The 230686-nt window shown below is 48.1% G+C and carries 187 protein-coding genes, 2 pseudogenes and 1 riboswitch; of the genes and pseudogenes, 97 read left to right on the top strand and 92 right to left on the bottom strand.

The window, feature by feature from the left end; all coding sequences use genetic code 11:
* Positions 1-34 precede the first annotated feature (34 nt).
* Positions 35-2200: a hypothetical protein gene (locus G499_RS0108635; protein WP_154658380.1), complete on the top strand. Its 2166-nt coding sequence runs from the start codon at positions 35-37 to the stop codon at positions 2198-2200.
* Positions 2201-2295: 95 nt separating this feature from the next.
* Here G499_RS0108635 and G499_RS0108630 read toward each other — a convergent pair whose 3' ends face one another.
* The 3 genes from G499_RS0108630 to G499_RS19290 form a co-directional block, all read right to left on the bottom strand.
* Positions 2296-2613 (bottom strand): AtuA-related protein, encoded by a 318-nt coding sequence (locus tag G499_RS0108630; protein WP_026999611.1) that lies wholly within the window; start codon positions 2611-2613, stop codon positions 2296-2298.
* Between the two features lie 26 nt (positions 2614-2639).
* Positions 2640-3470, bottom strand: a complete 831-nt coding sequence (locus G499_RS0108625) for an enoyl-CoA hydratase/isomerase family protein (RefSeq protein ID WP_342663927.1) — start codon at positions 3468-3470, stop codon at positions 2640-2642.
* 329 nt (positions 3471-3799) lie between these two features.
* Positions 3800-5377, bottom strand: coding sequence for a CoA transferase (locus G499_RS19290; protein WP_081413721.1), 1578 nt, complete (start codon positions 5375-5377; stop codon positions 3800-3802).
* Between the two features lie 403 nt (positions 5378-5780).
* Here G499_RS19290 and G499_RS0108615 point away from each other — a divergent pair, with 403 nt between their 5' ends.
* A complete protein-coding gene (locus G499_RS0108615) occupies positions 5781-7619 on the top strand; it encodes a PAS domain S-box protein (protein ID WP_026999609.1) in 1839 nt (612 codons plus the stop codon).
* 163 nt (positions 7620-7782) lie between these two features.
* Here G499_RS0108615 and G499_RS0108610 read toward each other — a convergent pair whose 3' ends face one another.
* Together G499_RS0108610 and G499_RS0108605 are read right to left on the bottom strand one after the other, a co-directional pair.
* Positions 7783-8340: a YdeI/OmpD-associated family protein gene (locus G499_RS0108610; protein ID WP_026999608.1), complete on the bottom strand. Its 558-nt coding sequence runs from the start codon at positions 8338-8340 to the stop codon at positions 7783-7785.
* Positions 8341-8359: 19 nt separating this feature from the next.
* Complete coding sequence (locus G499_RS0108605; RefSeq protein WP_154658379.1) at positions 8360-8980, bottom strand: hypothetical protein; 621 nt, start codon at positions 8978-8980, stop codon at positions 8360-8362.
* A 270-nt stretch (positions 8981-9250) separates the two neighbouring features.
* Between G499_RS0108605 and G499_RS0108595 the strand changes: the two genes are divergently transcribed.
* The 3 genes from G499_RS0108595 (at position 9251) to G499_RS0108585 (ending at position 14223) form a co-directional block, all read left to right on the top strand.
* Complete coding sequence (locus G499_RS0108595) at positions 9251-11275, top strand: acetyl/propionyl/methylcrotonyl-CoA carboxylase subunit alpha (protein ID WP_035726953.1); 2025 nt, start codon at positions 9251-9253, stop codon at positions 11273-11275.
* A 129-nt stretch (positions 11276-11404) separates the two neighbouring features.
* Entirely contained in the window at positions 11405-13009 is a 1605-nt protein-coding gene (locus G499_RS0108590; RefSeq protein WP_026999605.1) for an acyl-CoA carboxylase subunit beta, read from the top strand.
* Between the two features lie 146 nt (positions 13010-13155).
* On the top strand, positions 13156-14223 hold the full coding sequence (locus G499_RS0108585) for a DUF6268 family outer membrane beta-barrel protein (protein ID WP_026999604.1): 1068 nt from the start codon (positions 13156-13158) through the stop codon (positions 14221-14223).
* 179 nt (positions 14224-14402) lie between these two features.
* Here the strand turns inward: G499_RS0108585 and G499_RS0108575 are convergent, their stop codons facing one another.
* Positions 14403-14900, bottom strand: a complete 498-nt coding sequence (locus tag G499_RS0108575; RefSeq protein ID WP_026999603.1) for a hypothetical protein — start codon at positions 14898-14900, stop codon at positions 14403-14405.
* A 495-nt stretch (positions 14901-15395) separates the two neighbouring features.
* Here G499_RS0108575 and G499_RS0108570 point away from each other — a divergent pair, with 495 nt between their 5' ends.
* Both G499_RS0108570 and G499_RS21800 read left to right on the top strand, forming a co-directional pair.
* Complete coding sequence (locus tag G499_RS0108570) at positions 15396-16085, top strand: hypothetical protein (RefSeq protein ID WP_026999602.1); 690 nt, start codon at positions 15396-15398, stop codon at positions 16083-16085.
* 13 nt (positions 16086-16098) lie between these two features.
* Positions 16099-16284: a hypothetical protein gene (locus G499_RS21800; RefSeq protein ID WP_026999601.1), complete on the top strand. Its 186-nt coding sequence runs from the start codon at positions 16099-16101 to the stop codon at positions 16282-16284.
* 145 nt (positions 16285-16429) lie between these two features.
* Here G499_RS21800 and G499_RS21795 read toward each other — a convergent pair whose 3' ends face one another.
* Positions 16430-16585, bottom strand: coding sequence for a hypothetical protein (locus G499_RS21795; protein ID WP_154658378.1), 156 nt, complete (start codon positions 16583-16585; stop codon positions 16430-16432).
* Between the two features lie 346 nt (positions 16586-16931).
* On the opposite strand from G499_RS21795, the gene G499_RS0108555 reads away from it, so the two are divergent.
* From G499_RS0108555 to G499_RS0108545, 3 genes are all read left to right on the top strand, one after another.
* Positions 16932-17885, top strand: coding sequence for a tryptophan 2,3-dioxygenase family protein (locus G499_RS0108555; protein WP_026999600.1), 954 nt, complete (start codon positions 16932-16934; stop codon positions 17883-17885).
* A 538-nt stretch (positions 17886-18423) separates the two neighbouring features.
* A complete protein-coding gene (locus G499_RS0108550; protein ID WP_342663926.1) occupies positions 18424-20154 on the top strand; it encodes an amino acid permease in 1731 nt (576 codons plus the stop codon).
* 18 nt (positions 20155-20172) lie between these two features.
* A complete protein-coding gene (locus G499_RS0108545; RefSeq protein WP_035726951.1) occupies positions 20173-21036 on the top strand; it encodes an ABC transporter permease in 864 nt (287 codons plus the stop codon).
* 237 nt (positions 21037-21273) lie between these two features.
* Here G499_RS0108545 and G499_RS21085 read toward each other — a convergent pair whose 3' ends face one another.
* The 3 genes from G499_RS21085 to G499_RS0108530 all read right to left on the bottom strand — a co-directional run bounded on the left by G499_RS21085 (position 21274) and on the right by G499_RS0108530 (position 29937).
* Positions 21274-25509 carry a CHAT domain-containing protein gene (locus G499_RS21085; RefSeq protein ID WP_081413719.1) on the bottom strand — a complete coding sequence of 1412 codons (4236 nt, stop codon included), beginning with the start codon at positions 25507-25509 and terminating at the stop codon, positions 21274-21276.
* 410 nt (positions 25510-25919) lie between these two features.
* Complete coding sequence (locus G499_RS21080; RefSeq protein WP_026999597.1) at positions 25920-27776, bottom strand: alpha/beta fold hydrolase; 1857 nt, start codon at positions 27774-27776, stop codon at positions 25920-25922.
* A gap of 781 nt (positions 27777-28557) precedes the next feature.
* A complete protein-coding gene (locus G499_RS0108530; RefSeq protein ID WP_026999596.1) occupies positions 28558-29937 on the bottom strand; it encodes a hypothetical protein in 1380 nt (459 codons plus the stop codon).
* Between the two features lie 280 nt (positions 29938-30217).
* Between G499_RS0108530 and G499_RS22005 the strand changes: the two genes are divergently transcribed.
* The 4 genes from G499_RS22005 (at position 30218) to G499_RS0108510 (ending at position 34101) form a co-directional block, all read left to right on the top strand.
* Positions 30218-30481: a YtxH domain-containing protein gene (locus G499_RS22005; protein WP_026999595.1), complete on the top strand. Its 264-nt coding sequence runs from the start codon at positions 30218-30220 to the stop codon at positions 30479-30481.
* 58 nt (positions 30482-30539) lie between these two features.
* A complete protein-coding gene (gene mraY, locus G499_RS0108520) occupies positions 30540-31772 on the top strand; it encodes a phospho-N-acetylmuramoyl-pentapeptide-transferase (RefSeq protein ID WP_026999594.1) in 1233 nt (410 codons plus the stop codon).
* A gap of 137 nt (positions 31773-31909) precedes the next feature.
* Positions 31910-32500, top strand: coding sequence for a penicillin-binding protein activator LpoB (locus G499_RS0108515; RefSeq protein WP_026999593.1), 591 nt, complete (start codon positions 31910-31912; stop codon positions 32498-32500).
* A gap of 170 nt (positions 32501-32670) precedes the next feature.
* Positions 32671-34101 carry a COG3014 family protein gene (locus G499_RS0108510; protein WP_026999592.1) on the top strand — a complete coding sequence of 477 codons (1431 nt, stop codon included), beginning with the start codon at positions 32671-32673 and terminating at the stop codon, positions 34099-34101.
* Between the two features lie 560 nt (positions 34102-34661).
* On the opposite strand, the gene G499_RS0108505 is transcribed toward G499_RS0108510, so the two are convergent.
* Positions 34662-35090: a hypothetical protein gene (locus tag G499_RS0108505; RefSeq protein ID WP_026999591.1), complete on the bottom strand. Its 429-nt coding sequence runs from the start codon at positions 35088-35090 to the stop codon at positions 34662-34664.
* Positions 35091-35340: 250 nt separating this feature from the next.
* Between G499_RS0108505 and G499_RS22520 the strand changes: the two genes are divergently transcribed.
* Genes G499_RS22520 through hutG form a run of 3 tightly spaced genes read left to right on the top strand, consistent with a single transcriptional unit; the run spans position 35341 to position 36842 of the window.
* Positions 35341-35655: a Sir2 family NAD-dependent protein deacetylase gene (locus G499_RS22520; RefSeq protein WP_026999590.1), complete on the top strand. Its 315-nt coding sequence runs from the start codon at positions 35341-35343 to the stop codon at positions 35653-35655.
* The gene (locus G499_RS22080; protein WP_169721315.1) at positions 35627-35872 is read left to right on the top strand and encodes a hypothetical protein; all 246 of its coding nucleotides are present in this window, start codon (positions 35627-35629) and stop codon (positions 35870-35872) included. Before G499_RS22520 ends, G499_RS22080 begins: the two co-directional genes overlap by 29 nt.
* Positions 35873-35879: 7 nt before the next feature.
* Positions 35880-36842, top strand: a complete 963-nt coding sequence (hutG, locus tag G499_RS19275) for a formimidoylglutamase (protein WP_035726948.1) — start codon at positions 35880-35882, stop codon at positions 36840-36842.
* A gap of 41 nt (positions 36843-36883) precedes the next feature.
* On the opposite strand, the gene G499_RS0108485 is transcribed toward hutG, so the two are convergent.
* Positions 36884-37474: a cadmium resistance transporter gene (locus G499_RS0108485; RefSeq protein ID WP_026999588.1), complete on the bottom strand. Its 591-nt coding sequence runs from the start codon at positions 37472-37474 to the stop codon at positions 36884-36886.
* A gap of 185 nt (positions 37475-37659) precedes the next feature.
* Between G499_RS0108485 and G499_RS19270 the strand changes: the two genes are divergently transcribed.
* From G499_RS19270 to G499_RS19265, 4 genes are all read left to right on the top strand, one after another.
* On the top strand, positions 37660-40656 hold the full coding sequence (locus tag G499_RS19270; RefSeq protein WP_051296104.1) for an amidohydrolase family protein: 2997 nt from the start codon (positions 37660-37662) through the stop codon (positions 40654-40656).
* A 287-nt stretch (positions 40657-40943) separates the two neighbouring features.
* On the top strand, positions 40944-42230 hold the full coding sequence (locus G499_RS0108475) for an amidohydrolase family protein (protein WP_035726945.1): 1287 nt from the start codon (positions 40944-40946) through the stop codon (positions 42228-42230).
* A 723-nt stretch (positions 42231-42953) separates the two neighbouring features.
* The gene (locus tag G499_RS22000; protein WP_051296103.1) at positions 42954-43142 is read left to right on the top strand and encodes a hypothetical protein; all 189 of its coding nucleotides are present in this window, start codon (positions 42954-42956) and stop codon (positions 43140-43142) included.
* Positions 43123-43443 carry a leucine-rich repeat domain-containing protein gene (locus G499_RS19265; RefSeq protein ID WP_051296102.1) on the top strand — a complete coding sequence of 107 codons (321 nt, stop codon included), beginning with the start codon at positions 43123-43125 and terminating at the stop codon, positions 43441-43443. Before G499_RS22000 ends, G499_RS19265 begins: the two co-directional genes overlap by 20 nt.
* A gap of 20 nt (positions 43444-43463) precedes the next feature.
* Here the strand turns inward: G499_RS19265 and G499_RS0108465 are convergent, their stop codons facing one another.
* From G499_RS0108465 to G499_RS0108455, 3 genes are all read right to left on the bottom strand, one after another.
* Positions 43464-44672 carry a hypothetical protein gene (locus tag G499_RS0108465; protein ID WP_154658376.1) on the bottom strand — a complete coding sequence of 403 codons (1209 nt, stop codon included), beginning with the start codon at positions 44670-44672 and terminating at the stop codon, positions 43464-43466.
* Positions 44673-44728: 56 nt separating this feature from the next.
* Positions 44729-45316 (bottom strand): rhomboid family intramembrane serine protease, encoded by a 588-nt coding sequence (locus G499_RS0108460; protein ID WP_035726942.1) that lies wholly within the window; start codon positions 45314-45316, stop codon positions 44729-44731.
* A 102-nt stretch (positions 45317-45418) separates the two neighbouring features.
* Positions 45419-45682, bottom strand: a complete 264-nt coding sequence (locus G499_RS0108455) for a hypothetical protein (protein WP_035726941.1) — start codon at positions 45680-45682, stop codon at positions 45419-45421.
* Between the two features lie 528 nt (positions 45683-46210).
* Here G499_RS0108455 and G499_RS0108445 point away from each other — a divergent pair.
* The 5 genes from G499_RS0108445 (at position 46211) to G499_RS0108425 (ending at position 50431) form a co-directional block, all read left to right on the top strand.
* Positions 46211-46993 (top strand): SDR family oxidoreductase, encoded by a 783-nt coding sequence (locus tag G499_RS0108445; RefSeq protein ID WP_026999582.1) that lies wholly within the window; start codon positions 46211-46213, stop codon positions 46991-46993.
* A 66-nt stretch (positions 46994-47059) separates the two neighbouring features.
* The gene (locus G499_RS0108440) at positions 47060-47710 is read left to right on the top strand and encodes a leucine-rich repeat domain-containing protein (protein WP_026999581.1); all 651 of its coding nucleotides are present in this window, start codon (positions 47060-47062) and stop codon (positions 47708-47710) included.
* An 11-nt stretch (positions 47711-47721) separates the two neighbouring features.
* A complete protein-coding gene (locus G499_RS0108435; RefSeq protein WP_026999580.1) occupies positions 47722-48162 on the top strand; it encodes a hypothetical protein in 441 nt (146 codons plus the stop codon).
* Between the two features lie 51 nt (positions 48163-48213).
* Positions 48214-49755 carry a sensor histidine kinase gene (locus G499_RS21070; protein ID WP_051296101.1) on the top strand — a complete coding sequence of 514 codons (1542 nt, stop codon included), beginning with the start codon at positions 48214-48216 and terminating at the stop codon, positions 49753-49755.
* Positions 49748-50431: a response regulator transcription factor gene (locus tag G499_RS0108425; RefSeq protein ID WP_026999579.1), complete on the top strand. Its 684-nt coding sequence runs from the start codon at positions 49748-49750 to the stop codon at positions 50429-50431. Before G499_RS21070 ends, G499_RS0108425 begins: the two co-directional genes overlap by 8 nt.
* Positions 50432-50821: 390 nt before the next feature.
* Here G499_RS0108425 and G499_RS0108410 read toward each other — a convergent pair whose 3' ends face one another.
* Together G499_RS0108410 and kynU are read right to left on the bottom strand one after the other, a co-directional pair.
* Positions 50822-51328, bottom strand: coding sequence for an acyl-CoA thioesterase (locus tag G499_RS0108410; RefSeq protein WP_026999577.1), 507 nt, complete (start codon positions 51326-51328; stop codon positions 50822-50824).
* Between the two features lie 203 nt (positions 51329-51531).
* Positions 51532-52839: a kynureninase gene (kynU, locus tag G499_RS0108405; RefSeq protein WP_026999576.1), complete on the bottom strand. Its 1308-nt coding sequence runs from the start codon at positions 52837-52839 to the stop codon at positions 51532-51534.
* A 334-nt stretch (positions 52840-53173) separates the two neighbouring features.
* Here kynU and G499_RS22515 point away from each other — a divergent pair, with 334 nt between their 5' ends.
* A complete protein-coding gene (locus G499_RS22515) occupies positions 53174-53368 on the top strand; it encodes a DinB family protein (RefSeq protein ID WP_081413715.1) in 195 nt (64 codons plus the stop codon).
* Between the two features lie 394 nt (positions 53369-53762).
* Here the strand turns inward: G499_RS22515 and G499_RS19255 are convergent, their stop codons facing one another.
* The 3 genes from G499_RS19255 to G499_RS0108380 form a co-directional block, all read right to left on the bottom strand.
* Complete coding sequence (locus G499_RS19255) at positions 53763-54608, bottom strand: class I SAM-dependent methyltransferase (protein ID WP_051296100.1); 846 nt, start codon at positions 54606-54608, stop codon at positions 53763-53765.
* A 107-nt stretch (positions 54609-54715) separates the two neighbouring features.
* The gene (locus G499_RS0108385; protein ID WP_026999574.1) at positions 54716-55201 is read right to left on the bottom strand and encodes a hypothetical protein; all 486 of its coding nucleotides are present in this window, start codon (positions 55199-55201) and stop codon (positions 54716-54718) included.
* 83 nt (positions 55202-55284) lie between these two features.
* Positions 55285-56016, bottom strand: coding sequence for a head GIN domain-containing protein (locus G499_RS0108380; RefSeq protein ID WP_161627720.1), 732 nt, complete (start codon positions 56014-56016; stop codon positions 55285-55287).
* 152 nt (positions 56017-56168) lie between these two features.
* Here G499_RS0108380 and G499_RS0108375 point away from each other — a divergent pair, with 152 nt between their 5' ends.
* On the top strand, positions 56169-56414 hold the full coding sequence (locus tag G499_RS0108375; protein WP_154658375.1) for a hypothetical protein: 246 nt from the start codon (positions 56169-56171) through the stop codon (positions 56412-56414).
* A gap of 48 nt (positions 56415-56462) precedes the next feature.
* On the opposite strand, the gene G499_RS21065 is transcribed toward G499_RS0108375, so the two are convergent.
* From G499_RS21065 to G499_RS0108355, 4 genes are all read right to left on the bottom strand, one after another.
* Positions 56463-58856, bottom strand: a complete 2394-nt coding sequence (locus tag G499_RS21065) for an ATP-dependent DNA helicase (protein ID WP_051296098.1) — start codon at positions 58854-58856, stop codon at positions 56463-56465.
* Between the two features lie 251 nt (positions 58857-59107).
* The gene (locus G499_RS19245; RefSeq protein ID WP_051296096.1) at positions 59108-59515 is read right to left on the bottom strand and encodes an OmpA family protein; all 408 of its coding nucleotides are present in this window, start codon (positions 59513-59515) and stop codon (positions 59108-59110) included.
* 211 nt (positions 59516-59726) lie between these two features.
* Positions 59727-60266 carry a hypothetical protein gene (locus G499_RS0108360; RefSeq protein WP_026999571.1) on the bottom strand — a complete coding sequence of 180 codons (540 nt, stop codon included), beginning with the start codon at positions 60264-60266 and terminating at the stop codon, positions 59727-59729.
* 110 nt (positions 60267-60376) lie between these two features.
* On the bottom strand, positions 60377-60967 hold the full coding sequence (locus G499_RS0108355) for a hypothetical protein (protein ID WP_026999570.1): 591 nt from the start codon (positions 60965-60967) through the stop codon (positions 60377-60379).
* Positions 60968-61247: 280 nt separating this feature from the next.
* On the opposite strand from G499_RS0108355, the gene G499_RS0108345 reads away from it, so the two are divergent.
* The gene (locus G499_RS0108345; protein ID WP_026999569.1) at positions 61248-62639 is read left to right on the top strand and encodes a M20/M25/M40 family metallo-hydrolase; all 1392 of its coding nucleotides are present in this window, start codon (positions 61248-61250) and stop codon (positions 62637-62639) included.
* A gap of 208 nt (positions 62640-62847) precedes the next feature.
* On the opposite strand, the gene G499_RS0108340 is transcribed toward G499_RS0108345, so the two are convergent.
* Positions 62848-65727: a M16 family metallopeptidase gene (locus tag G499_RS0108340; protein ID WP_026999568.1), complete on the bottom strand. Its 2880-nt coding sequence runs from the start codon at positions 65725-65727 to the stop codon at positions 62848-62850.
* 420 nt (positions 65728-66147) lie between these two features.
* Between G499_RS0108340 and G499_RS22285 the strand changes: the two genes are divergently transcribed.
* The 4 genes from G499_RS22285 (at position 66148) to G499_RS21480 (ending at position 70414) form a co-directional block, all read left to right on the top strand.
* Entirely contained in the window at positions 66148-66921 is a 774-nt protein-coding gene (locus G499_RS22285) for a winged helix-turn-helix transcriptional regulator (RefSeq protein WP_281171866.1), read from the top strand.
* 3 nt (positions 66922-66924) lie between these two features.
* Positions 66925-67821 carry a DMT family transporter gene (locus G499_RS19235; protein ID WP_245576699.1) on the top strand — a complete coding sequence of 299 codons (897 nt, stop codon included), beginning with the start codon at positions 66925-66927 and terminating at the stop codon, positions 67819-67821.
* A 386-nt stretch (positions 67822-68207) separates the two neighbouring features.
* Positions 68208-69980, top strand: a complete 1773-nt coding sequence (locus G499_RS0108325) for a UvrD-helicase domain-containing protein (RefSeq protein ID WP_026999567.1) — start codon at positions 68208-68210, stop codon at positions 69978-69980.
* 227 nt (positions 69981-70207) lie between these two features.
* On the top strand, positions 70208-70414 hold the full coding sequence (locus G499_RS21480) for a M15 family metallopeptidase (RefSeq protein WP_081413712.1): 207 nt from the start codon (positions 70208-70210) through the stop codon (positions 70412-70414).
* A 25-nt stretch (positions 70415-70439) separates the two neighbouring features.
* On the opposite strand, the gene G499_RS0108310 is transcribed toward G499_RS21480, so the two are convergent.
* The gene (locus tag G499_RS0108310; RefSeq protein WP_245576706.1) at positions 70440-72674 is read right to left on the bottom strand and encodes an ATP-binding protein; all 2235 of its coding nucleotides are present in this window, start codon (positions 72672-72674) and stop codon (positions 70440-70442) included.
* A gap of 128 nt (positions 72675-72802) precedes the next feature.
* Positions 72803-73690: a polysaccharide deacetylase family protein gene (locus tag G499_RS0108305; RefSeq protein WP_161627719.1), complete on the bottom strand. Its 888-nt coding sequence runs from the start codon at positions 73688-73690 to the stop codon at positions 72803-72805.
* Between the two features lie 392 nt (positions 73691-74082).
* Here G499_RS0108305 and G499_RS19230 point away from each other — a divergent pair, with 392 nt between their 5' ends.
* The 3 genes from G499_RS19230 to G499_RS0108290 are packed head-to-tail and all read left to right on the top strand — an operon-like array spanning position 74083 to position 76651.
* Positions 74083-74514, top strand: coding sequence for an ExbD/TolR family protein (locus G499_RS19230; protein ID WP_051296091.1), 432 nt, complete (start codon positions 74083-74085; stop codon positions 74512-74514).
* Between the two features lie 34 nt (positions 74515-74548).
* Complete coding sequence (locus G499_RS21060) at positions 74549-75331, top strand: hypothetical protein (protein WP_026999564.1); 783 nt, start codon at positions 74549-74551, stop codon at positions 75329-75331.
* Positions 75332-75349: 18 nt separating this feature from the next.
* Entirely contained in the window at positions 75350-76651 is a 1302-nt protein-coding gene (locus G499_RS0108290; protein WP_026999563.1) for a bifunctional folylpolyglutamate synthase/dihydrofolate synthase, read from the top strand.
* Between the two features lie 133 nt (positions 76652-76784).
* Here the strand turns inward: G499_RS0108290 and G499_RS0108285 are convergent, their stop codons facing one another.
* From G499_RS0108285 to G499_RS0108275, 3 genes are all read right to left on the bottom strand, one after another.
* Positions 76785-77864, bottom strand: coding sequence for a C1 family peptidase (locus tag G499_RS0108285; protein WP_035726938.1), 1080 nt, complete (start codon positions 77862-77864; stop codon positions 76785-76787).
* 235 nt (positions 77865-78099) lie between these two features.
* Entirely contained in the window at positions 78100-78699 is a 600-nt protein-coding gene (locus G499_RS0108280; RefSeq protein WP_026999561.1) for an LURP-one-related family protein, read from the bottom strand.
* A gap of 113 nt (positions 78700-78812) precedes the next feature.
* Positions 78813-79316, bottom strand: a complete 504-nt coding sequence (locus tag G499_RS0108275) for a DUF5991 domain-containing protein (RefSeq protein ID WP_026999560.1) — start codon at positions 79314-79316, stop codon at positions 78813-78815.
* A gap of 762 nt (positions 79317-80078) precedes the next feature.
* Here G499_RS0108275 and G499_RS22280 point away from each other — a divergent pair.
* From G499_RS22280 to G499_RS0108250, 5 genes and pseudogenes are all read left to right on the top strand, one after another.
* On the top strand, positions 80079-84809 hold the full coding sequence (locus G499_RS22280) for a DUF7149 domain-containing protein (protein ID WP_051296089.1): 4731 nt from the start codon (positions 80079-80081) through the stop codon (positions 84807-84809).
* Positions 84810-85297: 488 nt separating this feature from the next.
* Positions 85298-86212 carry a TIGR01777 family oxidoreductase gene (locus tag G499_RS0108260; protein WP_035726936.1) on the top strand — a complete coding sequence of 305 codons (915 nt, stop codon included), beginning with the start codon at positions 85298-85300 and terminating at the stop codon, positions 86210-86212.
* Positions 86213-86351: 139 nt separating this feature from the next.
* The gene (locus G499_RS0108255; protein ID WP_026999557.1) at positions 86352-86762 is read left to right on the top strand and encodes a hypothetical protein; all 411 of its coding nucleotides are present in this window, start codon (positions 86352-86354) and stop codon (positions 86760-86762) included.
* A gap of 207 nt (positions 86763-86969) precedes the next feature.
* A pseudogene (locus tag G499_RS22470) lies at positions 86970-87263 on the top strand (tetratricopeptide repeat protein); the annotation flags it as partial.
* 12 nt (positions 87264-87275) lie between these two features.
* Positions 87276-88334 (top strand): SpoIIE family protein phosphatase, encoded by a 1059-nt coding sequence (locus tag G499_RS0108250; RefSeq protein ID WP_342663928.1) that lies wholly within the window; start codon positions 87276-87278, stop codon positions 88332-88334.
* 136 nt (positions 88335-88470) lie between these two features.
* On the opposite strand, the gene G499_RS21050 is transcribed toward G499_RS0108250, so the two are convergent.
* From G499_RS21050 to G499_RS0108220, 6 genes are all read right to left on the bottom strand, one after another.
* A complete protein-coding gene (locus G499_RS21050; protein ID WP_051296087.1) occupies positions 88471-89958 on the bottom strand; it encodes a PorP/SprF family type IX secretion system membrane protein in 1488 nt (495 codons plus the stop codon).
* 83 nt (positions 89959-90041) lie between these two features.
* Positions 90042-92681 carry an Ig-like domain-containing protein gene (locus G499_RS0108240; RefSeq protein ID WP_154658372.1) on the bottom strand — a complete coding sequence of 880 codons (2640 nt, stop codon included), beginning with the start codon at positions 92679-92681 and terminating at the stop codon, positions 90042-90044.
* Positions 92651-93223, bottom strand: a complete 573-nt coding sequence (locus G499_RS0108235) for a hypothetical protein (protein WP_154658371.1) — start codon at positions 93221-93223, stop codon at positions 92651-92653. The genes G499_RS0108240 and G499_RS0108235 overlap by 31 nt, the downstream gene beginning before the upstream one ends.
* On the bottom strand, positions 93174-94268 hold the full coding sequence (locus tag G499_RS0108230) for a hypothetical protein (protein WP_026999553.1): 1095 nt from the start codon (positions 94266-94268) through the stop codon (positions 93174-93176). Before G499_RS0108230 ends, G499_RS0108235 begins: the two co-directional genes overlap by 50 nt.
* A 471-nt stretch (positions 94269-94739) precedes the next feature.
* Complete coding sequence (locus tag G499_RS0108225; protein ID WP_026999552.1) at positions 94740-95663, bottom strand: PfkB family carbohydrate kinase; 924 nt, start codon at positions 95661-95663, stop codon at positions 94740-94742.
* Positions 95664-95774: 111 nt separating this feature from the next.
* Positions 95775-96398 carry a DUF4296 domain-containing protein gene (locus tag G499_RS0108220; protein ID WP_081413708.1) on the bottom strand — a complete coding sequence of 208 codons (624 nt, stop codon included), beginning with the start codon at positions 96396-96398 and terminating at the stop codon, positions 95775-95777.
* Between G499_RS0108220 and G499_RS21760 the strand changes: the two genes are divergently transcribed.
* The 3 genes from G499_RS21760 to G499_RS0108210 all read left to right on the top strand — a co-directional run bounded on the left by G499_RS21760 (position 96397) and on the right by G499_RS0108210 (position 101717).
* The gene (locus tag G499_RS21760; protein ID WP_154658370.1) at positions 96397-96588 is read left to right on the top strand and encodes a hypothetical protein; all 192 of its coding nucleotides are present in this window, start codon (positions 96397-96399) and stop codon (positions 96586-96588) included. The genes G499_RS0108220 and G499_RS21760 overlap by 2 nt on opposite strands.
* A gap of 110 nt (positions 96589-96698) precedes the next feature.
* Positions 96699-100793 (top strand): response regulator, encoded by a 4095-nt coding sequence (locus tag G499_RS21045; RefSeq protein WP_081413707.1) that lies wholly within the window; start codon positions 96699-96701, stop codon positions 100791-100793.
* 372 nt (positions 100794-101165) lie between these two features.
* Positions 101166-101717 carry a GNAT family N-acetyltransferase gene (locus tag G499_RS0108210; RefSeq protein WP_026999549.1) on the top strand — a complete coding sequence of 184 codons (552 nt, stop codon included), beginning with the start codon at positions 101166-101168 and terminating at the stop codon, positions 101715-101717.
* A 73-nt stretch (positions 101718-101790) separates the two neighbouring features.
* Here the strand turns inward: G499_RS0108210 and G499_RS0108205 are convergent, their stop codons facing one another.
* The 4 genes from G499_RS0108205 to G499_RS0108180 form a co-directional block, all read right to left on the bottom strand.
* Complete coding sequence (locus tag G499_RS0108205) at positions 101791-103074, bottom strand: hypothetical protein (protein ID WP_026999548.1); 1284 nt, start codon at positions 103072-103074, stop codon at positions 101791-101793.
* 384 nt (positions 103075-103458) lie between these two features.
* Positions 103459-105168 (bottom strand): AMP-binding protein, encoded by a 1710-nt coding sequence (locus G499_RS0108195; RefSeq protein ID WP_051296085.1) that lies wholly within the window; start codon positions 105166-105168, stop codon positions 103459-103461.
* A 138-nt stretch (positions 105169-105306) separates the two neighbouring features.
* Positions 105307-107028, bottom strand: a complete 1722-nt coding sequence (locus G499_RS0108190; protein ID WP_026999546.1) for an AMP-binding protein — start codon at positions 107026-107028, stop codon at positions 105307-105309.
* Between the two features lie 243 nt (positions 107029-107271).
* A complete protein-coding gene (locus G499_RS0108180; protein WP_026999544.1) occupies positions 107272-107970 on the bottom strand; it encodes a head GIN domain-containing protein in 699 nt (232 codons plus the stop codon).
* Positions 107971-108252: 282 nt separating this feature from the next.
* Here G499_RS0108180 and G499_RS21040 point away from each other — a divergent pair, with 282 nt between their 5' ends.
* Positions 108253-109017 (top strand): metallophosphoesterase, encoded by a 765-nt coding sequence (locus G499_RS21040; protein WP_026999543.1) that lies wholly within the window; start codon positions 108253-108255, stop codon positions 109015-109017.
* Positions 109018-109042: 25 nt separating this feature from the next.
* Here the strand turns inward: G499_RS21040 and G499_RS0108170 are convergent, their stop codons facing one another.
* Positions 109043-109600 carry a pentapeptide repeat-containing protein gene (locus G499_RS0108170; protein ID WP_026999542.1) on the bottom strand — a complete coding sequence of 186 codons (558 nt, stop codon included), beginning with the start codon at positions 109598-109600 and terminating at the stop codon, positions 109043-109045.
* Positions 109601-109809: 209 nt separating this feature from the next.
* Here G499_RS0108170 and G499_RS0108165 point away from each other — a divergent pair, with 209 nt between their 5' ends.
* Positions 109810-111249, top strand: a complete 1440-nt coding sequence (locus tag G499_RS0108165) for an SLC13 family permease (protein WP_026999541.1) — start codon at positions 109810-109812, stop codon at positions 111247-111249.
* Positions 111250-112060: 811 nt separating this feature from the next.
* On the opposite strand, the gene G499_RS0108155 is transcribed toward G499_RS0108165, so the two are convergent.
* A complete protein-coding gene (locus G499_RS0108155) occupies positions 112061-112870 on the bottom strand; it encodes a tetratricopeptide repeat protein (protein ID WP_026999540.1) in 810 nt (269 codons plus the stop codon).
* A gap of 105 nt (positions 112871-112975) precedes the next feature.
* Between G499_RS0108155 and G499_RS0108150 the strand changes: the two genes are divergently transcribed.
* The 7 genes from G499_RS0108150 to G499_RS0108125 all read left to right on the top strand — a co-directional run bounded on the left by G499_RS0108150 (position 112976) and on the right by G499_RS0108125 (position 117274).
* Positions 112976-113221, top strand: a complete 246-nt coding sequence (locus tag G499_RS0108150; RefSeq protein ID WP_026999539.1) for a hypothetical protein — start codon at positions 112976-112978, stop codon at positions 113219-113221.
* Positions 113222-113558: 337 nt separating this feature from the next.
* On the top strand, positions 113559-114263 hold the full coding sequence (locus G499_RS0108145) for a hypothetical protein (RefSeq protein ID WP_026999538.1): 705 nt from the start codon (positions 113559-113561) through the stop codon (positions 114261-114263).
* 216 nt (positions 114264-114479) lie between these two features.
* Positions 114480-114794, top strand: a complete 315-nt coding sequence (locus G499_RS0108140; protein WP_026999537.1) for a hypothetical protein — start codon at positions 114480-114482, stop codon at positions 114792-114794.
* Positions 114795-115137: 343 nt separating this feature from the next.
* Complete coding sequence (locus tag G499_RS0108135) at positions 115138-115680, top strand: hypothetical protein (protein WP_026999536.1); 543 nt, start codon at positions 115138-115140, stop codon at positions 115678-115680.
* Positions 115681-115945: 265 nt separating this feature from the next.
* Entirely contained in the window at positions 115946-116854 is a 909-nt protein-coding gene (bla, locus tag G499_RS0108130; protein ID WP_035726932.1) for a class A beta-lactamase, subclass A2, read from the top strand.
* A 59-nt stretch (positions 116855-116913) separates the two neighbouring features.
* Positions 116914-117087 carry a hypothetical protein gene (locus tag G499_RS21755; RefSeq protein WP_161627718.1) on the top strand — a complete coding sequence of 58 codons (174 nt, stop codon included), beginning with the start codon at positions 116914-116916 and terminating at the stop codon, positions 117085-117087.
* A complete protein-coding gene (locus tag G499_RS0108125) occupies positions 117068-117274 on the top strand; it encodes a SpoIIE family protein phosphatase (protein WP_026999534.1) in 207 nt (68 codons plus the stop codon). Before G499_RS21755 ends, G499_RS0108125 begins: the two co-directional genes overlap by 20 nt.
* A 61-nt stretch (positions 117275-117335) precedes the next feature.
* Here the strand turns inward: G499_RS0108125 and G499_RS0108120 are convergent, their stop codons facing one another.
* The 4 genes from G499_RS0108120 to G499_RS0108105 all read right to left on the bottom strand — a co-directional run bounded on the left by G499_RS0108120 (position 117336) and on the right by G499_RS0108105 (position 118989).
* Positions 117336-117578: a DUF6952 family protein gene (locus tag G499_RS0108120; RefSeq protein ID WP_026999533.1), complete on the bottom strand. Its 243-nt coding sequence runs from the start codon at positions 117576-117578 to the stop codon at positions 117336-117338.
* A gap of 10 nt (positions 117579-117588) precedes the next feature.
* Positions 117589-117924, bottom strand: coding sequence for a thioredoxin family protein (locus tag G499_RS0108115; RefSeq protein WP_026999532.1), 336 nt, complete (start codon positions 117922-117924; stop codon positions 117589-117591).
* Between the two features lie 209 nt (positions 117925-118133).
* Positions 118134-118472 carry a gliding motility protein GldC gene (gene gldC / locus G499_RS0108110; protein ID WP_026999531.1) on the bottom strand — a complete coding sequence of 113 codons (339 nt, stop codon included), beginning with the start codon at positions 118470-118472 and terminating at the stop codon, positions 118134-118136.
* Positions 118473-118578: 106 nt separating this feature from the next.
* The gene (locus tag G499_RS0108105; RefSeq protein ID WP_026999530.1) at positions 118579-118989 is read right to left on the bottom strand and encodes a hypothetical protein; all 411 of its coding nucleotides are present in this window, start codon (positions 118987-118989) and stop codon (positions 118579-118581) included.
* A 341-nt stretch (positions 118990-119330) separates the two neighbouring features.
* On the opposite strand from G499_RS0108105, the gene G499_RS0108100 reads away from it, so the two are divergent.
* The gene (locus G499_RS0108100) at positions 119331-119567 is read left to right on the top strand and encodes a hypothetical protein (protein WP_154658368.1); all 237 of its coding nucleotides are present in this window, start codon (positions 119331-119333) and stop codon (positions 119565-119567) included.
* A 139-nt stretch (positions 119568-119706) separates the two neighbouring features.
* Here G499_RS0108100 and G499_RS0108095 read toward each other — a convergent pair whose 3' ends face one another.
* A complete protein-coding gene (locus tag G499_RS0108095) occupies positions 119707-120207 on the bottom strand; it encodes a DUF2004 domain-containing protein (RefSeq protein ID WP_026999528.1) in 501 nt (166 codons plus the stop codon).
* A 412-nt stretch (positions 120208-120619) separates the two neighbouring features.
* Between G499_RS0108095 and G499_RS21035 the strand changes: the two genes are divergently transcribed.
* On the top strand, positions 120620-121540 hold the full coding sequence (locus G499_RS21035) for a glycosyltransferase family 2 protein (protein WP_051296083.1): 921 nt from the start codon (positions 120620-120622) through the stop codon (positions 121538-121540).
* A 25-nt stretch (positions 121541-121565) separates the two neighbouring features.
* Here the strand turns inward: G499_RS21035 and G499_RS0108085 are convergent, their stop codons facing one another.
* From G499_RS0108085 to G499_RS19185, 7 genes are all read right to left on the bottom strand, one after another.
* The gene (locus tag G499_RS0108085) at positions 121566-121967 is read right to left on the bottom strand and encodes a hypothetical protein (protein WP_026999527.1); all 402 of its coding nucleotides are present in this window, start codon (positions 121965-121967) and stop codon (positions 121566-121568) included.
* Between the two features lie 172 nt (positions 121968-122139).
* A complete protein-coding gene (locus G499_RS0108080) occupies positions 122140-123195 on the bottom strand; it encodes a sensor histidine kinase (protein WP_161627717.1) in 1056 nt (351 codons plus the stop codon).
* Between the two features lie 466 nt (positions 123196-123661).
* Entirely contained in the window at positions 123662-124942 is a 1281-nt protein-coding gene (gene hisD, locus G499_RS0108075; RefSeq protein WP_026999525.1) for a histidinol dehydrogenase, read from the bottom strand.
* Positions 124943-125240: 298 nt separating this feature from the next.
* Positions 125241-126095 (bottom strand): ATP phosphoribosyltransferase, encoded by an 855-nt coding sequence (gene hisG / locus G499_RS0108070; protein WP_026999524.1) that lies wholly within the window; start codon positions 126093-126095, stop codon positions 125241-125243.
* A gap of 315 nt (positions 126096-126410) precedes the next feature.
* A complete protein-coding gene (locus G499_RS19190; protein ID WP_051296080.1) occupies positions 126411-129716 on the bottom strand; it encodes a T9SS-dependent choice-of-anchor J family protein in 3306 nt (1101 codons plus the stop codon).
* Between the two features lie 199 nt (positions 129717-129915).
* Positions 129916-130191 (bottom strand): response regulator transcription factor, encoded by a 276-nt coding sequence (locus G499_RS0108060; RefSeq protein WP_026999523.1) that lies wholly within the window; start codon positions 130189-130191, stop codon positions 129916-129918.
* A 498-nt stretch (positions 130192-130689) separates the two neighbouring features.
* Complete coding sequence (locus G499_RS19185; protein ID WP_081413705.1) at positions 130690-132087, bottom strand: ammonium transporter; 1398 nt, start codon at positions 132085-132087, stop codon at positions 130690-130692.
* 467 nt (positions 132088-132554) lie between these two features.
* On the opposite strand from G499_RS19185, the gene G499_RS0108050 reads away from it, so the two are divergent.
* Positions 132555-132818 (top strand): GLPGLI family protein, encoded by a 264-nt coding sequence (locus G499_RS0108050; RefSeq protein WP_026999522.1) that lies wholly within the window; start codon positions 132555-132557, stop codon positions 132816-132818.
* Positions 132819-132853: 35 nt separating this feature from the next.
* Here the strand turns inward: G499_RS0108050 and G499_RS0108045 are convergent, their stop codons facing one another.
* Positions 132854-134398, bottom strand: a complete 1545-nt coding sequence (locus G499_RS0108045) for a hypothetical protein (RefSeq protein WP_026999521.1) — start codon at positions 134396-134398, stop codon at positions 132854-132856.
* Between the two features lie 473 nt (positions 134399-134871).
* Here G499_RS0108045 and G499_RS0108035 point away from each other — a divergent pair, with 473 nt between their 5' ends.
* The 6 genes from G499_RS0108035 to G499_RS0108010 all read left to right on the top strand — a co-directional run bounded on the left by G499_RS0108035 (position 134872) and on the right by G499_RS0108010 (position 146857).
* On the top strand, positions 134872-137295 hold the full coding sequence (locus G499_RS0108035; RefSeq protein WP_035726930.1) for a sensor histidine kinase: 2424 nt from the start codon (positions 134872-134874) through the stop codon (positions 137293-137295).
* Positions 137292-140006, top strand: coding sequence for a response regulator (locus G499_RS0108030; RefSeq protein ID WP_026999519.1), 2715 nt, complete (start codon positions 137292-137294; stop codon positions 140004-140006). The genes G499_RS0108035 and G499_RS0108030 overlap by 4 nt, the downstream gene beginning before the upstream one ends.
* A gap of 312 nt (positions 140007-140318) precedes the next feature.
* Complete coding sequence (locus G499_RS19180) at positions 140319-140696, top strand: hypothetical protein (RefSeq protein WP_051296079.1); 378 nt, start codon at positions 140319-140321, stop codon at positions 140694-140696.
* A gap of 126 nt (positions 140697-140822) precedes the next feature.
* Complete coding sequence (locus G499_RS0108020; protein WP_026999518.1) at positions 140823-145187, top strand: CusA/CzcA family heavy metal efflux RND transporter; 4365 nt, start codon at positions 140823-140825, stop codon at positions 145185-145187.
* A gap of 12 nt (positions 145188-145199) precedes the next feature.
* Positions 145200-146339, top strand: coding sequence for an efflux RND transporter periplasmic adaptor subunit (locus G499_RS0108015; protein WP_026999517.1), 1140 nt, complete (start codon positions 145200-145202; stop codon positions 146337-146339).
* A 92-nt stretch (positions 146340-146431) separates the two neighbouring features.
* Positions 146432-146857: a hypothetical protein gene (locus G499_RS0108010; protein ID WP_026999516.1), complete on the top strand. Its 426-nt coding sequence runs from the start codon at positions 146432-146434 to the stop codon at positions 146855-146857.
* Between the two features lie 83 nt (positions 146858-146940).
* Here the strand turns inward: G499_RS0108010 and G499_RS0108005 are convergent, their stop codons facing one another.
* From G499_RS0108005 to G499_RS21030, 8 genes are all read right to left on the bottom strand, one after another.
* On the bottom strand, positions 146941-148044 hold the full coding sequence (locus G499_RS0108005) for a glycosyltransferase family 4 protein (protein ID WP_026999515.1): 1104 nt from the start codon (positions 148042-148044) through the stop codon (positions 146941-146943).
* Between the two features lie 10 nt (positions 148045-148054).
* Positions 148055-148315: a membrane protein insertion efficiency factor YidD gene (gene yidD, locus G499_RS21475; RefSeq protein WP_081413701.1), complete on the bottom strand. Its 261-nt coding sequence runs from the start codon at positions 148313-148315 to the stop codon at positions 148055-148057.
* Positions 148316-148386: 71 nt separating this feature from the next.
* Positions 148387-149826: a PP2C family protein-serine/threonine phosphatase gene (locus G499_RS0107995; RefSeq protein WP_026999514.1), complete on the bottom strand. Its 1440-nt coding sequence runs from the start codon at positions 149824-149826 to the stop codon at positions 148387-148389.
* Between the two features lie 112 nt (positions 149827-149938).
* Positions 149939-150457: a dCTP deaminase gene (gene dcd / locus G499_RS0107990; protein WP_026999513.1), complete on the bottom strand. Its 519-nt coding sequence runs from the start codon at positions 150455-150457 to the stop codon at positions 149939-149941.
* Positions 150458-150535: 78 nt separating this feature from the next.
* Positions 150536-151198: a CAP domain-containing protein gene (locus G499_RS0107985; protein WP_081413700.1), complete on the bottom strand. Its 663-nt coding sequence runs from the start codon at positions 151196-151198 to the stop codon at positions 150536-150538.
* A gap of 125 nt (positions 151199-151323) precedes the next feature.
* Positions 151324-151542 (bottom strand): ADP-ribosylglycohydrolase family protein, encoded by a 219-nt coding sequence (locus tag G499_RS22510; protein ID WP_026999511.1) that lies wholly within the window; start codon positions 151540-151542, stop codon positions 151324-151326.
* A 91-nt stretch (positions 151543-151633) separates the two neighbouring features.
* Positions 151634-152098, bottom strand: coding sequence for a hypothetical protein (locus G499_RS22505; protein WP_245576697.1), 465 nt, complete (start codon positions 152096-152098; stop codon positions 151634-151636).
* Between the two features lie 1009 nt (positions 152099-153107).
* The gene (locus G499_RS21030; RefSeq protein ID WP_051296075.1) at positions 153108-154169 is read right to left on the bottom strand and encodes a leucine-rich repeat domain-containing protein; all 1062 of its coding nucleotides are present in this window, start codon (positions 154167-154169) and stop codon (positions 153108-153110) included.
* Between the two features lie 445 nt (positions 154170-154614).
* Between G499_RS21030 and G499_RS21025 the strand changes: the two genes are divergently transcribed.
* Both G499_RS21025 and G499_RS19160 read left to right on the top strand, forming a co-directional pair.
* Positions 154615-156591, top strand: a complete 1977-nt coding sequence (locus tag G499_RS21025) for a sensor histidine kinase (RefSeq protein ID WP_154658366.1) — start codon at positions 154615-154617, stop codon at positions 156589-156591.
* Positions 156592-156947: 356 nt separating this feature from the next.
* Complete coding sequence (locus G499_RS19160; protein WP_051296072.1) at positions 156948-158552, top strand: alkaline phosphatase D family protein; 1605 nt, start codon at positions 156948-156950, stop codon at positions 158550-158552.
* 153 nt (positions 158553-158705) lie between these two features.
* Here the strand turns inward: G499_RS19160 and G499_RS0107955 are convergent, their stop codons facing one another.
* Positions 158706-159938: a GTP-binding protein gene (locus G499_RS0107955; protein WP_051296071.1), complete on the bottom strand. Its 1233-nt coding sequence runs from the start codon at positions 159936-159938 to the stop codon at positions 158706-158708.
* A gap of 197 nt (positions 159939-160135) precedes the next feature.
* Between G499_RS0107955 and G499_RS0107950 the strand changes: the two genes are divergently transcribed.
* The gene (locus G499_RS0107950) at positions 160136-160687 is read left to right on the top strand and encodes a M24 family metallopeptidase (protein ID WP_026999508.1); all 552 of its coding nucleotides are present in this window, start codon (positions 160136-160138) and stop codon (positions 160685-160687) included.
* A gap of 42 nt (positions 160688-160729) precedes the next feature.
* Here the strand turns inward: G499_RS0107950 and G499_RS0107945 are convergent, their stop codons facing one another.
* Positions 160730-161608, bottom strand: coding sequence for a dienelactone hydrolase family protein (locus G499_RS0107945; RefSeq protein ID WP_026999507.1), 879 nt, complete (start codon positions 161606-161608; stop codon positions 160730-160732).
* Between the two features lie 233 nt (positions 161609-161841).
* The gene (locus tag G499_RS21465) at positions 161842-162027 is read right to left on the bottom strand and encodes an SDR family oxidoreductase (protein WP_081413698.1); all 186 of its coding nucleotides are present in this window, start codon (positions 162025-162027) and stop codon (positions 161842-161844) included.
* A 63-nt stretch (positions 162028-162090) separates the two neighbouring features.
* Between G499_RS21465 and G499_RS0107940 the strand changes: the two genes are divergently transcribed.
* The 3 genes from G499_RS0107940 (at position 162091) to G499_RS21750 (ending at position 164090) form a co-directional block, all read left to right on the top strand.
* Complete coding sequence (locus G499_RS0107940; RefSeq protein WP_035726927.1) at positions 162091-162654, top strand: TetR/AcrR family transcriptional regulator; 564 nt, start codon at positions 162091-162093, stop codon at positions 162652-162654.
* Between the two features lie 102 nt (positions 162655-162756).
* Positions 162757-163812 carry an alkane 1-monooxygenase gene (locus tag G499_RS0107935; RefSeq protein ID WP_051296070.1) on the top strand — a complete coding sequence of 352 codons (1056 nt, stop codon included), beginning with the start codon at positions 162757-162759 and terminating at the stop codon, positions 163810-163812.
* A gap of 122 nt (positions 163813-163934) precedes the next feature.
* Positions 163935-164090 carry a hypothetical protein gene (locus tag G499_RS21750; RefSeq protein WP_154658365.1) on the top strand — a complete coding sequence of 52 codons (156 nt, stop codon included), beginning with the start codon at positions 163935-163937 and terminating at the stop codon, positions 164088-164090.
* 170 nt (positions 164091-164260) lie between these two features.
* On the opposite strand, the gene G499_RS0107930 is transcribed toward G499_RS21750, so the two are convergent.
* The gene (locus tag G499_RS0107930) at positions 164261-165019 is read right to left on the bottom strand and encodes a class I SAM-dependent DNA methyltransferase (protein WP_026999504.1); all 759 of its coding nucleotides are present in this window, start codon (positions 165017-165019) and stop codon (positions 164261-164263) included.
* A gap of 547 nt (positions 165020-165566) precedes the next feature.
* Between G499_RS0107930 and G499_RS0107925 the strand changes: the two genes are divergently transcribed.
* Both G499_RS0107925 and G499_RS19155 read left to right on the top strand, forming a co-directional pair.
* Positions 165567-165881, top strand: a complete 315-nt coding sequence (locus G499_RS0107925) for a hypothetical protein (RefSeq protein ID WP_026999503.1) — start codon at positions 165567-165569, stop codon at positions 165879-165881.
* Positions 165882-166002: 121 nt separating this feature from the next.
* The gene (locus tag G499_RS19155) at positions 166003-166950 is read left to right on the top strand and encodes a lysophospholipid acyltransferase family protein (protein WP_051296069.1); all 948 of its coding nucleotides are present in this window, start codon (positions 166003-166005) and stop codon (positions 166948-166950) included.
* Between the two features lie 26 nt (positions 166951-166976).
* Here the strand turns inward: G499_RS19155 and G499_RS0107915 are convergent, their stop codons facing one another.
* On the bottom strand, positions 166977-168155 hold the full coding sequence (locus G499_RS0107915; RefSeq protein ID WP_026999502.1) for an ArsA family ATPase: 1179 nt from the start codon (positions 168153-168155) through the stop codon (positions 166977-166979).
* Between the two features lie 504 nt (positions 168156-168659).
* Between G499_RS0107915 and G499_RS0107910 the strand changes: the two genes are divergently transcribed.
* Positions 168660-169241, top strand: a complete 582-nt coding sequence (locus G499_RS0107910) for an SMI1/KNR4 family protein (protein WP_026999501.1) — start codon at positions 168660-168662, stop codon at positions 169239-169241.
* Positions 169242-169401: 160 nt separating this feature from the next.
* On the opposite strand, the gene G499_RS21460 is transcribed toward G499_RS0107910, so the two are convergent.
* Positions 169402-169530 (bottom strand): tetratricopeptide repeat protein, encoded by a 129-nt coding sequence (locus G499_RS21460; RefSeq protein ID WP_281171864.1) that lies wholly within the window; start codon positions 169528-169530, stop codon positions 169402-169404.
* Between the two features lie 90 nt (positions 169531-169620).
* Positions 169621-173796 carry a DUF445 family protein gene (locus tag G499_RS0107900; protein ID WP_026999500.1) on the bottom strand — a complete coding sequence of 1392 codons (4176 nt, stop codon included), beginning with the start codon at positions 173794-173796 and terminating at the stop codon, positions 169621-169623.
* A gap of 282 nt (positions 173797-174078) precedes the next feature.
* Between G499_RS0107900 and G499_RS0107895 the strand changes: the two genes are divergently transcribed.
* Both G499_RS0107895 and G499_RS0107890 read left to right on the top strand, forming a co-directional pair.
* A complete protein-coding gene (locus tag G499_RS0107895; protein ID WP_026999499.1) occupies positions 174079-174570 on the top strand; it encodes a hypothetical protein in 492 nt (163 codons plus the stop codon).
* A gap of 478 nt (positions 174571-175048) precedes the next feature.
* The gene (locus G499_RS0107890) at positions 175049-177232 is read left to right on the top strand and encodes a TonB-dependent receptor (protein ID WP_026999498.1); all 2184 of its coding nucleotides are present in this window, start codon (positions 175049-175051) and stop codon (positions 177230-177232) included.
* Between the two features lie 113 nt (positions 177233-177345).
* Here G499_RS0107890 and G499_RS0107885 read toward each other — a convergent pair whose 3' ends face one another.
* Both G499_RS0107885 and G499_RS0107880 read right to left on the bottom strand, forming a co-directional pair.
* Complete coding sequence (locus G499_RS0107885) at positions 177346-178494, bottom strand: cysteine desulfurase family protein (RefSeq protein ID WP_026999497.1); 1149 nt, start codon at positions 178492-178494, stop codon at positions 177346-177348.
* 226 nt (positions 178495-178720) lie between these two features.
* Entirely contained in the window at positions 178721-179140 is a 420-nt protein-coding gene (locus G499_RS0107880; protein WP_026999496.1) for a nucleoside-diphosphate kinase, read from the bottom strand.
* Positions 179141-179263: 123 nt separating this feature from the next.
* Between G499_RS0107880 and G499_RS0107875 the strand changes: the two genes are divergently transcribed.
* Positions 179264-179830 carry a DinB family protein gene (locus tag G499_RS0107875; protein WP_026999495.1) on the top strand — a complete coding sequence of 189 codons (567 nt, stop codon included), beginning with the start codon at positions 179264-179266 and terminating at the stop codon, positions 179828-179830.
* Positions 179831-180015: 185 nt separating this feature from the next.
* Here the strand turns inward: G499_RS0107875 and G499_RS0107870 are convergent, their stop codons facing one another.
* Positions 180016-180426: a hypothetical protein gene (locus tag G499_RS0107870; RefSeq protein WP_026999494.1), complete on the bottom strand. Its 411-nt coding sequence runs from the start codon at positions 180424-180426 to the stop codon at positions 180016-180018.
* 448 nt (positions 180427-180874) lie between these two features.
* Between G499_RS0107870 and G499_RS0107865 the strand changes: the two genes are divergently transcribed.
* From G499_RS0107865 to G499_RS21020, 5 genes are all read left to right on the top strand, one after another.
* Complete coding sequence (locus tag G499_RS0107865) at positions 180875-182788, top strand: sodium-dependent transporter (RefSeq protein ID WP_026999493.1); 1914 nt, start codon at positions 180875-180877, stop codon at positions 182786-182788.
* A 454-nt stretch (positions 182789-183242) separates the two neighbouring features.
* Positions 183243-184244 (top strand): hypothetical protein, encoded by a 1002-nt coding sequence (locus tag G499_RS0107860; protein WP_026999492.1) that lies wholly within the window; start codon positions 183243-183245, stop codon positions 184242-184244.
* A 194-nt stretch (positions 184245-184438) separates the two neighbouring features.
* A complete protein-coding gene (locus G499_RS0107855; protein ID WP_026999491.1) occupies positions 184439-184948 on the top strand; it encodes a hypothetical protein in 510 nt (169 codons plus the stop codon).
* A gap of 62 nt (positions 184949-185010) precedes the next feature.
* Positions 185011-185472, top strand: coding sequence for a DUF2147 domain-containing protein (locus G499_RS0107850; RefSeq protein ID WP_026999490.1), 462 nt, complete (start codon positions 185011-185013; stop codon positions 185470-185472).
* A gap of 221 nt (positions 185473-185693) precedes the next feature.
* Positions 185694-186617, top strand: coding sequence for a CobW family GTP-binding protein (locus G499_RS21020; RefSeq protein WP_051296067.1), 924 nt, complete (start codon positions 185694-185696; stop codon positions 186615-186617).
* Here the strand turns inward: G499_RS21020 and G499_RS22405 are convergent.
* Positions 186614-186745 carry a hypothetical protein gene (locus tag G499_RS22405; protein ID WP_281171863.1) on the bottom strand — a complete coding sequence of 44 codons (132 nt, stop codon included), beginning with the start codon at positions 186743-186745 and terminating at the stop codon, positions 186614-186616. The genes G499_RS21020 and G499_RS22405 overlap by 4 nt on opposite strands.
* Before the next feature lie 232 nt (positions 186746-186977).
* Here G499_RS22405 and G499_RS0107835 point away from each other — a divergent pair.
* Positions 186978-187565: pseudogene (locus tag G499_RS0107835) on the top strand (FkbM family methyltransferase); the annotation flags it as partial.
* A gap of 346 nt (positions 187566-187911) precedes the next feature.
* On the opposite strand, the gene G499_RS0107830 reads toward G499_RS0107835, so the two are convergent.
* Together G499_RS0107830 and G499_RS0107825 are read right to left on the bottom strand one after the other, a co-directional pair.
* On the bottom strand, positions 187912-190563 hold the full coding sequence (locus G499_RS0107830) for a SpoIIE family protein phosphatase (RefSeq protein ID WP_081413694.1): 2652 nt from the start codon (positions 190561-190563) through the stop codon (positions 187912-187914).
* A complete protein-coding gene (locus G499_RS0107825) occupies positions 190547-192562 on the bottom strand; it encodes a TonB-dependent receptor plug domain-containing protein (RefSeq protein WP_026999487.1) in 2016 nt (671 codons plus the stop codon). Before G499_RS0107825 ends, G499_RS0107830 begins: the two co-directional genes overlap by 17 nt.
* A gap of 213 nt (positions 192563-192775) precedes the next feature.
* On the opposite strand from G499_RS0107825, the gene hutH reads away from it, so the two are divergent.
* The gene (gene hutH, locus G499_RS0107820; protein ID WP_035726924.1) at positions 192776-194314 is read left to right on the top strand and encodes a histidine ammonia-lyase; all 1539 of its coding nucleotides are present in this window, start codon (positions 192776-192778) and stop codon (positions 194312-194314) included.
* Positions 194315-194450: 136 nt separating this feature from the next.
* Here the strand turns inward: hutH and G499_RS21745 are convergent, their stop codons facing one another.
* Positions 194451-194606 carry a hypothetical protein gene (locus tag G499_RS21745; RefSeq protein ID WP_154658363.1) on the bottom strand — a complete coding sequence of 52 codons (156 nt, stop codon included), beginning with the start codon at positions 194604-194606 and terminating at the stop codon, positions 194451-194453.
* A 203-nt stretch (positions 194607-194809) separates the two neighbouring features.
* On the opposite strand from G499_RS21745, the gene G499_RS0107810 reads away from it, so the two are divergent.
* On the top strand, positions 194810-195175 hold the full coding sequence (locus tag G499_RS0107810; protein WP_026999485.1) for a hypothetical protein: 366 nt from the start codon (positions 194810-194812) through the stop codon (positions 195173-195175).
* Between the two features lie 58 nt (positions 195176-195233).
* Here G499_RS0107810 and G499_RS0107805 read toward each other — a convergent pair whose 3' ends face one another.
* Complete coding sequence (locus G499_RS0107805) at positions 195234-196529, bottom strand: acetyl-CoA hydrolase/transferase family protein (protein WP_026999484.1); 1296 nt, start codon at positions 196527-196529, stop codon at positions 195234-195236.
* 110 nt (positions 196530-196639) lie between these two features.
* Between G499_RS0107805 and G499_RS0107800 the strand changes: the two genes are divergently transcribed.
* Positions 196640-196846, top strand: a complete 207-nt coding sequence (locus G499_RS0107800; RefSeq protein ID WP_026999483.1) for a hypothetical protein — start codon at positions 196640-196642, stop codon at positions 196844-196846.
* 374 nt (positions 196847-197220) lie between these two features.
* Here the strand turns inward: G499_RS0107800 and G499_RS0107790 are convergent, their stop codons facing one another.
* Entirely contained in the window at positions 197221-197544 is a 324-nt protein-coding gene (locus G499_RS0107790; RefSeq protein ID WP_026999481.1) for an ATP-binding protein, read from the bottom strand.
* A 324-nt stretch (positions 197545-197868) separates the two neighbouring features.
* Here G499_RS0107790 and gltX point away from each other — a divergent pair, with 324 nt between their 5' ends.
* Together gltX and G499_RS0107780 are read left to right on the top strand one after the other, a co-directional pair.
* Entirely contained in the window at positions 197869-199419 is a 1551-nt protein-coding gene (gene gltX, locus G499_RS0107785; RefSeq protein WP_026999480.1) for a glutamate--tRNA ligase, read from the top strand.
* 64 nt (positions 199420-199483) lie between these two features.
* Positions 199484-200614: a glycosyltransferase family 4 protein gene (locus tag G499_RS0107780; protein WP_026999479.1), complete on the top strand. Its 1131-nt coding sequence runs from the start codon at positions 199484-199486 to the stop codon at positions 200612-200614.
* A 48-nt stretch (positions 200615-200662) separates the two neighbouring features.
* Here G499_RS0107780 and G499_RS0107775 read toward each other — a convergent pair whose 3' ends face one another.
* From G499_RS0107775 to G499_RS21730, 4 genes are all read right to left on the bottom strand, one after another.
* Positions 200663-201082 carry a hypothetical protein gene (locus G499_RS0107775; RefSeq protein WP_154658361.1) on the bottom strand — a complete coding sequence of 140 codons (420 nt, stop codon included), beginning with the start codon at positions 201080-201082 and terminating at the stop codon, positions 200663-200665.
* Between the two features lie 62 nt (positions 201083-201144).
* Positions 201145-201291: a hypothetical protein gene (locus G499_RS21740; protein WP_154658360.1), complete on the bottom strand. Its 147-nt coding sequence runs from the start codon at positions 201289-201291 to the stop codon at positions 201145-201147.
* 264 nt (positions 201292-201555) lie between these two features.
* Complete coding sequence (locus G499_RS21735; RefSeq protein ID WP_154658359.1) at positions 201556-201693, bottom strand: hypothetical protein; 138 nt, start codon at positions 201691-201693, stop codon at positions 201556-201558.
* A gap of 512 nt (positions 201694-202205) precedes the next feature.
* Positions 202206-202352 (bottom strand): hypothetical protein, encoded by a 147-nt coding sequence (locus tag G499_RS21730; protein ID WP_154658358.1) that lies wholly within the window; start codon positions 202350-202352, stop codon positions 202206-202208.
* A gap of 203 nt (positions 202353-202555) precedes the next feature.
* Between G499_RS21730 and G499_RS0107755 the strand changes: the two genes are divergently transcribed.
* Positions 202556-204139: a bifunctional GNAT family N-acetyltransferase/carbon-nitrogen hydrolase family protein gene (locus G499_RS0107755; protein WP_026999477.1), complete on the top strand. Its 1584-nt coding sequence runs from the start codon at positions 202556-202558 to the stop codon at positions 204137-204139.
* 3 nt (positions 204140-204142) lie between these two features.
* Here G499_RS0107755 and G499_RS0107750 read toward each other — a convergent pair whose 3' ends face one another.
* From G499_RS0107750 to G499_RS0107740, 3 genes are all read right to left on the bottom strand, one after another.
* Positions 204143-205171 carry an ABC transporter ATP-binding protein gene (locus tag G499_RS0107750; RefSeq protein WP_081413691.1) on the bottom strand — a complete coding sequence of 343 codons (1029 nt, stop codon included), beginning with the start codon at positions 205169-205171 and terminating at the stop codon, positions 204143-204145.
* A gap of 106 nt (positions 205172-205277) precedes the next feature.
* Entirely contained in the window at positions 205278-206345 is a 1068-nt protein-coding gene (locus G499_RS0107745; protein ID WP_081413690.1) for a FecCD family ABC transporter permease, read from the bottom strand.
* Positions 206346-206607: 262 nt separating this feature from the next.
* Positions 206608-207819, bottom strand: coding sequence for an ABC transporter substrate-binding protein (locus tag G499_RS0107740; protein WP_026999474.1), 1212 nt, complete (start codon positions 207817-207819; stop codon positions 206608-206610).
* A 26-nt stretch (positions 207820-207845) separates the two neighbouring features.
* Positions 207846-208057: riboswitch (cobalamin riboswitch) on the bottom strand.
* A gap of 307 nt (positions 208058-208364) precedes the next feature.
* Here G499_RS0107740 and G499_RS19145 point away from each other — a divergent pair.
* Positions 208365-210605, top strand: a complete 2241-nt coding sequence (locus tag G499_RS19145; protein ID WP_051296066.1) for a TonB-dependent receptor family protein — start codon at positions 208365-208367, stop codon at positions 210603-210605.
* A 127-nt stretch (positions 210606-210732) separates the two neighbouring features.
* Here the strand turns inward: G499_RS19145 and G499_RS0107730 are convergent, their stop codons facing one another.
* Both G499_RS0107730 and G499_RS0107725 read right to left on the bottom strand, forming a co-directional pair.
* Positions 210733-211125, bottom strand: coding sequence for a DUF5684 domain-containing protein (locus G499_RS0107730; RefSeq protein WP_026999473.1), 393 nt, complete (start codon positions 211123-211125; stop codon positions 210733-210735).
* Positions 211126-211632: 507 nt separating this feature from the next.
* Positions 211633-213000 (bottom strand): spinster family MFS transporter, encoded by a 1368-nt coding sequence (locus G499_RS0107725; protein ID WP_051296064.1) that lies wholly within the window; start codon positions 212998-213000, stop codon positions 211633-211635.
* Positions 213001-213547: 547 nt separating this feature from the next.
* Here G499_RS0107725 and G499_RS19135 point away from each other — a divergent pair.
* A complete protein-coding gene (locus G499_RS19135; protein ID WP_081413689.1) occupies positions 213548-216130 on the top strand; it encodes a ligand-binding sensor domain-containing protein in 2583 nt (860 codons plus the stop codon).
* 111 nt (positions 216131-216241) lie between these two features.
* On the opposite strand, the gene G499_RS0107715 is transcribed toward G499_RS19135, so the two are convergent.
* Together G499_RS0107715 and G499_RS0107710 are read right to left on the bottom strand one after the other, a co-directional pair.
* Positions 216242-218662: a TonB-dependent receptor gene (locus tag G499_RS0107715; RefSeq protein ID WP_026999470.1), complete on the bottom strand. Its 2421-nt coding sequence runs from the start codon at positions 218660-218662 to the stop codon at positions 216242-216244.
* Positions 218663-218828: 166 nt separating this feature from the next.
* Positions 218829-219416, bottom strand: coding sequence for a hypothetical protein (locus G499_RS0107710; protein ID WP_211231599.1), 588 nt, complete (start codon positions 219414-219416; stop codon positions 218829-218831).
* A 422-nt stretch (positions 219417-219838) separates the two neighbouring features.
* On the opposite strand from G499_RS0107710, the gene G499_RS0107705 reads away from it, so the two are divergent.
* The gene (locus tag G499_RS0107705; protein ID WP_026999468.1) at positions 219839-220210 is read left to right on the top strand and encodes a carboxypeptidase-like regulatory domain-containing protein; all 372 of its coding nucleotides are present in this window, start codon (positions 219839-219841) and stop codon (positions 220208-220210) included.
* Between the two features lie 238 nt (positions 220211-220448).
* A complete protein-coding gene (locus G499_RS0107700; RefSeq protein WP_245576695.1) occupies positions 220449-221429 on the top strand; it encodes a helix-turn-helix domain-containing protein in 981 nt (326 codons plus the stop codon).
* A 77-nt stretch (positions 221430-221506) separates the two neighbouring features.
* Here the strand turns inward: G499_RS0107700 and pdxH are convergent, their stop codons facing one another.
* Positions 221507-222160 carry a pyridoxamine 5'-phosphate oxidase gene (pdxH, locus tag G499_RS0107695; RefSeq protein WP_026999466.1) on the bottom strand — a complete coding sequence of 218 codons (654 nt, stop codon included), beginning with the start codon at positions 222158-222160 and terminating at the stop codon, positions 221507-221509.
* A gap of 588 nt (positions 222161-222748) precedes the next feature.
* Here pdxH and G499_RS0107690 point away from each other — a divergent pair.
* The 4 genes from G499_RS0107690 (at position 222749) to G499_RS0107680 (ending at position 227030) form a co-directional block, all read left to right on the top strand.
* The gene (locus tag G499_RS0107690; RefSeq protein WP_026999465.1) at positions 222749-223861 is read left to right on the top strand and encodes a fatty acid desaturase family protein; all 1113 of its coding nucleotides are present in this window, start codon (positions 222749-222751) and stop codon (positions 223859-223861) included.
* A gap of 297 nt (positions 223862-224158) precedes the next feature.
* On the top strand, positions 224159-224323 hold the full coding sequence (locus G499_RS21995; RefSeq protein ID WP_161627716.1) for a C1orf53 family protein: 165 nt from the start codon (positions 224159-224161) through the stop codon (positions 224321-224323).
* A gap of 253 nt (positions 224324-224576) precedes the next feature.
* Positions 224577-226391 carry an acyl-CoA dehydrogenase gene (locus G499_RS0107685; RefSeq protein WP_026999464.1) on the top strand — a complete coding sequence of 605 codons (1815 nt, stop codon included), beginning with the start codon at positions 224577-224579 and terminating at the stop codon, positions 226389-226391.
* Positions 226392-226544: 153 nt separating this feature from the next.
* Positions 226545-227030 (top strand): methylated-DNA--[protein]-cysteine S-methyltransferase, encoded by a 486-nt coding sequence (locus G499_RS0107680; protein ID WP_026999463.1) that lies wholly within the window; start codon positions 226545-226547, stop codon positions 227028-227030.
* 46 nt (positions 227031-227076) lie between these two features.
* Here the strand turns inward: G499_RS0107680 and aroB are convergent, their stop codons facing one another.
* Positions 227077-228150, bottom strand: coding sequence for a 3-dehydroquinate synthase (aroB, locus tag G499_RS0107675; RefSeq protein WP_081413723.1), 1074 nt, complete (start codon positions 228148-228150; stop codon positions 227077-227079).
* Between the two features lie 321 nt (positions 228151-228471).
* Here aroB and G499_RS0107670 point away from each other — a divergent pair, with 321 nt between their 5' ends.
* The 3 genes from G499_RS0107670 (at position 228472) to G499_RS21990 (ending at position 230553) form a co-directional block, all read left to right on the top strand.
* Positions 228472-229569, top strand: a complete 1098-nt coding sequence (locus G499_RS0107670) for a Glu/Leu/Phe/Val dehydrogenase dimerization domain-containing protein (RefSeq protein WP_026999461.1) — start codon at positions 228472-228474, stop codon at positions 229567-229569.
* Positions 229570-229905: 336 nt separating this feature from the next.
* Positions 229906-230235 (top strand): single-stranded DNA-binding protein, encoded by a 330-nt coding sequence (locus G499_RS0107665; RefSeq protein ID WP_026999460.1) that lies wholly within the window; start codon positions 229906-229908, stop codon positions 230233-230235.
* A gap of 72 nt (positions 230236-230307) precedes the next feature.
* Positions 230308-230553, top strand: a complete 246-nt coding sequence (locus G499_RS21990; protein ID WP_161627715.1) for a hypothetical protein — start codon at positions 230308-230310, stop codon at positions 230551-230553.
* Positions 230554-230686: the final 133 nt, after the last annotated feature.

Raw genomic sequence — 230686 nt, 5'->3', positions numbered from 1 at the left:
TTATGTTTATTATGCATTACATTATTTTATTTTTATGAAAAAAACAATCTATCTGAGTCTACTTGTGTGCTTGTCTTTGGCTATTGCCGGAGTTTCATACACACCGGCCTTCGCGCAAAAGGCTGCTTCGGAGAAAACTAAAAAAGACAAACCTATCAAGCCTCCCAAACAGCTGACGGCTACGCGTTGGATACTACAATATACCCTCAGAGACAAAAATTTTGCCTTCAATACCGAATATAAGGTTACGCTTAGTTTCAAAGACAATGTACTCTACATAAACAGTGGCGGGGATAATTATTGGGACTATGAGTATACCGACTATGACTATAGGTATGCTGATGACAACAAGTGCAGCAGCTATTATGATAGTGACTTTGTCTATGACGAAAACAATCAAGATGATGACCACGAAGCAGGCCGACACCAAATCGTCAAATATATACCCAAGAGCCCAACCGAAGGGTGTTTGATACTTGTCTTTACAGCCTACGGAGGCCTGTCTTATCGGGTGTTGCATTTTTATGATCTCAGTGCCGATCAAGTAGGTGTGAAGACATATTATGATTTTTATGCACTCAAAGAGGTGGAAGAGTTTGTGGACAAATGTATGCCTGCACGGCCTCTCAAAGGCAAAACCTTTATCTCAGAAGCACGCCACAACAGTATACAGCGTATGCCTACGATGCCGACAATGGGTTTGCCGGAGTACCTGAAATGGTGGGACGATTACCTCAGTATCGTCAGACAGCCCGAGGTAAAACAGCAGTTAGAAACAGTAGAGCAGCTCAAAGCCGGCCTGAGTATCTATGCTGACAGCTACTATGCTGCCACAATACGCCAAAGTGTATTCCTGAAGGCTGGCTACAACCCCTACACCAGCGAAGAGACCCTAGTCAATGCCTTCCGAGAGTTTGGTATCAACCAACAAGTACGAGAACGCATCAGGGGGGTAATCCCTGAAAGCGAGCTGCAAGCCGTCAAAGCACAATTGTACAAGACTTGGAAGCTCTATGAGTATACCGCTTCTTATGAATATATAGACGAAAAGACCATCACCCTAACGCTCAAAGGCGATACCCTAGCCTTGTACCTAGATACCTACTCCAGCAGCCCATCCACAGAAGAAAAAGAAGCACTCCCCACAACGCTCAACATAGCAATAAAGTTGCCGATTGTGGGGCTATGTGCCGGCCTCACCAAAAACGACGGCTTTGTCGTCGTAGGACCCTTACCCGATTCTTTGAGCGAGGGAGGAGGGGATTATCTTGTATTGGAATACAATCTACATAACGAAGACGAAATCGACTTTACTTTCGGCAACCAATACTATAGCCCACAAGAGGCGCTTCAGTCATTGCCTACATATTATAGTTATAGCATAGCGCAAGGGTACGTCAGTCAGCGTCAGTATGACGCATATATGGCTTTGCCTATTTGGGAAAATATCAGAGTAGAAGAATATCAAGAATTGATGGAGACCCTTGAGGCTACAGTAGATTATTCGGATGTGGATTATCAATTGAAAAGGATGCGTACGATGAGAAACCTCTTGCTGGCCAAGGGCTACAATCCCTTCACTTCTCTAAAAACAATGGCAGCAGCCCAAGAAGAGCTACAGTTTGAGCAAGATTTGGCGTATTATCATACCGAGATAACATACTATGAAGAAGAATATCGAAATGCCCTACAAAACGAAGACGAATACTACCAGCGATATATCAAAAAGTCTTTGGACTATACCCGTATCAACATGGAGTATATTCAAACAAAACTCGAAAAAATAAGGACTGACCGTGGCGGAAACAAACAAAGTATGGCCGCCGTCGAAGAAAAGCTCAATGCATACAAGGCTTTTTTTAACATCAAGGACAGTTTTGATCGTGTGGAATACTATGTCAATAGTTTGACATACTTCAAAGAAAACCTAGGATATATCCTTGAGGAAGGAGTCGAAAACACCGAAACCGATTTGACATACTACGATGAAACCTTTGATGGCATCATCAGTAACCAAGGGCAAATAAATGAGCTGCTCCAAGAGATTCGGACAATCTTTGAGGAAGCCAAGACAAAAGGCTCAGTAATACATATAGAAAAGCTAGAAGAGGAGTATGCAGCTCTTCAGAATACAACCCAAGAGGTAGCGGCCTTAATCCAAGAGATTGAGGTGCTTTTCAAAAGGCTGAAAGATCAATAGACAGTCTGCCCCAAGCAGACTAGATAAACCCCAAACAGGAAGGCACGCCCCAACAGGCTTTTCTTAGTCCTGTGGGGGCATTGGCAGGCGATAATTCAAAGCGATACTTCCATCTGCAGCAGTAGGCTGGAGAAGTTTTTGCCCAGCGGATCCATCCGCATCGAAGAGGCACCGCCGCCGCCAAGCGCCTGATGGCACACGAAGTTAAGCGTTTCGATAGCCTCCCATTCAAATCGTTCTACCTTGCCCTGTATCAGCGGCCCAAAGTGCGCTTTCACACGGTCAGCCGTGACCTGTGAGCGCAGCAGGGGGTAGAGTTCGGGGCTACTGGCCATCAGCCCAATGTTACAAATATCGCCTTTGTCGCCAGATCGGGCAGAGGCTACTTCATAGAGTTTTACTTTTTTAGTCATCTCAGTAGGCGTTTAAAGTGTATCAATCAATATCCCTTCCATTGTGGGGGGCGCTTTTCGGCAAAAGCTGCCAGCCCCTCCTGCGCATCGGCGGTCTGGATGGTCTCCTGAAGCATCTGAGCAAGGTAACCGTGTAGTTGCTCTTGGCCGAGGCTGCGCATCTGGTCATAGGCTTTGAGCCCTAGGCGGATAGCCGAGGGAGAATTTTGACTCAGCTCCTCCAGCAGCCCGGCTACCTGTGTGTCAAGTTGATCGGCGGGGCAGAGGTGTGTTACAAGCCCATAACGTTCGGCCTCCTCCGCACTGAGGGTCGCCGCACGCAGGCAGAGGTCGAGCGCACGGCGGGCGGGCATCACCTGTAGCAGGCTGGCCAACACCTGAAACGGGAATATCCCCCGCTTGACCTCGGGCAGGCTAAAACGCGCCTCCGGTGAGGCCACCACATAGGTAGCACCACAAATCAACAAAAAACCACCTGCAAACACAGGCGCGTGTACCTTGGCAATCACAGGCTTATGGATATGCCAAAACAATTCGCCCATCAGGATAGGCTGGTCGCCTTCAGACGCAGGAATACTAGAGTTATTCGGTTCTTCTTGGCCGCGCATTGCCTTGAGGTCGGCACCAGCACACCACACGCTGCCCTCCGCCTCAAACACCACCGCCCATATATGCGGACTGTGATGCGCATAGCTCATCGCATAGGCATATTCACGCACCATAGTCGGGCTCATCGCGTTTTTCTTCTCAGGACGGTTTAGGCGGATGGTCAGGGTGTGCCCCTCCTCCCGCACCAAAATATAGGCAAAAGTTTGTGAGGATAAATTCTGTACTTCTGCTTGGGTATAAGGCATCATTTGCGTCGTCGTTTTGGGATGAATAGTAGTTTGGAGGTTCAATGTAGCATTTATCTGTGAATTTTCACACTGCTGTGGGGCTTTTGCTTCTCAGCGCCAAGCGACGGTTTTTTTGGGGCTTCCCCCTTCGGGGTCGTGCTGCGCCGCTGTACTCCTCGCTTCGCTGCGGGGTACTGCTGGCGCATCACTAAGCCGCTTACGCCGGTGTAGCTTCGCCCGTTAGTCATCAGTCACCGCTCATAAAGTCTGTGCGACCACGCGGGCTTGGGCGATGATGGGGGAGTAGCGTAGCGCCACGGTCTGTATCTCCACAGTCGGCCATACAAGCGTTACCTCTCCGCTGTTTGGCAAGTCAGCAGTCCGGCTTTGGCAAGCGCCTGAATTTGCTCAGGGCTGAGACCTATCTCTTGCATTAGGGCGAGCGAGTCTTCACCTAGCACTGGAGCCGGCCAAGCTGGTGCGGCCTGTGTATCCGAAAACTTGAGCGGCACCCCGATATTTTTAATCGTACCGGCCACAGGGTGTTCTTGGCTGATAATCATCTGCCGAGCCTGCACCTGTGGGTCTTGATCCAACTCAGAGGTTTCGTACACCGGCGTAATGAGCAAGTCGTGCTTGAGGCCAAGGTCTACCCAATACGCCTGCGGGTGTTGGGTGAAGAGCGCCGTCAGCTCGGCCTTGTGCTGGGCCAAAATATCGGGGGCAGCGGGGAGCATCCGGTTCTTCCACTCGGGGCGGGCTACTACCTCACAGAACTTATTCCAAAACTTCGCCTCCAGCGTGCCTAGCACCACATACTTCTCATCCTTGGTGGGGTAGATGCCGTAATTGACCAAGCCACCGGAGAGAAAGCCCTGCTCACGGCTGGGGCTTTGGCCGGTAGATGTATAGAGCATTAGGTTGTTGATGGCCAGCGGCATCACCCCATCAAGCATCGCCACATCCACAAACTGCCCCTTGCCTGTCTGTTGGCGGGCATGTAAGGCGCTTAGACAAGCAATCACGGCCATATAAGAGCCGCCCGCAATATCGGCAATCTGTGGGGTTGGGATTTGTGGCGCACTCTGCGCATTGCCCGAGAGCAGCCCTGCATAGGCGATGTAGTTGAGATCGTGCCCGGCCAACTGCGCATAGGGTCCCGTATGGCCATAACCCGTTACAGACACATAAATCAGGCGTGGGTTGACAGCTTTGAGGTCTTCGTAAGCCAAGCCCATTTTTTGCAACACCCCAGGACGAAACTGCTCAATAAAAATATCTGCCGTCTTAATCAGCTCCAACAAGGCCTGATAGCCTTCGGGCTTGCTATAATCGAGCGCTAAGTTACGCTTGGAGCGGTTAAAGGCCAAATACGCGGCAGACTCCCCCTTGATATAAGGCGGGAAATCTCGCGTGTAGTCTTTGAAGCTAGGCGACTCTACCTTGATGACCTCCGCCCCCATATCAGCCATCAGCATGGTGGCCAAGGGGCCTGGCAGCAGGCGGGTGAGGTCTACAATACGCAGCCCTTGCAAAGGGCCTTGGGTGGGTTTGCGGGTTGGTGCACCCTTTAGCGGAGCGGGCGCTTCGCCCGAAATCGGGGTGAATTTGCCAAATAGCGGAGCAAAACGAAGCATTTCGGGGATATTGCTTACTTTCACTTTGCCGGTCATAATGGCCATCTGTGGGCTACCCTTGCCCAGTGTCAGGTCAATATAAGTCTGCGCATCGGCACGAACGGTACAGGCTGCTTCGCCCTGCCAATCGGGCGCTACTTGGCAAGCCCCTTGGCCTATCCGAACGGTATAGCGCTCGGTGCTTTTGTCGGCTAGGGCAAACTCAAAATGAAACACCGCTGCGTAGTCGCCGGCCTTGTCGGCCTTGAAGCGCTGCGGGAGAGAGGCAAAAATGTCTGCTAAAGTTGTCATTGTCAGATTATAGTGAGTTAGTGTTGGTGAGTTTTTGGGCGCTAAGCCCACAATACAAGGGCTAATATGCGAAAACTTGTGCTATCTTCCCAAAAATAGCGCAAATCCGCAGGACTATACCCTGAAAATTCGTAAGCGTCAAAAAAATCAAGCCTAGCGAGCCCTCAAATCAAGTGAGTCTTGGTATAAAATGGAAAACGAATTTATGGCCTTGCGCCCAAGACTGAACATTTTAGTGCTATCTAACGTTACTGTGTTACATTTTACTTTTATGAAAAATCGAATAGTGGTGTCGTAAAACCCTGTTACAAGCATTCTAAAGCTACTGATTCCGACACATCGTTCTTCTTTTTTATCATAGACCTAGCTGTACATAGTTCATTTTGAGAAGGAACGCACCAAGATGCTGCTTGAACTAATTTTAGATAACCTGCCCGAGGCCGTTTGGGTACAAGAGATACTTAGCGGCAAAGTATTGATGGCCAATCAAGCGGTAGCCAAACTATACCAGCTCGATAGCGAGGTTATCAAGACAGATGGTGATTTTTGGCAAAATAATATATTGAATAGTTACGGCGATTTTGTGCGGCATAAGCTGAGTCAGCTGTCACAAAAAAGTAGCTGCGAATGTGTATACCCCAGCCTGCTGCCCGATGGTAGCACACAATGGCTTTGGCATCAAATCCAACAAATCCACTACCAAGGACAAACTTTACGCATACACAGTGCTCACAAAAGCCTCGAATCAGAGGAGGCATTGGCGCAGTTACAGAAGTTCAAAGAGGAACTGCTCCACCGCGATGACCAGCTGCGCGATAACGCCCAACTCTTACAAAAGCACCTCAAATCACTCCATCAAGCCAACAAATTGCTCCAGCAACGGGAGGCTTATCTCCACTCGCTCATTCATTCGCAAAGCAACAGCCTTATTCGTATCAATTTGGAAGGGAATTATACCTTTGCCAACCAACATTTTTATAACCATTTCGGGTATCACCCAGAAGACCTCCTCAAGCTTTCGCTCTCTGATATGGTTGTTGCTGAAGATGCACCCAAATGCCGGCAAGTCATCGAGGTTTGCCTGATGAACATCGGCAAGGTAGTCCGCATTATTTTGCGACAAGAACACCCTATTACCCAGGAGCTTATCCAGACGGAGTGGGAGTTTGTCAGCATTTGTGATGAGACCGGCAGCCCCGTCGAAATCCAAGGGGTAGGCCGCGATGTAACCCTCAGGCTCAAACAAGAAGAGGAAATACAGCGTCTCAAACAGAATCTACAGGCGCTGATTGACAATACCGATGATTTTATCTGGGCCGTAGATTACCAACTTTGCTACACGGCCTTCAACAAATCGTATGAAGACATTTTGATGCGCCTCGACAACACCGTACCCGTACTAGGAGCCTCGGCGCTGAAAGTCAACAATCCCAGTGTAGAAGTAGATTTTTGGCAAGCCCGCTATCAGTTGGCACTAGAAGGACAGAGCCTTACCTATATCAATGAAATCCCGATGGCCGATGGCTCAAGCCAACACCTCGAAATGCGTTTTTATCCTATCTACAACGCCCAACAACAAATCATAGGGGTAAGTTGCTTTGGGAGAGACATTACCCCCATCAAAAACCTACAACTGGCACTTGAACAAAAAGCCCAAGAAGTAATCAGTATTTTTGAGAGCATCACCGATGGCTTTTTTGCTGTTGACAAACAGTGGAAGATCACCTATGTCAACAAAAATTTTGAGCTTTTGCTTCAGCGCCAACGCCAAAACCTGATTGGCAAAAACCTTTGGGATGAGTTTGCCGATGCCATCTCACTCAAATTTTATTCAGAATACCAACGGGCAATGTCAGAACAGGTTAGCGTACAGTTTGAAGAGTACTACCCAACTACCAATACTTGGTTTGGGGTATCAGCCTACCCTTCAACCGAAGGGCTGACGGTCTACTTTAGAGACATCAGCGCCAGCAAAGCCTATCAACAATCCCTGCTCGAAATCAATGAGCGGCTGCGCGAAATTGCTTGGATACAAGCCCACGAAGTCCGGCGGCCTTTGGCCTCCATCATTGGTCTTGTAAGGCTGCTGCGCCAAGAACCGATAGAGTCAGGCTTTTTTAGGCAACTGATGGACAGCCTGCACCAAAGCGCCCAAGCTTTAGATGAAATCATCCATCAGATTGTAACCAAGGCTGAAGCACTCGAAGACTGGAATCAAATGGGGACATCCTCTCACAACTAGCAATCTAGACACACCATACAAGGGCTCGGAAGTATCAGAGATTAAAAATATGGGTATAGGATCAGGGCACGCCACTGGACATTTTTGGAAAAACAGCTCCGAGATAAGCTGAGGCCTCATTTTGGGGCACAATGAGATTTAGCCCACAGTTTTGGATCAGGATTTACTGAAGCCGTTTTTGTTCTTTGCTAGCCACAATGACTTTGTCTAGACGCGATTGTCTCGTTTTTTCTTGTTTGGCGCTCATCACCCAATGCACTATCAATCGTTGGTAAGAAGGGGCTTGGTTTGAGAAAAATGCCCAAGCAGCGGTTTCTTTTTTAAATTGTGCTTCAAAATCCGTTGTTAGTTCAAGCGGGTTTGTTTCATACGCATAGACCTTTGACTTGTCAGCGGTTCTGAAGCTGTAGGCTTTCAGTCCTGCGGGTGTCATCAGGCTCGCCTCGATAAGCTGTTCGACTTTGGCAATATTGACAGCACTCCAGATACTGTTTTGTTTGCGAGGGGTAAAGCGGATACAATAACTGTCTGCATCGATGGACTTGCGGACACCATCAATCCAGCCAAAACAAAGTGCTTGGTCTACAGATTCAGGCCAAGTCATAGATGCCTTGCCAGTATGTACTTTGTAAAATCCCACAACCAAGGCGGTCTCTTGTTCGTGATGGGCTTCAAGCCATTGTCTGAAGGCCTGCGGTGTTTTAAAAAAAACAGCTTCCATCAGTGGGGTAATTTAGGGTTTATTGTTGTATCAAATCTTTGTTCGGGGCTGTTACAGAGCTGTTTTTCTGAAACAAATACCACCCATCTTCCATACGTTTGACATACATATCATCGGCTGCTTTGTAATACTGGGGTGAATGACGCACCCCGACATTATTGCGGTAGCTAAATTCGACACAGTTTTCGCAAGCATTTTCGCGGTTTCCCCCGTTTTTGAGGGTCTCCACCTCTTGTACAAAGCGAATCTCGCTCAATTGATGTTTTTGTAAGAATTGATAATAGTAGTCATAATCAGCCCTTTTGATGTTTTCGTGTCTCAACACATCATTGATTGTGGCAGCTTTGAGGGGCTTACCATTGGGGCTGTCTGGGTTGAGGTACATCCATCCATCACCACAGTATTGCCAATGGTTGATATAATCGCAGGCTTTGTTGTCGTAGGCCGAAAAAATGGTCATCCTTTTGATACTGTTTTGCTTAGCAAATAAGTTAGCAACCTCCACATAGTCAGACTGGTGCGCCAAAAAATTTTCCTTCAGTTCGTGAGATCCTGGCTGCCCTCCACAGCTGCTTAGCCCCAACAGGGCAGTAGTTATCCAAAAACAGGCGGATAAGTAAAACGGTAAAGCTCTTCGCATAAACTAGACAAGGTGTGTGTGTAGGCCGCCTATGGTGGCAGGCTTTGTAGAGATTAAAACTGCAAAATTTATGCGAATCTTACACTATGCCACAGTTTATATCAAAATTATCCTGCCTAAAGCTTCGATTGTTCTATTTTTTGACTTATTTTCGGGTAAATAACCACCACAAACTTTGGGCTGCAAGTGGCTTGTCGAACCTTTCGATGCGTACTTACAGCCCGCTAACCTACACATAATCGATTTGTTATGCATCAAACATATCAGGCAATGCCTCCCTTATCTTTGAGTAGTTATTTTCCGAAAGTACTCATTGCCAACCGAGGGGAGATTGCCCTGCGCATTATTCGCACCTGCCGCCGTTATGGCATCCGCACGGTGGCTGTATATGCCGACGATGACCGTCGAGCGCCTTTTGTGCGTCAAGCCGACGAGGCGGTCGCGCTCCAAGGCCACAGCGCTGCCGAGACCTATCTCAATATCCCCAAAATCATTGCCGCCGCCAAACGCACGGGAGCGATGGCTATCCACCCGGGCTATGGTTTTTTGGCCGAGAACGCGGCCTTTGCCCAAGCTTGCCAAGCCGCTGGGTTGACTTGGATAGGCCCCAGCGCAGCGGCTATTACTCAAATGGGCTCCAAAATCACGGCCAAACAGCTTGCCGCCCAACTGGGCGTTCCCTGTGTTCCGGGCTATGAGGGCAGCGCCCAAGACCTTCCGGCTTTACAAGCTGCCGCCCAAGCGCTGGGCTTCCCGCTGCTGATTAAGGCTGCCGCCGGAGGTGGAGGGAAGGGGATGCGGGTTGTCCAACAGGCGGCTGACTTTGAAGCCGCCCTGCTGGCCGTACAACAAGAAGCCCGCAGCGCTTTTGGCGATGAGGCCGTATTGTTGGAGCGCTACCTGCCCAAGGTGCGCCATATCGAAGTCCAAATTCTGGGCGATGTACAGGGGACACTCCTCCACCTCGGCGACAGGGAATGCTCCGTACAACGGCGCAATCAAAAGCTGGTTGAGGAGGCACCCGCACCCAATATCTCCCCCCAAGCGCGCCATACGCTCCATCAAGCGGCGCTCGCGCTAGGGCGCGGGCTGGGCTATACCAATGCCGGAACGGTGGAGTTTGTACTGGACGAGGACGAAAACTGCTATTTTCTCGAAGTCAATACACGCCTACAGGTGGAGCATCCCGTAACGGAGGCCATCACAGGGCTCGACTTGGTAGCCCTCCAACTGTTGGTCGCCGCCGGCGAGCCGCTGCCATTTGCCCAAGAGGACATCTGCTTTGAAGGCCACGCCCTTGAGTGCCGCCTCTGTGCCGAAGACCCTCTACAAGATTTTGCCCCCTCTATAGGGCAAATACAAAGCATCTACTTCCCCACAGACTTACAAGGGCTGCGGGTTGATAGCGGCTTTGGAGAAGGGGATGGTGTAGGGGTACACTTTGACTCGATGCTGGCCAAAATAATCACCCACGCCCCCAACCGCCAACAGGCTCTTGGGCAAATGGCCTATGCCCTAGAGAGGAGTCAACTTATCGGGTTGGCACACAACCTCGGCTTGCTGCATCAGATTTGCACCCATCAACGCTTTCGCGAGGGGACGGTGCATACCCGTTGGCTGGAGCAAAGCCCTGAGCTGCTTGATGGTTTGCGCCCCAGCGCCGCCCAAACCTTTGAAGCCTTGGCAGCCCTGTGTCTCTACCGTTGTCAGCAGCGCCGCCAACAGCATCCGCCATTGTTGCCATACCTGCGCAGCGGCTGGCGCAACAACCCCGACAGCCACCCGACCGAAAGCTTCCGCCTCGATGAAGAGGAGTATACACTTGAGTACCAATGGCTCGATGACCACCATCGCCGTCTACAGCTCCGCTGTGAGAAGCTCTCCCCTGACAGTTTGGTTATAGAAGATTGGCAGCTCCACAGCCATACCCTGCATTACAGCCACGAGGGGCTGCGTCGCTACATCGCCCTAGCTACCCTTAGCCCTGAGATACGCTATCACCTCTGCAAACCTCCCCATCAATGGGTGGTACAGCTCGTTCCGGCCTTGCCCGAGCCGCTGTCGCAGCAGCAGGGAGGCACCTACAATGCCCCTATGCCCGGCGAAGTACAGCAGGTGTTTGTACAAGCAGGCCAGACGGTAGTGGCGGGTGAGCCTTTGTTGGTGCTCTACTCTATGAAGATGCAAAACACGCTCTATGCCCACGAGGCCGGACAAGTAACCGAAGTATGGGTACAAGCAGGGCAGTTGGTCGAGGCTGGAGCGCCTTTGCTGGTCATTGGTGAAGCGTCTTAAACCCCATTAAAAAGGTCTTTTTAACGAAGAAATCCCGTAGGAGTGGAACATTGGTGGACTGGAATGTTGGTGCGCCAATCCCAATGTGTTGATTGTTGATTAGGAAAAAACTTAAACTAACCCTAGAAAATGGCTATACTCAAAAGCAACATCCACCCGCAGCAGGCGGGCTATCAGGAAAATTATCAGAAAATGCAGGCTTTGGTCGCCGATATGGAAGAGAAGCTGGTGCAAAGCCGCTTCCAAGGGGCTGACAAACACATTGCGGCAGCCCGAAAGCAGGGCAAACTATTGGCGCGGGAGCGAATAGCGCTGGTGCTTGACCCCGATAGCCCTTTTCTGGAGCTGATGCCGCTGGCTGGACTGGAGGTTAAAGATGCTGTGGCGGTAGGAGGCACTAGCGTAGGCGGCATTGGAGTGGTATCGGGGCACTTGGCGATGATCATCGCCAATGTGGGCACGAACAAGGGCGGCACGGTAGACTACATCACGCTCCAAAAGAGTATGCGGCTTGCCGAAATAGCCCGCGAAAACCGCCTGCCGACCATCACCTTTGTAGAATCGGGCGGGGCAAACCTTCCCGAGCAGGCCAAGATATTCAATCAAGGGGGCGCTTCGTTTCGGGAGATTACCCAACGCTCACAAGAAGGGATTCCGAGTATTGCCATCGTTACGGGCAATGCCACGGCGGGGGGGGCATACATTCCGGGGATGTCGGATTATGCGATTTTTGTGCGCAATAACGCCAAGGTCTTTCTGGCCGGACCGCCCTTGGTCAAAATGGCCACCGGCGAAGAGAGCGACGACGAAAGCCTCGGCGGCGCGGCGATGCACAGCGAGGTGTCGGGCGTCTCGGATTATCTGGCCGAAGACGAGTACCACGCCATCCGTTTGGCGCGGGAGCTGATGAGCTACCTCCCCGTCGACCCGGCGGCGTTCCGCCCCGACCCAGCTACGGTAAAGCCACCACGCTATCCAGCAGAGGAGCTGCTCGGGATTGTTACGGCAGACTATCGCGTGCCTTTTGAGGTGCGCGAGCTGCTGGCAAGGGTGATTGACGACTCTGACTTCCACGAGTTTAAGCCTAGCTTTGCCCCTACCTTGGTAACAGGCTTTGCCCGCATCCACGGATACCCTGTGGGCGTGATTGCCAACAATGGAGTGCTCTTTTCGGACAGTGCCAACAAGGCCACGCAGTTTATCCAACTATGCGACCGGCAACGTATTCCGATTTTGTTTTTGCAAAACATCACGGGCTTTATGGTAGGCAAAAAGTACGAAGCCGAGGGGATTATCAAGCACGGGGCGAAGATGATCAATGCGGTATCGAATGCCAAAGTACCCCTGCTGACCCTGATGATTGGGGCTTCGTATGGTGCCGGAAACTATGCGATGGCCGGGCGCTCCTACAATCCACGCTTCCTTTTTTCGTATCCCAATGCCAAGATAGGCGTGATGGGTTCGGAGCAACTCGTAGGGGTGATGGACATTGTGCAGCGAGCCTCTGCCGCCAAGGCTGGCAAGCCCTATGACGAACAAAAGGCACAAATGATGGGGGCTATGCTCAAACAAGAGCTCGAAAAGCAATCGACAGCCTACTATGCTACGGCTCACCTCTGGGATGACGGCCTGCTGGCACCCACCCAAACCCGCGACTACCTCGCCATTTGCTTGGCAGTGGTGTATAGCCAAACCATCAGCTCGGCAGGGAGTTATGGAATATTTAGAATGTAGTCGTGTACGGCTTGCCGAAAAACAGGTCTCAATTCGGTACTTTTGCCTGTTTTGATTTGATTTATTCGGGTTTTTATGTGATTATTGTGGCCAATACGTATTAAACACTTTTATCCACCATTCCAAAATCCAATCTTATGAATAGTATGAAAAAATGCTTACTAACACTACTACTACTGTTTTTAGCTGCTCCTGTTGTATTTGCACAAGACGACGACGACGATTTTGACGACTTTGACCCTAGCTTGTATGAGGCTACCGAAAAAATTCGTGCTTTTTGTGGCCCTAAGGTATTGGACATCAGTCCGCAAAAGTTGATTTCTGTCGGGTATGATTTCCAAGGACCTAACCGCCTGACCGCTGCCGCGTTCGATGGGCGCGAGTCTGAGGAAGCCAATGTCCGCTTTAACCACGGCCTGCGTATAGGCGTATTTTACCCGGTGATTTCTAAGAACAGTATGACGCTTAACTTGGGCTTCAACTATATGCGTACAAACTATGTGTTTGACAATGCAGACCAATTATCCCACCCACTCAATGCCTCATTGCGTGACAATGGGCTAAACTCCCTAGGGGTCAATTTTACTCTCTTTAAGCCCTTAGATGCGAAAAATTTCATTGTTTTTCAAGGCTCGGCCAACCTCAATGGCGACTACAGCCTCAGCGAGTTCCAATCGTTGGAATATACCCGTGTGGCTGCTGCTGTAGTGTATGGGCGCAAACCTAACGACCGCTTGCAGTGGGGTATCGGGGCTTCGCGTACCTACTTGGGTGGTGCGCTCAACTACCTGCCTGTGGTGATGTACAACTACACTGCCCCTAGCCGCAAGTGGGGTACAGAGATTCTCTTTCCAGCGCGGGTCAACTTCCGTCGGACATTTAACAACACCAATTTGTTGATGCTCGGCTATGAGTTTGAGGGACAAACCTATCGCCTCAATAACCGCAATGGTGCGTTCAACAGCCCCAATACCGTGTATGATCAACTCGAACTGCGCCGTGCAGAGGTACGCATCCGCTTTACTTACGAGTTTGCTGTGAAGAACTACTACTGGATGTCACTACAAGCCGGATATCGCCTCAACTGGTCTTTTGAGGTGGATAGTGAAGGAGACTTCTACCGCAGCCTTTTTGGTGACAAGCCTTTCTTGATGGAAAACAACCTCACCAATCCGTTTTATATGACCTTGAGCATCAATTTGGTAAGCCCCTAGTGATATAGGCTACCTAAAACCAAATATCAGCCACCAATGCACGAATTGTTTTGTGTATTGGTGGCTTTTTTAGTGGTAGTTGCACAAGCTTGCCCCCTGAAAAGGGGCGGGGAGAAGCCCCAAGAAAACGCTACCTACCGAAAGTTGGTGCTAGTAAAAGGGGCTGATAGTCAGCAAATTTACTCCTTGTTGTAGGTCTTTTCGTCTTTGTTGTAGAAGAAGCTCAAGTCCTTGTGTTTGTCAAAGAAGGCATACATTGCGGCAGAGTTGTCAAAAGTTTCGTCGATGTTGTCGGTTACTTCATAGAGTACAAAACTTTTGCCATCATCATTTTTGTCAAGCTTGAAGAAGTAGTACTTCCCGCCTTCATCATCTGGTTCTTTGAGGTTAAGAAAATTAACACTGCCAATTTTGGTCAGGTGGGCTTCGAAATATTTCTGGGTGTATACTTCGTCAGAGCTGTTGTAGTCGTTTTGCTCAAACTGATAGGTTTTTTCCCCCGTTTTGGTAATCACAAAAAAAGTAGGGTTATCCGAAGATGATTCCTCAATCCATTTACCCAAAAGCGCATTGTTGACTTTTTCATCGGGTGCTTTCAGGGGTACTTCCGAAGAATAAGGGCAAGCTGTAAGTAATAGCCATAAAGGAAGGCAATACAAAAGGTAGCGTAGTTTCATTGTGTTTGTGGTTAGAGTTTAGAGAAATATAACGATTGTTTATACGTAAGCATACCCTTGTGCGTTGTCCGAAAGGTAGGCTATTTATCTATAAACGACCTAGTCTGTAACTAGGCTTTGATACGCTTAATGGTGCGGAGCTGTAGACGTAGGCTAGCTGTTATCGAAAAAACAATGCTAGTAAACACAAAGTCAAGATGTTGTAATTGGCACTGACGAAAAGACATGCAATCACAGCAGCATAGACTATTAAAAGACCTATTACAAATCCGGTTATTGCTTGAGTATTTTTTAGAAGTTCTTTGAGTTGTTGGGTAGTTTGTTGGTTGAGTGGTGGAGTTTGTATCATATAGGTCATTATTTGATTCGGGATAACACTAACAAAAATACAATTTGTATGATTTGCTAAATCCAAAACTTTAGTTTATAAAATGTTTCCGAATTATTGAACAATGCTTGTTATGTTGGCAAGACATTCTCAAAACCCTGCATACTATGTTTCGACTTACATTTTGTTTATTGTTGCTTATTCATTGTTTTTCAGCGACTGTGATAGCCCAAGAGCGCAGCACCCTGCCCTCGCCTGCGGGATATGCTTATTACAGCTCTGACTGCGCCAGTGGAGGTTATGATTATTATTTTTTTGATGATGGGAGAGTAGTGGCCGTATGGGCCGTGGCACAGCAAGTGCAGCTCACAGGAGGGATAGCACTAGGTACTTGGCAACGACGGCGTGATGGTGTAGTAGAGATGCATTATACATTAGCCAAAGGGCTTGCTCCTGCCGAGGGGGCCAAGGTAATAATGGTCGCCAATGAAGCAATCTACGACCGTTATCAGGCTGTTGAGTACAAGCCCGAGGTACTCATGCTCGAAACAAAAGTGCTACTCCACGATGGAGATACAGAAGACTGCAGCCGTATTGATAAACACAAACTCTCTTACAACGCCCAGCAGTTTTTCCAAAAATCCCTACAAGTACAAGGCATCAAGCGGCAGTATGAGGAGCTAAGTTATAGCCTCATCGACAGAAACACCCTCAAAAAAGCAAATAAGGCAAAACTAAAAGCCATGCACGCAGAGCTTTGGCAGCTGTATGGTGGCGTAGACCGTGCCGATATTATACTGATGAATGACAACGAAAGAGCCAATTATGCGCTTCTCAGCCGGGCTTTGGGATACTAAAATTCAACAAAACATGAAAAAACTACTACCGACCCTATTGTGTCTGCTATTGATGACAGCTGTACAGGAGTTGAACGCACAAACCAAGACGACCATCTATAAACACAAAGAACTGAACGACCTTGAAGGGAAACAAATCAGGTACTTTAGCCTGACCCTCAATCCCAAATTGGAAATGGGTAAGTTATTTGCTGAATAGCCCTTAACATCTATCAAGTTTCAGAGGATTTGACCCAAACCAATGTTGATTAGGTATAAAAAACCCTCGGTTTCCCTATTGGGCTACCGAGGGAGCAGAGGATTGGAATGGCTACCCCATCAAGCCAATCACAATCTATCAGCACTTAGGCTTCGTCGGCCTCTGCTTGTTGGTGGCTTTTATTTTGCCGAATTTTGGTGGCTACCATCTTCATCATATTCTCACGCTCTTGTTGAATACGACGCATATCTTTGATAGAGTTTTGTAGCTCAGTAAGTTTATCTTTCTTGGATGGCTTCATTGCTTTAGTCGTTTAGAGTTTATATTTCGTGTTCGATGGTAATACTCTTATTTCGGGCAAAAAGTTTCTACCTAGGCTCCAGAAAATCAAAAAAAATCTGAGAATATGCGTAGATAGTCTCAGAAAGCGTTTTTTTGGCTGTATTTTTTTTGCTGCTTTGTCGTCGGTTTTAGGGTTGGCATCTGATGATGGGTGGTCAAATACCTAGGATATGTTGTTTGTTAGGGTGAGTTGCACTGGGCTTGGTGCTAGCAAGCCACATACAAACTAGGTGCGGATGGTTTTGAACCTACCCATGGCCTATGTATCTTTGTAGGCATTTTTTGATGACTTTTAGCCCTGACTTATGCCTGACTACCCATACTCCGAACAAACCGTGGCCAAGCTCCGCGCCCTAGAAGAAAAATACGCCCTCACCGGCCAGAGCCTCGACGACAACCTCGAAGGCCTGCTCTATAGCGATTATCTCAAGTACTGGGACTATATCCACCTTGATACTCTCCTCAGTCTCCAAACGCCCCGTACTTACTTCCCTGATGAGATGGTCTTCATTGTATACCACCAAATCACGGAGCTGTACCTCAAGCTAGTCCGTTGGGAGCTGGAGCAGCTCGGTACCGAAGCCGCGCCCGAACCAGCTTTTTTCCTGAGCCGATTGGGGCGAATGGAGCGTTATATGACTCATCTCTGCCATTCATTCGATACCATGACCGACGGCATGGATGTGGAGCAGTTTCGGAAGTTTAGAATGTCGTTATTGCCTTCGAGCGGTTTTCAGTCGGGGCAGTTCCGCCAAATCGAAATCAGCAGTACTGACCTACGCTATCTGACCCAAAACGCCGCCTCTGAAACCGAGACCGACTTGGCCACCCTCCTGACCAAGCTCTACTGGCGACAAGGTGCTACCGACCAATCGACAGGCAAGGAGACCATCACCTCCCAGCATTTTCAGGAAAAATACCAAGAGACCTTCCTCGCTACTGCCCGCCGTTTTGAGCACTGCAACCTATGGCAGCAGTACCAAAAGATTGCCCACCTACCTGAGGCTGCCGAGATTGCCAAAGCCCTTCGTCGCTGGGATTATATGATGAACGTAGAGTGGCGCTTAGTACACTTCCGTACGGCGGCCAAGTACCTCAAAACTGGTGCGGAGGCTGTAGCGGCTACTGGAGGTACCAACTGGCAGCAGTACCTGCCTCCGCGCTTTCAACGCACCATCTTCTACCCCCAACTTTGGAGTGCTGAAGAGCTGGCCGAATGGGGCAAGCCTTGGGTCATGGAGCGTCTTGGTCAGAAATAAATTCAGACTAGGCTGCCACGCCTTAGCTCGTAGTGTGCAGCATGCAATGAAAACAACACATATAGTCGCACGCTACTGGGTATTTTTGGAAAAGCAGCTCGGAGCTCCAGCTCCGAGACAAGCTGAGGCCTTTACTACTATCTATACCTACGGTATGTAGCGATATTGCTTTTTAAGACATTATTTTTCTAAGGTATTTTGCGGCAAAGCTTTTGAAAAATGTTTTTTTTTAGTTGTTTTGTTGTTCGTAGAAACGCACACAAACTTACTCCTGCGCATGCGTTTGCAGGCGTACGCAGCTTAGGGACATCCGAGCACAAGCGTGTGAAGGATGCTAGCGCAAGCGATGCCCGAGCCGAAGGGTAAGCCCCAAATAAAAATCATCAAACCCCGACAAGCCTCGCTTTTAGGGGGCGGGGGGAGCCCAAAAACAACGATAAGTACTACCTTGGCTCCATCGAGGAGCGGTCTTAATGGTTAAGGCCCTGCCGGTGGGGGATACCCGAGCACTCTGTGCTCCTCAACAGACCACTAAATTTTGAAACAACTTTTCCAACGCAAGGATGTGCGGCAGATTTTGGCCGACCTCCAACAACAAGAAGCCCAAAGAAGTAGCAACGACCTACACCGCAACCTCAAACTACGGGACTTGGTCTCGTTTGGGATTGCCGCTGTAGTGGGGGCAGGGATTTTCAGCACCATTGGCAACGCCTCGTATCAGGGCGGCCCGGCGGTGATGTTTTTGTTTATCTTCACGGCCATTGCCTGTTTGTTTTCGGCCTTGTGCTATGCTGAGTTTGCCTCTACTGTACCCATCAGTGGTAGCGCCTATACCTATGCCTATACCTCGTTTGGGGAGTTGATGGCTTGGGTGCTGGGTTGGGCTCTGGTGATGGAATATGCCGTGGGCAATATTGCGGTAGCCATCTCGTGGTCTGATTATTTTACCGGGATTTTGTACTCCACGGGCATCCCTTTTCCGGCCTACTTGAGTATGGATTACCTCACGGCGGCGCGAGTGTCGAAGGAGGTGATTCCGCTGGTAGAAGGAGGAAAAGCACTCACAGACCTGACTTTCTTGGAGCGGGAGGCGTACCTAGCTTGGACAAACGCCCCCGTGCTGGCGGGCAATATCAGGCTCATTGCTGATATTCCGGCTCTAGTCATTACCCTATTGATTACCTCAGTGGTTTTTGTGGGGATTAAGGAGTCCAAAACAACGGGCAATATTATGGTGGCCATCAAGTTGGCCGTCGTGTTGATGGTCATCGTTGTAGGGGCAGCCTATGTAGATACGGGCAACTGGAGTCCGTTTGCACCCAACGGCCTGCGGGGTATCTTGCAGGGGGTGTCAGCCGTGTTTTTTGCCTATATTGGTTTCGATGCCATTTCGACCACAGCAGAGGAATGTGAAAACCCCCAACGCGACTTGCCTAGGGCAATGATTTATTCGTTGATTATCTGTACCATCCTGTATGTGTTGATAGCGCTGGTACTTACGGGTATGGTGTCGTACAAAGAGCTGCAAGTGGGCGACCCGCTGGCCTATGTGTTTGCGCAGCGTGGCCTGAACTTTATCGCCGGAATCGTAGCCGGTAGCGCTATTGTGGCGATGGCTAGCGTATTCTTGGTCTTTCAGCTGGGGCAGCCGCGCATCCTGATGACGATGAGCCGCGACGGCCTGCTGCCCAAGGCCTTCTCCAAAATCCATCCACGTTTTCAGACTCCCTATATCGCTACGATTGCTACGGGCTTGATGGTGGCCATCCCGGCCTTGTTTATGAACCTCACAGAGGTAACCGACCTGACAAGTATCGGGACGCTCTTTGCCTTTACCATTGTGTCGGCGGGGGTGCTGACCCTGCCCCCGGCAGAAGCTGGAGAGGCACGACGCTTTAGAGTTCCCTACCTTAACAGCCGATACTTCCTGCCGCCTATTATGTTGCTGCTCTTGGCGCTGGTTTGGGTCTATGCCCACGAGGAGCTGATAGCGTTTTTCAGTTTTGCCGGCGGAAAGCCCAACCAAAGCGCGGCGAGTCTTTTTTTGGAGCGCCTGCCGATGTGGGTCTTTTTGTGCGTGGCAGTGGCCGTATTAGTGGCTGCTATTTGGAAACAGCTCTCGCTTATCCCTTTGTTGGGCTTGCTGACCAACTTCTACCTGATGACCGAGCTGGGTATCCACAACTGGATAGGCTTCGGGCTTTGGATGTTGGCCGGATTGGTCATCTATTTTAGCTACGGCTACTGGCATAGCAAGATGCGCGCCTAAAGATGTTGTAAAAATATTATGTTAGATTTATATCTTGCTGCCCTGTCTCTAGGGCTAGGCTTTGCTGCCCTATCAATGGGGATTTTCATCTCGATGCGGATTTTTGACATCCCTGATATCACTACTGACGGCAGCTATACCCTAGGAGCAGCGCTGACAGCAGTGATGTTGACAGCCAACATCTCCTTGGCTTGGATTGTGCCTATGGTATTGGTAGCGGGAGCCTTGGCCGGAATCGTTACGGGTTTTATCCATACACGTCTAAAGGTCAATGCGTTACTCGCTGGAATACTCGTGATGACGGCACTCTACTCGGTCAATCTGGCGACGATGGGCAGGTCCAACATCCCCCTACTCGACACGGCCAACCTCCTGCGCCTGCTCGATGGCAGCCTAGCGGCTATATATGCCGAGCCGCTGCTGTTATTGCTGTGTGTGGGCTTGCTAGGGGTAGGGCTGAGTTTTGTGCTGCGTACCGACTTTGGCTTGGCGATGCGTGCCACTGGTAGCGCCGAGGCGATGGGACGTGCCAACGGCATTCATACTGACCGGATGAAAATCATCGGTCTGGGGATGGCCAACGCCCTGATTGCCTTTAGCGGATTTTTGATAACCCAATTGCAGGGCTTTGCTGACATCAATATGGGCATCGGTATTGTCATTACCGGTCTTGGCTCGGTGATGATAGGGGAGACCTTTGCCCAATGGTTGGGGGTGCGGCATATCGGTGGGCGGATAGCCTTTGTAGTCTTGGGGACGGTGCTGTTCCGGTTCATCCTCAGCTTAGTACTGATGCTGGGCATAAACCCTAACTGGCTGCGTTTTGCTACTGCGGCCTTGGTCTTGGTGTTTGTAGCCCTGCCTAACTTGAAGCGCAGGTAGCCTTTTTCTGAGGCTTGGCGGGTAAATATTGCCGTGATTGACAGACTACCATACACACATTTCCCAAACCAATTTTGGTTGGGTATGATTGTGCCACGCGCCACTGAGCATTTTTGAAAAAGTAACCCCAACCGCGTAGCAGCACCGTAGGTAACCGCTAGCTTCGGGGTAATAAGGGTTTTGTAACACCGGCCTATAGGTTGAGCTATGAGATTTCAAAGGTGTTTGGTGCGCAGCTTAGTCAAGCCCAATCATATTGAATGCGCCCCAGTAGATAGGGTGCGGGAATGCTGTTCGGACTCTTGTTTGGGCTTCGCGAAACGCCTGACGTTTGTTACCGTGGCTGAGCCAACGCTCATAGAAGGTGTCCATCAGAAGTTGGGTGGCTTCATCCGAAACCTTAAAGATGCTCATGAGCAGCGTTTTAGCTCCGGCTACCAACAGGCTGCGTTGTAACCCATAGACTCCTTCACCGACCTGCACATCTCCTAGGCCTGTTTCGCAGGCGCTAAAGACGACCATCTCGGTATTGTCGAGGCGTAGCGTTAGGGCTTCATAGGCCGTGAAGAGGTTGTCTTCTTCATCGGCATCGCTGATATTACCCGAGAGATAGTCGCCGGCGTGTCGCATCAAGATGCCGGAGTGAAGCATAGGGTCGCGGTTCGAAGAGAGTCTTCGATCGCTAGAGGGTACAAAATAGCCGTGGGTGGCGATATGTAGAATCACAGGGCTGTTGAGGTTTTTGAGACTACGTTCGTCGGCTTCTTGGTGTTTGAATATCTGCACATCCCACCCTTTGGCGCGGAGGCGTTGGCTGATTTTATCTACTTCTGTATCAGCGCCGGGGAGTTGTTCGATATAGTTCCGGCGCAAAACGCGGCGTTTTTCAGCCACCTGTCCGGGGTCAAAGCTGTTCCCTAGGGCTGCATAAAAAGTAGGGTTGCCATAGAGCACGGCCTGCGCATTGTCGGGGCGTTTGGTGGTGGTTTGGCGTGGGGCTAGGAGGTCGCGGGTATTGCTGACGAGGGCGATATCAAGCTTATCGAAGAGATAGCGCCCTTCGTCCTCTATCCAGAAGGAAGCAGGTGAAAGTTGGTGGTACACACCATCAGACGACAGGTAAACCCGCTGGATGTTTGTGAGCTTGGCCTGTATGGGTTCCCAGAATTGTTTGTAGGAGATTTTGTCTTCGCGAGCCAGCGACATACTCTTCCGGTAGAAGACAATAAAGCGCTGCTCTAGCTGACTTCCGTGAGGCAACACTACCCATTCGGGGGCGCGTTTGGTATTGGGTGTAACGATAAGCGCTACATAGAGCACCGAGTCGGTAAAGGTGCCATCAAAATGCCGCGTACGGATTAGTTCGATGGCAGCTTCGCCTGTATTGAGGCGGCTCTGTACATCTTGCCAAGTATGTTGGCTGGCTTTCAGGCTTTGCTTGAATACCTCAGAGCTTTCGCTCAGTTCTTTTTCTACTTTCTCGATGGACTGTTGTAAGCCTGCTAGGTCTATCTTAAGTGTATCTTCTTGGTCTTCGCCTATGTGTAGGCTGGCTGCCAAGGTATTTTTCAAGTCAGCCCATTGTTGGTATTTGGCTATTAGTTGCTCATCACCACTGCTGAGGATAGTTTGACGCACCTTGAGCGAAGAGCTGAGCAAGAGGGCCTTGGTCGATAGGGCGTAATTGTACATTGCTGCTATCAGTTCGGGATCGCCGATATTGATGGCCATTGTATTGAAAAACTCAAACTCAGGCTGAATTACACTCCAGTATACGGCTTTCTCGCGCTCGCTCAAACCGGCAAAATAAGTCTGGATAAATCCGAGGTATTGCTGTGTGGTTTGCAGGGCTGTTTTGGCGGCCTGTCGGTGATCGCCACTGAGGAACTGTATTTGTGCGCGCTTAGCTCCGGCTTTCACATAGTTGGGGTGTTGGATACTGAAAGTTTTGCGGAAGGACTTCTGCGCTTGTTTGTATGCCTTATCAGCCTCTTTGAGGTCTTTGAGCTGGAGGTAGGCATCGCCCATCAACATTTCTATTTCCCCAATTTCATTGTTACGTTTACCTAGTTTCTCACGCCAAAGGGTATACGCAGACTCTAAGCCTTGAATGGCATTTTTGGGCTGGTTGTCTGCTAGGTAAATGATGGCTAGCGTTTTCACAATCTTGGCATAGAGTGGGTGTTCGGGGCTGAAATGAGTGTCCATCGTATTTTTCAGGTCGAGCAGCGTTTTTTTCGATTCTGGCAGCGCCTCAGGGTCAGTGTAGAGTTGTGCTAGCGCCAAGCCGGCCTTGGTCTCTATCCTATCGATGTGTAGGCTATCGAGTTTTTGTTCATAAATAGGCAAACTGTGGGATAGATAGCGAACTACCTTGTCGTAGTCGCCAAAGGCTGTAGCCCACCGGCTAATGTAGAAGAGACTGTTGGCTGCTTGAAGGCTTTGGTCTGGGGCTACTTGCTGTCGGATATCCTCGGCACGTCGTAGCAGCTTGTCTGCGTTGTTATAATCTCCTTCGGTGAGGTAGAGCTGGGCAAGAGCTTGGATGGTTGGCATAAGTGCCTTATTATCTGAGCCATAGCTCTGCTCTTGTGCATTGAGTAATTTTGGCAGCAGCGCACGAGCTGTTTTATAGTCACCGGTTTGGGTAGCCAACTGGCCTTCTATCCGCTCGACGGCGTATTTGTTGGAGAGACTCATCGCATCTTTTTTAATGAGGCGTTTGAGGTCTTTGAGGGTGGTGTTGGCTTGAGCATAGTATCCCAACTGGGTGTAGATGGTGGTGCGGATGAGTTGCAATTGTACATAAGCATCAGAGCCTTGACGCTTTTGTTGTTCCATAATCGCGGCAGACTGTTGTAGGGTTTGTACGGCTTGGTTATATTGGCCATATTGCCACTGGCGGTCGGCAAGCTGATTGTAGAGATCTGCTACCTGAGAATCATTCTCACCCAGACGCTTGCGCAGCAGTTCAAGTGCTTGTTGGGTTTGGGAGATGGCGGTTGGGTATTCGCCCTGCCAAGTCTGGTAGCGGGCAGATTGCAGCAACATCTGCCCAAAAACAGGATGTAAGGGTTTTATTTTTTGTTGATAATCTTGCCAACGGCGGTCTTCAAACACAGTCTTAGCGGTATCAATATGGTTGGTATACTGGATATTGAAGTCGCCCCAAGCCATCAAATCCGGTTGAAGGGCAGGCGCATCAGCCCCTAGTTGGGCTACGCGTGTTTGTAAATACATACGCCAAGCTTGAGTAGCTTGAGAGAGATTGTAGAGTTTGTGTGTGTTGAGCTGAGCCATACGCAAGGCAGCTTGTGCCCGCACAGGGTGGTATAGAGGCAACATTCCTTCTCCTGACCGTACCACATTGTTGAGGCTATTTTGGAGAGCCTGCGTAGCATTTTCGGTGATGAGCCATTGGTGGTATGCCTTAGAGCTTTGCAGACGAAACTGGTGTATAGATATTCCGGTGGGGTAGTTGAAGCTGTGTTTTACCCATTTCTCATAACGGTTTTCATATTCGCTCAAGAGCTTGCTCCAAGCGCTAGACCCCTTGCCTGCCATCTCTAGAGCCTTGGCCTCTAGGTACTTATCCATTGCCGAGAGGGTGATATAATGGTAGAACTTATTGGTTTTCAGTGCTGAGGCATATTGTTTCTCAGCGTTTTTATAATCCTCTTGTGCCAAAGCAAGGTCTCCTTTGAGGATAAGATGTGCAGCTTGTTCGGACTTGTCTACGTTCAGTGCAGAGGATTGATTGTTGAGCAATTGCTCAGCAGCAGCAAAATCTCCGGCGAAGATATGCGCCTCTGTGGCCATACGCAAGGCGTATGCGCGGGCGCGTTTGCGGTGTATCAGGTCTGGTTTGCTTACCTTGGCCATCAGGCGCTGGTATTGAAGCGAAGGCTGTTTGACAATGCGCTCCCACTGCTCAAGGGTAACTGCTATGAGACTGTCTTGAGCCTGCCATTCGCCCCGTTGTACGCGCAAGTAGTTACGGAAGCGCCCCAATTCGGCTGCCAATAGTAGGTCATCCGAAAAGTCTTGTTGGATTAGCGCCGCCGCAGTTGTCAGCCAAGCATCAGCCTGAGGGTAGTTGCCGGCTTCGAGGGCGACCTCCGCTGCCTTGAGCAAGGCCTGAATCGTATACCAAGGGCGGTCAAGGCGCGCCTGCTCTCCAAAAGGGGCTAGTCCTTCGTTGAGGCTGCGTGTTACTTCGGGCATCTGCCCCAACGCCTGATAGGCGTAGGCTTTTTGGAGGGATACCCAGCCTATTAGCAGGCTGTCGCCTTTGTATTTTTTATCAATTTTTTTGAGAAGCTTCTCACTCGCTCTGATACTTTTGCTGTATTGACCTTTGTGATACAGTTTTTGAGGTTTTTTGAAAAACTCTTCCCACGTTTGAGCCGATGTGTTGGTTGTGCCCAACATCCAACAACAAAGCAAAAGATACAACAGTATTGGTCTTTTCATTGTAAGGCATTGTTTAAGTAGTATGTTTTTTTGACTTTAGCAATAACGTAGGCTCTTGCGAATTAGTTACAAGCCTATAGATTCTTAAAGTTTAAGCTTTCCTTAATAGTTCATTAAGTGGGTTTTTGAGAAGGAATGCGCAATTTTGTATCAACGCATTTGACTATTGAACTATACATTGTTGGAACAAGTCGTGTGGTTAGGGGTAACCAACACTACAGCAAATTTGACTAACCTACAAAACCAAACCCAATACGTGGCCTCCTCCAAGGGGCTGCGTTTTTTTGTACCTCCCTATACCCACTGCTTTGGCTGTGGGCTTCTGACAATATCGAGCGGGGTAAAGTTGGCGCAAGAAAAAAACCACCCCAATTTTTTGAGGTGGTTTATATTCAGAAGAAAGGGGGGCGTTATCGTTTGATAATTAGTTTTTTGCTAATGGTGCGTTCGCCACCCTCTAAGCGGTAGATATACAGACCGTTGGCGATACCGCTTAGATTCCAAGAGATAGTATGAGTACCTTGGCCAGATACTTTAAATGAGCTGACAAGTGCGCCATTGAGATCATAAATATTGAGCTGACGTGCGCCCTCGGTACGTACTCTAAACGAAACTTGCTCTCCTGTGGCAGGGTTGGGATAAGCCATTACAGTATTGATTGCATCATCGTCGAGGCGGTTTTCGAGCAACACATTGTCGCCAACTACCGCAACACTGCCAACCAAGTTGCGTGTAAAGCTGGGGCTTTTGGCCGATACGTGGAGGGTATAAATGCCCGAAGACAGATTTTCATTCACCAAGGCGCGGTATGTGCCATTACCATTGCGTTGAAATTTCAACACTACGGGGCTGTCTCCCTCTTGGCGATTTCCCTCTAGGTCACCCACACGCAAGAGCGTGCCGCTTACTTGGGCTTCATTGAGCGAAGCTGCGTCTCCGCCGCTCAATTGCAGGGTATAGTGCATGGCCTCGCCCGTCTGATAGACGAGTTTGTGGTCGTTGAGGTCGGAGCGTAGTTCTGCCAACACATCGTTTTGGGTGGTGATAATTGCCAAGAAAGGCTCCGAAGAGCTGATTTCGTAATAGCCTTGTTCGGCAGCGCTCACATTCATCTGCTCGGCTACACCGCCAAAAATATCATCAGTAGCTTGTTTTTCAAAGGCGGTTTGATTGAAAACCGTTCCGCTGGGTGTTTTGAGTTGAATATTGGCGCTCCCTTCGGGTCTGAAAAACTGCAACTCGATTTTGGCACCTGCTTTGGCTACATAAAACTGACGCACACCCTTATCGGCGCTGATGATTTGGTGTTGGCTGCGCAATACAGCGTTGGGGTTGAAGGCTTCGGTGCTTCGGGGGAAGTCTTCGGCTACCATATTGATGGGTGCGGTAGCAAACTGGTTGGAGATATGTTGCCATACGCGTTGCCCTAGGGCTACTTGGAAGTGGTCGTGGCGCATACGAGAATCTCTATCGCCAAAAAGTACCACAGAGTTGGGGCGGCGTGTGCTGCTATACTCTACAACGCCATCATTGGAACCGGAGAGAAACCACGAGGCCGGTACCAAGTACCAAGCGCCTTGGTTATAGCCCCACGCACCAGCGCTGCGCAAATCTACACGAGGGTTGTTGGGGTGATTGTCTGTAATGCTGCGGACATAGTTCATGTAGCTTGTCTGTAGTACATAGGTCGCATCGTTACGCTGCCCAAAGATATAGGACAAAAACCAAGTCCAACCACTTTGGGCAATATCGGCCAAAGGAGAACCAAAAAACGGAGAGCCAAGCGTAACCACACGGCTAACACGATTCCACGCACCATAGTGTACCAAGGCGGCTTCTATGTCGAGGCCGCCCTTGCTATGCCCCACCAAGACCACACGGCTCACCCCATAGTGAGTTGTGATGGTATTGAGCATATTGGCCAACAACTGGCCGTTGTGCCACATTGTCTTGTCTGGCCCCAAAGACACAAACGCCGTACGATAACCTGCATTGAGGGCTAGGGTGTACATCTGGTTGTCGTTCCACCAAGTAGAGGCGCTGCCTGTATAGCCGTGTACAAATACAAGTACTGGTCGGTTGCTGCTGTTGGCAGGCACAGCCCCATAGTAAATCGTCCCCTCGTCGTTAGCGCCGCCGCCACTGCTGATATGGGCTTCGGCTATCGGGGTTTGTAGCTCGCTAAGTTCTTGAGCGGATAAGGGCGCACTAACGAGTAAGCATACCCATAGAAGGGCTGCTAAAGGCAGGTAGTTTTTGAGTACCATAAGCGTAAGAGTGAGATTTGTATAAAAAAGGGTTAAGTGTGTTGTGATTGCCCAATGATGTAATTGAACAATATAAGGCAAATATAAAACCTTTTTGAGATAGTCAGCGTGCATACTAATAAAAAATTTCGAAATAATTGAAAAAATAACATTATTATGCTAGTTTTTAATTTTTTTACCAACTAATATTAATGTTTACGTAATATGCTCGAAGGAGATATTTTATGCTTAAATATTTGTATCTTTTTAAGGTAGTTGCCAAATACCAGCTTATCAGGGTCGTTGCTCGCAAAGGTGTCAACAGGATGAAGGAAATGCACCCAAAGCAAGGACTTACACCAAAACAGTGCGTGAATAACTACTCAACGAGGGCTTTAATATTGAATAAATATAGATAAAACAGATAAATGATATGATTTTTCTAATAAAATCAACAGGCCTTCTGCAATTTATACCAAGATTTGCTGGAATTGGTTGTACTGATGTTCAAGGGTTTCCAGCGCCGACATTTTCCAGACTATTTTTTAGGATAGGTAAACGCTGAACACATCATATGCTCTGACAGTGAGTTTTGGGGATGGATGTTTTAAAAATCACCGAATATCAACACGCCACTGGACATTTTGGAAAAGTAGCTCGAAGCGCCAGCTCCGAGACAAGCTGAGGCCTCATTTTGGGAGGGGCAATGAGACTTAGCTCACAGTTTTAATTGTGGGATTTGGAAAATGTCCAGTGGTATGCTAGGCGAACATATTTCCCAATTTTGGTTGGGTAGAAGTCCTTAATGGCCACCGTGTGCTCGGGCAGGGCTTGGGGAGGGGTGGGTCAAGCAATAAGGAGGGAGCGTAAAATGAGCAGGGGGGAACCAGGTTTTTTCGGGGTACTCCTCATAGCTAAAATAGTCGGCTAGAGCCAAGCTAGTGCCCCCTTGTGCAATGTTAGAAGCCGACTCCATAAAGGTAATCGGTCGACTATGCGTGCCGTCAGAGTTGGGGAAAGGACTATACCAAGCCCATAGATAGCGCCCTTGGGGGTATTCTTTGGTAGGAGGGAAGAGAGCCGAGAAAACCATCACCGTGTGCTTGGGACAAAATTTGGGGGTATTGAAGAGGGTAAGGTGTATTTTCCCCCTTACTGCCGGAATACTGGGCCAGTGAGGGGGCTGTAGCCCCAATCCCAAGCTCCAACACCGAGTAGGCACTTCGTCGTCAACAGTATCAAGATTAAAGATAAAGCCCTCGCCGGCCAAATCAGGAATGTGGGAGGCATCAGGAGGAGTAATGCCATAAAGTGCCGCTACTTGTGTACCAAATCCAGCTTGAGGGTTGTATTCATATGACATCACCGTATGTTGTGCACGGTCTGTATAGATTTCGTAAATAAGATTAGGCTTCCATTGGTAGAGCACCAATGTGGGGAGGGGCATACTTCTGACATCGACAGGGGTCATCAGGGTTGTCATCGCAAAACACTCTTGCCATTGAGGGAGCTTATACTCATTGGGATTGCCCACTACCAAGCCCTCGATAGCCGCCGGCAGCCAATGGTCGAGCGTAGGGTTTTCGGCAGCAGCAAAATTGGCAAAATAAGTAAACGAAAAATTCTGAAAAAGAGGAAGCTGCCTTGGGTCGCCTGTTTGCGGGCTGGGAGGAGGGTTGCCAAACATCATTCTGAAGGGCAGCTGGGTCGTATGCTCAAACCATATCCAAGTAGCAGCCTCTGCGTCGCCAGAGGGCTGCTTCCACCAGTCAACCAAGGGCTCCTCCATCCAATTGAGATAACCCGTCTGAAAGTATTGGGCGCTGGGCTCCAACCATTCGGTAGAGGGCAGCGTCCATTCAAGATGTATTTCCTGCCAAGACATCCCCTGATCTCGCGACAAAAGCGTCCGATCCTGATATACCTTATACCACCAGGTACCATACTCCAGCCCTGTGAGCTGGATGGAGAGTATCTGCTCTTTTATAAAAGCAATATTGGCAATACAGAGCTGGAAAAACGGAGTGTCTTCTATAGCTCCCTCTACCAAGGGAGGGCTAAAAGGGTGTAACAGAGCCGTGCAAACCCATTTTTCGGGTAGGCTAGGGCGTGTTGTTGGAGGGGTTTGGTGAAGCCTTGGCGCTGGTAAACCGGCGAAACCTCGGTAAGCAAGTGTTTTCATAAGTATAAGGTTTTGTTGGTATCTAATTTAGGTTTTTGTAGAAAGCAAAACCTCTTTGTGTAAGATATTTTAACAAAACGTAAGCTCATATTGCGAAAGCCTAAAGCAACACACCTAGCCCAATAGTGTGAAATGCTACTTTGCGACAACCTAACCCCCTAGGCTAGCGGGCGGTATAGAGGATTATCGGCAGAAACCTTTGCAAAAACAGAATAGTTGCCGTAGCTTAGTGTCATCAAAATCATACGTAGACCAAATGTCAACTAAAACCAAAAAAACTATGAGTAATCAAGAAGGAAACGGCAGCGGACGTGTTTTGTGGGGCTTTTTGGCGGGCTTTTTTGCCGGCGTAACGGCAGGCGTGTTGTTGGCTTCTGACGAACGCAAGGCGCTCATCCGTGAAAAAGTAACAGACTTAGGCAACACACTGTCGCAAGAGCTGAACAAAAATCTAGACAAAATCAATGAGTCGCTTCGCCAACAAATAGACCACAACACCGCAGCGTCTGCCCAAGACCAAAACAACAACCAAGAGCAGGCTTAGCCCATTAGTACCTTTTCCCTGACACCCACACCCGTAAGGGTGTTTCTCGTTTTGTGATATGCTATACTATCTGTTTGATTTTTTGGACAAACAAACCTCACTGCCCGGTGCGGGAGTTTTCAAATACATTTCTTTTCGGGCATTTTCTGCTACCTTGCTTTCCCTCCTGATAGGAGCCATCTTTGGCCGGCAGCTAATCAATTTGCTCAAACGCTTCCAAGTGCGTGAGAAAAGCCGCGAGCTAGGCCTACCCGGAGAAGATATCAAGCAAGGCACACCTACTATGGGCGGGCTCATCATCATCTTATCGGTGATTTTGCCCACCTTGTTATTTGCCAAACTCGACAATGTGTACATTGTCTTGTTAATCATCACAACCCTTTGGCTGGGAACAATTGGCTTTTTGGATGATTATACCAAGCTGATTCAAAAAAAATCAAACTGGCTCGTTGGCGATCGAGGTATCAAAGGGAAGTTTAAGGTAGCTGGACAGATAGGCATCGGCCTAATTGTAGGGCTGACACTCTACTTCAACGACGGAGTACTTGTACGGCAATACCAAAACCCCAATACCGGCGCTTATAACAGCTCAGTGGTGGCCGATCGTTACGAAGACCTCAAGTCGACGGTTACGACCATCCCCTTTTTTAAGAATAACGAACTGAACTACCACGACCTGTTTTTTTTCGTACCCGATAGCCTGATGTGGCTCTTTTATGTGCTGATTGTGATTTTCATCATCACCGCAGTCTCCAATGGAGCCAACATCACCGACGGCATCGATGGGCTGGCAGCGGGCAGCTCGGCCATCATCGGCACCACACTGGGAATCTTTGCCTATGTATCCGGCAATACCGTTTTTGCTAGTTACCTCAATATTATGTACCTGCCCAATATGGGCGAGCTGGTCATCTTCTGCGCCGCCTTTACAGGGGCTTGTGTGGGCTTTTTATGGTATAATTCGTACCCTGCACAGGTATTTATGGGCGATACCGGCAGCTTGGCCTTGGGTGGGGTAATCGCTGTTTTGGCACTCTCGATGCGCAAAGAATTGCTGATTCCGATATTGTGTGGGATATTTTTGGTCGAAAACCTATCGGTCATCCTGCAAGTAGGGTATTTCAAATATACCAAACGCAAATATGGAGAAGGTCGGCGAATCTTCCGAATGGCTCCCCTGCACCACCATTACCAAAAAGGAGGGTATCACGAAGCCAAAATCGTTACCCGCTTCTGGATTATCGGCATTATGCTGGCAATCTTGACACTTATCACCCTCAAACTGCGATAGATACGGCGCAATTGTGCGCTTTTTTGTCCCAAAGGCATAACCTAGATACAGATACTAACGTATATGCAAAAGACTTTCGCATATTGCCTCACCAAGCAGCCGAATGTAACAACACAATCAACTTGTTTCTAAAAAATATGAAAACAACCTTTTATCTCAGCCTCCTTACTCTTACAATGCTGTGGATCAGCGGCTGTAATCCTACTCCCAAAATCACCCGTATAGACCCCAACGAGGTAACCGACCTCAGCGGTCGCTGGAATGACACAGACTCCCGCTTAGTGGCTGAAGAAATGACCCGCAGCTCGCTCGAAGAGTCTTGGCTGCGTCGCTTCCGTGAGAAAAACGACCGCCGTCCGGTAGTAATCGTAGGCATGATTCTCAACAAAAGCCACGAACATATCGATGCCGATACCTATATCAAAGATATGGAGCGTGAGTATATCAAATCTGGATTGGTAAGGGTAGTTACCAACGATGTGTTTCGTCAAAAGCTCCGCGATGAGCGCGCCGACCAGCAGGACTTTGCTGACCCTAGCACGCAGAAAAAGTTTGGCAAAGAACTAGGAGCAGACTTTATGGTCTTTGGTAATATCAGCTCTATTGTAGATGGTGCAGGCCGCAACCGTGTGATTTTCTATCAAGTAAACCTTGAGCTGGCCGATATCGAAACCAATGAATTGGTCTGGATTGGCGACAAGAAAATCAAGAAAATGGTGCGCAACTAATCTTATTGCCCCATAATATTGACATCCCTTGATGGAGGCATCTTCACACCCACGCTCTGGGGGGCTGGAGATGCCTCTTCAAATTCAAGCTTCACACAAGACCACAGGCTGCTCTCCCTCTTACATTGAACACACACACCGATAGGTAACTAATCCCCTCTACCAAAACAATGAAATTCAAATCATTACATCAATACCTAATACCCTTGGTGCTCTTGGCTTCCTTGTCAAGCTGTGCAACCTATTATCAGAAAAATATTGTGTTCTACAAACACTTCGAGTCTGGCAACTTTAAGGCTGCGGCTCACGATATGAAAAGCAATAAACGAGGCCCTACCGGGCGCGACCGATTGCTCTACAATCTCAATCTCGGGAGTGTGAAGGCTGTAATGGGTGATTATGACTTGAGCAACCGTTATTTTGAAGAGGCATACCGTATTTCGGATGATTATGTCAAAGACCCCGGGCGTGAAATCCTTTCCTACCTCATCAACCCTACCGTAACGGTATACCGTGGCGAAGACCACGAGCTGCTCCTGTTACACTACTACAAAGCGCTTAATTTCCTCAAAATGGGGCAACCCGAAGCGGCGTTGGTAGAGTGCCGTAGGCTAATCAACCGTAGCAACCAAATTGCCGACAAATACAAAGAACAAAGCAAGAAATACAAACGGGATGCCTTTGCACATATGTTTATGGGCTTTTTGTTTGAGGCCAATGGTCAAACGAATGATGCCTTTATTGCTTATCGTAATGCGGTCGAAATTTATGAGACAGACTACGCCGACTTATTTGATATGCAAGTACCTAATCAGCTCAAACGCGACCTTATCCGTACGGCCTATACCCTTGGGCTAGAAAGCGAAGCCATGCAATACGAAGAGAAATTTGGTATCCAACACCGTAACAACAACAACAAAGGCAATGGTGAGCTGGTCTTTCTGTGGCACAATGGCCTCAGCCCCATCAAATCAGAATGGACAATAGGCTTTAATGTCAACCAACGCGGCGACCAAAACTTTGTCATTAGCAACTCAGAGATGAATCTCAGCTACAGCTTCAATAATCTCAGCAGTAGCGATGCAGCCAACCTCGCCAGCCTCTCAACCTTTCGTATTGCTTTCCCTAAGTATGTCGAGCGTAAACCCTACTTCGAAAAAGCAGCCATAGAGTATAATGGCAAACTGTACCCTATGGAACTAGGGCAAGACATCAATAAAGTAGCTTTTCAGGTCCTCAAACAACGGATGTTGGCCGAAATCGGAAGTGCAATCTTGCGTGTAGCCATCAAAAAAGGAGCCGAAGAGCTGCTCAAGGCAACCAATACCGATGAGGGTAAAGCAGCAGGGATGTTGCTTGGAGTATTCAATGCCGTCACCGAACAGGCCGACACCCGTGCTTGGCAAATCACTCCTCATGACATCCAGTTTGTTCGCATCCCTATGCCCGAAGGCGAACACGAAGTCGTGTTGCACACCTACTCTCGACACGGCGATCGGAACTACCCACTAAAGGTGCGCATCGAACGTGGGCAGATGCGTTTCCAGTCTTTTCATTCCTTGCAGGTATCACCGCTTTTCCGAAATCCCTATGGACGCTAATAAGGGCAACATGCCACTGGACATTTTTGACTCTCGTTGTTGTGCGTAATTTACCCCCTTGTTATGGAAACACCCACAGTATCAAGCCGTGGGTTAAATCGTACCTAAATTTACGGAAGAGCCAGATAACCTACAAGCGCTACGGCGAGCATTTTTAGCGATATAACAGCCAAAAAGCAGCGTTTTGGTGTTGATGAAGAGAATTTTAAACAAGCTCTAAAGAGGGTAAAGGGTGATGTATGTATTCCAGATACACCACTGAGTATTTTTGGAAAAGTAGTTCGGAGCCCCAACTCTGAGCTAAGCTGATGCCTCATTTTTGGGGTACAATGAGACTTGTGGGATTTAAAAAATGTCAAAGGATTTGTGGATATTTTCAAAAAGACCCCAATAAAATATGGTATTGTCATTCCGAACGTAGTGAGGAATTTCATTTTTTGCTCACCAATCAACATTTATAAGCAAGATTTCTCGATTCGCTCAAAATGACAAAGCGAAAGCAATATAAAATTTGAGGCTGCCCTTTTCGGATAGCCTCTGTTTTCTATGGGGGAGGGGTTTTAGCTTTTGAGGCGCGCTAAAAAGTCCTTAGCCAATTCTTTGGCGTGTTCCAAGGTATCTACTTTTTGAGTATATAGTCCAGTGGTTTGTTGTACGTTTTCATACATAAAATCTACTGATATTTGCCCGGTCAGATCTTCGGCATCGAGTACCAGCTCTGCGACCAAGCCTAGGTCAGAGACCTTCGGAAACCACACATCTTCAAGCCACTGATTGGTTTCGATAGGTACAACATCGAGGTAGCGGTAGTCCGTAATCATTACTTTGATTTGATGCTTGGCGATATAGTCAAATGGAAAAGTAAGGGCGCGCATCGCCTCTGCGTCCGAAAGCTCCCAGAAGCCTTTCCAGTAGCCAAACATCACTTGGGGTAACTCAGGGCTGAGGTTATACAGCTCTGCGTAAGGGTTTTCAAATATTTTTTGCATGTGCTATAATGTGATTGGTGGTGAGATGATGCCAAATGAAAGCGCACTTGAGCAGCGGATAGGCTGCTTTTATGTCCAATATTTGGAGTTGTGCAGCCCTAGGCTATTTTGCTCTGAAAGTACCTAGTGGGTGATAGTTCTTATACGGCGCTTGAGAGAAGCGGGTTGTGAATAATAATTATACCCAATCAGAATTTATTTGGGAAATTCGTGTGCTGAAAACCCTTGAGCATCACAAAAATCAAACCCTGTGAGGCTTGATATACAAAATAGGTATTTGGGTCGGGGAGGGAGGGGTGTTTGGCCAAAACCGAAAGCTGTCTTAACTTTGGGGATAATCATCTGCCAAAAAATAGGGAATGGACGCACTCAAAAACCTTATCAACGAGGTGCATCACCATCGCGCAAAAGTCAGCTTTTTACTTTCTTGACAGGAGCCGGAGTTTCTGCTGCAAGCGGTATTCCTACTTATAGAGGTACTGACGGAATTTGGGTAAAGGGTACAAAATTTGATAAGCCGGAAGAGTTTGGGACTTTTGAGTACTTCAAAGAGCAGCCTGAGTAGGTTTGGTACTTCGGGGGCTACGATGTTGTCGATGGCCATTGCCGAAACCGCACTTAAGTATGGGGCTACTATGGTGGATATCAATATGGAGGACAATTGGTTTATGAGGATGTTTAGAGAGAAAGCCAATAAAATCATTATCCGACAAACTGCCACAGAGACGCTGAAGACCACCAAAGCCTGTGTGTTAAATGCTAATTCATTATACCATAACTAGTTTTACTATGAGCCTTTATATCCCTACTACCCCCGAACATTGGCAAGGGCGCTACGATGGAGATGCGCCTGACCTGAAACGCTGGCATCAACACCTTCGGTATATGAATCTTGAGCATCCGGGCTTGGCTCCAGCCAATAAGGGCGCTGTAGCTATTTTGGGTTTTGCTTGTGATGAGGGAGTGCGCCGCAATCAGGGGAGGATCGGAGCTGCCCAAGGGCCTGCTGCATTGCGGGCTGCCTGTGCTAGTTTTCCCATACACGAGGCTTGCCCCGAGCTATGGGATGTCGGCACTGTACACTGTCCTGACCAAGATTTGGAACAAGCACAGGCTAGTTTGGGGCAGTGTGTCACACAACTGCTTGCGCTCGGATACCGCCCTTTGTTGTTTGGCGGTGGGCACGAAATCACCTATGGACACTATCTGGGGCTGCGGCAGGCTTACCCCAGGGCCCGCATCGGGATTGTTAATTTTGATGCACATTTTGATATCCGCCCCGTAGACCCTGCCGTAGGCCCTAGCTCGGGGACGGGCTTTTGGCAAATCACTCAGGCCGATTCGCTGGTCAGCTGCCTGACGCTCGGCATCCAGCCCCATAGCAATACAGCCCAGCTTTTTGCATTGGCCAAGGCCGCAGGCCTGCAGTACCATACCGGAGCGGAGTTTAATTATGAAGACCGGCCTACACTCTTAAAACACCTCCGTACGTGGGAGCGTGACGTAGACCTTATTTATGTTACGATTTGTATGGACGTGTTTGCGGCGGCTTTTGCCCCCGGGGTTAGCGCGCCGGCCAATATCGGCATCTTGCCCGACAAGGTTTTCCGCGATTGCTTGCAGCTACTCCTACAAAGCCCAAAATGTATGACAATGGATATTGCCGAGCTTAACCCCAGCCTCGATATCGACCGTCATACAGCGCGCCTAGCTGCCGCTTGGGCCTATGCGTATGTATACCGAAAACTCTGACAAAATGCCCTACAGGTATCTGAGCGCGACCTAAGCAACTGCTAAAACCAAAACCCCAGCGATCCGTGCTCATACAAAATACATAACCCAAGCACCATCAAGACGGGAGGCGTGAGGAGGTGGCCGTATTTTTCGACTACCTTGGCAACGTTGGGGTGTCGGGTAAAGTATTGAGCCAACATACACCACAACAAGGTCATCAGTAAGAAAACCCCAATCATCAGGCCGATAGCCCACCAAGACAGGGCCGTAAAGGTGGGTAGGTAAATCCCGATGTTGTCGCCTCCATTGGCGATGGTTACACCGGCCACACTCAAGATGTTAGCTCCTTGAGGCAAGCTGGCCTCTGGATGCTCTTCGCCCTCTGTTGAGGGATGAAAAATAGCCCAAAGCGCCCTCAAACCCAAAAATAGAGGCACTAAGCCCAGCAAACCGATATAGGCAGGGGCAATCAATACCCCAACCAAGGCTCCTAGCAAGCTCAAGGCAATCAGGCAGCTCATCCCAAGCAACTGCCCACTGATGATTTCTAGATTGCCAAACTTCTTGTTGCCATAGAAAAGTGTCAACACCAGTAAGTCATCGATGTTGGTCGAGGTGAAAAGCAGGATGCTCGTTAGCAGGAGGTCCATAATACAGGGTTAATACCCAAAAGTAGGCATTCTACTTAACCTTACAAAATGGGTTTTTGGCTTTTCAAACCTGCTTTTGGGCGTGTAGAGTTGTAGGCTGCGGTTTTTTTCGCATCTTTGTAAGAACGCTTTTATGTAAATTTTACCTTAGCACATCTTCCAATATGCAACAATGTTACAAATTTATGACCACAAAGCTACTGGCTTTGTGGCTGCTGCTGGGGGGTATGGCTGTCTATGCGCAGGGGACTTTCCCCACCAATGGCGTAGGCGATATCCGCAGTGGTTATTTTGCACTTACGGGGCTTACCATCGTGGTAGAGTCCGGAAACACCATTCAAAACGGGACGCTTGTCATCCGTGAGGGGCGTGTAGTTTCGGCAAGCGCGGGCAATAATGTCCCCGCCGGAGCGACAGAGATTCCCCTGCCGGGTAAGTATGTGTACCCTGCTTTTGTAGACCCATACAGCAACTACGGGATGCCCGAAGTGAAGCGTGGCGGCGGCGGGTGGTCCAACCCTCAGCTTGACTCCAAAACCGATGGTCCTTATGCTTGGAACCAAGCCCTGCGCCCCGAAACTCAAGCACAAGGTATTTTTAAGTACAACAGTAAGGCCGCTGAGACGCTGCGCAAGGCCGGATTTGGGGCTGTACTCAGCCATCACGCCGACGGCATTGCCCGAGGCACAGGCACGCTAGTACTCCTACACGGTGAGCGCGAAAACCAAATGTTTGTCTTGGGGCAGGCTACCCAACATTTTTCTTTCGACAAGGGCAGCTCTACGCAGTCGTACCCTACCTCGCTGATGGGTTCGATTGCGCTCCTGCGTCAGACCTACCTCGATGCCGATTGGTATGCCAAAAATACCGACAAACGGGAGTTTAACCTCAGCCTAGAGGCCTGGAACCAGCAAAAAGCCCTGCCTGCTATTTTTGAGGTTTCGGACTGGCAAAACGCCCTCCGTGCCGATAAAATCGGGGATGAGTTTGGCGTACAGTACCTCATCAAAGGCGCGGGCGACGAGTACCAGCGTATCGCCGAAATCAAGGCCACAGGCGCTAGCTTTATCCTCCCGCTCGACTTCCCCGAGGCCTATGACGTTACCGACCCGCTCGACGCGCAGATGATTACCCTCGCCCAACTCAAACATTGGGAGATGGCTCCGGCCAATGCCGCACGCCTGCATCAGGCCGGTATCAACTTTGCCTTTACAGCGAATGGGATGAAAAACCCACAGGACTTCCTCAAGAACCTCCGCAAGGCGGTACAGTATGGGCTGGATAAGAACACCGCCCTCAAGGCCGTTACCCAAAATCCGGCTGCTTTCTTGCGTGTAGCCGACAAAGTCGGTACGCTGCGCAATGGGGCAATGGCCAACTTCATCATCACCTCCGGCGATTTGTTTGAAGAAGCAACCAATATCCTCGAAAACTGGAACAACGGCCACCGAATGGTGGTACTGGAGATTCCCGCTCGCGATATTCGCGGACAGTATACCCTAGCCATCAACGGGGAGCCAAACTATGAGCTGAACATCGAAGGTACGATGGAAAAGCCTAGCTTCAGCATCAAAAAAGTAGGATTGGATGATAAAATCACTACTAGTGGTACTCTGAATAATCAACTGCTCACTATCAGTGCTGCTCTCAATAGTGACGGCCAAGTGCGGCTATCTGGCTGGGTAGATCAAAATACCCTCAAAGGGGTAGGGGAGGCTGAAAATGGCACTAGCTTGACTTGGCTGGCCACCCGCAAAGGCGAGCACAGCGCTAGCAGCGAAAGCAAGACCACTGAGCTACCTACCTTGGGTAAGGTCAATTATCCTTTTGGGGCTTATGGTAGCGAAACCCTGCCACAACAGCAGACCTTGCTTATCAAGAATGTAACTGTCTGGACAAACGAGGCCGATGGTGTACTCCAAAATACAGATGTGCTTATCAAAAACGGCAAAATCAGCCGTGTAGGCAAAGACCTTAACGACGGCGGCGCTATCGTGATTGACGGAACGGGCAAGCACCTGACGCCGGGCATCATCGATGAGCATTCCCATATCGGCATCAGCCAAGGGGTAAACGAAGCTGGCCTGACAAGCAGTGCCGAGGTGCGCATCGGAGATGTGCTCGATAGCCAAGACATCGACATCTACCGCCAACTGGCCGGAGGGGTTACGAGCTCACAATTGCTGCATGGTTCGGCCAATGTCATTGGCGGGCAGTCTGCCTTAATTAAGCTCAAGTGGGGCGAAGCACCCGAAAAGCTCAAGTTTCCCAATGCGCCGGGCTTTATCAAGTTTGCGCTGGGTGAGAACGTAAAGCAGGCCAACTGGGGCGACAATATGCGCGTGCGCTATCCCCAAACCCGTATGGGGGTAGAGCAGGTACTCAACGATGCCTTTACCCGTGCGCTGGAGTATGAGCAAGCCAAAGGCAACAAACGCCGAGACCTCAACCTCGAAACCGTACTCGAAATCGTCAAGAGTCAGCGCTTTATCACCTGCCACTCTTACGTACAGTCCGAAATCAATATGCTGATGAAGGTGGCCGAAAGCTTTAAGTTTAAGGTCAATACCTTTACCCACATCCTCGAAGGCTACAAACTGGCCGACAAGATGAAAGAGCACGGCGTGTTGGGGGCTTCTACCTTTGCGGATTGGTGGGCCTATAAAATGGAAGTAAAGGATGCTATCCCTTACAATGCAGCCCTGATGACTCAAATGGGGGTCAATACGGCCATCAACTCCGACGATGCCGAAATGGGCCGCCGTCTCAACCAAGAGGCCGCCAAGGCCGTGATGTATGGTGGCTTGTCAGAAGAAGAAGCGCTCAAAACCGTAACGCTCAACCCGGCTATTATGCTGCGTGTAGCCGACCGAGTGGGCAGTATCAAGGTGGGCAAAGATGCAGATGTGGTGCTCTGGACAGACAACCCGCTGTCTATTTATGCCTCTGTGAACAAGACCATCATCGATGGAACGGTATACTTTGATGCAGACACCGAGCCGGCCAAACAAGCCGCTATGCGCGAAGAAAAAGCCCGACTGATTCAGAAAATGCTCGAAGCCAAACAAGGTGGCGCGCCTACCCGCAAGGCAGACAAATCTGAAAAAATACGCTGGCACTGTGATGACATCACCGACCACTTCAGCGGAGAGGTCTTTCACTTGGATGAAAGAACGCATTGATAAATAGGCTGCCCAAGAGCTAAGGGGGGCGTGCAGCGCCCTGCTGAGCGCAAAGCTATGCAGGCGAAAGCGGCTTAGACATCCGAGCGCGAGAGCGCGAAGGATGCGAGCGTAGCTCTGAGCCAAGTTTGCCGCAAGCTACTGGTGAAAGCCCGACCCCTGCGCCCTCAGTATGTGGGAAATAGCCCACAACGTTTGGCGCGGGAGGGAAGCCTCCAAAACGCGGAAAGCCTTGGCGGCCTCTTGTTGTTGAGTAGTTGAAAATAGATTGTAAAAAAAATTATGTTATGATAAAGTACCGCTTTTATACCCTGCTGTCGGCGCTATGTTTGTGCTCGGCGGCGCTTTTGGGGCAGAACCCTAGCCCTGCCGACCCACAAACGAAGCCTATTGTTATTAAAGGGGCTACGCTACACATAGGCGACGGGCAGGTGCTCGAAAATACAGCCATCCGCTTTGAGAACGGCCTCATCACGGGCATTGGCGCGGAGGCTGCCGAAGCCGGAGCAGAGGTGATTGACGCTACCGGGCAACACGTGTACCCGGGCTTGATTTTGCCCAACAATATCTTGGGACTTTCAGAAGTGGGCGCTGTGCGTGCTACCCACGACTATGCAGAGGTGGGCGACTTGACTCCCAACGTACGCGCTTTGATTGCCTACAATACGGACTCTGAAATCATCCCGACGATGCGTGCCAACGGCATCTTGTTGGTACAAACTACGCCCAAAGGTGGAACGCTATCGGGCAGTTCGTCGGTGATGATGCTCGACGGCTGGAACTGGGAAGATGCCGCGCTGCACATAGACGACGGCCACCACCTGCGCTGGATGTCGCAGTTTCAGTGGTCGTGGGAGCAGCGCAAGATGGTCAAAAACGAAGGACGTGTGCAGCAAATTGCAGAGCTAGAGCTGTTTTTTGGCGAAGCCCAGCAGTATTTTAAGGCCAAACCTGCCACCAAAAACCTGAAAATGGAAGCGATGCGCGGCGTGTTTGAGGGCACACAAAATCTCTACATCCACGCCAATACGGCCAAGGAAATGATAGAGGCGGTCTTGTTTGCCAAGAAGTTCGGCATTGCCAAGATTGTGTTGGTAGGCGCTGCGGATGCACACCTGATTGTCGACTTCTTGAAGGAACACCAGCTCCCTGTGATTCTCAATCGCCTGCATCGCCTGCCCATTCGAGATGAAGAGGGGGTGTTTGTGCCTTATCAGCTCCCCAAAATCTTGCACGAGGCAGGCATCAAAGTAGCCCTAGCCTATGACGACCGCGAGCCGATGGGCGCACGCAATCTGCCCTTTCAGGCCGGTACGGCAGTGGCATATGGCCTTGACAAAGAGGCAGCCTTACAGATGGTTACGGCCAACGCTGCCGAGATCTTGGGGGTGAGTGCATTTGTCGGCACGCTGGCCAAGGGCAAGCAAGCCACGTTGGTGGTGTCGGGCGGAGACCTACTCGATATGCGCAGCAACCGCGTTACACACGCCTTTATCCAAGGGCGGAATATCGACCTCGATACCCGCCACAAGCGCCTCTACAATATGTACAAGACCAAGTACGGCGTAGAGTAAAGCAGCCCGTCCTCAACACCCTACACCAATATCGCTTGCGAGCGGTATTGGTGTTTTTTCTTGAGGGGTGCTTTATGATTACACCACTGGGCATTTTTCAAATCCCACAACTAAAACTGTGGGCTAAGTCTTATTTTAATTCCTGATTTCGACACCTACTATTTAACCGCAAAGGACACAAAGTATGCGCAAAGAGCGCAAAGGAGTGCTCATATTTCGTGTTTTTTAGAAAGTGTCTATTGGCGGGTTTTATGGTTATATTTGTGTGGTGTGCTAAGAGCATACTGACGATTGGCGATTTCGTTGGGGCTTGCCCTTCGGGCCGGGCTGCACCGCTGTACTCCGCGCACTTCGTGCTTGCGGGGTACTGCTGGTGCATCCCTAAGCCGCGTACGCACGCATAGGGTACGTGTAACTATTTAGGTGGTATTATTTGCCGTAAATCTCTTATTATCAACTAGTTATTTTTTTTGTATAGTTCAGCCTTAAATAAGATTATTTTATAAATCACTGATTATCAAGTAGCTGTATTTTTACTAAATTCCTAGGGTTGAAACCCATTCTCTTGCAAGTATCTAATAATCAAGTATTTGAATCTCCTAAATAGCTACGGGTACGTAACCAACCCAACGCCTTCATCTTATACTCCATAGCTCATACTTCATACTCCTTGTAGAAAGACACCAATCCAACCAACACAAACCCCTAATTTTGAATATCCTTATGACTCCCGAACTCCAAAAAATCAGTTTACTCCTCGAAAGCGACGACCGCGCCAATGTACGCCTTGCGTTGCAATTGGCACAAAGCTGCCCCGCCGAATTTGAGGCACATTATGGCATCACCCTCGAAGACCTCCGCATCATCACAGCTGCCCGAAATAGAAAACCCTTTGATACTCACAGGGCTTGATTTATATGATGAAAACTTGACTGCGCTACCGCCTCAGATAGGGGTCTTGAAAAAGCTTGAGAAATTAAGCTTACGCTGGAATAAACTCCAAACCCTGCCTCCTGAGTTAGATCCGCTCACTAATTTGGAAAGATTATGGCTAAAAAATAACCAACTCCAAACCTTGCCTGATACGCTTCTGGATATTCCGAATGTGCGGGTTTATGTGTTGTGTAACCCTGATTTGCAGGTTTCGGATGCGCTTCGGGAGAGTGGGAAATTTGTTTTGGGTAACACCCAAAGGGTTCTGAAAATCGTATAGAAGGCTATCGATATGCAGGGTTATCCTACCTCTTTTTTGAACAAGTAGATAAGCTCTCCTAGCTGAATGAGTTGATTTTGGGAAAACTCTTGTTTTTGCTGTCCTTTTTCGCAGAGGCTTATCAGTTGACGCAAATCAGTTTCAGGAAACTGTGGAAGGCGTGCAGCTAAGGTCTGGTGTAGTTGGGTGGGTGAGAGTTCTTGGGTGGGGATATGTAGTTTGTGGCGTAGGTATTCTAAAAAATAGTGTACTTTTTTTTGGGCCATCTTGCTATGGTCTCTGTAGTGATAGTATAGGGAGCCAACGCTTTTGACAAAATTGAGGTTGCTGTTTGTGGGCGCTTCTATTAGGGGTACAATTCTTTGTCTGCGTCGGCTTTCAAACAACAGGTAGCAGGCAGCAGTCAGGAGGCAAAGATAGGCAGCAAAACGTAGGGGTTTGTGTGCCCATACCACACTCCAGATAGAGCCTTGTGTTTCTTGGGTGTAACTTTTGTATGTCTCCCATACAAAATATTCTCTGTTGGGCAAGTGTGTGAGGATTGTTTCTGCCACGAGCCTAGTATTGGGCTGTAGCAGGTAGTAGTTAGCCACTAGTTTGGGCGAAGCACCAATCAACCAGCCACCTTTGGCGAGCGTTTTTGTGGTGCTGGCCAGAAGCAGTTGTTGCTTATTGTCATAGAGAAGCGGATACACCTCGGCATCAAAGCCTGAAGGGAGTAGGTAGTTAGTGGTATATGTGTTTTGACGGGGTGCTGAGGCATCATAATAGGCTGTTGTTTGCCCTAGGGTCAGCTCTTGTGGATTGTTATTGACATAGTATGTGCTTTGTATTTGTAGCAATTGTTCTAGTTCGGGGTTCAGCTTTTCGCTCATAATCCAAACTACACCACCTTTGGCTACAAAATCCTGTAAAAAGCTCATATAACTCCCTCTTATATTGCTTTTTGGGGAGACAATACAGTACACTGTTCGTGGAGCCTGCGCTAGGTAGTCTTTATGCTTTTGGTCTATGAAAATATTCTGTGTGTTGCGTGTAATCGTACTACCCGGAAAGATTTGGGGGATACTCTGATACAAAATATAAGTACCATATGGGTCTTTTTTATCGGTCTGATAATGCCCTTCCCAATTGACATTGTCGTACTCTTTGTTCATAAAAACAATCACCAGCAAGGCAACCAAGGTCAAGAATAACAATGCAAAAAGCACTAGTCTATTTTGTCTCATAATCGAAAAGACATACATACAGGTTTGGGCGGAGATTATAGCCTATAAGCAGTAGCTTAGGCAGTTTCTTTGGGTCGGATACCAAAGATGTATCCAAATACTGCACCACTAATGCCACCTAAGATGTGGGCAAACTCTGAGGTGTTGTTTTCTACAAACATCGTATTATAGATTTCTTTGCCTAAAAACAGGCCAGCAATCAAGAGGAAGGTCAGGGGGATAGTTCCGGCGCGCATATTGGTAAAAGAAGCCAATAAAATCATCATAAATACAATACCGCTGGCTCCCAAGAGGGCACTACTAAAGAGGCTGGCATTGAGTATACCGGTAATGAACGCAGTCAAGAAGCTCATCCACAGCAATTTATCAGACCCGTACTTCTCTTCTAGGATGGGCCCCAGCAGCAAGATAAAGGTAAAGTTCCCGAGCAAGTGATTGAAGTCGGCGTGCCCCAAGGCGTGCGAAAAAAGCCGCCAATAGGCCAGCGGATTGGTCAATGACATCGGCGCAGTGCCGAAAGGGTAGACCGTAAAAAAGTTTTGTGTAATGACCAGATTGTTTAACAATAAAAAATCGATAGAGGTGATAACCAAACACACCAAGGTATAGGTCAATACAAAGGGGGCGTTGTAAGTAATTCTCATATAGGTGATTATGAGGGTAGATAAGGTGAGTAGTCAATAATAAGGCTGACTAAAATACTGCATAAAATCGGCTTCGCAAAACATTGGCTTGCTTTTGTATCATCAGCGAAGCCGGCAGCTACCCAGATGACTAGGTTCGATGCCGTCTACAGACAGTATTTGGTCTAGTCTAAGTTTTTGGCCATTGCGCAGCAACAAAAACTCTTCGTGGTTTTGGGTATAAACATCCTCAATATAGCTGCGAAGCTCCCGCTGGCTTCCGTCGAAATCTTGAATGACCAAATGACAAGTCAATACCCGCGTTGCACGGTCTAGCAGGATGTCATAAAAGTTGCAGTCTATGGGATGGTATGGTTGGGGTATCATTGGTAACATCAGCCCTGTATGATAAAGAGACCTTGTATAGCGCTAAACAAGTACCATACAAAGGATGTTCCCAAATAGGGTTTTTGCCTCAAAATTAGGTCGGTTTTTATGGCATTGGGCACGCCACTGGACATTTTTCAAACCCCACAATTAAAACTGTGAGCTAAGTCTCATTGCCCCTCCCCAAATGAGGCCTCAGCTTGTCTCGGAGCTGAGCTCCAAGCTGCTTTTCTAAAATATCCAGTGGTGTGGTACATCTTTTAGCGAGTGCTACTATTAGCTATTTTCGAAAATATAGACAACAAAAGAAAAATCTAGAGCGGTGTGTTTTTTTATACCCAACCCAAATTGGTTTGGAAAATGTGTGCGCCGAGAATTCTTGAGAATCAAGAAAATCAAATCCTGTAAATCCTCAAATCTTGGTATAAATCGCCAATAACAGAGACTCTGGTGTGTGAAGACCATGGTTTTTGGCCAAAAAGATGTATACTTGTAAACCAACCCAACAAACACCAACCTACTACTGATATGTTTGCTACTGCTGTATTTTCTGGAAAAACGGCTCTCGTAACTGGCGGCGGGAGCGGCATTGGCAAGGCCATCGCCACACAATTGCTTCAGAACGGGGCAACGGTCTGGATTTGTGGCCGCAATGAGGCGCGCCTCCAAAGTGCCACAGAGGAGTTGTCTGTTTTTGGGCAGTGCCAATGGGCAGTGGCCGACATCCGCCAGCCGGAGGCGCTCCTCCAATTGGCCGACCGCATAGCCGCCCAAGGACAAGGGCTAGACCTATTGGTCAACAATGCCGGAGGGCAGTTTCTGGCTCCTGCTGAGCGGATTCCCTACAAAGGCTGGCTAGCAGTGATTGAAAACAACCTTCACGGTACTTGGCTGACAACCACTACTATGGCGCAGCGCTTTTTTATCCCACAGCGCCAAGGGGTAGTGGTCAATATTATTGCCAATATGTTTCGGGGCTTTCCCGGAATGGCACACACAGGCGCAGCAAGGGCAGGCGTAGACAACCTCACCAAAACCTTGGCCGTGGAATGGTCGGTATACAATATCCGTGTCAATGCCGTAGCGCCGGGCATCATTCAGACCTCGGGGCTGGAGACGTACCCGCCTGAGGTTCAACAAATGCTCAACCGCGCGCCCAAAACGATTCCAGCCAAAAGACTAGGAACAGCCGACGAAGTAGCCCATAGCGTCTTGTTTTTGGCCAGCCCATTTGCCGAATATATCACCGGAGAAACACTGTATGTAGATGGTGGACAGAGGCTTTGGGGGGATATGTGGGACTTAAATTGACAGACTACCACATCTCCGAAGATGGAGCTTTGGGCTACATAGAGCGCAACCCAAATATGAGAAACTATGAACCGATTTTTGTTTTTGATATTGCCGATGACTATCGGCTTTTTGCAAGCACAGACTCAAAATACAACGCCTTGGGAGCAACTCAACCAAGAGCTGGAGCTATTGCCTTTAGATACCCTCTTGCCCGAGACAGCCGTTGAGCGCGCGACGCTTAGTCGCCTTATCCTCAAGACAGAAGAGGGGAGCGAAAGCCGCCGCATACCTGTCCCCGAAGCCCTCTGCGACTGTGAGTCCTTGTTGGAGTTACAGCTGATAGACTATGATTTTGCTCAAATGCCTCCTTGTTTAGAGCGCCTTACGAAGCTGCGTAAGTTGTCGCTCAAGGGGTATGGCCTACAGGTGTTCCCTCCTTGGATACTGTCGGCCAAAGAGTTGGTAATATTGGACTTGTGGGCTACATTCAATAGTTATATTACCCAAAAACAAGCGCACGTATTCAATAGCCTTCCCGAAAATATCACGAGTCTAAGCCGGCTTTCCTATCTTGAGTTGGGCGAAAACCCCGTCAGCGCCTTACCCAAAGACCTCCGCCCTTGGATGATGGTATCATATATCGGGATAGGCGCTACGCGCATTCCTAGCGATGCCAAGGAGATGAAGCGCATTCGAAAACAACTACCCAATACAGCGTTTTTCAGCAAACAATAACCCTTTTGACGATGTCTACCAATATACCTACTGCCAAATATTTTGTACGCCGTCCTTCGGGCTATATGCCACATTTCTTGTGGGCGTTGGGTCTTGCGATAGCGTTGTTTGTACACTATTCGGAGCAACCCTCGTGGTCGATGTATGATGTAGTTGCTTGGGCTTTGTTGTTTTGGGCCTTGCTGACGGGGTTTTACCATTGGCGTACCCCTTTTGCCTATATCGATGAAGAAGCGCTCACGGTCAGGAGGGGCTTGCTCTCACACCAACGCCTGCCCTTGCGCAGCCTCCAGCAGATGCATATCTTAAATGCCGACAAAATCCGCCTACGATATACCAATGGAGCACAGGTATACCTGCCCATTACGATGTTGCACCCTCGCGAGCGCAAGCACTTTATCAAGCTCATCTCTCTGATTATCAATCAAAATAGGTATGTGGGAGAAGCTTAAACAAAGCTTAAAATCCGGCACAATTACTGCCTATTTGCTACCTTTGTCCTGATGCGTATCTTTAGGTTTCGGTCTAAGCCTGTTACGGCTTATCATCTCATTATTTATCTCATTGCCTTTCCTGCCGGACTGATTGTAGGGTTGGAGGTGGCTACTATTATCAACTTGGTAGAAGACAAACGGGCTATCTTTGAGGCCTCCGTAGCTAGGGGGGTAGAGTCCGCCCAACAGCAATACCAACGCTGGAGCAGCCACACCTCTACTGTAGAAGACCAAGAAAGCTATAACCTGCTGTATACCAGTGCCGACAGTAATTTTGTATTGATGGTGGCACAAAGCGCCCAAGTCTATCCACTACTCGACTTCCAACCTGATACGCTTTTGCCCAAACAGCGGCTGCAGCAGTTTTTGAGCTTCAAAGATACCCTAGAGGCTACCCGCCCTAGGCGACACCCCAACCTCAAGGAGTTCTACCTTTTTCGCAGCATTCAGATGTGCGCCCAATGTGAGCGCGATATTCAGAGTGTAGCCCAGATATTCCCCCTAGACTCATTGTTGCGACAACATATCGCCCCAGCCGACGACCTAGCGCTGGGTTTTTATAACCTAAAAACAGCCAACTATGGCTACCTTAGCCCCGGAGCCGATACCGAGCAACTCAACAAAACCCGCTTTCGATATGCCTTCACCGAAAAAGAAGAACTACGGCTTTATTTCCCTACAGAGCGGCATTGGTTGTTGAGAGCTTTGTTGTTGCCCATCACCACCGCCATTGCCATGGTAGGTATTACGATGTTTTGTTTTTTGTTGGCTTCTAGGTTGGTAATGAAACAACATCGGCTGAGCATACAGAAAAACGATTTTATCAATAATGTAACCCACGAGCTCAAAACACCTATTGCCACCATCACCTTTGCAATTGCCAATATCGAGAATGAGTCAGTAATCCGCCAACCTGACCTTATTCGGCAGTTTACCAAGGTAATCAAGGAAGAAAACAAACGCCTCAATGCCCAAGTCGAAAAAGTATTGCAGGCTGCTGTCAGCGACCGAAAGGCCTTTGAGCTTCAACAAGAGCCAGTAGACCTCCACCAAGTGTTGGACTATTTGGCAGATGCTTATACCCTGAAGATAAGTGACAAAGGCTTGATACACCGACAGTTTGAGGCCCTATCAGCCATTGTAATTGGGGATGTGTTTCACCTTTCTAATGCGCTCTCCAACCTGATAGACAACGCCGTCAAGTATTCTCCCGACAAGCTCGATATCACCCTCAAAACCGAAAGCAGCCCCGTTCATCTTCGGGTTTCGGTCATAGACCAAGGGCTGGGTATCAGCCGCGACAAACAAGCCCTGATTTTTGATAAATTCTACCGCGTGCCTACCGGCAACATACACAATATCAAAGGGTTTGGTCTTGGGCTGAGTTATACCAAGGCCATCGTAGAGCAACATAAGGGCAGCATCGAAGTACGTAGCCGTTTAGGGCGTGGCAGCACCTTTGTACTAACCCTGCCGTTACAAACCCAAGAGCCGCCCTCGGGCGCTTCGGAGCAAAACCAACAACAATCAAAATCAACTACTGATGCATAAGTTACTCCTTGCCGAAGATGATCATAACTTCAGCCTCATGCTCAAAGCTTTTTTGGAAATGAATGGCTTTGTCATTACCCTGTGCCACAATGGGCAAGAGGCGCTGGAGGTGTTGCAAACCCAACGCTTTGATGCCTGTATCTTGGATGTGATGATGCCCAAATTGGATGGCTTTTCGGTAGCCGAAAAGATACAGCAACAATACCGCGAGACCCCTTTTGTATTCTTGACGGCCAAATCCTTGAAAGAAGACCAAATCAAAGGATACCAGCTTGGAGCGGTAGACTATCTGGTCAAGCCTTTTGACCCCGAGATACTGCTGCTTAAGCTGAGAGTGCTGCTACAACAAACTCTCAAAAACACTGTCGATCCCCATACTTTGGGAAGCTTTCGCTTTGACCCTACCAAACGCCTGCTTCACTTAGGCGACAACACCCAAAAGCTCAGCCCCAAAGAAGCCGCCTTGCTGCAACTGCTGCTCGAAAAACAAGGTGAAGTATTGACACACGAAGAGGCCTTGCTCAAAATTTGGAAAAATGATGATTATTTCACCAAGCAAAGTCTCAATGTCTTTATCACCAAACTACGCAAATACTTGGCCGCAGACCCCGCCTACCTCATCGAGATTGAAAACCTACACAGTACTGGCTTTATACTAAAGTGTGTGGGGAAATGATAGGTCTCTGGGTATTTTTGGCAAAAAAATAACCTCCTTGGAAATCAGTTTGGGAGGGGTGTACTCTCAAAACCTTTGCGCATCTGGCAAATTCTACCCTTCTCAATTCCCTTTTTCTCTGCAGTACTCAGTACGGCATACCAATCGTTGTTTTCTTTCCAACTTTGTTCGTACTCCATAATTGCTCGTGTTTGGTACCGAGCAATTTCGCATTCTTGGAATAGTTTGAGAAAAACGCCTTCACAAATGTCTTCAGGCATTGCGCCTACCCATTTGCTCGGTGTTGAGGTAGCTGAGGCCTATCATTTGGGTGTTTTCGGCAGCTAAGAGGTTTATATGGTTTAAAAAGACTACCAACAGGGCGGCTCCTCCGGGGCTTTCATTTATTTTCTACCCCACCAACTCACTCAAAAGGGTTTTGACTACTCGGATGCGGTCTTGGAATTTGGTAGGGTGATAGTCGGCGCCGGGGATGTAGGCACGCTCCAAGAAGGCCACGACTTCCTCGGGGTGGGTGCTTTTTTTGCCTGTTTTGCCATCTATAAATTTGCTGGTGGCCCACAGCACGGCCATTAGTTGTTGCCGGGAGAGGTCGGTCATGAGGTATTCGGTAACGACGGTGTCGTGGTCGTAGAAGATGATGCCGGAGCGGATGGCCACACGCTCGCCCGGAAGTGCTGAGCGCAGATACGAAATCTGATGGTTGTAGATGACCCAACCAGATTGGTATTTCTTGAAAAACGTAACGGGATTGACGCCGTACTTTTCGGGCACTAGGTCTTCGCGGGAGTTGAAGAAGTAGTCAAAGTATTTGGCATTGTTGAGGTGGCCGAGTGGGTCGCAGTCTTGAAAGCGGATGATGGCGGTAGACTCAGGGTATTCTGATAGCATATTCATTCTTTTGTGAGAGGTTAGGGGTGAGTATAAATTATGGAAGTACTACTGTTGGGAGTGCGAAGGATGCGAGCGCAAGCTCTGCGATAGCTCCTCGCGCTTACGCGGGGACTAAAGCCGAAAGCCCGACTCCGCACCCCCTTGGGTCTGTGGTGGAACACAGCCCTCAACGTGCGGCGCGGGGGAAGCCCCAAAAGCGGCGCATACTAGTACAACTTGAGGGCTTGTGAGAGGAGTTGGCCTAGTTGGTAGACCTCCTCGAAGCTATTGTACATCGGTACGGGGGCAAAGCGGATGACATTGGGCTCGCGCCAATCGGGGATGACACCGTGTTGGTGCAGGTAGTCGAAGAGCTGCTTGCCGCGATGGTCTGTCAGGATAGAGAGCTGACAGCCACGGGCTTGTGGGTCGGCGGGGGTGATGATGGTCAGGGCATCGGGTTGGTCGGCGGCGGCCTCCTTGATGACAAACTCAAGGTAGGCCGTCAGTTGGCGGCTTTTGGCAATGAGGGCTTCCATCCCTACTTCGTCGAAGAGCTGAAGGGCGGCTTTGTGGGCGGCCAAGGTCAGGATTTGGCCGTTGCTGAGCTGCCATCCGTCGGCATTGGGGATGGCCTTGAAGCCCTTTTTCATTTCGAAGCGGGTCTTGTCGTCGTAGCCCCACCACCCGGCGAATCGGTGTAGCTCGGTGTTTTGGGCGTGGCGCTGGTGTATGAACACGCCCGACACGCCCCCCGGGCTGGAGTTGAGGTACTTGTAGGTACACCAAGCGGCAAAGTCTACGTCCCAATCATGTAGGGACAGGGCGACGTTTCCGGCGGCGTGGGCAAGGTCAAAGCCGACCACAGCCCCCACTTGGTGGGCGGCCTTGGTGATGGCCTGCATATCAAATAGCTGGCCAGTGTAATAGTTTACCCCACCCAACATCACCAGGGCGAGGCTGTCGCCTTCGGCTTGGATGGCCTGTAAGATGTCTTCGGGGCGGAGGGTATGCTCTCCCGGGCGGGGGCTTAGCTCTACAATGGCGGCATCAGGGCTGTAGCCGTGGTGGCGTACCTGCGACTCTACGGCGTATTGGTCGGAGGGGAAAGCACCGGCCTCCATCATAATTTTGTAGCGCGTAGGGCTGGGGCGGTAGAAGCTGACCATCAGCAGGTGTAGGTTGACGGTGAGGGTGTTCATCAGCGTAACCTCCTCGGGCAGCGCGCCTACAATGCGTGCGGCGGCGGGCTTGAGGGCGTGGTGGTAGTCATACCAACGGGTGTCGCCCACGAAGTGCCCCTCGACCCCTTGGCTGGCCCACTTGTGGAGCACCTCCTGTACGTAGGCGGCGGTTTGTTTGGGCTGTAGGCCAAGGGAGTTGCCGGTATAATAGAGCACAGGACGGCCCTCGGTGCTCTGCGGAAAATGGTAGCGCTCGCGCATTGGGCGGAGCGGATCTTGTGCGTCGGCCTGTTGGGCAAAGGCCAAGCTGTTTTCAAAAGTATGGGGGGGAGTGGTAAGGTTGGTCATCATAGAATCCTAAAAGTAGTGCGACACAGGGTGCAGACTAGGGTGATTTTAAGTTGCAATATAGCAAAAGCTCGTTGTTTTTGGCACAATTCGCCCAGACCAAACAATTTGTGTGTCTTCGTAGGGCACACACCATCACCCCAAACGATACCCCTATGCAGCTGTTTTTTGAAGATTTGTTTGCATACAACCACTACTGCAATCAGCAGTTGGTGCTCTTGTTTGAGACGCAGATAACACCCATTGCCGAAAAGGCGCTCAAGCTTTTTAGCCATACCCTCAACGCCCATCAGATTTGGAACCATAGGGTGGCAGGCTCACAAGCGCCTTTTGGAGTTTGGCAACGACACGAAATCAAAGACCTGAAAGCCACCGACCTAGCCAACTACCAAGACACCCAACAACTGCTCCAGCAGCTGTCAATAGTGCTCAGGAGGTGTTTTTTCATATCATCAATAACTCAACCTACCACCGCGCCCAAATCGCTACCGAACTCAAGCAGCAAGGAATCAACCCCCTAGCTACGGCCTGAAAAAGATGGCGATTGTGATTCCAGAAGAACTAATAGCTAATCTTTCAATGCAGCAATCGGTAGATGAAGTAGAAACAGTCAAAGAAGAGGGGGATTATGAAATCCGGTATTTCGACAACCCAGAAAGTGCTCGATTGTGGTTACAGTAAACTTCTATCTGTGCAAAGGTAGCCCTTGTTAATAGTGTACCTTGATGTGTTCGCTTTTTACTACCAAGGCCGCAAAGTGGAGCAAGGGCTATTTGAATAGTCCCCATACCACCAGATATTTTTGGAAAAGTAGGCTTGGGGTTCCAGCTCCGAGATAAGCTGAGGCCTCCTTTTGGGGGTAAAATGAGACTCAACCCACAGTTTTAGCTGTGGGATTTGAAAATGTCCAGTGGCGTGAGGTGCCATTATTTTTTCTTAAGCAATATAAGGCAGTATTTCTTGTCAGCGATAAAGTTTTTGGCGTTTCGTTCGCCTTTGAACTGCTTGGCTTCGATATCTAGCATTTTTTTGCCAAACTTCCACTTGATGATTCGCCAAACCCAGCCGGGTAGTCGAGCCTCGGCTAGCGCTGTACCCATCTCCCAAGCGGGCTTCATCACTTCCATGGTTAATCCATTGACCAAGTCCATCGTAGGGGCTACTTTTTGGGTGATGTCGATTTCTGTAACGACTTCAAACTTGCTGTTGGCGAGGGCGGGTTCGTAGTGCCCCAGCCAATGCCCACCACCTAGGGGGCGGTGTTTGTGTTCTTCATAACGAAAGAAATCGCACAAGAGCATATAACCTCCTTCGTTGAGCAGTTGGTAAGAGCGTTCAAAGTTGCGGGGCATATTGATGTACTGAAAGCTTTCACTAAAGAGGATGAGGTCATAAGCTTTTCCCTCTGGGATGGCGACTTCCTCATAAGTACCATGATAGATGGTGCCTTCTTGTCCTACAGCTTCACGCGCGCGCTCAGTAAGGCGCTCTGCCGGCGACACACCGTCTACTTGATAGCCTTTGTCGAGCAACATTCGGGCGATTTTGCCAGAGCCACAGCCCACATCCAGAATGCTTTTAGTCCCTTGGGGGATATGCGAAAACAGAAAATCGGTATAGTTTTGTTGAGCTTGTTTGAGGTTTAAGATATCTACCTCCATTCCTTCTTCCCAGTAGCCATAATGCAAGAAGTCTGTTTTGGCAAAAAACTTAAGTAGCGACAGCCCTATTTCGAGGCCCACCTCCTTAGAATCAATTTTTTGTTTTTTCATAAATACTAGTAAATGCTTATCTTTTTGATTAGCGCATAGATTTTTTGGTTCGCAAGATTACACATTTTTTATCAACAATAGCATTTTGCAACGGCTTTTCTCTTTGGCTAAGGGTAATCGGGGTAGTCAAATGGGTCAGTACAGGGGTCGCAGGCAAACCCTAAGTATATACCAAGACACTTGGCATCCCAGATATATTTGCCCAGCGCTTGGTCATAGTATCCGCCAACCTTGATATGGGTGTAGGCTAGGTCTATGGAGCCTTCAAAGGCTTGTTGTTCGGGGGTATATCGGGTCGGTTGTTGGTTGAGGATAGCAAAAAAGCCCAAGATAGTGCCTTTGATGTGAATGGCATAACGGCGGTCGGGCATCCCTTCGTCGAGTTGATAGTAGACCGAGTCGATACGGATACGCCGTGCGAGGTCGTTGTATTCGCAACCGCTGTAGAGCACCAGCTCCTCTTGGGTACGCAAGAAATCACGTATTTCGAGCACTTCTGCCACTGTAAAAAGGCACAGTTGGCATTGCGCTTCGGCAAAAACGGGTAATCCTTGCAATAAAAAGGTGAGCAGTATTTTGTTTAAAAATCTCATGGGGTGTGTGTGGGTCATCGTGTGCCAAGGCTTACGATGATTTATTTGAAATTATGATGCCAATATCAGCACCAGTGGAGGAGCTACATTGGGTTCACGGCTCGGATTCGCCCTCGGGTTTGGGGGGCTATATCGAAGTTAGTAACTACAGGTTGACCATAATAAAAAATAGTGCCAATACTGAAGGGGCGCAGCTGTACGTCCAGTTGTTCGGTGGCGCGTAGGTGGAAATCACCTTCTCCTTCGTGCACAGCACTGATGTGGCGGGCAGTCAGGTCTTGGGCATACAAAAAACCGTGGTTAAAGGTAGCTACATTGAGGCCTGTACAAACACCGCGTAACCGGATATCGCCACGCTCAAACAAGCGGCACTCTAGGTTTTGAGCTACTAGGCTTAGGTCTATATCTCCTTGTCCCTCAACGATAAGCAGCAAATCAGTAACCTGTAAGACCCCTTGGCTGCGTGCTAGCCCAAATCCGTAATGTCTGAGGGCTTTTAGCACGGGGTAATGAACAGTTATGACACGAGCTTTGTTATTATTACGCACCCAATTGCAACCAGCGGTGTTGCGTAAGTACAAAACGCCATCGCGCACCTCAGCTTTTATACTACTTTGTAGCTTACTACCCGCCTCTACTTCTATAAAAGGTGTTTCGCCCGATGGAAGAGGCCGCAGTACCAAGTCGAGATTGTCGTAGAGGTTGATTTCGCTAAAATCAGCCATCAAGCGACGCTCCTGTACAATTTCGCCAGTTGGCTTGAAACAATCGGCACTACACGCCGTTATTAGAAAAGACGATAGTAAAACTAACAAGCTATTAAGTAATGGTTTTACTTTTAATCCCTTGTTTGGTTGTTTTTTTTCAAAAAAATTACAATACATCATTATGTAGCTTATTTTGATTAATGTTAGCCCTATACAACAAGGCACCTTTTTTATTACTAAAAACCCTTTTAACAAACCTTATGAGCACCTCAAAACAGCTTACCATCCCTCCGAAGAGCCGCCCCGAATGGGCTAAGATGATAACAGGTGAGATAGATCACGTGTTTCAGAATTATGTACTTCAGCTTCGGGTCTATCAGGCTCGCCGCAGTGTTGAAAACAAACTTATGACCATCCATCAAGCTGTTGATGATATTTATGAGCTTTGTGAGCAATATGCCCTTACCGTTCAGGCCGATTTTAAAGAGGTTTTTGGTGAATGGTAAATCGGCCATCGACCTGTGATATTGATATTAAGAGTACGACTCTTGGTCTTAGGCCTTGAGTCGTTCGGCTTCTAAGAGGTAATTGAGAACAGTTTCGGCAAACTGTGGTTTGGCAAACCAAGGCTGAAAAGTCTTGCGCCATAGTTGTGGGTTGTAGCGCCAAGCTTGTTGCCATTCGTGTGCCAACAGTCCTTCCCAATGGCTGGGCGGGATAGTGGGGAGGTCTCTGCTTACTTCGCGCAGCCAAGCTTGTTCGTAGGCCAGTGCTTTGCAAAAATAATCATATTCTTCTATTTCGTTCATTTTTTGCAAGGCTGCAAGACGGCCTTGCCATATACGCAAGGGTTTCAGTGGGTATTCGGGGAGGTACAACATCGCCTCAGTGGGTAGATGCGAAGCGTCGAGCTGATGCCAAGGCAAGTGTTGGTTGGCACAAAGCCCTAAGGCCTGCCAAGCTGCTTCAAAATTAGGAGCTTTGGGGTAGTGTGTCAGTCCCCAAGGCAACAACTTTCGGTAACGCTCCAACTGTACAACACTGAAAGGGTAATGATAGGCCAACAACGCCAAAAACCAAGGCGCATTGGCCAAAATAAAAGCGATTACCTCTTGTTCTTGTTGGTAGGCTTCGGGATTGGCAAAGTGATGGTTGTAAAACCGAACGACAGTAGGATCTATGATGATATCTTGCTTACGCACCGCCCGCCCTAGGCTTAGCCCCTCTAGCGACTTGCAACGGCTCAGCGCCACATAGGTTTGGCCGTGGGCAAATGCGCCACGCCCAAGATCGATATGGATTTTGTCGAAAGTAAGTCCTTGACTTTTGTGGATGGTGATGGCCCAGGCCAGCCTGATAGGGAACTGCGTAAACGTACCGATTACTTCCGACACAAGGGCGTGTTTTTCGACATCCCAGCGGTAAACACGGTTTTCCCATACTTCGCGCTCTATAAAATGCGTTTCTCCGTTGTCGAGCCGTACTTTGATTAACTCCTCGGTGAGGCTATCTATTTTGGCGATAGTACCATTGACCCAGCGGCGTTGCCCACTGCCTTGCCCTTGGACAATATCATTTTTGATAAAAATAATCTGCGCCTCCTCTTTGAGCGCCAAGGCAAAGTCTGTAGGGTATTTCTCGGCGCTATAATCCCCCTCGATTTGCGCTTGGTAAGTATAGGTCTTGCCCCGAAGCTCGGCCAGTCGTTCTTCATTAATAGAGGCAGCCAGCTTGTTGTTGGTTACCAAGGTCAGTACAAAGTCTTTGGCAGTGGGAGCCTTTTCGGGCAAATGGCGTTGGTTGAGTCCCTGCAAGACCTCTGCGCGGGCATCGCCTACACGAAGGGCGTTGAGGAGGTCTTTGAAATATTCGTCTTGTTGCCGAAAGACCTTGGTCAATTCTATAAAATGAAATCGCGATACTTTGAACGAAGGGGCACTAAAGAAATAAGGGCTGTCGTAGTAACGGTCGAAAGCTTCGAGGCTGCTCTCGTCGGTGCGTAATACCGGCGGCAACTGAAACACATCGCCTATCAAGATGATTTGTTTCCCTCCAAAAGGCAACTTAGGATTCCCTCCATTGATGCGCAGCGATTGGTCTACAGCTTCGAGTAAATCAGCCCGCACCATCGACACCTCATCAATGACGAAGGTCTCTGCCTTCTCGATGATTTTACGTTGTTGCTTCGATTTATCAAAGCGTGGAATGCTGCTATCACGTGGCAACAAAGGTTTGAAAGGAAAGCCAAAAAAAGAGTGAAGCGTAACCCCACGCACATTGATTGCCGCAATGCCCGTAAAGGCCAGTACTACGGTTTTCTTAGGGCTGTTTTGAGCCAAGTAGTGCAAGAAGGTAGACTTGCCCGTGCCGGCCTTTCCTGTGATAAAAAAGTGCTCATCTGTTTGGGTGATACGTTCGTAAAGTTGGGCTATTTCGGGGTTATTTTCAAGATAATTTTCCGGAATGTCGACATAGCGATTATAAGCACGAGCTGCTTTCCCCTCGTGTGCGGTTGCTATCTGAGCCAAGCGTACTACCAAAGGGTAGCTGTGTACAAAAGGTTCTTCAGGATTCCAATCTACCAAACGCAACGGATTGGAGAAGCCCTTGAGCAAGGAACGTGTAGCTTGAAAAATTGTGTCTAGGGTCTCGGGCCACGAATGCGCCTGACGTTGGGCATACGTAATGGCCTCAGGGCTGAGGTCGATACCGAGTAAATCCAAGTAATCTAGACAGTCTTCCAACAGCTTTTCTTCTGCCTGTTGGATTTGTGCCCGTTTTTTAGCCGATAGGCAAGCCTTATAAGTCCCCTCCAGCTCAAGCCCCAAAGCTTCTATTTTTTTTATATCGGGGCGCAAGCCCTCCAGCGTAGCCTCTAGGAGCCGGCCCTCTAGCATACGGACAGCCCAAGTATGTATCAGCTCTTCAACTAAGGGTAGCTCTGGCATAAATATCTAACAACGTGTAACACAAGCCCCAAGGGCTAGGCCCTTAATTGGGGTTTTTATTTATCTTTTTTTGGCTTCCCAATGCATTGACAACAACGTAACAACACCCCCTCAAAAAGGAAGCAGACCAAAAACCAGACTAAGTTCGGAAAATATTGCCAAAAAACCTACCCCAAGTGCTACAATAGGCTAGATACTGCTCAAGTTTTTGGCAAGATTTTGCGAACGATGTGTTTTTATTCAATCAAGGGCTACTCAAAGCTGAAATTTACACGACGGTTGCGGGCGCGGTTGGCTTCGGTGTCATTAGGCACTAGTGGGCGGGTTGCGCCAAATGCTTGCGTTTTGATGCGTTCGGGCGACAGACCAGCGTCAAGCAATAAAGTACGCACGGCCTCAGCACGAGCCTCTGAAAGCGCTTGGTTGCGCGTTTCGGTACCTACATCATCGGTTTGGGCCTGAACCGAAAGCTGAGGGAGTGCCTCTAGGGGTTGCAACACAGCGTCGAGCAGTGGGCACTGTATTTTGGAGAGAGCAGCTTCATTGTACTCAAACAGTAGTGTGGGCAAGTTTTTTTGGTTGTAGTCTATCAGTTTTTGGGTATACTGTGTTTTGGCAGTATCATCATCGGTACTTGGGTGTCGTACGATGGCCGTCAATTGCTGCAGAAGCTGCGTATCTTGCAGCAGGTTGTATGTAAAGGCTGTGTGATACCAGCAGTGTTATCTGCTTCTGTATTGTTGGCAGTGTTCAGATTTTGGTGGAGGCCTGATTTTGTGGCGGGCGCTGAGTTTGGTCTCAAAAAAAGCCATCCCAGAGAGACCGGGATGACTGGTGTTTTTTGGATAATGTGTTGTGTGTCTTGGGGGGTTAAGCCTTTTCGGGCACAAGCACATACATCTGATTGGGCTTGTTTTCGTTGGCTATTTCGCCCTTGTTGTTGTATACCTTGCTTTGCACCAACTTCAGGATGAGGCCGCCCTCACGACGAAACTCGATAATCTCGTAGAATTTCTCTACTGTGGGCTGGTCAGGTTTGAGTAGGTATTGGGTAATGATGAGCTGCTTGCCGTCTTCACTTAGCCGCCAAGCATTGCGGATAGGCTTAGGGTTGCCGGTAAAGCGTTGTTTGTCCTTGCCTATCAATACATCCTCAAAGCTACCATCGGCTTCTATCTCAAAAAAATTGGCAAACCCTTCCTTCGTCGGCTTTTCGACCAGCCATTTGCCGATTAGCTTCTGACTGATTTCGTTGGGGGCTTTGAGCTCTTCGGGCGTATTGACGGGCAGGTTGGCGCTATCTTGGGTTTCGGTGGATTCTTGGTTGTTGTTGGCAGAGGTATTGGCATTGCCGCAGCTATAAAGCGCAGCCCCAGCTACAATCAGACCAATAGCGATGTGTGTTTTCATATTGTTGGATTACGATTTTGATAAAGCAACTATCAGCGACAAGTTAGAGATTTGCCTCTGATAATAAAAGCCCGATGCTGCAAAATCCCTGCCATGCTGTATTGAGCGGCTCATTCTCCCGATTCGGCATAGTGTGTATCCGAGGCCCCTGTACGCATATAGTGTTGAAATTGCCGGTGGTAGCTGCGTGCCTCTTGGCGGATACTGTCTACGAGCTGGCTGTCGTCCATCACCACACTGCCCAATATACGCCCGTTTTCGTGCCACTGTAGTAGGCGGTAGGTGTCTTGAGCAAAGTAGGCCTTGTAGCGGCGTTGTGCTTGTGTAGACTCGTGTAGCATCAGGTTGCCGTCGAGGTCATAGAGATAGGCCTGTTCTAGTTGTTCTTTTTTGTGCTGAGCAGCCACCTTGACCATCCGCAATACAGGCTCACTGTTGCCGTTGAGGCTATAAAAGTATAGCTCTTGGCCTTGGTATCCCTCTAACGAAGGCAGGCTTAGGCGCTGGGTTTTGTCTTGAGCCAGGTGGGTATAGTGGGGGTAGTCTTGGGCTTTGATTTTGAGCGCCACGTATTGATACATATCTTCTATGTAGCGGACTTGGTCTTGGATTTGGGCAGGCTCTTGGGCTTGGAGCGTTCCCATAGCCAAGCAGAAAAACAGCGTATAGGCCGAAGCGAAGGTTTTGCAAAGCGTAGTCATATCGATTTTGTGTTTAGAGAAGTGTTGGGTATTTTGAGTTGAATCAGTCGTATCCCAATCATCCCCTAAGGTGTAGACAAAAAGCCTATGGCCACAGCCGACAAGGTGTCCAGCAAGAGAGGGAGAATAGGCATACTTGTTTCGACAAACACTTTATTCTTACACAAGAACAACCAAGGGGTTGTGTCTCTAGCTTTTTTTTGCAAATTTGGAAACACAAAGTTTGTAGCGGTGCTTTGTGCTTGTTTGATTATGTAAAATTACCCAAAAAACATTACTTATGAAAGGAACACGACTAAAAGTTTTTTTTACTCTTCTTTTTCCCTTAGTCTTGGCGGGCAGCCCTCAGGCCTATGCACAGCTGACCCCGCTCGACGATGCCAACCCTGCCATCATCCGACGGATGTATGACGAAGCCCTGCTGCGCCCCCACGGCTACTACTGGCTGGAGCACCTTTGTAAAAAGATAGGCCATCGCCTGAGTGGCTCCCCTCAAGCTGCTCAAGCAGTGGAGTTTACCAAAGCAGTGATGGACACCCTAGGGCTAGACCGTGTTTATCTTCAAGAAGTGATGGTGCCCCATTGGGTGCGTGGCGAAGCCTCGGTAGAGGTTGTGGGCGGCCCCAGTTTTAAGACCTTGGCCTTGGGCAACTCCGTCGGAACGGGTGGGCAGCCTATCACAGCAGAAGTGGTAGAAGTGAAAAGCTTCGAAGAGCTCAGTGTCGAAAAAGTATCAGGTAAGATTGTGTTCTATAATTATGCTTTTGACCAGCGCTTTATCGAAACCGGTACTGGCTATGGCGATGCTGTCAAGTACCGTGTCAATGGAGCTGCCGAAGCGGCCAAAATGGGCGCGGTGGCCGTCGTAATCCGTTCGGTGAGTACGGCTAACGACGATGAGCCTCACACCGGCACTACCCGCTACCAAGAGGGCATACGGCCTATAGCCGCCCTAGCCATAGGCAATACCAGCGCCGACCAACTGACCGGAATGCTCCGCAAGAACCCCCGCCTCAAGCTCAAGGTGTATTCTGAAGCCGAAATGCTGCCCGATGTACGCTCTTACAATGTTATTGGGGAGATTCGTGGCTCGACTTACCCCGACGAAATCATCGTCGTAGGCGGACACCTCGACTCTTGGGATGTGGGCGAGGGCGCTCATGATGATGGTGCCGGCTGTGTACAGTCTATCGAAGTACTGCGCCTCTTCAAAGCCCTAGATCTGCGCCCCAAACGCACCATCCGCGCCGTGATGTTTATGAACGAAGAAAACGGCTTGCGTGGTGGGCAAAAATACGCTCAAGAGGCGGCTCAGAAGAATGAAAAACATATCGCGGCCATTGAGTCAGATGCAGGAGGGTTCACTCCCCGTGGCTTTACTGTAGATAATGGCGAGCAGGCCGTGGCCGCCATGCAGGCTTGGCTGCCCCTGTTACAACCCTATAGCATCGACAACATCCGAGTAGGCGGCGGCGGTGCCGATATTTCCCCGCTGCGCCCCCAAGGAACGGTGCTCATCGGCTTCAGACCTGACTCCCAGCGTTACTTCGACTACCACCATACCCACATCGATACTTTCGACAAGGTAAACCAGCGCGAGTTGCAGCTAGGCGCTGCCGCTATGGCCGCGCTTACTTACCTGCTTAGCGAATATGGCGTGCCTACGCTTTAAAAAAATAAACAGGGGGAGATTTTGAGGCTCTCCCTGTGCTACGCCACCAGATATTTTTCAAACCTCACAGTTAAAACTGTGGGCTGCGTCTCATTTTACCTCAAAATAAGGCCTCAGCGTGTCTTGGAGCTGGAGTTCCGAGTTTTACCTATGGGGTTTGAAAAATGGCCAGCGGGGTGATGAGTGTTTTTGTTGGACAAAGGGCGGCTTACTTTTTCAGTACATCCCCATTTTTGTCTAACTCTATAATTTCATAGCCTAATCTTTCTAAGCCTTCCATAACTGTGGCTCTATCACCTACTACCAATATATGCATATTGTTGTAAGGCAAATATTTCTTGGCAAGCGCGTTGATTTCTGCTTGGCTGATTTTGTTAAGAATATCTATTTGTTCTTTAACAAAACCTTTGTTCAACCCATAACGCATAATACGCCCTAGGAAGCTTGCTTTTTGGAAAGCTGTTTCATAGTTGAGGGCATCACGCTGGCCTATGGAGCTTTTGGTAAACTGTAGTTCATCAGCCGAAATACCATTGTCAGCATAGCCAACAATTTCTTTCATAAACTCCACAATAGAACTATCGGTGGCATTAGCTCTTACCCCTGCTGAGGCCGTAAATACACCTCCCATATCAGTACCTGCAAAGAAGGTTCTGGCACCATAGGTATAGCCTTTGTCTTCGCGTAGGTTGAGGTTGATGCGGCTATTGAAAGCCCCACCGAGGACATAGTTCATAATCGTGGCTTTGTAATACTCCCCGGTGGCATCATAAGGCAGCGCTACATAGCCTATGCGGATTTCAGACTGAGCGGCTTTATCTTGGTTGACAAAGTAGATTTTTGTTTTTTCAATCTCTTTTACCGGAGCCATTGCAGGCAATTCGTAGGGTGTTGCCTCCCATTTGTTGAGGAAAGATAGCTTAGGGTAGACCTCATTTTCTGACAGATTGCTGATGACTACCAGTTCGGCTTTAGCCGCAGAGAAGTATTTGGCGTAAAATTGTTGCACATCCTCTAGGCTGATATTATTGAGGGTTTGCTCTGTGCCGTTCAATGGTATAGCACGGATATCATCTTTTCCATACAATAGGATGTTGAACACTTTGTTGGCTACTGAAGCAGGTTGTGAGTCAGCTTGTTTGATGCTCTCAGCCTGTTGTTTTTTATTGCGTTTGAATGCATCTTCTGTAAACTTAGGACGGAACAACCGTTCTTCCAACAGAGCCAAGGTTGCGTCTAAGTTTTTGGTAAGTGTACGCACATTCACACGGATATCTTCTGTGCTTTCGAAGATCGAAATAGAGGCGCCCAATTTCTCTAGTGCGCTACTCATTTCTTCTGCTGTGTACTTTTCAGTATCTTCATTGAGCATAGAAGTCATCAGGGCTAGAATCCCGGCTTTTTCTCTGTCATTGGCCGAAAGCAAATGCCCGCCTTTTAGGCTGAAAGAAAGTGTAACAGTCGGCGTTTCATCGTTTTCAGTGCCTATTACTTTGATACCATTGGCAAGTTCTTTGGTCCAGAAAGGAGGCACTTGAACTACAGGGTTAGGGCCTACAGATGGTTTTTTGCTGCGGTCAAAAGTATCTTTTGCTTTATTGTACACCAAGCCTTCGTAGCCATAGTCGGGGGCGACATATCCCTCTTCCGAAATAGTGTGATTGTCTTCAGCTGCCTTCATATCAGGCTTGCCTTTAGGATACACACTGACAATTACGGCGGGTTTGCCTTTTAGATATTGATGATATACCCGCATTACATCTTCCTTAGTTATGGCCATATAAGCCTCTAGCTGTGTACCTAAGTAATTGGGTGTGCCGGCAAATGTTTGGAAAGCCGCCAACTGTGAGACCTTTCCACTTACGCTGCCAAGCCCGTTGATAGCTTGCGCCTCTTGTTGTGCTTTGAATTTTTGGATATCTGCATCACTTACGCCTCTTTCTTCAAATTCTAAAATCGAGGCGCGGATAATCTCCTCCATTTCGGCCAAGGTTTTACCCGGATAAGGCAGCGCAATCATCTGAAAGATACCTGCTAATTCACTGCTATTATTTCCGGCAAAGCTTTGTACGGCTTTCTGTGCTTTGTCTAGGTTTTTGTACAAAATAGAGTTTTTGCCCTGACCTAGTATTTCGGCCAAACAATCTAATGCAGCCTCGTCTGGGTGAAAGCGAGGCACTGACGGCACTGCATACATAAGTAAGGGGAGCTGTATGTAATTGTCCTCATAGGAAGCATAACGGTCTTGATTTATCACAGGGAGAGGCAGTTTCATTTTCTCTACCTCGGGGCCTCTTGGAATAGAGCCAAAGTATTTTTCTACCAAAGCCACGACTTCTTTAGGATTTACATCACCGCCTACGGTCAATACAGCATTGTTGGGCCCATACCAGCGCAAGAAAAAGTTTTTCAAATCGTTGACATCCACGCGGTCTAGGTCTTCAATATAGCCGATGGTAAGCCAAGAATAAGGGTGGCCATAGGGATAAAGGTGTTTGGACAAAGTTTCGAAGAGCAAACCATAAGGGCGGTTATCATAGTTTTGGCCGCGCTCATTTTTTACTGTTGCACGCTGGATTTCAAACTTCTCCTGTGTTACAGCATCCAACAAAAAGCCCATACGGTCGGCTTCAAGCCAAAGGGCGATTTCTAATTGATTGCTGGGCAAGGTTTCAAAATAGTTGGTACGGTCTAAATTGGTGGTACCATTCAGTGTGCCACCGGCTTCACTCACAATCTTGAAGTGTTCTTCATCGGCCACATTGTCAGAGCCTTGAAACATCATATGCTCAAAGAAGTGAGCAAAACCCGATTTGCCTATTTCTTCACGAGCCGAGCCTACGTGGTAAGTAACGTCTACGTGTACTATAGGATCAGAGTGGTCTTCGTGAATAACCAAGGTAAGCCCATTGGGCAGGACATACTTTTCGTAAGGAATAACAGGGTCATTTCCTTGCTGGACTACTTTTTCTACCAATTGCGCAGACTGGCTTTTTGAGTCTTTCTTGGACTTTTTTTGCGCTATTGTTTGTAAAGGGAGAAAAAGCATCACCAATACGCATAAAACATAGTGTACAGTGTGATTCATTTGAAGAGTAGTTTAAAACTTTAATAAAAAATTAAGTATTTGCTCGCAAATATTAAACAAATCACGGGGAAAATAAAAAAACATTGTTGAAATATGTGCAACATAGTTGCATAAACACGAAATTTAAGCTTTATTTTATATTTCCATAAGGTGCTCCTAGGTCATCTCTGTCTGTAGCACTGACTCGGACGGAGCTCCAACTCCTAGACAAGCTGAGGCCTCATTTTGGGGGATTTGAAAAATGTCCAGTGGGGTAAAATAAAGCTACACTAGCCGAAAACCCACATTTAGAGCCTAACCGTGGGTTTTCGAAAGTTTTCGGCCTTGTGGAGCAACGCACCGGTGTACACAAGTACTCAGGCTAGCCTTTTTTGTGGAGTAACAAACCTTGTGTCAACTCAGGAAAACGAATAAAGGCAGATTTCTCCACGGATTTTGTCCAAAGAACTACAGGAGTTAGAGCTGAACGGGCTAATCAGCCGAACAGTCTGCGACACCAAGCCTGCTACTGTGCTACATGAGCTGACTGAGTATAGTCAAACCCTTCAGGATGTCTTAATAGCGATGGAAAAATGGGGGCAGCAACATCGGAAAAAAATCATTCAGGGCGGCGGAGCCGCCGCGTCCAATCATGTTGAAGGAGAAGCTGCTTGTTCAAAAAGCCAAAACGTGGTGTGCTTATCAGGAGTAAAAACCTTTGTTTGGGATTTTTTATGTGGGCTTGCTTGTTCTATGGTGTATGTTCCATCAAAACATTACCAAGACTCGCAGGGTTTTCAGAGCAGGTATTTTCCCAAGCCAATTGTGATTGGGGAGAAGCGCAAGGTTTTGAAAACATCCAGCAGTATCATCTTGGTTGATATGTTAGATGACCCCCAACAAACTCATCGGGCTGTGTCCGGTGTTCAATTTATGGAAACAATGCAAACTTCGGTAGAAATCAGCCTCTACCCCTTACACGAAGATTACGAGGCCGTAGTGCTTCATTTTATCCATACGCTCCAATCGGATACAGCGCTGACAGTAGAAGTAAACGGGATGAGCACTCAGGTTTTTGGCGAATACACTTATGTCATGCAGCAATTGACGGCTGCGCTAGGGGCGGTATTTGCTAGTCAAAAGGCGATTGCGGTGATGAAAATCGGTAAAGGGCACCTACGCTATACACCCCAAAAACCAACTCAAGCCCAATAAACGATGCTTCATTCTAAAGGAGTACAGTGGATGCTATTGGCTACGCTGTGCTTTACGGTGATGAATGCCTTTGTGAAGGCAGTCGCACATTTGCCGGCCTTGGAGGTCGTGATGTTTCGCTCTTGGATTTCGCTGTTGCTGACTTGGGGCCTGCTCTGGCGCAAGCAAATCCCTTATTGGGGCAACAATAAGCGTGTGCTGCTTCTGAGAGGGGCTTTTGGGGTGATTGCCTTGAGTTTATTCTTTACCACACTCCAGCATATACCCTTGGCCGGGGCGGCGCTTTTACAGTATCTAGCCCCTATTTTTACGACTATCTTGGCCTTTTGGTGGCTGGGAGAACGGGTATATCGGGTACAGTGGCTGCTTTTTGCGCTTTGTTTTGCGGGGGTAGTGGTGGTCAAATACACCGATGCGCGCATCGATTGGTTCTATTTGGGCCTAGGCGTGCTGAGTGCCTTCTTCTCGGCCTTGGCCTATACGTGTATTCGCAAACTCAAAAACAGCGAACACCCGCTGGTAATTGTGTTTTATTTTCCCCTTATCAGCGTACCCATCACTACACTGCTGGTATTGCCGCTATGGGTATGGCCCAGTGGCTGGGATTGGCTACATCTGTTGGCCATAGGCCTGCTCACACAGGTAGCGCAGACCCTCATGACCAAGGCCTATCAGGCTGAGGCCGCCGCACACGTATCCGCAGTAAACTATGTCGGCATTGTTTATGCCCTGTTGTTGGGTTGGATTTTCTTTGGCGAATACATCGCGTGGGGAGCCTTGATAGGAGTGGCCTTGGTGCTGATAGGAGTGCTGCTCAACCTGAGTGTAGCCTCTTGGTATCCGCCGCTCAAAAAGAGGCTTTGGCCAGCAACCAAACCAAAGCCCAAACAGACAGCCTAATGGAAGAGGCCTGCTTTATGGTTGTAAATTACTGAAAAACAACTAATTGCTTGCTAAATCTATCAGGCTCTAAAGCCCTGTATAATTGGAATGACCTTTGAAAATCTCTGCAAATTTCGTTTTTTTGTGTACTCAATGTAGAGCAGGGTTGCTACAACCTAAGAACAGTATTTTTTGTGAAATACAACAATACATACTTGACTCACAGTAATTTTTAGCGCACACATTTCTAAAATTGACATCAAATGCTAACAGGGCTTGGCGCTGGGGCAAATACTGTCAATGCTTGTACAAAACACCGGAGCCAAGAAAGAAGGATTTTAGGTCGATGAGCCCAATTATACCAAGGTTTATCCCAAACTAACTTCGATTGGGAATAACACACTATGAAACTAACCCCAGAACAAGAGGCCATCATTGGCAGTGAGGGCGATATTACCATCAATGCAGTAGCGGGTTCGGGCAAAACAACAACCTTGATTGCCTATGCGCGGACACGCCCGGCGGGAAGCCGAATTTTATATTTGGCATTCAACAAAACCGTACAGCGCGAAGCCGAACAACGCTTCGCCGAGCAAGGACTGTCTTATGTAACCGTCAAAACAGCTCATTCTCTAGCATACCAGTATGTCGTTAGAGCCAATGGCTATCAAGTCCGTCCACAAGATTTCAAAACCTATGAATTGGTAGAGCTGCTGGGGCTACAACGCAGCGGCGAAAAACACGCTGAGTATGTCTTGGCCAATCATATCCGTAGGTTTGCTACTTATTTCTGCAATAGCAATCGACAAACGGTAGCCTCACTGGATTACCTCGAAACCATTGCCGACGAAAAAGCATTGGAGTTTGTCAAACGATTTTATGACTTCATAGAACACAAAACCCGCCTCTTGTTGGCGATAATGAACAGAGGAGAAATAGCCGTAACACACGATTTCTACCTCAAAAAATTCCAACTCGCCAAGCCAACCCTCCCATATGATTACATCCTTTTTGACGAAGGGCAAGATGCCTCCCCGGCTATGCTTGATGTGTTCCTCAATCAGCCAGCTACCAAGGTCATTGTAGGAGACACACATCAGCAGATTTATGGATGGAGATATGCGGTAAACTCATTAGAGAAAACAAATTTCACACAATATCCGCTATCGAGTAGCTTTCGTTTCAATGCAGACATCGCCGATTTGGCGCGTCAGGTCTTGCTCTGGAAAAGCTATCTCCAACCTGCCTTTCTGCCGCCGCCTATATATGGGCGGGCTGCGCCTGCTCAGGGGAAATCTCAAACCCCCAAGGCAATCATTGGGCGAACCAATCTGGGCTTGCTCCTCAAGTCCATCCGCTATGTGTATGACCGGAAGCTCCAGCAGGGTATTTATTTTGAAGGAAATTTTAGTTCTTATGTCTATGCCGACGAAGGCGCTTCCCTGTATGATGTCTTGCGACTAAGCCAAGGCCAACACGCCCTCATTCGGGATAAGCTTATCAGGGCAATGGACTCCCTCGAAGACTTGGAAGAATATATCGACAAAACCGAAGATGCACAGCTGCGGATTATGGTCGAGATTGTGCGCGAACACGGAAGCGAAATACCCAAGATAATGAATTATCTGAAGGAAAAACAGTTACCCGAAGAACAAAAAAATGAGGCTGCTTTTATTTTTTCGACCGTCCACCGTTGTAAGGGAATGGAGTATGATGTAGTACAGTTGGTAGATGATTTTCTAGATGAAGAGCAGTTGGCCAAGGCTGCCCCGGCTATCAAAGATGATATGCAGGTAGTCAATAAGCTCAAAGAAGAAGTCAACTTGCTGTATGTGGCTGTCACCCGCACCAAAAAACAGCTCCATATCCCTGAGGAGTTACTGCCCATAGCGTATGATACAGCGCAAAAAAGCAGTACTATCTTGGTAGTCAAGAAGAAACAGAGCGCATCCAACACATCGTCTAAGGGTAAAAATAATGACACTAAGGCCTATAACCTAGACGAAAAGCGACAAACCCACAAAGCCGCTTACCGCCCTTGGACAGACACCTTGGACGAGGAGCTGCGCCAAGCTTATGACCAAGGGTTGGATATCAAAACTCTGGCCCAATCAATGGGGCGCACTGCCGGCGCTATTCAGTCGAGGCTGCGCAAGCTGGGGTTGATAAGCAACTAAGGGAGAAGGTATGACCAGGCTATTGGTTTGATAGCCAAGGTATTGCCAAATCACTACCACGGCTATATCCGACAGCCGTGCGATCGCCCCAAAACTATAGTTTATCTATCAAAACCATAATGACAAAACGGCGTTCAATGTCGAATTTATTTTCAGCAATATGCGCGGCAACTTAGACCGTGGGCAGGCTATTTTTGGGGCTGTAGCCCACGCCTTTTGACGCGCTTGTGTATGCCTCCCATACGGAGTTTGAGGGCCTTCCCCAAGAGCGTATTCAGAATAGAGCGTTGCTCAAAGGGATGATGGCCAAACACGGTTTTTTGGTAGACCCTATGGAATGGTGGTACTTTAACTACAAAAGCGCAACCGTATTCGAGATTGTGGATATCCCTTTGTTGCAGCTACTACAGATAGCTAATGGGCAAAAGCCCTAGTGCCGCCTGTGTGGGGTAACATACCTCACTGCGAATTGCGCAGCAAATTCTGTTGGGTCTGCCCATTGGTATGCTGCTCAGCCTTAGGGGTTGGGCTATAGTTTCTGGGGAGAGTAACCTCAAAGCAAGCTCCTACTTCGAGGGCGCTTTCTACCTTGATACTGCCCCCTAGGCGCTCAGTCAGCGCTTTTACTATCGACAAGCCCAAACCGGTAGAGCTTTCGCCACCAGTGGGGCGGGCGCTCAAGCGAGAGAATTTCTTGAATAACAGCGGAATTTCTTCAGGGGATATGCCCGGGCCTTGGTCACAGACAGTGATCCCTACTTGGTCTGTGGTATTGAGCGATACACTCAGCTGCACAGTACCTCTGTCTGAGAATTTGAGCGCATTCGACAAGAGATTTTCGACAATCCGGCGCACAAAATCTTCCGAAGAATATAGCATCAGTTGCGTGGGGGCTTCGAGGCGGAGGTTGATTTGCTTTTGTGTGGCCATAGGTTCATAGTCTTCTACCAAGGTACGCAAGACCTCCACCAAGTCAAATTGTGAGAGCTCTTTGTCTATTTTATTGAGCGAAGCCCCTGATTCTAAGTAGCTGATTTCGAGTAGGTCATTGATAAGCCTTTGGCCAGATTGGCAAAGGTACTCAATGGTATCGAGGTATTGTTGTTGGCTTTTGTTTAATTCTCCTTCGTATCGAAGCAGGGTACTGAAGCCTAAAATTCGGTTGAGCGGAGCGCGGAGATCGTGCGCCACAATACCGATAATGCCATCTTTTTCCTCGTTTAGCTCTGCCAACTGAGCGTTTTTGAATTTCATCTCTCGGTTTTGCGCCTGCAATAGCTCACTTTGTTCTTGAAGCACCTCGTTTTTGAGGGTGATTTCTTCGTAAGCCTCTGAGAGTTGGCGTGTCCGTTCTTCTACACGGCTCTGTAGCTCACGGGCGTGTTGGCGTTGTAGGGTGTCGTTGTGTTGTAGTTGGTTGATGAGTGCTTGTTTGGTGGCATCGCGGTCATAGCCCTGTTGCTGGATTTGCTTGTTTAGGCCTAGGCTAAAAAACAAAGTCTGTAACAACAAGCCTGTCTCGTGGGCATTCAGATACCAGTTGACATCATAGTGGTACACAGCAATGCCCACCAACCCCATAACCTGCAAACAGCCAATTCCCACCGCATAAAACCGGGTAACGGGTGAGGGTTTGAACAAAAGCAGCCATAAGCTCAAAACCAACAAGTATAGAGACAAGACCAGGCCGGTGGCCAACATATAGGGAATAACCGTGGTACGCAGGCCTAAAAGGCTAAATTTGATAATTTCCCAAGAGGACATCAGGCCGGTGATAATCAGAAAAAACAAACTGACATATTTAAGCCAAGTTTGTTTGAGTTGTGAGTTGATGACGAAATAGTGTATAAACCCTAAGTATAAGATTTTGGATAGTTCGCCCGAAATAAAATTGACAAAGAAGTTGTCTTGTTCTGGGTTGATAGGAAAAAAGAAGTATTTGGTATAGCCATTGACCGCAAAAAAATATAGGGCTGTAGTGAGTAGATACAGCCCAAATAATAGATTGAGGTAAGGGCGAAGGCTATAAAACATCATCAGGTGATAGAGGGCAGCAGCCACAAAAAAGCCCAACAAGAGCACTTGATAAAGATGGCGTGCGTGTGCCCAATACAAAAACTGTGGTTCTGGGCTTAGGCTGAAGTCAAGGTGGATATAGCGCTCGTCTTTGTTGTTGATACCAATCAATACTTCATAGGTTTTGCCTGCGTTGAGGGAGAGTGATAGGGCGTTGAACTCCAAGGCAATGCTCCGCTGCCAAACGGGCAATAACACCCCCGAATAACAACTTTGCCAAGGGCGTTGGCTGCCTAGCTCTCGGTATTGTAGCTCATAAAAACTAGCGCGAGCGCGATTGTGCAACACAAACTGTTGCTGGTTTTTGAGCTCGTTGCGAATGCGGAAATACACCCAGTGAACTTCGCCGGGTTTGGCTTTGAAGTGTGTTTGGCCTATGGCTATTTTTTGCCAGCCTGCTTGGTCAAGTGTAGGCCGTATGCTGTCTGGAGTACTTAGATGGTAGGTGGGTAGCACCTTGATGTCTGAACCATCGGCAAAATTGTTGCTTTTGATGCGATAAGCCATCTCTGCGCGGGTTTCTCCGGGGTTGGATTGTGCCCACATTACATTGCCGCAATGTATCATCAGCCCTAAAAATAGCAGGCGAATGCGTAAAAAGCTGCGGCAATGATTCATCACAAGAGGCAATTAAGTTCGACAGTTTCCAAATTTCGGGATTTTTTGTCAGATAAAAAAAATTATCATTCGTACATTATTAGATCAAAAATATACAACATCATTGCAAAAAGCAAGGCTATGAGGCTTTAAAAATTAGCGGGTATGCCCACCAACGAGGCCACAGTCTCGAATTGGTAGCCCTCTCGCTGCAGTTCTTCAAGGATTGCGGGCAGTGCTTGCACAATTTTCTCACCTTCTTCGCCGCCGGTATAAAGCCGGATAATGGCTCCCGGATGGACATAAGACATCAATTGGGCAGCCAGCGGTTGGTTGAGTTGAGGCTGCGAAGGGTGAGTCCAAGGGTAGGTATCTATCGACCAATGGATAAGGTAATAACCTCTTTGGCTCAAAAAAGCCAGCTGCTCGGCTGTAATCTTGCCATAGGGCACACGCAACAACCGGGGCTGTATACTGATAAGGTCTTCGAAAACTTGTTCTGAGCGCAAAACTTGATTTTGGTATAACTCTTCAAGGGCTTCAGGGAGGAGTTCAGGATGGTTGAAAGTATGATTGCCCAACTGATGGCCGTCAATCACAGCCTCCCTCACCATCTCGGGGTCTCGAAGCATCTTATATCCCACCATAAAAAAAGTAGCACGTACCTCATATCGCCGCAAGATGGTGAGTATTTCGGGCATATAGCGCATATCAGGGGCTTCGTCGAAGGTCAAGGCAATGCGTTTGTCGCTGATACGCAGCCCCTCTAAGAGCAAGTGATCGGGAAACGCTTGGGCAAGCGCCTCTATCTGGTTTTTTTGCTCTTGCGCCTCCGCGCCTATCGCCACCGTACGGATATGGGCAATACGTGTTGAAGAATTGGTGTGTTGGGCGGTCGTTAGGGGCTCTTTTTGATGACTTTGCGCCACATACTTGCGCCCTTCTACCCAAATCAAATACAGCAGAAGACCAATAAGCAAGCCTACTAGGCTCATAAAGAAGGGGTAATGGCGGCGATTGGAGGGAGATTGTGTCATTGTAGTATATACAGCGTGAAAATTAGTTCGGAAAATTGATAGTCCGAAAATCATTGATAAGCCAGAATATCAAATCCGCAAACCACTGGGTTTTTTGGAAAAGTAGTCCGAAACAACACGAAGCCTTGTTTTGGTATAAAATGCCAGCTTTTGTAGATTCAGCCCACAACTAGCGCTATGGGGTTTCCAAAATGGCTCGATAGAGTGTCAAATCCGGTAAATCCTTAAATCCAGTAAATTTTGGTCTAAAATTGATTGATGTGTAGATTTTGCGCCAAAATCATACCTAAATTATGACGCTAGCCGTTGTACTAACAAGAATTGGGCGTTTTTTATCCTAAAAACCTGCGAAACAACTACCTTTGTACTTCTCACAAATTTATCTGAAGACTATGGATTTAGGTTCCAAATCAAAACTCGAAACCTCGTTCGGCTTAGCTTCTATGACCGACATTATCTTCTTGTTGCTCATTTTCTTTATGTTGACTTCCAACTTTGTCAACCCTACGGCCCTGCCGGTAGAGCTGCCCAAGGCAGCCCAATCGACTACAGTAGTGCCCAAGGTCAGTGTTACGGTTACGGCCAAGCTGGAATATTATATCAACCAAGAGCGTATCAAACCCGAACAACTAGAGAGCAAGCTCCAAGAGGCCTTGGCTACAGTGGCCGACAAAAAGGTTATCCTCAATATTGACAAGACTGTGCCGGTAGAGTATCTGGTGCAGGTAGCCGCGCTAGCCAATCAGCTCAACGCAAAGGTGGCCATTGCGACCAAACTAGAAGGAAGCACCGCCGGAAAAGCCGATATTTCGGTGGTAGAATAACCTGACCCTATGTCTCTCTGCCTCAACAACAATTATGGAAGAAGAAAATAAGCTATCCAAACAAATGAGTGCCTTTGTGATGGCCTTGGTGATACATCTGGGGCTGCTCTTGTTGCTCCTGATGTGGCGCATTCAATACCCTGTCAATCAAAGTAACAACGAGCTTGGTATGGAGGTCGCCTATGGACTTGACAATACAGGTTCCGATATACAGGCCATTCCTGTAGAGGCTATCCCGGTAGCTGCTGAAGCATTTGACCCGCCTCAAGAGCCTGTAGAAGAAGAACCTGTGTTTAGCCAGCAACCGACAGATATCAGTACAGAGAAGAAACAGCCCAAAGAGCCTGTCAAGCAACAGCAACAACAAAAAACCACTCCCGACAAAACCCAGCAAAAACAACAACAAACCACTACCTCCACCCAAACCGACGGGCGCAACCCCTCGACCTACCAAAAAGGAGATGACCAAAACAAAGAGGGTGATAAGGGAAAACAAACAGGCTCTCCCGACAAAAACGCCTCTTATCAAGCCTATGGAGGAACGGGCACGACACTCACCCTTACGGGCTGGAACTGGGAAAAGCCCCCTCAAGTACAGGACCGCTCCAATGAGGCCGGAAGGCTCGTATTTCAGATATTGGTAGATGATCGTGGGGAAGTCATTGGCGTTACTACCCTCGAAAGTACGCTCTCGGCTACAGTCGAAAAACTCTATGAGCGAGAGTTGTACCGAACCCGCTTCTATCCTATTGAGGCCAATACCAACCCCGCCCCAGTCTCTAAAGGGGTCGTTACCTTTGTTATCCGAAACAGATAATTTTTGATGTTTTCTCTTATGACTTACGAAGAGACTCTCGACTATCTCTACGCACAACTCCCTGCTTTTCAGCGAGTCGGCGCAGCAGCTTATAGGGCTGATTTGCTGAACATCGAGCAGCTCTGCGCTGCTCTAGGCAATCCCCAACAAGGTTTCCGAAGCATACATATAGGCGGAACCAACGGCAAAGGCAGTACGGCGCATATGCTGGCCGCCATACTCCAAGCCGCTGGATACAGGGTAGGCCTCTATACCTCGCCACACCTCAAAGATTTCAGAGAACGTATCCGCCTCAACGGTCAGGTTATCGGTGCGGCAGCCGTAGTGGACTTTGTGGCCAAAACCCAACCTTTGGTCGAAACGCTCAAACCTTCATTCTTTGAACTGACGGTAGCTATGGCATTTGAATACTTTGCCCAACAGGCTGTCGATGTCGCCGTGATAGAGGTAGGAATGGGCGGACGCTTAGATGCTACCAATGTCATCACGCCAGACTTGTCCCTGATTACCAATATCAGCTTGGATCACCAACAGTTTTTGGGGGACACCTTGCCCAAAATAGCCGCTGAAAAAGCGGGGATTATCAAAAAAAATATTCCGGTAGTACTTAGCCAAACACAGGCCGAAACCTTGCCTGTTTTTGAAGCCAAGGCTCAAGAGGCGCAGGCTCCCTTGTGGAGAGCCGATGCGGCTTATCGGGTAGAGGCTACCTCAGCTTTTGACTCCCAAGGAAGGCGTTGCTTTAGGGTCTGGAAAAACGAGTTGCCATACTACTCCGAACTATGGCTGGGGCTAGGGGGAAACTATCAGACATACAACCTCGCAGGAGTCTTGCAAGCCCTAGACTGCCTGCGTAGCGTAGGATACCAATTGTCCGAAGAGGCACTACAACAAGGATTGGCAGAGGTAATCAACCTCACAGGCCTGAAAGGTCGCTGGCAGATACTGTCGCAAAAACCGCTTACTATCTGTGATACAGCACACAACGAAGCCGGACTAAAGGAGGTTTTGAATGCCCTAGCCCAAATCCCACGCCAAGAGCTACACATCGTGCTGGGTGTGGTGGCCGATAAGGACCTCAGCCAAGTATTGCCCTTGTTCCCCAAGAGCGCTCGCTACTATTTCTGTGCGCCTGCCGAAACGATGCGTGCCCTGCCTGCCGAACAGCTACAGGCTCAAGCCTTAAACTACCAACTCAAAGGCGACTGCTTTGCCGGTGTCAACGAAGCGCTCAAGGCCGCACAACTACAGGCTCACCCCGAAGATTTGGTGTTTGTTGGCGGTAGTACTTTTACCGTAGCAGGGTTGAATGGCTTGTGATGGTTGGTGTGTAATACCCAACAGGCTTACACCACCGAATATTTTCCAAATTATCCCTAAATGAGGCCTCAACTTGTCTCGGAGTTGTAGCTCCGAGCTACTTTTCCAAGAGTGATGTAAAATCAGCTAAAGTCTATTTCACGTTGTATTCAGGGATGGCTTCCTTGTTTAGGGTAACGGATACGGTTTTGAGCAGTAAATACGGCACAGACATATAGAGATAACCCAACCTGGCATTACTACGCCCCCAAGAGTTTTTGATGAGGTAGTAAGGCTGCCCATCATTGCCATAGGCTTTGCCCACGATATGCATCAGGTGGTCTATCTTTGTGCTACCGCTGAGCAGGGCTTGTTGGCGGCTTTGAGCACTGACAGGCAGCAAGTCTTCGCTGAGGTAAGCAACCCCACGTGGGTAATCAAAACTTGAGGCACTTACATCGCCATTCCAGACCAGCGTATACCCCCGGGCAAGAGCGCTGTCTATGGCTGCGTGCCAAGCTTCTAGGGGGAGGTTGTAATAGCTTGCGTCCATCCAGTTAAACTTGTCTGTCAATACAACTTCCTGATAATAAGGGAAATCAGCCTGAGAGCATAGGCTAAGGTAGCGCGAGGGCTCAAAGCCAAGGTAGTTTTGGGCAAAGCTTTTGGGAGTATATTGCTGCCCAGCATACTCAAAATAGCTGGGGGGCTGCCCCAGTTCTTGGTCTAGGATGGCTTCGTATATGTGTCGGTCGGTGGGCGCAAGGCTTGCACTTTTGGCGTTGAGCAGTGTACAGGTGCGCTCCCACATAAGGGTATCAAGCTCGCGGTGGTTATGGTGGCGCTGGTCGCGCACTAGGCCGGTATAACTGGCCTCGGGCACAAGGCCATAGCGCTCAATCACCCTAAGGACATCGTGGGCTTGGCCGCCAGCAGTAAAAAAGCCCTGCCCTTGTTTTTCGAGATAGCGCTGAACCTTGAGCAAGTAAGCGTATCGCGCCACATACATTTCGGACAAGTCAAGCCGGTCGTTGGGATGTTGGCGTAGGTGTTCGCTCTCCAGCCACGAGAGTGTGGCAAAGCTCCAACAAGTACCTGACATCGCCTGATTTTTGATGGGCGTATGTGGCAGTATCAATACCGACTCCCAGGTGCGTACATTGGTTACTTGTGCCAAGATTACTGTGCTATGATAAAAGACAAAAATAAGCGCTACAAAGGTTGATTTCATCATAAAAACACCTGATTAAGTAAATCTCTGCTCCCAATAAGTACTCATCCGCAGTGCCAGCCCACGAATCTCATCTGCACGGGCTAGGGTTTGTATCCAAGCTTTGGGGATGGTGGCCATACCGTAATACAATCTGGCCAGCGCCCCGTAACTGTGGCAGTGGTATCACTATCATCGCCTAAATTAACCGCCTTCAGCACAGCTTCTCCAAAAATATCCAGTAGTGTGTGGGTATTGATTATCCTCTTCTACGCTCCAACAAAATCATCATCATCAGCCCCAAGAGAATGCGTTCTTCATCGTGTGGAGGCATTTCTTCGAGCTTGTGGATAGTGAATTTACGCCCCCAGAAAGAAGGCTCTTTGCGTAGTTTGGCGACTATTTGCCCATTATCGACCCGCTTCACGAGGTAGGCGGGGTTGAACACATAGCCTGTAAAAGCGCCGATGAGCGGCAGCTCTCCCACAGCACTATCAATGACTTTGATCCAAGCGTTTTCTTCATTGACCACAAACTCGTGCTGGTCTTGACTATCGTAGAGGTCATAATGGGCTTTCCAGAGAGAGCGCCAGCCTTTGCGGCCAATACGCCCGATGCTTTTGCCCTCGTAGTCTAAAAAATTGTAAGAGGCCGAAAAATCAATCCATTGGTTGGCCTTGATGGTATACATTTTTTGGCGCTTGCTTTCGTCGCTAAAAACCTCTACCTCGCTTTTTAGTTTGAAGATTTTCTGACGGATGTAAGCCAATGTTTTGCCAGAAGCATCTTTGGCCACAAAGTCGTTGGCAATGGTTGCAATTTTGAAGCGTAGTTCTAGTGGAAACGCAAAAGTACTCATAAAGGTAGTACAAATGTTAGGGGTAAAACTATTCCCTATACGTAAAAAGGAGGCTCAAAGTGGTTGAAGGATTGATTTGGGTGTATTTTACGTCTTTTTTATTAGAAAGCTGCTTATTCGCGCTCAAAGACCACAGTGCGCCCCTCCATCCTTGAGACAGGGGTGTTTTTGGGGTAGCTTACAGAAAGCTGATTGCCATCCAACCGGAGCGTGCAGAGCAAAGCCTTGGGCTTGAATCTATCTGAGCGGAAGAGATCATCTTCTTCAAAATCTTCAAAAATCAACTGCCATTGTTTCCCATCTACAGGGCGGAGCTGGCCTCGGAGTCGGGTCATTGTCTGGTAGCCGTCTATGTGGTAGGAGCCCACTAAGACCCCTGCTGATTCTGTGATTTGAAGTGTATGGAAGAAGTTGATGGGGATGCCACCTGCGCTCTCGCCCACGCTTTCGCTAAAGCTAAAGCGCCCCAAGATATTGTTGTTCACAAGCAGTTCGGGCGAAGTATTGAGCTGGGCTAGTTGGGCTGTAGAGGTATCGTTAGGGGAGGGGCTTTGGCAGGAAAGATGCAAGCAGAACAAGCCCACAACAGCAGGGAATATAAGGTCTGTGTGTTTCATATATTTGACAATATTGGGTGGAACATCAAGCCAAATATACTACAGGCTTACCATCTTTTTCTGAAATTTTTACCAAGGTCTGATTTCGATTGATGAAGCCCCCTAAAATAACCTGAGTATTTTCGACAAGCTTAGCAAAGTGCAATTTTTTGACAATCATTTGTATTGGCCAACTGAAAGCATATGCTATTCGGATAGCCATTGATGAGTTGGCCATTCGCAAAGGGCATAAAGATTATGCTTTTTGATAATTGTGCTTGCGTGTGGGAGGTGCTTGAGAGACGGGATACTAGGACGTTAAAAGACTTCTTCTGCAGCTTATTTAGAAAGCGGATTTTAGTCAGTTGCCTCTAGCGCCAAAATCACAGAAGAGCCAACAAAATAAAGTGTCAATTTGACAAATAAATATTCGAATTTAAAACGAAATTCAGGCTCGACAAAGTGGCACGCAAAACTAAAAAAATGATTGCCACTCACATTGATTTGGCGAAAAATGGGGCTGATTTGCTAATTTAACTTTCGAAATTTTTATTTACATTTGTGCTTAGTCGAAGTGTGGTGTTGTTAAACCCCTGCCTTCGCCAAGCCTTTTCCTTTAAGTTCATTGTAGGAAAGCCAACCACACAAACAGCACATTTGGTTTTGCCCCACACACGAGCCAACGCTCAAAAAACCAAAAGAGCCATTTTTTGGCTAACGTGCTGACACCATTTCGACCGAAAAACTTATCTTAACCGACTGAAAGAAAAGATTGATTGTAAAATGATTTTAAAAGAACTGAAACCAAGAAAGGCGCTGAACAAAGCCTTTTTAAAAGTAAAACCGAACAGGACTGAAATTGAAGCTTTCAAGACCAATCTTATTACTTTACTCGACAGGACAAATGACACCGAAAGCGAAGAGTTTCACAAAAACTTGGTTTCTGACTTTCTAAAAGATACCTATTACAAACAAAATCATTTTATCAATACCAAAGGTCGAAATGACCTTGTGATTCACAACGGACAAAATGCAAACTCGACAGTTGGTGTAATTCTCGAAGCTAAAAAGCCGACCAACAAATCAGAAATGATTACAAGGGAAAACATCAACAAAAAAGCATTTCAGGAATTAGTGTTGTATTACTTACGAGAGAGAATTACCCATAAAAACCTCGAAATAAAACACTTGGTGGCGACCAACATCAAGGAATGGTTCATTTTTGACGAACATTTATTTGAAAGACTTTTTGCTCAAAACAAATCATTTGTAAAACAATTCGAAAATTTCGAGGCAAGCAAGAAATCAACCGACGTATTTTACAAAGAGATTGCCGAGCCTTTTATTGACAGCATCACTACTGAAATTGAATTTACTTATTTCAACATTCAGGACTATGCTCCCCTCTTGAGAGGGGCTGGGGGTGTGTCAAAACACCTCCCTAACCCTCCTCAAGGAGGGAATGATGGGCTTGGGGGTGTGTCAAAACACCTCCCTAACCCTCCTCAAGGAGGGAATGATGGGCTTGGGGGTGTGTCAAAACACCTCCCTAACCCTCCTCAAGGAGGGAATGATGGGCTTGGGGGTGTGTCTAACCCTCCTCAAGAAGGGAATGATAATGCGTTGATTGCTTTATTCAAACTCCTTTCCCCCGAACATCTTCTAAAACTGCCATTTACCAACGACAGCAACAGCCTCGACAAACGCTTTTACAGCGAGTTATTGCACATTATCGGTTTGACTGAAACCAAAGAAGGAAGCAAAAAACTGATTGAAAGAAACAAAGCAGGTGAACGCCACACGGGAACTATTCTTGAAGATGCCATCATTCAGCTTGACAGCTTAGATAAACTTAGCCGACTTGAAAAACCAAACCAATTCGGCAACACACAACAGGAACGACTTTTTAATGTTGCTCTTGAACTTTCCATCACTTGGATAAATAGAATTTTGTTTTTGAAGTTGTTGGAAGCCCAACTCATCACCTATCACAAAACTCCCCTTTCGAGAGGGGCTGGGGGTGTGTCTCCCCTCTCGAGAGGGGCTGGGGGTGTGTCAGAATACAAATTTCTCAATCTTGACAAAATCAAGAACTATGACGACCTGAACAGCTTGTTTTTTCAGGTCTTGGCTCGCAAATATGACGACCGAAACGAAGATGTAATAAAGATTTTTGAGAAAGTTCCTTATCTCAACTCATCACTCTTTGAGCCGACGGAATTGGAGCAGGTTACTTTGTTTATCAGCAACCTGAAAGACGACAAAACCATTCCGATTTTTTCGCAAACCGTGCTGAAAGACCAGCAAGGCAAAAAAAGGTCAGGCAACATTTCTACGCTTCAATACCTGTTTGAGTTTTTAGATGCTTACGACTTTGGAGCAGAAGGCGGAGAAGAAATCCAAGAAGACAACAAAACACTGATTAACGCTTCGGTGCTCGGATTGATTTTCGAGAAGATAAACGGCTACAAAGACGGCTCGTTTTTCACTCCGGGTTTCATCACGATGTATATGTGCCGTGAAACCATTCGCAAAGCGGTAGTTCAGAAATTCAACGAAGCTGCCGCTCCCCTCTTGAGAGGGGCTGGGGGTGTGTCTCCCCTCTCCAAAGGGGCTGGGGGTGTGTCTCCCCTCTTGAGAGGGGCTGGGGGTGTGTCATCCGAAATTAAAAGTCCTTCAAGAAGAGAAATTATTCCTTACAATCCTAAGCTCAAAGAACTTGCACGAGAATTAAGAAACAATAGCACCAAATCTGAAATTATACTCTGGAAGGAGTTGAAAGGAAAATTTGAAGGGAAATATGATTTTCATAGACAAAAACCTTTGGATAATTACATAGCTGACTTTTTCTGTTATGAATTAAAACTCGTAATTGAAATAGATGGCGAAACGCATAATTGGGAAGAAGTTCAAAAAAAAGATTTTCAAAAGGAAACCAGATTAAACGAGTTGGGATTAAATGTTCTGCGGTTTCCCGATTCAGATATTTTTAAACACTTAGAGGCAACTTTAGAAACTATTAGACAGTATATTGAAGGTTTTGAGAAAGGTGATTTGTCATCGTTCTTGTATGAGGACACACCCCTAAATCCCCTCTCAAGAGGGGACTTTTCGCTTCCCGAATCCCTCTCCAGAGGGGACTTAAAAACATCTTCTTCTATTGGGGAGTTTAAGAGCTTGGATGACGTGTATGAGCAAATAGGTGAAGGACGACTTTTTACCCGCCAACAAGCAAATGACATTGTAAACAGTATCAAAATTTGTGACCCTGCCGTTGGCTCAGGACACTTTTTGGTTTCGGCTCTCAATGAAATGATTGCCGTAAAAAACGACTTGAAAATTCTGCAAGACCGTGACGGAAAACGCTTGAAAGAATATCAGGTGGAAGTGGTCAATGATGAATTGATTGTAACAGACGAAGACGGCGAACTTTTTGAATACACACCCCCAAACCCCCTCTCAAGAGGGGACTTTAAGGTTTCAGAAAGTCAGCGAGTACAAGAAACGCTTTTCCACGAAAAGCAAACCATTATTGAAAACTGCCTTTTTGGGGTGGACATCAATCCCAACTCGGTAAAAATTTGCCGTTTGCGTTTGTGGATTGAATTGTTGAAAAACGCCTATTACAAACACCTCCCTGACCCTCCTCAAGGAGGGAATACTCCCCTCTCGAGAGGGGCTGGGGGTGTGTCTCCCCTCTCCAAAGGGGCTGGGGGTGTGTCTCCCCTCTCGAGAGGGGTCGGGGGTGTGTTAGAAACCCTCCCCAACATTGACATCAACATCAAATGCGGAAACTCCTTAGTAAGCCGTTTTGCCATTGATGCCGACCTGAAGCAAGCACTCAAAAAAAGTAAGTGGACCATTGACAGCTACCGTACAGCCGTTGCCACGTACCGAAACGCTGAAAGCAAGGAACAGAAACGAGCAATGGAACGACTGATTGCCGACATTAAAGCAGATTTCAGAACCGAAATATCCTTGAACGACCCCAAACTAAAGAAGCTACACAAACTACAAGGCGACTTGTTTCAACTCACCAATCAAGAGCAATTGTTTGAAATGAGCAAAAAGGAACAAGCTGATTGGAACAAGAAAGTAACGCAACTAACCGAAGAAACCAAGAAGCTTGAAACCGAAATTGAAGCAATAAAAGCCAACAAGATTTTTGAAAATGCTTTTGAATGGCGTTTTGAATTTCCCGAAGTGCTGAATGATGATGGCGATTTTGTGGGCTTTGATGTGGTGATTGGAAATCCACCTTATATACAACTGCAAGCAATGAAAGAGGCATCGGAGCAATTGAAAAGATTTGAGTACCAAACCTACGAGAAAACAGGCGATATTTATTCGCTTTTTTATGAAAAAGGAAATCAAATTTTAAAACAAAACGGTTTCTTGGCTTATATCACTTCCAACAAATGGATGCGGGCAGGCTACGGAAAAACTACCCGAAATTATTTTTTAGAACATACCCAGCCCGAACTCCTGATTGATTTGGGCAGCGGCATTTTTGAAGAAGCAACGGTTGATTCTAATATCTTGATTTTCTCTAAAAAAGCCAATACAAAAGCCTTCAAAGCCTTGGACATCAGCAAAGAAAAACAAGTACAACACATTGAGGCTTACCATAATAATTTTTTGTTGATAAATCCTCAAAAAGACGAAAGTTGGACAATTGCCTCCGAAATAGAGCAAAGCATCAAAGCCAAAATTGAAAGAATAGGCAAACCACTAAAAGAATGGGATATACAAATTAATTATGGTATAAAAACGGGCTACAACGAAGCCTTTATCATTGACGGCAAGAAAAAAGACGAGCTCATTGCCCAAGACCCCAAAAGTGCCGAAATCATCAAACCCATTCTCCGAGGCAGAGATATAAAAAGATACAAAGCCGAATTTGCGGATTTGTGGTTGATAAATACACACAATGGCGTTAAGGATAAAAATATTCCAAGAATTGACGTAGTGAAAGATTATCCTGCAATTTACAAACACTTATTGCAGTATGAAACACAACTACAAAAAAGACAAGACAAAGGCGACCATTGGACAAACCTACGTAACTGTGCTTACATCGAAGAATTTGAAAAGGAGAAGATTGTTTATATTGAAATTCAAACTGACAATAAAGCGGAAGGTTATGATTTTCCTTGTTTTCAATATGACAAGAAAAATACAGTGGTATTGAATACAGGTTATATAATGACAGGGAAAGGTATAAAATATATTTTGTCTGTTTTAAATTCTTCTTTTGGTAGATTTTTAGTAAAAAATTATGTTATCAGATTATCTGAAAGACAATTTAGAATGTTAGCTATGTATGTTCAAAACTTTCCCATTCCCGTACTTTCTCCAATGGAGCAGCAGCCCTTTATAGATTTGGTAGAGCAGATTTTAGCCCAAAAAGAAAAAGGCGAAGACACCACCGATTTAGAAAACCAAATAGACCAATTGGTTTATCAGCTTTATGAGTTGACGGAAGAAGAAATTAAAATTATTGAAACAGCATAGACCAACACAAATGCCAACGCTTCACGGCCACGCCATTACGAACGAGTTTTTAATGGTGTTCGTGAATGCTTGGCATTTGCCAAGTCTCACCAGCCGACGCGCACGCACAATTATCACAACAGCATAATCTTTACGCCCTTTGCGAATGGCCAACTCATCTATGGCCTATCCGAGTAGCATAATGCTTTCCGTCAATCTAGCACGGCAGTAAATGCCGACAACGCGCTGCTCAACCTCAAGGTTGGGTACCTCTCTATCTCTGGTAAACCAAGTAATTTTTCAATATCGAAGTCATACCCGGTCTTATCTTTTCGCCAAATTTACGGAAGAACCCCAAAAATGGTGCTTTGCTAAGCTTATCGAAAATATTCACGTTGACATAAGCCTTAGGGCCAATCAACTTTTTGTGCTTGTGAGGGGTTATAGTTTAGGAGTTGGAAGAGGGGGATTGGTTTTTATAAACATAATAAATTTTATCAAACGCATATATGGCAACCATACTCATTACTGGAGGTACCGGATTGGTAGGGCAGGTGCTTACAACACTATTATTGTCAGAGGGCTACGAAGTCCGGTATCTCAGTCGCAGCGCCAAACCAGTAGGGGCTTTCCCGCAGGTGGGCGTGTATGCTTGGGATATTGAGGCACAAACCATCGATATGGCGGCCTTAGACGGGGTGGAGGCCGTCGTCCACCTAGCCGGCGCGGGGGTAGCCGACAAGAGCTGGACGGCAGCCCGTAAGACCGAGATTTTGACGAGCCGTACCGAATCGACCCGCTTGCTGGCGACAGCCCTAGCCCGCTTGCCAGCGCCACCCAAGGTGTTGGTATCGGCTTCGGCCATAGGCTACTATGGACTAGATACCGGCGCGGCACTCCAAACAGAAGATAGCCCCGCCGGGCAAGACTTTCTGGCTGACGTAACCGGCGCTTGGGAGGATGCTTTAGTGCCTATCACGAATATGGGTATCCGCACGGTGAAGCTGCGCATCGGCATTGTGCTCAGCACCCAAGGCGGAGCCTTGCCCAAGCTCATAGCTCCCATCAAGCTAGGCGTGGGGGCTGCCTTGGGCAGCGGCCAGCAATATATGTCTTGGATTCATATCGAAGACCTAGTCCGGATGTTTTTGTATTGTATACAAAACAGCCATACAAAGGGTGTGTACAATGCAGTGGCTCCCAACCCCGTAACCAATGTGGCGCTCACCCGCGAAGCAGCCAAAGTGCTCAAGCGCCCACTTATCTTACCTCCTGTACCGGCTTTTGCGCTGAGGTTGGTCTTGGGCGAAATGGCGCAGATGGTCTTGGGAGGCAACAAAGTAAGCGCCACACGCATTGTAGAGGCCGGATTCCGGTTTCGATTCGAGCAATTATTGCCAGCCTTGGAAGATTTGTTGGGGTAGCAATGGCTGCCTAGCTTGTTGGCGAAGGGTTGGAAGTATACTTTTTATCAAGAAAACAAACATGTAATCGTCTTTAGTGCTGCGTATTCGTATATCAGGGAGAACAAACACGTATTTTTCCCCTAAAACTCACACCACCATGAATGTATTGAAAGAAAACAATTGGATTAGCGTTAGCTATGACGCGAGCAACAAACACCTCCGGGCTACTTGGAAGCCGGAAAGTGCTGACATGCCCGAAGATGATTTTCGGGCAATCAACAGTTTTTATGTAACCTGCTTTCAGCATCATACCATCACCTCTTTTTTGATAGATTCCCGCGAATTTAATTTCCCCATCTCCCCAGAAGCACAGACTTGGGTAGGAGAAGAAATTATTCCGGCGGTGATAAACCTTGGCCTTAGTCGTTTGGCTTTTATGATGAGCAAGGAATTTATCGCGCAGCTGTCTATTGAGCAGACTATGGAAGAGGGTGGGAATGTGCCGTTTCAAATAAAGTATTTTTCAGACTTGGACGAGGCTCAGGCTTGGTGCTTTGCGGCAAAATAGCCTACAATGACATATTTATGGAGTACCTTACGAACCCCCGGAGAATCGGGGGTTTTGCTTTATACCCAACGCCTTGGCTTTATTTGACAAAATACCCGCTGTTTTCAAGACCAATGCCACTTGCTTTACAGATTTTAGAAAATCATATCAGGACTATTCAATATTTCATCTGCCATTACAATAAGTATTTAGCCTGACGGCTTTCACAATATCGCGCATATTTATCGACACACCAAGGAGTATCCTCAAGCGCTGGCCTATTACCAAAAAGCACTACAAATACGGCAACAGCTGCGTGATAAAAAAGGAGAAGCCAGCTCTCTGAGTAGTCTAGGAGAAGTATATGAGGCCTTGGATAGTTTGAACTTAGCACTCCAATACCATCATCAAAGCCTAGAGATACAACAAGAGATTGGCGACCAAAGGGGAATGGCCAATAGCCTTATCTATATCGCCGGAATTTATACAAAACAACAACAATATGAGCAAAGCGCAGACTATGCGCAGCGGGGGATGCTTGTGGCCCAAAGAATAAAGGCGCTTTTGGAAGTCAAAAATGCCAGCAAGGTACTTTATCAGAATGCCAAGCAGCAGAAAAATTATGTGAAGGCGCTCGAATACCACGAACTCTATAAGCAAACCGATGATGCTATTTTCAATATAGACAAAGCCAAGAGCATTACCAATCTCGAAACACAGACCGAGATAGCCCGAAAAGAACAAGAAATAGCCTTGCTCAACAAGAATAAAGCCTTGCTGGAGAAAGACAATGAGCTGCAAAAAATAGAAAACGAACGACAACGCAATGCCAAACTTGCTCTCGAAAAACAAGCCGAGGCCGACAGGCTCGCCGCCTTGGCTAGACAAGAAAAAGACCAGCGCAAACAGGATAGCCTCCGGACATTGGCCCAAGAAAAACAGCTCGAAGCGGATGGACTAAAGGCCAAAGAACAACAACTCAAAGCCGAAAGCAAGGCACGACAGCTCGAAATTCTCAAAACAAAAAAAGAACAACAACTGCAACAGACCTTGCTCTATCTGAGCTTGGGCAGCCTGTTGGTGATGATGGTGTTTGTGTATTTCATCTACCGCTCGCGCCAAAAAATATCCCAACAACATCGCCGCATCCGACAACAAGCCAAAGAACTACAGCAAGTCAATGAGGAACTGGTACAACAACAAGATGAAATCACGACGGCCAATGAGAGCCTAGAGCTGACCAATCAGCGCTTGTATCAAACTGCCAGTATGTTGAAATCCAGCATCCATTCTGCCAAAAAAATCCAAACAGCCATATTGCCTAGGGTAGAAAAAATGGATAAATTGTTGCAACACTACTTTGTCTTATATCGACCTAAAGATGTGGTTTCGGGTGATTTTTATTGGATTGATGAAGTAGAAGGGAGGGTTATCCTGATTGTGGCAGACTGTACCGGACACGGGGTAGAAGGTGCTTTTATGATATTGATAGCCAGTACGTTGCTAGAGAAAATCATTAATGTGTGGCAAATTACCCAGCCGTCCGAAATCTTGACTAGGCTGCACCAAGGGATAGAAAAAATATTGCAATAAAAAGACACCCTCAACGTGCTTCCTCTGGTGGTTGTCGAGTTATTCAAAACATAGGTAACCGCCAAGGAGCAAAAGCCTGTAGAAAAACATCAGCCGCCAGTATTGAGCTGGCGGCTGATTAGTGAGATGTCTGATTTTAGTCGGGGTAAGTAACCCTAAACTCTACCCTACGATTGAGATAGCGGTTGGCTTCGGTATCGTTGGGGGCAACAGGTTTGTCGGGGCCGTGCCAAGAGATTTTGATACGATTGGGGTCTATACCCGGATATTTTTGGAGAACCAGGGCACGCAATGCTTCAGCACGTTTTTTGGAGAGGGCGATATTGCCGGCACGGCTGCCGACGTTGTCGGTATGGGCTTCGATTTCGATGGTGGCATCAGTAAAATCAAGCATAATTTCGGCTACTTCGTCGAGCAACTCTGTGGAGGTTTCGTCAAGCTCTGCACTACCAGTTTTGAATCGGAATACCCCTTGTTGGAGTTTGCGCGCACGTTCCTTCATCAGCATCGGCTGCTCAGGGATGTTGAGCATTGGGAGTTTATTGCTGACATTGACCGGACGCTCGACATAAGGAGCCATATCGATAGGGTCGGCATTGGTGAGTGGGCAACGCTTCATCTTCTTGAAGAGCCTGACGGCGATGGTAAACTCAAAAGTACTGCGTCCTTGCCAGTTGCGCGAGTTTTGCGAAGTAGGCAAATCCATATTGAGCGCCACGGTGTACTGCGGTTGTTCCCACTCTACACAGGCCACAAAGGCTTGGTTGTGGTTATACCAGAGGCCGGCATTCACATTTCCGGCTTTGACCAAGGGATTGTTTGCAGCGCCATTGATTTTATACTTGCCAAAAAGCCCTGTCGTTAACTCATCAGAGCCGGAGCGGTTAATCCAACGGAACGTAGGGATAAGGGCCAAGCGGTCGTTGGAGAACACCTCTGCCCCCCCGATGATGGTCCAGTGGTGTGGCAAGACATCAGTAATGTCGTTGTAAAACGAAGTTTGTGGGCGGTTGATGTTGAAAACAGAGACGCCTAGATAGGCTTTCTGACGGCCTTGCGCATCATTCATAAACCACATCACGCTGGGCGTAATCACGGTATAGCCTCTATACTCGGAGCTAAAGCTTTCGCCGCTGGCGGCGTTGGGGTCAAATATCCCTCCGTTGAACTGCGAGTCGGTGGTCAATCCATTGAGATTGACACCACGCTGAAAATACCCGGCTTGTAGGCCTACATTGACAAAGTGCTGTAATTGGCGCTTGGGGGTAGGGTTGGCAATGCGGAATCGGTGTGCATAGGTCAACATAATACCGTTGTTGCTCAGAAATTCCCCTGGGCGGTCGTTCAGTACGGCCAAGCCCAAGGCACCAAAACGTTCTTCGGAGCAGCGCTTCAAAAAGGGGTGGATGATAGAGGCGATGGCCGTACGGAAGCCCTCGCCGGTGGCATTGGGCTGGTTACGGTAATTGAGCGTAAAGGCGATATGCTCTTGGTTGGCAATCATCGCCGGGCTATTGATAAAGGGGGTGTTGTGGTACTGAGCGAAGTTAAAGTCTTCCTGAGCTTGTAGCGCCGTAGCGCCCCAAAACAGTAACAACACTGCGAAAAACCATAATTTTTTCATAATCATTGTGGGTAGTCGGCGTGCTCATTTCCCCAACCCGCCCTTGGGCGGGCTGAAGAAAGAGTAGCCTTAGTAGTTAGAAGTTATCTTGCTAGATTTACTTTACCAGTATTGCCTTGGTAGTTGATAGGCTGTCCGCCACACTGTCCGCTCAGGGTCCAGATATACATCCCGATAGGTTGGTCTTGGCCATTGTGTTTGCCGTCCCATCCTGTTTGGGTAGCTTCGTTGACATTGGTAGTGCGGTATACCAAGTTTCCGGCACGGTCATAGATGCGGAAATCTACGGCAGTAAGGTTGTTGGCGCGCAAGATAAAGCGATCGTTGTTGCCGTCGTTATTAGGCGTAAAGAGATTGGGCAGGAAGAGGTTACATTGCCCGATTTCTACTCTAACGAGTATGGAGTCTCTGCGGCTACAGCCGTTGATGTCCGTCGCTTCTACGGTATAGTAGGTATCTGCCGTAGGGCGTACAACAATCTGGTTTCCGGTAGCCGATTGGTTGACAATCGTTTGGGCATTGTTCCAGATATACGTATTGGCACCGCTGACAGTGATGGTAGCCGTAGCGCCGGGGTTGATTACAGCATTGTCTACACTTAGCTGCAAGGTAGGAGCGGGCAAGGCGCTGATTGTCAGCGAGGCTGTACGGGGCTGTTCGCCGGTGCAGTTGTTGCTAGTGGCTACTACTTGGTAGGCGGTAGTGGCTGTGAGCGGGCCTACTTCAAAGACAAGATCTTGTCCGTTGCCGTTCTGTGCTTGTCCGACATTGGTTTCACCTACCCTGATTTGGTAGCTCACGCCGTTGAGGCTGTTGGGCACAGTCAGGCTGAAGTTGCTACCAAGGCAGAAGCTGTTGGCCGAGGCTGTCAGGGCTGGGGTAAACTCACCGAAGAGTAAGATATTGGGTCTGGTGTTGAGCTCGACACTTTGTCCGCAGCTCACGCTGTTGGCCAAAATGGTGAATGTTGTACTGGCGCTGAGGTTTCCGGTGTTGAATGTCAGCGTAGCACCATTGCCGTCTTGTGGAGCGCCGACATCTGTTCCGTTGGCACGGAGCTGGTAGCGTACTCCTGATTGGCTGTTGTTGACCAAGATGTCGGTATTTCCATTCACACACACCACGCCGCTAGCTACAGTTACAGCCGTATTGGCATCGATTATGGGGCTTACCGTCAGGCTTACCTTATTGTTGAGGCGGTCTACACAAGTGCCTTGGGTAGCTTCAATTACCAGTACCATAGACTGGGCAGGGGTGAAGCTGAAGGACTGTGTGCTGCCATCGCCCACAATAGGGTTGCCTACAGGGTTATTGTTGGCCTCATTGATAAACTGGTAGGTTACCCCGGCTTGTGTGTTGTTGATGCTGAGGGTGGTGCTGCTACCCGTACAAATCGCAGTTTGTGTAGCGCCTGTTACCAAGGTCAGGTCAGGGCCTGCGCAGCGCAGTGGCGATGAGCCGGCGGGGGTATTGTCGCGGTAGTTGGGGTTGCCATCGTCGTTGCGGTCTGGTTGGCCGGTGGCAGTACCGCCATAGCGCAGGCCTCCGTTAGTGTTGGGGTCTAGCAAGTCTACCAGTCCGTTGCCGTTGGTATCGCGGTAGCTTGGCGATCCGGGTGTTAGGAATGCCGGGCGTGGAGCGCCTTCGAGCCAATCAGGGATGTTATTGTCATTGGCATCTACCGTACCATAAATACCCGGATTGCCATTGGCAGCTTCAAAATCAGCACCACGTTTGCGGTAATCATCAATGCTGAATCCGTTTTTGTTATCGTCGTAGCCCTCTACAAAATCAGGCACACCGTCGTTGTCAGCATCGAGGTCGAGATAATCGGGTTGGTCAGCGCCATCGGTGTTGATAGGCGTGATAAACGTTCCCCCCATTGGGTCGCCATAAGGCAAGAAGGGAGGCGTGGTATTGGCGGAGTTGAAATAGCGGTCAAAGGCATCGTCGATACCATCGGCATCAGCATCCATACCGCTGAGCTGTATAGGAGGATTGGGAGGTACAATGCCGCCAGTTACGGCTGCGTTGGCCTGGCTTTCGATAAGGTCTATGATGCCATCATTGTCCGAATCGATGTCTTTGTAGTTGGGTAGGCCGTCGTTATCAGCATCAGGCATTGTCTGAGTACCAGCGCCGGGGGTATAAGCACCTAGGGCTGTTCCCGGAGTGCCGCCAAAGATGATAGGGTCTACGCTGTCGATGATACCATCAAAGTCCGCGTCTGTTACGTCTGAGAGCACGAGCGGCTTGCTAGTACTGCCATATAATGTTTTGATGCCATCGTTGCCTACAATACCGTTCTGGTTGGGATCATTCACCCCACCGGCTTCGGCATAGTCCGTGATGCCATCGTTGTCGGAGTCGAGGTCGAAAATATCGGGGATACCGTCGAGGTCGCGGTCAAAGTTGTCATTGATACCATCACCATTGACATCGACAAAGCCCGGCAGGTCAGCATCACGGTAGTTGGGGATGCCGTCATTGTCGTGGTCTTGGCTGGGGTCTATGATGTTGTTGGGGTTGTTTTCTATCCAATCTGGGATACCATTGCCATTGAGGTCTACGTTGGGGTGGATGGTATGGCCGACCTCGATGATGTCAGGAATACCGTCGTTGTCATCGTCAAGATCGATGATATCAAAAATACCATCACGGTCGTGGTCATTGTTGACACAGAGGTCAGCATCTACGACATTATAGGTGAATGAGCGTTGCAAATCCAAACCTGCAAACCAAGAGTTAAGGGTATTTTCGTTACCATTATTGGCTGTTGCATTATTACCATTATACACCCAGCGCCTTTCAACACCAGCAGGAGTAGGGGGTTGGTTAGCTGGAAAATAGAAGAGTTTGGGTGCACAGTCAGAGAGCCACCTGTTCCGGTCAAGATATCGCTATCATCCCAATAAAGAACGCTGCTGAGGCGTTGAAACGGGCGTACAGCACTTTGTGTAATGCCATTGAAGTTCTCCACATCAAACATAGGAAGGTGCGTAATACCTGCCAACATAAAGATGATTTGCCCATCGAAGCCTGTTCCGGCAGTATGGACTTCGCCTTGGCGCTCTCTCAAGTTCCAAGGAAGATAAGTAGTGCCGGGAGTAATATCTCTAAATAAAATAACATCGTTGGACGAAGCGCTGAAGTCATAACCATTTTTATCAACGTCTAAGGCAATCTGTAGCTGACCTACAATGTTTGATTCGACCCTAAACAAGGCCATAGACTCGTGTGGGCAACCTGCCAAGGCATTTTTCATCACATTGATGGCATCGGGGCTGAGGGGGAAGTTCCTGAGGTGTACGACTGTAGTCAAAATCAAGCAGTAGTACTTGGTTGAACCAAACCTTGATTATCGGTTGTATAGTACTGTTGGGGTATACACTGATGTCAGGGTCGTTTAAGAATATTTTGTGCTCTGCGATGTCTGTACCGGCACGGTTGATAGCATCACCTCTAAAGCTTTTACGGTTGAATAATGCATCTCCTGTGCGGTTTGTGCCAAAACTGTTAGAGACGACCGTAAACACAAAAGGTGCCATTTGGGCTTTGAACTTGTTTACAAAGCCATCAAAAGTATATACAAAAAACTCTGTAGATATAAAGTTGTTGAAACCATTGGAGCTAAGTCCCCAGTTGCGCGACCACAAGCGCCCAACTGATTCGTTGGGGTTGCCCGGAGCGCTTACCAATACATCATTTCCATCTGTAACAGTGATGTCGAAAAACTCAATATTATAGGCAGGCGGGTTGGTGTTTACCACACTACCAAAACTGCCAGCATTCCAAGTTTGAAACTCTATGTAATAGTCTCCTGTTTTAGTGGCTGTAAAGCTTCTCGGAGTGTAGCCTGTGGTAATGGTACTCCCATTTTTGGTGATGCCATTGGGGCCAGTGATGGCTTGACTATAGTTGTCAATATAGCCGGGGTCGTTATTAAGCCCTGCTGTTGCATTGGTGGGCACTACTTGGCGTGCAAACCCAGTAACATCGACTCCATCAGGGTCTTTGAAACGGAACGAGAGGTTGGCTGCTGTTCCTGTACCGAGTTTCATGCCAAAATAGACTTTTTCACCAGCTTTGAGATGAATGTGTAGACGATCTGATTCGCGTGCGCCTTCCAACGCAAAGTTAGGGGCTTGGCTACGTCTAAAGGTGATGTAACAAGTACCTTGTGGGTTATTACTCCCATCAGGGGGCATCAACTGCCGCGTCCCTTCTTGGGCTTGTACCTCAGCGATACTCCATCCGAAGAGCAATGTAGCTAACAGCAGCAGCAACAAACGGGGTTGGTGTGTCATCATAAGTTTGTAAGTATTTGACTATGGAAAGTAATTTGGAAAAAATGATAATTAAGTTAAGCAGATGGGTTGGTGGGGTGTATAAGTTCTTTGAAATAGCTTGATTTATTACGTGGGTTTTTATTCTTTTTTTTCCTATTTTTTTATACTTCTATTCCCTAAAAACTCCCAAAACATTTTACTATATCAAACAAAGGTACGGGCTTATTGTGTTTTAAGGTTTGTATACATTGGTTTTTTCGACAAAAATACCCGCTGTGTCGATTAATAGGTATATACCAGCTGTCAAAATTACTTACGTAAGGTATGTGTTATAACTTGAATGTATTGTTGCTTTTGTTAGTAAAATGTTACGTAGTTGTTTTACCGGATATAGCCTCTGGGTAAATACAGTAGTAGCTGAGGGGGTAAAAACTGGATACAAAAAACCGCCCCTAGGGGCGGCAATTTTTTCAAAAAATATTTAAAAGAAGCCTATTGCAGCTCGATTTCAAACTGTACAAGGTCTACAAACTCACGAATGCGGGCGTTGAGCGCCTCGGCGGTAAGTTTGGTAAGGGCTTCGGGGCCAAACTTTTCTACACAGAAAGAAGCCATGGCAGAGCCATAAATGATGGCACGTTTCATATTGTCGAAAGAGATGTCTCCGGTTTGTGCCAAGTAGCCAATAAAGCCACCGGCAAAAGTATCACCGGCACCGGTAGGGTCTACAACATCTTCGAGCGGCAGGGCAGGGGCAAAAAACACCTGATTTTGGTGGAATAGCAGTGCGCCGTGTTCGCCTTTTTTGATGATAAGAAACTTAGGCCCCATCTGGAGGATGTCTTGCGCCGCTTTTACGAGCGAAGATTTGCCCGAGAGCAGGCGCGCCTCTTCGTCGTTGATAGAAAGCACATCGACCAGCTTGAGTGTTTCGCGCAGCGAGTCCATAGCCACCTCCATCCAGAAGTTCATCGTATCCATCACAATCAGCTTAGGGCGCTTGCGGAGGCGGTGGATGACTTGGCGTTGAATATCGGGGGTGAGGTTGCCCAAAATCAGGTATTCGCAGTCTTGATAGCTCTCGGGGATGACCGGGTCAAAATCAGCCAATACGTTCAAATCCGTTACCAAGGTGTCGCGGCTATTCATATCGTGGTGGTAGCGGCCTTTCCAGTAAAACGATTTTTCGCCCTGCTTTATTTGCAGGCCGCTAGTGTCTACCCCTTGTGCTTGGAGCTGGGCAATATCGGCTTGGGGGAAATCATCGCCCACAACAGCAACAATATTTACTTTTGGGGCAAAGTACGATGCCGAAAGGGCAATATACGTACAAGAGCCGCCAATGACGCGCTCGGCGTTGCCGAAGGGCGTTTCGATACTATCAAAAGCGACCGTACCAATAGAAAGGAGAGACATAGCAATGATAAAATTTGGTGAAAACAATGAGGTCAATACAACAAAGGTACACAAGCTGCTTCTTTTGTACCAATAGCCAAGCAGATTATTTGTCGCAATCCTGTTTTAGGCCTATTCGAGCGCTTGTTTGCTGGGTTTCTGTACGCGGTTGTAATACTGCTCGGTAGCCATCCGATAGATCACCAACATCTCACGTTCTTGGGTTGCTTCTACCTCGCGGCGGACACTCTGGTAGTTCTCCGGAATATTGTAATACTGTGCTATAAACCGCTGCAATATAGGGTTGTTGCTTTGCAGCTTGCCGTTGTAAATGGCCAATGCGTCGCCGGCATAGAAGGCTTGATTTTTGATGAGTTGCAAAATCTCCTGTTCTTCGGGGGTTTGCTCGATGGTCTTGTTTTCGGCGCGCTCAAAACGGGCCAACAGGCTATCCGCCACAGCCTTGTATACTTGGTCGAGTTGTTTGATGTTTTGGAGATAATGGTCGTAGTTTTGATAGTAAGTATCGGCATCTGTACCGTGTTTGGCAAATACCTTCTCCTGAAAACTCAAATAGACCAAGCGCAGCGAGTCCCGCGATTTCGAACTATTAATGAGGTCATTGACTTGCGCTTCTACAATGTGTAAGTCAATCAGAATATCCACCATTTTTTGGGGCTCCAAAAGGGTATCGGGTTGTTTTGGGGCTTGGCAAGCCACCAATAAGCATATCGCCAATAAACTAAACTGTTTCATGCTTGCAAAAATACTAAGCACAGGCGTAAAAACACGCAACTGTGATATTTTGACAAGACTTCGCCGCAAGATTCTCGTGCTTTTCCGCGCCTGTGTCTTCACAGGCAACTGTCAACATCCGTTGTTTGGCGGTTTTTGCAGCGCCTCAGGGTGGCAGACAACGCTTAGTATCCCCACCAAGCCGGACTAACCTTGTTGGTATTTCTGCGTAAAAATGCTTATATTGAGCATATTTATCAGGATTGGTGTACGGTATTACAATGCCTGATAAGCGAGCATAACATAATAACAAACAATCTGATGAGGCGAACAGAACAAGCACGGCTCGATGCCTTGGCTTCGTACCATATCCTTGATACTCCTCCTGAAGCGTGTTTTGATAGGCTGACCCAGCTGGCGGCGAACATCTGCCAAACACCGATGGCCTTTATTACTTTGATAGATACAGACAGGCAATGGTTCAAATCCAAAATAGGTATTGAAGAGCAGGAAACGCCCCGCGAACATTCTTTCTGTCAGTATACCATCCAAGGGGAGGGTTTATTGGAAATACCGGACACGCGGCTCGACGAACGCGTCAAAGACAAACCCTCTGTTACAGATGCCCAGCATCCGATACGTTTTTATGCGGGATACCCCCTGATAGATGCCCAAGGCTATCGTCTGGGCTCTATTTGTGTGGCCGATCAAGTGCCTAAGAAGTTGCTGCCCTCACAACAGCAAGCCCTACGCTTATTGGCCGAGGAGGCGATGGAGCAAATCGAACAACACCGCCAGCGAGAACAACACCGCATTATTGCCGATTTTACCTATCATTGGGAATTTTGGCTTGCCCCCGATGGGCACTACTACTATGTCTCTCCAGCTTGTGAGCGCATTACGGGCTATGACCCCAAGGTGTTCTACGATCATCCAGAGCTGTTTTGGGAGCTTGTAGCCGAAGCAGACCGCTATGAGTTGAGGGCTAACGTAGAAGCTTACTTGCAGCAAAAATCCGTGCAAATAGCCGATTTAGAATATGCACTATACGACAGCAACGGTCAGATACACTATCTTTCGCTTGTTTGTAAGGCAGTTTATGATGCTTCGGGTCGGTTTTGGGGACTGAGGGGCAGCAATCGCGATATTAGCGAACAAGTAGCCCAGACCCGCTCTCGTTTAGAAGAACTGGCCGAGCTCAACGCAATCTTAGCCAACCAGTCTATCTATATACTCAAAATCAATGAACAGGGACAATACAATTATGTCAACAACTATTACCTCCAAGAGCACGGCTATAGCCGCAAGGAGATTATCGCCAAGCCCTTCAGCTTGGGGGTATACAAGGCCGAAGAAGTCGAACAGCTACAAGATATTGTCCTGAAATGTCTGGCCGAGCCTCAACAAGCTCACCGGCTGATACTCACACACCAGACCACCAAAGGGCTACGTACGACAGAGTGGGAGCTGACAGGGCTGCTCAGCGCTAGCGGACAGACTACCGAGATACTTTGTGTGGGCTACGATATCAGCAAACGTATCCAAAAAGAGCAAGAGCTACAGAAAGCCTACACCTTGTTGGAGCAAGTCAATGAAGCCGGGCGTATCGGTACTTGGGAGCTTGACCTCCATACATTCAAGACCACCTGGAGCAAGGTAACCAAAGAAATATTCGAGGTATCCCAAGACTACGAAGGCGATGTAGAGAGTGGGTTGTTTTTCTATAAAGAAGGCTACAGCCGCGATACCATTACCCGTGTCTTCAACCAAGCACTGACACACGGAGTCCCTTTCGACGAGGAGCTACAGATCATTACGGCCAAAGGCAAAGGGTATTGGGTGCGGGTTATCGGTATTCCTGTATTTGAACATCACAAACCGCAGCGAATCTATGGTCTGCTTCAGGACATAGACGAGCGCAAGCGTGCCGAGCAAGCACTCAAGGCGCAGGCGCACCTCCTCGAAAGCATCAACGAAATGCAGGGGAGTTTTATCGCCAAGCTAGACACCCATCAGGCTTTTGAGATGGTCTTACAACATCTGATCAGCTTGACGTATTCGGCCTATGGCTTTATTGGAGAGATACTGAAGGACGAACACAACCAGCCGTACCTCAAAACCTTTGCCATCAGCAACATCGCCTGGGACGAAGACAGTCAGGCCCTCTACGAATCTTTTGCAGCAGGAGGGATGGAGTTTAGGAATCTGGATACACTCTTTGGGGAGGTCATCAAAACCCAGAAACCGCTCATAGCCAATAACCCGGCTATTCATCCGGCCAGTGCGGGAATCCCGCCCGGGCATCCTTCCTTGGAGGCTTTTATGGGTATTCCGTTTGTAATCAATGGCCAACTGATAGGCCTGGCCGGTGTGGCCAACTGCCCCGAAGGCTATCACGAAACCCTAATCCAACAGTTGCAGCCTTTTTTTGCTACTGTGGGGCAGCTCATCCACGCCAAACGCCAACACAACGAGCGCCAACATATCTTGAAAGAACTACAGGTGGCCAAAGACCAAGCAGAGGCCGCCAACGAGGCCAAATCTCTCTTTTTGGCCAATATGAGCCACGAAATACGCACTCCGCTTAACGGTATCATTGGCTTTACAGACTTGCTGCTCAAAGCGCCCATCAACCCTACCCAACAACAACATCTCAATATCGTACATCAGTCGGGCGAATTGCTCCTAGATTTAATCAATGACATCCTCGATTTCTCTAAAATAGAAGCCGGTCGGCTAGAGCTAAACCCAGAGCCTGTATCGCTCGAAATGATTTGCAAACAAGCGGTAGATATGGTCAAATATCAGGCTCAACAAAAGCATTTGGAGCTACTCATAGACCTTGATGCGGCCTTGCCTGAGCGTGTCTTGGCGGATGAGGTGCGGCTGCGCCAAATATTGGTCAATTTGCTCAGCAATGCCGTTAAGTTTACAGAAGCAGGCGAGGTCTGTCTACAACTTAGGCTCATCACACAACAAAATCGTCAGGTAAGCCTTCGCTTTGCTGTAGAAGACACCGGCATCGGGATTGCCCCCGAAAACCGCCAACGGATCTTCGAAGCCTTTTCGCAAGCAGATGCCTCTACCACTAGGCGTTTTGGGGGCACAGGCTTGGGCCTTACCATCTCCAACCGCTTGCTGGCGCTGATGGGCAGCCACCTCGAACTTGATAGCAGCCTAGGCCAAGGGAGCACCTTTTGGTTTACCCTGAGTCTGCCCGCCATCGCACAGGCATTGCCCTTGCCGCCTCCAGAAATACCACAAAGAGTAATGGTCATTGATGATAATGTACGCCAACGCCAAATATTGACCCAAATGCTGACACAGTGGAAGGCAGAGGTAAGCCTAGCCGCTAATGGCTTGGAGGCGCTGGCGCAAATCTCACAACAGCCCGACAACTATGACCTTATCTTGCTTGACTACCGGATGCCTTATATGAATGGGCTAGAGGTATTGCAAAAACTGTATCAAATCATTGACGCTCCGATACTGCACCAAAAGCTGATTTTGATGGATGACACCGCTGCGCAATATGCTGAAGCTGATTGGCCGCAGCAGGTGATTTGTCTTCAGAAGCCGGTCGTTCCCAGTGTTCTTTGGGCACACATCCGGGCGCTAAAGGCTCCCCACAGTATGGTTTCGATACCCACACAAGAGCTGAACCCCATGCTACAAGCGCAGGCACGGATTTTATTGGTCGAAGACAATCCTGTCAATATGCTCCTGACCAGTACTTACTTACAGGATGCCTTTCCCAAAATTACCCTATTACAAGCCGTTCACGGACAGGAGGCCGTGGCACAATTTGAACAATATCGCCCCCAAATCATCATCACCGACTTGCAAATGCCGGAGATGAATGGCTATGACCTTACCCAATATATCCGCCAACAACCCGGTGGAGCGCATATACCCATCATTGCCCTTACGGCGGGAGTAGCCAGTGGTGAGCGCAGCCGCGCCCAAGAAGCCGGAGTAAATGAGTTTTTGCCCAAACCTATTTCCCAGAAAGCCCTGATAGCGGTTGTAGAGCGATACTTATCTGTGTTGAAAGATGCTTCTGACGAGAACGACAGCCCAACTTTAGGCCCTGATGAAGCCCTACTGACTCGGTTGGTAGGAGAAAGGCCTGACCTGAGAGCCAAACTACTCGCTCTGGCCGAACAGGTGTTTGTACAAGCAACACAACGCATAGAAGAAAGTCTTAAGAAGCAAGACCCCAAAATGCTCAAAGCTGCCCTGCACAAGGCAAGAGGAACAGCCCTTAATCTCCAAATAAAGCCGCTTTATGAGCAGAGTGAAGCTATTGAAAGTCAGATAGATGCCAATACCCCTCTGGCAACACTTGAGGCCGAGGTTGAGCGCTACTTGAGACAAATAAAACAAACAGTGTTAACGATTCGAAAAATGAACTAAATATTTTGATATTGTAAAAGTATTTGTTAATTAGTTAATAAAAAGCCGCTATAAAGACAGATTTACAAACCTATAAAGATAGCGATATTTTCGGTGAAAAAAAGAACCTATGCACACAGAGCGCCAATTGGAAATATTACACAGTGGCTAATGTGGAACTGGGTACTGGCATTAAATGAAAAACAACGAGCTACTTAATACCTCTGAAATTCTACGGCTCAGCCTGTAGACCAATGCTACAAAAACCGTATTTTTGTCTTAAGATGCCCTCTTTGTTACCCCGTAGCTACAGCCTCGGGGTAATTTTTCTGAAAATGTTCGGCGGCGTAAACATTTGTCCTAAGGCACTGATATACTCAACCCCCTGATGCGATGATTATTTTCGATACTTCAAACACAAAGGCTGATTTGCAAGGTATTCTTGCGCTCCAAAGCCAAAATCTAACCAATAGCCTGACTCCGGAAGACCTCACAACACAGGGCTTTGTAACCGTACACCATACACTCGAACAGCTGCAAAAGCTCAATGAGGAGGAAAGGCATATTGTGGCAAAGGATAATGGCAAGATAGTAGGCTATGTGTTGGCGATGACACAAAAGTCGAAAGCCGATATCCCTGTATTGGTTCCTATGTTTGAGGTTTTTGATGAAATAGCGTGGAAGGGGAAAATGATTTCAAGCTACAACTATATGGTTGTTGGGCAGGTTTGTGTCGACAAGGGATATAGGGGGCAAGGTATTTTTGACCGCTGTTATGAAGCATATAGCGAGCGCTACCGAAATCAATATGATTTTGCTATCACAGAAATAGCCACAGCCAACACCCGCTCACTTCAAGCACACCATAGGATAGGCTTTCGGGTAGTTAAAACCTATACTTCGCCCGATAAGGTGGAATGGGCCATCGTCGTTTGGGAGTGGTAAGTACGGCAGTTTTTTGTGGGGGAGTGTTCGCCCGACAGCAAGCTGTGGTCGGTGTCGGGCGCTACTCAGCAGCCTAGAGGCTTGGTATTGTTACGGTTTCGCCAATGCAAGGCAGGCTTACCGACTTGCCGGCCATATCGTGGATAAATATGTCTTCTTTGGAGGGGAAGTATTGCTGTGCACGGGCGGCGGCCTCGTTGTTGCCGGCTTTGAGGTACATATTATAAGCTGCTATGTAGACAGCCTTAGACGTTACGGGGTTGTCTGTGGCGCAAGCGCTGCCGCTATTCATATACAAGTTGCCGATGAGGGTATAGGCTTTGCCCGCAGTACTTGGGTCTAAAGAAGCGGCTTTGAGCGCATTGCCCTTCATATTTATTCCGGCAGAAGCCAACTCAAGGTATATAGACGCTTTTTCTTGGTTGGTATTGGCATATTCGGCAGATTTCTCGATAGACTTGAGGTAGTTCTCTTTGTCGCTGTTGGCTTTGTAGGCTGTGGCCAATATCTGATAGTGGTTGTATGAGGGCTCTTTCTGGGCTAGGGTACGGCAAATTTCCACAAACAGCGGGTCAGAGAAGCAGCGGCCTTTGGTCATATTGCGCAAGATTTTTTTGAGCAACTCCAAGTCATCAGGGTTTTGGCGGTATTTGGGGAGTTGTTGTGTTTTGACAAAATCACAGTCTATCGTGATACATTGCTCCGCAATTTGGTTGATTTGATCTTTGGCGGCAAGCCAGTATTTGTCATCCGGAGTGGTTTCGAGGTTGGCTTCTACAATACTGCTAAGCACTTCGAACACTTGTAGGGCTTTTTCATCGGTGATTTCGTCAGCGGCAGAGGCTTTGATAGTACAGAGTATGTAGAAGTACATAATCACATTGGTGCTGTAGGTCTTGTTGGCATTGAGGGCGATAATCTCCTCATAGCTTTTGAAGGCCTCTTCAAATTTTTCGGGTCGATTTGCCCAAAACTGCGCCATTTTGATGCCTTTGCGGTTGAGAGCCTCGGCCTTTTCGTCGGGGAACTGCTCCACCATTTGGTCGGAGAGGGCGATGGCCTTGTCTTGGTATTGGGCGGCTTTGGCGGCATCTTGGGTGTTTTCGGCCAAGGCACTGTATACTTCTATTCCTTTGCGGTATACGTTGGGGTGGGCGTTGGGTAGGTTATTCAAAAACCACTCTAGGGGTGCTATGCCATCGTCAAAGATTTTGAGCGTAACAGCATCTTGAAGCAAGGCCCAGTTTTCTTTGGCGAGTTTTTCGTCGGAGCCCCAGTTAAATGAGGTTTGTGCGTATAGCCCTGTGGTGTGGAGCAGCGCAAATGAAAGGAGAATAAGGCAAAACTGTTTTTTCATAAACCTGTACTTTGCTTTGTGTGGCTTGGCCAATGACAACTATTGAAAGTGCAAAAATATAGTATCTATCCTAGAATCTCCTTTTGTTACCACATAATTAACAATAAGCTAACAAAAGCTGTCCTGTTATAATCAGGGCTTGCCTGTTGACTATCAGTGCTATATGTGTAAGGCAAAAAGTTGCTGACAATTGTTTTCGATGGTAGGGCGCAACAAGAGGTGTCAATGTTCCAAAAATTGTTCGTCCGTAAAAAATTCATCGCCTTCGCTCCATTCCCAATACAAAAAGCTACGGGAGCGGTCAATGTTGACTATCTTGGTACCAATCAAGAGACCTGACACACAGCAGGTCTCTTCTTCTGGACATAATACACAGGCCTCTCCTTATTCCCATACTACACGCTCCGAGCGCTCATAGACCTGCTCTGTCCAAGGGCCATAACGCTCTTCGATTTTATTGCGTTTTATTTTGAGGGTAGGGGTCAAAATGCCGTTTTCCGGAGTCCAAGCCTCCTTTACAATCAAGATTTGCTTGAGCTTTTGGTAGTCCATCAAAGAGGAGTTGATTTGCTCCAGCAAGTTGCTCATACGACTTTCTACCAAGTGTTTTTCGGCTTTTTGGCCTATCTCCGAAAGCACGACCAAGGCCACAGGCTGCGGGGTATGTAAGCCTGCTACACATACTTGTTCGATGAAATCATCTTTGCCAAACTCATTTTCTATAGGTACGGGCACGATGTATTTGCCCTTGGAGGTTTTGAACATATCCTTCACACGTCCTGTGATGCGCAAGTAGCCATCGGCATCAATGCTGCCCATATCGCCAGTGTGCAGCCAGCCGTCTTCGATGGTGTTGCGTGTCATTTCGGGTTCGCGGTAGTAACCTTTCATTACCCAAGGGGCGCGCATCAGGATTTCTTCCGTGTCGGGGTCTATGCGTAGTTCTACGCCGGGTAGGGCTGTGCCCACAGTGCCGATACGCACATCATTGGCGGGGTTAAAACTACAGATGGCCATATTTTCGCTCATCGCATACCCTTCTTGGATGATGATACCGATAGACTTAAACCAGTCTATCAAAGAGGCTGGGATAGGCGCTGCGCCCGAATAGAGCACCTTGGCCTTGTGTAGTCCTAATCCTTTTTGGATTTTCTGCTTGACCAGCCCCGAGATAATGGGCAGCATCAGCAAGGAGTTGAGCCTTTTTTGAGGCATCTTGTTCAATACGCCTGACTGAAACTTTTTCCAAATCCGAGGGACAGCCAAGAAGTGGGTGGGCGCTGTGTCTTGTAGATTTTGGACGAAGGTTTCTAAGCTTTCGGCAAAGGAGATGCTCCCTCCGCTGGCCATTCCGGCCCATTGTACTACGGCGCGCTCGGCGATATGGCAGAGGGGTAGGTAGGAGAAATACCGGTTTTCGGTACTGAGCTGTACAAAATCTGCCGTGTAGTGCATTCCCAGCGCATTGGCTCCCCAGGTATACATCACTCCTTTGGGGTTGCCGGTGGTGCCTGAAGTATAGACAATAGTCAGGATATCTTCTGCTTGGGGGATATAATTTTCGCGCATAGGCGAGTATTGCTCTATCCAGCTGTCCCAAGTATGGGCCGTATTAGTGATGGTAGCATTACCGGGATATTGTGGGTAGCTGATGCAGAGCACGTCTTGCGGGATACCGTCTTGCATCGCCTCCCAATTGGCCAAATCTAGTTTGCCGATAAAGAGCGCCTTACACTGACTATGGGTGAGGACATGGTTGAGCTGCTCGGCATTGAGGTTCGGGTAAAAGGGCACAGATACGTGCCCGCTCATCCCGATAGCGATATCATTGATAATCCAATGGGCACAGTTTTTAGAAATAATGCCAATATTCGACTGTGGAGGCAGGTTGAGCGCCCGCAGGCCGTTGGCAATTCGGCGGGCTTGCTGGCCTACTTCGGCCCAAGTATAGTTGCGCCAAGTGTTGCCATAGGGTTGGCGCAAGAAAACCTCATTGGCGCGTTCGCGCTCCCAACGGTAAAACAGCTCTAGAATGTTTTCTACCTGAGCGTTGTCGGTGGGGGCGTGGGTGGTGGAGTGTGGTTGGGTAGACATAGTTGGGTTAGTTTTTGGTAAATGAATGTATGTACAGTAGGCCCGATATCAAGCCAAGGGCTATATGTCGAAAAAAATGTCCGGTGGCATGAAAAAAGTCATCCCTCTGCATAGAGGAGATGACCTTTGAGTACGTGCTTAGGCTTCCCAAATAATGGTATCAGGCATATCATACCAAGCCTGTAGTTTTTCGCCGTAGACATCCTCTACCACATTGCGCTTGATTTTGAGCGTAGGCGTAAGTAGGTTGTTTTCTACCGACCAAGCCTCCTTCATGATAATGACTTTTTGGAGGCGCTCATAGTTGATTAAGCCCATATTCAGCTCCTTGAGCGTAGACGCTAGGCTGGCCGATACTACATCGCGGGAGGCTTGCAGCCCTATTTCGGACAATACTATCAGCGCCACAGGCTGTGGCAAACCACGCCCCACAACACAGACTTGCTCTACAAAGCTGTTTTTGGCAAAACCAAACTCTATAGGGGCAGGGATGATATACTCGCCTTTGGCCGACTTGAAGCTATCTTTTACGCGCCCGATGATAGTAATGAAGCCATCTTGGTCTTGTGAACACATATCGCCGGTATGTAACCAACCATCGATAAGCACTTCCTTGGTTTTTTCTGGGTCTTTATAATACCCCGTCATCACCCAGTCGCCACGCATAGCCAGCTCGCCGGTTTCGGGTACTATCTTCACCTCGGCGCGTGGGTAGGGCTGTCCTATAGTGCCGACACGTATATTGTCAGCGCGCATCAGCGTACAGCAGCCGGCGTTTTCGGTCATCCCATAGGCCTCTTGAATGTTAATCCCCAGCTTTTGGTACCAAGTCAGGAGCGTGGCAGGCATAGGGGCTGCGCCCGTCAACATCAGGCGTGCTTCGCCCAAGCCCAAGGCTTTTCTGATTTTCTTCTTAACTATCCCTGATAAGATGGGGATTTTGAGGAAGGTATCTAGCTTTTTTTGAGGCATTTTGGCCAAGACTCCTAGCTGGAACTTAGTCCAGATTCGGGGAACGGCCAAGAAGTGAGTGGGTTGGGTTTCGGCTAGATTTTTGGCAAAAGTATCCAAGCTCTCGGCAAAAGAGACAGTGCCGCCCACATACAGGCTGGCCGCCTCTACAATGGCACGCTCGGCAATATGGCAGAGAGGGAGGTATGAGAAGAAGCGCGCATCTTTGGCATCATTGCCGCTGAGGCGCAGCAGCGGGGCTGCCATATCGAGCGCTGCCGATTGGGTATAATAAGTGTGCACCACTCCCTTGGGTGTGCCGGTAGTGCCGGAGGTATAAATAATCGTAGAAATATCGTCGACATTGGGTACAAAATCTTCGCTCTGTGGTGGATGCTTGGCGATGAGCTCATCCCAATCTAAAAAGCCCGCCCCCGTAATTGGAGCCGAAGCAGGATATTCGGGAAAGCGAATCACCTGTACATCTGCCGGAACACCCTCTTTCATATGCTCCCAGCTATCGAGCTTACCCACAAATAGGGCCTTACACTCACTGTGTTCTAAGACTTGCTGTAGTTGGTTGGCCTGTAGTGTAGGGTAAAAAGGCACAGAGACCATATCTGCCATAGAAATGGCCATATCGGCAGTAATCCAGTGGGCGCAGTTTTTGGAAATCAAACCTATATTGGTGCGTGGCGGAAACATACTCTTGAGGGCTGTAGCCATACGGCGCGCCTCTTGACCGACTTCGGCCCAAGTATACTCTTTCCACGTATCCCCATAGGGTTGGCGCAAATAGGGCTTTTGGGGAATGGTTTTTTCCCAATGATAAAAGTAGCTTACCAATGGTTTGACCTTGTTTTGGGTAGTTTTTAGGCTACCATCGAAGGTAGTAGGTTGCGTGCTCATAAGATTTCTATTTATTCTTTATAGAGTACAAACTTATCAATTAATCTCAAAATAACTAATTTTGTTGTGTATTTGCAATGGATTTTGCTGCTTTGGTCGTGTTTTTTCTTGTTTTAGGCGCATATTCCTTGGCTAAAATCGATTTATACCAAAAAAACATCAAAAACAAAGGGCCTGCAAGGCTTACAAAAACCTCACAGACCCTCTGCTGTTGGCGTGCGTTGGGTGATACCGAAACCTTGATTAGAGTTGTTTTGAGCTAGAAGCTCCCGTTACATTTTGCACATTGCGTGGAGGGTTGCCACTATAGCGCAGTGTAGATGCGCCACTGACATTGGCTTCTAAGTCTTCTTTGATATTCAAGCCTACAGACGATGCGCCGGCTATCTGGAGCTTTGCCTTGTCGACTTGTAGGGAAGCGGCTTTGATACTCGAAGCGCCCGCTGCATCCAAAGTCAACTCTTGGGCGCTGCCTTCTATCACAACGTGTGAAGCGCCGATGACATTACACTGAAGCCGCTTGGCCTGTATAGTAGCCTTGAAAGTGGATGCTCCCGACACATCGAGGGTCAGGTTAGGGTTTTTGAGCGCATCGGTGGCTTTTAGTGTGCTTGCGCCAGATACTTTGATCTGTTCTTGCTCTTGTGTATACGTAATGTATACCATAATTTTGCCATTCCAATTGCGGCGTTTGGTGTCTACATATACTTTAAGTACATTGTTTTCTACTTGGGTAATGATTTCGGGCAAGTAACTTGGATCTGATACTTCTATGCGTGCCGAAGTTTGGCTGCCTTTTTGGAGCACGACTGATAGCGCCGAACTGATATGGGTTTTGGTGAAGCTGCTAAGCTGGCGCTCTTCTACGTGCTGCGCAAAGCTGGTATGTAGGCTGAAGAAAGCCACGAATAAGCTCAAAACAAAGGGTAGGGACGTTTTCATAAGTATATGGGTTGGGTAATCTATTCGACCTAATGACAACAGCCCCTAACCCAAGGTTGCACCGCTGACCTGATTATCTATAGAAATTACACCAAACGGCCATATTTGGCTACCTGTGGTGCCGCCAATTATGTTGTTAAAAAAAGCCCAGGAGAGGTGTTCTATTGTAAACAATCAATACACAAAAACAAAATTTATACGGAGCACGGCCTTATGATGCCTGTTTTTAGAGTTTGGCTTTGTTATTGCTAACATTTTGGAGGTAAGTAATAAGGCTGGAAGATGATGGTTAGAAAAAACAATTTTATCCCCCGTAGGACTTTTGGAAGGCGATTTGCCATTGCCGATATCAATGGCTGTATAGCGACTTTGGAGGCGCTATTGTTCCAAAAATTACGCATCACCCGCAACGACCAACTGTTTTTCTTGGGCAATTATATCGACAAAGGCCCCGATAGCCGAGGGGTGCTGGACTTGATGCTGCACCTGCGCGATATAGGCTATCATCTCTACCCCATCAGGGGCATCCGCGAAGAGCGCCTCTTACACATCAGCCACAACGATACTGAAACCTTAAACTGGTATTTGGAAGCCAATCAGATGGAGAGCCTGCTCGAAAACGAAGGGCTAGCCAAAAAATACCAAGATTTTTTGCACGGAATGGCCTATTATTACGAGACAGACAATGCTTTTTTGGTACACGCTGGGTTCAACTTTCAGAGCCCACGCCCTTTCCAAGACAAGCTGGCAATGCTCAATACCCGCCAAACACTGCCTGATGAACGCTTGCCCAAGGGGAAAAAAATATTCCACGCCCACAGCAAACGCTCTATCGAGCAAATACAAGACAGTCTCAATGCAGAAGCTACCGTGATTGGCATACACAACGCCTGCTTAGATGCCCAACAACCCGATACAGACCGCCTAGCCTATGGCAGTCTCTGTGCTGTAGACTTGGATACCCTACAACTCATCAGCCAAGCCAACCAAGACTATCCTACTGTGGTGGCTCCCTTTGCATGGCTTCCGGCACTACACGACTGCTAGCGCCTGTATCCCGACAGATATCATACTATGACACAATCTCTATATCATATTTGCCCAAAAGTCCGGGCAAACCAAGCATAGCAAATCTTGCTTTTTTGATTCGGTTATTTTCAGGGTCAATGTTATAGTTGTAGGCTGTCCTAAAATCAGCCTTTTCCAAGATAGTATACTCAAAAACAGCTTGCATCAGATTACAATCCTCAAAAACAGCACCACTTAGGTCTGATGCGCTAAAGTCGACCTCTTGTAGTTGCGTGTTTTTAAAAAACGTCTTTTTTATTTTCAATTTGTAAAAAGATGAATGATTGAGCTGGCACCCTTCGAACGAAAACGATAGCCCAAATTCTTTGCAGGCATCAAACCGCAAGCCAAGCATCTTACAGTCTTTGAATAAGATATCTTGCAGTGCTGTTTGGTGAAGCTTTACCAGACTTAGGTTGCAGCCATTGAAGCTACAGTCTGTAAACTTAAATCCGGAAAAATCGGCGTTGGCAAAATCACAGTTCTTGAATACACAACACTCATACTCACCAAGGGGCAGGCTGTTTTGTTGGTCAAAGGTTTGGTCGTATACTTCTTGCATTGTTTGTAGACGATAGGGGGGGGGTATTTAGGAGGAACTGCTGTTTTTGGGATAAAATGCACCACTGCCTCCCACCGACAGCGCAATTATTGGTGCTAGACCAGTCACAGCCAAGGCAAATTACTTGAAATTTGTATTTTCATCCTCAAAAGTCCTGAAAATTTGCATCACTGCTTTGGAGTATCTAGTTTTGGGCAAATACTTCGACAATGCCTACATACAAAACTTGGATTTGGGTATGCACCCCTCTGCTTGCCCTTGGGGCTTATTTTTTGGCGCTTGCTTCTTTTTCGGCTGAGGCTGCCTTAGCCTTGGCTGTAGCTACTTGGATGCTTTTTTGGTGGATTACGGAGCCGGTTCCCTTGTTTGTTACGGCCTTGTTGCCTATTGCTGTTTTTCCGGCCTTGGGGCTGATGCCGCTTTCCCAAACCTGTGCAAACTATGGCAACAGCGTTATTTTTTTGTTTATGGGGGGCTTTATGCTGGCTTTGGCGCTCGAAAAGTGGCGGCTTCATCGGCGCATAGCCTTGGGGATAGTATACCTGACGGGGACAGAGACCAACCGGGTAGTGTTGGGTTTTATGCTGGCAACGGCTTTTCTGAGTATGTGGATTAGCAATACTGCCACGGCGGTGATGATGTTGCCTATCGCCGACTCGGTAGTGCGCATCTTTGGTCAACAAGCCACAGCCCAACAGCAGATCGGTATTCGGAGGTTTGCGCTTTCGCTGATGCTAGGCATCGCCATTGCGGCCAACGTAGGCGGAATAGCCACCGTAATCGGCACACCGCCCAATACGGTGATGGTAGGCTATGCGGCTCAAAAACTCCAGTATAATGTCGATTTTGGCCGCTGGTTGTTGATGGCGCTGCCTTTTTCAGCATTGGTTTTGTATGCCGCTTATTTCTTGCTGGTGTCAGTACTTTTCCCCAACGGGCTACCCAAGTTTGACCATGCCGCAGCCTATTTCAGGCAAGAGCTACAGGCTTTGGGAGCGCTCCAAGGCGGCGAGCGGCGTACCTTATGGGTATTTGCTGCTACAGCCTCAGCTTGGGTACTCAGGGGGTATCTCCCTTGGCACATCACCGATACCGAGATTGCAATAGTGGCTACCGTCGTGCTTTTTGTCGTACCCGCAGGAGCTAAGGCCGAAAACCCATCCGAAACCCTCTTGCGCTGGTCCGATACTGAGCGCCTCCCTTGGGGAATTTTATTGCTCTTTGGAGGCGGGATAGCCTTAGCCGAACTGTTGGGGCAAAAAGGGCTTATCCAGCGCATCGGCGATGCATTGGTATTGGGTGAGCAGGGTGGGGCGCTCCTGCCGTGGCTCTTGCTTTTGGTGATAGTGGTGTCGATTTACCTGACCGAAGTCATGAGCAATGTGGCCTTGGTGGTGGTGTTGTTGCCGGTATTGGAAGGGCTGTCCCGGGCGATGAATCTGCCACCGCTGCTCCTGATGATTCCCGCCACAATGGCTTCAAGCTGTGCTTTCATGCTCCCGATGGCCACTCCACCCAATGCCATTGTCTTTGCCGGAGGCTATATCAAGGTTCGCGAAATGGTGAGGGCAGGCTTTTGGCTCAATTTGTTGGCCTTAGGCTTACTATGGCTCTGGGCAATGTTTTGGATACCTCTGCTGTTTGGGTGAGGGGAGGGTATTACTTGGGTTAGAGAGTGGTTTTTTGCAAAATCTTGATAGTCAATTATTTGTAAGAAATTACTCAAAGATGCTAAAGGCTATCAGTAGTTGATGCTCTTAGGTTTTAGTGTAAAACATCATAGAATAGATGATTTTAATTCTTCGAAAACTTTCTTAGCGACGTATTTATCAAACTTATGCTAGTTTTTAGCCTTTATTTTTATAACAGCTTGATAATAAGATTTCTATAAGCAAGAAAAAGGGTAAATTTGAGAACTAACAAATAAGTGTTGCTTTTGAATTGCACTATTCTGAGAAAACACTTATTCCTATCTTAATTCTCAGTATTTTAAGGTTAGTAGAAATCTTTTCAAATTGTGATGATTTTGTAAAAAGCTTAGAGCAATCTCCTTGTTATATGAGCCTAGGGTATTTAGCTGCACAATGTTGTTTGCATAAAAGCGGAATAATGGCATATGCATCTTCTGCCATTATTCTCGGACATGCGCTGTTTCAAGTGGTATTATCAGAGCCCTGTCCATTTTATGGTCAATTTGATGGCCGGTTTGATTGCTTATGTTTTCCTGGCTCAGAAGCCTAATACACCTTTGGTCAATACAAATGAGTATCAAAAAATTGTACTTTGCTAAGCTTATCGAAAATATTCACGTTAAAATAATGGGAGAGTAACCTGATAATCACACCAAGAGTTAGGGGGGCATTCAAAAGAAGCTACCTCATTGATATACCCCGTAGGGGGCGCACGCCCAACGCTCTAATGTGCTATAAACTTCGTCAATCCCTAACAATAGTCGTATTGCTAAGAAACAACATCATCGTCGTTGTTATTCGCCTTTTTCCGAAAATGGTAATAAGCCCAAGCCCCACTGAGAGAGGCTATCAACAAAAAGACGAACAAAGCCCAAAAATAGCGTCTAAGGCTGGGGAGGGGCTTGGTGGGGGCTTGTACCTTGGCTTGGTCTAGGCTATCGATAGCCAGTTGGGCGCTGTCGGGTGATGTTGGTTGTTTGGCCACAATTTGGGACAAACTGTCGGCAGCGTCTAATATTTTTTGGAGACTATCGGCAGGTAGGGCTGCCTGTGTAGCGGCCTCTTGGCAATATTTTTCGTAACTAGGGGTTTTTTTGAACCCCAATTTTTGGGCTTCTTGGTAGTCGTGACAGGCAGCGCGGAAGTTGCGCAGAGCCGCAAAACAGAGTGCTCGAAAGGCATAGTGCTCATCTTTTTCCTGCTCTACAATACCCAGCAATAGGCTGATATCTTCGATGGCCCCTCGGTAATCCTTCAGTTCATACTTGAGGTAAGCGCGATTTTCGTAGGCCTGCGGATAATCGGGCAGGGCGCGGTTATAATCGGCCAGAGCATCTCGGTAGCGTTGTTTTACGAAGTAGGTTGTTCCCCGATACCAATAATAGCGGCTGAGGTGGGGGAAAATCTCGATGGCCTTGGTGTAGGCTTGGATGGCTTCGTCGTAGCGGCCTTCGTTGTGGTAGCGTGTGCCTCTTGTGATCCAGTCTTCGGCCTCAGCGCTGCGGTCTTGAGCCGCCAGAGGCATACCGCCTACGCAAAGCAAGAAGACAATAAGCCAAAAGCTTGGGTATGAGTGCATAGCTTTTTGCTAGTGGGTGGAAAAGTGGGTTAGTGGCTCGATTTGTTGGCCAAAGGTAGCTAAAAAACATGGCTTATGCTATAGCCCCTGTATTGATGAACTAATGTGTATGAGCGCAAAGACGACGGAAGCTACGATATAGTGAGTTTTTCCGACAAGTCGCTCAAGGGTGAAAAGGTTGCTTATGGCATCGTGCCGAATGTTCATTGGTATATACAAGGCAAGCGCATTTATCGTGAACTGAGAAGTGCTTATACATCGGATATCAAGAAAAACCTGCCACTGCGCCACGTCTTCTTTTGGGAAAACGGTCGTTTTGTAACACAATATCTGAAAAATGGGAAGATGTAGCGAAATACCCCAAGAGGCCTTGGTATGATAGGCGGAGTATTTGGTAAAGCCAAAACCCCTCTCGGTAAAAAAGCAGTATCTTTTAGTGATTATTTGCGTAAACTTGTTTCAAATTAAGCTTAGCAAACCAAGCCTCTTTTGTAAAGTAGAAGGGTACTGCCCAAAGCAGGTATGTTACTGCCAATGGTTAGATTGGCTTGGTTTCAGAAGACCAAATTTGTGCGCAAATTCCATAGAAGTGATAGGGCAGGGGAGAGGGCTATTATCAAAATATGTAGCCTGAACATTGTGCAAAATAAAGAAAATAAGCATACAGCATTTGAAAAATACAATCCACATGAAAAACGACCTTATCAAAATTACGGCTTTTTTATTGGCTGTGTGCCTATGGCAGGCCTGTGGCACAGCTACCGAGCAAAAAGAAATGGCTGCAAGCAGCGATACAGACACGGCTGTAGTTACTACTACTGGAGCTGAAATCAATGAGTTGCCAGAGCCTCAGGTTCCTTTGGCCAATATCAGGGAGTACTTTGAGGCGCTCCAACCTGTATTGGCTAAGAAGTATGACGCAAGACAGGGCTATTTCCAACAAAACCTACCCAAGATCACCATCGAAGACCTCAAAAATGGGTATCTTCAGGCAATGGTTCGTGATGGCGTTATGGGAGACCCTGTGTTTGAGTTGGCGCTCTGGAAAACCGCCAAAGGCGAAGATATCGTAGGAGTGTTTGAGTACACCTGCGGAGGCGAAGGCTGCTGGGGCAACCTGAAAAACTTGCAGTTTTTTGATGCCCAACTAAAACCTATCAGCGAAAAAGTACTCAATTGGGCAGACCTACACGACCGTCAAGCCCGCTTCAGCTACAAAAGCTCTACCGAAACAGGGGCTATTCAACTGGCAGGTAAGGATGCGGCGGCTTTGGTCAAAATCCCCCAACAAGGTACGAGCATCGAAATCATCCTTGGTACTCCCGGTATTGCCGAAGCCAAGTTTGTAACCTTAGTGTTTGACAAAGCACAAGGCCGCTTCAATATCCAATAAATGGTCAATTATTGCTCATTTGTATTTATACCAAGATTCAGAGAAGATTTGGGGATTTAAAGGGCTTGATTTTCTTGATTATCCAAGATTCTCAGTGCAAAGATTTCCCAAACCAATTGTGGTTGAGTATAAAAATCGCGTGAATGAAATAACCAAGCACTAAAAGCTAAAAACTCACAACTACTTATTCACTTATTCACCCAAAACATCACTGATATGAAAAAACACTTGCTCCAATTCAGCACCCTAATGATGATACTTTGCCTGCTAAGCTATGGTCTGAGCGCCTACAAGCCCGCCGAAGCGCCGCTGGGAGATGTTACCTTCAGCATCAAAAACGATACGGGTAGCTCTTTCCGTATCTATGATGGGAAAGGCTATTATACCATCAACAATATGGCTGTCAAGAAAGTAACTGTAGAAGAAGGCCGTAAGTTTTATAATGGCGATGGTGGTAAGAAAGGCAAACTTCTTTTTGAGGCCAGCAGCAGTATGAGTGGTAAAACCCTCAAATTGTCAGATTATCTCTAAAAGCTTGTCTAAATTTTCAGCGCGGCGCTCAAAACAGCTGATTTTTGTGCTCATACTAGGCCAAAAGCGAAGGCGCTATGTTTAGCCCACGATTTTAATCGTGGGTGGGCTACGGCGAGCATTTTTAACGAATAGCAGCCAAAAAGCAGTGTTTTGGTGTCGATGAAGAGAATTTTAGACATGCTCTAAAAAGGCACTATACCTGTAAGAATACAGGCGGCTGCAAAACATACTCGCCTCGTTTGTGGAAACACCACAGGCGCGGACGAGTGTCGATATGGAAAATGACCAACAAGCCCAACACTGTCATCAAGTTTTTTTATTCCTAACTATATTTTCACCGATGCAAACAACTCCCAAAACCCTTGCTTGTACGCTAGCATTTTTGATATCGGTAGGCCTGACGGCCTGCGGTAGCAAAGAAACCAAAACGGATACTACCGAAACAGCTACCGAAGCCACCACTGACGCTGCCGAAAATACCAAACCCGCCGACAAAGCCACCGAAAAGGCTGAAAAGGCTGAAAAGGCTGAGATTAAAGACAAAAATGAGAAAAAAGCGGACGATCAGGCCAACTACAACGGTACAATCAACGGCAACCTCAAAATTCAACTCAAACTTGAATACAAAGGTACTGAAGCCGGCCCCAACGGCATGAACCGCGACGCATACGAAGGATGGTATTACTACGAAAGCCAAGGCAAGGAGAAAAAAATAGCCCTAGAAGGAGAGTTTTTCTCAGGCCAGCTATTTCTCAACGAAATGGTTGATGGCAAGATAACGGGTACGTTTACGCTCAATAGCAGCGATGATGGCTTTACTGGCGAGTGGCAAGCCCCCAACAGTACAAAGGCTATGAAGGTCGTATTGAAAGAAAAGTCCTAAACACTACTTCGACAATCATCTACCAAGCCCCTCTGCTTGTACTCAAAGCGCAGAGGGGTTTGTTTTTTGGTCAAAGATATTTTTGTTGTACCCCAGCCTTTAGGATGTTATTGGAAGATGGAGGAAACCTTGACCCATCTTTGCTTGTGCTTGAAAAAGATTTAACCGAAGTTTGTGAAGGACTCGTAAGCGCTTTCTTTAGTTCGTCTGCTTACTTTTCAAACATATAGCTAACATAATAAAAATTATAACATCCTTATTTCCTATGCACCCTTACCTACGCCCTTATTATTTGTTGATTTTCTGTTTTTTTAATGGCCTTACTGCGCAGGCCCAACAACTGGTGAATTTAGAAACCCGCTTAGCCGAGATTGTCCGAGGTAAGCAGGCTACGGTGGGGGTAGCCATCTTGGGCTTGGGTGGCCAAGATACCTTGTTGCTCAATGGTTATGAGCGGTTGCCGATGCAGAGTGTCTTTAAGTTTCATATCGGTATTGTGATGATGGCGGCCATCGATGAGGGGCGTTTTACCCTCGACCAGCCCATCAAGATTCGTAAGCGCGACCTATTGCCCGGCCTCTATAGTCCCATTCGCGACGCACACCTCAAGGGAGCAACCCTGCCTGTGCGGGAGATATTGCAATATACCATCGCCCTGAGCGACAATGTAGGCTGCGACATCCTCCTACGCCTGCTTGGCGGCCCGGCGGAGGTAGAACGTTATTTCCATCAGCGTGGCTTTGAGGCCTTGGCCATCAAAATTAATGAAGAGACGATGCAAGCCAACTGGGAGCTACAGTTCCAAAATTGGACTACCCCTCTCGAAGCCACCCGGGTCTTGGCGGCCTTCTACAACCCACAGCAGCCCTACCTCTCTCCTCAGAGCTACGACACGCTCTGGCAAATCATGACTAGCACCAAAACCGGCCAACAGCGGCTCAAAGGCCAGCTCCCTACGGGCACTGCCGTCGCACACAAAACGGGCTGGTCGGGTACCAACGCCCAAGGTATCACCGCCGCGACCAACGATATCGGGGTCATCAGCCTGCCCAATGGTCAGCCGCTCTTCATCAGTGTGTTCGTAGCCGACTCCAAAGAAGATAACGCCACCAATGAAGCTATCATCGCTCAAATAGCCGAGGCCGCTTGGGATTATTATGCCAACATAGAGTAAAACCTCTTTAGCCAGAAATATCCTTTGTCTAGCCGGTTTTTTCCTGAGCTCATTGTTTTGTGCTAGAATACGAGGCAGTGCGCTCATTATATTATATCAGGCTGACAGAGGGACTGCTCGAAGAAATAATAGGCGACAGATACTCGGTAGGCACTGGACAGAAACGCGCCGTAGAGATAAATAACCATACCTTGCGGCTTCAGTCGGGCGGATATGCTCTATCTGGCGACTGATGGCTTTATAGACCAGAACAACGCCTCTAGGAAAAAGCTGGGGGTGGGTATTTTTAAATATACCTTACAGAGTGTGTTTAATAAAAAGCTCTCTACCCAGTTGCAATACCTAGAGGGGGTGCTTGATGCACACCAAGGTGGGGTTGAGCAGCGCGATGATATTACCCTGTTGGGTATCAGGCTGTGAGGGATGCGCCCGAGCGCAAAAAAACCGTCAGCTTGGTAAAGCTGACGGGTCGGGAGAATATTTAGCTAATCGAAGCCCGAACACGCTGGGTATAAGCGCGGAGGGCTGTCTTGAAATCTGAGCCTTCGGCCTGCATCTTCTCCAGAATCCAGATGGCAGCGATGGTATGTGTCAGCTGTTCGCCCTCATCTGCGCCCTCGATGCTGATGGCCGGAGTTTGTTCTTCATAAAAAGCCTCTTCGGCTTGTCGGAGTTGGTCGAGGGTATAGGTCTCGACCAGTTGTTTGATGGCAGGTATTTTCATAAAAAAACGCTTAGGCAGGGTTTTCTACTTCTTGGAGCTTTTGGAGCATCGCCACTACAGTGTCTTCTTTGGCTGTAGAGGTGCCTTCTACTAGTTGGCCATTGCGGAAAATGGCAAAGTAGGGGAGGTTGTCTACGCCGGCAAGCTGACGGGCTTCGGGGTTGAGTTCTGCATTGACATCTAGGAAGCTGATGCCTTCGAAGCGCTCATCGCCTGATAGGCGGCGGTACTTGGGGGCAAACAGTTTGCAGCCGCCACACCAATCAGCATAATATTTTACGATGATCAAGCCTTGGTCTTGGAGGTGTTGTTTGAAATCAGCGTCGGTTGCTACAATAACAGACATATATCTGAGGGGTTAGGTGAATGAGTAAATCAACAAAAAAACGCCTCTAAGGCGCATAGACATTACGGCAAACAGCTCGTTTTTAGGAATTGTTCCGATTTAAAAACCGTTTTATGCAGATTCTTACTTTAGTGAAAAATATTATGACAATAGTACAGCGTTCGAAAGCCAATGCCTCCCTACTACCAGAGAGGGGAGGCTTGCCAAGATTAGCTGTTTTTCATATCGCGTTTGAGTTGCTCGGCAAACTGCTTGCTCAACAGCTCTAGCTCGCGGGCCATTCCTTCGTCGCCAGTAGCAAAACGCAGCATGTCTGCCACCCCTTCGATGATTTCGATGCTGAAAGCCTTCATCTCAAACACATTCATCTCCTTATTCCAAAGGTCTATGCGTGAGGTGCCTTTGCCGTTTACATCCCACAGCGCCAAGGCCATCGCTTTGGCCTCTTGCTTTCCTTCACCAGGGGTGTTGCTACCTTCCCATTCTAGGCGCTCACAAGTGTTTTGCTCATCTAGGCTGACGTATATCTTGATATCTTCTTGTCTCATACGACACGTAATTATTGTTATGTTAATTATATGATAGGCCCACAAACAAGTAAGCCCCGCAAAAATACGGGGCTTCGAGCAGGAATGCAACATAAGAAGGGAAGACCTAGCCTTCTTTGAGCCAATTGATGGCCTGTTCGCGGTTGTCGAAATACTGTTGTTGGATAAGGGGAATATCGCCCTCTTCCATGAGTTGTTGTAGCGACACCTGCGCAAAGAGATTGTCAGATAATACGGTAGCGATTTTGCGCTGCCCTGCGGCGATAGTACGTGGGGCGATATCAGTAGCGACCCACTCCTGAATAACCGGTGCCATGCTGTAGTTGCCGTGGCGAAGGTTGAGCAGCAGCTTAGAAGCCTGACACGCTTCTACAATGGCGGCATAATGCAGCATTTCTTCTTTGAAAATCTCATCGTCGAGTTGGTACTCGTTGCCGTCTTTCCACTCACAAAATAGGATGTCGTGCTCGGTATCATGGATGATACTCCAGTATTGGTTGTCTCTTGCCGTTTTCATGGGTTTTGCTATTATAAATAATATTTTTTAATCAGTGCACTTTTCGGTGTTTAAACTTGAGCCAAAGATGGTTATTTGAGCCCAAATTTGCAACGAGATTCAAAATCAAACAATACAATGTAAGTTATATCGAGATTCACAGGAATGGCTCACACCATTGGATATTTTTGAAAAAGTAGCTCGGAGCCCCAGCCCTGAGACAAGGTTAACTGTGTGGGTTGAAAAATGTCCAGTATGCATTACGTATTTGTTTGTTAGAAGTTTGACCACCAATCATTTCTAAAGATCTAAATACTTCTGAGGCTTTGAATGAATTTTGGGTCTTATGAAGAAATACACCTATGATGGAGGTGCGAAACGATGCCAACTTTTTTATGAAGGTGCTTCAAGCGAAAGAATTTTCGCAGGCTTTGGATTTTGTACACGATACTGCCTTTGAGTATACCCCAAGAGCGGAGTTTAGGAAGGTCTTAGCCGGTGTTTTTGATACTTTTGGAGACCCTATCCACAGCTATCGCAAGCTTGATGACCAATATTTTAAAGAAGCCCCCTTGGCACTGGGCACTACTACCAACTAGACTATGAATAGCGAGAAAACGAATGTCTCGGCGCAAATTGACAACCTGACTTGGAATAAAAATAGGGACGAACTCTGAAAATAAGCCGTTGTACCCCACTGGACATTATCAGAAAATGCCCGGTGAGGTGGTTATGCTCCTAACTTTCTATTGTCAGCTGGCTTATGTTGCTGTTTTGATCGATATAGACGACTATCAAGTAGTTGGTAATGTCTTCTCCGATAGAGTAGTCGCAGATAGCAAACTCATCGCTGTCGGGGTATAGCCCAAGCCTGACGAGCTTCAGCTTGTCTAGTAGCTGTACTAAGGGGCTGGTGTTGTGGTTGTCCAGGTCTATGAGTTTGGCCAGTTCCTCTTGTGGGATATCCTCTAGGTGGTGTTGGAGGTACTCTCTGACGGTATGGCCTTCTGTTTCATCCTCATAGTCTTGGCGAATATAGGCCTTGTTTTGGCTGTCGATGTCGGCGAGGTGTTCTAGAAGGTGCTTGGTTTTTTCGAAGCCAGAAGGGGAGAGCTTCCGGCTGTCTAGGTTGAGGTCTAGTACGATTTCGTGGCCATTGAGCACTGCCATCGCCTCATAATACTCATCAAGGCCGTCGGCTGGTAGTTGCTCAAAATAGGGGAGGTGGTAATTTGTCATTGTTCTTGGAGATAATAGAGATGAGGACTTATCGAGAGGTTTTTTGTCTGAAAATACTTTAGCCGGGGTTATTTTCTAAAAATACCCAAGACATTTTTCAAATCCCACAGCTTCTGAGCTATTTTTCCAAAAATGTCCGGTGAGGTGTTTTTGTTTTTAATGTTGAGGAAGTCCACTTATTTTGTACTTTGTAGCAAGGTTAACAGGATTTGATTTTCAAGGACTCTCAGCGCCACAGTAAAACTCAAAACTACTCACTGAAAAATGTTGTTTTTGAAAATTATTTTGAAATAACAATAAAACCCCTAATACCCCACCAAGCAGTGATTTGTTTTATGGGGTAGGTTTAATGGGTGATTTGCCGTAATTTTAGGCCAAACTACTGCGCTATTTTTTATTTTGGATATTGTCTATGGCTGCATTGAGTGTCATTGTGCCTAGTTATAATGGAGCACACAAACTCCCACAACTTTTGGAGGCGCTTGTGAGCCAACAAAGCGAATGCGATTTTGAGCTAATCGTGGTTGTGGATGGTTCTACAGATTGTTCGGAGGAGGTTTTGATTGCTTGGCAGTCTCGTTTTCAGGCCTTGCGTATCATATCGCAAGCCAATGGAGGGAGAGCACAAGCACGCAATGCTGGCGCTGCCGCCGCAGTAGGGGAGTTGTTGTTGTTCTTTGATGACGATATGCGCCCTAGGCCGGGGTTGTTGGCCGCACACCAGCAACGCCACAAACATTGGCCCCAGCCTTCTATCTTGATAGGACAAGCCCTCGAAGACTACGAACGTCTCCAGACAGACCTTCAGCGCTATAGGGCTTACCTCAGTCGCCACTGGGCCAAACCTTACGAAGGACTAGGGGAGCAGCCCCTTCCACCAGGACAGGTGTTTCTGACAGCAGCGCATTGCTCCTTGCCAAAACAACTTTTTGAACAGCTACAGGGCTTTGATGAGGCGCTTACCGATGCCGAAGACTTTGACTTTGCCATCAGGGCTGCCGAAGCCCAAGTACCGATGTATTTTGATACAAACTTGGTGGCTTGGCACGATGATTTCATCACTGCCCGTAGCTATGTCCGCCGTCTGAGGGAGTACAAACGTGCGCACGAAGACCTGCAAATGCGCAAACCCGAGCTGTATGCCCGCTATACACAGTATAACTATCGCGCCCTAGATCCACTACGCCAGAGTATCTATTGGCTCTTGGCTTGTTGGCCTTGGCTTTGGCTATTAGATTATGCCAATGTCTTCAGGTACTTGCCAAAGCGTGTGCGCTACCGGATTTATGATTTGATTCTGACGGCCAATGGGGTTTATTTCCCTGCCGATTAGCTCAATTTTGAGCACTACATTGGGCTTATTCAAACAACCATTCGAGCGCATCTTGTTTGTTGTCAAAAACTTGGTAGTCAAACGCAAAGTTTTCGCGCCTGATGAACGCTTCCAACACACGGGCATCTTCGTAGGCGCTGCTCTCCGGACATTTGATCTTGGCTGCACGGATACGTCTGCCGCCTTTCCGGCGATTGCTCAATACCTTACTGTTGGCTAGCCTTAGAAATTCTTCTTTGAACCAGATGAGGTTCTCGGGCAAGGAAGTTTTGTGATTCGTAGCGTCTATCAGAAACCGGTGCGTCCGGTGGCGCTCTATCAGCTCTATAGCCGACATCCAAGCCGCCTTGTATTCGTCGAAAAACAGCGGGCCGTCGAAGCTCAACACTACCGCCCGTATGTTGGAGTCATAATGAAGCTGATACATAGACTTTCTTGGAGTTTGATGACCTAACAAATCTACTTTTTAGATTATACTCAAAAAACACAAAAAAAGGTTAGAAAAGTACTGTGTTTTTTAGTTGATTTTGGATTTATTTTGTTCTTTTTGAAAATTATTTTGAAATAACATAAAAATTAAAAAAACGACATCCAACACATTATGCCAATGCGCTCAAGCCATCTCTATCAGCAGGAGGGGTGGTCTGCGAAGGAATTTCCACGAGGCTTCCCTCATCAAACCACAACTCAAAGCGCGTATATGCCTGAGACTCGCTCTTTATACGTAGTTCAATATTGAGTCTATCGGCAGCTTTTTTGGCCAAAAAAAGCCCCAGTCCGTGTCCGGTTGACTTGGTGGAGCCTCTGAAAAACATACGAAAAGCTTGGGCAATATTCTCTGGCGGGATTCCTTCGCCATTGTCCTCAAAGCGCAACACAAAAGCGCCAAACTGTGGCAGATGTTCACTAGTAACATAGAGATAAGGCTTTTGCCCATCGCGTCCGCCATAAGAAGCCGCATTTTGAATAATGCTAATCAAGATAATTTGTAACAACTCGGGCTTGGTACGCACTACAGCATAGCTAGGCAGCTGACATTCGAGGAGGAGGCTTGACTGCGGCTGTTGTTGGAGGTGTTCTTGTACTAGTTGGTGAACTAGCGCACAAAGAACGACAGGCTGCTCTGGTGAAACATCAGTATTGATATCGTGGAGTTGTTGGAGCTGAGCCAGAAGATAGTCCATATTCAATACACTCCCTTCGAGCAAACTAAGGTATTTGGGCATCTCTTTGCTGTAGGGATCAATACGCATCAGGCGTAGCAAACCCCGAAAGCGCGTCAGTGGTAGGCGCAGCTGATGGGCCGTATGGTAGGTGAGGCTGTCTAGCTCGTCATTTACTTCTTTGAGCGCCTTATTGGTCTGAAGCAAGTGCTGAGTACGTTGTGCCACTATCTGCTCCAGCTGCACATTCAAGGTTTCAAGCGCTTGGTTGCGCTCGGCCAAGTTCTCTTGGTAGCGGTTGATATGTTCGTATTGCCGCTCCAAGACGGCATTTTGGTGAATCAGTAAAGCTTTTTGCGCCTTTAGTTCATTATTGGCCAAAGCAAGCGCTTTTTGTAAAACCCTACGCTGCCGCCAAAGGTATATCAGCCCCCCAAAAAAGAGCAGGCTTATTAGCAGGAAAATAATCCAAAAAGCGGGAGATAACTGCATTAGCGCTACGAATAGGGTCATTTAATTGAGTGGTACGGCTCTATAATACACATATAAATGTTGCAAATATACAACAAAGGTAAGATTTTGAAGCTATTAACATTATTTGAAACACACCAAACCTCTCACCCTATTGAACAAGTCCTAGGTATATAATCCAAAAACGTAATAATAACCTCCCATATTGCACCAAGGTGCCCAAGACAACAAAAGTAACAACTCGATAGAGTTGTTACTTTTTGTTTCATTCGGCTTTAAATAGGCTTATTTTATAAGTAAATAATAATCAAGCATTTAAACCTCCTAAATAGCTACAACTTTTTTATATTCATTCCCCAGCCCTTCATACAAATTCTTGGCTGGTAACATGTTCGGTAGTAGTTATTTCAGCTGTTAGCTGTCTAGCACAGTCGCAGCAATTTTTTAATTATAAATTTTGATAAAATAGTGAGAGCGGGCCAATGGGTTAAGAGCGTCCCATCCTTAGGCTGACGGCGCGGCGGTGGGCTTCAAGCTCTTCGGCGGCGGCCATCGTCTCTACGGCCTCCGCAATGTGGCTAAGACCTTGGTGGCTGAGGTGTTGGAAGGTGATTTTCTTAAAAAAGCTGTCCAGCGACACTCCGCTAAAGGCCTTGGCGGCTCCATTGGTAGGGAGGGTGTGGTTGGTGCCCGAGGCATAGTCGCCGGCAGACTCGGGGGCGTAGTTCCCCAAAAACACCGACCCGGCATTGATGACTTGCTCGGCCAGCGCTTCCCAGTTGGCCGTACCGATGATAAGGTGCTCAGGAGCATAGGTATTGCTAAAGCGCATCACCTCCTCCCAACTGGGTAAGACCACCGCAAAGCTATTTTGAAGTGCCTGACGGGCTACCTCGTGGCGGGGCAACAGGGGCAGTTGTTCGTTAAGGGCTTGGTTGACGGCTTCGGCCACCGCTTGGGTAGTCGTAATGAGCACTACTTGGCTATCGGGGCCGTGTTCGGCCTGTGAGAGCAGGTCGGCGGCGGCAAAGGCCGGGTCAAACTGCTTGTCGGCAATAACGGCCAGTTCCGAAGGGCCGGCGGGCATATCAATGGCTACCCCACGCTTGGCCAACAACGTTTTGGCAGTGGTTACATATTGGTTGCCGGGGCCGAAGATTTTGTATGCCTGCGGAATGCTTTCGGTGCCGTAGCCCATCGCCGCGATGGCCTGCGCGCCGCCCACCTTGTAGATATGGGTAGCGCCTACCAGCTGAGCAGCGTAGAGTATGGCAGGGTGGAGCTTGCCCACCTTGTTGGGGGGGCTACAAAGCACCAACTCCGAACAGCCAGCTATCTTGGCCGGAATACCCAACATCAGTACCGTCGAAAACAAGGGCGCAGAACCTCCCGGAATGTATAGCCCCACGCGCTCAATGGCCACACTCTTGCGCCAGCAACGGATGCCGGGCATCACCTCTACAGGAGCCAGCGCCTCGCGTTGGCCTTGGTGAAAGGTTTCGATATTGTGGTAGGCCGTTTGGATGGCAGCCTTGAGTTTGTCCGGCACAAGGTCGGCGGCCTCTGCCAGCTCTGCTTCGCTGACACGCAGGCTATCGAGGCGGATACCGTCGAACTGCTCGCCGTAGGCCAGCAGCGCCTCATCGCCACGGGTACGGACGTTTTCGAGGATGTCTGATACACGTGCCTCAATGGTAGCCGTGTCTATAAGGGCACGTTTGCCAAGAGTTGCCCAAGTATCAGGGGCGGGGTTTTGTATGATGCGCAACATTTGTTTTTAGGGGGATAGATAAGTAGTAGCGTGGGCCTCTAGCCCAAGCCTTGATTAATGTTTCATGAGGGGCTTATCCCACACCGTACGTTGAGGGTTTTGTTCCACAGCTTCAAGGGTACGCGGGTCAGGCTCTCGACTTTAGTCCTTGTGGACTGTGCCACAAGCCAATGGTGATAGCCCGGGGTCTAAAGAGCAAGCCCTCAATCATCAAACAAGCAAATGCCTTTGATAACTACAAGAGAGGTGTTTTGGTTTGAACCCTGTGTATAGCCCACGATTTTAATTGTGGGGGTTATACAATCATCTTCTCGATGCCGACCACGAGGATGCCCTGTGCACCATAGGCCTGAAGCTTTTCGATGATTTCCCAAAAATCATCCTCTTGTACCACCGAATGTACAGAGCTCCAACCTTCTTGGGCCAGGGGCAGGATGGTGGGCGATTTCATTCCGGGCAGGGCACTGACGATTTTGTCGAGGTTGTCGTTGGGTGCATTGAGCAGGATGTATTTGTTGTTTTTGGCCTTTTTGATGGCGCCGATGCGGAAGAGCAACTGCTCGAAGATGGCCTTCTTTTCGGGGCTGAGGGCTTTGTTGGCTACGATGATGGCTTCGGAGCGCAAGACGGTCTCTACCTCTTTGAGGCCGTTGCTGAGTAGGGTGCTGCCGGTGCTGACGATGTCGCAAACAGCATCGGCTAGGCCTATGCTCGGGGCAATCTCGACGGAACCGCTGATGGTATGGATGTCGGCCTGAACACCGTGCTGCGCAAAGAAGTGAGCCAAGATATTGGGATAAGAGGTGGCAATCTTTTTGCCCTCAAACTGGCGGATGCCCTCGTAATGATGCTCGCGGGGGATGGCCAAGGAGAGGCGGCACTTGGAAAAGCCGAGCTTGTCGGCCACTTCGATGTCGTGTTGGGCTTCGAGGTGGACATTTTCGCCGATGATGCCGATATCAGCCACGCCGTCTTCGATGTAGGCCGGAATATCGGCCACCCGCAAAAATAAGACTTCGCAGGGGAAGTTGCTCGCCTCCACACGCAGGGTGTTGGAGCCGAGGTTCATACGAATACCACATTCTTTGAGCAGGGCCACGGAGTCGTCGTAGAGTCTGCCCGACTTCTGAATTGCAATTTTTAGTTTCACGTCTTAGTGGTTTTGAGAAGATGATCAGGTGCTGCAAAGATAGGCAAAATAGTGAAAAAGCAGGGCTGTGTTCCTAAATCTAAATCAGCCATAGGAGGCTGAGCCCAACCGTTAGACGGTTTTGGCGTATGAGTTGTCGTAAAGAAGTAGAAAACTACAACACCAAACTGCCCGAGTAATTCAAAGGCTTAGTAGTACCCTCTGATGCCGAAAATTGGTGGGAGGATAGCCCCATTTGTTTTAGTCGGAAAACAAATTCCCCCTTGCGAGGCCTAAGTCTCGCAAGGGGGGGTATTTTAATCAGCCGCGTAAAGGCTATTGTTTCAGTATACGCTGCAAGCTGGTTTTGGTGCCTTGGCGGATAATGAGATAATATGCTCCGGTGGGCAGCGCCTCAAAGCTAAGGCTGATATTGGCTTGGTTGGCAGCGATAGTCTGCTGCTGCAAAGCCACTCCTTGAGCATTATACACCACTACGGTGTTGGCGGCTTGTTGCCATTCGGCAGGCACTTGCAGGGTGAGCTGCGTTACGACTGGATTGGGATACATCAGCCAATTGTCTTGTGTCAATTCCCCCAGTGAGGTAACTGTAGTAGGCAGGCTCACGGTCAATGAACGAGATACTGACGGGGCAGCATTGAAACGCTCATTTCCGGCCTGTGTGGCGGTAATGATTGTTGTGCCGGGACCAACAATCGTAACGGTGTTGCCACTGATAGTAGCCACTGCAGGGTTGTTGCTCGTAAAGCTTACAGGCAAACCAGAGGTAGCCGTAGCCGTCAGCTGGAATGGTGTAGCGCCTACTGTTTTTAGGCTATCAGTTCCTAGGCTGAAGCTGATTGTCTGATTGGCTTTAGTAGTGATGGCCGCAGCAGTCTTCAAAACAAACCGCGCCTTTACGGGCAAGTGGTCAGAAGTAGTACTCTGATAATTGCTTACCAAGTCAAAAGGTACGACAATGCGCTCCGAGTTGACCAACCACTCATCAAACAACTCATTGGACATCATCATATGGTCAATCACATTCTCAAAAGCAATGAAAGAGCGAAGGCCGGCATTGCTTAAGCTGATAGTTACGGGCTTGTAGCGTTGGGTATCCTGAATGTAGCGGATGTATGAAGTCTCGCTCGTGTTGACGGTAGCAGCGCTTTGATCGGCTACGGTCTCGTCGAGGTCGTCGTTATAGTCTCCTAAGATGATAAAAGGCAAGTCAGGGAAGTAGGTGTCGAGCGAGTCTTTGAGCACATCTACATCATACTTACGCATTGCATAACGAGGGTTGGCAGTGCTTTCACCGCCGCCATTGGATCGGGCGTGGATATTGATTAGCGCCATACGCTTTTTCTCGTCTCCTACTTTGGCATCAATTTCTACCATAAACGGCAGGCGGCCACTGGCCCAGAAACGGCTGTTGTCGTTGCCGGGGTAGTTGGGCAAGGTACTTACATCTGTCCCTTTGAGCAATACTTGGGTACGGATAGTGTCTACGGTAGCTGTTTTGTAGAGGAAGGCAACTTTTTGGGCAGACGCAAAGCCACCGCTGCCACCAGAAACCGCCGTAGAGTGGAAACCCGCATAGGCTGGCAGGGCATCGGCCAACTCATAAAACTTGTCTAATCCTGTGATTTCTTGAAAGGCATACACATCTGCATCGAGGTCTTCGATGATGGTTTTGACATTCTGAAGCTGCAAATCCACATCGCTAGGGCCATTGCTATTAGAGCCAAACCACTCGATGTTCCAAGTAACAACATCAAAAGTCTCGCTCTTCTGAATAGTGCTGCCTGTCAGGAAACCACCACGCTGGCTGAGGTTACCACTCTGCACCACGATAGGGCCACTAAAAGCACCTTCGGCAGTAGGTTTGAAGCGCACAGTAATCGTTTGAGAATTTTTAGCCTCGTTAGCCGGGATGCTCAAGCTGGTACTAAAGTTAGTTCCATCATTAGAGAACTCAAAGCCTGCTACTGCCAGAATTACCAAAGGATCGGTAGCGTTTTCTACTCTAGTAGTAAAAGTATAAGTGCGGCTGCTAACTTCGCCTACAGCTGCTTTGCCAAAGTGCGTATAATCAGTATTTCCGATGCTGGTTACCAAAAACGGGGCTGGGGGGACATCAGCGCTGCGGAGTGAAAAATCGTCCAATGTCCAACGAGCGGCACCGTTCTCTGCTGAAGAACTGTACACAAAAGCGATGCGCACCCCGGCAGTTTTGAAATCACTCAAGTTGATACCCTCTGAAAAAGTCCATACATCAGCAGTCGCAAAGCGGTCAGAAAGCGCTGTCCAAGTAGCAGTGTTGGGGTTTCCACTAATGTAGTCAGTAGATACCAACAAGCGCAAACGAGGGCCGCTAAAAGCTACTCTGCTCCAAAACTCTAAGATGGGAATATTGAACCCACTAAGGTCATAGGCAGGCGTGATGAGCCAGTCTTCGTTGAACTGTGCAGAGCCTGAAGCAAATCCGTTGATTTGCAGCCCGCTAGCGGCGGAGGCAGTAGGGCTGGCAGGGCTGCGACCAAAGTTGGTACAAGCCCACACCTGAGCTCCTTCTACACTGACTGCCGACCAGCCGGCGGGTAAGCCTGCCGGGCAAGAAGAGTTGAAGTCTTCGACAATGTTGAGCGGATCAAATACAGTAGCCGTAACCATCAAACTACGGGATACCCCACCACTAGTACTGTGGCTGATGGTTTCGCTAAAGCTACCTAAGTTGTCAGTAGCAACACGTACTCGGATTGTTTGAGCAGTACTCAATTCCGCTGGGGTGAAGCTAAGGCTAGTAGCAAAAGTAGCACCTCCATCTTTTGAAATACTAAAAGGTGTTGATACAGAAATAGTTACATCTTCTGTGAGATTAGTAGCGGTCAACTCATAGGTCAAGTCTGTGGGGTTAGTGTTGATATTGACAGTGCCAAAAGCCAAACTGGTAGGGTTCACAGCTAGGGTAGGGGTAGGCGTTCCTCCTCCGGCATCATCACTGACCGTACCGATGAAGCTAACATTGTTTGAGATGTTATTATTCGTTAAGCGAACTGTTCCTGTACTAGACAATGTGCTGCCATTGGCGGAAACAGTACCAACACTAACTATTCTGAAAGTAACCGTTCCTGTTAAATCAGTCAATGTTGACAAGTCAATAGTTTGGTTGTTAAAATTAGTACCTGAGTGCTGCCAAGTCGCTAATGGGGTTGTGAAATTATCTCCACTATACAACAAGGCCATATCACGGGGGCCGGTGTTAGAGGCTCTAGTAGCAAGGGATAGGCTGGTCAAGCTGACTTTTTTCCCTGAGGCCACCACAAAATCAAAGCTAAAATAACGGTCATTGGTACCGTTCCAGTTAGAGGCGCTAATAGACCCGCCAGCCGATGAGGGAGTCAGTCCGGTACTTCGGGTAACATCAAGCCCTGTGATGTTATCGGCTGTAGCGCTGGCGGCAGTGCTTACTTGGTCACCCGGCTGCCCGGTAAAATCCCAGATGACAATTGTTTCGGTTTGGGCTTGGAGTAGCGCACTACCACCTAGCAACAAACAAAGCCCCACCACGAGGGGGGCTAATAGGGTCAAGGATTTGGCCAAGTATGTTTGGTAAGCCAACCTTGTCAATAGCTTTTTCATTAATGTCTAAGCGTTGGTGAATAGAAAAAGGAACTGTTGTTTTTAGGTGTGCAAGTTAACAGCTCCTTTTAGCTTAAACAGCAAGGCTAAATTATGCCTTTGTTAACAAATAGTGAAGGCCAGAGAGGGTGCGAATATCCCCACTCAAAAAACTGGTTGAAGGATGGTCTAGTTAAAAAAGAATGAAGCTAGTTAAGATTTAGTCGAAGTGGTATTGCTCAAGACACTGCTTTAGCTCGCGGGTATTGTGTACATTGAGTTTCTTGTAGATATTGTCGCGGTGGGTACGCAAAGTATGGAAGGAGATACAAAGGCGGTCGGCTATCTCTTCGAGCGTTTGTTGGCGTACTAACTTATCGTGTACTAGGTGGCGGGCTATCTCACGCTCGCGTTTGGTAAGGGGAGTATTGGCCAAAGATTTGGTAAAGGGCTGATTGTTTTTGAGAGTGGGGGCGGAAGTTTTGATAGTTTGCATAGGGTGCAATTGTTTAAGTTTGAAATATGCTGGGCGGCTGTGCCCGTGTTTGATATTTCAAAGGTCTACACCCAGAGTACACCCTATTTGCCCTGTGCAAAAAAATAATACAAAAAAACAGCCTGTAACACAATGGCTAGAGGCTGCGAGATTATTCTAAGATGTGATTTTCTTGATTAGCGACCGAAGAAGTAGCCTACAGTGAAGCTCAAACCACGATTGCGGATAGCAGCTCCGTTGTCAGTAGCGGCAAAAATGTTGGCCTAGCCGAATTTGTATTGAGCGCCAATGCGGATAGCGCCAAATATAGTTTCAAGTAAAATAATTTTATGGCTCACAAGATAATAAATCAGTATGCTGTTGCACAAACTAAAAAACCGCTAGGCAATACCCTGCGGTTTTTTGGATTTACTCTCATACTTCTATGTGCGCAAAAAGGACTTGTTTATTTTGGGTGTGTTTTTAGATTTCAGATAATGATTTGTCTTTGTAGTATCGTTAGGCGGTGGCAGTTTGTGGTGTGCCATTAATTTTTTCGCTTTTTGGACTGTCTTCGTGTGTTGTGATGGCAACTCCACTAAGGCGGCTCATCAGCTCATTGGCCTGTTCGTTGTGTTGGCTCAGGTCGAGACCGATTTCTTCTTTGTCAGAAGTAATGCGCATCGGGATAATGAGGTTGGTGATGAAATAAAGCAAGTAAGACCCACCAAAGGCAAAGACCGATACCAATACCAAGGCCAAGAGGTGAGACATAAAGGTTGTGGTACTGCCATAAACGAGTCCTACTTCTTCGGCAAAGATGCCTGTCATGACCATTCCGACCATTCCTCCGATGCCGTGGCAAGCAAACACATCTAGTGTGTCGTCTATCTGAGTGTAGTGTTTGATGGCACGGATAGCCAAGTTACTGATGATGGAAGCGCTGAAGCCTATGAAGAAGCTTTGCCCCACCGTAACGAAGGCGGCTGCGGGTGTGATGGCAACCAGACCCACTACGGCGCCCACACAAGCCCCTATGGCTGAAGGACGGCGACCTGTAAAGCCATCAAAGAAAATCCAAGCCATCATTGCGGCGGCGGTGGCTGTATTGGTGGTGATAAAGGCTTTGGCGGCCACCCCATCAGCGGCCAAGGCCGAGCCGCCGTTGAACCCAAACCAGCCAAACCAAAGCAAACCAGTGCCTAAGAGCACAAAAGGAATATTAGAAGGCGCATGAGCCAGCTCTTTACGCTTGCCCAAGAAGATAGCTCCGGCCAAGGCCGCCAAACCCGCAGAGATATGGACTACTGTGCCGCCGGCAAAATCAAGCACCCCCCAATTGCCCAACAACCCGTTCGGATGCCAAGTCATATGGGCCAATGGCGCATAGATAAACATAGAGAAGAGGCAGATAAAAAGCAAGAAAGCCGAAAATCGGATACGCTCTGCAAAACCTCCCGTAATCAAGGCCGGTGTAATGATGGCAAACTTCAACTGGAAAAGGGCAAACAAGGCAAAGGGTATTGTCGCTCCAAAATCAGCATTAGGCTGCATACCCACTCCCTTAAACATAAAATAGCTCAATGGATTGCCAATAATGCCTGTGCCCTCACCGCCAATGCTATTGCCGAAGGCCAACCCAAAACCCACGACCACCCACAATAGGCTGATTACCCCTAGGGCAATAAAGCTCTGCAACATTGTAGAAACTAGGTTCTTGTGCCGTACCATACCAGCATAGAAAAACGATAACCCGGGGGTCATCAATAGCACCAAGGCCGAGGCTGTCAATAACCACGCTACATCTCCTGAGTTGAGTGTGCCTTCGGTCAGCCCCGGAAAAGGAGCCGAAAAACCTAAGCCTAAGCAGGCTCCGAGCGAAAGAAGGAAAAATGCAATTAACCAGCGATTGTTCATAGTATTATAATGTTTGATGGTTTATGAGAATATGGTTCTATTTTTGACCTTTACTTACTATAAAATAGATTCAATTGATTATTTGAGTTATTTTTTGAGCCTGATTTTTCTTTTTATTGTTAATTTTAGGTGAATCTAGGTTATTTTGAATCATACTCCAAACCCACAGCACAATTAGTTCCTAAAAAAGTTGTCTATATTTTGTGCAATATTATTTTTCTTAGCTCAACTTGTAGTAAACAGGAAAACAACCATACAATACTCCGGTATTTTGCCATAAACCGGAATTACTGTCGTATGATGTTGATTCTAGCAAAATGATATACGGAATATATACTCACCGGACATTTTTCAAATCCCATAGTTAAAACCGTGGGCTAAGTCTCATTTTGGGTCTGAAATGAGGCCTCGACTTGTTTCGGAGCTAATTTTCCAAAAATATCCAATGGTGATGACGGGGGAGGGGGGTGTACAAAAACTTTGCTACTTGGTACAGCGAAGCATTGGACATACCAGACGGCCCTAGGGATTTTTATGGACTTCCGGGCTTGATTATGGAGTTAGTGTTTGATAAACGCACGTTTCAAGCCATTGCTATCAGCCCCAATGACGGCAATATGGATATCCAAAAACCCACAAAAGGAGCACAGGTATCTAAAACAGAATACTTGGCCATTGTAGAAGAGGAGATTAAAGCAATGAAGAAAGACCTAGGCGGCTCGGGCAGCTAAGCGTTATCTTAGCTAACCCGTAGCTCAACTGTGGGTTAGCGCTCCCACTCTAAGACAGAAAACGCTACTTCTTTATAGGCGATGTCTTTGGGCAATACAACAACGGGCGGATTTTTATATATATTTTCGCCTAAATTTGTTCTTATTTTATACACATTTTCCGAGCCTGCAGCCAAGGGTTCGGTAAGGTTATGAATCAGATAATCGCCGCCTTCTGTGATGAGTTGCTTATCTTTGTCGTAGTAGCGAATGCTCATAAACATTGCCTTGACAGCCCTTTTAGCGTGATTGTTACGGATTTTCAAAGCCCAAAAGTGTATGCTGTAAGGCGAGCCGGGGTCTTCCATAAAGCCTTCCTTTAGTTCAAAAATATCAATATCTTGGGGTGCATTTTTAATCTTGACTGCTTTTTCCTTGTACTTTGGAGGTGGGGCTGTTTGGAGCGTTTGGAGGTGGAGCGCAATTTTCTTGGGGCTTAGGCTGCTGTCTTGTACATCGGTTTCTTTGCTGGTATGCCGAAAGTACAGATTGTTGCTTTCGCCTTTTTGGAAAAAGTAATCTTTGGGGATATTCATAAACCGATCGTAAGAAAACCTTTGTTCGATGTACAGAGAGTCTTCTTGGTGCAGTGTTTGGCCCTGCTTATCGAATACTTGGAAGGCAAAAATCAGGGCATCGAAGCGGATAGAGTCGCAGAGGGTTTTGAGCTCCAGTGTCAAGTCGGCATAATACGACCTCGGCTTGCTTTTATCGGCATAATCAGGATACCACCATTTGTTTTCTACCAGTTTCAATTCCAAGAGTGGCGTCTTGCTTAGGCTACTTACTTGCCAAGTGATGCTGTCTTTTTGTGTAATTTGATATTTTGCAGCCAAGTCCTGCGGTAGTGCCGCTATCTCAAAGGCCAGAGGACTTTCATATTTTGCGGTATAGCTGCTCTTGCCTGATTGTTGAGCGCTTTGCTGGGTTTGGTTTTTTTTTTGGGTTGATTTACTTATGTATTTTTTATGATTAGGTTTTACAAATTCAAGATACAGCCCAAATAAAACGACAAAACCCATTCCGCCCCAAATGATTGTTCCTATATGTCTTAATGGGTTTTTTTCCTTTTTTTGAGTACTTGGAGGGTTGATGCGTGCTTTGGGTTGTGCAGGCGTATATGGTCGGATTTGATTGGGGTTAAAAAAGTCAATCACCTGATGTGCCTCTTGATTCTTGGGGCTGTAGCGCAAGCATTCTTGCGCATATTGCAGGGCTTTCTCTTTGAGATTTTTTCGCTTTTTGCTCTGAAACTCGCCCAAATACGCCTGCGCCAAAGCTGCCAGTGTGCCGGCGTGTTCGGGCTGAATGATGAGGGCATCTTCCAGCTCTATAATGGCTTTCTCATAGTTGAGGCGTTTGAGAAACTCCGCCCCTCTCTCCCAATGCGCCTCAAAACTTGCCAATACCGCTTGCCAATCGGCTTCCGAAAAGCCTAATTGCAGGGCAATTTCCTTTTTCTCGGCTTCTGTGAGCTTCTCTTGCCGCTGGGCTTGTATGGCGAGGGCTTTCTCAAAAAATTGTTGATGTTGCTCATTCATTTGACTTCTCTATAAGGCTTGTCCTGTTAGTTTTTCACATCACGGAAGGCTCTATTCAGGTTATTTATGAGATACTACACGCATAGTAGATGCTTAAACAAAGATAAAACTTTTTCATCAATTAGTCTTAGCCGATTGGCCTTGCCTCTCAGGGAGCATTGGTTTGGAAAATTGATGTTCTAAAACCAACAAAAAGAATCAATGTGAAGATACTGGCAAATCGTCCTAAGTTATTACCAACACATAGCAGACCTTGATATTTCGTAGAATCATTGGCTTTTGCACTTTAATTTTCGAATAAAAAAATAAGCGCGAGGTGCAATATTCAGATTTGCTTTCTATTTTTATGACCGCAACACCGACCCGAGAGTTTGTACAAGTCCAAGTGTCCGATGTTATTTTTATCACGCTCCCCGTTTACATCCCTTTTTTCAAAGAGGATATTTTTATTCAGCTTGCTGCTAGTCGTTAGTATGGGAGTAACAATACCGCTATCTGCCCAGCAACTAAGCGAAGTACGCGCACAACAATTACAGGCTCAGTTAGCGCGCTCCCAAGATATAGAGCAGCGCATTGCGTTGTTACAGGAACTGAGCCAAACGCTGGCCTACAGCAACCCGACTCAGGCTTTGCGCTATGCGCAGCAAGCGTATGAAGCTGCGCGTCCTTTGTCGGATCCTGTCTTACAGGCACGCACTAGCCAACAGTTGGGCTACTTACATTACCAAACGCAAAACCCCATACAGGCGGTAGAGTTTACTACTCAGGCGCAGCGTATCTTTGCACAGCTACTCGATTCGGCTTCTGTGTTGGGTTGTGAGGTACAGCAGGCACTTATCCAAAGTAGCCAAAACCCACAAAAGGCGTATACAGCAGCACAAGCACTCCAACAAGACCCGCGCTTGCGTCAGTATCCGGCATTACAAACAGCCTTGGCACATACTATTGCCTTGAGCGCACCCAACAACGCCCAAAAACAACAGGCCTACCAGCAAGCTATTGGTGGCTATAGCCAGAGCCAAGATTGGTATGCTACCGCCGACCTCCAACAACAATATGCCGCTTGGCTCCAACAACAAAACCAGCCCACACAGGCTCAAGCACAATATGAGCAGCTGCTCGAAACCCAAATGCGCATCGGCGACCGCCGCCCCATCAGTCAGACCCTCACACACCTAGCCACCCTACATAGCCGCCAAAGCCAGCCCGAACAAGCGCTGGAGTATCATTTTCAGGCATTGGTATTGGGAGAAGAATACCACCAGTTTTTTGATGGCAAATACATCGGGGAATCTTTACTCGGGATTGCTAAAAGTTATGAACAGTTGGCCGAAAAAGCACAAAAAGCCAACAACAACAACCAAGCAGCTGAATACCGTATTTTGCAAAAATCGTATCAAGATCAATACGATCGACTCAAACAACAGGGCTTCAGCGCAGAGGCTTATTTTGGCAAAAGCCCCTCCAAAACCAACAACAATGCTTCTGACAGCGACCTCCGCAACCTGCGCCAAGATAACGAAAGACTCCGCAACCAAAACCAAAATTTGGGGAAACAACTCCAAGACCAAAGCACGCGCTTGGGAGCGCTACAGGGCTTGCGCCAGCGCGCCCGCGAACGCGCTGAGGCCGATTCGCTGGCGCTTGTCGAAAACAGACGCGCCCTAGAGCAGCTCCAACGTGAGGCCGAACAAAAAACCCAATCGATTGACTCGCTCAGCCAAGTACAAAAACGTATCCAACAACGCCTCAGTGGCATCAATCGCCGCTATTGGCTCTGGATTGGGCTGTTGCTCTTGGTGTTGCTGCCCTTAGCCTTGGTATATTGGTGGAGAAGCCGCAGCGCCAAAGCGCTTATCAACAAACAGCAATACATTATTGCCAATAGTGAAAAACTGATTAATGAGCGCCAAAATGTAGAGCAAGAGTACCAACAAACGCTCAAAAGCGTACAGAAAACCCTAGAACAAAGCCGCCAAGAGAACCAAAGCCTACACCTGGCCATCGACGAGGAACTGCGCCCACCCTTGGAGTTGACCTTCCGAGAGGCACAAACAGCGCGCATCCCGGCTATCTTACAACCCAGTACTCAGGCCCTACAAGCCCTCTATGCGCTTCAGGGAGCCAGTACCGAATCCAAGGCCGGCACTGATATAGTAGCACACGCTCCCTTCTATGTTGTCAATCACGTCCTCGCCCAAGTAGGACTTTGGCTCAAAGACAAAGGAGCCAGCGCCGAAAACAACCTTGATCCACAGGTATTTGTGGACTGCAACCTCGAATTATTGGAGCGTATTTTGTTCAATATGACTTATAACGCCCTCCATCACCTGCCTTCCCAAGAAGGTAAACTCCGTTGGGAAGGAGTAACCGAGGAAGGGTATTATTGGATACAACTCTATGACAACGGTGAGCCTATTCCCAAGGCCTTTGTCAATCAGGTATTTGAGCGATTCTCCCCTCGAGCCGCCCGCAACCGTGGCCTAGGAATGGTGTTTGTAAAAATGGCTGTCGAAGCCCAAGGTGGAAGGGTAGGCGTGCAATCTGAACTCGACCCACCACTGACACGCATCAGCATTGGCCTGCCTACAGCCCAAGCTCCGGCAAACTACACACCGCCCTTTGCCCACGATAGTGTTGCGCCCATCACCGTTGATGCGCTCCACTACCAACCCATAGACCCTGAAAGCTTAGCACTTTCGGAGGAGACCAAGCAGGCATTGGCTGTCTTTGCTACACAGCTCAAAGCAGTGGAATGTTACGAAACCAGTGCCGTGCTCAATATACTTGCGCAAATAGACGACACCCTTGCGCCCGAATGGAAGCAAGCCCTTGCTCAAGCGGCCTACTTCCTCGACCAAGACCAATATCAAAAGCTTATCCACTACGTGTCATGACAACCCAAGGCGATACTTTATTGACCCTCCTCATCATCGACGGAGATATTAAGCAACGAAGCGCAATTTTTGAGCATCTCAATGCGCTCAATAAATACAATATTCTTAATGCGGCCACAGGTGAGATGGCGATGCTGATTACTCACAAAAAAGAAGCCGACCTGATTGTGATGGACTGGGACACGCTCGAAATGTCGGGTACGGATTTGCTGACCCAACAACAACTTTTGTCAAAGCCACTCATTGCTATCGCCCAAAGCCGACAGATAGAAAAAAACCGCAGTACCTTCCAACAATATGTAGATGCTGTGGTTCTCAAGCCGGTAGTACGCCAAGAATTGGTCTTTAAGGTAGAGCAGTTGGGCGAGAAAATCCGCATCCAACACCAAGTAGACAGTATCAAGGCTCAGGCTGCCGAGCAGCAGGCTTCTTCGATGCGCCTCGATGAGGAGCTAAGTAGCCAAATGCGCTTTATAGAGCAAGAAAAACAAGTCCTTGTAGCCAAAGAACTACAACTAGAGCGAAATTTGGCCAAGTTCCGCGCCGAAACAGAGCAAGTACAGCAACAACTTGATCTCCGCCGCCAAGAGGCTTACCAACGTGAGCAAGCCCTCGAAAAAGAACAACTCAGCCTCGGCCAACAAAAAGAAACCATAGAGCAGCAACGCGCCCAGATAGCCAAACAAAAAGAATTCATCCTCCGGCAGGAAGAGGCGCTGGCTAACGCGCAAAAGCTGTTTGAGGCCGAAAAAGAAAAACTAGCCACCCAACGCAAGGAGCTAGAAGGTCTACAGCTTGATTTTGAAGAAAATCATAAGGCGATGTTGAGCGAAAAACAACGCCTAGCCGCCGACCAGTCGCGCCTCGACAACCAACTCCGAGATCTTCAAGAACGGGAGCAAAAGCTACAAGCCGAACTAGACGCACTCTCGAATGAAGAACGTGAAGTACAAAGCGCCAAAGTACAAGAAATGCTCTTCAGAGAGCACCGCCAGCGTGAAATAAAGGCGCTAGAGGAAGGACTACAGGCGCAAATGCAACAACTCAACTTTGAACGCGAAACGATGGAGTTGCTGCGCAAGGAATATGAAGTCAAGCAAGCCGAGCTGGAAGCCCAAGCCAAAAAAGCTTTTGATGAAAGCCCCTATGTAGCCAAGGCTGCCGAGCTAGAAGCGCTATTGGCTCAAAAAGAAGAGATGCTTGAGCAACTCACACAACAGCTCGAACTGACACGCCAAACGCAGTCCGAACAAGAAACTCAGCTCGAACAGCTAACACAGGCATTGGCAGACCAAACAGCGCATACCCAACAGTGGCAAAGCCAATACCAAGAACTACAACAAACCCTTGCCCTACAACAAACACGCATAGCAGGGTTAGAAGCGCAACTACAGGAGGCCGAAATCCAGCTTCAACATATAGGGGACGAGCGCGTTCAAGCTCAAGAGTTGCTCCACGAGGCCCAAACCAAGAACCAAAGTTTGGCTGATGAGGCGCAAGCCTTACAAAACAAACTTGATCTGGCCGAAACACAGGCTACCCAACTCCAAACTAACTTGGAGCAACAACGAGCGCTGGCTCAAGCTGCTTCGGAAGGAGAAAACCAAACAATTGAGGCGCTGCGCCAACAACTGCAAAATACACAAGACTCACTAGAGAATGCCAAAGAAGAAGCCGAACAGCTCCGACAAGTGCTGGAACAAACAGAGCTGCAGCTCAATGATTTGTTGCAAGCTAAGTTTGAGGCTGACCAAGCACTCCTACAGGTCCAAACCCAAGGAAACGAGGAGGGAGTTCTGTTGCAACAACTGCAAGCGCAACTACAAAGCACTCAGGTAGCGCTAAACCAACAACAAAGTGAAAATACCCAACTTCAAGCCCAACTACAAACCTACCAAGAACGAATACAGGAGGTGCGCGCTCAGGAGGTAACCCTGAGCGAACTGCACCAACTTACTGATAATCAGGCTCAAATAATAGAGCAACTCAAGGCACAACTGCAGCTCCAAACAATGGAAACCCAACGGCTAAACCAAGCCCTAGTAGCAGCCCAAGAGGCCGCCGCCGAAGTGCCGCTGCCCATCCCTGTGCCAAGAGAGGAAGGCACGATACCTCCTCAAACAGCTACAGACCAACTGGCGCTCTTCCGCTATATCTTGCCGCCAAGTATTTTGCAAAAGGTAGACCGTGCGCGCACGCAGCCCACCCTTGAGCTACATCAGTCTGTGGGGGTGTTGCTGGTTATTTGGGAAACCCTAGAAGCTGAAGAAAGCCACGCCAAAATACTCTTACAATGGCTAAAAACCCAAATACAACACTTAGCGCTAGACCCCATCGACAATCCTGATCCATCTGTATTGACAGCGACCCTGCCCGCCGCACAGATAGAAGATGTGCCGAGCTTGGTAGCCAAAGCCCTACAACTACAGGCTGCGCTCCAAGCTTTCGACCAAGTCTCTTTTCAGGCTACGCTCGAAGTCAATACCGGCCCACTAGTGATGGGCGACATCGATCAGAAACCCTTTGTCTATGATGCTTGGGGCGACCTGACCCTCCCTGCCACGCGCCCCATCCCACAACTAAAAGCCCCGCTCATCATCACTGAGCCCACCTTTCAGTGCCTGCCCGCTGATCAACAAGCCCAATGGCAAACAGTGGGAACGGTTCAGAAAAAACGCAGCCTAGCGACCAATATCTACTTGAAGATGTAAGCGCTTGTTACCCAATGACAATTGGTTTGGGAAATTTGCACACTGAAAATCCTTGATTATCTATCAAGGAAATCAAATTTGGCTGCTAAGTCTGGGATTTTTAGATATGAAGGATGATTAGAACCTACGCCATTATCCCCAAGTAGGGCCTCAGCTTGGCTCGGAGCTGGAGCTCCAAGCCATTTTCTAAAAATATTCAGTGGTGTGATTAGAACCAGTATTTGAAGGTAGTCTGTTTACATATAGCCTCCATAGCTATCAGAATTGACAAAAATCATTCTTGTATGTCCAACAAATGCTTACCTTTGTCATATGAAGCGCACCGCCGCCATATCGCTGTTAGTACTTTTCCTGAGCGCCAATACCATTTTTGGGGAGCTGCTGAGGCTTCCTGTATTGGTACACCACTATTGGGAGCATGTAGCAAAAGACCAAAATACTGCTGTTTTAGATTTTTTGGCAAGCCATTATGCCAAGCAAATTAACCACCCCGACGACCAGCATCGCGACCACGAAAACCTGCCCTTCAAAACCATTCCATCGATGCTGTCGCTTGTTTTTTTACCTAAAGTCTGTATCGACATTCCGGTATTGGCCGCAAGGCTCTTGCCCCAAATCAAAACTGTCAATAAACCACAACCATATACTATTGCCTACCTAGGCAGTATCTGGCATCCTCCCTGTATTTAATCAATCCAATTTTTCGAGCTTGTGTTTGGTACAATGGGTAAGTCTGCCTCTTGTGCTGAATCTATGCTTTATCTGCCCTACACCAGCGGCAGCAATACTTTTATATGCGATTGATTTAGAGACAAAATGCTTAATATCATTATTCGGTTCTCTCTGAAGAACAAACTCATTATAGGCCTAATGACATTGGCCTTGGTAGCCTATGGGATTTATGAAGTACAGCGCCTTCCTATTGACGCTGTACCTGATATCACCAACAATCAGATTCAAATCATTACGGTAGCACCGGCCTTGGGTGCGCCTGATGTAGAGCGGCTCATTACTTTTCCCATAGAGCAGGCCAACAAAAATATCCCCGGCTTGATAGAGTTGCGCAGCTTTTCGCGCTTCGGTCTTTCGCTCATTACCTTGGTATTTGAAGATGCCATAGACATCTATTGGGCCCGACAACAAGTAGCCGAAAGGTTGCTGCAAGTACAGGCAGAAATCCCTCCCGGCTTCGGCCAGCCGATGTTAGCGCCTGTTACGACGGGCTTGGGCGAAATCTATCAGTATGTAGTGAGGCCTAAAAAAGGCTACGAAGACCGCTACGATGCCATGGCCCTGCGCACCATCCAAGACTGGATTGTACGCCGCCAATTGTTGGGAGTGCCCGGTGTGGCAGAGGTCAGTAGTTTTGGGGGTTTGCTCAAACAATATGAAGTAGCCCTCAAGCTCGAAGAGTTGGCGGCCTATCAGACGAGCATAGAGGAGGTCTTTCGTGCCCTCGAAAACAACAACCAAAATACTGGAGGTGCTTATATCGAAAAAAACGAAACCGTGCTCTTTATTCGGAGTGAAGGCCTGATAGGCTCGATAGAAGACATCGGCAATATTGTCGTCAAAAACCTGCCCGATGGCACGCCCTTGCTCATACGCCAACTTGCAGAACTGCAATTGGGACAGGCTCCTCGCTATGGGGCAATGACCTATAATGGCACGATGGAGGTGTCGGGAGCCGTAGTGATGATGCTCAAAGACGGCAACAGCAGCAAGGTAATCCGGCGCATCAAAGACAAGGTAGCCCAAATACAAGAAACACTGCCCGAAGGTGTGGTGATAGAGCCTTTTCTGGACAGAACCAAGATGGTCAATAATGCCATTGATACCGTCAGTAAAAATCTGGCAGAAGGAGCGATGATTGTGGTATTCGTATTGGTTATCTTCTTGGGAAATCTGCGTGCCGGCTTCTTGGTGGCTACCCTTATTCCGCTGTCTATGCTTTTTGCCGTGATTATGATGAACCTCTTCGGGGTAAGTGGCAACTTGATGAGCTTGGGCGCACTCGACTTTGGGCTTATCATTGATGGAGCCGTCATTATTGTAGAATCCGTGATGCACCGCTTGAGCCATAGCCAACAGTTTGCACACATTCGCCGCCTAAGCCAAAGCCAAATGGATGAGGAGGTACAAAAAGCCGCCACAAAGATGATGAACAGCGCCGTTTTTGGTCAGGTAATTATCCTGATTGTATATCTGCCCATTCTCTCGCTCAGGGGTATCGAAGGGAAAATGTTTGCCCCAATGGCCCAAACAGTAGGCTTTGCCCTTATTGGGGCCTTGTTGTTGTCGCTGACTTATGTGCCTGTGATGAGTTCTTTGCTGTTGAGCAAAACACTCAGGCACAAAGCCACGCTCTCAGACAAGATGATGGCACATTTGGAAAAATTTTACCGCAAGGTACTCCTCAAGGTGTTGCGTGGGCAAAAAGTCGTCTTGATAGGAGTAATCGTCCTGCTCGGCTTGTCCTTTTGGATACTCAGCCGTTTAGGAGGGGAGTTTATCCCCAGCCTACCCGAAGGCGACTTTGCCGTCGAAACACGGGTATTGCCAGGAAGCAACCTGAAAACCTCTGTGGAGGCAGTCTCCAAGGCCTCGAAGTTATTGATGGCGCAATTCCCCGAAATAGAAAAAATCGTTAGCAAGACCGGCAGCTCCGAAATCCCCACAGACCCAATGCCCATGGATGCCTCGGATATGATGATTATCCTCAAAAAACGCAGCGAATGGACTTCGGCCAGTACCTATCCTGAGTTGGAGGCGCGTATGGCCGCAGCTTTAGAAGATATTCCCGGGGTCAGCTTTGGCTTTCAATATCCGGTAGCGATGCGTTTCAATGAATTGATTTCGGGCGCAAGACAAGATGTAGTGGTCAAAATATTTGGCGAAAACCTCGATACCTTGGCCTATTATGCCGAAAAATTAGGACGTATTTGCCAATCGGTAGAGGGGAGCACAGGGTTGTATGTAGAGCCTGTTACAGGAATGCCCCAGATTGTGATTCGTTACCATCGTGAGGCCATCGCACAATATGGGGTGGCCATTAGCGACATCAATCGGATAATCAAAACTGCCTTTGCGGGCGAAAGCAGCGGCCTTGTATATGAAGGAGAGCGGCGCTTCGACTTGGTTTTGCGCTTATCAGCCAAACGCCGTACGAGCCTTGCCGATGTCCAAGAGCTGCTGATAAGTACCCCCACAGGTGCCAAAATCCCGCTTTCTACCGTAGCCTCGGTGGCGATAGAGGACGGCCCTAATCAGATTCAGCGCGAAAGCTCCCAAAGGCGTATCATTGTGGGCTTCAATGTGCGAGGCAGGGATGTGCAGAATACCGTGGAGGAACTCCAACAAAAAGTAGCCCTACAAATCAAGCTCCCTCCCGGATACTATGTGAGCTATGGAGGCGCATTCGAAAATCTACAAGAGGCCAAAGACCGCCTGATGATTGCTGTGCCGATTGCGCTTCTGCTGATTTTCTTACTCCTGTACTTCGCTTTCAGGTCTGTAAAATTAGGCTTGTTGATTTTTACGGCCATCCCACTGTCTATCATCGGGGGCGTGTTTGCCTTGGCACTCAGAGGGCTTCCTTTTAGCGTAAGCGCCGGCATTGGTTTTATCGCCCTTTTTGGCGTGGCCGTGCTCAATGGCATTGTACTGATTGCAGAATTTACCCGCCTCAAAGCCGAAGGCCAAAGCAACCTCAAGCGTATCGTGCTCCAAGGTACGGCACTGCGCCTGCGTCCGGTGTTGATGACGGCCTTTGTGGCCTCGCTGGGTTTTCTGCCCATGGCACTCAGCACGGGCGAAGGAGCCGAAGTTCAACGCCCACTGGCTACGGTGGTGATTGGCGGCCTGATGATGGCCACTTTCCTGACTTTGTTTGTCTTGCCGATATTGTACCTGATGTTTCAAGGAAATAAAATCAAAACCCTACACAGCCGACCTATAACAATGGTTTTTGTGTTGGTTCTCAGTGTATTAGCCTTGGTGCCCCTACAAGCACAGCAAGGCTCTCCCCAAGGGATAGGGCTTGAGGAGGCGCTGAGGACAGCACTTGAAAACAATCTTCAAGTAAAAAATGAAGCGCTTAGAGCCAAAGCACAACAGCAACTTCAACATGCCGCCTTTGATATTCCCCAAAGCCAGCTATCGCTACAATATGGGCAAAACAACTCTGTTTTCAGGGATTTTCAGATAGGGATTGCACAAAATTTCAGTTTTCCTACTGTATATAACAGACAAAAAACGCTGCAAGAAGCCCTGTCTCAACAACAGCTCATCGCCCTAAGCCTGCAAGAGGCCAACCTTGTGCAAGCTGTGAAAAAGTTGTTTTATACGATGCTGTATCTGAAAGAGAAGGAGAAAATACTCTCTGCCACGGACAGTCTTTATGCCGGATTTTTGGAAAAATCACGCTTGCGCTTTGCCAAAGGCGATGCCAACCAATTGGAACTGGCCACCGCCGAGGCACAACGCGGGCAGATAGCCATACAGTTACAACAACTGCGCAAAGACTATGCTTTGTTCCGCCTGCATTTTCAGCTCCTGCTCAACACCTCCGAACCCTACGAGCCACAGACCGATGCCTTTAGGCGCAACCTGACAAGCTACCCCGATTCGGCCATGCGCTCCCAACATCCGCGCCTGCGCCTTTTGGGCCAAGCCATACAAGTAGCCGAGCAAACAAGCCGGCTGGAAAAGGCCAAACGCTTGCCCGAACTGGGGATAGGCTATTTCAATACTTCTATTATAGGAGTAGGTGCCGATGATGTATTTTATGATGCCGGACAGCGCTTTCAGTTTATACAGGCCAGTATTGGGATTCCCATCTTCAGCCGCGCCCAAAAAGCACGCATTGCCTCGGCGAAGACCCAAGAAGCCATCGCCCAAAACCAATACCGCCAAGGACTAAAGCAGCTCCATAGCGAATGGCAGACAGCCCTCGAACAATACCGGACAGCCCTTGACAATATAGGCTACTACGAAGCCAATATGATGCCCCAAGTGAGGTTGATGCTCACCACTGCCGACGCTCAGCTGCAAAAAGGAGAAATCAATTACCTCGAATGGTGCTTGCTCATCAATCAGGCTACAAGCTTTCAGAGCAACTACCTCGATTTGGTCAATGAGCTGAATCAGAGCATTATACAAATAGAATATTTACTTGATTAGCCCCCACCGAATATGTTACATAGAATCATCACCTTTGCCTTGCCTTTGGGTCTGATGTTATTGGGCGCTTGCCAGACGAGCCCCACAACAGAAAATACCCCGGAAACACAAAGCACAGACATTGTACAACTTACTGATGCGCAGCTCAAAAATGCTGACATCACCCTTGGCCAGATTGCCTTGCGGCCCATAGCCACCACTCTCAGGCTCAACGGCAGGGTAGAGTTGCCTCCCCAAAACTTAGTGTCTATCAGTGCGCCCCTGGGTGGCTACCTTCGGACGCTGCGCCCGCTGCCGGGAACTTATGTAAAGAAAGGAGAACTGCTGGCACAAATAGAAGACCTCCAGTATATTCAGTTACAACAAGACTACCTCTCGGCCAAGGCCCAACTGAGCTTTTTGGAAAGCGAATACCAGCGCCAGCGCGAACTCAACCAAAGCAAGGCCAGCAGCGACAAGGCCTTGCAGCAAAGCCAATCTGCCTACCAAACACAAGTAGTCTTGCTCAAATCGCTCGAACAAAAACTACAACTCATCGGTCTGTCGCCTCAAGGGCTCAAAGCTGAAAATATCTCCAAAAGCATTGCCATTGTGGCACCGATGAACGGCTACATCTCCGCTGTCAATGTCAATATCGGGAAATATGTCTCGCCTACAGAGGTCTTGTTTGAGTTGGCCAATACCGAAGACCTACACCTAAAGCTCACCGTATATGACAAAGACCTCCCAAAGCTCCGCCAAGGGCAAGAGCTGTATGCTTTTACCAACGACCAAGCCGATAAGCACTACGCTTGTGAGATTATCTTAATCAACCAAAAACTCGACAATAGCAATGCGGCAGAAGTACATTGCCATTTCAAAACGCAGGAGTCCAGAGCGCTCCCCATAGGTACTTTTATGAATGCCATAATAGCCTTAAAAACGGACAGCCTGCCCTCCCTGCCCGATGAGGCCATTGTGCGTTTTGAAAACCAACACTATGTCTTTGTAGCCCAAGGGCCGGGGCGCTTTGAGATGAAAAAAGTAAAACCGGGCAGTAGCGAAAATGGCTTTACCACCTTGCTCGAAGCCCAAAACTTAGGCCAAAGCCCTGTCGTCATCAAGGGAGCTTACAAACTCCTCATGGTACTCAAAAACAAGGAAGAAGAGTAGGGATATCTACCAAACCACGAGACCCTTGAGACTAATATCCGTTATCGTTTCAAAAGCTCATGTTGTTTGGTTGCACTCAAAACAATACACCTATGCAAACAATTTTTGAAAGCCCTTACACTCGTGTAACACTTGACGAATCTCGCTCAGAAATGTGTTATTATTCTACCCCCCAAACAGCTGATCTACCCGATGACGAAGCTTACCAAGCTGATGCCTTGGCTTCTGCTATGGCGATGAAAGACTACCAAGTACAGTTTATCATTACCGACACACGCGACAACAACTACCCACTGTCGCCAGACTTGCAAGATTGGGTCAACATTAATATCAGCCCACTTTGGCATCAGACAGGGGTTAAAAAAGTAGGGGTTATTTTGCCTCAAGAGTTTATTGCTAGCTTGGGCATGACACAGACTATCGAAGATGATAGAGCAGGGGGCAGCGTTGCCGGCAAGCCAGTAATCCAGTACTTTGAGGATTACGAAAGCGCTAGGGCGTGGTTTGCTAGCGCATAAGCAGTACATAGATAAAGATAACAAAATGCACGAAAAGGCTCGCTCCAATTCGTGCATTTTGTTTTATAACAATATCTTATTGTTTACCACTGAGCCATTATTTGCTCAAAACCATCACATTGGGCTTCGTAATGGTAATTTTTAATGACGTGCTCTCGGGCGCGGTCAGTCGCTTTTTGGCGCAAATCGCGGTCGAGGTAATAAATCTGTAGCGCATTTGTAAGGCTTTCGGGGTCAGCAGGGGGCACTAACAAGCCACAAGACCCTTGCAAAAGCAAATCAGGAGTACCTCCGGTATTAGTGCCAATCACGGGAGTGCCCGAGGCCATCGCCTCTAAGGTTACCATCCCGATAGGCTCCGAAAGTGAAGACATCACAAATACATCGAGCGCACGAAAAGCAGCAGCCACATTGCGTGTAAAAGGCCTAAAATGAACGCGCTCCGAAACGCCCAGGCTCATCGCCAACTCTCGAAGGCGCTCTTCATAGCCGGGTTGCTCTAGGGTTTCTTCTCCAATGATGGCCAGATGTAAATCATCGTAGGGCAATTGTTCTAAGGCCATAATACTGTATTCTTGCCCCTTTTGGCGGTCTATGCGCCCAATAGTCCCTGCCAAAAAAACGCCTTTGGGCAAATCCAAAACTTCGCGAGCCTCCGACATAGAGAGGGGATTCTCTACAAAGGGGCGGGTGTCAATACACATCGGGATAAGCTGAATTTGTGCGGCTTTGAGGGTAGTATGTTGAAAGAGTTGTTGTTGCAAATAGCTCAATGGCGTAATCCACGCATCAATCTGACGATACATCCAGCGATGGTAGATGCTTTTTTTGATGAGGTTATACTGCATATGTTGCCAATACGCCAGCTTGAGTTTGGGGAAGTGTCGGTATTTGGCTAGTGCGGCCAAGTATGCTTGGTCATAGTGGGCGATGATGAGCGAAGTACGCCCTTTATCCTGTAAGCGCTGCGCTAGTTGTTTGGCCGCTCCAAAATCAAGATGGCGGCGTTGGTACTCAAAAACCTCTGTTGGGATACCCTCATTGGTAGCCTCCTGATACATCCGGCTCTTGTCATAAGTAATTAGCAAGATGTCGTGTCCACGGGCTTGAAGCCATTTAGAAAGGCGTATGGTATTTAGCTCTAGGCCGCCCCACGAATGAGAACAGCACAAAAAGGTGGCTTGCATGAGCAAAAAATTAGGGTGTGTTGGGCTTGTGAGATGAATGTTGACAATGGCTTGATTTGGGAGGCACAGGGTCATAACCGTGCCCACCCCAAGGGTGGCAACGACCTATGCGCTTCAGGCCTAATCTGAGCCCGCGCCACAAGCCGTGTGTTTCTATCGCTTCTACCATATAGTGCGAACAGGTAGGCTGATACCGACACGCCGAGGGAAACAAGGGTGAAATAGCTACCTGATAAAAACGCACTAATAATATGAATGCTTTCTTTAACATCGGGCAAATATAGCCAAAAAAGCCAATGAGGCAAGCCCCTACTAGATGAACAAATCAAAATCCTTTGGCTATCAAAGCTTTAGCCCCACCACCAAGACATCGTCAGTTTGCGTTTCTTCTGATTCGTTTTTCCAGGTATCAAATGTCTGACTCAAGACCTGTTGTTGTTCGGCCATTGGTAGGGGAGCGCAATGTTGCAGCAAGGCTCTGAACTTAGGCAACATAAATTTTTTACCCAGCGGGCCGCCCATCTGATCGGCATAACCATCCGAAAACAAATAAACAACCGCCTCCGTAGGCAGGGCTATTTGGTGTTGGTCATATATTTTCTCTTCACTATCGCCACCCCCAATAGACTTTGAAGTTCCTCTGACGGTCAGCAGGCTTTGGCCTTGGTCTAGGGTATAGACCAGTGGGCGCTTAGCTCCGGCAAAGTATAGCGTGCGGCTAGGCGGATGCCATACTACCACTGCCGCATCCATACCATCGCGTTGTTGGTGGGCTTGCCCTTGCTTGAGGGTTCGGTAAACCCCTTTGTGCAAGGCTCTGAGGATGTCGGCAGGCATCCGCAGCCCTTGACTCAACATTATGTGGTTGAGCAGCGACTCCCCAATGGTGCTCATCATCGCCCCCGGAACCCCGTGCCCTGTACAGTCCAGCAAGACCAATATTTTGTACTCCTCCTGTTGTGTTAGCCAATAAAAATCGCCGGATACAATGTCTTTGGGACGAAAAAACACAAAATATTCCTCAAAAGCCGCTCTAAGGCTTTCCTCGCCAGGAAGGATGGCCTGCTGAATAAGCTTAGCATACTCGATACTTTCTATCACCTGCCTGTTTGATTCTTCCAAATATTGTTTTTGACTTGCCAATACATCGCGTTGTTGCAAGATCTCCTCGCTCTGTTGTTGTAGCTCTTCTTTTTGTTGATAAATATTTTCTCTAGAGCTACGCAGGGCTACCGTAATCAGATAAATGCGATAGGCAAAAAACATACAATATCCTGCCAAAAACAACATACTAGACAAATTGACTACCAATACCCCGCGCAAGTTCAGGGGCATAGGCCAGAGAGTATAAGGAATCCCAAAGCCCGCCATAATCATCACTACAGCCAAGGGGATATGTCGCAACCCCGAAAACAAGATGGTAGAGGCCAAAATCATAGAGCCGAAAGCAATCAAGGCCCCCAAGGCCCCATCTAGCATATATACACACAGCCCCACAATGAAGTTGTCAAAAAACAAGGTATTGTATATCGGGTTGGGCGGGAATACCTTGCGGGTGGCAATGGTAATGTGTGGGTAGGCCAGTACAGCCAACACAAACAAGAGTACCATAGGCTGCTCTGTCCACGAAATCGGCCAGCGGTAGACCAATGCAATCACGCCTCCTGTAGTATATGCAGCAATCCGAAAGGGATAGAATATCCGCACAATTTTCTCGTTGCGTGCAGTGCGTTTTTGCTGGGGGCTGAGTGTCTGTAAGTAAGGAGTATGGCTAGGCAACATATAGGGGGCTGATACCGTAATAGCCTGCCAATAAGCCGTAAAAATACCAAAAAAACAAGAAAACTTACCTTAAAAACAACGTCAGGAACGGGGTGAACCGCTCCTGACGTTGTTATTCAAAGTCTTTGTATAATAAGCTGGGCTGTACGCCTTCGTTGTGTTGGTATTTACCACTTTGGTATATTTCAAAATCACCCAAGAGGTCGTGATAATATATCTGACAAATCTCTACTCCTGCATAGATACGGATAGGCTGCACACAGAAAATCTCCAGTGTCCAATAGCCTGAGAAGCCTACATCCCCAAACCCTGCGGTTACGTGTACAAACATCCCCAAGCGCCCGATAGAGGAGCGGCCTTCGAGCATCGGCACGAGGTTGGTGGTAGTGGTATGTTCTATCGTACGCCCCAAGTATAGTTTGTTGGGTTCGAGCAAGAGCCCTTCTTCGGGGATGGTCAGCTGGGAGGTTGGGTTGGGCTTTTTCATATCCAACTCATCCGTTGTATAGACCAAAAGCTCGTGATGGAGGCGCAGGTTGTAGCTATTGGGGTTGAGCCGCTTAGGGTCATAAGGAGATATATGGATATCAGTGCCGAGGCGGCGTTCTATTTCTTTGCCTGAGAGAATCATAGTGCAATATTGAGTTGTTTTGTGCTAATGAGCGCAAAATTAGCACAAAAACAGAGGGCTTTCACATTGGAGCGCCTTTTAAAGTTCTGCGGGTAGTTTATCCACTACTGGTGCGCCATCCTTTACTTCGTTGAACCAAGCAAACTTATGAGTAGCATAAAACTTTCCGTCCAACTGAAACACACCCACACCCGATTGTTTGGCGCGGTCGCTGAGCATATTTTGGTTATGCCCAGAAGAGTTGCGCCATTGTTCAAAAAAGGCTTCTCCCATTTGGAGGTAGCTGAGCCCTGTTTTGCCAAAGTTCATCGCAATATTTTCGGCTATACCCGCCTGTCCTGTTGTTGCGGCAGCGCCTGTGGGCAGGTTGCTACCACCGGCCAGGCGTACCCGGTCGCGAGGCTCTGCCCGCTGTTTGTCGCGGCTGTTGGTATGAGAGAAGAAGTTGCCTTCTGCCATTGCCTTCGAATGATGCCAAGAAGCTGCTTCTAATATAGGGCTGTAAGGTAGGGCAGGGAGGTTGTTGCGCAAGCGGTATTCATTAACCAAATAGAAAATCACTGCATTGAGCAGCGGATAGTCTATCTTATTGTTGTTGATGGGTTGTTGAAATATCGTCTGCTGGCGGAAGTTTTGTGGCGTAACTTGCGTATACATACTGCGTTTCCAAGTTGTTTGGGCTTGCATCGCCATAGGCTGACACAAGAGCAACATTAGTATTGCCACGTATAGAGACTTCATATGAGGGGACGTTAGGGTGAATAGTTGAAAATCCAGGGGACTTTCATATACCTGAATTATGTGCTCATACGATGAATCTTTGAAGAGGTTTTAGAATTGGCTACAAAACCTGCATCTCTTCGCCACTAGCGCAGCGGGTATTTTTCCACAAAAGCCTGAACGACTGCTTTCAGGTCTTCGTCCAAGCGTTGCATTACCTCTATGGCGATGCTGTCGGGCACTTCTTTGTAGAAAGCCTCGGCAATGCCACCGGCAATACAGGCCAAGGTGTCGCTGTCGCCACCAAGCGAAACCGCATTGCGAATAGCATCTTCGAGGTTTTCGCTTTCTAAGAAGGCAATCATGGCCTCGGGTACAGAGCCTTGGCAGCTTACATCAAACTCATAGACAAGCCGAGTATCTTCTAGGCTGGTGTCTAGGTTATAGCCAAATCTATCATTGATAAACTCCTTGATGGCGGCCTTGCTTTAGCCTTCTTTGGCCAAAAAAACTGCGGCAGCTACAGACTGCGCTCCCTTGATGCCTTCGGGGTGGTTGTGGGTAATTTCGGCGCTTTTCTGCGCTTCTATCAAAACATCCTCCAAAGTCCTGAAAGCCAAGCCTATAGGCACAACCCGCATCGTCGAGCCATTGCCCCAGCCTATTATAAGGCTTAGGCTGCTCTTCCTGAAGCCATTGCTTAAAAGCACCGCCATAGCCCGCATTGGGGTATTTGCGCCCATAAGCCTGAAGGGTAGGGGTGTAGTCGTATTTGTGGAGCAGACAGTCTGCTACCGCCACGCTCATTACGGTGTCGTCTGCAAAGGTTGATGTCTCTGAAAACAAGGAAAAGTCCTTGATTTTAAGCGGGTTACGCTCATAAATAGAGCCTATAATATCACCGACTATAGCTCCAATCATTGCTTTAGTTTTAAAAGTGGATAATAGTTTGGTACTAATGTGTGCTCAAGTTGTACTTTTTGCCCGAAAATCATACACTCGTATATCAATTATACAGCTTCGGATGACTCGTAGGCATAATAATAGGAATATCAGCTTATATTTTTTATTATGTTAATTAAAATCAAAAGACTAGCCAAATATCGACAAAGAAGGGGCACACTAAGCACTCAAAATTAAAAACTCATAACTAATTTTAGAAAATACGGTACTGAACCTCGTCAGCCTGTTAATATTTATGATGTTTTGATTGTTTCAAATCAAATTGAAAACAAAGCACAGACAGTCCTAAAAAAACCAACAAACGACATTTAGCCAGAAATCGATATCAAACCCGATAATTAGCGGTATAGAGGGGATCGGGGTTTAATATATTAACATAATAAAAATTATACGTACAGTGTAAAAAAGAGTTCTAAAATTTTTCCGCATTTCAGGCTGCTTTGTTTACGGTTTGTTGATTTGTTTGTCTGGTACTATAATCTCTATGACTGTTGTTTGTTTATCTCTGAAGTATTCGTTACCAACTTCTACACTATATGTCTCTAGTTGTTGTCCATCCCGTGCTCAAGCAGCCTGTTGGCTTTGCTTGAAATACCAACAAACAATTAATATTTTCACAAGTATCTGACTGATTATCAGCTTTTCAGTTATAATTATGTTTTTTATAATGGCTTATTATTGAAAATTCGCATAAGACACACATATGGCGCTTATGATTTAAATAAACTGGAAACATAACATAACATAATAAAAAAATACAACGCATTCCTGCTGATGTGTTTTTCCTTGACAATCAAGCCTTTTGGTAGATACATTGTGCTACAATAGTGGATGTTTTTGGAAAAACAGCTCGGAGCTGGGGCTCCTAACAAGCTGAGGCCTTATTTTGGGGGGTAAAATAAAACTTGACCCACAGGGATTTGAAAAATAAAAAATATCCAGTAATGTGGCGATTTTCCATACTCCCCTACCCTTCTTTCTTGATTAATTCTAATATTTTTTTATCTGCCTGAAAATTTGGTATACCCATTATCCAGTTTTTCAGTTTTGGCGTTATCTTGATATCTTGTAGAGGATTGTTGGTGATGTCTAAAAATTGTATATTTTTAAGGTTTGTAAGGCTTTCTGAGAGTGAGGCCAGCTCATTATTCTTGAGATTCAGAAAGGTCAAAGATGTCATTTCTGGAATACATTCTGGTATAGTTATGAGATTATTATGCTCTACAGAAAGGTGTTGTAAGTCTTTGAGTTGTGCGAGCGTGTCGGGCAGTTTGGATAAGTGATTTTGCTGTATTTGTAATTTTTCGAGTTTCTTCATTTCCCCCAACTCCTTCGGCAAGCTACCCAACATATTCCGAGAGAGATTGAGCGTATGTAGTTGGGAAAGCTCCAACACTACCTCCGGAAAGAGCGTAAATTCATTAGAGTTGAGGTTGAGTGCCTCGAGTTGTTGGAGTTGTTCGAAGCCATCGGGCAAGTCGCCGAGCATATTGAGGTGCAGATCGAGCTGTCGTAGGCGGGTCAGGGTTACAAAGCTTTTGGGGAGGTACTCTATGCCGTTATATACCATTTCAAAAGACTCCAACGCTTCTAAAGTAGCGATACGCTCTGGTATTTGGGTGATTCGATTATAATTGAGGTTAAGGGTTTGGAGGGTTTCCAGTCTGAAAATTCCTTCGGGGAACTCCGAAAACTCGTTGAAGTCAAGGTACAGCGCACGCAAAGCCTGGAGCTGGTATAGCTCATCGGGCAAGTAGTTGGTTTTGAACATAGTAGCCCTGAAGGTATCGACTTGATTGTAGAAATGCAGCCAGCCCGGCGATTGCATTTGGCTTGGGGGGCAAATCTGCAAACACATCAGCAAGAGCTGAGGGCTGTCGATGATAGCTTGCGTCAAGTTAGGGTCTTGGGGTAGGTCGTAGCCTTTGAGCAATAGTAGGGCAAGCCTGTGATTGGTATTTTCGGTACTTTCGAGTAAACTTTTAATCTTCGTATCGGCTTCGGGAGGTAAAGATTGTAGTTGTGTCATCGGCTCCACATTTGTTGCGTAAGAGAGAGAGAAGTATGTTTTATTTTTAGAAAAAGGTTCTGAGGCACATCCCGCCCTAGGTCAAAACTGTACCGTATCTATACGCAGTAACTGTGTATGAGGGTTGGGTTTGACCCCAAAGCAGTGTACCAAAGACCTCGCAAGCTAATCAATATACTCAAGTTTTGATTGATAACCACAGTCTTGGTTTAGTTTATAGTACTATTCGCGGCAAAAATACTCAAACATTTGGTTATTAGTCGTATAGGCAGTCGGTGTTTGCCTCAATCTGGGTGCTAAAATAAAGGTTCAAATAGTACGCTTGTCAGATTATTGTTTTCAAAAGCAAGATTGCTAAAGCTAAAATATTTATCTTGTGTCGTTATTAACAGTATTCAATATCACTTATAGTTTGCTAAACCATTTGTTATCACATCGTTTGCACGTGACCGTTTTCGCCCAGCTTTCGCATTGCTTATTGCTTTGTGGGCTGTTGTGTGGAGTTATTGTGAGTGCTCCTGCCGACCTCTATGCCCAAACCGCCAATAAGCCTTATTACAGTGTGTTGGTGCTCCATTCATATCATCAGGGTTATAGCTGGACAGACAGCATCAACCAAGGGCTGCGGGAGGTGTTTGATACCACAAAGTTAGAACTAGATATTCACTATGAGTACCTCTATGTGAAAACACAAACTTTTGATGCAGACTATCAAGAGCGGCTCAAAAACCTTTATGCATATAAATATGCAGATAAGCAGGTAGATGTTTTGCTGGCTGTGGATGATGCGGCACTGGCTTTTTTGGAAAAATACCGGAGCGTGCTTTTTGGTAAAGAAGTCCCGATTGTATTTTGTGGTATCAATGAGTTTCGGGTCAACTATCCACCTTTTAGTACCGGTATTGAAGAACGAGTAGATGTAGAGCAGACCCTTGAAAGCATCCATAGGCTACAGCCCGGGCTTCAGCGCCTACACATAGTCGCTCAGGACTCTGTAAATACTTGGCCTGCTGCTCGGCTGCGCCAACAGGTACAACAAATAGACGGATTTCAACCCAAACTGGTTTGGTATACGGGCGAGCTGCGTTTCCAAGATTTATGCCGTCGCCTTCGTGAAGAAGTACGCCCTACGGATGCGGTGCTATACTTGGGCTACATTGACCTTAGCCAACGAACCCGCGCCTCCCAACAATATGCCCCTGTACATAAGTTTGTACAGGCCACCATCGACTGCCCCGCGCCTATCTATACGATATGGAGCTTTTTCTTGCTGCCTCACGTAACTGGTGGGATGATTACTTCGGGGGTCAAGCACGGTCGCGAAGCAGCCAAACGCATAGTGTTGGTATTAGGAGGTGTATCTCCAGAAGACCTCCCTGTGGCTGCCAGTGCCAACACCCATCTATACAACTATCCTGTCTTGCAAAAACACCGACTCTCGGCGGCTAACTTGCCCGCCGGCAGCCAAATCCTCCTAGTACCGCCTAGTTTTTGGGTCAAACATAAAGAACTGCTATTTTTGGGCTTAGTGGTGATGGTGGTAATGGTGGGTGCGATTGTGGTGCTTTCGGTCAAAATACGCAATAAGCAACGCAAAGAACTGCTCCACAAACAGTATCTCAACGTCATCAGGCATAGCAAAAACAAGCTCCGAGAGCAAAATACCCACCTACAACACACCAACCAAGCCCTTGACAACTTTGTCTACCATATCTCCCACGATTTGCGCGCACCTCTGGCCTCGGTCTTGGGGTTGATTCATATCTGCCACCTCAGCAACAATTACGAAGAGGTCAAATATTACCTACAATTGATAGAAGAAAATGTAGAACGCTTGGATAAGTTTATTACGGATGTGCTCGACTACTCGCGAAACAGCCGTACTGAGCTAGAACAAGAGCCGATAGATTTCCAGAAGCTTTGCCAAGAATCGTGGGAACACTTGGCCTATATGATTATCGACGAGAATATAGAACTTCAAACTTCTATAGAATTGCCACAGACCTTTTTGTGCGATTATTATAGGCTAAAGATTATTTTTAACAACCTACTCAGCAATGCTATCAAATATCGCCGGACTCAAGAGGATATCAAATCGTGGGTGAGGGTGCAGGTACATTATCCTAACCCTCAACAGCTCCAAATCAAGATTACGGATAACGGGCAAGGGATTTCGGAAGAATATCTGCCCAATGTATTCAAGATGTTTTATCGTGCGGCATATAATGCGAAAGGTTCGGGACTAGGGTTGTATATCGTTCGGGAGGTAGTGGAGAAAATGCACGGAACCATTACCGTCCAATCTACCCTCGGTAAGGGGACTAGCTTTATTATATTGCTGCCCACAAAACAACCAACGCCCTCCCCTAACGAAAACACAAGCGAGGTATTGCTTCCCTCTGCATCTGAAACAAGTCCTTAAAAGCGATACCAAATTTGATTGGGTATAAATCAAATAGGCGCGTCCCTTGTTTATGGAAGCGCCTATTTGAGACATTGGGTGTCCTACAGTAACGAGCTCAAAATCCCCTCCAGCTGTTTGGCTCTCGCCTCATCAAACACCCCTTGTTTTACATACCTGATTAGCGATGTAAATAAATTTTTTTATAAAAAATAATATTTACTTGATAACTCCAAGAATCAAGTGAAAGTTGCATCGTACTAGCGTTTTTCTTTATAAAATACACGATTCGATAATAAATGCTTGATGTAGAGTTGATGTAATTTTTAGTTATTTGTTGGATAAATACCTTTTCATCTAAACGACTCATTCACAAAATGAAACGCTTTGTACACTCCTTACTTTTTTTGGTGTGCCTCTGCCCTACCCTGCTCTTGGCACAAAATCCTGTTTTTGAATATGGTGTAGCCTCAGGCGACCCTCTACACGACCGTGTCATTATCTGGACGCGTGTCAGCCCGGCTAAGGCCAATACCAAAAAAACACAGGTACGCTGGCAGATAGCTGCTGACGCAGGGATGCAAAATATCGTAAAATCTGGCAAGTATGAGGCCGTTCTGGCGCAGGACTATACTGTGAAGGTCGACGTAATCGGCCTACAGCCCGGACAAACGTACTACTACCGCTTTGAGACCGAAGGGCAACAATCGCCCGTAGGCCGCACCAAAACAGCTCCCACCAATGGCGCTAAGCACTTACGCTTTGCCGTAGTTTCGTGCAGTAACTATCAGGCAGGTTTTTTTAATGCCTATGCGCGTATAGCTGACCGCGAGGATTTGGATGCTGTCATTCACTTAGGCGATTATATCTATGAGTATGGCGAAGGAAGTTATGGTGACTCTACACTAGCGGCCAATGGTAAGCGTAGCCTTGAGCCTAAGCACGAAATTGTTTCATTGGCTGACTACCGCCAGCGCTATGCGCACTACCGCCGCGACCCCGACCTACAGCGTGTACATCAAATGCATCCCTTTATTACCGTGTGGGATGACCACGAGAGCGCCAACGACGCTTACACTGATGGCGCACAAAACCACAACGAAGGTGAAGGCTCTTGGGCACAGCGCCAAGCCCATGCGCGTCAAGTATATGCCGAATGGATGCCCATCCGTGGGGAGGCGCAAAGCATCTACCGCAAAATCAACTACGGCTCGATGGCCGATATCCTGATGCTCGACACCCGCCTCGAAGGACGTGAGGAGCAAATCAAGGATGTTACTGACCCGGCGCTCTACGCTCCCGACCGTACTATCTTGGGCAAAGACCAGCGCCAATGGTTGCTCGATGAATTGAAAAACTCTACCGCCCGCTGGAAAGTAATTGGCAATCAGGTGGTTTTTGCGGAGTTTAACGTAGGTTGGGCCGCCGCTGCCACCGGTCGTCAGCCTGAGGAGTTGGAGTCTATCTTCTTGGATATTTGGGACGGCTACCCTGCCGAGCGTGCACAAATCATCGATTTCATCCGTGAACAACAGATAGACAATGTGGTACTTATCACTGGCGATATCCACTCAGCCTATGCTTTTGATATTGCCAAGTACCCTTCGGTCTTTAGTCGCCCTAACCAAGCCCCTGACTATCAGGCCGAAAGCGGAGAAGGCGCTGTAGCTGTAGAGTTTGTAAGCCCTAGCGTTACCTCGGCTAACTTCGACGAGAACATTGGTGCGATGCAAGCCAAGATGCTCGAATACCAAATCAACAAGCCCCTGCCCAATGGCATCAACCCCAACCCACATATGAAGTTTGTGGACTTGACCCGCCACGGGTACTTTATCCTAGACCTCAGCGACGAGCGTGCTCAAGCTGATTGGTACTTTGTAGAAACTGTATTGCAACCTACTGATAAAGAGGTATTTGCTGAAGGTTGGTTTACCAACAGCGGCGAAAACCGCCTCCAAAAAGCAACCGCCCCTGCTAAATAACCGTCTATTTGATGAGCTCACGGCACTGAAGTGCTTTAAAAACTTTATGATATCGTCTGAAGTTTTTAGCATCGGTCAGTGTTGTGAAAAATCGAAAAACCCTTGCCTTAGTGTGGCAAGGGTTGCGGGGGTAAGTACTTTGGTGCTAATAGTCTACATGGTTGGCGGGAAGGGGTCGCGGAGTTTTTTACCACTCAACTGTGCTTGCCATTCGGCCTCAGTGCAGAGGCAGTCCTCAAGCTCAGCTTCGAGGTTTGGGCGGTTCAGGTCTTGACCTATAAACACCAGCTCATTGAGGCGGTCGCCATAGGCTTTGCTCCAACGGTTTTCGATTTCGGCTTGGTTTTCGATAAAGGCCGGATACATCAGTCGCTGCTCAAAAGGCATACTGGCCCACCATACACCTGCGCTTTCGGCGCGTAGGGAGCCTCCGGCCTGCGACCAACTCAGCGCCTCGTCGGGGCGAGAGCCAATCCAAAACAGGCCCTTGCTACGGATGATATTGGCTGGGAAATTTTGGGAGAGCCAAAACCAAAAGCGCTCCGGATGAAAAGGGCGCGGGCTCCGGAAGACCATCGAACTAATGCCATATTCTTCTGTTTCGGGTGTGTGCTCCTGCTGGAGTTCACGAATCCAACCGGCGCTACTCGATGCAGCCTCGAAATCAAACAAACCCGTGTTGAGTACGGTACTGAGGGGTACTTTGCCAAAATGACTCTCTACGAGCACCGCCTCTGGGTTGAGCTTGTGCAACACAGCCTTTAGCTCGCCCAGCTGCTCCGCCGACACAAGGTCAGTTTTGTTGAGAATAATCACATTGGCAAACTCCACTTGGTCGGTCAGTAGATTGACGATAGTGCGCTGGTCGGTGTTGTCGTCGTTGAGGTTGCGGCTATGAACAGTATCCATACTCCCGAAATCACGCCCAAAGTTAAGTGCATCTACCACCGTTACCATCGTATCAAGCTGTGCGTAGCGGCTGAGGTCTATGCCGTTGGCCTCATCTTGGAAGGTGAAAGTCTGCGCTACAGGCACCGGCTCGCTGATGCCCGTACTCTCGATGAGCAGGTAATCAAAGCGCTGCTCCTTGGCAAGGCGTTCCACTTCTACCATCAGGTCTTCGCGCAGGGTACAACAGATACACCCGTTGGACATCTCGACGAGCTTCTCTTCGGTGCGGCTGAGGGTATGTTGCTGCTTGACCAGCTGCGCATCGATATTGACCTCACTCATATCATTAACAATCACGGCCACGCGCAGCCCCTCTTTGTTGTGCAGTATGTGGTTGAGCAAGGTCGTTTTGCCCGCACCCAGAAATCCACTCAAAACCGTAACAGGTAACTTCCCCTGTGTTTTTCTCTTTACTAGTGTTTGGCTATTTTCCATAAGATTTATCATACAACATTGCTGCAAGTACTAAGAAACAAATATCGTCGATTTTTTCTAATTTGCAATGATGTTGCAAAAATAAGCTAAAATAAACAAACTACTCCCCCCGATGCATAGGCTTGCAGAATAGCGTGATGTTGAGTATCTTATGAAAAACTGCGATATATTCTACAAAAACACATAACCCAGCATTTATGTCTATCAACAAAGAGTCCGAGTTAGTCGGGATGAAGGCCGTAAGCGATGTAGTGGCTTACACCCTAAAAGAGATGAAAAACTACGCCCGCCCGGGAATGAGTACCAAGCAACTAGACGATTTTGGTGCGGGGATTTTGAAGGATTTCGGCGCTCATTCGGCACCATTCAAGACTTATCAGTTTCCGGGTTGGACTTGTATCAGCGTTGGGCAGGAGTTTTGCCACGGCATCCCCTCGGCGCGTCGGGTACTCCAAGAAGGCGACCTTATCAATATCGATGTGTCTGCTGAGCTCAATGGCTTCTGGTCTGACAACGGCGCGTCGTTTGTCCTTGGTCAAGACCGCCGCAACCGCCAGCAATTTAAGAAAAACGCAGTGGTGGCCATCGAAACCTTCATCGCTACCGACTCCAACTATGCCGTAGTGCTCAACGACGGCTGGACGATGGTCGGCAACAAGGGTGGCTATATGGCTCAACACGAGCATACCATCGTCGTTACGGATGGGCAGCCCATCATCCTCACCGACAAAAACGAGATTTGGGCTTAACGAAGCCTTCGTACAGCAGGCAAAGGCTTCGTAGCAAATACCTTATTTTACAAATTTCTTGAGCAGGGCGATGCTCTTGTTGAAAGCATCATCAGCGTCGTCTTTCTTGTACTTGGGGTTGCTGGGGTTAGCAAAAGCATGGTCGGCATCATACATATATATGTTGGCGGGTTTTTTGAGGGCTTTGAGACTTTGCTCAAACTCGGTTACTACTTTTTGGGTAATCCAACCGTCTTTTTTGGCAAAAATCCCGAGCACCTCGCCTTTGAGCGGCGCCAGCTGGGTCTGGTCGCTAATAGGCATCCCGTAATAAATGATGCAGGCCACGCTTTGGGCTTGTGCGGCGAGTGAAGCATTGAGCGAAAGCCCTCCGCCAAAGCACCAACCTACAGTAGCAATGCGGGCTTTGCTGCCGGCCAATCCCAGCGCTCCCTGAATGATGGCTTGCAGGCGCTCGGGCTTGGCATTTTGCATATAACTGCCTGCATCTTGGGCATTGGTGGCGATGAGGCCGTCATACATATCAATGGCCAAAACATTGACCTTACCCCCTAGGGCTTGGTAGTACTTCTCAGCCTCTTGGCGGATGTGTTCGTTGAGCCCCCACCATTCGTGGAAAACCAACAAGTAATAATCTGTTTCTTCCTTGGCTTTGATTTGGAAAGCGCCGGCTTCTTGTCCGTCGGGCGTGGCAAATCGGATATCTTCGCCACCGGCTTGACTTATAAAAACAAGCGGCTCAGGGTCAAGATGTTGTGCTACAAAATCAGCATCATCCACAAAAGCGGCAAAGGCAGTCTGGTTGGCCATAGCGCAGCAAAGACGGCCTTCGATGGCATCTATCGGGCTCTGAGTAAGAGGCTTAGAGCTGCCGCAGGCCATCAAAAACACACAGACGAACAGCGTAAGGTATTGTTTCATTGTGATGGGGTTTGGGTTTGAGTAATTTGATGTTATAACAAGTAAAACAAAAAAAGAACCCCAAGGGTTTGAAATAAGGCCGCCAATCTGCATTCGTGGCCAAAAAAGGAAACAAATCTATTGGGTTTTGAGCGCAGCTAGGCACACGTGGATGATGTCATCCACCATTTTTTGGTCAGTATCAAACTTGACTGTAACACGCAAACCATTTGATGCATTAAAAATAAACCTCGCTAGTGATATAGCCGAATGCTTGGTAGTAAAACCCCTGCTTCTTGCCCTCGTTTGACGGTATTGACCTTGATTTTTCTGCCGGCCAACTCAACTGCGACAGTTTTGCTATACGCGGTGAGCGCTGCTTTGCTTGCAGAATAAATACCTGTTCCTTGGGTAAATGAATACGTACTGACAGAAGTCAATTCGTATAAACCTTTGTCTCAAGGCTGTTGTTTGTTATCTTGTGATGTCAAAGTCTACTGCCAATGTCTCCCACTACTCCCCCACCCGACTCCCAGCTTGTCTGGCTACAGGCTGCTTATCAGTGCTTTGCCGCCGAAGGCCCTGCGGGGCTGAAGGTAGAGCGCCTAGCCAAGTTGGCAGCCAAGAGTAAGTCTTCGTTTTATCACCATTTTGTAGATACAGAAGTGTTCTTGGAAGCGCTACTGGACTACCACTTGGTGCAAGCCCGGCGGATAGCGATAGAGGCGGCGGCCTGTCAGCGGATGGTGCCGGATGTGGTGGAGATGCTCCTCAGAGCGCGGACGGACATCCTCTTCAACCGACAACTGCGCGTGCATCGCTCAGTGGAGGCCTTCAGGCGGTGTTTCCAAACGGCACACGAGCCTATCGAGGAGGGTTTTCTGGCCGTCTGGGCTCAGGCCTTGGGCTTGGCCGAAAGACCCGCCCTCGCTCGGATGATGCTCAACCTGACAGTCGAAAATTTTTACCTTCGCATCACCCCCGAAAATCTTTGCCAAGAATGGCTTCTAGAGTATTTGGGGGAGATACAGGTGATGGTGCGTGGCCTAACCGGAGGGAATGGATAAATGCCCCTTCGGCAACATAGCCACAGGCAGCGCAAACTTGTACGCTACCGTCCATAGATTGTACAAAAACTTGTGTAGCTTGCTTCCGAACACTAAGCTCTTATGACTATGACCTTACACGCACTCAAGTATTTGGGCGTATATGTTACGCCAAGCATTGTGGCTTTTTCGTTGTTGGCGCAAGGCTATTGGACTTACAGCGCTATGGTGCTGATTTTTGGCATTATCCCGCTATTAGAATTATTGATGCGCCCCTCTACTCAAAACCTCAGCCCTGAGGAAGAAGAGGCTGCCAAGAAAAATCCTGTATACGATTATATCCTCTACAGTCTGCTGCCGATACAGTACATATTGTTGGGCTTGTTTTTGGTGCGGGTACAACAAGAGGGGCTGCCGGGCTATGTGTATGGGGGCTGGATTACGGCTTTTGGCCTTTCGTGTGGAGTGCTGGGTATCAACGCTGCCCACGAGCTAGGCCACCGGCATACGCGCTACGAGCAATGGATGAGCAAAATGCTGTTGCTGAGCAGCTTATATATGCACTTCTTTATAGAGCACAACCGAGGCCACCACCGCCATGTAGCTACTGACGAAGACCCCGCCTCTGCCCGCCGTGGGGAAACGGTCTATGCTTTTTATTTGCGTTCGGTGTGGGGTAGCTGGCTATCGGCCTGGCGGCTCGAAGCAGAACGACTCCAAAAGGCCGGCCTCTCACGCTTTAGCTGGCACAACGAAATGCTGCGCTTTCAGGCATATCAAGTCGGTTTGTTGTTAGGGATTGGCCTACTGTTTGGTCTGTGGCCGCTGGCTTGCTTTGTGATGGCCGCAACGATGGGATTCCTATTGCTCGAAACCGTCAACTACATAGAACACTATGGCCTACGACGCAGCCGCAAAGGCGCACGCTACGAGCGGCCGCTGCCCGTCCACTCTTGGAACTCCAACCACCCCGTTGGGAGGCTGCTACTGCTCGAACTATCGCGCCACTCTGACCATCACTATATTGCCAGCCGCAAGTACCAGCTCTTACGCCACTTTGACCATAGCCCTCAAATGCCGACAGGCTACCCCGGAATGATGCTGCTGGCCTTTGTCCCTCCTCTTTGGTTTTGGCTGATGCATAAGCGTATTGAGCAAATCCAATTTAAGATGAATTGATGTTATTTTGAAATATTTTTCAGAAATAACAAATGGTAACCCCTTTCCCCTTTAAAGCCGAACTACATAACAAAAGATAACTAATTGATAATAAGATATTTAATACAAATGATACCACCTAAATGGTTACAAAACTGTCTTTCGACACCCAAAGTATCAACCCTGACTATCAGTTCTACTTTCAGAACCCTGACGAAGACTCCGTCATATTTAAAATAAGAGACACCTACCGCATAGCAACACTAAGAGAAGACAGCCCCAAGGCCACCGGGGGCTGATAGGCCTGGCTCTGCTCACCGATCAGATAGACCAACTCTGCGCCGACTTACGCAGCCAGGGCATCACCATCACAGGTTCGGTGCCTCTTAGTTTCCGCTGGTTTTTGGGAAACCTACACACTGAAAAATCCTTCAGAGTAAAGCACTAAGACAGTGGGCTGGAGGAATCGTCAGAGGCGCTGTACCTTAATGTTACTGTTTTTCCTCCCTACAAAAGCAATATAATGAAGTGGCTTACCCAACATATCATACCGATGAACATAGCGGTGTTGGTGGTATACCTCAAAAGCCTCATCACTCAACCAAGAGATAGCCTCTCGATAGCCGCTATTATCGTCAGTTTGTAAGAATTTATCTCGGATATTGAAGGCAAACCAGCCTCCATCAGAAACCAAGTTAAACGCATTGATAAGGGCTTCTGGGGGGATATCATCAAAGCCCAACGCTGCTACAGTTACGAGGGCATTGAATTTATAGTCTTGTAACAATCTCTCCAACTCCATCGATGGACTGGCAAGATTACATACCTGATAATCATGATACACTTCTGGGCGCTCCCGCATTTGAGCTGCTTTGGCCTCCGGCAAAATATCCACCCCTACTAGGAGTTCGGGGTTGAGCCTTTCTTTGAGTGCCTTACCCACCAGTCCGTTGCCAGCACCAAAATCTAAAATCCGAAGTTCATATGGTCTTGCCTGATGTTTTATCAAAGTTTCGGCCAACATACTGGTCAAAACCTCTGGTGATTGGCACTTGAGCCTGCCGTGGAAAAGCTGCTCATAAAGTCCGGGTATATCATAAATCTGATCATAATCGTGAAAACGGATGCGGCGCTGGCCACCATCCGTTTGTAAGTAAAACCACTCTTCATCTTGCTCAAGGCTCGCATCGGCTTCAGGAAACTCAATCTGGTATAGTTGTTTGTTCATAGATAAATTTGACGGTTTGGTTAAAAATTGTAAACATAAAAATAATTACTAGTTATTTAAATACAAACCTAGCACTAGTTTTGTTGTCAAAAAATCGAAATACATTATTTTTGTTAAACAATCAGATTATCCAATTGTACTATCACAAGGGCATAACAGATAAATCTACCACAGCCTTGGTTCATCAGGATAAACTAAAATCCCTTTGGCTACAGGGCTATCAGAGGGCTTCTCTGAATATAAGCCGGAGACCTTGCTGCCTCAGCCAAGTCGCTAGTATTTAACTGATGTTATAAATAACAGGCTTGCGGACGCCACTGAACATTTTTTAAACCCCACAGTTAAAACAGTGGGCTAAATCTTATTTTGACCCTAGTGAGGTCTCAGCTTAAGTTCGGAGCTGAAGCTCCGAACTACTTTTGATTAGAAATCCTCGATTTGACCCTTACAGATGTACTGTTTATCGAAAAAGACCAACACTTTTACTGCATTTACGTTATCAACTTAAAAATACACTGAAAAAATCAGAATTAAACAGCGTTGCACAATGCAAGACCTTGGCCTACAATTCCTCAAAGCACTCTACGATGCCGCTACCCATGTACGCGCCGATGCTCCTACTTCGGTGCGCTTTCACGTACCCCGCAACACCGCTGAGGCAGGTCCCAACAGCGGTTGGCTGCTCAAAGGCATTAATGTATATAAGATAGGTGAACACCTCGGCCTAGATCCTCCCAAAGTAGACAGCCTCGTGGCTTACTACGCACACGAAGATGTAGACTGCCTACGGACTTTATTTAACCACCGCTTTTTTTTCTTGACTAGCAAGGCCGTATCACAAATACAACAGACTACGGTATAATTATCGGGCTTTGTACCACACCACTATACTCGACAGGACAACACAAACACCTGCCGAGTATTTTTTTGTGTACCTTTGGGGCGCCGCTTTGGGTTTTTTCGTACTTTATTTTTGACAAGGTATGTTGCTACATCGACTGACTTACTGGGCTTTACTGCCTTTTTTGTACCTAATGGCGGCTCTGCCGCTGTGGCTTATCTACGCCCTCTCCGACTTGCTCTTCGTCTTGGTATATCGGCTCTTGGGCTATCGCCGCAAGGTAGTCCGCCAAAATCTCGCTCGGGTATTCCCCCAAAAAACCGTTGCCGAACGACGTGGTATCGAGCGGCGGTTTTATGCATACTTCATCGATATGCTGCTCGAAAGCCTCAAGATGCACGGGATGAGTCCTGCCCAAATCCTAGAGCGTTGCCAAGTACTCACACCCGAAGTACCCGATGGTTTCTTTGATAATGGGCAGTCTATCATCATCGTTACCGGGCATTATGGCAACACCGAATGGGCCGGTGCCGCGATGAGCCTTTCGGTCAAACATCCGCTCTATCTTACTTATGCGCCCTTTCGCAATCCCTACCTCGACGCTTGGCTGCGCCGCTCGCGGGAGCGCTTCGGCTCGCAGATGGTTCCGATAGATGAGGTCTTGCGGACACTAGTTAAGCACAAGCAGGAGCAACGCTGCACTGCGATGATTTTTTCTGCCGACCAAATGCCCCACCCCGAAAAGGTATACTGGATGCCCTTTTTAGGACAAGAAACAGCGGTATACTGGGGTGTGGAGAAAATTGCACGCAAATTTGACCAACCTGTCGTCTTTGGTTATGCACGCCGTGTGGGCAGAGGACGCTACGAGATTAGGATGGAGGTAGCCTGTGCTCATTCTGCTCAAGTGCCCACCGGCTATATTACCGAAGCGCATACACGCGCCCTCGAACAACAAATCTTACACTACCCCGATACTTGGTACTGGACACACAAACGCTGGAAGCACCACGCCCACCAACAAGCCTACAAGGCTTACTTCTACCAACATGTATGCCCACAAAACAAACCACCGCAAGAGGTAGCGTAGCCGATGTTGGCTTAGTGCCTAGTACTTCAGGCCTCCTCTGCGCGTGGCTCAAAATAAACCAACAAGCCTTCAGGGCTTAATCGGTGGTTTTGGAGTTGGTAATAGGCCAAAAACTGCGGCAAGAAAAGGTGGCGGCGACGGCTGCCTAGGTGTATCGTCAGCTCGTTGCCCTTGGCTTGGAGGCTGATAGGCGTTTGGGGGTCAAGAAAAGGAATTTTGAGCCTCAGCAGATAGCCTTTGCCCTCGGGCGCAATGTGCATAGGCTGCTCTTGGTGAAAAACCTTGGTAGGATCTTGGCCTTGGTAGAGCATATCGGCCATTTGGGTGAGGGTGTCGAGGCCAAACACCTCTTGCCCTTGGTGATAGCTTTTGAACAAGGGCAAGGGCGCAAAGTCTTCAGCTATCTGCTTTAGGTAGCCCTCTTGTTGCTCTAGGTATTGGTCAAAAAAAGCCCCGTAGGCGGCATCGGGCGGGAGAATCCGGTTGACAAAGGCCGCATCGACGGCGTAGCCGTGTAGTTGGAGATAGGTGTAAGCACGTTTGGCCTCTTGGATGACCATCCGCTCGGGATTCATGACCAAGCGCATGGAAGTTACCTCCGGGCGGGCAAAAATCTGTTGTACTATTTCGAGTTTGGCAAAGAGGGAATCGAGCTCTTCGTAGCCCTTGTCAAGTGGGATGCCCGTAACGCCGCGTACCACCCCACCGACAGCCTTGATAGCCGCCTTCTGAAAAGGAAACATCTGTGTGGTCCACCACTTGCTGACCTGTGGCAGGCTGAGCAAGGTCAGGGTTTCGCCTGTGGGGGCGCTATCGATGACAATCACATCAAAAACCTCTAGGCTGTGATATTGTTCTATCCAGAGGAAGGCCGAAGCCTCTTCCATTCCGGGCAAGGCCGACAACTCCTCGGCCAAGGTATGTTGTAGCCCCTGCGACCGAAACAAGACAAGGAGCATCTGCCGGAGTTGCTCCCAATGCTTTTTCATAGAATAGTATACATCCAGCTCTTGGCCAAAGAGCTTAGGCAACACAGGGGTGGGCTCGGGGCCTAGGGCTATATTGAGTGAGTCGGAGAGGCTGTGTGCCGGGTCAGTAGAGATGATGAGGGTCTTGTAGCCCAAGGCAGCGCAGCGCAAAGCCGTAGCCGCCGCCAAGGTGGTTTTGCCTACTCCTCCCTTACCGGTAAACAATAATATCCGCATATAAACTGGGTTTGTAGCTAACTATTTAGGTGGTATGATTTGCTATAAGCCTCTTATTATCAATAGGTTAACTTTTGTTATATAGTTTGGCTTTAAATAAGCTTATTTTATAAGCAACTAATTATCAAGCAGTTGAGTTTTGACTAAATTCCTAGGTATGAAACCCATCCTCTTGCAAGTATTTAATAATCAAGTATTTGAACCTCCTAAATAGTTAGGTTTGTAGAATGAGATGCTTCAACAGTTAAAGATAAGGCTTTTGTCGTATACCCAACCAAAATCGGCTTGGGAAATGTAGGTGCTAAAAGTCTTTGAGAACCAAATAAACCCTCAAACCAAGTGAATCTCGGTACAAAACCCACCAGCCTACAAGGCTAGGCTACATATCAGTGTTACACTAAAAATCTTATAGAAATGTGTATCTTGGCCATAAAATAGCAGAGGGCAGCTTGCCTTGCTATTGTGTTGACATCGTTTTCCCTCCAAACAGAAACCACACATAAGATGAAAAGCATCTGGGAATCTATCAAATCAAATTTGGCCAAAATAGCGCCCGAACTACTCAAGGCCTTGCATCAAGGTGTTACAGACACAGAAGTAGCTAGTCTTCAAGCCCTTATCAAGGCAGAGCTACCCCGCGATTTTATTGATTTTTACAAAATCCATAACGGGCAGTCTGATGAGGCTGCCGGACTGATAGACTGCGAAGAGTTGCTCTCTTTTGAGCGCATCGCTGATGAGTGGTTGGTATGGAAGTCGCTGCTCGACAGTAAAACTTTTGAAGACAGTCAAGGGCCTCATATCTCCAATCCTGATAGGGGCATCAAAAACGACTGGTGGAATCCCCTCTGGATACCCATCACGTATGATGGTAGCGGCAATCATTATTGTCTCGACCTCGACCCTACCGAAGAGGGTGTTTATGGGCAGATTATCAGAATGTGGCACGATGACACCGAGCGCTCCCTGATTGCTTACTCCTTCAAGGAATGGGTGACTGCTTACAGCCAAAAGCTCTCCAGCGGAGAACTGGTATACTCAGAAGATTATTTTGGCATCATCAGTAGGGATGAGCTAGGAGAATAAGCTCCTGTTTCAGGCCACTAGGCATTTGCCCAATCCTGGCGGTGTCGTATTCTCTCATAACAGCACTGATATACCCTACCTGTCCAAATACGGTCATCCTGAGGGTTATAACGAATCGACTGCCTATAGCATTGAATGCTGGCGAATATTGTTCTTGCCGCTAGTATGTGAGTCCTAAATAATACCAAGCCTCATAAGCTTCATCAGGACTACAGGCTATGACTTGGTTGTAGGCTTCGATGGCTTGGTCATACGCTTCCATACTGACATACACATTGCCCAAGCACACCCAAGATTCATAGTATCTGTCTTTGTCATCTACGGCTCCTTGTCGAGAGTGCCAAGCGTGTAGCCATACAGCGTGAGCTATCTCTCAGTTTCACAGAACATACTGCCTCAGAACCCAAAGCAAAAGCACATCGATTGCAAGACCAAAGATAGCGCCAAAGCCAAAGCCATAATTGATAAGGTACACAAAATACTTGCCCGCAAAGGCATCGAAGAGGTCTTCGAGCGCTTGGGGCTCCATATGGCTGATTTGTGTAACGACAACCTCCTTGAATTCTAAGGCCTTAATCAAAGACATCAGGCGTAGGCTCAGGGTTTGTAGGGCGGCTTGGAGCAAGAGTTCTAACACAAAATCCTTGGTTTGGGGAGCCAAATTGGGCAGCAGCTCGGCCAACAGCTGTTCGATTGTGGTTTGAAGCTGTGTTTGAAGCTCGGCGCTAAACTCTGGCTGGTCGAGCAGGGTCTGTGTCAATGTTTGCAGGCGCTGCTCCCATACCTCATCAGACAGCCAATGGTTGAGCGGCTTGGCTTCTAGCCCGGCCAGCAAGTGCTGTATCAAACCCATTAGTGGCGTTTGTTGGGGTGTATTTTCGGGCAGTGCTAGCGTCAGGATGTTTTGCGTCAGTTGGGCAGCGGCGGCCTCCGATAGGGGCAACAGGCTCGCCAAGGATCTTGAGTACCAGTGTTGCTCCAGATAATGCGTCAATAGTTGGGCAGCCGGTTGGGCTAGCGCCTGCGCGGTTGTTGGAGCTGCGACTTGCTGTTGTACTTGGGCTTGCAATCGACTGATTTCCAGCGTTAGGAGCTGTTTCAAATGCCCCTCCATCAGCTCAACATCTAGCTTGAGTAGCTGCGCCGGGTTGAGGGTAAATATCCGCTCTTCTATCAGCAGCCGGCAAAGCTGCTCTAGCCGCGTCAATAAGGAAGGATCTTCTAAAAAACGGATAATTTTGCCCTGCACTACTTGTGGGTTCAGGGCTAGCAGATTGCCTTCGGCCAAGGGTTTTTGGGCGATGACCTGTACCTCTTGCTTGATAATTTCTTTCAGTTTGGCTTTCTCACGTTCCAAAAAATCTGGCAGATGGATATCTATCAGGTTATTGGTGGCCTTTTCGATGCTCGACTTGAAGCCATAGGCTGCTTTAGAGTTTTCGTAAGCCTCTTCGTAGGCACGTGTGGCGATAGATTTTTTCTGGCTCTGCATCACCTCCAAGCTCCACTGTTTGGCCCATTCGAGGATGCGGTCTATGTTGCGGTCAACCCCTCTGAGTAATGCTCCATCAAATAGCTCGCCCAACTTACGGTCGGGATGGGCTTCATTATTGAGCCATCGCTCCAGCAGTTGCTCTATATACTGCTGTGTTTTAGTACTTTGCAGCCATTTTTTAAGTATTTCAAAAGTCTGTTGTTTTACGATTTCGTGTTTTTCGGCGGCTATCAGTCCCCCGATAGGTTGGTTGAGCGTTTGGAGGAGTTTTTCGGCTACTAACCCCCACTCAACCTGTTCGGGTAGCCATTGGGGGTGTAGCCAATCAGTGCCGAGCCCTTCGAGCTGTTGTTGGATACGCGCTGCGGGCTGGGCTTGGAGTTGTTGTTGGAGTGTTGTGGGCAGGCGCTGGTCTATGGTTGTGGTTTCTTGCCAGTAGCGCTGCAATTGTCGTACCGCCCCCTCTTGTAAGCGGCTGGTGATTGTTGGCTGTTGGAGTGTTTGGCAAAGCTGCGCGCTGTGTTGCTGGAGCGAATACCACTCCTGCAATGGGCTTTGCAGGCGCTTTTTGGCTGTTTCTGGCAATTTTCTGAGCCATTGTGCAGCCTCTTGCTTTAGGCTTTTGGTCAGCGCATTGGCTCCTTGGGCGGCTAGCGTGCTTCGATGCGTATTGAGCAATTGTTGGAGTGCGTGGTAGTCGTCTTGAGCAATTCCTTTTTGCAGGCCTTGAGCAAGGGTATCACGTTGGCTATTAAAGCGTTGGGTAAGGTTTTCCTTATCCAGCAGTCGCTCTCCGATAAAGCGGCCCATACTGGCCGAAAACCGTGGGCGGTTGGCCGGCACTACTCCCGGTGTAAACGGAATGCGGCTACGTTTGTACCGAGGCAGCAAATACCATGCTTTATATGGTCTAAACAACATCTTGATTGCCAGCCAGTTAGTTCCCCATCCTGTAATACCATAAGCAAGCACTGCAATCAACACTCCCCAGCCCCATGTCTGCATTTCGGGTAGGCTAAGCAGTATCACCCCTGTGCCTATTCCCAGCAGGCCCCCAAAAAGGCTTAGGGGCTTCAGCTCTTTGCCCAGCGCATCCTTGACCATACCGAGCAGGCGCGAATCTGGCAGCTTGTTCAGCTCCGTAAAGACTAAATTGCGGATAGGCTCAAAGCGCTCAAAAATCCCTGGCAAGGCTTGTGAGAGTCGCTCTTGGAGCGTTTGAGCAGCGACGGGCGCTAGGCGTTCGGCAGTCAGGCCTTGTTGTGCCATCTTGGGCAGGTCGGTTTGTGAGGTCTGTGTTTCGAGCCATTGGCGCAGCGCCTCCATCCATTGGAGGCTTTGCGCCTGAAACTCCTCCCCGTCTGTGGCTATCAAGCTTCCTAGCGAAAGCTCTGCCAGCTGAGGTTGGAGTACCTCGGACAGTTGGAGCGCCCACGTCTGTTGTTGTGTTTGGAGGGCGTCTAGCAACAGCGTACGCAACTGTATCGCCCACTCTTTGGGCTGCGCCGTAGCTCCCAGCCACGTACTAGGCGGTTGGGCGAACCATTGTTCCAAGGCTGTTTGTAGCTTGGGCGTGAGCCAAGCTGCGGCCTTGGGTGTAAATAACCAGCGCTCTGTGAGGGTGTGGTAGAGCAGCCCGGGGAGACGGTGTTGTATTTGTCGAAGCACCCAAGCCTCCGGAATCCAGCGGTGTAGGGGGGTACGCAAGATTTGCTCCAAGCGTTGCGCAAAAGACTCACTTTCAATACCTTGAGCCAAAAACCGGACAATCGCCGGCGTAAGCGTCGGCACTAGGGTATCTTGGGCGCTGGCTGCTAGGTCTTTGATGCGTTTCTGCGTCAGCAATTCTATAATCTGCGCGCTTAGGTTTTCGATAGTCGCTTTGGGGTCTTCTTCGAGTTTTTCGAGCGCTTTGATGATACGCTTGTCTAGGCCTACCTTTTGGGCTACATCACCCACAAACACCCGTACGAGGCTACGGCCTACCCAGCTCAGTTCTTTGTCGAAGGCTTGGTTGACCATCAGGTCGATATCGCGCTTTTTGGACTGTACCCAGAGCAGGGCCGCCTTGACCAAGGCTGGTAGTTGGGTAGCCAAAAAGGTCTCAAAAGAAATCTTGAACTGAGGAGCCAATAGCTCGGCTACACTCATCTCTTCGCGCTCTAGGCGTTCGAGCACTATTTTGAGCAGCAGCCCTACTACCTGTTGCCCACTTTCTTCTTCGAGTAGTTGCCTCAAGTACTGTTGGAGTTGGCTTGGCAGTTGGGCGGCGCTGGCTTCCGGCATCAGCTCATAAAAGCTATTGCTGAGAAGGTTTTGGGTAGTTTTTTGGAGCTGTTCGGGGGGCAAAAGTTGCTCCCAAGCTGTATCAAAAAATGCTCGCAGAGGCACTTCATACTGGTGGCGCAAGAGCTCTGGCAAGCCGGCGAGTTCTGTCTTTAGGAGTTGGGCTAGGTGTGTGCTCCACTCTTGGGGCAAGGTCTGTGCTAGAGGTTGTGCCAATAGGCGCTCTAGTAAGTCAGCGAGGTAGTCATCGAGTGGCTTCGGCTGTTGGTTTAGTTGTTGGGCAATGGTTTGGAGTAATTGCTCCAACAAGTGCCCTTGTGTATCTTCTGACAGAATATCGGACAGGCGCAGTGTGTTGCTGCCCTTATGCAATACCCGACCAAGGCTTTGAGCAAGTACAGGGCTTAGATGTTCCCATAGGCGCTCCAAGCTTTGGGCAAACCCCGGCACTTCTGCCAGTGTAGGGGGCAATTTGGCCGGTAATACTTCTTCAAAAAGCACCCGCATTATGTCCTCCAGCACAGGCCTCATCTCCTCGCTGCGCAAGCGCTCGGCCAGGGCCTCTGCACTCAAGACCTTCTCCTCTACTAGTGCTGATACCTTGTCTTCAAACTGCTGCCGCTCCTTGATTACCACCCCGCCCAAGCCCGCCGTTTTGCCGTCGGGCAAGCGCACTTTGAAATACTCCTTAAAAAGCATCTGAATAGCCAAAGCATTGGTGCCATAACCGACAACCCCTCCGGCTAGTATTTTGAGCAAGGCATTGATAAGCATACAAATCGTTGATAAACAGCACTATTGGGCGCAAACACAGCACCCAACGGAGGGCAAAAGGTGTTACTAAAACCCTAAAGGTAAGTCTCCAAAAAGACGAAAGTACGCTTTATCGTCCAAAATTTCAAACTTTGGCTCAAGAAGCCCAAACACACACTCAGGACACTAACCCATCTCTATCTGAAAGCCAATCACCAACGTATCATCGATTTGTGTTTCGAAAATATCCAGTGGCTTGATTTTAACGTATATACCTCAGTGTACTCCCAAAATTCCCATACTATGTTGGCAACATCGTTTTTTCTCGACATATTCAACGGATTACGCACTCGGGGCAATCTAATCGAAAAGTTTCTGTTGTTGCTTTTTGGCTTGGCGCTGCTGAGCTTTTACTTGGTTATTTTTGTCCTAAGTACGCTATGTTATATCGCCTTTGGTTGGGCATACTGGCTGGTAGCGCTGCTGTTTTTGGGCTTTCACACAGAGGATGTGCAGGGCGAAGGCCCTTGGCCTTGGGTACACAAATGGGCTGCAATGGTATTTTTGCTGTATGTACCCCTGAGTATGATTATGGTGCTGGGCTTTGGCACTCGGGCAAAAACTGCTTTTGTCTTTTGGCAACTGCTCAGCGAAGGCAACTGGCAAGCCCTAATCTGGACAATGCCCCTCACCACCCTACAAGCCCTGTCTTGGTTTCCGTTGTATTTTTGGGCTATGAAAGACTACCTACACACCCGAAAACTAGAGCAGGCAGGTCAAGGCGCTGATAATTGATTGTTACGATATCAAAAACCAAAAAAATGGACTACATTGAAGCCCCTCTAACAAGCCCGTTCCAACAGCATAGGAAAAAAAAGACAAGATAAAGCATAGCCCAAAAGACGGGCAGCGGTAGAAAATGAAGTCATCATTGGCCTGAGGGTTTATGTTTGATATCCTGATGACAAAACTACAAGATGCCTATCCCTCATCCATTGATTTTGGTTAAGAAACGCCAAAGACCATAGGACACAGGCAGAAACAAACACAATTCGTGAATCCGTGGCCTAATACCAAACATACAACACAGGCAGCGGCGGAGTTTCCGGAAAGGCCACACACCTACTTCTTTTTGTATTGCAATAGCATTACACATACAACGTATATGCATAAATTTTCCTAGAAAATCCTGCGTCCTTTCAAACAATCTAGCGTCTACTTACTAAAAACACCCCGAGAGGCGGTATTTCAGTTCACACCAGATTGTTATGTTATGAAGCAGATATTGTTTTTATTCACTTTTTTACTATTCAACAACCATATATTATTTTCCCAACAAGCTTTTGAGGCGTATATAGTTGATGCTGCCACCGATGAGGTACTCATTGGCGCTACAGCCCAGATAAGCGGCACAGGTATTGTTGGGCGTAGCGATGCCCAAGGAGATTTGAGGCTTACCGCGCCTCCGGTATCGGGACTGTACACAATCATTATTCGCTATGTAGGTTATCAAGAACAGCGCTTGAGCATCACTTTCCCACTCATTCAGGCCGAGCCTACACGAGTGGCGCTCGAACCCGACACCGAGCTCCTCGAAGAAGTGCTAGTTTCGGCAACCCGCAGCAGTCGCAGTATCGACGACAGCCCCACCCGTATAGAGACCATCTCTTCACACGAGCTAGATGAGAAGTCCAATATGCAGCCTGCCAATGTGCGTCTGCTACTGACCGAAAGCACGGGCATCCAAACTCAGCAGACCTCGGCGGCATCGGCCAATGCCAGTATCCGCATCCAAGGGTTGGACGGCAAGTATACCTTGCTCCTCAAAGACGGGCTGCCGCTGTATTCGGGCTTTGCCGGGGGCTTGAGTATTGTACAAATCCCACCGCTCGACCTCAAGCGTGTCGAAGTCATCAAGGGGGCTTCGTCTACCCTCTATGGCGGGGGTGCTATTGCCGGGCTGATCAACTTTGTAACCAAAACCCCTACAGAGCGCAAGGAGTTGTCTTTGATGAGCAATATCAGCCACGCCGGCGCGCTTGACTTGAGCGCCTTCTATGGGCAGAAGTTTGGCAAAACAGGCCTTACCCTCTTTGCTGCACGCAACAGCCATACGGCCTATGATCCGGCACAAAACGGTTTTTCGGATATCCCCCAGCAAAGCCGCTATACGCTCAACCCACGCTTTTTTTATTATCCCAGCCAACAAACCACTATTTCGCTAGGGTTAAATACTAGCTTCGAAGACCGCCTAGGGGGAGATATGCGCTATATCCGCGCTGCACCAGCCGACCAAGACTTGTTTTTTGAGCGCAACCTTAGCCGACGGGTGGCCTCACAGTTTCAGCTAGACCATCGGTTTGGCCAAGGCTATACCCTCACGGCCAAGAATAGTGTCAGCTTTTTTGACCGCAGCATCAAGCGGCCTACGCACCTCTTCGAGGGGCAACAGTGGGCTAGTTTTAGCGAGCTGAGTCTCTTGCGCAACCGTGAGCGCTCTGAGTGGATAGTAGGGGCAAACTGGTGGACTGACCGCTTCGTGCAGACCGATAGCACCGACTTTCCGCTAGACAACAGGCTACTGATTGGGGGTGTTTTCATACAAAACAGCTTCAAAGTCAACGCAAAAATGGCTGTAGAAAGCGGCTTACGGGCAGACCTCTCCGAACACCACAGGCTCTTTGTATTGCCTCGCCTTTCGGTGATGTACCGGCTGAGCCCTGCGCTGACAGCCAGATTTGGTGCCGGAATGGGCTACAAAACGCCTACGGTCTTCTCGGAGGAGGTAGAAGCTAGAGCCTTTCGCAACATCCAAGCTCCCAACTTGGCGCTATTACGTCCCGAAAGATCGGTTGGAGCCAATATAGACCTCAACTACAAAACTTTGCTATGGGAATCTATTTCACTCTCTATCAATCAACTAGCTTTCTACACACGCCTCAACAGCCCTTTGTTGCTCAACACCGAAGCCCTGCCCAATGGCAACTATGCCCTTGTCAATGCCGAGGGATTTTTGAGTAGCCAAGGTTTAGAAACCAACCTAAAGCTAGGTTATGAAGACTTTTCGCTCTATGGGGGGTATACCCTGATCAATGCCCGACGCCACTTTGACAACACCATCAGCCCCAACCCGCTCACGGCTCGCCACCGCATCTATATGACCCTGATGTATGAGCTTGAAGAAAAGTTGCGCATTGGTTACGAATTGTTCTATACAGGCCATCAGGTATTGAGCAACGACCAAGTACGCCCCGATTATTGGGTAATGGGTCTCTCGATAGAGTATCGCTGGAAGGAATTTAGCCTGTTTTTGAATGCCGAAAACTTTACCGATACCCGCCAAACACGTTATGAAAGCATTTATACCGGCACTCGCCAAAGCCCCGAATTTAATGAGATATGGGCTCCTACGGATGGCTTTATTTTTAACGGCGGACTCAAAATACGGGTGTGGTAGGTAGCTAGGCACTACAGCCACTAAAAATTTCCTTAGCGATAGGTGTATTGCCTATCGCTAAGGATTTGCGCCACAGTTTTGGGATAGCTGCGGCCATTCATCAGCCCTACTTATTATGACAAGGCCGCTGTGCTCAAAATTTCCGCCAGTCGATCAATGGTATAGTCTACCTCTTCGAGGGTAGTATATCGGCTGAAAGAGAAGCGCACACTAGGGCGGCTAGGCTCGGCTTGGATAGCTCGCAATACGTGAGAGCCTATCTCGGAGCCGCTGGAGCAGGCGCTGCCACCAGAAGCCGAGATTTTGTGAATATCCAAGTTGAACAACAACATATCACCAATATCCGAAGCCGGCAGGCTGACATTGAGTACTGTATGGGTGCTGCGCTCTAGATCACCACTGAGTCCGTTGAAACGAATATCCTCAAATTGAGCTTTCAGGCGCGCTATCATATGGCTCTTGAGCTGACGCAAATGGGCTGCTTCGTCCGCCATCTGGGTGTGAGCCAGTTCGAGGGCTTTGGCCATTCCTACAATCCCATAGAGGTTTTCGGTGCCACCGCGCATATTGCGTTCTTGTGCGCCGCCTTGGATGAAGGGAGGGATTTTGGTTTCGGCATTGATATACAAAAAACCTACCCCCTTGGGGCCGTGAAACTTATGGGCAGCTCCTACCACAAAATCGATAGGCAGGGCTTGGAGGTCGTGAGCAAAATGCCCTACACTCTGTACAGTGTCAGAGTGGAAAAGCGCGCCATATTCTCTACAAAGACTGCCAATGCGGTGTAAGTCATAGAGGTTACCGATTTCGTTGTTGACGTGCATCAGCGACACCAAGCTGCCCGGGTGTTGAGCAAGCCACTGACCGAGGTAATCCTCATCGAGTTGCCCTTGTGCATCCACAGGCACTAGGCTCAGCTCAATGCGCCCTTGCTTGGCGAGGTGTTCGAGGGTATGGAGCACGGCGTGGTGCTCAAGGGGGGAAGTCAGTACATGGCGGATACCTTTGGCCGCAATACTGCCACAGAGGGCGAAATTATCGGCTTCGGTACCTCCAGAAGTAAAGACAATCTCTGAGGGTGAGGTATTGAGCAGGGCGGCTATCTGCTTGCGGGCACGCTCAATAGCGGCTCGGGTTTCGCGCCCGTGGGTATGTATAGAAGAGGGGTTGCCAAAATGCTCCCGCATATAGGGTAGCATCGCTTCGAGTACTTCCTCGGCCATTGGGGTAGTGGCGGCATTGTCCAAATAAACTCTTTTCATACTTGACATAATTAGGTAGTAGTGCAAAGTTAGTATAAAAAAACCACTCCAAGGGCTTGGAATGGCTTAAGTGGTAGTACCTAGTCGAAATTATACCAATCAAAATTGGTTTGGGAAGGGAAATAGATGCAGGCGCTGAAAACCCTAGAGAACCAAGGCGCTCAAAGCTGGCATCTTCTCCCTAAATAAACACAATCTTCTTGGTACAATATCGTTCGCAGTGGTGTTAGAAGCGCTCGCTGTGTGCGAAGAAGAAATTGCCTTCGATGGCGGCGTTCTCGTCAGAGTCAGAGCCGTGGATGGCATTGGCTTCGATGGATTTAGCGAAGAGATTGCGGATAGTACCAGCCTCTGCCTTGGCAGGGTCAGTAGCTCCGATAAGCTTGCGGAAATCTTCTACGGCGTTGTCTTTTTCGAGAATCATTGGTATAATAGCACCTGAAGACATATAGCTGCAAAGCTCGCCATAGAAGGGGCGCTCTTTGTGGACTTCATAAAATTTGCCGGCCATCTCGGCAGACATACGCAGCATCTTGGCCGCTACAATGCGGAAACCGGCCTCTTCAATCATTTTAATAATAGCACCGCTGTTGCCTGCTGCTACAGCATCAGGTTTGATCATAGTGAATGTACGGTTACCTGCCATAAGGTTTGTGGTATTTGGAAGTTGAAATAAAATTTTGCGCGAAATTAGAAATAATTCCCCGATTTTGCGATTTTGAAGCAAAAAACTTAGCTTAGGGGCGCACCCCATTAGCGTTCAAAACCTATGACTCAACAAGAACATCTATCTGCCATTGCCGAACAACTCCGCTCGGTCATCAATACAACCCAAAAGGCCTTTGTAGACCTAAGCCCCGAAGAATTTAACCACAAGCCCTCACCCAAGCAATGGAGTATTGCCGAGTGTATGCAGCATCTGCTGATTGTATACAAGAAATACAAAACCCAATTGCCTCAGAAGATACACGCCAAAGCCCCACAAGCCGCAAGCCTAGGCGCAGCCTTTGAGCCCAGCTATGTGGGCAAGCTTTTCAAAGGTCTTGTAAACCCTAACAAAAAGCGTAAAACTCCTGCCCCCCCTACCCTACATCCTAGCAAGGGCAGCACCTATCCCCTAGACCTTCAGGGCGACTTCTTGGGCTACCTCCACGAAGTTTTGGATTATGTTGAGCAAGCCCAAAAACTCAACATCGACCTCAACAAGGTTTATATCAACTCTTCGCTTGGGGTTTTCTTGCGCTTCAACCTCGGAGATTATTTTGAGATAGAAGCCCTACACAGTAGCCTGCATCTCGCTCAGATGCAAAGGGTAAAGGCTGGGCTGAAGCACTAAAAAACCTCACACCACCGGACATTTTTGGAAAAGTAGCTCGTCAGCTCCGAGACAAGCGGAGGCCTCATTTTGGGGGTACAATGAGACTTAACCCTCCGTTTTAACTCTGGGATTTGAAAAATATCCAGTGGTGTGAAAAAATCTTTTGCTCACCGACCTCAACCTTGGGTTTTTGGTGGCGTTTGTCAAGCTTTTTTCAGCCAAGCAAAAGCCTCTTCTTCTGTATTGAAATATTTTGTAATAAACTGCTTTTCAGCATTACCCTCTGCCATGAGTTGCTCAATAGAAAGCTGTGAGATAAACTCATCACTGACCAAGTAGGCATATTTACGCAAGCCATTGGCCGAAAATTTTGGAAATATCTCCTCGTCTATCCAAGTCTGCATTTCGGGGCCGATACCAAAGTCAAAGTTTTTGGTATCCAGGAAGAAAGCTTCCGGCTTGTATTTTGCTGCAAGGCGTGTTTGTTCCAACATCTCATCCTGAAAGGTTTCCCAAGACATGTTGCTGGTGTCTTTAAACCGCAGCTCAAAAACGTTATCCTCTGAATTGTGTAGGATAGTATAAATCTCATTTTCACGAATACGGGTTTTCATGCGATTTGATTATTATTGTTTGATAAATTTTATGAATACAAATTTATATATTCGGCTGAAACCAAATCCTCTTGCGTAAGTATTCCTGTGTTTTTGTAAATAATAGCCTGTTTTTGAGTATTTAGCTCTTCTTAGCAGCGCGAAACTATGGCTTCGGTGCTTGTTGTAAATGTCCTAGTGCCTTTTGTCATCAGCTCCCAAAGCCATTCATTGTCAAAACACTACACCCAAGTAGGAAGGGCTAATTTTAGGACTAATCTAATATCTTTTGTAACCCTAACAGGCATAGGTCTTTGGCAGAAGTGGTCTTTTATACGATACTTTTGCGTACTTTGTTTTGCACAACTCAGTAAAACACCTTACTTTTAGCACTTCGTTTGAAATTATGCTCATCAACATACACCAACAGATGGCACAACATTTACCACTAACTCGCATCTAAAAATCAATGAGTACTAACAATGAAGCCTGGGGCTCTCGCGTAGGGCTAGTGCTGGCTATGGCAGGTAATGCTGTAGGGCTGGGCAACTTCTTACGCTTCCCCGTACAAGCCGTACAAAATGGTGGCGGTGCATTTATTATTCCTTACCTAGTTTGTTTTTTGCTGATGGGCATCCCGCTGCTCTGGATAGAATGGTCAGTGGGACGTTTTGGCGGCAAAAGCGGGAATCACTCCACCCCCTTTATCCTTGACAATATGGGCCGCGCCCGCTTCTGGAAGTACTTTGGGGTATTTGGAATTTTTACCAATGTAGCCGTAGCCGCTTACTATTGCTATATAGAGTCTTGGACGATGTCTTATGTCTTTCATTCTCTGATGCAGACCTTCTCTGGGATGAGCCAAACCGAAGTGGCCGGCTTTTTCGACCGCTATGTGGATGTGTTTTATTCTACCACAGGGATTCCTTTTGAGGCGGCTATCTTTTATGTTATCTGTTTGGCGCTCAACACCTACATTTTGTCTATGGGCTTGAGCGGTGGCGTAGAGCGTGTAGCCAAAATCGGGATGCCGATGTTGATTTTGTTTGGCGCATTCTTGGCTATTCGCGGCATCACCTTGGGCGACTCTGGTGCTCCTGAAGGCTGCCTCGACTGCAACTCTCACCTTGGTTTGAACTTCCTTTGGCAACCACAATTTGACAGCCTTGCCAACCCTTCGGTGTGGCTGGCAGCTGCCGGGCAGATTTTCTTCACCCTCTCCGTCGGGATGGGTACTATCCAGTGTTACGCGTCGTATGTAGGTTCTCGCGATGATATCGCCCTCAATGCCATGTCTGCCGGATGGATGAACGGCTTTGTGGAGATTGTCCTTGGTGCTTCGGTCGTAATTCCGATTGCGGTAGGCTACCTCGGTTTGGGCTGGATTCAAGAAAACGCCGGATTCTCGATGGCTTTCCAAACAATGCCTTTTCTCTTTGGTAAGTGGGGATTAGTTTTGGGTACTTTTGCTGGGGTAATGTGGTTCGGTCTGTTGTTTTTTGCCGGCATTACCTCCTCATTAGCTATGGGCACGCCTTGGATGGGCTTTGTGCAAGACGAATTTAAGTTTACACGTACACAAGCCGCTTGGTCTTTTGGCCTGCTTATCCTTATTATAGGCTTGCCAACGGTGTTTTTCTACCAACAAGGCGTGTTTGGAGAATATGACTACTGGGCCGGTACGGTAGCGCTGGTGGTGTTTGCCTTGGCCGAAACAGTACTTTTTGCCTGGGTATTTGGCATTACCAATGGCTGGGACGAAATTAACCAAGGGGCGGATATGGTCGTACCGGGTATTTACAAATACATCATCAAGTATGTTACTCCAGCTATGTTGCTCATCGTATTCTTGGGCGCACTCATTACCCCCAAAAACAATGACTGGGGCGCTGTATTCAGTGGCAAGTTTGAGCTAGACGAAAGCAGCATCATCGGCCAAATCCAAAACAAGGGCATTGTTGCCAACCGCGCTTGGTTTGCCGATGAGTTTGAAAACGAAGTGGCCGACACCAGCGTTGTCATGAAAGTAGACCGCGCCAACGAATGGCAAAAAAGTATTGTCTTGGGTAAATATATGGCCTATTACCGCGAAGCCAACACCGGCCAAGTCCGCAAATATAAAGCAGATATCGCCGGCGTACAGCCCTATGACTCCCTCACGCCTGTCAAAACGTACCGCTTCGACCTAAATAAAAAGCTCGTGGTAGATAAGGGCGATGAGGTGGTCTTCAAACAAACACTCGCCCAAGGCAAGTTTATCAACAATATTTTCTACATTACCTTGGGTCGTATGATTTTGCTCGGGCTCTTTGTTTTCTTGACCATACTCGTATACCGCGCCACGATGATACGCAAAACCAGCAACCCTTCTAACGAATCATAAGCCTATGACGACCTCCGCACTGATTATGATGATTACCGTTCAGACTACCGTAACCATCATCACGCTGTACTTCTTCAGAAAAATACTGACGACCCCTCCCAAGGACTAAGCCGTCGATAGCCCGGCGTATGTTTGGCCTGCCCGAGGGCAGCTTTGAGAGGCCATCAGACAAGTTCAAAATATTGCTTAGCCACAGGCCAAAAGCCTATGTTACAAGATTTTGGCACACTTTCTGATGGCTTTTCAGTATTTGGCTGAGGCTATTTGTAGGATTATACCAATATTTGATCAATAGCACCTAAATCACAGAAGAAGCCTTTGATTTGAGGATTTTCAGTACATACATTTCCCAAACCAAGTTGGGTTGGGTATACTCAACAAACTTCTTCGCGTATAACAAAATATCTAGTAACATGGCCACTAGTTAAATATGTATACCTAAACCCAAACCAATATGCATCGCAAGCCTATTTCGATTTTATCCTGTTTCTTGGCGCTGGGTCTGTTGATGAGTGCCTGCAAGAGTAATTCTTCGGAACAAAAAGAGACCAACACAGTCCAAAAAGCGGAAGCGGTGGCTACCAATCCTACCACATTTGAAAAATCTTTTGTGGCTCTGTTCCCCCGCCTTTCGATACCTTTTTCTAGCCAAGATGCGCTATTTACCCCCGGCCAAGACACCCTCTCAGCCGCAGTAGCCATTACCCAAGTGATTGACCCTGCCTATGCCCTAGGGGTGTCTTATTTTCAACATATCTGGGCACCCGAACGACGCACTCAGTACAAAGAAGCCCTAGAGCGCCAAGGCCTGAGCCAACAACCTCAAGAGCTGATGGGCTGGAGTATGCACCCCATAGGCCGCCTAGACTTACACCCCGACCTCAATAGCCTCCTTGTCTTGAGCAAACCCGTATATATCGAAGGTGATACAGGCTCCCTGCTATTGCTCAACTACAACCGAGAGGGCAAGCTCCTGAGCGGTTTTCTAGTTGCCAGCCGATTCGTGTATGTCGGTATCAATGAACGCTTGGATGTAGCCATCTCCCAAGAAGCAACCCTAATGCTCAAAGGAAGCAAAAAACTGAGTGATTATAATGGCTCCAATGCCCAAATAGAGCGCTACAAGCTTACACTCGTTGTGCAGCCAGACGGGCAAATAGACATCAGCCAAGAGGAATATAGCTCGCTAACAGGCTTTTATGTTGACACCAAAAGCGGCGAGTTGGTATCTATACACCGCCACTATTATGACGAAGAGGGCTACAACATTCAGTATCAAGCCAAAGAAGGCGCAGCTACAAAACAGATGTTGGTCAAGGAGTTTAAAGACCGCCAGATGACCCTCCAGTTTGAAGGCAGCGACAAACCCTATCTCTTTACCTTCCACCCCAGCAATGCATCCTTTGTCTGTACCAATCCGGACGGGAGCAAACAGACCTTCACACGCCGGCACTAAGCCCCTCAAAAACAAGCACAAGCCATCCTCGGGGCGCTCAAAAACCTCCACATTATATGGCTTGGCTCAAGCAAATGAGCCAAAAAGCTGGCGTATGCCCTAAGAAAGGAGATGGTTTTTGTCTTAAAAAGATTATCTTTGTTCTTGGATGCAGTCAATTTTGCCTCCCTAATTCAAACCAAAACCCATTACCCATGAACAAAAACCTACGATACGCCTTATTTTTCGTATTGGCTCTCGGCCTTGCGGCTTGCGGTGGCAAAGACAAAGCTACTGTCGATGTGGCGATTGGAGCGCTAGTATTTGAAGGCGATGCAGCAGAGTTTGGCACGGCCAGTCTCCGTGCCAAGGCGAGCTTCAATGTCGATAGCCTCTTCAAAGCCCAAGATGCTTCTAAAGTAAGCAAAGGCGAGTTGAAATTTATCAAACTCAAAATAGATGGTGCGCCCAACTTCGATGCCATCGCCAGCATTACCCTACAGTTTACGGCTGCTGATATCAAGAGTGTCAATGTGGGAAGCGCCAACAACATCGCCGAAGGAACCACCGAGCTAACCCTCGAACTGGTAGACGCTCCGGCCATCGCCGCCTTTTTCCAAGCCGGCAACTTTGAAGCCCTCATCGACCTGAACCTCAAAGACGATATGGCCGAAGACAAAATAAAGCTTATTGGCAATTTGGCCGCCACCCTTTCGTTACAATAACAACAGCGCAACTAACCCGCTTTATTCTCTTATATTTCATCACAAATCATCGTATAAAAACTATGAAAACACTGAAATTCTCTCTAGCTCTCTTCGCATTCCTAAGCTTCGGAATCCTCACATCAAATGCACAAAACGCCGACGACCTCATTGGTGTATGGCAGCCCAGCGAAGGTACTTCTTATGTAAAAGTAGAAAAACAAGGGGATAAATATTATGGAAAAGTCGTTTGGCTCAAAGAACCTAACGATGACCAAGGCAAACCCAAAGTAGATGCCAAAAACCCAGACAAAACCCTCCAATCACGCCCCATCAAAGGAATGCGTATGCTCAATGACTTCGTTTTTGATGGCAAAAACAAAGAATGGAAATCTGGTACTATCTATGACCCCAAAAGCGGCAATACCTACTATTGCACCATCCGCCAAAAAAGCCAGAACCAAATCGAAGTCCGTGGCTCACTTGACCAAAGTGGCTTGATTGGCCGTACGGACGTGTGGGTAAAGGTTGAAAAGAAAAACTAAGCGCTAACCTTCTGCGCTAAGCCATAAATGAAAAGCAGGAACATCTCCTGCTTTTTTATTTGCAATACTGCTGCAAAAATGAACCATCCCTGTGCCTCTTCTTGTTATAACACCAGCTTTTTATAAAAGGCATAAGGTTTTGAGCACTAAGAATGTCAAAGCCTCAAAATCAAGTGAACCTTGGTATAATTTTGATTGGGCATAGAAACCAGCAATACACGATGAATTCCAAACACGCTATTATCTTGACGGGCTTCTTGGGAGCAGGCAAAACCACCTTTCTCAACCATTACCTAAAGACACAAGCTCCTACGCGCTATGCCATTATCGAGAACGAATTTGGAGAACAAGGCATTGATGGAGAGGTACTTACTTGCACGACAGATAGCCTCGTAACGATGAACAATGGTTGCCTCTGTTGTACGCTCAACAGCAACTTGTATGATATTCTTTCAGAGCTAGACCAAAGCCGAGAGGCTTTCGACGCGCTCATCATTGAAGCTACAGGCGTAGCCGACCCCGCCGGTATTGCACAGCCCTTTCTGACACACCCAGCCATTCGCAAAGCCTTTGCCCTACAACACGTTGTCTGTTTGGTAGATGCGCTCCACCTCGAATCTCAGCTGGCCGATACCGAAGAGACGCAGCGGCAGATTGCCTTCAGTAATATTCTGCTGCTCAACAAAACAGATTTGGTAAGTCAAGAAAAAACAGAAGCGCTCAAAGCCCTACTTCAAAAAATAAACCCTTGGGCCTTGGTATTAGAGGGCAATCATCATCGTTATCCAGTCTTGCCCCAAGGCAGTTTTATGGATAATGTAAGCACCAACACCGCCGCACATCATCATCATCATAAAGACCTGAGTACCCTTTCGTTTTCATATACACAGGCATTTAAGTTAGATACCCTGCGATTTGTGTTACAACAATTTTTGATGTTTCAGGCCAAGTCTGTTTACCGTACCAAAGGCATCATTCAGGCTACCGACGGGCAACACTATCTTGTGCAGAGCGTAGGGCAACAACTTTCCATAACGCCCCTCGCAGCCCCTACCCACTCGGGTAGCCGTATGGTATTTATTGGCAAAAACCTACAGCCCAAAGGATATGACCGTATGCTACAAGGTTGTTTAGCCAAAACCTAGGCCATCACACCCACAAGCTGCAAGGCTTGCATAGCTAGGGCAAAATCTCCTTCTATCAAGACTTTGTCTTGGACTTGGGCAGGTTTCCAGCTTTTGGAAAACAGCTTCCAGGCCGTTTCGGGCGACATGGTTACTCGGGCACTGGCTATATGGTTGGCTATTTGTTACATCATTAATCTAAAAATAAAAACTATTTATTAAATTATATGTTTTTATAGATATATATAAAATATAACTAATGATTAAAAAAATTATAAAAAAACCCGTCTTCATTTTGAAGGACTAGGTACAGCTTTACGCCCCAATACTCAGTGTAATGCCGTATGGTATGGGAATCAGTACGGAGGCTTTTACGTACACCCTGAAGCCATACCAAAAACTGGAGCTATCATCTACTCTTTTGGTATTGGAGAAGATATTTCGTTCGACCAAGCATTAATACAGGCACACCCCAGCGCAAGTGTATATGCCTTTGACCCTATGCCAAAGTCTATTGAGTGGGTATCTCAACAAACAGTACCTCAAAATTTCTATTTTGAACCTATCGGCATTGGCAACTCCGACAAAGAAGTTCATTTCTACTTACCTAAAAATAACGCTCACGTATCAGGTAGTGCCGTTGTTCAAAAGAATGTAAGTCATGAGAATCGCGTTCTGGTTTCTCTTAAATGCTTGAGCAGTATCGCTGAAAATCTAGGACATACTGAAATTGATGTACTTAAGATGGACATTGAAGGCACAGAGTATGAAGTAATCGACTCTATTTTACAAAGCGGGATAGTCGTTAAACAATGGCTGTTAGAATTTCATCACCGATTATTTCCAGATGGTGTAACTCGCACACAAAAAGCACTTCAGCAGTTGCAAAAGGCTGACTTCAGACTTTTTGCTGTATCAGACAGTTTTCAGGAATTGTCTTTTATTAATAAAAATTATATGATAATGTAAATTTATAATATAACATACTCTACTTTTCATACCTTATTTTTCAAAATCAATCACTATTAAATAAATCATAACTTTTTATAATAATATGTTTAATCTATTTCTATATTAATTCCGTAATCCGAAATTAAGGGGTGCGGAAAGTGGGGTATGTACATTAGGGGAAATTTTAACCAAGTAGGCAACCTAAAGTAGTAACTACATACAATTTTAGAAACCGAGCAAAAGCGCCCTAACAAACAGGATAAACAAGGTTATTTGCGGAGTATACATCAAGTTTTTTTTGAATTCAATGGCTTGTATGACAACTGACAGCCTAGAAATTCAAAAATCAATCCAAAATAACCCCTCATATTCTAAAGCCAATCAATAAAATATCGTCGCGTTGGGCTTCGCTTTGTTGGTGCTTTTGTAGGGCTTCTTCCAATATTTCAGCTTGTTGTGCGAAAGGCAATGTATGGATTTTAGTTAATGTTTCCTGTAATCTTTTATATCCAAACTTCTTCCTCTTACTGTCATTTTGGTCTGCAAAGCCGTCTGAACCAAGATAAATCGTCGTGCCTTTGGGTAGGGAAATAGTCTGGTCTTCAAAGAATTTGCTTTCGCTTTGTACCCCTCCAATGGCTTTTCGGGTAGCATAGAGGATGTGTAAGGTTTCAGGGGCATTGGGCAAGAAATAATAGGCATCACTTTTAGCGCCGGCAAAAACACAATGGAAAGTTTGGTCATCGAGGGCTTGCCAAGTAAACACAGCTGCATCCATTCCGTTGTTGTTGCCAGTGGTTTCTTGTCGGAGCACAATGCGGATTTCGTCGTGCAGGCGGGAGAGAATTTGCGCCGGCTCGGTAACATCCCAAACACGCACGATTTTGTCGAGCAGGGTATTGCCGATAAGGGTCATAAAAGCACCGGGGACACCGTGCCCGGTACAGTCTGCCACAATGAGGATATTCTGCTGTTCGGGTGTCTGATTGAGCCAAAAGAAATCTCCCGACACTACATCCTTGGGCTTAAATATGAGTAGGTGTTGTCCAAGAATCAGGTTTATTTTTTCGGCATAGGGCAACACCGCCTGCTGTATGGTAACTGCTGCTTGGATACTGCTCGATATTTGGCGGTCTCGGGCTTGGAGAACCTCGTTGGCTCGGGAGACTTCGATGTTTTTTTGCTCTATAAAATCGCGCTGAGCTTGGAGCTCTTCTTGGCTTTGGTACAATTCTTCGTTTTGGGTCAAGATTTCCTGCCTTTGGTTTTCTATTTCGTGGTTTTGGCGTTTTAGTTTTTTGGCCAATCTACGGGCTTGCAACAAGCCATAGGCTACCAATAGCAACAATACCGCCCCCAAAGCCATCACAAGCGCACCATAGAAGGTTCGGGTTTTTTCTTGTTGTAGTTGGATGTCTTTTTTTTCTTGCTCGGCTTTAGAGACCTGTAGTTCTTGTGCTTGTTGTTGGCGCTCGGCACGTTCTTTATCGGCGCGGAGGCGTTGTTTTTCTACCTCTTGCTTTTGGCGGTCTACTTCTTGCTTTTGGCGCTCAGCTAGGGCGTTTTGCTGAGTGATTTTAAGCAAGTTCTCTACCCGTTCTCTTTCGAGTTGTTGGCGGTTGAGTTCGGCCTGTTGTAACTCTTTGTTGCGCTTGAGCAGGTCTAGCTCTTGTTGTTGCAGCTTGAGGCTTTGGGCCTGTTTTTCTTGCTCTAGTGTAGCCCTACGAAGGGCTGCCTCTTGTTGGGCTGTAGAAGCAAGGCGGGTACGCAGCGCGCTTTCTTTGCGTTCTATTTCGAGCTGAGCCTGTATTTGTGCTTGTTGGGCAGCCTGTTGTTTTTGCTCACGTTCTTTTTCAAGCACAAGCTGTTGTTGGCTGTAGAGTTGTGCATTTCGGAGGTCTCCGCTAAGCTCATAGGCCATTGCTAGGATGCGGTAACTGTCGATACGCTGGTCGAGGGTAATGAGCGGGGATGTTTCGGTAATCTCTAAAGACTGTTTGGCCCAACGGATAGCTGTGGCGGGCTTGTTTGTAATGAGGGCTTGGGCAGCCAAAAGGTTTTTTATATTGGCTTCCTGGATAACCTGTTTGCTGACCTTGGCGCTTTCGAGGGCTAGGTTATAATATTTCTCAGCGCTGCGGGTATCTTCCAAAATACTGTAAGTAGCAGCGATATTTTGATATATGATACATTTCTCGGTAGCAGAGGCGCTTTTGAGTTCGGACTGAAATATGTTAAGAGCTCGCTGCAAAGCCTCTATAGCCGCCTCAGGTTGGTTGTCGTTGCGGTATATTGTGCCGAGATTGTTGTAGGCCATCCCGGTAGCTAGAGGCTGTTGTTGTTGTTGGTGTAGCTGGATGATTTGTTTTTGGTATTCGATGGCCATCGGGTAACCCTTGAGCTGTACAGCGCTGTTGACGGCGATATTGAGGAGTTGTAGGCGCTGTGCCTCATCGAGCTTGGGATATTGCTGGAGTACTTGTACGGCCTGTTTTTGTGCCGCCGGATAGTCTTTGCCTTTCCAATAAGCTTCTGCTATCAGCGTTTGTACGGCCTGAGCGTTATCGGATTGGAGGCTGAGACTTTTGTTGAGATAAGCGATGGCCTTGCGATAATATTGATAGGCAAACAACAGCCTGCCCAGCTGATGGTATACCGTGGAGGCTTGGCGCATAGCCTGATGGCTTTGATAAGTTTCCGCAGCAGCTATGTAGGCTTCTAGCGCTTTGTCGAGGTCTTTTTGCTGAGTCCACACCTGCCCTTCGAGGTAACGTGCGTCAGCCTTTCCTTGCTCGTCATCAATGGTGAGCGCCAACTGATACGCAGCGTCTGCCTCTTGGAGGGCTTGGCTGTATTGACCTTGGGCATATAGCTCTTGCGCCCGAGCCTGTAGCTGCCGCACTTTGAGCGTATCCTGTATCGCTAGTACCTGTTGCCCTATGAGAGATTGGCTCCAAAAACACAGCCACAGGCTCAAGACCATTAAGTTTGTTGTATGTTTATTTTCCCAATTCATAGGCTAACTGAAAAAAGAACCCTCGACGTGCCAGCGGGAGTGGTTCATATCCGTTGGTATTGGCATTGACTAGCCACTGGTCAGCCGCTAGGGCATTTTGTATCCCCAACATCAAGGTCAAGCCCTGCAAGCCGAAGCGCTCGTGGCGCAGGTTGGCATTGAGTAGTGTCCCCCCGGCAAAAGGTTGTAGCCGAAAGTCGGTGCGTGCTGTATCAAAAAAGAGGTAGGTATATTTGTCTGAAAAATAGAGCGCCGAAACATTGATAGAAAGGTTTTTGCCAAAATTATAAAAGCCCAAGGCAGTGATTTTATGTGCCGGAAAACCAAGCAACAAATTAGGCATTCCTTCTATAGCATAATTGGCGATGGTGTTGTTGATGGTTTGATAAAAAGAGTAATTGGCTGTAAGCCCTAGCCTGCCGTTTTTGCGCCAGCGGAACTCCAGCTCTAGACCCTGTGTGCCTGTCTGGCCGATATTGCCATAAAACTCTTCAGAAGTCTGCAAGTCAATCACATATACAATTGGATCCGTAATTTGGATATCATAGATATTGGCTACGATAGCAAAGCTTTCGCTCAGGCGATACCCTACCTCGGCCTCTAGGTTGCGTATCCGCTCAGGACGGATGTTGTTGTTATCCGAAAACTGGATATTCTGGATGGTCGGCGCTTTGAAAGCATTGTTATAGAGTAACTTAAAATGCCAGTGTTTCAGCGCCTTTGTGATGGCAACGCGGGGCACAAACGCAGGATTGACAGTGCTCTGCTTGTCAAAGCGTGCACCAATCAGAAAATTGGCAAACTTAGGCCGAAAGTCCAGCTCTGCAAATGCGGCGATGTTACTCAGGTAGAGCGTTGGCTCATTGTTATAAAACACCAAGCCGGGCACTTGGTACGTAGCTTGGTCTACAAAAAACTCTGTTCCTAATACGGTTGTCAGGGTATTGCTCCAAGCATAAGCGGCTACAGTATTGGCCAAATAGCGGTTATTTAGGGTTTTATAACCTTCATAGATGCTGCGTTGCTCTGAAGGTAGCCCTTGGAAATTGCTGTACCACCAAGGCCTGTGCTGCCTCCAAGAAGCAGTGTGGGAGAGGAAAAGCCGCTCTGTAGGATTCCACTGATAGCGTGTTTGGAGGAGATAATCTTGTTGGAGTACGGTCAGGTTATTGAATAATGTCTGGTATTGATAGTTGTTGTGGATGAGCCTTGCTTCAAAACCTTTGTATTGGAGGCCGATATTGGTATGGAAAGTCTGTATACGGGTACTGTCAGCATAGTTGAAAGTATATTGGCCGGTAGGGTCTGTCGTGTTTACGGGGCTGCGTACACCTTGGTTGAGCCATACCGAAGCGTTGAGCTCTAGGTCGTTGCGGTAGCGCTGGTTGGTTTGTAGTAAGGCGCTCATCTGACCGAGCCTTCCGGCGGCGGCTCCTCCATTCAGCGCTACATATACCCCCTCACGGTCGGCGGCTTTTTTGGTGATGATATTAATTACGGCCAAGGCGGCCAAGCCTCCATAAATAGCCGAACCCGCACCACGGATAATCTCTATCCGTTCGATATTTTGCAATGGCAGCCGCTGCCCGAAAGTCAAGTTACCGAAGCTGGTCTCGTTGATTGTCAGCCCATCTAATAGGAGTAAAAACTTGCCCTCTTCAGCAAAATTACCACGAACCCCCAGCCCAATGGCATTTTCATAGTTGTGTGCAAAATCCAATCCCGGCACCAAACGCAGCAGCTCTATGAGGTCTTGTGCGCCGCTTTGTCGAATTTCTTCTGCCGTAATGAGTGTTACGATGCCGGGCGTTTCTCGGAGAGAGGTCTCCTGAAAGCCAGCCACCGATACATTGGCTTCGATACTGCCGCCCACCCCCTTCTGCAACAGCTCGTCTACTGTTGGGCGATACATCTGAAGACTGTCCGTTGTTTGCGCATATACCGTTCCCCCAGCCCACAAAAACGCATATACTATGAACCACTGTTGGAAAGCACTCATAGACATTTACTGTTTGTTCTGATGTCTTTATACTACAAAAAGTCTGCTATTGTTTTTGAGGCGGAGCAATTGGTTATAAAAATCAACTAAATGTAGCCATTTCCGCTATATCGTCCTAAAAATCATTCACAAAAAATTAGACTTATCTGCTACCTTTGTAAAGATTCGTTATCTATCAACAACATTTTTTAACAACAAAAACCTGACAGTATTATGTTTGCATACGGAATCGACACCTTGACAGTAGCCAAGGCTTTGGCCTTGCGCGATGGAAGCTTAAAGGGGCATTTGCCTGCGGCTGCTCGCGAAAACCTTTTGCGCAGCCAAGCCCAAGTAGCGGCGATTGTAGCAGCTGGCGTGCGGGTCTATGGCATCAATACTGGCTTTGGGCCACTTTGCGACACCCTCATCTCAGCTGACCAAACCCGCGAACTACAACACAACCTGCTCAAAAGCCATAGTGTAGGGGTAGGCACGCCCTTAAAACCTTCTCTGGTACGGCTGATGCTGCTCACCAAAGTACAGGCTTTGGCACAAGGCTATTCTGGAGTGCAACTCAGTACAGTAGAGCGGATTTTGTGGCATCTGGAGGCTGATGTGCTGCCTGTAGTTCCGGAGAAAGGGTCTGTGGGCGCATCGGGCGATTTGGCTCCGCTGGCGCACTTGTTCCTGCCGCTGATCGGCCTAGGAGAGGTTTATCACCAAGGAGAGCGGATGCCCACAGCCGCCGCCCTACAACAACACGGCCTCGCCCCCCTACAGCTAAGCGCCAAAGAAGGCTTGGGGCTCATCAATGGCACCCAGTTTATTCTAGCACACGCCATCGAGGGGGTGGAGCGCTTACACCGCGCCCTAGAGTGGGCTGATATGATTGGGGCGCTCTCTGTCGAAGCGCTGATGGGTTCGGCCAAGCCTTTTGATGCCCGCCTGCACGCCCTGCGACCTTTTGAAGGCAACCGCCTAGTAGCACAGCGCCTCAGCCGATTGTTAGAGGGCTCGGCCATTGTCAGTGCACACGCAGACTGCGACCGTGTGCAAGATCCCTACTCCTTGCGTTGTATGCCGCAAGTACACGGCGCCTCCCGCCAAGCTTGGCTACAACTCAAGCAACTGACTACCATAGAGCTAAACGCCGTTACTGACAACCCCGTCGTCTTGAGTGCCGAAGAGGCCATCAGTGGAGGCAATTTCCACGGGCAGCCGCTTGCCCTGCCGCTAGACTATGCCACCCTCGCCGCCGCTGAGCTGGGTAATATCGCTGATAGGCGCTGCTATCTTATGCTCGAAGGACGCTATGGGCTGCCCAAGCTGCTCTTAAAAGAAACCGGGCTCAACTCAGGCTTTATGATTCCTCAATATACCACGGCGGCCTTGGTATCCGAAAACAAATCGCTGTGCTTCCCTGCCTCTGCCGATAGTATCCCTACTTCGCTGGGCCAAGAAGATCACGTCTCGATGGGCTCTATCAGCGGACGCAAGCTCCACCAAGTACTCGACAACCTGGCCTTCATCCAAGCCATAGAGCTGCTCTATGCGGCACAAGCCCTTGAGTTTCGCCGCCCCCTGCAGAGTACTGCCCCCCTAGAGTCGCTGATGCAGCTCGTCCGCCAACAAGTCCCCTTCGCTACCAAGGATGAAGTGCTTTATGAATCTATACAGGCTTTGTATGGCTATTTGCAAAGTACCGAAGCCCAGCAATGGATTGCCCAATGGCAAGGGCTGAATGAAGGGTTTGAGGAATTTTTTATTTAACATAATTTTTTTTATCACATCAGCCAGCAAGCAGCTACATCACCTAGATGCTTGCCGGCTTGGTATCCTATAAGAGGGGACGCAGTAACGAAAAAACCAAAGACACCGATGATGTCATTGCCAGACGCTAAGACTATTAGGGCGAGAGCGATTTGGCATCCTCCGAAAAAACGATGACCTCTACAAAGCCATCAAGCGAATCATAGCCGCGCCGGACAGAAACTGAGTGCCCCCCGCTAGCCCGAGATACCATCTCAAACTCCAAGCAAATGGCGGTGTTTTTCTTATCCAAATAATCTTAACAGGCCGTTGGGTTGCATCCTATTTTCAGCGTTTACGTACTACCTTGTTTAGGAGGCTTATCCCCCTCTTATTTATCTGCTTAGGTACCCAACCACTGTTTACGAAAGCGGGATTCCCTATCCCCCTCTCCAACAAAGAATATATGCCTATACGAGCTGGCGGCTGATACTCTGGTCATTAGGCCTGCAAGTAGTGTTGCTGATTGGTTTTGGTGTTTATTTGGACTCGCCAATTTTATTCTTTGCCGCCTTTTGGATAAGCATCGGCTTTGTAAGTTATTTTTCCTTCCGACGGTGGGTGCGCTATTTTATCTCCCAAATCAGGATTGACAAAGCACAAAATACCTGTGAAATACAGTATTTTGACTACGACAGCCCACAAATGCTGCGGCTTCCGCTCAGTCAAGTAGCCTTCAAGATAGAGCGCATTCAGGCCAGAGGCCCCGCAATGTACAATCTTTGTGTGTATGAGGGCAATAAGTCGCTTCTTTATCAAAAATGTGGTATAGGCTATTGGAGCAAAGAAAATTGTGAGGCCTTGGTACATACCCTAAGCTAACTCATTGTTTTTGAGCTTATCAGCTGATTGCACCAAAGCCTCTCTCCACCCAGCAAGGTTATAGCGATAGCCCCCAAGTTTGGCGTGCTTGCTTTTGGAGGTTTTCACGATGGTCAGGATGGGCTATATTGATAAGGGCTTTGGCTCTTTCGCGGAGACTACGACCATAGAGGTAAGCGATGCCATATTCGGTAACGACATAGTGTACATGCGCACGGGTAGTTACCACGCCCCCTCCAGCATTGAGCAGCCCTGTAATGCGGCTAAGTCCCTTAGAAGTAGTAGAGGGTAGGGCGATAACGGGCTTTCCACCGTCGGAGAGCGCCGCCCCCCTGATGAAATCCATCTGCCCACCAACCCCTGAATAAATACGCGTTCCGATAGAATCAGACACTACTTGACCGCTGAGGTCTACCTCTATAGCGCTATTGATGGCCACTACCTTGGGGTTTTGTCGGATAACAGCTGTATCATTGACATACGCGATGTCTAACAACCGCACCAGCGGGTTGTCGTCTATAAAATCGTAGACCTGCTGCGAGCCAACTACAAAGCCCGATACAATATGGCGGCGGTGTTTTTCTTTATGCTCATTGGTAACCACGCCGGCTTCTACCAAAGGAATCAGCCCATCGGAAAACATCTCTGTATGTACTCCTAAGGCTTTATGGTGTAGGAGGGCTTCGAGTACGGCATTCGGGATAGCGCCAATACCCATCTGTAAGGTGGCTCCGTTGTCAATCAGAGAGGCTACGTGATGCCCAATACGGCGCTCTACCTCACTCAAAGGCTTGACGGGGTGCTGTATGAGGGGGCGGTCTACGGCTACTAGTTTGTGAAATTTGCTGATATGGATGTTGCCGTCGCCGTGTGTGCGTGGCATTTGTGGGTTCACCTCCGCAATGAGTATGCGGGCAGTCTGGGCTGCCGCCAAGGCTACATCGACCGAAGTGCCTAGGCTACAATATCCGTGGGCATCGGGAGGAGATACTTGCAAAAGCGCTACATCGAGGGCGACGATACCGCGTCGGAACAACAACGGGATTTCACTCAAAAAAATAGGCACATAATCTGCCGCGCCTTCATTGACGGCGGCACGGGTATTTTTGCCCACAAAAAAGTTATTGACCCGAAAAGCCTTACGGCATTCTGGTTGGGCGTGTGGAGCCGTGCCTTCGATATGGATATGGTGTATGGTAACCTCTGACAGCTCACCTGCCCTTGCGGCTAGGGCTTCGAGCAGGGTTTGTGGTGTAGCTGCAGCGCCATGTACAAAGATATGTTGCCCAGATTGGATGAGCGCTACCGCCTCTTCGGCAGATACAGTCTGATAGGTTTGTGGTTTTAATGGCATTGTGTGTGGGTTTGGTATTGATGTTACAAAGCTAGCCCACAAGAATTAGGCTCAAAATGACATCGGTCAGGTCGAAATAACCAGCAAACACTACCAGACAATCCACACCATTGGACATTTTTCAAATCCCACAGTTAAAACTGCGGGCTAAGTCTCACTTTGGGGGTGAAACGAGGCCTCAGTTGCTCAATGACTTTTTGGCACAAGAGATTGAAGACTACAATGCCTACCTACAGACCCTAACACCTATCACCTTACCTGATACCACCCAACTCAACGAGCTCTTCCGTCAAACTCTTGGAGAGGTCTGGGGCTAAGGTGCTAAACAACATACCGCTCTGGCTCTTGGCCAAAAACATCCTTCCCCTTTATTATTGATGGCCTGAAAATACCCGCTAAAATTCCACTATACCCAAGCAAAAACAGCTCTCATTTTGTACTATCTTTGTCTAAAGTGTTTAGTAGAGTTTTCTTAGTCTTTACAAAGCTAAAATCGTCATAAATAACCCGCTCATAGATATGTTTCAACCTAACTGCTCCGAAAATCAATTGAGCGAAGCAGGGCAAGACAAAATCAAGGTACTTTTGCCGAATTGAATTGTCGGATAGAGTTTTAGGGCACATCTCGCTTTTTCTAAAAACCGACTACCAAATAAACAACTAGCCATTCGTGCATCCGTGGCGAAAGCGGCTACACACCCAAATCTGGCCAGTAGATGATGGCTGTAAACTGTTCGGCTTCGGTATCGTTGACAAACTCAATGTGTGGGTGCGCTTTGAGTGCCCGCAAAATACCGCTCTCAGCTCCTTTGTATTGAAGCAACTCTGGGGCGAGGGAGTCGAGGATGTCGTTGCGTTTTTTGCGAATCCCCCTTTTGGCCTGTTCAAGTGTGAGGTTGTTGGGCAATTTACCGGGGCTGATGATTTCGACCCTATTCTGAAATACAAAAAGCTTGATTGTATCACGAATAAAATAGTCGCGATGAATCAATGCATTGGTCAGCAACTCTACCAAGACCACCTTCGGGATTTCTAAGACACTGGGGAGCCCTCACCGCTTTGTATTTTGTGTAGGGTGCGCAATACAAAGGCCATCATTACATGTTGCTTGGTAGTATGTAATATTACTCAAATATCCGCAGGTGAGCAAGGGGGCGGAGCAAGGGAGTTGGATTTTCAAAACCGCTGTGGTCTATGAAGTCCGACTAGGTTTTTGTACCTTTGCGGCACTGTTTAGTTCACACATTAGGGTTGCTGGGGAGATAACAAGCCTGTTGGGTTATGGGTTATCTCTATACCAATTTCCTTAACCTTACATTTTTATTGCTACCCCCAAGATATGAATCGAGAAGTACGCGTACGATTTGCTCCTAGCCCCACCGGGGCACTGCACATTGGCGGTGTGCGCACCGCGCTATACAACTACCTGTTTGCCAAGCAACAAGGCGGTAAGTTTCTAATCCGTATAGAAGACACCGACCAGACGCGCTTTGTGCCCGGGGCGGAGAATTATATTTTTGAGGCTTTGGAGTGGCTAGGGCTCACGCCCGATGAGTCGCCGCTACACGGAGGCCCACATAGCCCCTACCGCCAGTCGGAGCGCAAGCCGATGTACCGTGAGTATGCGCAGCGCCTTGTAGACGAAGGCAAGGCCTATTATGCCTTCGATACCGCCGAGGAGCTCGATGAGATGCGCAAGCGCCTGACGGCGGCCAAGGTCAAATCGCCACAGTACAACGCCATCACACGGATGCAGATGAAAAATTCCCTGACCCTCCCCGCCGATGAGGTGCAGGAGCGCCTCGACTCGGGCGAGCCTTATGTCATCCGTATCAAAATGCCCCGCAAAGAGGAAATTCGCCTACACGACATCGTGCGCGGATGGGTGATGGTACACTCTTCGACCCTCGACGACAAGGTGCTGATGAAATCGGACGGGATGCCGACCTACCACCTAGCCAATGTGGTAGACGACCACCTGATGCAAATCACCCACGTAATCCGTGGGGAAGAGTGGCTGCCCTCGGCTCCGCTGCACGTATTGCTCTACCAATACCTAGGATGGGAGGCGACTATGCCGCAATTTGCCCACCTACCGCTTATCCTTAAGCCCGACGGCAACGGCAAGCTCAGCAAACGCGACGCCGACCAACACGGGTTCCCCATTTTCCCCCTCGCTTGGACAGAACCCGAAAGCGGCACAGCCGTAGCTGGTTATCGCGAAGAAGGCTATCTGCCGGAGGCGCTGACCAACTTCTTGGCCTTCTTGGGCTGGAACCCCGGCACTACTCAGGAATTGTTTACCCTATCTGAGTTGGTGGAGACTTTCAGCCTAGAGCGTATTGGTAAATCAGGGACTAAGTTTGATATCAAAAAAGCGCACTGGTTCAACCAACAGTACCTCCGCAACAAAACCAACGAGGAGTTGCTGGCCTACCTCCGTGCCGACCTCAGCCGCGCCAAGCTAGAGGGGCACACGCTCAACGATACACAACTGCTCCAAATCTGTGAGCTGATGAAGGAACGCGCTACTTTCCCACAGGATATTTTGGCCGAAGGCCGCTTTTTCTTCGAAGCACCTACTAGCTTCGACACCGGGTTGGTGGCCAAAAAATGGACTGCTGCCGCTGCCGAGGTGATTCAGGCCTACAGCCAAGCCCTCAATACCGGTCAGCCTGCCACTTGGGAGGCCGAAGCCATCAAACAGCTGCTCCACGACACCGTAGAGGCTAAGCAAGCCAAACTAGGCCAGATAATGCCCGCCCTCCGCATTGCGCTCACAGGTGCCGGCGCCGGCCCTGATTTGATGATTTTGCAGGAACTGCTAGGCAAGGAGGCCGTCAGCCAACGCCTGAGCTTTGCCCTACAGCAACTGAGCGTTCAGGCATAAATCAAGTAGCTCCGAAGCCATCTTTCTTTGCTTCGGAGCTACTATACATTAACCCTACGATTCGATGCAGTTGATTGTCTATGTGCTTTCTAATGTTACGGATGCGGTGGCGTTTGAGTGGATCAGCACACACCTAGACAAATCGCGCTTTCGGCTGCATTTTGTGCTGCTCAACCCTGAGGAGCGCTGCCGTCTGGTCGATTTTTTTGAATCCCAGCACATTCCTTACACTTGGCTGCCCTACCACCACAAGCGCCAGCTCCCGGGCGTGGTGTGGCGGCTTTATCGGCTATTGGGCAAGCTGCGCCCTACGGCAGTACATACCCACCTTTTTGAAGCCAGCCTTGCCGGGCTGTTGGCAGCACGTTTGGCCGGTGTGCGGCAGCGCATCCATACCCGCCATCACGCCACCCTACACCACCGTTACTTCCCGAGGGCGGTTTGGTACGACAAGGCCGTCAATGCCCTCTCTACCGATATTGTGGCTATTTCGGAAAACGTACGGCGTGTGTTGTTGGAAAAGGAGCGCGTGTCTCCGCAGAAAATCAGCCTGATACATCACGGCTTTTTGTGGGAGCATTTCGAGGCTGTCAGTCCTGAGCGCGTGGCTGCTTTCAGGGAGCGCTACCAACTGCCGGAAGGGCGCTGGGTAGTAGGGGTGATTTCGCGCTATATCCACCTCAAAGGAATTGAGTATATCATCGAGGGCTTTGAGCAACTCCTAACACAAGCACCAGAGGCCTGTTTGGTCTTGGCCAATGCTACGGGCGACTATGCCGGCGTTATCCGGCAAAAACTCCAGACCCTACCTGCCGACAGCTATCGCGAGATTGTATTTGAGCGGGATATCGCGGCTTTTTATGCCCTGATGCAAGCCTTCGTACACGTACCCATAGACCCTGAGGTAGAGGCTTTTGGGCAAATTTATATCGAGGCGATGGCCGCCGGAGTACCCTCAATCGTTACGCTTTCGGGCGTAGCTCCGGAGTATATCCAAGATGGCTTACAGGCCTGGGTGGTGCCTTTTGAAGATGGCCCAGCCATTGGGCAGCAGCTGCTTCGAATTTATCAAAACCCTCAGGAGGCCAAGGACATTACCCAAAAAGCACAAGAAACGGTGCGTCGTCGATTTGCGCTCAAGAATATGGTGAATCGATTGGAGGCCTTATACCAAAAAAACAGCCCCAAGTACTGAAGCATACCGGGGCTAGTCTATCCTCTCGCTTGGATATGTTTTTTTTGACTAGTCAGCCATCAGCCAGTCAACGGCTTTTTGCTCGTCATCGAAGAGCTTGATTTCAAACCCTCCGATTTTTTTGGCATTATCCTCCAAAAATTCTGCCGACAGGTTGGCATAAAAATCTTTGGAGTAAATATGGGCAAACTTGCTCAAGCCGGCCTGAATCACCTGTGGCATCCATTCGTTAGCCAGCCAATCGTTGGCTTCGTCCCATACGCCGATGAGTTGGCGGTTATCATTGAGCAGCTTTGATTGTTCTTTCTCTTTGATAAGTGAAAGAAATAAGAGCGCTCCCTCTTGTACTTGGGCAAGAGAAAGATCAGCGCCTATCCAATTGGCATAAAACAGGTCTTGGTCTTTCCTGTAGGTGATGGTAAAGAAAACTTCATCCTGTGCGTTTTTCAACGTTTGTGTTGTCATCATTTTTATTTGTTTTGATAATGATTAGATTAAGTACTATAACGCAAATAAGCCGCCCAAGGCAACTACTTGCTGAGCATTTTGCGGTGGGGCATCGAAGCTCGGTCTATTTCGTTGAGTACTGAAGCGCGTATTGCTTTCAGCTTGTTTACTTCTGCAATCATTCTATCAAGCTCTGCTGAAAGGCTTTTGTTGGATTTAGTAGACATCATAACCTAAAACATTTAGAAGTGTGTGATATACTGTGTGTTAATGATGCAAAACTAGCGCGTATTTATGGTGTATGAAATAAGTCATTTACCCCAAATAGTTGGCGAAAAAGACGTATTTCTTACTCAGGTAAAACCCTGAAGTCAATTAAATGTTTGGAACAAGAATAGCACCAAAAAAGCTGATAACCAGCAGCTATCAGCTTTATATACTACTAAACCTTTTTAAAACTAAACCCAAAACAATGTTTTCCTGTTTTTTATAGCCTACTTGGCTTTCTTCAGGCTCTCTTCTATCTGGTGTACTTTATCCAGCATTTTCGCCCGCTTGTCCTTCATTTGTCTCAGCTCATCGATTGTTTTTTGCAACTCGTCTAATGTCTGTTTGTTTTTCTTTAGGCTCATTGAGAAGCTTTTTAGAGTGATTGATTACTTTGTATTTTTTGATGCTACAAAGTTAGGTTTTGGCCATCATAGTACCAGTCCGTATTAGGCTTGAATTTGATACACACAGAATCCTTGAGTAGACATCGGGCAATTACCCGAGTAGGCACACAAAAAAACCGACAGTCAAAGACCGGCGGCTTTTTGCTCTACTAAACCTATTATCAAAACTAAAGTCTATTATCAACCCCTAGGGGTAATTTTTTCTGGTGTTGGCTAAGTTGCTGTGCAATATTATTGCTGACTTAGTAATACAAAGGTAGGGGCTTTGGGATAAACTCCAGCTCAGGGTTTTCCACCAAGTTATCAGGGTTTTCCTAGGGTATTTACCTGATACCAGTAAGGATATGCGCTGTATTAAGGCCTTGAGCCCTGCTCATCTTGCCCTCATCAACAGAAAAAAACCGTCGACCAAGGGCCGGCGGCTTTTTGAACTACTAAACCTATTTATCAAAACTAAACCAAACTCTATACTATTTACTGTTGTTTTGTTTGGGAATCTTCGCTCTTACTTCACGAATAAGCTCATCCCTCAATGCTTTTTGCTTTTTGATATTTGCATTCACTTCGGCCAATTCTTGGAGCAGTTGCCCCGTCTTGGCAGTATTTTTCTTTGTCATTACGGATCTTTTCAAGTAGTAGAGAAACGGTGTCTTTTTGTCTTACTTTGTGATTACAAAATTAGGCTATGAGCTTGAGCGAGCCTATACGTTATTTCTTGTAATTATGCTTTGTATTCGCTGTATGGCTTGTCAGGTATTTACCTGAATGATTTGGGAAATCGCATTTTTTTGACTAAATTGAGCAAAAAATTACTGTCGTTATGTCTCACACACAAGACCAAAACACCCTTTCTGAAGAAGAACATAAGCTAGTTCTTCGCAACTTGAAATCAACTGATTATGAAGACGTTGTATCGCTGATGCGCAACATCTATCAGGTAGGTGGCGTATGGCGCAAAGAGCAGCTAGAAACCCTCCTGAAGAGCTTCCCTGAAGGGCAGCTTTGTATTGCTGACAAAGGCCGCGTAGTGGCTTTTGCGCTCTCACTGATGATTGATTCTGACGATTTAGAAGATACCCACACCTACGCCGAAATCACGGGAAATTACCGCCTCAATACACACAATGCCAATGGCAATATTCTGTATGGCATCGAAATAGGCGTACATCAAGATTACCAAGGGATGCGCCTTGGTCGCAGGCTTTACAATGCGCGCAAGGAACTATGCGAAAAGCTGGCACTCAAATCGATTGTGGCCGGTGGCCGAATGCCCAACTACCACCTTTACAAAGACAAACTCTCTCCCAAGGAATATATTGAAGGAGTAAAGATGAAGGAAATCTATGATCCTGTGTTGACTTTTCAGCTCAGCAATGGTTTCCACGTCAAGAAGGTGTTGAAAGATTACCTGCCCTACGACCAAGAGTCTGATGCGTATGCTACGCTCATTGAGTGGCACAATATCTATTATACCAAAAAGAAAACACCGTTCAACACCCGCCGTACCAATGTGCGCATAGGGGTTGTACAGTGGCAGATGCGCCATACGCCTTCACTTGACTCTTTTATGGACAATGTGGAGTTTTTTGTGGATGCAGTTTCGGGCTACAAGGCCGACTTTGTGCTCTTCCCTGAGTATTTCAATGCCCCCCTGATGGCCGCCTTCAACGAAATGGGTAGCGCTCAGGCTATCCGCCATCTGGCTCAACATACCGAAGAAATTCGCCTGAGAATGGTAGACTTGGCCCTGAGCTACAACATCAATATCATTGCCGGCAGTATGCCTGTATACGAAGAGGGCAGCCTCTACAATGTGTCATATCTCTGTCGCCGCGATGGGACTTGCGAAGCCCAATACAAAATCCACCCTACGCCGAGCGAAGTGGCTGAATGGGGAATGCAAGGAGGCAACCAACTCCAAGTATTTCAGACGGATGCGGGCAAGATTGGGATTTTGATTTGTTATGACTCAGAGTTCCCTGAGCTGAGCCGTCTGCTAGCCGATGAGGGGATGGAAATCCTTTTTGTTCCTTTTTCTACAGATATGCAAAGTGGTTATCAGCGTGTGCAGATATGTTCCAAAGCACGCGCCATCGAAAACGAATGTTATGTAGCCATTGCGGGCAGCGTAGGCAACCTGCCCAAGGTCATCAATATGGACATCCAGTATGCGCAGTCGGCCATCTTCTCCCCTTCTGACTTTTCGTTCCCTCAGAATGCCATCATTGCCGAAGGCACTCCCAACAACGAGATGACCATCGTAGCAGATGTAGACCTCAAGCTCCTCAAAAACCTGCACTTGCGGGGTAGCGTCCGCAACCTCCAAGATCGGCGCAAAGACCTCTACGAGGTACGCCGCCTTCCCAAAAAGCCAACTAATGGGCAGCAGCCACACATTAATTAAGCGCTAAAGCGCCTCCACCTCTGCGATTACCTCCGCAAGGCTATAATGGGTTTGTTGGTTGTTGTGGGTTTTGGTAACCCATTGGGGTTGCTGGCCAAGGGTATGCAACTGCACACAGACAGCCTCTTGTTGTTGGACGCTCACCTCGAACCCTCGCCGTTCGAGGGCTTGGCGCGTCCAGTGTAGAGAGATGCCCTCTTCTCCTAGGAGGCCGATTTTGCGGCGTTGTGTGGTCGGCATCTTGAACAAACCCGTTTGAGGGTCAAAGTCAATACCTTGGCGTGCAAAAATACGTTCAAACACCCCTTGCAGTACCAAATCTTCAGGGATGCCCGTTATCAGTTTTTGTTCTGGCTGCATCAGCCAGAGTTTATCCGCAGCCTGAAGCGCCAGCGAGAGGTCGTGGGTAGTCAACAAGATGGCTTTCTGCTGTTCGTGGGCTAGGCGGCGCAATAGCTGTAACAGCATCACCCTGTTGGCCAAGTCGAGGTGGGCGGTAGGCTCATCAAGCATCAAGACAGGCGTGTCTTGGGCCAATGCCCTGGCTATCATCACCTTTTGGTGTTCGCCATCGCTCAAAGTCTGTATAGGTCGGTCAATCAAGTGTGTGGTCTCCGTCAAGACCATCGCTTGGCTGACCTGTTGGTGGTCTTGGGTTGTATGGCGGCCCCACCAGTTGGTATAGGGGTAGCGCCCCATGGCCACCAACTCATAAACCGACATCCCATTGCCGCCCAGCCTAGCCGTCGATACCCAGGCCATATGCTTGGCACGTTGTGTGGTGCTCAGTTGGTCTAGCGGTACGCCTCCCCAATAAACTTGCCCGCCTAGCGGCGCCTGTAGGCCGGCGAGCGAGCGCAACAAGGTTGATTTCCCGACCCCATTGATTCCTATCAGGCAAGTCAGTTCCCCTGCTAGCAAAGACAAAGACAAGCCGCGCTCCAAGACCCGCTGCCCGTAGCCTATGCTCAGGCACTGGGTATCGATGGCAGCATTGGGCACAGGCCCTGCGGAAATGTCTGATGTATTCATACTCAAAAAGCTAGGCTAAATATTGTGTTTTATCTTTATGGGATGCATCTTTTTGCGATACACCACCGTTATGCAAGTGGCAAGCACTACACCTGATTTTATCATCTCAATGCCTCAATCGCCTCACGTTCAGCAACACATATATCACCACTGGCGCACCAATAAGGGCGGTAATGGCGTTTAGAGGCAGGCTGATTTGACTTCCCGGCAATTTACTGACAACATCGCAGAGCAAGAGCAGCCCAGCACCGCCCAAGGCCGTTGCGGGCACCAGCCACTGGTGATTGGTGCTGCGCAAGAGGGTGCGCACCAGATGTGGGACTGCAATGCCGATAAAGGCAATAGGCCCGCAAAAGGCGGTTACGCTGCCGGTCATCAAACCAGTCATAAGAATCACTACCAACCGTAGCCGCATCAAAGGCAGCCCTAGGCTCTGTGCATAAGTTTCGCCCAAGAGTAAGGCATTGAGGTGTTTGGCCGAGAGCCAAGTACCTCCTAAGCCTAGCAATACGCAGGCGGCAAGCCAATAGAGCTGCACCCCCGATACTGCGCCCGTATTGCCAAAAGTCCAGACCAGATAACTTTGTATCTGTTCGGGATGGCTGAAGTATTGCCCAATGCTGACCAACGCACCGCTGAGCTGCCCTACCATCACCCCCACAATCAAAAGTACCACAATATCGGATACCCTCCGTGCCAAAAACAACATCAACAGCAGTACAGCCATTGCCCCCAACATCGCCGCCACAATGACCGAAAATCCCCCTTGTGCTGCGCTGGCAGTAGAAAGGCTCAAGCCCGAACCAAAGACCACGATGGCCACCCCTAGTCCGGCTCCGGCACTGATACCCAATACCGACGGTCCTGCCAGAGGGTTTTGAAACAAGGTCTGCATTTGTAACCCACTGACAGCCAGCGCTGCGCCGGCTAGGGCTGTTGTCAAGGCGCGGGGCAACCGCAAATGGTAGATGATGTTGACCCATATTGGGGGTACTTGTGTGTCCCCCAATAGGCTACGTATAATCGCCTCCGGCGGAATCCAAACCGAACCTAATGCCACATCCAATACAAAGGCCAGTACCATCAATACTCCCAAGCCCCAAAACCAAGCTTGGCGCAGCTTGGGAGGGGCTATGGTATTTGTGGAGGCTTCGTAAGTGGGTAGTTTGCTCATTTGTTCTTGGGCGGTAGCGTTAATATACTCAGGCTTGACTGTCTAGCCAATTGATTGCATCTGGCTGATTGCCAAAGTATGGTGTGGTAAACAATCCTACATATTTTAGGCACTCCTCTTGGTATTGTCGCTCAGTTATCCGCGTGGTAGCGGCCAACCAATAGAGATCTATCCTCTTGGAATCTTCAAAGAACTCCAATCTCAAAAAAGCTTTCGTGTACAAGCATAACAAGTGCTATTAGGTAATAGATTGCGTACAAAATCAGGGAAGTTGATGGTAATACACCTGCTGATGCTTGGGCAGTAGCTCTGGGTGGATGATACTGATGAGGTCTGCCAAGATAAGGTGTGGCTCCACTATTCCCTGCATAAAATACGTGCTACCACCTTTGGTAGTTGTATGCCGGTTATTGTTGTACACTTGTTTTTGGACAAAGGGCTTAAAATTGGCCAATCGCGGGTCTTGTGTCTGAATATCAGCGAGTTGCCTAGCCGAGCTGGTATTAAGCCAAAGGTCTGCTTGTTGGGCCTTGGCATACACCGCTTCAAAGTCGAGCGCGAGGCTGCCCGTGCCTTGTGTATCGGCCCAGGGGTAGTCTGCACCGGCATCTTTGAGCAAGGTAGCCACATAACTTTGGCCAGCAGGTACATACCAAGTCCCTTTGTAGGGCAGGTCAGTCAAGACCAAGGGGCGGGGTTTGCTTGGGGGCAGGGCCTTGACGAGGCGCTGCAAGGAGTCGTAGCGTTGGGTAATTGCCTCAAAACAAGCTTGTGCCTTAGTAGGCTTGCCCAAGAGTAAGCCAAAAACCTTGAGCCATTCCGCACGACCCAAGGGCGAGGCTTCTAACCAGTCGCCATTAGGCACTATCGTAATACCGGCTTGCTCTAGGGCATTCATTCCCTTGAGACTTTGGACCTGAACGACAGAGGCTATCAACACCTGAGGCTGTTGTGCCAATACCAGTTCGTGGTTCAGGCTTCCCCCCTTGCCTACCTCCGCTACTTTCCCTTGTTTTAGGGCTGCTTGTAGTCCTTCGTGTGGGAGATAGTCGGCCTCTGTCAATCCTACCACTGCGTCTAAGCCTTCTAGTACCTCAAACATAGCCAAGTGGGTATGGGACGCTGCCACTGCCCTGCTGACAGGAGTGCGGATAATTTGGTAGTTGCTGCCTTGTAGGGCAGCAGGTACTTCGGCCTGATGAGGAACGAGGGCTAGTTGGATTTGCGCCGTGCTGTCTTGAGCGCTTTGCCCAATGTGCAATACAGGGTAGCCGGAGATGTAGTGGATACTAAAGTTTTGGGCATACTGTACCTGCAAATGTAGCGTATCTGTTACGGCAACAGCTCCCTGATTCTTGGCCTCTTGGCGAGTATCGGCGGTATTACAAGCCTGAAAAATAAAGAGGGCAGCCAATAATGCCCCAAGCCAGCCCCAAGTAATTTGGGCTGTGCGCGTTTTTTGTTTGTTTGTCATCTGTACTTTTCACCCCGAAAGTAAGTGTGAAACCATAGGCAAGGGCAGGTCTTCTGACTTCTCGGAATACTGACACCCTTCCCAACTAGCTAGTAGTCAGTGGATTGTATAAATCATCAGTATCACTTCTGTGTTTAGGCCGAGACCTAACAGCCGAGTTACAGCAGCGGGGGCTGTCCCGGAATTTCACCGGATTCCCTTTTGAGCCATCTAAAGCACCCAAAGCCGAGGGCAAATATAGGCATATTTCAGGGTATTTGTATCAAAGATGGCTGTATGTTGAGGTGATGGCCTCAAAATATAGTGTCATTGGTATAGGCAGCAGGCTTTGTATAGTATAAAGATAGAGACACACACAAAGGAAATACAAGCGTTGTGGCTTTTGGAAGTCGGTAAGCAACTTCTACCAAGCACATTCTGAGGAATTTACCGCAGCATTCAGGAGTTTTTTTTTAATTTATTTGTAATCAGTCTAAATAATTTTTAGTTTTGCCCTCGCAAACTCTATTTGAATTGAGTCTAAAACAAATTAAACACAACTCATTATGCGCTTTCAATACTTCTCTTTTCTAACACTTGCGCTAATCCTTGGGAGTCTCGACCCATTAGTGGCACAAGAAGCCAAGAGCTATACCACCTCGACGAGCAAAGTAATTGCCACGACACAAACCCCAGACCCGCTCGACTCTCTGAAGAGGTACGATATGCCTCAGATTGTTGTCTTAGGCGGCAAGGAAGGGCTTTTCAAAGAAATTCCGGGTGCTGTCAGCTTTATCAGTGCTCGCGAGTTAAACCTTCTAGCGCCTATCAGTGGCAATGAGGTGTTTCGCCGCGCCCCCGGCCTACACGTAGTAGATGAAGAGGGACTTGGGATGCGCGTGAATGTGGGTATACGCGGACTTGACCCCGACCGCAGCCGCAACGTCTTGATGCTCGAAGACGGCATTCCTGTGGCGCTTAATCCTTATGGTGAGCCAGAGATGTACTACACCCCTGTGATGGATCGGATGATAGGTGTAGAAGTACTCAAAGGCAGCGGACAGATTATGTATGGCCCGCAAACTGTCGGTGGGGTAATCAATTACATTACCGCAGATCCTCCCCAAAACCAAGAGCTGAACGTAAAACTACGCGCCGGCCAAGGGGGCTATTTCAGCGGCTTGGTAGGCTATGGCAATACCATCGGCAATGTAGGTTATCAAGTCAATTATCTCTACAAACGCGCTGATGATGTCGGCTTGGTAGGCTTTGAAATCAGTGATTTCAACACTAAGTTCAAGTTCCGTACCGGCGATAAGTCTTCGGTAGGTGTCAAGTTGTCACTTTATAATGAAGTATCTAATGCCACTTATATCGGCATTACCCAAACAATGTATGATGCTAGTGATGAGTTTGACTTTGCCCGCCTTGCCCCCGACGACCGCCTCAATGTACGCCGTTATGCGGCAAGCGTAACCCACCAGTGGGAATTTAGCGAGCGCTTCTCGCTTAAAACTACTGCTTTTGCCAATACCACCAGCCGCAACTGGCAACGTCAAGACTTTGCCTATGCTCCAGTGCCCAATCCTACGGGGGTTGTTTGGGGTGATATAAATACCCCTAATGGGGCTATCTACATGCGCGACCAGAACGCCCACCGTAACCGTAGTTTTGAGGTAGCTGGTATCGAAACACAACTGGCGGGTACTTACTACTTCGGTAATATCGAAAACCGTCTACACATAGGTGCTAGGGCAATGTATGAGCGTGCCTTGGAGCAGCGCATTGATGGTGCCAGCGCCAGCGCCCGCACAGGCCGCCTACGCGACGACGAAATCCGTACGGGCATTGCTTATAGCCTCTATGCTCAAAACGCCCTACACTTCAGTGAGCGCTTTTCTGTAACGCCCGGACTACGAGCTGAGTTTTACAACTATGAGCGCAATATCTTACTCAACAACAACAACCTTGTAGGAGTCAGAAGCGAAAACAATATTACCAGCCTTATCCCAGGTATTGGAGCCAACTATAACCTAGGTGAAAACACCAGTATTTTTGCAGGCGCACACCGTGGGTTCTCCCCTCCACGTGTGAAAGATGCCATCTCTGCTACCGGAGAGGTTTTTGAGCTGGATGCTGAGCTAAGCTGGAACTATGAGCTAGGCTTCCGCAGCAATATCAGCAATTTTGCTCATATAGAGTTTACGGGCTTTTATATGGATTTTGAAAATCAGATTATTCCCGTTTCTGAATCTTCGGGAGGCGCCGGTGCTGGCCTTATCAATGGTGGCGAAACTACACACCGAGGCATTGAGGGAGCTTTTAACATCGACTTTGGTAAAATCGCCAACCTTAACCACCGCCTTGTGCTCGACCTAAACGCTACTTATACAGATGCCTTTTTCAATAAAGACCGCTTTATTGGCCAAAGCCTAAGCGCTGGGGTAGAAGGCACTAATATCAGCGGCAACCGCACGCCCTATGCGCCTCAGTGGTTGCTCTCAAGCGCCTTTACTTGGCAAGCACCTTTCGGTTTTGATTTGCGCCTAACGGCTACCCACGTAGGTGAGCAGTTCACTGATGTGTTGAATACTATAACCCCTAGTGCCAATGGCCGTATCGGCAAATTAGATGCTTATACTATTTTTGATGCTACACTAGGCTATGCTGTAAAACGCTGGAATACACACTTCAATGTATCTGTCAAAAACCTTAGCGATGAGCGCTACATCGCCACACGCCGCCCCCAAGGTATCCGTGTAGGGCTGCCACGTTTTATCACTGCCGGTGTTGAAATTCGCCTTTAATCAGCGTGACTATCGACCGTTTTATTGTAGCAAAAAGCGCTCTTCCTTTGGGAGAGCGCTTTTTTTGGAAAGTACACAAGCTTCTGACTCAAGCGCGCCTTTGTAGCGCTAAGAAGCTTCAATACTACTAATATGTACTTCCTTCGCCGCCGGCAGGGCCTATGTATTTGGCTTCGCCAAAGGCCAAAATCGGAAAGAAAATAACCGATAACAATACCAGGCCTATCGTAAAGCCGCTATCTTTCCCAAAGGAGAGCGATAAATTGTGTAAAATAATGATTGATACGGCAATATTGACGAACGGGATGAACATCAGTACCAACCACCAAGTAGGTTTGCCCACGATTTCGAGCAAGATAACAATATTGTAAATTGGTATGAGCGATGCCCAGCCGGGTTTACCGGCCTTGGTGAAAATAACCCACTGTGAGGCAATAATCACTCCGCCAATAACCAGCGAAATGATGAGGTAGATGAAGAGGCCGCCAAGCAAGACAATCTTAGATACATCAGATTCCATAGTAAATTTTGATTAATAAGTTATCGTGATAAAATTTTGTATTTCAAACAAATAACGCAATTTCTAAACAATCAAGCAAGATTCGTTCACAGAAAAAAAGCGTATACCGTATAGTAGCGATTTGGCGCTTTTTTAGCTTTGTATATTGCGTATCGTCTAGTTCATCGGGACTGATAAGCAATAGTTTTTCAGGGGCTTGAAGCCTTTGAAGGGTTGGTGTTGATATACCCTATACCCAACCACAATTGGTTTGGGAAATACACTACTAGACATTTTTGGAAAAGTAACTCGGAGCTCCAGCCCCGAGACAAGCCAAACCCTCATTTCTGGGGTAAAATAAGCCCTAGCCCACAGTTTTAACTGTGGGGGTTTGAAAATATCCAGTGGCGTGCAAAAAACCTTTATTTTATACCAAAATAAGGCTTTTTGTTGATGTCAGACTGGGTCTTTCGTTACTTGTCTAAAAATACCCGATGATTAGAGAAGCCGCTAGACGCTGTGTAATGGTTAGGCATTGCCCTTATTCAGAAATACCTGAAGCCGTTCTAGGCTTTTGGGATAGGCCCTGAAAGCCGCCCACATAGACAACAAGGCCAGGCCATTGCCTACAATGGTTACCGTCAATAGCGAATATCGTACGGCTTTTTCGTCTTGAAACACAAAATCGGTCAGTGCAGCTACGGCAGTAGGTCCCAGGCCAAGCGCAATGATATTGAGCACAAAAAAGTAAATGGCTGTCGCTAGCCCACGCATTTGGTTGGGCATCATTTCTTGGATGGCTGCCCCTGCTGCGCCTAGCGGCGAGGCAATCAGAAAGCAGGAAATCGTGATGGCCAAGATAGAGCTTTGGCCGGAAGGCATCAAGGTATACCACCAACCTGTTATCAAAAGCCCTACAAAGGCATACATACATACTTGAAGGTTGGCGATGGCTCCGTGCTTTCGCTTTAGCCTATCGGCCAAAATACCACCGGCCAAAATGCCCAAGGTACAGCAGAGCGTAATGACTCCACCATAAGCCAGGCCAGCCTGCACCTCTGTCCAGCCATAAGTACGCTGTAACATTGACGGATACCAGCCTGTAGTTCCGTAGGCGCTCATAGAAGTAAAAGCCATCGCAAAAGAAATTCCAAAAAAAGCTTGGCCGTTTTGGCGGATATAGGCCAAAACTTGCTCTAGTGAGAGGGTATTTTGCTGTACGACCGTCTCGGACTGTGCTAGGCGGTTGCGGCGCAATGGCTCGCGTATTGTAAAGACGAGCGCGGCAATCAATAATCCAGGTAGGCCGATGATGAAAAAGACCATCTGCCAAGGGTAAATCTCCCCAACAATCGGCAGCGCCCACATTTCTTGTACAGAAGCCAACTTAATGGCCAAACCCGCTATCACCAGCGCCAGACCCGAACCAATGTAAATCCCCATCGAATAGATACTCATAGCGAGGCTGAGCTTTTCGGGGGGGAAATAGTCTGTAATCATCGAGTAGGCTGGTGGAGTAAGCCCTGCCTCCCCTACCCCTACCCCAACACGTGCCAAAAAAAGCTGGGTGTAGTTTTTGGTAATGCCACAAAGCGCCGTCATCAAGCTCCATAGCGCAATACTGATGATGATAATGCGCTTGCGGCTGTAACGGTCGGCCAGACGGCCAATAGGAATGCCCAAGAGTGTGTAAAAAATCGCAAAACTAAGCCCCATCAACAGGCTCATTTCAAAATCATTGATTTGTAAGTCCCGCTTCATCGGCTTGACCAACAGACTCAGAATCTGCCTGTCGATAAAGGATGAAACATAGGCAATCATCAGCACAAAGACCACATACCAGGCATAGCGCAAGGACGGGGCTTGGGTTGTTGAAGATGTAGCAGTAGATGACATAAGCTAAGGAGATTAAGTGGGTTAGTGAATGTCTTGACAAAGCAAAACTTTAGCTCAAGATAATACAAAATGAATCACAAACCCCAAAAATTCTCAAAAAATCAGCATTCATACCAGAATAACACTCAAATGACGGAAAGGCTCTTGAAAATACCGACTTGATGCAAGCTCCATCCAAGTCTATGTGTCTTCCTTCCAAAACAATTATACATCAAGTTTATGAAATCAAAAATACTCTACCTCTTAAGAAAGGCTTGTTTTGGTTCTGGAGTTAGACTTTTTGGCCACACCACTAGACATTTTTAAAAAAGTAGTTCGAAGCTTTAGCTCCGGGACAAGCTAAAGTTTGGCTTCTGCTGATGTGTTAGGTCGACTGCTTTTGTTATTTCAAAATAATTTTCAACAAAAACAATATAGATACTATTCGACCAACCGTTCTCTAGCTACGACCGGCGCATCACGGCTTTGTGGATGGTTCGTCAATAATGTGCTATCTTTGTACATAAGGTACAAACCCCCTCAGGAGGACTTTAAGTCAAATTATGCTATGAAATATATAAAGTGGCCATTTTTTTATGTTATATGCCTCTGGAGTTTGGTATTGGGAGCGAGTGCTACGGTTTGTGGGCAAATATTACCTATACGCAACTACAGTCTGATAGACGGGATGCCGGAGTCGACCGTTCGGAGTGTGGTCGAAGACCATTTGGGTTATATCTGGATTGCGACCCAAGGGGGAGTCAGCCGTTTTGATGGGCGCAAATTTGAAACTTTTACGACCGAACACGGACTGCCCAGCAACAACATCAGCTGTATCTTCATTGACAACCAAAAGCAGCTCTGGGTAGGCACCCGCGCCGGTATTGGGCGCTTCGATGGCAAGCGCTTCAAAACCCTCAACAAGGCCGATGGCCTCATCAGCGATGACATTACCTGTATCTACCAAGACAGCTATGGCAATTATTGGTTTGGCACTGCCGACGGCATCACCCGCCTCGACGCAAAAGGCTATACCAACTACAGCGGAGCCAATGGCTTGCGCGATACCCACATCTGGTCTATCACCGAAGACAGCCAAAAAAACGTATGGTTTGCAACCTCTGAGGGCATCCACGTATTCAATGGGCGTAGTTTTATGGTATATGACGAACAGAATGGCCTGCCTTCCCGAACCATCAACCACCTCTACCGCGACAGCCAATTGCGTATTTGGATTTCGACCTCTGCCGGGGTTGGCCTGTATAGCAATGGCAAGTTTAAAAGTTATACCATCAAAGACGGGCTGCCAACCAACTTGGTTTGGTATGTGATAGAAGAGCAAAACAAGCGCATCTTGATTGCCACCGCCGCCGGAGTCGTACTTTATCAGCCTGAGAATAATAAGTTTCAGCCTTTCTTGAGGACACAAAACGGCCTAACCGGCAACGAAATCAACTGTATGCTCCGCGATAGCGGGCGCAACCTCTGGGTGGGCACTGACGTGGGGCTGTCCAAGCTTTCTGTGCAGACTTTTGAGACCTATGACGACCGCCAGCTGCGCTTGAATACATCAGTATGGGCGGTTTTTTGCGATAGCAAGGGCGGGCTTTGGTTTGGTACAACAGGCGAGGGACTGATTCAGTTTTCGGCGCTCGACAGCGTGCGCTACCATACCATCGCCCAAGGGCTGCCCAGCAACTATGTCCGTGCTATCAACGAAGATGCCGAAGGCAACCTTTGGTTGGCCACCTATGGCGGAGTGTCCAAATATGACGGACGTAAATTTAGTACCTATACCAAGGAAGATGGCCTGCCTGACAATACTGTCTTCACGGTATTGCCCGACCCCAAGGGCGACATCTGGTTTGGTACCGACAAGGGCATCAGCCGCTTTGATGGCAAAACTTTTACCAACTATACTACCGCTCAAGGGCTGGCCAACAACTATGTAAGGACTACCCTCATAGACCGCAAAGGCAGGCTCTGGATAGGTACTTATGGGGGTATTAGCTGCTTTGATGGTAAAAAATTTACCAACTACACTACAGCCCAAGGCTTACCCAACAACCTCGTGCTCTCTATCCTCGAAGACCGCCAAGGGCAGCTCTGGTTTGCCACCGAAAACGGCCTCTGTTATCTCAAACCCAACGCCAAACCCGGCGATCCAGATAGCTTTGTGTGCTATGACCGCAAAGACGGGCTTAGCTCGCAGGGGGTTTGGCTACTGATCGAAGACAACAACGGCAAGCTCTGGGCAGGCCACCGAACAGGCATCGAAAAGTTTGACCCTAAGGCCAAAAAATTCCAATACTATGGCTATCTCGAAGGGTTTCAACTCATACAGACCTACCCCAATGCCGTGGCCAAAGACAAAAGCGGCAACCTCTGGTTTGGTGCGCTCAACGGTGTGGTCAAATACAAACCCAAAGAAGACCGCATCAATACCATTGCCCCACGCACACACATCACAGAAGTACGCCTTAGCAACAATCCTCAAGCAGTTGACTGGCTCAAACTTCGGGCAGATTCTATCCACCCCTACTTCAACATTCCCCTCAGTACCCGTGGCGAAAAACGACCCGCTGTTGTGTTGCCCTACAACAAAAATCACTTGACCTTCGACTTTGTAGGCATCCACTTTACCGTACCCGAAAAAGTCAGATACCGCTATAAGCTAGAGGGCTTTGAGAAAGACTGGTCTACCCTCTCGGAGCTGAGTAGTGTCAACTATACCAACCTCAAACCCGGCGATTATACCTTTATTGTGGAAGCATACAATCACGACGGCGTAACCTCCGAAATACCTACCTCTTTCCGTTTTCGCATTGCCCCTCCCTACTGGGAGCGCTGGTGGTTTTATCTCATACAGCTGGTTATTTTCTCCAGCCTCATTGGCGCATCTATCTACTTTACGACCCGCAAACGCCGTTCGCCACTCACCATCATCCTCACCTTGATTACGCTCTTGGTAGTGGTTGAGTTCATCAACGTACAAATAGAAGGCTATGTAGACCAGTACACACAAAGCATCCCGTTGTTTAAGATTGCAGTGAATGTATGTGTGGCCGCCCTATTTATGCCCTTAGAGCACCTGCTCCGAAAACGCTTTGAGCATCCCAAGACCCGAGTAACACCAGCGGCGAAAGATTAGTTTTGCTCCCCTAACGCCCATTATGCTTCGACATAATCCGTTACCAACAGGATGTTTTTGATAACCCTCCAAGGGCTTTGAGCCCTTGGAAGGTTGACTGACGGCAAAACCTCAAAAACCCGCCCTGAGCGAGAGAATAAAATTGCGCCCCGGGGCTACCAATCCAGAGCTATAGGGGCGGTAGCGTTGGTCGCTGAGGTTTTCGATACCGGCGCTGACGCTCAATTGGGGGCTGAGCGCATACATAGCCTTGAAGTTGAGCGTATACCAAGCAGGCGAGAAGGGGTTGCCCTCTGCATCGCGGGCGTAGATGGCCGGCTTTTGGCGCTCCTCTACATTGAGGTTGGCAAAACTCACCTCGGCACTATACACCGCGTAGAGCTGTAAGCGCAGCTTGTCGGTATGGTACGAGAGCGTCGTCATCCCAAAGGCCGGGGCAGCGTGTCGGGAGCGACTCAGCTCCCCACTGTCCATCTCCTCCTCCCCCCGCTGATAGTTGTAGCGCGAGGACAGGCCGAAGCCCGACGGCAGCCGCAGCTCCAACCCCGCGCTAAAGCCGTAGACCGAGCCATAGGCCGCATTTTGGATGGCCAGCACACGTCTGCGTTCCCCTCCAAAGTTAATGCTGTCTTGCCCCCCTACACCAAAAGGCCGACGCACCATCGCCCCGTCGAGGTATGTGTAGAAGCCCGTCAGGTCGAGCTTGAGCACCTCCCCCCAGATTTTGGCAATGTTCAGCTCCGCATTGTAGGCATACTCAGGGCTGAGATCAGGGTTGGGCACTACCACCTCTCCAGCGGCGATGTCGAATATCTTGCCGATGTCGTCTACGTTGGGTGCCCGAAAGCCTGTCCCTAGGTTGGCGCTGAGTTTCCAAGTCTCATCCGGCATATACACCAGGCCTAGGCTGCCCGTGAGGGCGGCGTTTTGCAGGCTACTGCGGCTGAAGTCGAAAGGGAAGAAGCTCAGGTGGCGCTCAAAGTTCGACTGTACATCAAAGGCGTTGTAGCGCGCTCCGGCCTGCACCAAAAACCGCTCCGAAGGTTGCCATTGGTAGTTGAGGTAGGCCGCATAGCTGCTCCAGTTGGAGTTGGGGTAGCGGTCGGGGGTAGGGATGGGCGTATTGTTGCGGATGTCTATCGCCGAGCCTTCGGAGCGTACCTCGTTCTGCACGTACTCCAAACCGTAGTAGAGGTGATGCTGGGCGCGGCTGCGTTCAAAATCGAGGTTGAGCGAGTAGGCATTGACCCGCTCTAGCTGTGTGCGCAGCCGGAAGCGCTGCCCTCCCGAAAAGTTGCGGTCTATACGGCTTTCCTCAAAATACTGCTGCGCGAGCCGCAGCGTAGCGCGGTCGTAGAGGCGGTTGTTGGCCGTATGGCTTACACTCAAGAGGTTCATCATCCAGATTTGCGGGCCATAGTTCCACACCGCCGAGCGAGGCAAGCCATTGGGCAGCAGCTCTATCAGGCGGTCGTAGCGGGAGTACTCAGAGGTTTCGGAATAGTGAAAACCATACTCAAAATCCCAAGACCCGTTGGGGCGAAAGCGCAGCTTTTGCATTACATTGGTCTGTGAGTAACCGGTCGGAGTCTGCACCAAGGGGTTCGGATTGGCCACCACCCTGTCCACACTGTCTATCCGCTGCACAAAAAAGGGCTTCAGATACTCCTCCGGCCCGTGTCTACCCATCCGCAAGTCCCCAAAGCGGTTGTGGCTGATGCTTGTGAGCAGCGCCCACTTCTGCCAGCCGATATTGACATCAAAATGGCCGCTCAGCTCGTTGTTGGCCGAAGCGTAGCGGCTGACAGCGCCGCCCCTAATCAAGGGCTCGTCGCTGAGCGACAACTGCGGCCTGAGGGTCTGAAAACTCATCACGCCCCCGATGGCGTCGCTGCCGTAGATTACTGCCCCCGGGCCAAAGAAAACCTCTGTACTCTCGATGGCAAAAGGGTCTAGCGAAATCACCTGCTGTAAGTTGCCCGACCGGAAGATGGCCGAGTTCATCCGCACCCCGTCTACGGCATAGAGCAGGCGATTGGCCGAAAAACCCCGAATCATCGGGCTGCCCCCGCCCTGTTGGCTCTTCTGCACAAATACCTCGCCCGAGCTGCCCAACATGTCGGCAGCCGTTTGGGGGTTGAAGAGCGCCACCTGCTCCCGGGAAATGGTCGCGATGCGGGAGGGAACCGTCTGCGCCGTCTGTGTCCAGCGGGTGGCTGACACTACCACCTCGTCAAACTGTGTGGGCGCAGGCACCAGCGCCAGTCGCAGGTCTCCGGCGGCCAACTCCTCGTAGCTCAAGGTTTGGCTTCGGAAGCCCAAGCGCTGCACAACCACCCTCTCGGCACCTGCAAAAGCCGAAAGCGCTACTTCGCCCCGGCTATTGCTCACCGCAAAGGCCTTGGGGCGCTCACTACGCAAGGTTACGGACTCAAGCCCTTCTCCCGTGCTTTGGTCTATGATGGTGATGGTTTGGGACTGGGCAATAGCCACCAAGCCCAACCAAAACCAGAGGAATATACATTTTTTCATCCTGATTTTGCTTAGTAAATAAGAAGACAATTTTACAAACTGCATAATCTTGTGCTACAGGTATTTATCCGAACACAAGTGCTTGGTTTGTCATCAATAAAACTTTGACTTAGGTCGCTGTTGTATAAGGCGTTTTGGTGCTAGCGCCCGCATCCTTTGCGGTTAACTATGTTTCCACAACAAGGGGGCAAAATAAGCACCATAACGACGAAAGTGAATAATATTCAGTGTTGCAGCCTCCATACTCCGGCGGCGGCGAAGGCGGCGGATGAAGCAACACCCCGGCACCTAGCCCACAGCACCCACCCGGCGGCAGGTTCTGCCCATACACCACAAAACAAAAACGCTGCTGTGGCGCACAGTAGAGGGTTTCAAAAAAATCAAAAAAACGTGCTTGTGCAGCCCGCCGCTCCGGGTCTTGGCGGAGCGCTTGGCCTACCAAGGCCTGCAGTTGGCGGTTGAGCTGCGTCTCCTCCCTATCCCACCAAAGCCAGTAGTAAGCCGTATCGCCGTGGATGGCGGTCTCTACAATATCATACATCTCCCCCCGATACTCAAACTCGCCAGCGTGCTTCCAGCGGAGCTGTGTGCGTGCCTCCTCGGGCGTAAACTTGAGCAAGACCAAGGCCTCACGCTCCACCCCCGCAATCAGCTGCCACTTGAGCGCCTTGCGCACCTGCCGCTTGTGCACATACAATAGCCCATAGGTACTCGCCGGCGGGGCGAGAAAGCAACACAAAAGCCATATACTCAAAAAAGCACGTCTCAAGGCAATACAGGGCTAGCACCGCAACAAAGATACAACTCCGCTAAACAAAGCTAGCCACACCCACCAATAAAAAAAGTATTGCAAATTCAGGTACCCCAACCTTATAGCCAAAAACCAGCAATATGGACAAAACCGACCAAGGGTACTTTTGCGCCAATTGTTAGAAAACCGTTACCGATTTCCGAAATTATGATGATGAAGCCTTGTTGAGGTTTTTTGCACAGCACAAAGGAAAAAACTTTGTGGAAGTTTTAGGCCAGATTAAATTAACCGCAATTTGCTGACTCCTGTAGCGACAAAGAATAGCTCATTACCCCGACTATTATTGGACTCTTGGCTAAGTTTTTGGTGAGCTACCGGAGCCTTACTGTTAAGCCCTAAAGCAGCAAGCAGCACAAGGTCAGCAAGTGGTATACGACCAAGGAAGTAAAAAACAAGAAGAAAGCCAATGCAAGGTTTACGAACAAAATCTGATGACACCAAAGGATGTGCCCGTGTTCATCTATGGAACTGTCGTAGATGAGAAGTATGAACCTATACCGAGCGTTACAATATTTATTCAAGGTACAAATCGTGGCACGGCTACCGATATCAATGGGAAATTCGCATTTCAAGTACCAAAAGAATTTCATAACACCCGTATCAAGCTAGTAGCGAGAGGTATCGCATTATCTGACCAAATCAAGCCTGTTTCCATAAAAAACAAGTCCTTGTTTATAAAACAGATTATGATGATGTTTGATAGTTTTACAGGAGACATTGTGATTATTAGGCGTTGACACGCACTTTTCCAATTCAAACCCTACAGTTAAAACTGTAGGCTAGGTCTCATTTACCCCAAAATAAGCCTCGGCCTGTCTCGAAGCTGGAGCTTCGAGCTACTTTTCCAAAAATGTCCTGTGGTGCGACAAACCCCCTAAACGACTACGCTCTTCATTTTGAACACAAACGACTTCATTTTGGACACATCCGGCGCTTTTATTCCCGCCACCTTTGTACTTCACAATTAAATTTAAAATGATGAAGTACAAAATCTTAGGAAACACAGGCTTGAAAGTTTCAACGCTTTGCTTGGGTACAATGAACTTTGGCGGAAAAGGGTTTTTCGGCTATATGGGAACGCTCGACCAAAAGGAGCTACACACATTTCTTGGCTTGTCGAGCCCTTTGAATCCTTTGATTACCATCATTGACCACGCACAAATGAAAATCTTGCATCAAACTCAAAAATTACTATTTGAGTTTTACAATGCGACCATCAAAAAGAACTTCAAAGGGGTACTGAAATACGGGAAAACAAATTATGATTTTGACGAAGGAACGATGTCTTTTCTTGCCCCCGGCCAAATTATCAGCATAGACAAGGAGGAGATGAACAAAAGTGTAGGTTGGTCGCTCATATTTCATCCCGACTTGATTCGGCAATATCCATTGAGTAAGACAATCAAAAATTATGGCTTCTTTTCGTATGCAGCAAACGAAGCGCTGCATCTTTCGGAGGAAGAAGAAAAAACAATAGAAACGTTGGTACAAAACATCCAAAAAGAAATCAGTTCAAGAATAGATAATTTCAGCCAAGATGTCATTGTATCGAATATCGAGTTGCTCCTGAGTTATTGCAATCGCTTTTATAACAGGCAGTTTATCACTCGGAAAATGGCAAGCAATGACCTGCTCATAAATTTTGAAAGCATCTTGGGGCATCATTTTGCCAATAATTCAGATTTGACATTGCCAACTGTCGAAAAATTAGCCAGCGAGCTGAGTGTTTCGTCTGCTTATTTAAGTGATATGTTGCGCAATATTACAGGAAGAAACACCCAACAGCATATCCACGAAAAACTGATTGAAAAAGCCAAAGAGATTTTAACTACTACGGGTTTGACTGTCAGCGAAATAGCCTACCAATTAGGCTTTGAATACCCACAGTCTTTTAGCAAGTTATTTAAAAACAAAACCGGCCTGACACCATTGGAGTTTCGGGCTTCGTTTAGTTAAGGAAATCCTCAGGCCACTGGATATTTTTCAAACCCTGTAGGCTAAGTCTCATTTTACCTCCAAATGAGCCTCAGCGCTTAGGGTGCAAGCAGTTGTTTTTGCCATTGCCCCTGAGCATCAATTGTATAGAGGACGCGGTCGTGTAAGCGGCTGCTACGGCCTTGCCAAAACTCTATACGGGTAGGTTTGACTTGGTATCCCCCCCAAAAATCAGGTTTAGGAATCAGGTCTTCGGCGGCAAACTGGGCTTGCATCTCGGCAAAGTTCTGCTCCAAAAACTTCCGCCCCGGGATATGCCGGCTTTGTGGCGAAGCCCAAGCACCTAGCTGACTCTCACGTGGGCGGCTTTGGAAGTAGGCCGTGGCGGTGGCCTCGTCTAGCAAGGTTGCCGTACCTTCAATACGCACTTGGCGCTCCAATTCGAGCCAGAGGAAGGTCAGGGCTACGGCAGGGTTATGGCTGAGCTGCACCCCTTTGTCGCTTTGCGTATTGGTATAAAACACAAACTGATGCGCTTCGATGCCCTTGAGCAACACCACACGGGCGCTGGGTGTGCCGTTGGGGCGAACGGTGGAGAGCGTCATAGCGTTAGGCTCTGGTACTTCGGCCTGAAGCGCCTCTTGCATCCAAAGGTCAAACTGTTGGAGCGGGTCGGCAGCCGCATCATCAATAGAAAAAGTGCGCAGACTATAATCGCGGCGCAGTTGGGCGAGTTGGGCAGCAGTTTGCATAGTTGCTATAGTAAATTGGTAAATAGTTAAGCAAATGTAATGCTTATTGAGCAGACATACAAAACCCAAGTCCGCAGCACCCCTCAGGAGCTAGGTAGCGCGCTTTGAGCTTTGTACAAATAGTATATTTTTTGGCAAAATACGGCCTTATCTGTAAGGATGTTTGGATATTTTGTAGATGGAGAAGTATATTCATTTGCTCCACTTGCAAGAATAGTATAAATTATCTACCTTGCCTGAGTAATGTCGCTCTTTATCAATAAGGCTTGATAAATTGGCTCAAAATAGCTTCGTATTAGTAACACACATACATCCAAAGCCCAAACTGTGCAGGCTTTGCAAAAGGCACAAAATACTTAACCATAACTATTTACAAATAATCGCCACTACATATTGCCTTTGAGCAGCAAAAATGCCCGGCGGTTGACTCCCCCCCTAACAGTCATTCTTTCTAACTAAGCAAACTCACTTGCTAGGGCTCTCCCAAGCCTTTGCCCAACATCACAATGCTGTGTTGGTCTATGCCCTCAGAAGAACCTCCACCAATACCCCTACCCCACCCCTTGTTTTATTATTTCAAAAACTTTAATGATGAAAGCTGAAAGCACCCTAAATCGGCCCAAAAACCAACAACTCAGGTTTTCTAACAAACAGAAATCTGATTTTTTCCCAACCCTGCGTCAGCGTGTAGAAGATTATTTCAAAGACAATCAATACAAAAAACAAGCTGACTACAGGATGTTCGTAAAGACTATTGTGATGCTGTCTTTATATGCCGTCCCTTATTTCTTGATTCTAAGCGGCTGGTTCAGCCCTTGGCAAATGCTTGGCTTGACCCTGCTGATGGGTGTGGGCATGGCAGGCGTAGGCATGTCGATTATGCACGATGCCCTCCACGGCACCTACTCCTCCAAAGGCTGGGTAAACCGCCTGCTAGGCAGCAGCCTCTACCTCCTTGGAGGAAATGTGTTCTGCTGGAAAACCCAACACAATGTCCTACACCATACCTTCACCAATGTGTTTGAAGTAGATGAGGACATCGATACCAAATGGATTCTGCGCTTATCGCCCGAAGCCCCACTCAAAAAATACCACCGCTTCCAGTATATCTATGCCTTCCCCTTGTATTCTTTGATGACCTTTTCTTTCTTGGTGAAAGATTTCATCAAGGTTTTCCAATACCATCAAAAAGACTTTAAAGTAAAGGTGAAATCAGACTTCTACAAAGACCTATCCGTCTTGATCCTGACCAAGGTGTTGTACATCACCTTTGCCCTTGTATTGCCTTATTATGTATTGGGCATCGCCTGGTGGCAAGTATTGTTGGGCTTCTTGGTCGTACACATGACTGCGGGGCTGATTCTGAGCGTTATCTTCCAACTTGCCCACGTAGTAGAGGGTACAACCTATCCTGTACCCGATGAGACCGGCAGCCTAGAAAACACCTGGGCCGTTCACCAGCTGTATACTACGTCCAACTTTGCACGCAACAACCAACTGCTGTCTTGGTATATCGGAGGGCTGAATTTTCAGGTAGAGCATCACCTCTTCCCCCATGTATGCCATATCCACTACAAACCTATCTCCGAAATAGTCCGACAGACTGCCGCCGAATTTGAACTACCATATTACGAGCAAAAGACCTTCGGGCAGGCCATCAACTCTCATATCAGGATGTTGAAGCAGCTCGGAAGAGCCTAAATGATTGTTTGAAAATCTCCCAGCGCCTATAACACTTCAGCTAGGGAGGCTTGCACGGATGTACGAATGGAACTAAAATTCGTGCATCCGTGGCCGTTTTTGGGATACCTCGCCTCTGCCCAACCAAAGTACGCTCACTGAAAACCATAACACCATCCGTGCACCTGTGGCCGTTTTTTTCGTCTAAGTACAGCCCAAACAAACCCTTGCCCGACTTATTTTGTTTACCCAAAAATAGGCGCTTCCAATGGAGAGGCCGCCGTCAGAAAACCTCATACCCCCACGCCCTATCTGGATATGCCACGCCACTTAGTAGAAGGAGAAGATTATTATGTCGAAAACGGACTGTATGTCTTCACCGCCAAATACCACCTCAAACGCGGTTACTGTTGCAAAAACGGATGCCGACATTGCCCCTATGGCAACTCCCCGGCCAATACCCGCCGAAATCGAAAGCCTTGAAAAGCTATTTAGGCCATTTGGCCAAACTTTTAAAGCTAAAAACCGTTGTATGATAGTATCATAAAAAGTTTTTATGGTACTTTTTTAGGAAAAAATAGTATGCACGCATAATAATTGCATCAAAAACTTGTACGAGCTTTTCAAAAGCTGTATTTTTACCTTATGAATATGTGAATAGATTATTGTACTCAATCGACCATTCACCATAGAAAGTATCGACAATAGCGTTTAAAACAAGTTACTCTTTAAAATTATGGCAAAACAAAATATCAGCAAGCGCAACCTTCAGTTTATGATGAAGGAAGTCTTCAACGCAGCCGAAGTAACCAGCCATCCTCGCTTTGAGCATATTGATGCCGAAGCCATCGACATGATTTTAGAAAGCACGGAGCAAATCGCCGACAATGTGGCTGCTCCTATTGCCGTAGAGATGGATCACGTTCAGGCCGAGCTTGAAAACGACAAAGTAACCGTACACGCCAAAGTACACGAATATACCCGCCTGATGGGCGAATCAGGCCTTATCGGCGTGTTTGCCCCCCTCGAAATGGGTGGCTCACAACTGCCCGTAACGGTCAATACCGCCTCAGGTTTGATTATGAGCGCAGCCAACAACGCCCTGACTATGTTCAGCGGCTTGACCAGCGGCGCAGCTAACCTTATTGTATCATTTGGCAACAAAGAACTACAAGATACCTACCTGCCCAAGATGTTTAGCGGTGAGTGGCAAGGTACAATGTGTTTGACCGAGCCTCAGGCCGGTAGCTCTCTACACTATATCACCTCTGTAGCAACACCTACAGGTGAGCCGGGCAAATACAAAATCAAAGGTCAAAAAATCTATATCTCTGCCGGCGATTATGAAGGTGTAGAAAACGTAGTACACCTATACCTAGCCAAAATCGAAGGCGGCCCCGCCGGAGCCAAAGGTATCTCACTATTTGTAGTCCCTAAATACCGCCCCGAAAATGGTCAGCTGGTAGACAATGACGTAAAAACTGCCGGTATCTTCCACAAAATGGGGCAGAGAGGTACTCCCGCCCTACACATTCAAGTAGGCGACGAAGATAACTGCTACGGCTGGCTAGTAGGTGAAGAACACAGAGGTCTGCCACAAATGTTCCAGATGATGAACGAAGCCCGCATCGGAGTAGGCGTTACTGGTGCTGCCATCGCCTCAGCTGCTTATTATGAGGCTTTGCAATATGCACACGAGCGCCCACAAGGTCAGCGCCTCGACATCAAAGGCCAAGACCCAAACGCCCCCCAAACACTGATCATCAACCACGCCGACGTGAAGCGTATGCTGCTTTTCCAAAAAGCCATCGTCGAAGGTTCTATCAGCTTGATTCTACAAGGAGCCAAATATGCTGACTACGAGCTGACCACCGAAGGCGAAGAGAAAGAGCGCTACCAACTCCTACTTGACTTCCTAACGCCAGTCATCAAAACTTTCCCCACAGAGTTTGGCGTGGAGTCTGTCAGCTCTAGTATGCAGGTGTTTGGTGGTGGTGGTTACTGCACCGACTTCCCGCTGGAGCGCCTATACCGCGATATCCGCATCACGACTATCTACGAAGGCACTACCGGCATCCAGTCGCTCGCCCTACTAGGCCGTAACATCACCATGAAAAACGGTAAAGCCGCAATGGCCTTCTTCCAAGAAGTAACTAAGGACATCCAAGCAGCCAAAACCCACAACGAGCTGAAGCCTTTTGCAGAGCAACTAGAAAAATCTGCTCAAGAGCTCCAAAAAGTTACGCAACACCTCGTAGGCTTTGCGATGAAAGGCCAAGTAGAGCTATTCTTGAAAGATGCCACACTTTATATGGAGCTTTTCGGACTCGTAACCGTAGGCTGGCAGTGGCTCAAGCAAGGTACAGTAGCCAAAGAAGCGCTCGTAACCAAGAACCCTCAAGGCGACGACTTGCACTTCTATGAGAGCAAAATCCACACGATGAAATACTACTTTGCATATGTGTTGCCTCGCACCAAAGGGCTTATCGACCCCTTGATGAATGCCGAAGCGCTTACCGTCGATGCCGCCCAGCAAGCATTGATTATGTAAGTTCAACCATCTGAATAAAACGAGCCACCTCAAATCTTTGGGGTGGCTTTTGTATTTTTGTGTGTGTACGTAAATACCTGTGTGGACACAGCCACGGGCGGAGAAAACTTTGCATCTTGGTATCAATTTACGCCGAAAAACAAGTACAACACAATGGAACAACTGCATATCTCTACTCCGCTTGGCTGGATGCTGGCTCAGGCTGATGATACAAGCCTCTTAGCCCTTAGATTTGACGAGCCCCAAACGCCACCATTAGCGCCGCATACAGTTTCAAACCCTGTGTTGCAGCTATTGGCACAGGAGCTGGAAGCTTATTTTGCCCACCGGCTTACGCGCTTTACCGTGCCGCTGGCAGGAGGAGAAGGTACTCCGCTACAAATCCGTGTATGGGGCGCACTTCAAGAAATTCCCTATGGGCAAACCTGTACCTATGCCGAGCTAGCCGCCGCCCTAGGCAAGCCCAAGGCTGTACGCCCGGTGGCCGCTGCCAACGGACAAAACCCTTGGTTGGTGATTGTCCCCTGCCATCGTGTAATCGGTAGCCAAGGTCAACTCATTGGTTATGCCGGCGAGCTTTGGCGCAAAGAATACCTCCTCCATCTCGAACAAGGAGGCATACAGACACAGCTGTTTTGACCCAGCACTGCGGGAGCAAAAGACGCAGCCCCCACCCGGAGCATACTTATTTGCCCAAAGCTACATAAGCCTCTAGCGCCTGCTGGGCTTCTTCTATCGTCAGCGGCTGGTCATAGATGGCCTTGCCGATACCATCGAGCAAGGTGGCCATAATCGTTTGGCGGCTGTTTTTCTTGTCGTGGAGCATCAGCGGGAGCGCCTGGCGGATACCCTCTTCGCTGAGCTGCTGGGATGGATACCAGCAACGAAGCGCCTGATCGACTTGCCCAAAAGCCTCCTCAGACAGCAGACCGCGCTGTTTGGAAACAAACCCTTCGGCCCACATCCCAATCGCGACGGCCTCGCCGTGGAGCAATGGCTGCGGGCTGTGTAGCGCCTGCGTTTCGAGCGCGTGGCCTATGGTATGCCCAAAGTTGAGTATCTTGCGCAGGCCTTGTTCGCGGGGGTCTTGGGCCACTACTTCGGCCTTGATACGCACCGAGTGAGCAATCAATTCCATCCAAGGGAGTGTGCCGAGCTCGGTGTGGGCTTGAAGTCGCTCCCAGGCAGCCGCATCTGCAATCAGGCAGTGTTTGATGATTTCGGCAAAACCCGAACGCAGCTCGTTGGCCGGCAGGGTTTTCAAAAATAATGGACTCACCAATACCGCCTCCGGGTGGGCAAACAAACCAATATGGTTTTTGAGGCCATCGAAATCGATGCCTAGCTTACCACCCACACTCGCATCTACCTGAGAGAGCAAGGTCGTAGGCATTTGTACAAAAGCAATACCACGCTTGTAAGTCGCTGCACAAAATCCGCCCATATCGCCCAATACCCCACCGCCTAGGTTGAGCAACAACGCCCGTCGGTCGGCTTTGGCGGCAGTGAGGCGCTGCCAAATGTACTGGCAGGTGTCTAGGGTTTTGTGAAGCTCTCCGGCCTGCACACTAATAAGCTGATGATCAGCAGGCAATATCTCGCGCAAAAACGGATAACAGTGCGTCGCCGTATGGGTATCTACCAATACAAAACAGCGCGAATATGCCGCCCAATCGAAGGCTTGGCAAAGCACCGTGAGGTCTTCGTGAAGATATACAGGCCGCCCATCGGCGGAGATAGTCAGTAAGTTATTTGCCATAAGCACATTTGTAAAAAAACCATAAAAAAACACTCCCTCCATACCCCTCTACACACTAGGGTTGCGCCCCTGACGGGCAGCAAAAATCGTAAATAAAGCCAAGACCTGCAAACGCCGTAGGTTAGGTATCCTATCAGGCCGATAGAACAAAGATTATATGCTTTGGCAAATAAAATTTGGAATATAATTTTTTTTACAAAAAATAGCACTATTCTAAAACCAAGGCGGTATCTTTGCAATTGGTTTCGTCTGAAAGAGGCAAGACAACTTGCAGGGCGAAACAAAGAGTTGTAAGTTTATTTTTCAAAGCATCAATCGCCCATGCAAACCGTTGTGAAAGAACAGCAAGCCCTTTCAATATTCGACCAAGCGGCTCAATATGAGCACGAGCAAGTCGTATTCTGCCACGACAAGGCCACCGGCCTGCGTGCCATCATTGCCATCCACGACACAACCCTAGGACCCGCAGCCGGAGGCACCCGTATGTGGACTTATGCCCAGGAGGCCGACGCACTGCACGATGTGCTGCGCCTCTCTCGTGGAATGACTTTCAAGAACGCTGTAGCCGGCCTCAACCTCGGCGGAGGCAAGGCCGTAATCCTTGGCGACGCACGCAAAGACAAGTCGGAGTTCCTCTTCCGTGCCTTTGGAAAATATGTAGACAGCCTTGGCGGGCGCTACATCACTGCCGAAGATGTGGGCATCAACACCCGAGACATCGAACACATTGCCACACAAACCCAACACGTATCGGGCAAGCCCGAAATGATGGGTGGCGGCGGAGACCCCTCTCCCATAACCGCCTACGGCGTGTACATGGGCATGAAAGCCTCTGCCAAAAAAGTGTATGGTAACGAAAGCCTCAATGGTAAGCGCATCGTAGTACAAGGTGCCGGACATGTAGGCAGCTACCTAGTAGACTTGCTGGCCAAAGAAAATGCCAATATCTACATAGCCGACATCTACGAAGACCGACTCCAAGCCATTGCGGCCAAACACAAGGTAACCGTTATCGCACCAGACGCTGTGTATGACCAACCTATGGACATCTACGCCCCCTGCGCCCTTGGTGCAACCATCAACGACGACAGCCTAGAGCGCCTCAGCTGCGCCATCATCAGCGGAGCAGCCAACAACCAACTCCAAGACGAGCGCACCCACGCCGACAAATGCCGCCAAAAAGGCATCCTCTATGCCCCCGACTTCCTAATCAACTCCGGCGGCATCATCAATGTCTATTACGAAATCATACAGCAATACAACCGTGAGCGCGCTATGCAACACACCGAGCAGATCTATGACATCACAACAAAGCTGTACCAAACTGCCGAGGCCGAAAGCATCAACACCCACGAGGCTGCCCTACGCCTAGCCCTACAGCGTATCGAGCAGATGAAAAACCTCAAGCGCCTCTACTAGAGCGCTACTTGAGCATATTGTACACCACACACAAACCCCAAGCCCCTGTAAGAACACCCTTACAGGGGCTTGATTTTTTGACCCTCCCCCACCACGTCTTTGGCGCGGGGAAGGCTGGTTGGCGGTAGCTTGCAGACAAGCCGCAAGGCTACACTGTAGGGCTAGCGCCCGTATCCTTCGCACTCTCGTGCTCGGATGTCCCTTAGCCGCGTACGCCAGCATAGCTCAGTGAGACATGATATATAATTGGCAAATCAAATCGGCGTTAAACCTTGAGCCAAGATAAAAAGCTGCCTAATAGTTAGATATTTCATAAGCTATATGTATCGTTGATTGATGAAAGGGCTCAACAAAGTAATGCTAATAGGAAATCTAGGGAAAGATCCTGAGATACAAACCTTGGAGGGTGGCTACGCCATCGCCAAGTTTTCACTGGCTACTAGTGAAAGCTACAGAGACAAAAACGGAGTACTCCAAACAGAAACCGAATGGCACAATATCATCGCCTGGCGCGGACTGGCTGAAGTGGCTGCAAAATATCTCAAAAAAGGTAGTACCATCTATATAGAAGGAAAACTCAAAACCCGTAGCTATGAAGACAACAATGGAGTGAAAAAATACGTAACTGAAGTAATCGCAGACAAACTACTGATGCTGAAAGATTGACAAAAGACAAGATTTGGTTTGTTATTTATTAATCTATTGTGTATAATTACACAGTTAAACAAGAATTTTACCGTGAGCATTCAGATTTTCCCACTTTTATACAAAAACGAGGGCAAGAAGATAGGTATCCGTACTTATCCTGATGCTACATTGAAGGCAAGGCGTGGAGAACTCAAATACAGCAAAACCATCGTACTTGGTATCTACCCTACGACAAAGTCGTATTCGCCCAACTCAAAACTCAGTTTCAAGACCTGTAAGTCTTACAAGGCAACGCCCCTAAGCGGACTGAACCCACGGTTCAACAAACCGACATAGCACGTCGCTCGGAGCCAGTCATTGTACCAACAACGGCTACCGAAACCTACACAGACCTGCGTATAGTTGCATATGAAGATAGAGGCTGGCTCGTGAATTGTGATTATAAAACAGGGCAAAAAATCAAGACCAA

Source organism: Eisenibacter elegans DSM 3317, assembly GCF_000430505.1.
GTDB classification, from domain to species: Bacteria; Bacteroidota; Bacteroidia; order Cytophagales; family Microscillaceae; genus Eisenibacter; species Eisenibacter elegans.
The sequence above is the reverse complement of the archived record's forward strand: the minus strand, read 5'-3'. Positions and strand labels throughout refer to the sequence as shown.

Excerpts from the sequence above, each read along its gene's own strand:
- G499_RS0108250 (WP_342663928.1), top strand. The coding sequence starts at position 87,276 with ATGCTTGTGGCCCAAAGAATAAAGGCGCTTTTGGAAGTCAAAAATGCC.
- G499_RS22000 (WP_051296103.1), top strand. The coding sequence starts at position 42,954 with ATGACTCCCGAACTCCAAAAAATCAGTTTACTCCTCGAAAGCGACGAC.
- G499_RS0108615 (WP_026999609.1), top strand. The coding sequence starts at position 5,781 with ATGCTGCTTGAACTAATTTTAGATAACCTGCCCGAGGCCGTTTGGGTA.
- G499_RS0108515 (WP_026999593.1), top strand. The coding sequence starts at position 31,910 with ATGAAAACAACCTTTTATCTCAGCCTCCTTACTCTTACAATGCTGTGG.
- G499_RS0107755 (WP_026999477.1), top strand. The coding sequence starts at position 202,556 with ATGTCTCACACACAAGACCAAAACACCCTTTCTGAAGAAGAACATAAG.
- G499_RS0108230 (WP_026999553.1), bottom strand. The coding sequence starts at position 94,268 with ATGATGACACACCAACCCCGTTTGTTGCTGCTGCTGTTAGCTACATTG.
- G499_RS0108260 (WP_035726936.1), top strand. The coding sequence starts at position 85,298 with ATGGCAACCATACTCATTACTGGAGGTACCGGATTGGTAGGGCAGGTG.
- G499_RS0108545 (WP_035726951.1), top strand. The coding sequence starts at position 20,173 with ATGTTAGATTTATATCTTGCTGCCCTGTCTCTAGGGCTAGGCTTTGCT.
- G499_RS0108485 (WP_026999588.1), bottom strand. The coding sequence starts at position 37,474 with ATGGACCTCCTGCTAACGAGCATCCTGCTTTTCACCTCGACCAACATC.
- G499_RS0108100 (WP_154658368.1), top strand. The coding sequence starts at position 119,331 with ATGATGGAGGTGCGAAACGATGCCAACTTTTTTATGAAGGTGCTTCAA.
- G499_RS0108105 (WP_026999530.1), bottom strand. The coding sequence starts at position 118,989 with ATGAAAACGGCAAGAGACAACCAATACTGGAGTATCATCCATGATACC.
- G499_RS21045 (WP_081413707.1), top strand. The coding sequence starts at position 96,699 with ATGAGGCGAACAGAACAAGCACGGCTCGATGCCTTGGCTTCGTACCAT.
- G499_RS0107665 (WP_026999460.1), top strand. The coding sequence starts at position 229,906 with ATGAAAGGGCTCAACAAAGTAATGCTAATAGGAAATCTAGGGAAAGAT.
- G499_RS21070 (WP_051296101.1), top strand. The coding sequence starts at position 48,214 with ATGCGTATCTTTAGGTTTCGGTCTAAGCCTGTTACGGCTTATCATCTC.
- G499_RS21050 (WP_051296087.1), bottom strand. The coding sequence starts at position 89,958 with ATGAAAAAATTATGGTTTTTCGCAGTGTTGTTACTGTTTTGGGGCGCT.
- G499_RS0107700 (WP_245576695.1), top strand. The coding sequence starts at position 220,449 with ATGATGAAGTACAAAATCTTAGGAAACACAGGCTTGAAAGTTTCAACG.
- G499_RS0108460 (WP_035726942.1), bottom strand. The coding sequence starts at position 45,316 with ATGAGAATTACTTACAACGCCCCCTTTGTATTGACCTATACCTTGGTG.
- G499_RS0108355 (WP_026999570.1), bottom strand. The coding sequence starts at position 60,967 with ATGACTACGCTTTGCAAAACCTTCGCTTCGGCCTATACGCTGTTTTTC.
- G499_RS21030 (WP_051296075.1), bottom strand. The coding sequence starts at position 154,169 with ATGACACAACTACAATCTTTACCTCCCGAAGCCGATACGAAGATTAAA.
- G499_RS0108205 (WP_026999548.1), bottom strand. The coding sequence starts at position 103,074 with ATGAAAAAACAGTTTTGCCTTATTCTCCTTTCATTTGCGCTGCTCCAC.
- G499_RS0107730 (WP_026999473.1), bottom strand. The coding sequence starts at position 211,125 with ATGGAATCTGATGTATCTAAGATTGTCTTGCTTGGCGGCCTCTTCATC.
- G499_RS22005 (WP_026999595.1), top strand. The coding sequence starts at position 30,218 with ATGAGTAATCAAGAAGGAAACGGCAGCGGACGTGTTTTGTGGGGCTTT.
- G499_RS0108340 (WP_026999568.1), bottom strand. The coding sequence starts at position 65,727 with ATGAATCACACTGTACACTATGTTTTATGCGTATTGGTGATGCTTTTT.
- G499_RS21760 (WP_154658370.1), top strand. The coding sequence starts at position 96,397 with ATGCTTGCAAAAATACTAAGCACAGGCGTAAAAACACGCAACTGTGAT.
- G499_RS0107830 (WP_081413694.1), bottom strand. The coding sequence starts at position 190,563 with ATGAATTGGGAAAATAAACATACAACAAACTTAATGGTCTTGAGCCTG.
- G499_RS0107880 (WP_026999496.1), bottom strand. The coding sequence starts at position 179,140 with ATGGCAGGTAACCGTACATTCACTATGATCAAACCTGATGCTGTAGCA.
- G499_RS0108605 (WP_154658379.1), bottom strand. The coding sequence starts at position 8,980 with ATGCGAAGAGCTTTACCGTTTTACTTATCCGCCTGTTTTTGGATAACT.
- G499_RS0108635 (WP_154658380.1), top strand. The coding sequence starts at position 35 with ATGAAAAAAACAATCTATCTGAGTCTACTTGTGTGCTTGTCTTTGGCT.
- G499_RS19160 (WP_051296072.1), top strand. The coding sequence starts at position 156,948 with ATGAAACGCTTTGTACACTCCTTACTTTTTTTGGTGTGCCTCTGCCCT.
- G499_RS0107875 (WP_026999495.1), top strand. The coding sequence starts at position 179,264 with ATGACTCAACAAGAACATCTATCTGCCATTGCCGAACAACTCCGCTCG.
- G499_RS21035 (WP_051296083.1), top strand. The coding sequence starts at position 120,620 with ATGGCTGCATTGAGTGTCATTGTGCCTAGTTATAATGGAGCACACAAA.
- G499_RS0107715 (WP_026999470.1), bottom strand. The coding sequence starts at position 218,662 with ATGAAAAAATGTATATTCCTCTGGTTTTGGTTGGGCTTGGTGGCTATT.
- G499_RS0108455 (WP_035726941.1), bottom strand. The coding sequence starts at position 45,682 with ATGATACCCCAACCATACCATCCCATAGACTGCAACTTTTATGACATC.
- G499_RS0107680 (WP_026999463.1), top strand. The coding sequence starts at position 226,545 with ATGGAACAACTGCATATCTCTACTCCGCTTGGCTGGATGCTGGCTCAG.
- G499_RS0107855 (WP_026999491.1), top strand. The coding sequence starts at position 184,439 with ATGAACAAAAACCTACGATACGCCTTATTTTTCGTATTGGCTCTCGGC.
- G499_RS0107805 (WP_026999484.1), bottom strand. The coding sequence starts at position 196,529 with ATGCCATTAAAACCACAAACCTATCAGACTGTATCTGCCGAAGAGGCG.
- G499_RS0108575 (WP_026999603.1), bottom strand. The coding sequence starts at position 14,900 with ATGAAACTACGCTACCTTTTGTATTGCCTTCCTTTATGGCTATTACTT.
- G499_RS21085 (WP_081413719.1), bottom strand. The coding sequence starts at position 25,509 with ATGAAAAGACCAATACTGTTGTATCTTTTGCTTTGTTGTTGGATGTTG.
- G499_RS0108530 (WP_026999596.1), bottom strand. The coding sequence starts at position 29,937 with ATGAAAACACTTGCTTACCGAGGTTTCGCCGGTTTACCAGCGCCAAGG.
- G499_RS19255 (WP_051296100.1), bottom strand. The coding sequence starts at position 54,608 with ATGAAAAAACAAAAAATTGATTCTAAGGAGGTGGGCCTCGAAATAGGG.
- G499_RS0108475 (WP_035726945.1), top strand. The coding sequence starts at position 40,944 with ATGATAAAGTACCGCTTTTATACCCTGCTGTCGGCGCTATGTTTGTGC.
- G499_RS0107870 (WP_026999494.1), bottom strand. The coding sequence starts at position 180,426 with ATGAAAACCCGTATTCGTGAAAATGAGATTTATACTATCCTACACAAT.
- G499_RS0107690 (WP_026999465.1), top strand. The coding sequence starts at position 222,749 with ATGATGAAAGCTGAAAGCACCCTAAATCGGCCCAAAAACCAACAACTC.
- G499_RS0108465 (WP_154658376.1), bottom strand. The coding sequence starts at position 44,672 with ATGAGACAAAATAGACTAGTGCTTTTTGCATTGTTATTCTTGACCTTG.
- G499_RS0108610 (WP_026999608.1), bottom strand. The coding sequence starts at position 8,340 with ATGGAAGCTGTTTTTTTTAAAACACCGCAGGCCTTCAGACAATGGCTT.
- G499_RS0108030 (WP_026999519.1), top strand. The coding sequence starts at position 137,292 with ATGACAACCCAAGGCGATACTTTATTGACCCTCCTCATCATCGACGGA.
- G499_RS0108275 (WP_026999560.1), bottom strand. The coding sequence starts at position 79,316 with ATGAAACACACAGACCTTATATTCCCTGCTGTTGTGGGCTTGTTCTGC.
- G499_RS21020 (WP_051296067.1), top strand. The coding sequence starts at position 185,694 with ATGAATTCCAAACACGCTATTATCTTGACGGGCTTCTTGGGAGCAGGC.
- G499_RS19145 (WP_051296066.1), top strand. The coding sequence starts at position 208,365 with ATGCGCTTTCAATACTTCTCTTTTCTAACACTTGCGCTAATCCTTGGG.
- G499_RS21735 (WP_154658359.1), bottom strand. The coding sequence starts at position 201,693 with ATGAGCCTAAAGAAAAACAAACAGACATTAGACGAGTTGCAAAAAACA.
- G499_RS19290 (WP_081413721.1), bottom strand. The coding sequence starts at position 5,377 with ATGACAACTTTAGCAGACATTTTTGCCTCTCTCCCGCAGCGCTTCAAG.
- G499_RS0107955 (WP_051296071.1), bottom strand. The coding sequence starts at position 159,938 with ATGGAAAATAGCCAAACACTAGTAAAGAGAAAAACACAGGGGAAGTTA.
- G499_RS0107750 (WP_081413691.1), bottom strand. The coding sequence starts at position 205,171 with ATGAATACATCAGACATTTCCGCAGGGCCTGTGCCCAATGCTGCCATC.
- G499_RS21740 (WP_154658360.1), bottom strand. The coding sequence starts at position 201,291 with ATGATGTCTACTAAATCCAACAAAAGCCTTTCAGCAGAGCTTGATAGA.
- G499_RS0108310 (WP_245576706.1), bottom strand. The coding sequence starts at position 72,674 with ATGAATCATTGCCGCAGCTTTTTACGCATTCGCCTGCTATTTTTAGGG.
- G499_RS0108630 (WP_026999611.1), bottom strand. The coding sequence starts at position 2,613 with ATGACTAAAAAAGTAAAACTCTATGAAGTAGCCTCTGCCCGATCTGGC.
- G499_RS22405 (WP_281171863.1), bottom strand. The coding sequence starts at position 186,745 with ATGTCGCCCGAAACGGCCTGGAAGCTGTTTTCCAAAAGCTGGAAACCT.
- G499_RS0108015 (WP_026999517.1), top strand. The coding sequence starts at position 145,200 with ATGTTACATAGAATCATCACCTTTGCCTTGCCTTTGGGTCTGATGTTA.
- G499_RS0108135 (WP_026999536.1), top strand. The coding sequence starts at position 115,138 with ATGCAAACAACTCCCAAAACCCTTGCTTGTACGCTAGCATTTTTGATA.
- G499_RS0108360 (WP_026999571.1), bottom strand. The coding sequence starts at position 60,266 with ATGAAAACACACATCGCTATTGGTCTGATTGTAGCTGGGGCTGCGCTT.
- G499_RS0108590 (WP_026999605.1), top strand. The coding sequence starts at position 11,405 with ATGGCTATACTCAAAAGCAACATCCACCCGCAGCAGGCGGGCTATCAG.
- G499_RS0107950 (WP_026999508.1), top strand. The coding sequence starts at position 160,136 with ATGTCTATCAACAAAGAGTCCGAGTTAGTCGGGATGAAGGCCGTAAGC.
- G499_RS0107985 (WP_081413700.1), bottom strand. The coding sequence starts at position 151,198 with ATGAAGTCTCTATACGTGGCAATACTAATGTTGCTCTTGTGTCAGCCT.
- G499_RS0108280 (WP_026999561.1), bottom strand. The coding sequence starts at position 78,699 with ATGAGTACTTTTGCGTTTCCACTAGAACTACGCTTCAAAATTGCAACC.
- G499_RS0108005 (WP_026999515.1), bottom strand. The coding sequence starts at position 148,044 with ATGCAAGCCACCTTTTTGTGCTGTTCTCATTCGTGGGGCGGCCTAGAG.
- G499_RS0108375 (WP_154658375.1), top strand. The coding sequence starts at position 56,169 with ATGAGCACCTCAAAACAGCTTACCATCCCTCCGAAGAGCCGCCCCGAA.
- G499_RS0108080 (WP_161627717.1), bottom strand. The coding sequence starts at position 123,195 with ATGCAGTTATCTCCCGCTTTTTGGATTATTTTCCTGCTAATAAGCCTG.
- G499_RS0108060 (WP_026999523.1), bottom strand. The coding sequence starts at position 130,191 with ATGCAAACTATCAAAACTTCCGCCCCCACTCTCAAAAACAATCAGCCC.
- G499_RS19185 (WP_081413705.1), bottom strand. The coding sequence starts at position 132,087 with ATGAACAATCGCTGGTTAATTGCATTTTTCCTTCTTTCGCTCGGAGCC.
- G499_RS22280 (WP_051296089.1), top strand. The coding sequence starts at position 80,079 with ATGATTTTAAAAGAACTGAAACCAAGAAAGGCGCTGAACAAAGCCTTT.
- G499_RS0108410 (WP_026999577.1), bottom strand. The coding sequence starts at position 51,328 with ATGAATATGCTATCAGAATACCCTGAGTCTACCGCCATCATCCGCTTT.
- G499_RS0108170 (WP_026999542.1), bottom strand. The coding sequence starts at position 109,600 with ATGCAAGAAGTATACGACCAAACCTTTGACCAACAAAACAGCCTGCCC.
- G499_RS0107725 (WP_051296064.1), bottom strand. The coding sequence starts at position 213,000 with ATGTCATCTACTGCTACATCTTCAACAACCCAAGCCCCGTCCTTGCGC.
- G499_RS0107775 (WP_154658361.1), bottom strand. The coding sequence starts at position 201,082 with ATGATGACAACACAAACGTTGAAAAACGCACAGGATGAAGTTTTCTTT.
- G499_RS19190 (WP_051296080.1), bottom strand. The coding sequence starts at position 129,716 with ATGAAAAAGCTATTGACAAGGTTGGCTTACCAAACATACTTGGCCAAA.
- G499_RS0108505 (WP_026999591.1), bottom strand. The coding sequence starts at position 35,090 with ATGCAAAAAATATTTGAAAACCCTTACGCAGAGCTGTATAACCTCAGC.
- G499_RS0108115 (WP_026999532.1), bottom strand. The coding sequence starts at position 117,924 with ATGTCTGTTATTGTAGCAACCGACGCTGATTTCAAACAACACCTCCAA.
- G499_RS0107940 (WP_035726927.1), top strand. The coding sequence starts at position 162,091 with ATGTCTCCCACTACTCCCCCACCCGACTCCCAGCTTGTCTGGCTACAG.
- G499_RS0108325 (WP_026999567.1), top strand. The coding sequence starts at position 68,208 with ATGAAACTAACCCCAGAACAAGAGGCCATCATTGGCAGTGAGGGCGAT.
- yidD (WP_081413701.1), bottom strand. The coding sequence starts at position 148,315 with ATGTTAAAGAAAGCATTCATATTATTAGTGCGTTTTTATCAGGTAGCT.
- gldC (WP_026999531.1), bottom strand. The coding sequence starts at position 118,472 with ATGAGACAAGAAGATATCAAGATATACGTCAGCCTAGATGAGCAAAAC.
- G499_RS0107915 (WP_026999502.1), bottom strand. The coding sequence starts at position 168,155 with ATGCGGATATTATTGTTTACCGGTAAGGGAGGAGTAGGCAAAACCACC.
- G499_RS21080 (WP_026999597.1), bottom strand. The coding sequence starts at position 27,776 with ATGGTACTCAAAAACTACCTGCCTTTAGCAGCCCTTCTATGGGTATGC.
- G499_RS0107780 (WP_026999479.1), top strand. The coding sequence starts at position 199,484 with ATGCAGTTGATTGTCTATGTGCTTTCTAATGTTACGGATGCGGTGGCG.
- G499_RS19180 (WP_051296079.1), top strand. The coding sequence starts at position 140,319 with ATGAAGCGCACCGCCGCCATATCGCTGTTAGTACTTTTCCTGAGCGCC.
- G499_RS0108255 (WP_026999557.1), top strand. The coding sequence starts at position 86,352 with ATGAATGTATTGAAAGAAAACAATTGGATTAGCGTTAGCTATGACGCG.
- G499_RS0108165 (WP_026999541.1), top strand. The coding sequence starts at position 109,810 with ATGCCTACATACAAAACTTGGATTTGGGTATGCACCCCTCTGCTTGCC.
- bla (WP_035726932.1), top strand. The coding sequence starts at position 115,946 with ATGCACCCTTACCTACGCCCTTATTATTTGTTGATTTTCTGTTTTTTT.
- G499_RS0107825 (WP_026999487.1), bottom strand. The coding sequence starts at position 192,562 with ATGAGTGCTTTCCAACAGTGGTTCATAGTATATGCGTTTTTGTGGGCT.
- G499_RS21060 (WP_026999564.1), top strand. The coding sequence starts at position 74,549 with ATGGAAGAAGAAAATAAGCTATCCAAACAAATGAGTGCCTTTGTGATG.
- G499_RS19235 (WP_245576699.1), top strand. The coding sequence starts at position 66,925 with ATGCTTCATTCTAAAGGAGTACAGTGGATGCTATTGGCTACGCTGTGC.
- pdxH (WP_026999466.1), bottom strand. The coding sequence starts at position 222,160 with ATGCAAACTGCTGCCCAACTCGCCCAACTGCGCCGCGATTATAGTCTG.
- G499_RS0108120 (WP_026999533.1), bottom strand. The coding sequence starts at position 117,578 with ATGAAAATACCTGCCATCAAACAACTGGTCGAGACCTATACCCTCGAC.
- G499_RS0107910 (WP_026999501.1), top strand. The coding sequence starts at position 168,660 with ATGAAAAGCATCTGGGAATCTATCAAATCAAATTTGGCCAAAATAGCG.
- G499_RS0108585 (WP_026999604.1), top strand. The coding sequence starts at position 13,156 with ATGAAAAAATGCTTACTAACACTACTACTACTGTTTTTAGCTGCTCCT.
- G499_RS0108210 (WP_026999549.1), top strand. The coding sequence starts at position 101,166 with ATGATTATTTTCGATACTTCAAACACAAAGGCTGATTTGCAAGGTATT.
- G499_RS21065 (WP_051296098.1), bottom strand. The coding sequence starts at position 58,856 with ATGCCAGAGCTACCCTTAGTTGAAGAGCTGATACATACTTGGGCTGTC.
- G499_RS21800 (WP_026999601.1), top strand. The coding sequence starts at position 16,099 with ATGAAAAAACTACTACCGACCCTATTGTGTCTGCTATTGATGACAGCT.
- G499_RS0108425 (WP_026999579.1), top strand. The coding sequence starts at position 49,748 with ATGCATAAGTTACTCCTTGCCGAAGATGATCATAACTTCAGCCTCATG.
- G499_RS0108145 (WP_026999538.1), top strand. The coding sequence starts at position 113,559 with ATGAAAAACGACCTTATCAAAATTACGGCTTTTTTATTGGCTGTGTGC.
- hutH (WP_035726924.1), top strand. The coding sequence starts at position 192,776 with ATGTTTGCATACGGAATCGACACCTTGACAGTAGCCAAGGCTTTGGCC.
- G499_RS0108155 (WP_026999540.1), bottom strand. The coding sequence starts at position 112,870 with ATGCACTCATACCCAAGCTTTTGGCTTATTGTCTTCTTGCTTTGCGTA.
- hutG (WP_035726948.1), top strand. The coding sequence starts at position 35,880 with ATGAGCCTTTATATCCCTACTACCCCCGAACATTGGCAAGGGCGCTAC.
- G499_RS0108385 (WP_026999574.1), bottom strand. The coding sequence starts at position 55,201 with ATGAGATTTTTAAACAAAATACTGCTCACCTTTTTATTGCAAGGATTA.
- G499_RS0108625 (WP_342663927.1), bottom strand. The coding sequence starts at position 3,470 with ATGATGCCTTATACCCAAGCAGAAGTACAGAATTTATCCTCACAAACT.
- G499_RS0107925 (WP_026999503.1), top strand. The coding sequence starts at position 165,567 with ATGCAAGACCTTGGCCTACAATTCCTCAAAGCACTCTACGATGCCGCT.
- G499_RS0108195 (WP_051296085.1), bottom strand. The coding sequence starts at position 105,168 with ATGTCTACCCAACCACACTCCACCACCCACGCCCCCACCGACAACGCT.
- G499_RS21795 (WP_154658378.1), bottom strand. The coding sequence starts at position 16,585 with ATGAAGCCATCCAAGAAAGATAAACTTACTGAGCTACAAAACTCTATC.
- G499_RS0108435 (WP_026999580.1), top strand. The coding sequence starts at position 47,722 with ATGTCTACCAATATACCTACTGCCAAATATTTTGTACGCCGTCCTTCG.
- G499_RS0107885 (WP_026999497.1), bottom strand. The coding sequence starts at position 178,494 with ATGAAAAGAGTTTATTTGGACAATGCCGCCACTACCCCAATGGCCGAG.
- G499_RS0107930 (WP_026999504.1), bottom strand. The coding sequence starts at position 165,019 with ATGAACAAACAACTATACCAGATTGAGTTTCCTGAAGCCGATGCGAGC.
- G499_RS0107740 (WP_026999474.1), bottom strand. The coding sequence starts at position 207,819 with ATGACAAACAAACAAAAAACGCGCACAGCCCAAATTACTTGGGGCTGG.
- G499_RS0108045 (WP_026999521.1), bottom strand. The coding sequence starts at position 134,398 with ATGAATGAGCAACATCAACAATTTTTTGAGAAAGCCCTCGCCATACAA.
- G499_RS0107670 (WP_026999461.1), top strand. The coding sequence starts at position 228,472 with ATGCAAACCGTTGTGAAAGAACAGCAAGCCCTTTCAATATTCGACCAA.
- G499_RS0108035 (WP_035726930.1), top strand. The coding sequence starts at position 134,872 with ATGGGAGTAACAATACCGCTATCTGCCCAGCAACTAAGCGAAGTACGC.
- G499_RS21730 (WP_154658358.1), bottom strand. The coding sequence starts at position 202,352 with ATGACAAAGAAAAATACTGCCAAGACGGGGCAACTGCTCCAAGAATTG.
- G499_RS0107995 (WP_026999514.1), bottom strand. The coding sequence starts at position 149,826 with ATGTTGCCTAGCCATACTCCTTACTTACAGACACTCAGCCCCCAGCAA.
- G499_RS0108180 (WP_026999544.1), bottom strand. The coding sequence starts at position 107,970 with ATGAAAACGTCCCTACCCTTTGTTTTGAGCTTATTCGTGGCTTTCTTC.
- G499_RS0108190 (WP_026999546.1), bottom strand. The coding sequence starts at position 107,028 with ATGAGCACGCAACCTACTACCTTCGATGGTAGCCTAAAAACTACCCAA.
- G499_RS0107685 (WP_026999464.1), top strand. The coding sequence starts at position 224,577 with ATGGCAAAACAAAATATCAGCAAGCGCAACCTTCAGTTTATGATGAAG.
- G499_RS21995 (WP_161627716.1), top strand. The coding sequence starts at position 224,159 with ATGCCACGCCACTTAGTAGAAGGAGAAGATTATTATGTCGAAAACGGA.
- G499_RS0108220 (WP_081413708.1), bottom strand. The coding sequence starts at position 96,398 with ATGAAACAGTTTAGTTTATTGGCGATATGCTTATTGGTGGCTTGCCAA.
- G499_RS0107865 (WP_026999493.1), top strand. The coding sequence starts at position 180,875 with ATGAGTACTAACAATGAAGCCTGGGGCTCTCGCGTAGGGCTAGTGCTG.
- mraY (WP_026999594.1), top strand. The coding sequence starts at position 30,540 with ATGCTATACTATCTGTTTGATTTTTTGGACAAACAAACCTCACTGCCC.
- G499_RS22505 (WP_245576697.1), bottom strand. The coding sequence starts at position 152,098 with ATGATTGGAGCTATAGTCGGTGATATTATAGGCTCTATTTATGAGCGT.
- G499_RS0107850 (WP_026999490.1), top strand. The coding sequence starts at position 185,011 with ATGAAAACACTGAAATTCTCTCTAGCTCTCTTCGCATTCCTAAGCTTC.
- kynU (WP_026999576.1), bottom strand. The coding sequence starts at position 52,839 with ATGATGACCAACCTTACCACTCCCCCCCATACTTTTGAAAACAGCTTG.
- G499_RS21750 (WP_154658365.1), top strand. The coding sequence starts at position 163,935 with ATGGTTACAAAACTGTCTTTCGACACCCAAAGTATCAACCCTGACTAT.
- aroB (WP_081413723.1), bottom strand. The coding sequence starts at position 228,150 with ATGGCAAATAACTTACTGACTATCTCCGCCGATGGGCGGCCTGTATAT.
- G499_RS0108290 (WP_026999563.1), top strand. The coding sequence starts at position 75,350 with ATGACTTACGAAGAGACTCTCGACTATCTCTACGCACAACTCCCTGCT.
- G499_RS0108570 (WP_026999602.1), top strand. The coding sequence starts at position 15,396 with ATGTTTCGACTTACATTTTGTTTATTGTTGCTTATTCATTGTTTTTCA.
- G499_RS0107900 (WP_026999500.1), bottom strand. The coding sequence starts at position 173,796 with ATGCTTATCAATGCCTTGCTCAAAATACTAGCCGGAGGGGTTGTCGGT.
- G499_RS0108555 (WP_026999600.1), top strand. The coding sequence starts at position 16,932 with ATGCCTGACTACCCATACTCCGAACAAACCGTGGCCAAGCTCCGCGCC.
- G499_RS19135 (WP_081413689.1), top strand. The coding sequence starts at position 213,548 with ATGAAATATATAAAGTGGCCATTTTTTTATGTTATATGCCTCTGGAGT.
- G499_RS0108020 (WP_026999518.1), top strand. The coding sequence starts at position 140,823 with ATGCTTAATATCATTATTCGGTTCTCTCTGAAGAACAAACTCATTATA.
- G499_RS19155 (WP_051296069.1), top strand. The coding sequence starts at position 166,003 with ATGTTGCTACATCGACTGACTTACTGGGCTTTACTGCCTTTTTTGTAC.
- G499_RS0107895 (WP_026999499.1), top strand. The coding sequence starts at position 174,079 with ATGTTGGCAACATCGTTTTTTCTCGACATATTCAACGGATTACGCACT.
- G499_RS22510 (WP_026999511.1), bottom strand. The coding sequence starts at position 151,542 with ATGATTGCCTTCTTAGAAAGCGAAAACCTCGAAGATGCTATTCGCAAT.
- G499_RS0108285 (WP_035726938.1), bottom strand. The coding sequence starts at position 77,864 with ATGATGAAATCAACCTTTGTAGCGCTTATTTTTGTCTTTTATCATAGC.
- G499_RS19230 (WP_051296091.1), top strand. The coding sequence starts at position 74,083 with ATGGATTTAGGTTCCAAATCAAAACTCGAAACCTCGTTCGGCTTAGCT.
- G499_RS19270 (WP_051296104.1), top strand. The coding sequence starts at position 37,660 with ATGACCACAAAGCTACTGGCTTTGTGGCTGCTGCTGGGGGGTATGGCT.
- G499_RS0107890 (WP_026999498.1), top strand. The coding sequence starts at position 175,049 with ATGAAGCAGATATTGTTTTTATTCACTTTTTTACTATTCAACAACCAT.
- G499_RS0108510 (WP_026999592.1), top strand. The coding sequence starts at position 32,671 with ATGAAATTCAAATCATTACATCAATACCTAATACCCTTGGTGCTCTTG.
- G499_RS0107935 (WP_051296070.1), top strand. The coding sequence starts at position 162,757 with ATGACTATGACCTTACACGCACTCAAGTATTTGGGCGTATATGTTACG.
- gltX (WP_026999480.1), top strand. The coding sequence starts at position 197,869 with ATGAATCGAGAAGTACGCGTACGATTTGCTCCTAGCCCCACCGGGGCA.
- G499_RS0108345 (WP_026999569.1), top strand. The coding sequence starts at position 61,248 with ATGAAAGGAACACGACTAAAAGTTTTTTTTACTCTTCTTTTTCCCTTA.
- G499_RS0108010 (WP_026999516.1), top strand. The coding sequence starts at position 146,432 with ATGCAAACAATTTTTGAAAGCCCTTACACTCGTGTAACACTTGACGAA.
- G499_RS0107745 (WP_081413690.1), bottom strand. The coding sequence starts at position 206,345 with ATGAGCAAACTACCCACTTACGAAGCCTCCACAAATACCATAGCCCCT.
- G499_RS0108305 (WP_161627719.1), bottom strand. The coding sequence starts at position 73,690 with ATGACACAATCTCCCTCCAATCGCCGCCATTACCCCTTCTTTATGAGC.
- G499_RS0108085 (WP_026999527.1), bottom strand. The coding sequence starts at position 121,967 with ATGTATCAGCTTCATTATGACTCCAACATACGGGCGGTAGTGTTGAGC.
- G499_RS0107945 (WP_026999507.1), bottom strand. The coding sequence starts at position 161,608 with ATGAAACAATACCTTACGCTGTTCGTCTGTGTGTTTTTGATGGCCTGC.
- G499_RS0108445 (WP_026999582.1), top strand. The coding sequence starts at position 46,211 with ATGTTTGCTACTGCTGTATTTTCTGGAAAAACGGCTCTCGTAACTGGC.
- G499_RS0108125 (WP_026999534.1), top strand. The coding sequence starts at position 117,068 with ATGCTCTATCTGGCGACTGATGGCTTTATAGACCAGAACAACGCCTCT.
- G499_RS0108595 (WP_035726953.1), top strand. The coding sequence starts at position 9,251 with ATGCCTCCCTTATCTTTGAGTAGTTATTTTCCGAAAGTACTCATTGCC.
- G499_RS0108140 (WP_026999537.1), top strand. The coding sequence starts at position 114,480 with ATGAAAAAACACTTGCTCCAATTCAGCACCCTAATGATGATACTTTGC.
- G499_RS0107860 (WP_026999492.1), top strand. The coding sequence starts at position 183,243 with ATGCATCGCAAGCCTATTTCGATTTTATCCTGTTTCTTGGCGCTGGGT.
- G499_RS21040 (WP_026999543.1), top strand. The coding sequence starts at position 108,253 with ATGATGGTTAGAAAAAACAATTTTATCCCCCGTAGGACTTTTGGAAGG.
- G499_RS0108235 (WP_154658371.1), bottom strand. The coding sequence starts at position 93,223 with ATGAAAAATGCCTTGGCAGGTTGCCCACACGAGTCTATGGCCTTGTTT.
- G499_RS0108225 (WP_026999552.1), bottom strand. The coding sequence starts at position 95,663 with ATGTCTCTCCTTTCTATTGGTACGGTCGCTTTTGATAGTATCGAAACG.
- G499_RS0108440 (WP_026999581.1), top strand. The coding sequence starts at position 47,060 with ATGAACCGATTTTTGTTTTTGATATTGCCGATGACTATCGGCTTTTTG.
- dcd (WP_026999513.1), bottom strand. The coding sequence starts at position 150,457 with ATGATTCTCTCAGGCAAAGAAATAGAACGCCGCCTCGGCACTGATATC.
- G499_RS0108095 (WP_026999528.1), bottom strand. The coding sequence starts at position 120,207 with ATGACAAATTACCACCTCCCCTATTTTGAGCAACTACCAGCCGACGGC.